The 225,992-nt window shown below is 70.1% G+C and carries 214 protein-coding genes, 9 tRNA genes, 1 other RNA gene, 5 pseudogenes and 1 riboswitch (2 of these 230 only partly in view); of the genes and pseudogenes, 124 read left to right on the top strand and 105 right to left on the bottom strand.

Annotated elements, in window-relative coordinates:
- From hrpA to ACGFYN_RS16770, 3 genes are all read left to right on the top strand, one after another.
- A protein-coding gene (gene hrpA / locus ACGFYN_RS16780; protein ID WP_393866555.1) for an ATP-dependent RNA helicase HrpA crosses the window boundary here: on the top strand, positions 1-425 show its final stretch. 3,529 nt of this gene lie to the left of the window's left edge; only the last 425 of its 3,954 coding nucleotides appear in the window; its start codon lies off the left edge, out of view; the stop codon is at positions 423-425.
- Between the two features lie 94 nt (positions 426-519).
- A tRNA-Asp gene (locus ACGFYN_RS16775) sits at positions 520-594 on the top strand.
- 172 nt (positions 595-766) lie between these two features.
- Positions 767-958: a DUF6274 family protein gene (locus ACGFYN_RS16770; protein WP_393866554.1), complete on the top strand. Its 192-nt coding sequence runs from the start codon at positions 767-769 to the stop codon at positions 956-958.
- Positions 959-1,444: 486 nt separating this feature from the next.
- Here ACGFYN_RS16770 and bldC read toward each other — a convergent pair whose 3' ends face one another.
- Positions 1,445-1,651: a developmental transcriptional regulator BldC gene (gene bldC / locus ACGFYN_RS16765; protein ID WP_003949541.1), complete on the bottom strand. Its 207-nt coding sequence runs from the start codon at positions 1,649-1,651 to the stop codon at positions 1,445-1,447.
- Positions 1,652-2,170: 519 nt separating this feature from the next.
- Positions 2,171-3,013: a hypothetical protein gene (locus ACGFYN_RS16760; protein ID WP_393866553.1), complete on the bottom strand. Its 843-nt coding sequence runs from the start codon at positions 3,011-3,013 to the stop codon at positions 2,171-2,173.
- A gap of 222 nt (positions 3,014-3,235) precedes the next feature.
- Here ACGFYN_RS16760 and ACGFYN_RS16755 point away from each other — a divergent pair, with 222 nt between their 5' ends.
- A complete protein-coding gene (locus ACGFYN_RS16755; protein WP_393866552.1) occupies positions 3,236-4,339 on the top strand; it encodes a Leu/Phe/Val dehydrogenase in 1,104 nt (367 codons plus the stop codon).
- A gap of 290 nt (positions 4,340-4,629) precedes the next feature.
- Positions 4,630-4,881 (top strand): DUF3073 domain-containing protein, encoded by a 252-nt coding sequence (locus ACGFYN_RS16750; RefSeq protein ID WP_393866551.1) that lies wholly within the window; start codon positions 4,630-4,632, stop codon positions 4,879-4,881.
- Between the two features lie 101 nt (positions 4,882-4,982).
- On the opposite strand, the gene purM is transcribed toward ACGFYN_RS16750, so the two are convergent.
- From purM to ACGFYN_RS16725, 5 genes are all read right to left on the bottom strand, one after another.
- Positions 4,983-6,056, bottom strand: a complete 1,074-nt coding sequence (purM, locus tag ACGFYN_RS16745; protein ID WP_393866550.1) for a phosphoribosylformylglycinamidine cyclo-ligase — start codon at positions 6,054-6,056, stop codon at positions 4,983-4,985.
- Between the two features lie 34 nt (positions 6,057-6,090).
- Entirely contained in the window at positions 6,091-7,620 is a 1,530-nt protein-coding gene (gene purF / locus ACGFYN_RS16740) for an amidophosphoribosyltransferase (protein ID WP_393866549.1), read from the bottom strand.
- Positions 7,621-7,681: 61 nt separating this feature from the next.
- Positions 7,682-8,482 carry an META domain-containing protein gene (locus ACGFYN_RS16735; RefSeq protein WP_393866548.1) on the bottom strand — a complete coding sequence of 267 codons (801 nt, stop codon included), beginning with the start codon at positions 8,480-8,482 and terminating at the stop codon, positions 7,682-7,684.
- Positions 8,483-8,521: 39 nt separating this feature from the next.
- Positions 8,522-9,319, bottom strand: coding sequence for a sterol carrier family protein (locus tag ACGFYN_RS16730; RefSeq protein ID WP_393866547.1), 798 nt, complete (start codon positions 9,317-9,319; stop codon positions 8,522-8,524).
- Between the two features lie 59 nt (positions 9,320-9,378).
- Positions 9,379-10,020: a TetR/AcrR family transcriptional regulator gene (locus tag ACGFYN_RS16725; RefSeq protein WP_393866546.1), complete on the bottom strand. Its 642-nt coding sequence runs from the start codon at positions 10,018-10,020 to the stop codon at positions 9,379-9,381.
- 79 nt (positions 10,021-10,099) lie between these two features.
- On the opposite strand from ACGFYN_RS16725, the gene ACGFYN_RS16720 reads away from it, so the two are divergent.
- Positions 10,100-11,584: an MFS transporter gene (locus tag ACGFYN_RS16720; RefSeq protein ID WP_393866545.1), complete on the top strand. Its 1,485-nt coding sequence runs from the start codon at positions 10,100-10,102 to the stop codon at positions 11,582-11,584.
- Positions 11,585-11,662: 78 nt separating this feature from the next.
- On the opposite strand, the gene purL is transcribed toward ACGFYN_RS16720, so the two are convergent.
- Genes purL through purS form a run of 3 tightly spaced genes read right to left on the bottom strand, consistent with a single transcriptional unit; the run spans position 11,663 to position 14,858 of the window.
- Positions 11,663-13,921, bottom strand: a complete 2,259-nt coding sequence (purL, locus tag ACGFYN_RS16715; protein ID WP_393866544.1) for a phosphoribosylformylglycinamidine synthase subunit PurL — start codon at positions 13,919-13,921, stop codon at positions 11,663-11,665.
- Entirely contained in the window at positions 13,918-14,598 is a 681-nt protein-coding gene (gene purQ, locus ACGFYN_RS16710) for a phosphoribosylformylglycinamidine synthase subunit PurQ (protein WP_393866543.1), read from the bottom strand. The genes purL and purQ overlap by 4 nt, the downstream gene beginning before the upstream one ends.
- Positions 14,595-14,858, bottom strand: a complete 264-nt coding sequence (purS, locus tag ACGFYN_RS16705) for a phosphoribosylformylglycinamidine synthase subunit PurS (protein WP_019982969.1) — start codon at positions 14,856-14,858, stop codon at positions 14,595-14,597. Before purS ends, purQ begins: the two co-directional genes overlap by 4 nt.
- Positions 14,859-15,136: 278 nt before the next feature.
- Between purS and ACGFYN_RS16700 the strand changes: the two genes are divergently transcribed.
- From ACGFYN_RS16700 to ACGFYN_RS16665, 8 genes are all read left to right on the top strand, one after another.
- Entirely contained in the window at positions 15,137-15,454 is a 318-nt protein-coding gene (locus ACGFYN_RS16700; RefSeq protein ID WP_099929933.1) for an Lsr2 family protein, read from the top strand.
- A gap of 126 nt (positions 15,455-15,580) precedes the next feature.
- Positions 15,581-15,652: transfer RNA gene (locus ACGFYN_RS16695), tRNA-Gly, on the top strand.
- A gap of 81 nt (positions 15,653-15,733) precedes the next feature.
- Positions 15,734-15,806: transfer RNA gene (locus ACGFYN_RS16690), tRNA-Gly, on the top strand.
- 125 nt (positions 15,807-15,931) lie between these two features.
- Positions 15,932-16,870 (top strand): ABC transporter ATP-binding protein, encoded by a 939-nt coding sequence (locus tag ACGFYN_RS16685; RefSeq protein WP_393866542.1) that lies wholly within the window; start codon positions 15,932-15,934, stop codon positions 16,868-16,870.
- Positions 16,867-17,646: an ABC transporter permease gene (locus ACGFYN_RS16680; protein ID WP_393866541.1), complete on the top strand. Its 780-nt coding sequence runs from the start codon at positions 16,867-16,869 to the stop codon at positions 17,644-17,646. The genes ACGFYN_RS16685 and ACGFYN_RS16680 overlap by 4 nt, the downstream gene beginning before the upstream one ends.
- Entirely contained in the window at positions 17,628-18,899 is a 1,272-nt protein-coding gene (locus ACGFYN_RS16675; RefSeq protein WP_393866587.1) for a sensor histidine kinase, read from the top strand. The genes ACGFYN_RS16680 and ACGFYN_RS16675 overlap by 19 nt, the downstream gene beginning before the upstream one ends.
- Complete coding sequence (locus ACGFYN_RS16670; RefSeq protein ID WP_393866540.1) at positions 18,896-19,510, top strand: response regulator; 615 nt, start codon at positions 18,896-18,898, stop codon at positions 19,508-19,510. The genes ACGFYN_RS16675 and ACGFYN_RS16670 overlap by 4 nt, the downstream gene beginning before the upstream one ends.
- Before the next feature lie 23 nt (positions 19,511-19,533).
- Positions 19,534-19,606: transfer RNA gene (locus ACGFYN_RS16665), tRNA-Gly, on the top strand.
- A 49-nt stretch (positions 19,607-19,655) separates the two neighbouring features.
- Here the strand turns inward: ACGFYN_RS16665 and ACGFYN_RS16660 are convergent.
- The 6 genes from ACGFYN_RS16660 to ffs form a co-directional block, all read right to left on the bottom strand.
- Complete coding sequence (locus ACGFYN_RS16660; protein WP_393866539.1) at positions 19,656-20,555, bottom strand: phosphoribosylaminoimidazolesuccinocarboxamide synthase; 900 nt, start codon at positions 20,553-20,555, stop codon at positions 19,656-19,658.
- Positions 20,556-20,711: 156 nt separating this feature from the next.
- Positions 20,712-22,211: a N,N-dimethylformamidase beta subunit family domain-containing protein gene (locus ACGFYN_RS16655; RefSeq protein WP_393866538.1), complete on the bottom strand. Its 1,500-nt coding sequence runs from the start codon at positions 22,209-22,211 to the stop codon at positions 20,712-20,714.
- Between the two features lie 209 nt (positions 22,212-22,420).
- Entirely contained in the window at positions 22,421-24,154 is a 1,734-nt protein-coding gene (locus ACGFYN_RS16650) for a hypothetical protein (RefSeq protein WP_393866586.1), read from the bottom strand.
- Positions 24,155-24,519: 365 nt separating this feature from the next.
- The gene (gene purD, locus ACGFYN_RS16645; RefSeq protein WP_393866537.1) at positions 24,520-25,770 is read right to left on the bottom strand and encodes a phosphoribosylamine--glycine ligase; all 1,251 of its coding nucleotides are present in this window, start codon (positions 25,768-25,770) and stop codon (positions 24,520-24,522) included.
- Between the two features lie 102 nt (positions 25,771-25,872).
- Positions 25,873-28,110: a DNA polymerase III subunit gamma and tau gene (locus ACGFYN_RS16640; RefSeq protein WP_393866536.1), complete on the bottom strand. Its 2,238-nt coding sequence runs from the start codon at positions 28,108-28,110 to the stop codon at positions 25,873-25,875.
- A gap of 57 nt (positions 28,111-28,167) precedes the next feature.
- Positions 28,168-28,264, bottom strand: an RNA gene (gene ffs / locus ACGFYN_RS16635) — signal recognition particle sRNA small type.
- A gap of 72 nt (positions 28,265-28,336) precedes the next feature.
- Between ffs and ACGFYN_RS16630 the strand changes: the two genes are divergently transcribed.
- Positions 28,337-28,424: transfer RNA gene (locus ACGFYN_RS16630), tRNA-Ser, on the top strand.
- 62 nt (positions 28,425-28,486) lie between these two features.
- Here ACGFYN_RS16630 and ACGFYN_RS16625 read toward each other — a convergent pair.
- From ACGFYN_RS16625 to ACGFYN_RS16560, 14 genes are all read right to left on the bottom strand, one after another.
- Positions 28,487-29,770 (bottom strand): tyrosine-type recombinase/integrase, encoded by a 1,284-nt coding sequence (locus tag ACGFYN_RS16625; protein ID WP_393866535.1) that lies wholly within the window; start codon positions 29,768-29,770, stop codon positions 28,487-28,489.
- 82 nt (positions 29,771-29,852) lie between these two features.
- The gene (locus ACGFYN_RS16620) at positions 29,853-30,068 is read right to left on the bottom strand and encodes an excisionase family DNA-binding protein (protein WP_393866534.1); all 216 of its coding nucleotides are present in this window, start codon (positions 30,066-30,068) and stop codon (positions 29,853-29,855) included.
- Positions 30,069-30,587: 519 nt separating this feature from the next.
- Complete coding sequence (locus ACGFYN_RS16615) at positions 30,588-32,063, bottom strand: ATP-binding protein (protein WP_393866533.1); 1,476 nt, start codon at positions 32,061-32,063, stop codon at positions 30,588-30,590.
- Between the two features lie 2 nt (positions 32,064-32,065).
- On the bottom strand, positions 32,066-32,941 hold the full coding sequence (locus ACGFYN_RS16610) for a bifunctional DNA primase/polymerase (protein WP_393866532.1): 876 nt from the start codon (positions 32,939-32,941) through the stop codon (positions 32,066-32,068).
- A gap of 88 nt (positions 32,942-33,029) precedes the next feature.
- On the bottom strand, positions 33,030-33,542 hold the full coding sequence (locus ACGFYN_RS16605) for a hypothetical protein (RefSeq protein ID WP_393866531.1): 513 nt from the start codon (positions 33,540-33,542) through the stop codon (positions 33,030-33,032).
- Between the two features lie 9 nt (positions 33,543-33,551).
- Positions 33,552-34,073, bottom strand: coding sequence for a hypothetical protein (locus ACGFYN_RS16600; protein ID WP_393866530.1), 522 nt, complete (start codon positions 34,071-34,073; stop codon positions 33,552-33,554).
- A 190-nt stretch (positions 34,074-34,263) separates the two neighbouring features.
- A complete protein-coding gene (locus tag ACGFYN_RS16595; RefSeq protein WP_393866529.1) occupies positions 34,264-36,342 on the bottom strand; it encodes an FtsK/SpoIIIE domain-containing protein in 2,079 nt (692 codons plus the stop codon).
- A gap of 1 nt (position 36,343) precedes the next feature.
- The gene (locus ACGFYN_RS16590) at positions 36,344-37,942 is read right to left on the bottom strand and encodes a hypothetical protein (protein ID WP_393866528.1); all 1,599 of its coding nucleotides are present in this window, start codon (positions 37,940-37,942) and stop codon (positions 36,344-36,346) included.
- 89 nt (positions 37,943-38,031) lie between these two features.
- Complete coding sequence (locus ACGFYN_RS16585) at positions 38,032-38,337, bottom strand: hypothetical protein (protein ID WP_393866527.1); 306 nt, start codon at positions 38,335-38,337, stop codon at positions 38,032-38,034.
- 28 nt (positions 38,338-38,365) lie between these two features.
- A complete protein-coding gene (locus ACGFYN_RS16580) occupies positions 38,366-38,722 on the bottom strand; it encodes an RRQRL motif-containing zinc-binding protein (protein WP_393866526.1) in 357 nt (118 codons plus the stop codon).
- Complete coding sequence (locus ACGFYN_RS16575) at positions 38,722-39,753, bottom strand: DUF2637 domain-containing protein (protein WP_393866525.1); 1,032 nt, start codon at positions 39,751-39,753, stop codon at positions 38,722-38,724. Before ACGFYN_RS16575 ends, ACGFYN_RS16580 begins: the two co-directional genes overlap by 1 nt.
- On the bottom strand, positions 39,750-40,289 hold the full coding sequence (locus ACGFYN_RS16570; protein ID WP_393866524.1) for a hypothetical protein: 540 nt from the start codon (positions 40,287-40,289) through the stop codon (positions 39,750-39,752). The genes ACGFYN_RS16575 and ACGFYN_RS16570 overlap by 4 nt, the downstream gene beginning before the upstream one ends.
- A complete protein-coding gene (locus tag ACGFYN_RS16565; protein ID WP_393866523.1) occupies positions 40,277-40,558 on the bottom strand; it encodes a hypothetical protein in 282 nt (93 codons plus the stop codon). Before ACGFYN_RS16565 ends, ACGFYN_RS16570 begins: the two co-directional genes overlap by 13 nt.
- Positions 40,558-40,815, bottom strand: a complete 258-nt coding sequence (locus ACGFYN_RS16560; RefSeq protein ID WP_393866522.1) for a DUF6284 family protein — start codon at positions 40,813-40,815, stop codon at positions 40,558-40,560. Before ACGFYN_RS16560 ends, ACGFYN_RS16565 begins: the two co-directional genes overlap by 1 nt.
- A gap of 472 nt (positions 40,816-41,287) precedes the next feature.
- On the opposite strand from ACGFYN_RS16560, the gene ACGFYN_RS16555 reads away from it, so the two are divergent.
- The 3 genes from ACGFYN_RS16555 (at position 41,288) to ACGFYN_RS16545 (ending at position 43,715) form a co-directional block, all read left to right on the top strand.
- Positions 41,288-41,653: a GntR family transcriptional regulator gene (locus tag ACGFYN_RS16555; RefSeq protein ID WP_393866521.1), complete on the top strand. Its 366-nt coding sequence runs from the start codon at positions 41,288-41,290 to the stop codon at positions 41,651-41,653.
- 448 nt (positions 41,654-42,101) lie between these two features.
- A complete protein-coding gene (locus ACGFYN_RS16550; protein WP_393866520.1) occupies positions 42,102-43,358 on the top strand; it encodes a hypothetical protein in 1,257 nt (418 codons plus the stop codon).
- 3 nt (positions 43,359-43,361) lie between these two features.
- Positions 43,362-43,715 carry a signal peptidase I gene (locus ACGFYN_RS16545; protein WP_393866519.1) on the top strand — a complete coding sequence of 118 codons (354 nt, stop codon included), beginning with the start codon at positions 43,362-43,364 and terminating at the stop codon, positions 43,713-43,715.
- 311 nt (positions 43,716-44,026) lie between these two features.
- On the opposite strand, the gene ACGFYN_RS16540 is transcribed toward ACGFYN_RS16545, so the two are convergent.
- Positions 44,027-45,877 (bottom strand): TerD family protein, encoded by a 1,851-nt coding sequence (locus ACGFYN_RS16540; protein ID WP_393866518.1) that lies wholly within the window; start codon positions 45,875-45,877, stop codon positions 44,027-44,029.
- 443 nt (positions 45,878-46,320) lie between these two features.
- Complete coding sequence (locus ACGFYN_RS16535; protein ID WP_393866517.1) at positions 46,321-47,679, bottom strand: pyridoxal phosphate-dependent decarboxylase family protein; 1,359 nt, start codon at positions 47,677-47,679, stop codon at positions 46,321-46,323.
- A gap of 112 nt (positions 47,680-47,791) precedes the next feature.
- On the opposite strand from ACGFYN_RS16535, the gene ACGFYN_RS16530 reads away from it, so the two are divergent.
- Positions 47,792-48,280 (top strand): MarR family winged helix-turn-helix transcriptional regulator, encoded by a 489-nt coding sequence (locus ACGFYN_RS16530; RefSeq protein WP_393866516.1) that lies wholly within the window; start codon positions 47,792-47,794, stop codon positions 48,278-48,280.
- A 91-nt stretch (positions 48,281-48,371) separates the two neighbouring features.
- On the opposite strand, the gene ACGFYN_RS16525 is transcribed toward ACGFYN_RS16530, so the two are convergent.
- The 8 genes and pseudogenes from ACGFYN_RS16525 to ACGFYN_RS16490 form a co-directional block, all read right to left on the bottom strand.
- Positions 48,372-49,262 (bottom strand): carbohydrate ABC transporter permease, encoded by an 891-nt coding sequence (locus ACGFYN_RS16525; protein ID WP_393866515.1) that lies wholly within the window; start codon positions 49,260-49,262, stop codon positions 48,372-48,374.
- Complete coding sequence (locus ACGFYN_RS16520; RefSeq protein WP_393866514.1) at positions 49,259-50,236, bottom strand: carbohydrate ABC transporter permease; 978 nt, start codon at positions 50,234-50,236, stop codon at positions 49,259-49,261. The genes ACGFYN_RS16525 and ACGFYN_RS16520 overlap by 4 nt, the downstream gene beginning before the upstream one ends.
- A gap of 8 nt (positions 50,237-50,244) precedes the next feature.
- On the bottom strand, positions 50,245-51,576 hold the full coding sequence (locus ACGFYN_RS16515; protein WP_393866513.1) for an ABC transporter substrate-binding protein: 1,332 nt from the start codon (positions 51,574-51,576) through the stop codon (positions 50,245-50,247).
- A 214-nt stretch (positions 51,577-51,790) separates the two neighbouring features.
- The gene (locus ACGFYN_RS16510; RefSeq protein ID WP_393866585.1) at positions 51,791-53,530 is read right to left on the bottom strand and encodes a copper resistance CopC/CopD family protein; all 1,740 of its coding nucleotides are present in this window, start codon (positions 53,528-53,530) and stop codon (positions 51,791-51,793) included.
- Positions 53,531-53,688: 158 nt separating this feature from the next.
- The gene (locus tag ACGFYN_RS16505; protein WP_393866512.1) at positions 53,689-54,444 is read right to left on the bottom strand and encodes an SDR family NAD(P)-dependent oxidoreductase; all 756 of its coding nucleotides are present in this window, start codon (positions 54,442-54,444) and stop codon (positions 53,689-53,691) included.
- Positions 54,441-54,914, bottom strand: a complete 474-nt coding sequence (locus ACGFYN_RS16500; protein WP_393866511.1) for a cupin domain-containing protein — start codon at positions 54,912-54,914, stop codon at positions 54,441-54,443. The genes ACGFYN_RS16505 and ACGFYN_RS16500 overlap by 4 nt, the downstream gene beginning before the upstream one ends.
- A complete protein-coding gene (locus ACGFYN_RS16495; protein WP_393866510.1) occupies positions 54,911-55,519 on the bottom strand; it encodes a GNAT family N-acetyltransferase in 609 nt (202 codons plus the stop codon). Before ACGFYN_RS16495 ends, ACGFYN_RS16500 begins: the two co-directional genes overlap by 4 nt.
- A pseudogene (locus ACGFYN_RS16490) lies at positions 55,512-57,606 on the bottom strand (penicillin acylase family protein). Before ACGFYN_RS16490 ends, ACGFYN_RS16495 begins: the two are co-directional and overlap by 8 nt.
- A gap of 78 nt (positions 57,607-57,684) precedes the next feature.
- Between ACGFYN_RS16490 and ACGFYN_RS16485 the strand changes: the two are divergent.
- The 6 genes and pseudogenes from ACGFYN_RS16485 to ACGFYN_RS16460 all read left to right on the top strand — a co-directional run bounded on the left by ACGFYN_RS16485 (position 57,685) and on the right by ACGFYN_RS16460 (position 61,854).
- Positions 57,685-58,396 (top strand): annotated as a pseudogene (locus tag ACGFYN_RS16485) (siderophore-interacting protein).
- A gap of 73 nt (positions 58,397-58,469) precedes the next feature.
- On the top strand, positions 58,470-59,957 hold the full coding sequence (locus ACGFYN_RS16480; protein ID WP_393866509.1) for a hypothetical protein: 1,488 nt from the start codon (positions 58,470-58,472) through the stop codon (positions 59,955-59,957).
- Between the two features lie 25 nt (positions 59,958-59,982).
- The gene (locus ACGFYN_RS16475; RefSeq protein ID WP_393866508.1) at positions 59,983-60,576 is read left to right on the top strand and encodes an HhH-GPD-type base excision DNA repair protein; all 594 of its coding nucleotides are present in this window, start codon (positions 59,983-59,985) and stop codon (positions 60,574-60,576) included.
- Between the two features lie 61 nt (positions 60,577-60,637).
- On the top strand, positions 60,638-61,294 hold the full coding sequence (locus tag ACGFYN_RS16470) for an HdeD family acid-resistance protein (RefSeq protein WP_393866507.1): 657 nt from the start codon (positions 60,638-60,640) through the stop codon (positions 61,292-61,294).
- Between the two features lie 72 nt (positions 61,295-61,366).
- Positions 61,367-61,681, top strand: a complete 315-nt coding sequence (locus tag ACGFYN_RS16465) for a hypothetical protein (RefSeq protein ID WP_393866506.1) — start codon at positions 61,367-61,369, stop codon at positions 61,679-61,681.
- A 47-nt stretch (positions 61,682-61,728) separates the two neighbouring features.
- The gene (locus tag ACGFYN_RS16460; protein ID WP_393866505.1) at positions 61,729-61,854 is read left to right on the top strand and encodes a hypothetical protein; all 126 of its coding nucleotides are present in this window, start codon (positions 61,729-61,731) and stop codon (positions 61,852-61,854) included.
- A 21-nt stretch (positions 61,855-61,875) separates the two neighbouring features.
- On the opposite strand, the gene ACGFYN_RS16455 is transcribed toward ACGFYN_RS16460, so the two are convergent.
- Entirely contained in the window at positions 61,876-63,498 is a 1,623-nt protein-coding gene (locus ACGFYN_RS16455; RefSeq protein ID WP_393866504.1) for a helicase HerA-like domain-containing protein, read from the bottom strand.
- Between the two features lie 104 nt (positions 63,499-63,602).
- On the opposite strand from ACGFYN_RS16455, the gene ACGFYN_RS16450 reads away from it, so the two are divergent.
- Both ACGFYN_RS16450 and ACGFYN_RS16445 read left to right on the top strand, forming a co-directional pair.
- A complete protein-coding gene (locus ACGFYN_RS16450; protein WP_003999914.1) occupies positions 63,603-63,899 on the top strand; it encodes a type II toxin-antitoxin system VapB family antitoxin in 297 nt (98 codons plus the stop codon).
- A 112-nt stretch (positions 63,900-64,011) separates the two neighbouring features.
- On the top strand, positions 64,012-64,665 hold the full coding sequence (locus tag ACGFYN_RS16445) for a LytR C-terminal domain-containing protein (RefSeq protein WP_393866503.1): 654 nt from the start codon (positions 64,012-64,014) through the stop codon (positions 64,663-64,665).
- A gap of 95 nt (positions 64,666-64,760) precedes the next feature.
- Here ACGFYN_RS16445 and upp read toward each other — a convergent pair whose 3' ends face one another.
- Entirely contained in the window at positions 64,761-65,396 is a 636-nt protein-coding gene (upp, locus tag ACGFYN_RS16440; protein WP_393866502.1) for a uracil phosphoribosyltransferase, read from the bottom strand.
- A gap of 96 nt (positions 65,397-65,492) precedes the next feature.
- Between upp and ACGFYN_RS16435 the strand changes: the two genes are divergently transcribed.
- From ACGFYN_RS16435 to ACGFYN_RS16395, 9 genes are all read left to right on the top strand, one after another.
- The gene (locus ACGFYN_RS16435; protein ID WP_384259038.1) at positions 65,493-65,687 is read left to right on the top strand and encodes a hypothetical protein; all 195 of its coding nucleotides are present in this window, start codon (positions 65,493-65,495) and stop codon (positions 65,685-65,687) included.
- Between the two features lie 241 nt (positions 65,688-65,928).
- A complete protein-coding gene (locus ACGFYN_RS16430; protein WP_393866584.1) occupies positions 65,929-66,459 on the top strand; it encodes a hypothetical protein in 531 nt (176 codons plus the stop codon).
- A gap of 59 nt (positions 66,460-66,518) precedes the next feature.
- Positions 66,519-66,944 (top strand): tRNA adenosine(34) deaminase TadA, encoded by a 426-nt coding sequence (gene tadA / locus ACGFYN_RS16425; protein ID WP_393866583.1) that lies wholly within the window; start codon positions 66,519-66,521, stop codon positions 66,942-66,944.
- A gap of 67 nt (positions 66,945-67,011) precedes the next feature.
- Positions 67,012-67,096 (top strand) — tRNA-Ser (locus tag ACGFYN_RS16420).
- Between the two features lie 84 nt (positions 67,097-67,180).
- Positions 67,181-67,357 (top strand): hypothetical protein, encoded by a 177-nt coding sequence (locus tag ACGFYN_RS16415; protein WP_266517368.1) that lies wholly within the window; start codon positions 67,181-67,183, stop codon positions 67,355-67,357.
- 12 nt (positions 67,358-67,369) lie between these two features.
- A complete protein-coding gene (locus tag ACGFYN_RS16410; protein WP_393866501.1) occupies positions 67,370-67,663 on the top strand; it encodes a Dabb family protein in 294 nt (97 codons plus the stop codon).
- Between the two features lie 171 nt (positions 67,664-67,834).
- Positions 67,835-68,686, top strand: a complete 852-nt coding sequence (locus tag ACGFYN_RS16405) for an RNA polymerase sigma factor SigF (RefSeq protein WP_393866500.1) — start codon at positions 67,835-67,837, stop codon at positions 68,684-68,686.
- Positions 68,687-68,990: 304 nt separating this feature from the next.
- Positions 68,991-69,881 carry an RNA polymerase sigma factor SigF gene (locus tag ACGFYN_RS16400; RefSeq protein ID WP_393866499.1) on the top strand — a complete coding sequence of 297 codons (891 nt, stop codon included), beginning with the start codon at positions 68,991-68,993 and terminating at the stop codon, positions 69,879-69,881.
- A 53-nt stretch (positions 69,882-69,934) separates the two neighbouring features.
- A complete protein-coding gene (locus ACGFYN_RS16395; protein WP_393866498.1) occupies positions 69,935-70,657 on the top strand; it encodes a hypothetical protein in 723 nt (240 codons plus the stop codon).
- A 12-nt stretch (positions 70,658-70,669) separates the two neighbouring features.
- On the opposite strand, the gene ACGFYN_RS16390 is transcribed toward ACGFYN_RS16395, so the two are convergent.
- On the bottom strand, positions 70,670-70,873 hold the full coding sequence (locus ACGFYN_RS16390) for a hypothetical protein (protein ID WP_393866497.1): 204 nt from the start codon (positions 70,871-70,873) through the stop codon (positions 70,670-70,672).
- 205 nt (positions 70,874-71,078) lie between these two features.
- On the opposite strand from ACGFYN_RS16390, the gene ACGFYN_RS16385 reads away from it, so the two are divergent.
- The 4 genes from ACGFYN_RS16385 to ACGFYN_RS16370 all read left to right on the top strand — a co-directional run bounded on the left by ACGFYN_RS16385 (position 71,079) and on the right by ACGFYN_RS16370 (position 75,571).
- Entirely contained in the window at positions 71,079-71,579 is a 501-nt protein-coding gene (locus ACGFYN_RS16385) for a MarR family winged helix-turn-helix transcriptional regulator (protein ID WP_393866496.1), read from the top strand.
- Positions 71,580-71,592: 13 nt separating this feature from the next.
- On the top strand, positions 71,593-74,133 hold the full coding sequence (locus ACGFYN_RS16380) for an MFS transporter (RefSeq protein ID WP_393866495.1): 2,541 nt from the start codon (positions 71,593-71,595) through the stop codon (positions 74,131-74,133).
- A 97-nt stretch (positions 74,134-74,230) separates the two neighbouring features.
- Positions 74,231-75,052, top strand: coding sequence for a YceI family protein (locus ACGFYN_RS16375; protein WP_393866494.1), 822 nt, complete (start codon positions 74,231-74,233; stop codon positions 75,050-75,052).
- Between the two features lie 48 nt (positions 75,053-75,100).
- Positions 75,101-75,571: a PPOX class F420-dependent oxidoreductase gene (locus ACGFYN_RS16370; RefSeq protein WP_393866493.1), complete on the top strand. Its 471-nt coding sequence runs from the start codon at positions 75,101-75,103 to the stop codon at positions 75,569-75,571.
- Here the strand turns inward: ACGFYN_RS16370 and ACGFYN_RS16365 are convergent, their stop codons facing one another.
- The 8 genes from ACGFYN_RS16365 to ACGFYN_RS16330 all read right to left on the bottom strand — a co-directional run bounded on the left by ACGFYN_RS16365 (position 75,572) and on the right by ACGFYN_RS16330 (position 86,007).
- Complete coding sequence (locus tag ACGFYN_RS16365; protein ID WP_393866492.1) at positions 75,572-76,327, bottom strand: TetR/AcrR family transcriptional regulator; 756 nt, start codon at positions 76,325-76,327, stop codon at positions 75,572-75,574.
- A gap of 131 nt (positions 76,328-76,458) precedes the next feature.
- Positions 76,459-77,856, bottom strand: a complete 1,398-nt coding sequence (locus ACGFYN_RS16360) for an MFS transporter (protein WP_393866491.1) — start codon at positions 77,854-77,856, stop codon at positions 76,459-76,461.
- 65 nt (positions 77,857-77,921) lie between these two features.
- On the bottom strand, positions 77,922-80,168 hold the full coding sequence (locus ACGFYN_RS16355; RefSeq protein ID WP_393866490.1) for an ArnT family glycosyltransferase: 2,247 nt from the start codon (positions 80,166-80,168) through the stop codon (positions 77,922-77,924).
- Positions 80,165-81,676 (bottom strand): glycosyltransferase, encoded by a 1,512-nt coding sequence (locus ACGFYN_RS16350; protein WP_393866489.1) that lies wholly within the window; start codon positions 81,674-81,676, stop codon positions 80,165-80,167. The genes ACGFYN_RS16355 and ACGFYN_RS16350 overlap by 4 nt, the downstream gene beginning before the upstream one ends.
- Positions 81,677-81,726: 50 nt before the next feature.
- Positions 81,727-83,301, bottom strand: coding sequence for an ATP-binding protein (locus tag ACGFYN_RS16345; protein WP_393866488.1), 1,575 nt, complete (start codon positions 83,299-83,301; stop codon positions 81,727-81,729).
- Positions 83,298-84,038, bottom strand: a complete 741-nt coding sequence (locus tag ACGFYN_RS16340) for a response regulator transcription factor (protein WP_393866487.1) — start codon at positions 84,036-84,038, stop codon at positions 83,298-83,300. Before ACGFYN_RS16340 ends, ACGFYN_RS16345 begins: the two co-directional genes overlap by 4 nt.
- A 183-nt stretch (positions 84,039-84,221) precedes the next feature.
- On the bottom strand, positions 84,222-85,106 hold the full coding sequence (locus tag ACGFYN_RS16335; protein WP_393866486.1) for an amidohydrolase family protein: 885 nt from the start codon (positions 85,104-85,106) through the stop codon (positions 84,222-84,224).
- 25 nt (positions 85,107-85,131) lie between these two features.
- Positions 85,132-86,007 (bottom strand): DUF2797 domain-containing protein, encoded by an 876-nt coding sequence (locus ACGFYN_RS16330; protein WP_393866485.1) that lies wholly within the window; start codon positions 86,005-86,007, stop codon positions 85,132-85,134.
- Positions 86,008-86,288: 281 nt separating this feature from the next.
- On the opposite strand from ACGFYN_RS16330, the gene ACGFYN_RS16325 reads away from it, so the two are divergent.
- The 3 genes from ACGFYN_RS16325 to ACGFYN_RS16315 all read left to right on the top strand — a co-directional run bounded on the left by ACGFYN_RS16325 (position 86,289) and on the right by ACGFYN_RS16315 (position 87,401).
- A complete protein-coding gene (locus ACGFYN_RS16325; RefSeq protein ID WP_393866484.1) occupies positions 86,289-86,492 on the top strand; it encodes a hypothetical protein in 204 nt (67 codons plus the stop codon).
- A 34-nt stretch (positions 86,493-86,526) separates the two neighbouring features.
- A complete protein-coding gene (locus ACGFYN_RS16320; RefSeq protein ID WP_393866582.1) occupies positions 86,527-86,967 on the top strand; it encodes a hypothetical protein in 441 nt (146 codons plus the stop codon).
- Positions 86,968-87,155: 188 nt separating this feature from the next.
- Positions 87,156-87,401, top strand: coding sequence for a hypothetical protein (locus ACGFYN_RS16315; protein ID WP_393866483.1), 246 nt, complete (start codon positions 87,156-87,158; stop codon positions 87,399-87,401).
- 160 nt (positions 87,402-87,561) lie between these two features.
- On the opposite strand, the gene ACGFYN_RS16310 is transcribed toward ACGFYN_RS16315, so the two are convergent.
- Positions 87,562-87,634 (bottom strand) — tRNA-Arg (locus ACGFYN_RS16310).
- A gap of 172 nt (positions 87,635-87,806) precedes the next feature.
- Positions 87,807-87,897 (bottom strand) — tRNA-Ser (locus ACGFYN_RS16305).
- A 167-nt stretch (positions 87,898-88,064) separates the two neighbouring features.
- On the opposite strand from ACGFYN_RS16305, the gene ACGFYN_RS16300 reads away from it, so the two are divergent.
- Both ACGFYN_RS16300 and ACGFYN_RS16295 read left to right on the top strand, forming a co-directional pair.
- A complete protein-coding gene (locus tag ACGFYN_RS16300) occupies positions 88,065-88,541 on the top strand; it encodes an SSI family serine proteinase inhibitor (RefSeq protein WP_393866482.1) in 477 nt (158 codons plus the stop codon).
- 286 nt (positions 88,542-88,827) lie between these two features.
- Positions 88,828-92,850: a PAS domain-containing protein gene (locus tag ACGFYN_RS16295; protein WP_393866481.1), complete on the top strand. Its 4,023-nt coding sequence runs from the start codon at positions 88,828-88,830 to the stop codon at positions 92,848-92,850.
- A 39-nt stretch (positions 92,851-92,889) separates the two neighbouring features.
- On the opposite strand, the gene ACGFYN_RS16290 is transcribed toward ACGFYN_RS16295, so the two are convergent.
- The 6 genes from ACGFYN_RS16290 to ACGFYN_RS16265 form a co-directional block, all read right to left on the bottom strand.
- A complete protein-coding gene (locus ACGFYN_RS16290; RefSeq protein ID WP_393866480.1) occupies positions 92,890-94,569 on the bottom strand; it encodes a long-chain fatty acid--CoA ligase in 1,680 nt (559 codons plus the stop codon).
- Positions 94,570-94,708: 139 nt separating this feature from the next.
- Positions 94,709-95,266 carry a SigE family RNA polymerase sigma factor gene (locus tag ACGFYN_RS16285; RefSeq protein WP_393866479.1) on the bottom strand — a complete coding sequence of 186 codons (558 nt, stop codon included), beginning with the start codon at positions 95,264-95,266 and terminating at the stop codon, positions 94,709-94,711.
- Between the two features lie 158 nt (positions 95,267-95,424).
- The gene (locus ACGFYN_RS16280; protein WP_393866478.1) at positions 95,425-96,591 is read right to left on the bottom strand and encodes a lipid-transfer protein; all 1,167 of its coding nucleotides are present in this window, start codon (positions 96,589-96,591) and stop codon (positions 95,425-95,427) included.
- Positions 96,588-96,983 carry a MaoC family dehydratase gene (locus tag ACGFYN_RS16275; RefSeq protein WP_393866477.1) on the bottom strand — a complete coding sequence of 132 codons (396 nt, stop codon included), beginning with the start codon at positions 96,981-96,983 and terminating at the stop codon, positions 96,588-96,590. The genes ACGFYN_RS16280 and ACGFYN_RS16275 overlap by 4 nt, the downstream gene beginning before the upstream one ends.
- Positions 96,980-97,882 (bottom strand): bifunctional MaoC family dehydratase N-terminal/OB-fold nucleic acid binding domain-containing protein, encoded by a 903-nt coding sequence (locus ACGFYN_RS16270; RefSeq protein WP_393866476.1) that lies wholly within the window; start codon positions 97,880-97,882, stop codon positions 96,980-96,982. The genes ACGFYN_RS16275 and ACGFYN_RS16270 overlap by 4 nt, the downstream gene beginning before the upstream one ends.
- Positions 97,883-98,051: 169 nt before the next feature.
- Entirely contained in the window at positions 98,052-98,363 is a 312-nt protein-coding gene (locus ACGFYN_RS16265) for a hypothetical protein (RefSeq protein WP_393866475.1), read from the bottom strand.
- Between the two features lie 343 nt (positions 98,364-98,706).
- On the opposite strand from ACGFYN_RS16265, the gene ACGFYN_RS16260 reads away from it, so the two are divergent.
- Both ACGFYN_RS16260 and ACGFYN_RS16255 read left to right on the top strand, forming a co-directional pair.
- A complete protein-coding gene (locus ACGFYN_RS16260; protein WP_393866474.1) occupies positions 98,707-99,573 on the top strand; it encodes a bifunctional DNA primase/polymerase in 867 nt (288 codons plus the stop codon).
- A 45-nt stretch (positions 99,574-99,618) separates the two neighbouring features.
- Positions 99,619-100,074, top strand: coding sequence for a hypothetical protein (locus ACGFYN_RS16255; RefSeq protein WP_393866473.1), 456 nt, complete (start codon positions 99,619-99,621; stop codon positions 100,072-100,074).
- A gap of 18 nt (positions 100,075-100,092) precedes the next feature.
- On the opposite strand, the gene ACGFYN_RS16250 is transcribed toward ACGFYN_RS16255, so the two are convergent.
- The gene (locus ACGFYN_RS16250; RefSeq protein WP_393866472.1) at positions 100,093-100,575 is read right to left on the bottom strand and encodes a hypothetical protein; all 483 of its coding nucleotides are present in this window, start codon (positions 100,573-100,575) and stop codon (positions 100,093-100,095) included.
- A gap of 321 nt (positions 100,576-100,896) precedes the next feature.
- Here ACGFYN_RS16250 and asnB point away from each other — a divergent pair, with 321 nt between their 5' ends.
- From asnB to ACGFYN_RS16235, 3 genes are all read left to right on the top strand, one after another.
- Positions 100,897-102,738, top strand: coding sequence for an asparagine synthase (glutamine-hydrolyzing) (gene asnB / locus ACGFYN_RS16245; protein ID WP_393866471.1), 1,842 nt, complete (start codon positions 100,897-100,899; stop codon positions 102,736-102,738).
- 508 nt (positions 102,739-103,246) lie between these two features.
- Positions 103,247-104,167, top strand: a complete 921-nt coding sequence (locus tag ACGFYN_RS16240; protein WP_393866470.1) for a hypothetical protein — start codon at positions 103,247-103,249, stop codon at positions 104,165-104,167.
- A 49-nt stretch (positions 104,168-104,216) separates the two neighbouring features.
- Positions 104,217-104,906, top strand: coding sequence for a GAF and ANTAR domain-containing protein (locus tag ACGFYN_RS16235; RefSeq protein WP_393866469.1), 690 nt, complete (start codon positions 104,217-104,219; stop codon positions 104,904-104,906).
- Between the two features lie 538 nt (positions 104,907-105,444).
- Here ACGFYN_RS16235 and ACGFYN_RS16230 read toward each other — a convergent pair.
- Together ACGFYN_RS16230 and ACGFYN_RS16225 are read right to left on the bottom strand one after the other, a co-directional pair.
- The gene (locus ACGFYN_RS16230) at positions 105,445-106,398 is read right to left on the bottom strand and encodes a calcium-binding protein (RefSeq protein ID WP_393866468.1); all 954 of its coding nucleotides are present in this window, start codon (positions 106,396-106,398) and stop codon (positions 105,445-105,447) included.
- Between the two features lie 349 nt (positions 106,399-106,747).
- Positions 106,748-107,095: a transposase gene (locus tag ACGFYN_RS16225; protein WP_393866467.1), complete on the bottom strand. Its 348-nt coding sequence runs from the start codon at positions 107,093-107,095 to the stop codon at positions 106,748-106,750.
- Between the two features lie 215 nt (positions 107,096-107,310).
- Here ACGFYN_RS16225 and ACGFYN_RS16220 point away from each other — a divergent pair, with 215 nt between their 5' ends.
- The gene (locus ACGFYN_RS16220; RefSeq protein ID WP_393866466.1) at positions 107,311-108,258 is read left to right on the top strand and encodes a hypothetical protein; all 948 of its coding nucleotides are present in this window, start codon (positions 107,311-107,313) and stop codon (positions 108,256-108,258) included.
- Positions 108,259-108,325: 67 nt separating this feature from the next.
- The gene (locus tag ACGFYN_RS16215) at positions 108,326-108,529 is read left to right on the top strand and encodes a hypothetical protein (RefSeq protein WP_393866465.1); all 204 of its coding nucleotides are present in this window, start codon (positions 108,326-108,328) and stop codon (positions 108,527-108,529) included.
- On the opposite strand, the gene ACGFYN_RS16210 is transcribed toward ACGFYN_RS16215, so the two are convergent.
- A complete protein-coding gene (locus tag ACGFYN_RS16210; protein WP_393866464.1) occupies positions 108,526-108,864 on the bottom strand; it encodes a DUF6233 domain-containing protein in 339 nt (112 codons plus the stop codon). The genes ACGFYN_RS16215 and ACGFYN_RS16210 overlap by 4 nt on opposite strands.
- Before the next feature lie 49 nt (positions 108,865-108,913).
- Here ACGFYN_RS16210 and ACGFYN_RS16205 point away from each other — a divergent pair, with 49 nt between their 5' ends.
- Positions 108,914-109,261: a hypothetical protein gene (locus ACGFYN_RS16205; protein ID WP_393866463.1), complete on the top strand. Its 348-nt coding sequence runs from the start codon at positions 108,914-108,916 to the stop codon at positions 109,259-109,261.
- A gap of 30 nt (positions 109,262-109,291) precedes the next feature.
- A complete protein-coding gene (locus ACGFYN_RS16200) occupies positions 109,292-109,492 on the top strand; it encodes a hypothetical protein (RefSeq protein WP_393866462.1) in 201 nt (66 codons plus the stop codon).
- Positions 109,493-109,560: 68 nt separating this feature from the next.
- Here the strand turns inward: ACGFYN_RS16200 and ACGFYN_RS16195 are convergent, their stop codons facing one another.
- From ACGFYN_RS16195 to ACGFYN_RS16185, 3 genes are read right to left on the bottom strand one after another with little or no spacing between them, the layout of a single operon-like run.
- On the bottom strand, positions 109,561-110,346 hold the full coding sequence (locus ACGFYN_RS16195) for an inositol monophosphatase family protein (RefSeq protein WP_393866461.1): 786 nt from the start codon (positions 110,344-110,346) through the stop codon (positions 109,561-109,563).
- Entirely contained in the window at positions 110,339-111,196 is an 858-nt protein-coding gene (locus ACGFYN_RS16190; protein WP_393866460.1) for a DUF5919 domain-containing protein, read from the bottom strand. The genes ACGFYN_RS16195 and ACGFYN_RS16190 overlap by 8 nt, the downstream gene beginning before the upstream one ends.
- A 21-nt stretch (positions 111,197-111,217) precedes the next feature.
- Positions 111,218-111,718 (bottom strand): GntR family transcriptional regulator, encoded by a 501-nt coding sequence (locus tag ACGFYN_RS16185; protein ID WP_393866459.1) that lies wholly within the window; start codon positions 111,716-111,718, stop codon positions 111,218-111,220.
- A gap of 1,125 nt (positions 111,719-112,843) precedes the next feature.
- Here ACGFYN_RS16185 and ACGFYN_RS16180 point away from each other — a divergent pair.
- Positions 112,844-113,137, top strand: coding sequence for a hypothetical protein (locus tag ACGFYN_RS16180; RefSeq protein ID WP_393866458.1), 294 nt, complete (start codon positions 112,844-112,846; stop codon positions 113,135-113,137).
- A gap of 8 nt (positions 113,138-113,145) precedes the next feature.
- Here the strand turns inward: ACGFYN_RS16180 and ACGFYN_RS16175 are convergent, their stop codons facing one another.
- Together ACGFYN_RS16175 and ACGFYN_RS16170 are read right to left on the bottom strand one after the other, a co-directional pair.
- Positions 113,146-113,718, bottom strand: coding sequence for a transposase (locus tag ACGFYN_RS16175; protein WP_393866457.1), 573 nt, complete (start codon positions 113,716-113,718; stop codon positions 113,146-113,148).
- Positions 113,624-114,343, bottom strand: coding sequence for an IS110 family transposase (locus tag ACGFYN_RS16170; protein WP_393866456.1), 720 nt, complete (start codon positions 114,341-114,343; stop codon positions 113,624-113,626). The genes ACGFYN_RS16175 and ACGFYN_RS16170 overlap by 95 nt, the downstream gene beginning before the upstream one ends.
- A 227-nt stretch (positions 114,344-114,570) precedes the next feature.
- Between ACGFYN_RS16170 and ACGFYN_RS16165 the strand changes: the two genes are divergently transcribed.
- The 19 genes and pseudogenes from ACGFYN_RS16165 to ACGFYN_RS16075 all read left to right on the top strand — a co-directional run bounded on the left by ACGFYN_RS16165 (position 114,571) and on the right by ACGFYN_RS16075 (position 131,089).
- Complete coding sequence (locus tag ACGFYN_RS16165) at positions 114,571-114,912, top strand: hypothetical protein (protein ID WP_393866455.1); 342 nt, start codon at positions 114,571-114,573, stop codon at positions 114,910-114,912.
- Positions 114,909-115,559, top strand: coding sequence for a GGDEF domain-containing protein (locus ACGFYN_RS16160; RefSeq protein WP_393866454.1), 651 nt, complete (start codon positions 114,909-114,911; stop codon positions 115,557-115,559). Before ACGFYN_RS16165 ends, ACGFYN_RS16160 begins: the two co-directional genes overlap by 4 nt.
- Positions 115,559-115,942 (top strand): annotated as a pseudogene (locus ACGFYN_RS16155) (RRQRL motif-containing zinc-binding protein). Before ACGFYN_RS16160 ends, ACGFYN_RS16155 begins: the two are co-directional and overlap by 1 nt.
- A gap of 4 nt (positions 115,943-115,946) precedes the next feature.
- Positions 115,947-116,963, top strand: a complete 1,017-nt coding sequence (locus ACGFYN_RS16150; RefSeq protein WP_393866453.1) for a hypothetical protein — start codon at positions 115,947-115,949, stop codon at positions 116,961-116,963.
- 312 nt (positions 116,964-117,275) lie between these two features.
- On the top strand, positions 117,276-118,829 hold the full coding sequence (locus ACGFYN_RS16145) for an FtsK/SpoIIIE domain-containing protein (protein ID WP_393866452.1): 1,554 nt from the start codon (positions 117,276-117,278) through the stop codon (positions 118,827-118,829).
- 222 nt (positions 118,830-119,051) lie between these two features.
- Positions 119,052-120,014 (top strand): NlpC/P60 family protein, encoded by a 963-nt coding sequence (locus ACGFYN_RS16140; RefSeq protein ID WP_393866451.1) that lies wholly within the window; start codon positions 119,052-119,054, stop codon positions 120,012-120,014.
- A gap of 4 nt (positions 120,015-120,018) precedes the next feature.
- Positions 120,019-120,294 carry a hypothetical protein gene (locus tag ACGFYN_RS16135; RefSeq protein ID WP_393866450.1) on the top strand — a complete coding sequence of 92 codons (276 nt, stop codon included), beginning with the start codon at positions 120,019-120,021 and terminating at the stop codon, positions 120,292-120,294.
- 6 nt (positions 120,295-120,300) lie between these two features.
- Positions 120,301-121,563 (top strand): hypothetical protein, encoded by a 1,263-nt coding sequence (locus ACGFYN_RS16130; RefSeq protein ID WP_393866449.1) that lies wholly within the window; start codon positions 120,301-120,303, stop codon positions 121,561-121,563.
- A 105-nt stretch (positions 121,564-121,668) separates the two neighbouring features.
- Positions 121,669-122,742: a hypothetical protein gene (locus ACGFYN_RS16125; protein WP_393866448.1), complete on the top strand. Its 1,074-nt coding sequence runs from the start codon at positions 121,669-121,671 to the stop codon at positions 122,740-122,742.
- Complete coding sequence (locus ACGFYN_RS16120) at positions 122,739-124,910, top strand: hypothetical protein (protein ID WP_393866447.1); 2,172 nt, start codon at positions 122,739-122,741, stop codon at positions 124,908-124,910. The genes ACGFYN_RS16125 and ACGFYN_RS16120 overlap by 4 nt, the downstream gene beginning before the upstream one ends.
- Positions 124,911-125,084: 174 nt before the next feature.
- A complete protein-coding gene (locus ACGFYN_RS16115; protein WP_393866446.1) occupies positions 125,085-125,366 on the top strand; it encodes a hypothetical protein in 282 nt (93 codons plus the stop codon).
- A 17-nt stretch (positions 125,367-125,383) separates the two neighbouring features.
- Positions 125,384-125,569, top strand: coding sequence for a hypothetical protein (locus ACGFYN_RS16110; RefSeq protein ID WP_393866445.1), 186 nt, complete (start codon positions 125,384-125,386; stop codon positions 125,567-125,569).
- Between the two features lie 37 nt (positions 125,570-125,606).
- Positions 125,607-125,735: a hypothetical protein gene (locus ACGFYN_RS16105; RefSeq protein WP_393866444.1), complete on the top strand. Its 129-nt coding sequence runs from the start codon at positions 125,607-125,609 to the stop codon at positions 125,733-125,735.
- Positions 125,732-126,157, top strand: coding sequence for a MazG-like family protein (locus ACGFYN_RS16100; RefSeq protein WP_393866443.1), 426 nt, complete (start codon positions 125,732-125,734; stop codon positions 126,155-126,157). Before ACGFYN_RS16105 ends, ACGFYN_RS16100 begins: the two co-directional genes overlap by 4 nt.
- Before the next feature lie 23 nt (positions 126,158-126,180).
- The gene (gene ssb / locus ACGFYN_RS16095) at positions 126,181-126,642 is read left to right on the top strand and encodes a single-stranded DNA-binding protein (RefSeq protein ID WP_393866442.1); all 462 of its coding nucleotides are present in this window, start codon (positions 126,181-126,183) and stop codon (positions 126,640-126,642) included.
- An 85-nt stretch (positions 126,643-126,727) separates the two neighbouring features.
- Positions 126,728-127,642 (top strand): bifunctional DNA primase/polymerase, encoded by a 915-nt coding sequence (locus tag ACGFYN_RS16090; protein ID WP_393866441.1) that lies wholly within the window; start codon positions 126,728-126,730, stop codon positions 127,640-127,642.
- 355 nt (positions 127,643-127,997) lie between these two features.
- On the top strand, positions 127,998-129,263 hold the full coding sequence (locus ACGFYN_RS16085; protein WP_393866440.1) for a DUF3631 domain-containing protein: 1,266 nt from the start codon (positions 127,998-128,000) through the stop codon (positions 129,261-129,263).
- A gap of 156 nt (positions 129,264-129,419) precedes the next feature.
- Complete coding sequence (locus ACGFYN_RS16080; RefSeq protein ID WP_393866439.1) at positions 129,420-129,608, top strand: helix-turn-helix transcriptional regulator; 189 nt, start codon at positions 129,420-129,422, stop codon at positions 129,606-129,608.
- A gap of 59 nt (positions 129,609-129,667) precedes the next feature.
- Positions 129,668-131,089, top strand: coding sequence for a tyrosine-type recombinase/integrase (locus ACGFYN_RS16075; RefSeq protein WP_393866438.1), 1,422 nt, complete (start codon positions 129,668-129,670; stop codon positions 131,087-131,089).
- 137 nt (positions 131,090-131,226) lie between these two features.
- Here ACGFYN_RS16075 and ACGFYN_RS16070 read toward each other — a convergent pair.
- Together ACGFYN_RS16070 and ACGFYN_RS16065 are read right to left on the bottom strand one after the other, a co-directional pair.
- Positions 131,227-131,313, bottom strand: a tRNA-Ser gene (locus tag ACGFYN_RS16070).
- Between the two features lie 109 nt (positions 131,314-131,422).
- Positions 131,423-132,958, bottom strand: coding sequence for a S1C family serine protease (locus tag ACGFYN_RS16065; RefSeq protein ID WP_393866437.1), 1,536 nt, complete (start codon positions 132,956-132,958; stop codon positions 131,423-131,425).
- Between the two features lie 257 nt (positions 132,959-133,215).
- Between ACGFYN_RS16065 and ACGFYN_RS16060 the strand changes: the two genes are divergently transcribed.
- The 3 genes from ACGFYN_RS16060 (at position 133,216) to ACGFYN_RS16050 (ending at position 135,946) form a co-directional block, all read left to right on the top strand.
- Positions 133,216-134,043, top strand: a complete 828-nt coding sequence (locus ACGFYN_RS16060) for a glycerophosphodiester phosphodiesterase (RefSeq protein WP_393866436.1) — start codon at positions 133,216-133,218, stop codon at positions 134,041-134,043.
- A gap of 254 nt (positions 134,044-134,297) precedes the next feature.
- Positions 134,298-134,858: an ATP-binding protein gene (locus tag ACGFYN_RS16055; protein ID WP_393866435.1), complete on the top strand. Its 561-nt coding sequence runs from the start codon at positions 134,298-134,300 to the stop codon at positions 134,856-134,858.
- A gap of 125 nt (positions 134,859-134,983) precedes the next feature.
- Positions 134,984-135,946 (top strand): DUF5926 family protein, encoded by a 963-nt coding sequence (locus ACGFYN_RS16050; RefSeq protein WP_393866434.1) that lies wholly within the window; start codon positions 134,984-134,986, stop codon positions 135,944-135,946.
- A gap of 242 nt (positions 135,947-136,188) precedes the next feature.
- Here the strand turns inward: ACGFYN_RS16050 and ACGFYN_RS16045 are convergent, their stop codons facing one another.
- A complete protein-coding gene (locus ACGFYN_RS16045) occupies positions 136,189-136,785 on the bottom strand; it encodes a hypothetical protein (RefSeq protein WP_393866433.1) in 597 nt (198 codons plus the stop codon).
- A 56-nt stretch (positions 136,786-136,841) separates the two neighbouring features.
- The gene (locus tag ACGFYN_RS16040; protein WP_393866432.1) at positions 136,842-137,507 is read right to left on the bottom strand and encodes a bifunctional DNA primase/polymerase; all 666 of its coding nucleotides are present in this window, start codon (positions 137,505-137,507) and stop codon (positions 136,842-136,844) included.
- A 492-nt stretch (positions 137,508-137,999) separates the two neighbouring features.
- Here ACGFYN_RS16040 and ACGFYN_RS16035 point away from each other — a divergent pair, with 492 nt between their 5' ends.
- The 3 genes from ACGFYN_RS16035 to ACGFYN_RS16025 all read left to right on the top strand — a co-directional run bounded on the left by ACGFYN_RS16035 (position 138,000) and on the right by ACGFYN_RS16025 (position 142,578).
- A complete protein-coding gene (locus tag ACGFYN_RS16035; RefSeq protein WP_393866431.1) occupies positions 138,000-139,511 on the top strand; it encodes a PP2C family protein-serine/threonine phosphatase in 1,512 nt (503 codons plus the stop codon).
- 87 nt (positions 139,512-139,598) lie between these two features.
- Positions 139,599-141,056, top strand: a complete 1,458-nt coding sequence (locus ACGFYN_RS16030) for an aminopeptidase P family protein (RefSeq protein WP_393866430.1) — start codon at positions 139,599-139,601, stop codon at positions 141,054-141,056.
- A 154-nt stretch (positions 141,057-141,210) separates the two neighbouring features.
- Positions 141,211-142,578, top strand: coding sequence for a PLP-dependent aminotransferase family protein (locus tag ACGFYN_RS16025; RefSeq protein ID WP_393866429.1), 1,368 nt, complete (start codon positions 141,211-141,213; stop codon positions 142,576-142,578).
- Between the two features lie 30 nt (positions 142,579-142,608).
- Here the strand turns inward: ACGFYN_RS16025 and ACGFYN_RS16020 are convergent, their stop codons facing one another.
- The gene (locus ACGFYN_RS16020; protein ID WP_393866428.1) at positions 142,609-143,445 is read right to left on the bottom strand and encodes a triphosphoribosyl-dephospho-CoA synthase; all 837 of its coding nucleotides are present in this window, start codon (positions 143,443-143,445) and stop codon (positions 142,609-142,611) included.
- Between the two features lie 136 nt (positions 143,446-143,581).
- Positions 143,582-144,019, bottom strand: coding sequence for an ATP-binding protein (locus tag ACGFYN_RS16015; RefSeq protein WP_393866427.1), 438 nt, complete (start codon positions 144,017-144,019; stop codon positions 143,582-143,584).
- A gap of 223 nt (positions 144,020-144,242) precedes the next feature.
- Here ACGFYN_RS16015 and ACGFYN_RS16010 point away from each other — a divergent pair, with 223 nt between their 5' ends.
- From ACGFYN_RS16010 to ACGFYN_RS15970, 9 genes are all read left to right on the top strand, one after another.
- Complete coding sequence (locus ACGFYN_RS16010; protein WP_393866426.1) at positions 144,243-145,121, top strand: hypothetical protein; 879 nt, start codon at positions 144,243-144,245, stop codon at positions 145,119-145,121.
- Positions 145,122-145,255: 134 nt separating this feature from the next.
- Positions 145,256-145,990, top strand: coding sequence for a YcnI family protein (locus ACGFYN_RS16005; RefSeq protein WP_393866425.1), 735 nt, complete (start codon positions 145,256-145,258; stop codon positions 145,988-145,990).
- An 85-nt stretch (positions 145,991-146,075) separates the two neighbouring features.
- Positions 146,076-146,729, top strand: coding sequence for an SCO family protein (locus tag ACGFYN_RS16000; protein ID WP_393866424.1), 654 nt, complete (start codon positions 146,076-146,078; stop codon positions 146,727-146,729).
- On the top strand, positions 146,726-147,184 hold the full coding sequence (locus ACGFYN_RS15995; protein WP_393866423.1) for a copper chaperone PCu(A)C: 459 nt from the start codon (positions 146,726-146,728) through the stop codon (positions 147,182-147,184). Before ACGFYN_RS16000 ends, ACGFYN_RS15995 begins: the two co-directional genes overlap by 4 nt.
- Before the next feature lie 13 nt (positions 147,185-147,197).
- Positions 147,198-149,150: a copper resistance CopC/CopD family protein gene (locus ACGFYN_RS15990; RefSeq protein ID WP_393866422.1), complete on the top strand. Its 1,953-nt coding sequence runs from the start codon at positions 147,198-147,200 to the stop codon at positions 149,148-149,150.
- 8 nt (positions 149,151-149,158) lie between these two features.
- Entirely contained in the window at positions 149,159-150,448 is a 1,290-nt protein-coding gene (gene efeB, locus ACGFYN_RS15985; RefSeq protein ID WP_393866421.1) for an iron uptake transporter deferrochelatase/peroxidase subunit, read from the top strand.
- 81 nt (positions 150,449-150,529) lie between these two features.
- Positions 150,530-151,462, top strand: coding sequence for a prephenate dehydratase (pheA, locus tag ACGFYN_RS15980; RefSeq protein ID WP_393866420.1), 933 nt, complete (start codon positions 150,530-150,532; stop codon positions 151,460-151,462).
- 549 nt (positions 151,463-152,011) lie between these two features.
- Positions 152,012-153,289, top strand: a complete 1,278-nt coding sequence (serS, locus tag ACGFYN_RS15975; protein WP_393866419.1) for a serine--tRNA ligase — start codon at positions 152,012-152,014, stop codon at positions 153,287-153,289.
- Positions 153,286-154,104, top strand: a complete 819-nt coding sequence (locus ACGFYN_RS15970; protein WP_393866418.1) for an HAD family hydrolase — start codon at positions 153,286-153,288, stop codon at positions 154,102-154,104. Before serS ends, ACGFYN_RS15970 begins: the two co-directional genes overlap by 4 nt.
- A gap of 392 nt (positions 154,105-154,496) precedes the next feature.
- On the opposite strand, the gene ACGFYN_RS15965 is transcribed toward ACGFYN_RS15970, so the two are convergent.
- The 5 genes from ACGFYN_RS15965 to ACGFYN_RS15945 all read right to left on the bottom strand — a co-directional run bounded on the left by ACGFYN_RS15965 (position 154,497) and on the right by ACGFYN_RS15945 (position 158,318).
- Positions 154,497-154,697 (bottom strand): hypothetical protein, encoded by a 201-nt coding sequence (locus ACGFYN_RS15965; protein WP_393866417.1) that lies wholly within the window; start codon positions 154,695-154,697, stop codon positions 154,497-154,499.
- A 110-nt stretch (positions 154,698-154,807) separates the two neighbouring features.
- A complete protein-coding gene (locus tag ACGFYN_RS15960) occupies positions 154,808-155,527 on the bottom strand; it encodes an ABC transporter permease subunit (protein ID WP_393866416.1) in 720 nt (239 codons plus the stop codon).
- Between the two features lie 10 nt (positions 155,528-155,537).
- Positions 155,538-156,449, bottom strand: a complete 912-nt coding sequence (locus ACGFYN_RS15955) for an ABC transporter ATP-binding protein (RefSeq protein WP_393866415.1) — start codon at positions 156,447-156,449, stop codon at positions 155,538-155,540.
- Positions 156,446-157,354, bottom strand: coding sequence for an ABC transporter permease subunit (locus ACGFYN_RS15950; protein ID WP_393866414.1), 909 nt, complete (start codon positions 157,352-157,354; stop codon positions 156,446-156,448). Before ACGFYN_RS15950 ends, ACGFYN_RS15955 begins: the two co-directional genes overlap by 4 nt.
- On the bottom strand, positions 157,344-158,318 hold the full coding sequence (locus tag ACGFYN_RS15945) for an ABC transporter ATP-binding protein (protein ID WP_393866581.1): 975 nt from the start codon (positions 158,316-158,318) through the stop codon (positions 157,344-157,346). The genes ACGFYN_RS15950 and ACGFYN_RS15945 overlap by 11 nt, the downstream gene beginning before the upstream one ends.
- 259 nt (positions 158,319-158,577) lie before the next feature.
- On the opposite strand from ACGFYN_RS15945, the gene ACGFYN_RS15940 reads away from it, so the two are divergent.
- The 7 genes from ACGFYN_RS15940 to ACGFYN_RS15910 all read left to right on the top strand — a co-directional run bounded on the left by ACGFYN_RS15940 (position 158,578) and on the right by ACGFYN_RS15910 (position 165,482).
- Positions 158,578-159,420: a M24 family metallopeptidase gene (locus ACGFYN_RS15940; RefSeq protein ID WP_393866413.1), complete on the top strand. Its 843-nt coding sequence runs from the start codon at positions 158,578-158,580 to the stop codon at positions 159,418-159,420.
- Positions 159,417-161,177 carry an SDR family oxidoreductase gene (locus ACGFYN_RS15935; RefSeq protein WP_393866412.1) on the top strand — a complete coding sequence of 587 codons (1,761 nt, stop codon included), beginning with the start codon at positions 159,417-159,419 and terminating at the stop codon, positions 161,175-161,177. Before ACGFYN_RS15940 ends, ACGFYN_RS15935 begins: the two co-directional genes overlap by 4 nt.
- A 303-nt stretch (positions 161,178-161,480) precedes the next feature.
- Positions 161,481-162,413 carry a MerR family transcriptional regulator gene (locus ACGFYN_RS15930; RefSeq protein WP_393866411.1) on the top strand — a complete coding sequence of 311 codons (933 nt, stop codon included), beginning with the start codon at positions 161,481-161,483 and terminating at the stop codon, positions 162,411-162,413.
- A 123-nt stretch (positions 162,414-162,536) separates the two neighbouring features.
- Positions 162,537-163,085, top strand: a complete 549-nt coding sequence (locus ACGFYN_RS15925) for an RNA 2'-phosphotransferase (protein WP_393866410.1) — start codon at positions 162,537-162,539, stop codon at positions 163,083-163,085.
- Between the two features lie 26 nt (positions 163,086-163,111).
- Positions 163,112-163,570 carry a hypothetical protein gene (locus tag ACGFYN_RS15920; protein WP_393866409.1) on the top strand — a complete coding sequence of 153 codons (459 nt, stop codon included), beginning with the start codon at positions 163,112-163,114 and terminating at the stop codon, positions 163,568-163,570.
- 42 nt (positions 163,571-163,612) lie between these two features.
- The gene (locus tag ACGFYN_RS15915) at positions 163,613-164,533 is read left to right on the top strand and encodes an LLM class flavin-dependent oxidoreductase (protein ID WP_393866408.1); all 921 of its coding nucleotides are present in this window, start codon (positions 163,613-163,615) and stop codon (positions 164,531-164,533) included.
- 79 nt (positions 164,534-164,612) lie between these two features.
- Positions 164,613-165,482 (top strand): HAD hydrolase family protein, encoded by an 870-nt coding sequence (locus ACGFYN_RS15910; RefSeq protein ID WP_393866407.1) that lies wholly within the window; start codon positions 164,613-164,615, stop codon positions 165,480-165,482.
- Positions 165,483-165,519: 37 nt separating this feature from the next.
- Here the strand turns inward: ACGFYN_RS15910 and ACGFYN_RS15905 are convergent.
- The 4 genes and pseudogenes from ACGFYN_RS15905 to ACGFYN_RS15890 form a co-directional block, all read right to left on the bottom strand.
- Positions 165,520-167,119: pseudogene (locus ACGFYN_RS15905) on the bottom strand (GAF domain-containing sensor histidine kinase).
- Positions 167,120-167,281: 162 nt separating this feature from the next.
- Positions 167,282-170,773 (bottom strand): thiol reductant ABC exporter subunit CydD, encoded by a 3,492-nt coding sequence (cydD, locus tag ACGFYN_RS15900; protein WP_393866406.1) that lies wholly within the window; start codon positions 170,771-170,773, stop codon positions 167,282-167,284.
- A 12-nt stretch (positions 170,774-170,785) separates the two neighbouring features.
- Positions 170,786-171,790 carry a cytochrome d ubiquinol oxidase subunit II gene (gene cydB / locus ACGFYN_RS15895; RefSeq protein ID WP_393866405.1) on the bottom strand — a complete coding sequence of 335 codons (1,005 nt, stop codon included), beginning with the start codon at positions 171,788-171,790 and terminating at the stop codon, positions 170,786-170,788.
- Between the two features lie 18 nt (positions 171,791-171,808).
- Positions 171,809-173,317 carry a cytochrome ubiquinol oxidase subunit I gene (locus tag ACGFYN_RS15890; protein WP_393866404.1) on the bottom strand — a complete coding sequence of 503 codons (1,509 nt, stop codon included), beginning with the start codon at positions 173,315-173,317 and terminating at the stop codon, positions 171,809-171,811.
- 150 nt (positions 173,318-173,467) lie between these two features.
- On the opposite strand from ACGFYN_RS15890, the gene ACGFYN_RS15885 reads away from it, so the two are divergent.
- Positions 173,468-173,842 carry a cyclophilin-like fold protein gene (locus ACGFYN_RS15885; protein ID WP_393866403.1) on the top strand — a complete coding sequence of 125 codons (375 nt, stop codon included), beginning with the start codon at positions 173,468-173,470 and terminating at the stop codon, positions 173,840-173,842.
- 16 nt (positions 173,843-173,858) lie between these two features.
- Here the strand turns inward: ACGFYN_RS15885 and hisC are convergent, their stop codons facing one another.
- Positions 173,859-174,938, bottom strand: a complete 1,080-nt coding sequence (gene hisC, locus ACGFYN_RS15880) for a histidinol-phosphate transaminase (RefSeq protein ID WP_393866402.1) — start codon at positions 174,936-174,938, stop codon at positions 173,859-173,861.
- A 398-nt stretch (positions 174,939-175,336) separates the two neighbouring features.
- On the opposite strand from hisC, the gene ACGFYN_RS15875 reads away from it, so the two are divergent.
- The 3 genes from ACGFYN_RS15875 to ACGFYN_RS15865 all read left to right on the top strand — a co-directional run bounded on the left by ACGFYN_RS15875 (position 175,337) and on the right by ACGFYN_RS15865 (position 178,788).
- Positions 175,337-176,449, top strand: a complete 1,113-nt coding sequence (locus ACGFYN_RS15875) for a LacI family DNA-binding transcriptional regulator (protein WP_393866401.1) — start codon at positions 175,337-175,339, stop codon at positions 176,447-176,449.
- A gap of 201 nt (positions 176,450-176,650) precedes the next feature.
- Complete coding sequence (locus ACGFYN_RS15870; RefSeq protein ID WP_393866400.1) at positions 176,651-177,727, top strand: metallophosphoesterase; 1,077 nt, start codon at positions 176,651-176,653, stop codon at positions 177,725-177,727.
- 194 nt (positions 177,728-177,921) lie between these two features.
- Positions 177,922-178,788: a hypothetical protein gene (locus ACGFYN_RS15865; protein WP_393866399.1), complete on the top strand. Its 867-nt coding sequence runs from the start codon at positions 177,922-177,924 to the stop codon at positions 178,786-178,788.
- 182 nt (positions 178,789-178,970) lie between these two features.
- Here the strand turns inward: ACGFYN_RS15865 and ACGFYN_RS15860 are convergent, their stop codons facing one another.
- The 3 genes from ACGFYN_RS15860 to thiC all read right to left on the bottom strand — a co-directional run bounded on the left by ACGFYN_RS15860 (position 178,971) and on the right by thiC (position 182,511).
- Positions 178,971-179,669, bottom strand: a complete 699-nt coding sequence (locus tag ACGFYN_RS15860; RefSeq protein ID WP_393866398.1) for a GAF and ANTAR domain-containing protein — start codon at positions 179,667-179,669, stop codon at positions 178,971-178,973.
- A 70-nt stretch (positions 179,670-179,739) separates the two neighbouring features.
- Positions 179,740-180,498 carry an ANTAR domain-containing protein gene (locus tag ACGFYN_RS15855; RefSeq protein ID WP_393866397.1) on the bottom strand — a complete coding sequence of 253 codons (759 nt, stop codon included), beginning with the start codon at positions 180,496-180,498 and terminating at the stop codon, positions 179,740-179,742.
- A gap of 198 nt (positions 180,499-180,696) precedes the next feature.
- Entirely contained in the window at positions 180,697-182,511 is a 1,815-nt protein-coding gene (thiC, locus tag ACGFYN_RS15850) for a phosphomethylpyrimidine synthase ThiC (RefSeq protein WP_393866396.1), read from the bottom strand.
- Positions 182,504-182,693: riboswitch (TPP riboswitch) on the bottom strand. Its footprint overlaps the gene before it by 8 nt.
- 70 nt (positions 182,694-182,763) lie before the next feature.
- On the opposite strand from thiC, the gene ACGFYN_RS15845 reads away from it, so the two are divergent.
- The gene (locus ACGFYN_RS15845) at positions 182,764-184,224 is read left to right on the top strand and encodes a YibE/F family protein (RefSeq protein WP_393866395.1); all 1,461 of its coding nucleotides are present in this window, start codon (positions 182,764-182,766) and stop codon (positions 184,222-184,224) included.
- 102 nt (positions 184,225-184,326) lie between these two features.
- On the opposite strand, the gene ACGFYN_RS15840 is transcribed toward ACGFYN_RS15845, so the two are convergent.
- The 4 genes from ACGFYN_RS15840 to ACGFYN_RS15825 all read right to left on the bottom strand — a co-directional run bounded on the left by ACGFYN_RS15840 (position 184,327) and on the right by ACGFYN_RS15825 (position 186,725).
- A complete protein-coding gene (locus ACGFYN_RS15840) occupies positions 184,327-184,764 on the bottom strand; it encodes an SsgA family sporulation/cell division regulator (protein ID WP_393866394.1) in 438 nt (145 codons plus the stop codon).
- A gap of 97 nt (positions 184,765-184,861) precedes the next feature.
- Positions 184,862-185,596 carry an IclR family transcriptional regulator gene (locus tag ACGFYN_RS15835; RefSeq protein WP_393866580.1) on the bottom strand — a complete coding sequence of 245 codons (735 nt, stop codon included), beginning with the start codon at positions 185,594-185,596 and terminating at the stop codon, positions 184,862-184,864.
- A 449-nt stretch (positions 185,597-186,045) separates the two neighbouring features.
- On the bottom strand, positions 186,046-186,258 hold the full coding sequence (locus tag ACGFYN_RS15830) for a DUF5326 family protein (RefSeq protein WP_393866393.1): 213 nt from the start codon (positions 186,256-186,258) through the stop codon (positions 186,046-186,048).
- A 149-nt stretch (positions 186,259-186,407) separates the two neighbouring features.
- The gene (locus ACGFYN_RS15825) at positions 186,408-186,725 is read right to left on the bottom strand and encodes a cupin domain-containing protein (RefSeq protein ID WP_393866392.1); all 318 of its coding nucleotides are present in this window, start codon (positions 186,723-186,725) and stop codon (positions 186,408-186,410) included.
- 59 nt (positions 186,726-186,784) lie between these two features.
- On the opposite strand from ACGFYN_RS15825, the gene ACGFYN_RS15820 reads away from it, so the two are divergent.
- The 5 genes from ACGFYN_RS15820 (at position 186,785) to ACGFYN_RS15800 (ending at position 190,527) form a co-directional block, all read left to right on the top strand.
- A complete protein-coding gene (locus ACGFYN_RS15820; RefSeq protein WP_393866391.1) occupies positions 186,785-187,162 on the top strand; it encodes a phage holin family protein in 378 nt (125 codons plus the stop codon).
- Positions 187,163-187,169: 7 nt separating this feature from the next.
- A complete protein-coding gene (locus ACGFYN_RS15815) occupies positions 187,170-187,661 on the top strand; it encodes a low molecular weight protein-tyrosine-phosphatase (protein ID WP_393866390.1) in 492 nt (163 codons plus the stop codon).
- Complete coding sequence (locus ACGFYN_RS15810; protein WP_393866389.1) at positions 187,658-188,809, top strand: cystathionine gamma-lyase; 1,152 nt, start codon at positions 187,658-187,660, stop codon at positions 188,807-188,809. The genes ACGFYN_RS15815 and ACGFYN_RS15810 overlap by 4 nt, the downstream gene beginning before the upstream one ends.
- Before the next feature lie 241 nt (positions 188,810-189,050).
- Complete coding sequence (locus tag ACGFYN_RS15805; RefSeq protein ID WP_393866388.1) at positions 189,051-189,956, top strand: LysR family transcriptional regulator; 906 nt, start codon at positions 189,051-189,053, stop codon at positions 189,954-189,956.
- Between the two features lie 88 nt (positions 189,957-190,044).
- Positions 190,045-190,527, top strand: coding sequence for an NUDIX domain-containing protein (locus tag ACGFYN_RS15800; protein ID WP_393866387.1), 483 nt, complete (start codon positions 190,045-190,047; stop codon positions 190,525-190,527).
- A gap of 13 nt (positions 190,528-190,540) precedes the next feature.
- On the opposite strand, the gene ACGFYN_RS15795 is transcribed toward ACGFYN_RS15800, so the two are convergent.
- Positions 190,541-191,641, bottom strand: coding sequence for a globin domain-containing protein (locus ACGFYN_RS15795; protein ID WP_393866579.1), 1,101 nt, complete (start codon positions 191,639-191,641; stop codon positions 190,541-190,543).
- Between ACGFYN_RS15795 and ACGFYN_RS15790 the strand changes: the two genes are divergently transcribed.
- The gene (locus ACGFYN_RS15790; protein WP_393866591.1) at positions 191,634-191,771 is read left to right on the top strand and encodes a hypothetical protein; all 138 of its coding nucleotides are present in this window, start codon (positions 191,634-191,636) and stop codon (positions 191,769-191,771) included. The genes ACGFYN_RS15795 and ACGFYN_RS15790 overlap by 8 nt on opposite strands.
- 134 nt (positions 191,772-191,905) lie before the next feature.
- Here ACGFYN_RS15790 and ACGFYN_RS15785 read toward each other — a convergent pair.
- Positions 191,906-192,443: pseudogene (locus ACGFYN_RS15785) on the bottom strand (hydrolase).
- 194 nt (positions 192,444-192,637) lie between these two features.
- Here ACGFYN_RS15785 and ACGFYN_RS15780 point away from each other — a divergent pair.
- Both ACGFYN_RS15780 and ACGFYN_RS15775 read left to right on the top strand, forming a co-directional pair.
- The gene (locus tag ACGFYN_RS15780; RefSeq protein WP_393866386.1) at positions 192,638-193,504 is read left to right on the top strand and encodes a GNAT family N-acetyltransferase; all 867 of its coding nucleotides are present in this window, start codon (positions 192,638-192,640) and stop codon (positions 193,502-193,504) included.
- Between the two features lie 38 nt (positions 193,505-193,542).
- On the top strand, positions 193,543-193,995 hold the full coding sequence (locus ACGFYN_RS15775) for a GNAT family N-acetyltransferase (protein WP_393866385.1): 453 nt from the start codon (positions 193,543-193,545) through the stop codon (positions 193,993-193,995).
- An 85-nt stretch (positions 193,996-194,080) separates the two neighbouring features.
- On the opposite strand, the gene ACGFYN_RS15770 is transcribed toward ACGFYN_RS15775, so the two are convergent.
- A complete protein-coding gene (locus ACGFYN_RS15770; RefSeq protein WP_393866384.1) occupies positions 194,081-195,466 on the bottom strand; it encodes a serine hydrolase domain-containing protein in 1,386 nt (461 codons plus the stop codon).
- A gap of 90 nt (positions 195,467-195,556) precedes the next feature.
- Positions 195,557-197,035, bottom strand: a complete 1,479-nt coding sequence (gene dnaB / locus ACGFYN_RS15765) for a replicative DNA helicase (protein WP_393866383.1) — start codon at positions 197,033-197,035, stop codon at positions 195,557-195,559.
- 461 nt (positions 197,036-197,496) lie between these two features.
- On the opposite strand from dnaB, the gene ACGFYN_RS15760 reads away from it, so the two are divergent.
- Complete coding sequence (locus ACGFYN_RS15760) at positions 197,497-198,834, top strand: MATE family efflux transporter (protein WP_393866382.1); 1,338 nt, start codon at positions 197,497-197,499, stop codon at positions 198,832-198,834.
- Positions 198,835-198,958: 124 nt separating this feature from the next.
- On the opposite strand, the gene rplI is transcribed toward ACGFYN_RS15760, so the two are convergent.
- The 4 genes from rplI to rpsF all read right to left on the bottom strand — a co-directional run bounded on the left by rplI (position 198,959) and on the right by rpsF (position 200,680).
- A complete protein-coding gene (rplI, locus tag ACGFYN_RS15755; protein ID WP_393866381.1) occupies positions 198,959-199,405 on the bottom strand; it encodes a 50S ribosomal protein L9 in 447 nt (148 codons plus the stop codon).
- A gap of 18 nt (positions 199,406-199,423) precedes the next feature.
- The gene (gene rpsR, locus ACGFYN_RS15750; RefSeq protein ID WP_003949403.1) at positions 199,424-199,660 is read right to left on the bottom strand and encodes a 30S ribosomal protein S18; all 237 of its coding nucleotides are present in this window, start codon (positions 199,658-199,660) and stop codon (positions 199,424-199,426) included.
- Positions 199,661-199,717: 57 nt separating this feature from the next.
- Entirely contained in the window at positions 199,718-200,314 is a 597-nt protein-coding gene (locus tag ACGFYN_RS15745; protein ID WP_393866380.1) for a single-stranded DNA-binding protein, read from the bottom strand.
- Between the two features lie 75 nt (positions 200,315-200,389).
- Positions 200,390-200,680 (bottom strand): 30S ribosomal protein S6, encoded by a 291-nt coding sequence (gene rpsF, locus ACGFYN_RS15740; protein WP_006604399.1) that lies wholly within the window; start codon positions 200,678-200,680, stop codon positions 200,390-200,392.
- A gap of 287 nt (positions 200,681-200,967) precedes the next feature.
- Here rpsF and ACGFYN_RS15735 point away from each other — a divergent pair, with 287 nt between their 5' ends.
- From ACGFYN_RS15735 to ACGFYN_RS15725, 3 genes are all read left to right on the top strand, one after another.
- Positions 200,968-201,282 carry a hypothetical protein gene (locus tag ACGFYN_RS15735; RefSeq protein ID WP_393866379.1) on the top strand — a complete coding sequence of 105 codons (315 nt, stop codon included), beginning with the start codon at positions 200,968-200,970 and terminating at the stop codon, positions 201,280-201,282.
- A gap of 179 nt (positions 201,283-201,461) precedes the next feature.
- Complete coding sequence (gene femX, locus ACGFYN_RS15730) at positions 201,462-202,583, top strand: peptidoglycan bridge formation glycyltransferase FemX (protein ID WP_393866378.1); 1,122 nt, start codon at positions 201,462-201,464, stop codon at positions 202,581-202,583.
- Positions 202,584-202,684: 101 nt separating this feature from the next.
- Positions 202,685-203,716, top strand: a complete 1,032-nt coding sequence (locus ACGFYN_RS15725) for an alanine racemase (protein ID WP_393866377.1) — start codon at positions 202,685-202,687, stop codon at positions 203,714-203,716.
- Positions 203,717-203,826: 110 nt separating this feature from the next.
- Here the strand turns inward: ACGFYN_RS15725 and ACGFYN_RS15720 are convergent, their stop codons facing one another.
- Together ACGFYN_RS15720 and ACGFYN_RS15715 are read right to left on the bottom strand one after the other, a co-directional pair.
- Positions 203,827-205,344 carry a glycosyltransferase family 87 protein gene (locus ACGFYN_RS15720; RefSeq protein WP_393866376.1) on the bottom strand — a complete coding sequence of 506 codons (1,518 nt, stop codon included), beginning with the start codon at positions 205,342-205,344 and terminating at the stop codon, positions 203,827-203,829.
- A gap of 139 nt (positions 205,345-205,483) precedes the next feature.
- A complete protein-coding gene (locus ACGFYN_RS15715; RefSeq protein WP_393866375.1) occupies positions 205,484-208,144 on the bottom strand; it encodes a transglycosylase domain-containing protein in 2,661 nt (886 codons plus the stop codon).
- A 353-nt stretch (positions 208,145-208,497) separates the two neighbouring features.
- Between ACGFYN_RS15715 and ACGFYN_RS15710 the strand changes: the two genes are divergently transcribed.
- The 4 genes from ACGFYN_RS15710 (at position 208,498) to ACGFYN_RS15695 (ending at position 212,268) form a co-directional block, all read left to right on the top strand.
- Positions 208,498-209,181 (top strand): helix-turn-helix transcriptional regulator, encoded by a 684-nt coding sequence (locus tag ACGFYN_RS15710; RefSeq protein ID WP_393866374.1) that lies wholly within the window; start codon positions 208,498-208,500, stop codon positions 209,179-209,181.
- A 44-nt stretch (positions 209,182-209,225) separates the two neighbouring features.
- Positions 209,226-210,308: an inositol-3-phosphate synthase gene (locus ACGFYN_RS15705; RefSeq protein WP_393866373.1), complete on the top strand. Its 1,083-nt coding sequence runs from the start codon at positions 209,226-209,228 to the stop codon at positions 210,306-210,308.
- A gap of 95 nt (positions 210,309-210,403) precedes the next feature.
- A complete protein-coding gene (locus ACGFYN_RS15700; RefSeq protein ID WP_393866372.1) occupies positions 210,404-211,666 on the top strand; it encodes an MFS transporter in 1,263 nt (420 codons plus the stop codon).
- Between the two features lie 125 nt (positions 211,667-211,791).
- Positions 211,792-212,268, top strand: a complete 477-nt coding sequence (locus ACGFYN_RS15695) for a hypothetical protein (RefSeq protein ID WP_393866371.1) — start codon at positions 211,792-211,794, stop codon at positions 212,266-212,268.
- A gap of 138 nt (positions 212,269-212,406) precedes the next feature.
- Here the strand turns inward: ACGFYN_RS15695 and ACGFYN_RS15690 are convergent, their stop codons facing one another.
- Positions 212,407-213,849, bottom strand: a complete 1,443-nt coding sequence (locus tag ACGFYN_RS15690; RefSeq protein ID WP_393866370.1) for a CCA tRNA nucleotidyltransferase — start codon at positions 213,847-213,849, stop codon at positions 212,407-212,409.
- Positions 213,850-214,107: 258 nt separating this feature from the next.
- Here ACGFYN_RS15690 and ACGFYN_RS15685 point away from each other — a divergent pair, with 258 nt between their 5' ends.
- The 7 genes from ACGFYN_RS15685 to trxA all read left to right on the top strand — a co-directional run bounded on the left by ACGFYN_RS15685 (position 214,108) and on the right by trxA (position 223,864).
- Positions 214,108-216,498: a DUF6049 family protein gene (locus ACGFYN_RS15685; RefSeq protein WP_393866369.1), complete on the top strand. Its 2,391-nt coding sequence runs from the start codon at positions 214,108-214,110 to the stop codon at positions 216,496-216,498.
- A 43-nt stretch (positions 216,499-216,541) separates the two neighbouring features.
- A complete protein-coding gene (murJ, locus tag ACGFYN_RS15680) occupies positions 216,542-218,818 on the top strand; it encodes a murein biosynthesis integral membrane protein MurJ (protein WP_393866368.1) in 2,277 nt (758 codons plus the stop codon).
- A 138-nt stretch (positions 218,819-218,956) separates the two neighbouring features.
- Entirely contained in the window at positions 218,957-220,672 is a 1,716-nt protein-coding gene (locus ACGFYN_RS15675) for a protein kinase family protein (RefSeq protein ID WP_393866367.1), read from the top strand.
- Between the two features lie 31 nt (positions 220,673-220,703).
- The gene (sigM, locus tag ACGFYN_RS15670; RefSeq protein WP_393866366.1) at positions 220,704-221,429 is read left to right on the top strand and encodes an RNA polymerase sigma factor SigM; all 726 of its coding nucleotides are present in this window, start codon (positions 220,704-220,706) and stop codon (positions 221,427-221,429) included.
- Positions 221,426-222,343 (top strand): anti-sigma factor family protein, encoded by a 918-nt coding sequence (locus tag ACGFYN_RS15665; protein ID WP_393866365.1) that lies wholly within the window; start codon positions 221,426-221,428, stop codon positions 222,341-222,343. The genes sigM and ACGFYN_RS15665 overlap by 4 nt, the downstream gene beginning before the upstream one ends.
- Before the next feature lie 169 nt (positions 222,344-222,512).
- The gene (trxB, locus tag ACGFYN_RS15660) at positions 222,513-223,481 is read left to right on the top strand and encodes a thioredoxin-disulfide reductase (protein WP_393866364.1); all 969 of its coding nucleotides are present in this window, start codon (positions 222,513-222,515) and stop codon (positions 223,479-223,481) included.
- 50 nt (positions 223,482-223,531) lie between these two features.
- Positions 223,532-223,864 (top strand): thioredoxin, encoded by a 333-nt coding sequence (gene trxA / locus ACGFYN_RS15655; RefSeq protein WP_393866363.1) that lies wholly within the window; start codon positions 223,532-223,534, stop codon positions 223,862-223,864.
- 94 nt (positions 223,865-223,958) lie between these two features.
- Here the strand turns inward: trxA and ACGFYN_RS15650 are convergent, their stop codons facing one another.
- From ACGFYN_RS15650 to ACGFYN_RS15640, 3 genes are all read right to left on the bottom strand, one after another.
- Positions 223,959-224,576 (bottom strand): GNAT family N-acetyltransferase, encoded by a 618-nt coding sequence (locus tag ACGFYN_RS15650; protein WP_393866362.1) that lies wholly within the window; start codon positions 224,574-224,576, stop codon positions 223,959-223,961.
- Between the two features lie 297 nt (positions 224,577-224,873).
- Entirely contained in the window at positions 224,874-225,974 is a 1,101-nt protein-coding gene (locus tag ACGFYN_RS15645) for a ParB/RepB/Spo0J family partition protein (RefSeq protein ID WP_393866361.1), read from the bottom strand.
- Positions 225,971-225,992, bottom strand: partial view of an AAA family ATPase gene (locus tag ACGFYN_RS15640; RefSeq protein WP_393866578.1) — the end only. Its footprint extends 1,052 nt past the window's final position; only the last 22 of its 1,074 coding nucleotides appear in the window; its start codon lies beyond the right edge, outside the window; it ends in the stop codon at positions 225,971-225,973. Before ACGFYN_RS15640 ends, ACGFYN_RS15645 begins: the two co-directional genes overlap by 4 nt.

The raw sequence follows: 225,992 nt of genomic DNA, 5'->3' as shown, positions 1-225,992 counted from the left end.
TCGCCGCCTGGCAGGCCTGTGAGCGCCGCCTGAAGGCCGTACGGAGCCCTGTGCTGCTCCCGAATGTCCAGGACGTCCGGAGGCAGCTGGACGCCCTTGTGAAGCCGGGATTCGTGACCGCGGCGGGGCTGCGCCGGCTGCCCGACCTGATGCGCTATCTGGTCGCCGCGGACCGCCGCCTGCAGCAGATGCCGTCGAACGTCCAGCGCGATGTGACGCGCATGGAGAAGGTCCACGAGATGCAGGACGAGTACGCCTGGCTGCTGGAGCAGATGCCCCAGGGGCGCCCGGTCCCGTCCGCCGTCCTGGACATCCGCTGGATGATCGAGGAGCTCCGGGTCAGCTATTTCGCCCACGCGCTCGGCACGGCGTACCCCGTCTCGGACAAGCGGATCGTGAAGGCGATCGACGCGGCCGCTCCGTAACCACCGGCGCACAGTGGGTGAGTTCGACCAGTGGGCTCACCCTCCTGTACAGTCTCTTCTCGCAGCGCAACGCACGAATCGCACTGCGAAACCTGGTCCTGTGGAGCAGTTTGGAGTGCTCGCCACCCTGTCAAGGTGGAGGCCGCGGGTTCAAATCCCGTCAGGACCGCAGTGAATGAGAAGGCCCGCACCCGGGCAAAGGGTGCGGGCCTTCTTCGTGTCTCAACCGCCGCCGCGGTCCCGCGCGCACCGGCGCCGCCCCAGGCCGTCTTGACGGCGTCACCTTCGGTGGGTACCCAGAAGACAGGGCCTGTTCCCCGAACGGCCCGTGGAGGTGGCTTATGGCGGCGACGGTCAGGCACGAGACACGGGCCCTGCTCCGTGCACACTTGTCGGCCGCCTCGTCGTACGGCCATCTGACCCGCCACTGCCCGATCTGCCACCACCTGCTCCGGCTGGCGATGGGCTCCGCGCAACGAGCCGTCGAGGCCCCCGACGAGTCCGTGGAGGACGAAAGTCCCGCCGGGGCATGACCATCGACCGCCCCCAACACCCGCCCCACCGTGGGAGCGTGGAGCGCGAAGCTCCTCTAGCGCACCTGCGACGGAGGGGACAAGGACTCTGGCATGTGACGGGAGTCACCGCATGAGTTTCTGAAACCGCGGTACTTACGCCCCGCCTACAACTGGTCAATTTAATATGTGCAATTGCACTGTCCGGGAGGCGGCTCCCCGGCCCTGCCCGGGGGCCTCCCACAGGAGATCCGACAGCCCTCCCCAGACTCCGACAGGGCCACTCACAGAGCCGCAGGACCAGCACGTCCCGCACACAAAAAAGATCGCGCCGGACTCGGCGGAGTCCAGCGCGATCTACGACGCACCCTGTCACTTGTCTGAGAAGCTCTGAGGAGCTTGGGCGTGGAGCCTGTTGGGGCAGACCCCGCGTCGCTTGGAGCTAGGGTTCCGGACGCCTCGGCACGTTGGGGGACCTGCCGTTTTGCCCGGTTATGGAGTTGTTGTTCAGGCTTCGCTGCGCTGCTGCGGAATGCCCGCCAGCAGAGCGCGGACCTCCGCCTCGCGGTAGCGGCGATGCCCGCCGAGCGTGCGGATCGAAGTGAGCTTTCCGGCCTTGGCCCACCGCGTGACCGTCTTGGGGTCGACGCGGAACATCGTGGCGACCTCAGCCGGGGTCAGCAGCGGCTCGGCATCAGGGGTGCGAGCGGTCATGAGCGGCCTCCTCGGGAGAACCGAACCTTCTCGGTTCTTTCCTCTAAATTCTGCACCTTGACCCGCGTTGCCCGAAATGGCGGACGCGAGTCGAGTCGGTTATAGGACGAACGGCTTGTCCTCGGCACTACAACTACACCATCTGTCCAGCCGCGTCGGCCAAACCGATGGAATTGCCCCTCCAGGTGTTCATCAGCGACGGAAGCCGATGGACCATGCCATAGCGGACAGTCACGCCACTGTGACGATCAGTCACAGGACGATCAGGAGTCACCAGACCCCCCAAAGCGTGCAATGCGGACGGAGTCCTCCCCGGACTCCTTGTCCTATTTTGGCATGAGGAGGGGCATGAGACGCAAGAGCCGCGTACGTGCGGTCCATCACGCTTGACCGTGTTTGACCGTCACTTGAGGCGAAAGCCCGGATCGTGACCTACGTCCCATGTCGGGGAGACCTCAGCGGGCGCAGGGCACACTTCGGTGCGAGGACAAAACCCCAAAACGGGCGAGACGTCAAACGTCAGTTCGCGGAGCGGCGGTCCCTGACGGAGCGCCAGCGCTCCACCAGCCGCGCGTACGCCGCCCCCGCGGCCGCCCCGTCGCCCAGCCGCAGCGCCTCGATTCCCTCGGCGACGTCCCCCGCCGAGTGGTCGTCCTCGAGCTCGCCGGCCGGCAGGACGTGCACCAGGCCGGCGTAGTCCAGCTCCACCAGCGAGCGCGGATGGAACTCCTCCAGCCAGCGCCCCACGTCCACCAGGCCGTCGATCAGCGGCCCCTCGTCGACACCGTCCTTCAGCGCCCGCAGGGCCCTGGCCACGCGTCGGCGCGCCTGCACCATCGGGGTCCGGTAGCGCAGCATCGGGGGAATCTCGCCCGAGCCCTTGTCGAAGCGCCGCTCCTCGTCCGACACCAGCACGAACCAGTGCAGCGGCACCTGCCAGGTCGAGGTGCGGATCCAGGGCCGGGCGTCCGGGTTGCGGGTCAGCCAGCGCTCGTAGTCCTGGGTGGCCTGGCGCCGTACGACCTCAGGCAGCACCGCCTCCAGGACCGGCTTGGGCAGCTCCTCCGGCAGCTCCTGGAGGGCCTGCCAGCCGCGCAGCCGGGTGCGCCAGGGGCACACGCAGACCACGCCGTCGACCTCGGCCACGAAGGCGTCGCTGCTCTCGTGCACCGGCACCGGGATCGGCGGGGTGGGCACCAAGTCGGCCAGCGAGCGGCGCAGTTCGTCCTGGTACGTGGGACGGTCGGCGCGCCGGGCGTAGCGCGCCCAGTGGCGGCGCTCCCGTTCGGGGAAGGCGGCCAGTGGTTCGTACACGCGCAGATACGTCGCATACGGGACGATCACCGAGGACACCTTGGGCACGCCTGCTCCCTCCCCCTCCCACCACCGGGAAAACCTGCGGAACCCGCTCACAAACGAGCGGGAAATCTATGCAAATCGTCGCACGGACGTACGCCGCGGGTAGGTGATCCTGAGCACTGCGCGGATGGCGGGGCTCACAGGCTCTAATCTCGTCCTCACAGCCCCCGCCACCCACACGGGAGCTGGTCTCCGCCCGCCGCTATTTACTCAGGAGTCACCACAGTGACCGACGTAACCGGCGCACCTGCTGATGTACTGCACACCCTGTTCCACTCGGACCAGGGCGGACATGAGCAAGTCGTGCTCTGCCAGGACCGCGCCAGCGGCCTCAAGGCCGTCATCGCCATCCACAACACCGCCCTGGGCCCCGCGCTCGGCGGTACGCGCTTCTACCCGTACGCGAGCGAGGCCGACGCGGTCGCCGACGCCCTCAACCTCGCGCGCGGGATGTCGTACAAGAACGCCATGGCCGGACTCGACCACGGGGGCGGCAAGGCCGTGATCATCGGGGACCCGGAGCTGCACAAGTCCGAGGAACTCCTGCTCGCCTACGGCCGGTTCGTCGCCTCGCTCGGCGGCCGCTACGTCACCGCGTGCGACGTCGGCACCTATGTGGCCGACATGGACGTCGTGGCCCGCGAGTGCCGCTGGACGACCGGCCGCCCGCCCGAGAACGGCGGCGCCGGCGACTCCTCCGTCCTCACCGCCTTCGGCGTCTACCAGGGCATGCGGGCCAGCGCTCAGCACCTGTGGGGCGACCCGTCGCTGCACGGCCGCAAGGTCGGCATCGCGGGCGTCGGCAAGGTCGGCCACCACCTGGTGGAGCACCTGCGCGCGGAGGGCGCCGAGGTCGTCATCACCGACGTGCGCGAGGAGGCCGTGGGGCGGATCCTCGCGGCCCACCCGCAGGGCGTGACGGCCGTCGCCGACACCGCCACCCTGATCCGCGCCCGGGACCTCGACGTCTACGCCCCGTGCGCGCTCGGCGGAGCCCTCAACGACGACACCGTGCCGGTGCTCACCGCCAAGGTCGTCTGCGGCGCCGCCAACAACCAGCTCGCCCACCCGGGCGTCGAGAAGGACCTCGCCGACCGCGGGATCCTCTACGCGCCGGACTACGTGGTGAACGCGGGCGGTGTCATCCAGGTCGCCGACGAGCTCCACGGCTTCGACTTCGACCGGTGCAAGGCGAAGGCGGCGAAGATCTTCGACACCACGCTTGCCATATTCGCGCGTGCGAAGGAAGACGGTATTCCGCCGGCCGCGGCGGCCGACCGGATCGCCGAGCAGCGGATGCACGAGGCGGCTGCGGCGCGCAAGCTCTGATCCTCAGGAGGTTTGGCCGGTACCCGTCGGCGCACACTTAGAGAGAACTCTCACGTTCGTCGGCGGGTCGCCTGCCGAGAAGTGGTTAAAATCGCGGTTGACCAGCGGGGACGACGCGCCCCGCGGGTCCTGGATCCGGGCCCGTACTGTGGGCGACGTACCGTATGGGCGCGGGCTCAGGTACCGTGGAAGCCCTACGGACCGGTCTCTCCTTTGAGAGCCCGTTCCAGATCATGAACGCGTGTCAAGACTCTGGGGCCGTCGAGCCCCGTCACCGAGGGGGTCGAGCCATGGGGCGCGGCCGGGCCAAGGCCAAGCAGACGAAGGTCGCCCGCCAGCTGAAGTACAACAGCGGCGGGACTGACCTGTCGCGTCTGGCCAACGAGCTGGGCGCTTCGACTTCGAGCCAGCCGCCGAACGGCGAGCCGTTCGAGGACGACGAGGACGAAGACGACCCGTACTCCCAGTACGCGGATCTCTATAACGACGACGAGGACGAGGACGACGAGTCCGGTCCTACGTCTCAACGCCGCGGCGCTTGACGATCTAGCTGCGCTCGACCCGGTCCGTGGTGGTCCACACCACCGGACCGGGTTTTCCGCTGCTTTCGCAGGCGCCGAAGCCTTCGGCGCCTGCGGCGCTTCTAGTTCGCGTACGTGTCGATCAGTGCCGCACCGGTGGTGTGGTCGCCGCGGTCCGTGATCTCTCCGGCCACCCAGGCCTCGACCCCACGGTCGGCCAGCGTCGTGAGGGCCACGTCCGCCGACTCCTGCGGGACGATCGCCATCATGCCGACGCCCATGTTGAGGGTCTTCTCCAGCTCCAGGCGCTCGACCTGACCGGTCCTGCCGACGAGGTCGAAGACCGGGGCCGGGGTCCAGGTGGAGCGGTCGACGATCGCGTGCAGTCCGTCGGGGATCACCCGCGCCAGGTTGGCGGCCAGACCGCCGCCCGTGATGTGCGAGAAGGCGTGCACCTCGGTGGTCCTGGTCAGCGCCAGGCAGTCCAGCGAGTAGATCTTGGTCGGCTCCAGCAGCTCCTCGCCGAGGGTGCGGCCGAACTCCTCGATCCGCGCGTCCAGCGACAGGCCCGCCTGGTTCAGCAGGACGTGCCGGACCAGCGAGTACCCGTTCGAGTGAAGCCCGGACGCGGCCATGGCGATCACCGCGTCACCCGTACGGATGCGATCCGGGCCGAGCAGGCGATCGGCCTCCACGACGCCCGTACCGGCGCCGGCGACGTCGAAGTCGTCCTCACCGAGCAGTCCGGGGTGCTCGGCCGTCTCGCCGCCCACCAGGGCGCAGCCGGCCAGCACACAGCCCTCGGCGATGCCCTTGACGATGGCGGCGACGCGCTCGGGGTGGACCTTGCCGACGCAGATGTAGTCGGTCATGAACAGCGGCTCGGCGCCGCACACCACGATGTCGTCCATGACCATGGCGACCAGGTCGTGGCCGATGGTGTCGTACACGCCGAGCTGCCGGGCGATGTCGACCTTGGTGCCGACTCCGTCGGTCGCGGAGGCGAGCAGGGGGCGCTCGTAGCGCTTGAGGGCGGAGGCGTCGAAGAGGCCGGCGAAACCGCCGAGGCCGCCGAGGACCTCGGGCCGCTGCGTCTTCTTCACCCACTCCTTCATCAGCTCTACGGCGCGGTCGCCCGCTTCGATGTCGACGCCGGCAGCCGCGTAGGAAGCGCCGGTGGAACGGCTCTCAGACATTGCCTGGGATCTTTCGGGTTGGTTTCTACGGGGCTTACGGGCGACGGATCGCGTCGGCCGCGGCCGTTTCCGCCGGACCGGCGGCCAGCTCGGTCTCCAGGAGCTGCTTGCCGAGCAGCTCGGGGTCCGGGAGCTCCATCGGGTACTCGCCGTCGAAGCAGGCGCGGCAGAGGTCCGGCTTGGCGATGGTGGTCGCCTCGATCATGCCGTCGATGGAGATGTAGGCCAGGGAGTCGGCGCCGAGCGAGGTGCCGATCTCGTCGATCGTCATGCCGTTGGCGATGAGCTCGGCGCGGGTGGCGAAGTCGATGCCGAAGAAGCAGGGCCACTTCACGGGCGGGGAGGAGATCCGGATGTGGACCTCGGCGGCCCCGGCCTCGCGGAGCATCCGCACCAGCGCCCGCTGGGTGTTGCCGCGGACGATCGAGTCGTCCACGACCACCAGGCGCTTGCCCTTGATGACTTCCTTCAGCGGGTTCAGCTTCAGCCGGATGCCGAGCTGGCGAATGGTCTGTGAAGGCTGGATGAAGGTCCGGCCGACGTAGGCGTTCTTCACCAGGCCGTTGCCGAAGGGGATGCCGGAGGCCTCCGCGTAGCCGACGGCGGCCGGGGTGCCGGACTCCGGGGTCGCTATGACCAGGTCGGCGTCGACCGGGGCTTCCTTGGCGAGCTTGCGGCCCATCTCCACACGGGAGAGGTACACGTTCCGGCCGGCGATGTCGGTGTCGGGGCGGGCCAGGTACACGTACTCGAAGACACAGCCCTTGGGCTTCGCTTCCGCGAATCGCGACGTACGCAGGCCGTTCTCGTCGATGGCGATGAACTCGCCCGGCTCGATCTCGCGGACGAACGAGGCGCCGCAGATGTCGAGAGCGGCGGACTCGGAGGCGACGACCCAGCCGCGCTCCAGGCGGCCGAGGACCAGCGGGCGGATGCCCTGCGGGTCACGGGCGGCGTAGAGGGTGTGCTCGTCCATGAAGACGAGCGAGAAGGCGCCCTTGACCTGCGGGAGGACCGTGTGTGCGGCCTCCTCGATGGTCAGCGGCCTGCCCTCCGCGTCCTCCTGGGCGGCGAGCAGGGCCGTGAGGAGGTCGGTGTCGTTGGTGGCCGCCACCCGCGGGGTGCGGCCGCCCTCCTTCTTCGGCAGGTCGGCGACCATCTCGGCGAGCTGCGCCGTGTTGACCAGGTTGCCGTTGTGGCCGAGCGCGATGGAACCGTGCCCGGTGGCGCGGAACGTCGGCTGGGCGTTCTCCCACACGGAGGCACCGGTGGTCGAGTAGCGGGCGTGTCCGACCGCGATATGACCCTGGAGCGAACCGAGAGAGGTCTCGTCGAAGACCTGGGAAACGAGGCCCATGTCCTTGAAGACGAGGATCTGGGAGCCGTTGCTGACCGCGATTCCCGCGGATTCCTGGCCCCGATGCTGGAGGGCGTAGAGCCCGAAGTAAGTGAGCTTGGCGACCTCTTCGCCCGGAGCCCAGACTCCGAAGACGCCGCAAGCGTCCTGGGGGCCTTTCTCACCGGGGAGCAGATCATGATTGAGTCGACCGTCACCACGTGGCACGGCACCGAGTGTAGGCGAGATCGACCACTGGTCCGAATTGGGGATACCTGCCGCCAATGGATCACTGTCCGGCGACAGCTTCGGACTTTTCTCCGTTTTCGCTGGTCAGCGTGAGTGTTCGATGATCCAACCGGTAGGTCGCCGTGCCGTCGAAGAGGCGCAGGAGGCTCTTCTCGGTGCGCATGAGTGAGGCGTCGCACATCATTCGCGTGGTGGACGCGGGACCGAGCGTGATACGTCCGTCGCGCACCGTGGCTTTCGCGGTGACGTGATTGCATCCCAGGCGCCCGGTGACCCTGCCCGATTTCCGGTCGAGGGTGAGGTATGCGGAGCCCTTGGCCTTCTGCGGCGGGCTGGTCGCCGTGCCGTCGGCGCCGAGGGACGTGATCGTCCACTTCGTGCCGTACAGCGGGGCGTCCTTCTCCTCGGTCAGGTGGATGCGGTCGCCGTCGCGGGCGGTGAGCGTCAGCCCGCCGTCCTTGCCCCCGACCGCGAGCGAGCGGTCGGTGAGGGTGCGCGACATGGCCCGTTCGAAGGCCATGCGCCGCGGCTCGCAGGCCATCAGGGTCTGGCGGGCATGCGTCAGCTCGACCCGGTGGCCGGTGAAGGCGGCCTTCGCGCTGAACTGGTTGCAGCCGTAGCTGCCGACGGCGGTGCCGTCCGTACCGATACGTAGGCCGGCGCCGGCGCCCGCAGGGGCCTGCCGGGTGGTGCCGTCCACGGTGACGCTGTCGACCTTCCAGTGGACGCCCGACATCTCCGCCGCGGCCGAGGCGCCGCCGGTGTCGCCCGCGTCGCGGCCGCAGGCCATGACCAGCGGCAGCACGGTCAGGACGGCGAGGGTGAGTCGCTGTTTGTCCATGCCTATGGGACGGAAGGGACGAAAGACCGGTTCCCCGGCTCACCCCATCAGCGGCAGCAGCCCGCTCAGGTCCGCCCGCTCGCCGCTGGCGCCGACCTGGGCCTTCTCCACTGCTTCGGTCCAGGTCAGGCGTCCGGTCGCGAGCCGGATCCAGGTCAGCGGGTCGGTCTCGACGACGTTGGGCGGAGTGCCGCGGGTGTGCCGCGGTCCTTCGATGCACTGCACCACGGCGTACGGCGGGATCCGCACCTCGGTGGCGCCGCCGGGCGCCTTGGCGGCCAGGGCGTCGGCGAGCAGCCGGGTGCAGGCGGCGAGGGCCTGTCGCTCGTACGGCACCTCCAGGCCCGGGACGGCGTCGTTGAGGTCGTCGGTGTGGACGATCAGCTCGACGGTGCGGGTGACCAGGTAGTCGGACAGCGGCATGGGCCCGGTGCCGGTGGCGAGCAGGCGGGTGCCGAGGTGCTCGGCCAGGTCCGCGGTGAAGCGGCGGTCGATGGCGGCGAGGTAGGCGTCGAGATCGGGGTTGTCCTCGGCGAGCCGGCGGCTCGCGTCGTCGATCCCGGCCGCGTCGGCGGCGGTCGCGAAGGGCCAGTCGAGGGCGGTGACCTCCTGCCGCGCCGGCGCGGGCCGGTCGATGAAGCGGCTGACGGCACCCAGTGCCATCCCCGTGTGCGCGATCAGGTCCCGCACGGTCCAGTCCCCCAGCCGCGTGGGCCCCGCCAGCTGCTCCGGGCTCAGGGTGCGCACGGCCTCCCTCAGCTGCCCGAACTGCGCGGTGACCGCGGCACGGATCTTGACGGAGTCGTATGTACGGGCGCGCTTCTTGGCCGGGGGCATGGCGGTGAGCCTAGGGCCTTTCTTCCGGATCGGCCCGGCGTCGTGGGCCCTGGTCCGCGTCACGCCTTGCGCGCGTAGTCCCCGAGTCCCCGCTCGACCAACGCGAAGGCCTGCTCGGCGCGTTCGGCCGCGTCGGCCGCGACCGCGTCGACGTGCTCGCCCTCGCCGATCCTGAGGTGGTGCTCCTCGACGAGTGCGTTGCGGGCGGCGCTGAGCATCGCGGCGGCGACCGTCGCCAGCATCAGGTCGCCCGTCTCCTCGGCGAGCAGTGCGGCCAGGTCCCGGGTGCCCTGCTGGGCGGCCAGCACGGCGCGCTCCATCAACACCGGTGTGTCGCGGACGAGTTGACGGATCTGGCGGGCGAAGGGCTGGGGGTTCAGGCCGATCGAGGGGTCGCGGGTCTCGACCATCTCCAGGAACTGCTTGCGCACGGCCTGCACCGCGCTCTCCCCCGGCGCACGCTCCCGCACCGCGCGGGCCGCGTCCCCGAAGTGCTCCTCCATGGGCCGGAAGACCAGGTCCTCCTTGGTGCCGAAGTAGTTGAAGACGGTCATCTTCGAGACCTCGGCGGCGTCGGCGATCTCCTGCACGGAGACGTCGTCGAAACCGCGCTCGACGAACAGGTCGACCGCGACCTGCCAGATCCGCATCGCCGTCTGCCGCTTCTTGCGCTCGCGCAGACCCATCACCTCGGCCGTCATGCCATCACTGTACCAAGGCGAATTTTAAGCTCGGATAAAACATTGACTCGGTACATGAAACCGGGGCATGCTGTCGCTCATGACCGAGACCCAGCGCAAAGTCGGCTTCCTCGTCTGCCTCGTGACGATCGTCCTGGCGGTCCTGGACCTGCAGATCGTGTCCGCGGCCAGCGTTCCGATCGCCCATGACCTCGACCCCGCCCACGGCATCGACAAGATCCCTTGGCTGGTCAGCGCCTACGCCCTGGCGTCGGCCGCGATGCTGCCGCTGTACGGCAAGCTGTGCGACGTCGCCGGCCCGAAGCGGGTCTTCACCGGCGCGATCGCCACCTTCCTGCTCGGCTCCGCGCTGTGCGGCGCGGCCCAGTCGATGACCCAGCTCATCGCGGCCCGGGCGGTCCAGGGCCTGGGCGGCGGCGGGCTGATGAGCGTGACGATGGTGGTGATCGCGCACCTCAGGGGACCGGAGGAGAAGGGCACCGGCAAGGGCGGCAACGCGGGCGGACTGGTCGCCGGCGCCGCGATGGCCGTCGGCCCCTGGCTCGGCGGCGTACTGGCGGACCACGCGAGCTGGCGCTGGATCTTCTACGTCAACCTGCCCGTCGGTCTCGCGGTCCTCGCCGCCTCCGCACTCGCCCTGAAGCTGCCCGGCAACCATGTGCGCCGCCCGCTCGACTGGTCCGGCGCCGTGCTCGCCGCCGCCTTCTCCAGCGCACTGCTCCTGGTCGCCGACTGGGGCGGCAAGAAGTACGCCTGGTCGTCACCGGCCGTGCTGAGCCTGGTCGTCACGACCGTCGCCGCCCTCGCGCTGTTCCTGTGGCGTCAGCTCCGCGCGCCCGAACCGGTCCTGCCGCTCTCCCTGTTCCGCATCCGCGAACTGCGGCTCGGCTTCGCCGTCCAGGCGATCCTGGGTGCCGCGATGACGGGCGCCATCTACTACGTGCTCGTGTATCTCCAGCTCGTCCGCGGCATCACCAGCTCCTCCGCGGGCCTGTATCTGATCCCGATGGCCGTGGGACTGTCGGCGACCGGACTGCTGGGCGGTCCGCTGGGCGCCCGCGGCTGGACGGCGCGGACCTTCACGATCAGCGGTACGGTCACCACCGCCCTCGCCTTCGTGCTGCTCGCCACGACGACCGGTCCGGACACCTCGCTCTGGCTGATCCGCGCCGAACTCCTGCTGGTCGGGGCCGGGTTCGGGCAGTTGCTGGGCCAGTTGATCCTGCTCGTCCAGGACGCCGCCCCACGCCCCCAGCTGGGTGTGGCCACCACGTCCATCCGCTACTTCCAGTCCCTCGGCAACGCCCTGGGCACCGCCCTGTTCGGCAGCGTCCTGACCCGTCTGTACTCCGCCCACGGCCCCGGCGGTGACGTCAGCGCGCTCGCCCGGCTGACCGGCGGCGCGCGCACGGCCGGCGTGCACGCCTACGTCGACGCGACGAGCGTGGTCTTCTTCTGCGGCGCCGGGCTGATGGCGCTGGCCACCCTGATGGCGCTCAGGCTGCCCAAGTCCCTTGCCGGTACGGGTGCTTCGGAGCCGGTGAAGGAACCGGTGGCGGCGTGAGGAACGCCCGAAGGCCCCGTCCGTGCGAAACGGGCGGGGCCTTCGGGCTCGTAGGACCGACTCGGCCGTAGGACCGGGTCAGGCGAGCAGCGCCTCGATCGTGCCCTCGTGCGCCTCGCGCAGCTCCTCCAGGGACAGTGCGAACTCGCCCTGGATCTCGACCGTCTCCCCGTCCACGACGCCGATGCGGGTGACCGGCAGACCCCGGGCACCGCACATGTCGTTGAAGCGGACCTCCTCGGAGCGCGGCACGGCGACGACCGCGCGTCCCGCCGACTCGGAGAAGAGGAAGGTGAACGCGTCGAGCCCGTCCGGGACGATGAGGCGCGCGCCCTTGCCGCCGAGCAGCGCCGACTCCACCACCGCCTGGACCAGACCGCCGTCGGACAGGTCGTGCGCCGAGTCGATCATGCCGTCGCGGGAGGCGGAGATCAGGATCTCGCCGAGCAGGCGCTCCCGCTCCAGGTCGACCTTGGGCGGCAGTCCGCCGAGATGGTCGTGCACGACCTGCGACCAGGCCGAGCCGCCGAACTCCTCGCGGGTGTCGCCGAGGAGGTAGAGCAGCTGGCCCTCCTCCTGGAAGGCGACCGGCGTACGCCGGGCCACGTCGTCGATGACGCCCAGGACCGCGACCACGGGGGTCGGGTGGATGGCGGCCTCGCCCGTCTGGTTGTAGAGCGAGACGTTGCCGCCGGTCACCGGGGTGCCGAGCTGCAGGCAGCCGTCGGCGAGCCCACGGATGGCCTCCGCGAACTGCCACATCACGGCCGGGTCCTCGGGCGAGCCGAAGTTCAGGCAGTCGGAGACGGCGAGCGGCTTGGCGCCGGTGGTGGCGACGTTGCGGTACGCCTCGGCGAGCGCCAGCTGCGCGCCCGCGTACGGGTCGAGCTTGGCGTACCGGCCGTTGCCGTCGGTCGCGATGGCGACGCCGAGCCCGGACTCCTCGTCGATGCGGATCATGCCGGAGTCCTCCGGCTGCGCCAGCACCGTGTTGCCCTGCACGAAGTGGTCGTACTGCGAGGTGATCCACTTCTTGGACGCCTGGTTGGGCGAGGCCACCAGCTGCAGGACCTGGTCCTTCAGCTCGGCGGAGTTCGCGGGCCGGGCGAGCTTGCCCGCGTCGTCCGCCTGCAGCTCGTCCTGCCAGGACGGACGGGCGTACGGCCGCTCGTAGACCGGGCCCTCGTGCGCGACCGTGCGCGGGTCGACGTCGACGATCTTGCCGCCGTGCCAGTAGATCTCCAGACGGTCGCCGTCGGTCACCTCACCGATGACGGTGGCGATGACGTCCCACTTCTCGCAGATCTCCAGGAAGCGGTCGACCTTGCCCGGCTCGACGACCGCGCACATGCGCTCCTGCGACTCGCTCATGAGGATCTCCTCGGGCGAGAGCGTGGAGTCGCGCAGCGGTACGTCGTCCAGGGTGACGCGCATGCCGCCGGAGCCGTTCGAGGCCAGCTCCGAGGTGGCGCAGGACAGACCGGCCGCGCCCAGGTCCTGGATGCCGACGACGAGCTTCTCCCGGAAGGCCTCCAGGGTGCACTCGATGAGCAGCTTCTCCTGGAAGGGGTCGCCGACCTGGACGGCGGGGCGCTTGGAGGGCTTCGCGTCGTCGAAGGTCTCGGAGGCGAGGATCGACGCGCCGCCGATCCCGTCACCGCCGGTCCGGGCACCGTAGAGGACGACCTTGTTGCCGGAACCGGACGCCTTCGCGAGGTGGATGTCCTCGTGCCGCATGACGCCGATGGCGCCGGCGTTGACCAGCGGGTTGCCCTGGTAGCAGGCGTCGAAGACGACCTCGCCGCCGATGTTGGGCAGGCCCAGGCAGTTGCCGTAGCCGCCGATGCCCGCGACGACGCCCGGCAGGACGCGCTTGGTGTCGGGGTGGTCGGCCGCGCCGAAGCGCAGCGGGTCGACGACCGCGACGGGCCGCGCACCCATGGCGATGATGTCGCGGACGATGCCGCCGACACCCGTGGCCGCGCCCTGGTAGGGCTCCACGTACGAGGGGTGGTTGTGCGACTCGACCTTGAAGGTGACCGCGTAGCCGTGGCCGACGTCGACGACACCGGCGTTCTCACCGATCCCGACGAGCAGCGCGTCGCTCTGCGGGGCCTTCTCGCCGAACTGGCGCAGATGGACCTTGGAGGACTTGTACGAGCAGTGCTCGGACCACATCACGGAGTACATGGCGAGCTCGGCACCGGTGGGCCGGCGGCCGAGGATCTCCACGACCCGCTCGTACTCGTCCTTCTTGAGGCCGAGTTCGGCCCAGGGCAGCTCGACGTCGGGGGTCGCGGCCGCGTTCTCGACCGTGTCCAGAGGCGTCCGGCTCATGCGTTGACCAGCTTCTTCAGGATCGAGGTGAAGAACGGCAGTCCGTCGGTACGACCGGTACCGATCAGCGGCTCGACGGCGTGCTCGGGGTGCGGCATCAGGCCGACGACGTTCCCGGCCTCGTTGCTGATGCCGGCGATGTCGCGGAGCGAGCCGTTCGGATTGAAGTCGACGTACCGGAAGGCGACGCGGCCCTCGGCCTCCAGCTTGTCGAGCGTGTACTCGTCGGCGACGTACCGGCCGTCCATGTTCTTCAGCGGGATGTGGATCTCCTGGCCGGCGGCGTAGTCGCTGGTCCAGGCGGTCCCCGCGTTCTCCACCCGCAGCTTCTGGTCGCGGCAGATGAAGTGGAGGTGGTTGTTGCCGAGCATCGCGCCCGGGAGGAGGTGGGCCTCGGTCAGGACCTGGAAGCCGTTGCAGATACCGAGGACCGGAAGGCCGGCCTTCGCCTGCTCGATGACCGTCTCCATCACCGGCGAGAAGCGGGAGATGGCGCCGGCCCGCAGATAGTCGCCGTAGGAGAAACCGCCGGGGAGGACGACCGCGTCGACCTGGTGGAGGTTCTTGTCCTTGTGCCAGAGGGCGACCGGTTCGGCGCCCGCGAGGCGGATCGCGCGCTGCGTGTCCCGGTCGTCGAGGCTTCCGGGAAAAGTGACGACGCCAATACGAGCGGTCACTTCGCGGCCTCCGCGACTTCCTCGACCTTCACGGTGAAGTCCTCGATCACCGTGTTGGCGAGGAAGGATTCCGCAAGATCGTGGATGCGGGCGAGCGCGGCGTCGTCGACCGGCCCGTCAACTTCCAGTTCGAATCGCTTTCCCTGACGTACGTCGGAGATCCCCTCGAAACCCAGTCGCGGCAGTGCGCGCTGGACCGCCTGGCCCTGGGGGTCGAGGATCTCCGGCTTGAGCATGACGTCGACTACGACGCGTGCCACTGGCACTCCCGGTGTGTGGTGCTGAGCAGGTTCCTACAAGTGACTTCAGACTACCTGCCCAAAATTTCTACGCGCGTCGACTTGTAGGAAACTACGTGACGCCTGTCACGAGGAGGCGGGAGAGTGTCCACAGGCGAAAAGTTACGGGAAAAATCTGAGATCGATGCCTGATACCTATTGCGCTCGGACACGCGGAAGGATTTAGTCGGGCTTCACATTGCATTGTCGGGCACTGTACAAATGAATTGTCATCGTGCCGCACGAAGGGACCGATATTCGTGGCGCAGAAGGTCGTGGTCACGCTCTTTGACGACATCGACGGCTCGGAAGCGGCGGAAACGATCGCCTTCGGACTCGACGGCAAGTCGTACGAGATCGACCTGAATCAAGCCAATGCCAAGAAACTGCGTAAGGCGCTCGCGCCGTACGTGGAGGCCGGCCGCAAGCGGTCGAAGTCCGGCAGGACCTACCGGCAGACGGAGGTCGCTCCCGACCCGGCAGCCGTCCGCGCCTGGGCCCAGGCCAACAAGATGGACGTCCCGGCCCGCGGCCGGATCCCCAAGAAGGTGTACGAGGCGTTCAGCGCGGCGCAGTGAGCCTTGCCCGACAACAGGTCACCGGCCCCTCGGGAGAACCGACTTGCGCTGCACCCCTCCTGGTCAGTTAGAGTCTGGAGCACGCCGAGGGGCGAGGCAGAAAAGGCCGAGGCCCACGGAGTACGTGCGGGTGTAGTTCAGTAGTAGAACATCCCCCTTCCAGGGGGAAGGCGCAGTGTGCAATTCCTGTCACCCGCTCTGCACCGCCGGTCCGAGCCACTCTTGTGGATCAGGTAGGCTGGTGCTCGCGCCGATCGGTGGGAGCCGGTCGGAGGCAATGCGGACGTAGCTCAGTTGGTAGAGCGCAACCTTGCCAAGGTTGAGGTCGCGAGTTCGAGCCTCGTCGTCCGCTCAGGAGTAAGACCCCGGTCCTCACGGACCGGGGTCTTTTTCGTGTGCGCCGCTTCTGACATTTGTCATGCCGGGCGATGACAGCGCGCACTGCTGCCGGCCTCCGTTCGCCGGGACGCTGAAGTCATGGACACGAACGAACACGAGCACGTGATTGAGGTCACCGACCTGCGGCGTGTGTACGGGGGCGGGTTCGAGGCGGTGCGCGGAATCACCTTTTCCGTGAGCCGCGGCGAGATCTTCGCGCTGCTGGGCACCAACGGCGCGGGCAAGACGTCGACCGTCGAACTGCTGGAAGGACTCGCCCGCCCCGCCGGCGGGCGGGTGCGCGTGCTCGGCCACGACCCGTACGAGGAGCGCGGCGCCGTACGGCCGCGGACCGGCGTGATGCTCCAGGAGGGCGGATTCCCCTCGGAGCTGACCGTCGCGGAGACCGCGCGGATGTGGGCGGGGTGCGTGAGCGGGGCACGGCCGCAGGAGGAGGCGCTGGCGCTCGTCGGGCTGACGGGGCGGGCCGGCGTGCGGGTCAAGCAGCTGTCCGGGGGTGAACGGCGGCGCCTGGACCTGGCGCTCGCCCTGCTCGGAAGGCCCGAGGTGCTGTTCCTGGACGAGCCCACGACCGGCCTGGACGCCGAAGGGCGCCGGGACACCTGGGAGTTGGTGCGTGCGCTGCGCGACGCGGGGACGACCGTGCTGCTCACCACGCACTACCTGGAGGAGGCGGAGAACCTCGCCGACCGGCTGGCGATCCTGCACGAGGGGCGCATCGCGGTCACCGGCACCCCGGGCGAGGTGACCGCCGGCCGGCCCTCGCGGATCTCCTTCCGGCTGCCCGCCGGCTACTTCCTCGGGGACCTGCCGCCGCTCGGCGAGCTCGGCGTGTGCGGACACGAGGTGGACGGGAGTCTCGTACGGCTGCGCACAAGGGAGTTGCAGCGGGCGGCCACCGGGCTGCTGGTGTGGGCCGAGCGGGCCCGGGTCGAGCTGCACGGGCTCGACGTGCGGTCGGCCTCGCTGGAGGAGGCGTTCCTGGGGATCGCGCGCGAGCAGGAGGTGGCGGCATGAGTTCCCTCGTCCTCGCTCCCGCCGGACGGCGGCTGAAGGCGCTGGCCCGGGCCGAGCTCACCCTGCTCGGCCGCAACCGGGGCGCCCTGGTGACGGCGCTGCTCGTGCCGCTCGCGCTGCCGTTCAGCGTGCGGCCCGCCCTCGACCAGATCGACCTGAAGGCCGAGGGGCTGAGCATCGGTACGGTGATGCTGACGGCCGCGATCGGGTTCTCCTTTCTCTTCGCCGTCTACACATCCCTGGTGAGCGCCTACGTCGCCCGTCGCGAGGAGCTCGTCCTCAAGCGGCTGCGCACGGGCGAACTCGGCGACCCGGAGATCCTTTCCGGCACCGCGCTGCCGGCCGTCTGCATCGGCCTGGCCCAGGCCCTTGTGCTCTCCGTGTGCTGCGTGGTGCTGCTCGACGCGGGGGCGCCCCGGGCGGTGTATCTCACCGTCCTCGGTGTCCTGGCGGGTCTGGTGCTGTGCGCCGCGCTCGCCGCGGTCACGGCCACCCTCACCAGGACGGTGGAGAGCGCCCAGATCACGGCGCTGCCGCTGGTGCTCGTGTCCATGGTGGGCTCGGGCATCGCGATCCCGACGGAGGTCCTGCCGGACAGGCTGGCGTCCGTCTGTGAACTTCTGCCGCTCTCCCCGGCGATCCGGCTGGTCCGGGGCGGCTGGACGGGGCAGCTCAGCGGCTACGAGGTGCTCGGCGCCGTCGCGACCACGGTGGCCTGGACCGTGCTCGCGGTGTTTGCTGTACGCCGGTGGTTCCGCTGGGAACCGCGGCGCTGACGAACGGGGAGAGCGTGGTGTTCGGGCGGATACGGGGCTGGAAGCGGCGCCACTGGGTCGAGCGGAGCAAGGCCGAGCGGGTCGAGTTCCAGACCGTGCTGACCTGGTATGCCACCACCTGGTTCTTCTCCCTGTGCTGGCTGGCGATGCCGCTGGTGGGCGGGCTGGAGTGGCGGCCGGTGCCGCTGGCCGTCGGCGGGCTGCTCCTGGTGGTGGGCGCGCTGCAGTGCGCGGAGGCCAACCGGCTCACCCGGCCCGTGCTCGACCGCTATCTGGGGCGCGCCGAACTCCCGCCCGGGGCCCTGCGCCCCGCCGCCGTCCTGCTGGGGTTCGCGCTGGCGCTGACCCTGGCGCTCGCCATGCTGGACGGCGCCCAACCGGCCGCCGTCCGGCTCGCCGTGGGCGCCTCACTGCTGCCGTTCGGGCTGCTGTACGGGCTGGTCACGCCCGTGCAGGTGTTCCTGCGTCATTCGGCCGTGCTCGCCGTGGTGCTCATGGTCGCGTTCGGCTGGACCGATCCCGAACCCGCCCCGGTCCTCATGCTCGGCGTCCTGACCGTCTTCGGTGCGCTCTTCTCGCTGCTCGCCTGCCGCTGCGGCGCCTGGACGCTGTCCGTGCTGTGGGAGGCGGAACGGTCCCGCGAGGTCGAGGCCCGGCTCGCCGTCGCCGAGGAACGGCTTCGGTTCGGGCGGGACCTGCACGACGTGATGGGGCGGAACCTGGCCGTCATCGCGCTCAAGAGCGAGCTCGCCGTGCAGCTGGCGCGGCGCGGGCGGCCCGAGGCCGTGGACCAGATGATCGAGGTGCAGCGGATCGCGCAGGAGTCCCAGCGGGAGGTGCGGGATGTCGTACGGGGCTACCGGGAGGCCGATCTCGGCGTCGAACTCGCCGGTGCGCAGGGGGTGTTGAGCGCGGCCGGGATCACCTGCGCGATACGAGGGGAGACCGGCGGGCTGGCTGCCGAGGTGCAGTCGGCGCTGGGATGGGTGGTGCGGGAGGCCACGACCAACGTGCTGCGCCACGGGGACGCCGCGCAGTGCGACATCGCACTGACACGGGACGAGGGACGCGTGGTACTGACCGTGGAGAACGACGGAGCCTGCGACACCGTGGCCGGCGGCGGGTCCGGGCTGGCCGGGCTGCGGGAGCGGCTCTCGGCGGTGGGCGGGGCGCTGGAGGCGGGGCCGGCCGGCGGGAACCTCTTCCGAGTGGTGGCCGAAGTACCGCTGAGCGTGCGGGAGGTCACCGCATGACCGGCACCGTACGCCTGCTGCTCGCCGACGACGAGCACCTCATCCGGGGCGCGCTCGCCGCGCTGCTCGCGCTGGAGGACGACCTGGTGATCGTCGCCGAGGCGGCGAGCGGGCCGGAGGCGCTGGCCATGGCGCGGGCGCACCGGCCGGACGTGGCCGTACTCGATCTGCAGATGCCGGGCGCCGACGGTGTGAAGGTCGCCACATCCCTGCGGTCCGAACTGCCGGGCTGCCAGGTGCTGATCGTCACCAGTCACGGGCGGCCCGGGCACCTCAAGCGGGCGCTCGCGGCGGGGGTGCGCGGATTCGTCCCGAAGACGGTGAGCGCGCAGCGGCTCGCGGAGATCATCCGCACGGTGCATGCCGGGAACCGTTATGTCGACCCCGAGTTGGCCGCCGATGCCATCGCCTCCGGCGACTCCCCGCTGACCGCGCGGGAGGCCGAGGTGCTGGAACTCGCCGCCGACGGGGCGCCCGTCGCGGAGATCGCCGAGCGGGCCGCGCTGTCCCAGGGGACCGTACGCAACTATCTGTCGTCGGCCGTCTCGAAGCTCGGGGCGGAGAACCGGCACGCGGCCGTGCGGCTCGCTCGGGAGCGAGGTTGGGTATAGTTGGCGTCGCGCCACGGCGCACTGCGGACGTAGCTCAGTTGGTAGAGCGCAACCTTGCCAAGGTTGAGGTCGCGAGTTCGAGCCTCGTCGTCCGCTCCGCGGAAGAAGGCCCCGGTCCTCATGGACCGGGGCCTTCTTCGTGTCGCTAGCTCCAGGGCGTGCCCGTCAGACGCTCGTACGCCTCCACGTACTTGGCGCGCGTCGCCTCCACGATCTCCTGGGGGAGCTCCGGCGGCGGCTGCTCGCTCCGGCGGTCCCAGCCGGAGGCCGGCGAGGTCAGCCAGTCCCGCACGAACTGCTTGTCGTACGACGGCTGCGCGCGGCCCGGCGACCACTGGTCGGCCGGCCAGAAACGGGAGGAGTCCGGGGTGAGGACCTCGTCGGCGAGGATGAGGGTCTCGCCCTCGAAGCCGAACTCGAACTTGGTGTCCGCGAGGACGATGCCGCGGTCGCGGGCGATGTCGCGGGCGCGGGTGTAGACGGCGAGGGTCGCCTGCCGCAGCCGGGCGGCGGTGTCGGCGCCGACCTGACGGGCGACCTCCTCGTAGGAGACGTTCTCGTCGTGCTCGCCGACCGCGGCCTTGGTGGCCGGGGTGAAGATCGGGGCGGGGAGCTCGCTGCCGTCGACCAGGCCCTCGGGCAGGGCGAGGCCGCAGACCGTGCGGGAGGCGTCGTACTCGACCAGGCCGGAACCGGTGAGGTAGCCGCGGGCCACACACTCGACCGGAACCATCTGGAGCGACTTGCAGACGGTGGTGCGGCCCGCCCAGTCCGCGGGGGCGCCGGCCGGCAGCTCGGTGCTCAGGACGTGGTTGGGCACCAGGTCCGCGAGCTGGTCGAACCACCACAGGGAGAGCTGGGTGAGGATGCGGCCCTTGTCCGGGATCTCGGTGGGCAGCACCCAGTCGTACGCGGACATGCGGTCACTGGCGACCATCACGAGGTCGCCGGCCTCGTTCTGGTACAGCTCGCGCACCTTGCCGGTGTGCAGGTGCACCAGGCCCGGAACCTGAATCGGCTCGGGCTTTTCTACGAATCCGGACACGGTTCCTCCCCGTGGTTGAACAAAGGGGGCGCCCGAAGGGCTCGAGCAGGGTGGTGGTGGGTGACGGGCGGGCCAACGGCTCGATTCTCCCTTATGCCGGAGATCGGTCTTGGTGGGGGGTGGCTGAGGTCGGGGCGGTGACGTGGGCCCACGGGCTCAGTCACGTTTGCAGATGCGGTCCAGCAGGTTCGCGGTGGCGCGCTGGACGCGAGCGTCGACGTGGCCCGGGCGGTCCAGGGACGGGGACCAGGCGAACGTCCCGGAGGCGAAGACCAGGGCGCCGGAGGGCGCACGGTACAGCGACGTCTCCTGGTGGCGCAGGACGCCCTCGGCGTCCGTGTACGGCGAGTGGGCGAGCAGGATGCGGTCCTCGTGCTCGGGCAGCGGGGTGCGCGGGAAGTAGCGGTCCGCCTCGCCGGCGACCAGGCCCTCGATCCGGTCGCCCTCGTGGGCGCCGGTCGCCTCCCACAGCCAGTGCTCGGCGTTGCGGACGATCAGGGGGTGCGGCTCGGGGACCCGGCCCGCGTACTGGATGCCGACCAACTGCTGCTCGGGGCGGTCGACTTCGCGCCACAGCACGGGTTTGCCGGGGCCCCTGCGCTTGCGGCAGGTGAGCAGGCGGTCGGGGACGCCTGAGGGGGACGGGCCCAACTCGACCTGCCAGTACATGGCGTTGGCGGACAGGAAGACGAGCGAGGTGCCGTGCTCGCGGGCGAGCTCCACGGTGCGGCGCATGTTCACCGACCAGTACTCGTCGTGGCCGGGGAAGACCAGGCCGCGGTAGCGCGTGGGGTCGACCTGTCCGGCGTGCAGGTCGCGGGCGTCGGCGTAGGCGATGTCGTAGCCGTAGCGCTCGGCCCAGCGGATGAAGTCGTAGGCGTGGCCGACGTGGAGGGGGAGGCCGGCGCCGGCGTACGGGCGGTCGAAGGAGACCGTCGTCGCCGCGTCGGACTCGCCGAGCAGGCGGCCCTGTTCGTCCCAGGCGTGGTAGAGGCTCGCGCCCGTGCGGCCGTCCTCCGGGTAGAGGTTGTAGGCCTGCCAGGTGACGTCGGGCAGGAGCAGGAGCAGGTCCGCGGGGTGGTCGGCGCGGACCGTGAAGGGGATGTGGGAGCGATAGCCGTCGGCGGTGGTCAGGACGGCGACATACGCTCCGATGCTCCAGTACGACGGGATCTGCAGCCGCCAGGACAGCCACCAGTGGTGGCAGGAGACCGTACGGTCCGCCGTGAGCGGCGCGGGCTGGACGATACCGGAGAGCCGGGGGCTGGTGGTGATCTTCGAGGCGCCGTCGCCGCCGTAGTGGCCGATGCGGTAGATGTCAACGCTGAACTCCTGCGGCGGGTCGACCGTGATGTGGAAGTCGACGGCCTCGCCGGGGGCGACCGCGCCGGTGGAGATGAAGCCCTTGATCTGGCGGCGGACGTCGTCCGCGGATCGGGGCCCGCCGGAGGCTCGCGGGGACGGGACGCGGGGGGTGTACGGCGCGTCGGCCGCGGACGGCTGGGGCGGGTCCACGTACCAGGGGACCATCTGGCCGGTGTCGCCGAAGTACGTCTCACCGCCGCGCAGCCAGGGGAGGGGGCCCTGGCCGAAGGGGTCGGTCACCGCGTGCGCGAGCGCCCCGGATTCCCAGCGGCGGATCTGCTCCGGCCCCATGGTCGCTCCCTCCCTGGATCCCCCGTGGTCGCGTGTCGTGTGCCTGTCCCGTGCGGAATCGCGTGCTCGTCACGTGCGCATCGTGTGCGCGTCGCGTGCCGCAAGCCTTTGCCATGTGCCCGATCGGTCCCAGCACATCACATTGCGCACCCATGCGGTCACTATTCGTTGCGAATTGGCCGAAAGTGGAATGCGGCCTTCCGCTACGGTCACACCAGCCGGACGGGCTTCTCGGGCCGTATCCCGGACTCCAGCAGCCAGGACCGCAGGGGTGCCGGATCCCCGTCCTCCACGAGGCTGAGGACCCGGGGGGTCAGATCCGTGGCCCGTTCGCCGTTGACGAGGAGCGACGGGCCGTCGAGCCAGTCGAGGCCGGGGGCCGCGCCCGCGGTGTCCATGGCGGCGCAGCAGACCATCGCCGTGACGTGGTCGGTCAGCAACTCGCGGGAGCTGCGCGGCGGTTGGAGCGGGAAGAGGGGGAAGGTGCCGTCGTCCCAGATGGCCGGAGCCGCCGGCGGCTCGGCCGGGGTGGGCGCCTTTTCGCGGGCCAGCTCAGCGGTGAGGCCTGCGGCGAGGGGGGCGAAGTGGGGGTTGCTGGGCGCGGGTTCCTCGTCCTCGGCTTCGCCTTCGGACGGTGCGAGCGTCTCGCCGTCGGCGGCCGCGCGTTCCTGCGGCTGAGCGCCCGTGACCGGCGTCGACAGGTGGTCCAGGATGCGGGAGAGCGTTGCGCCGTCGGGCGTACGGCTGACGCCGACCGTGTCCAGGACCCGGTGGAGGCGGGCGGCGTCGGTGCGCCATTTGCGGTCGACGATCTCCTCCGGGTACTCCTCCCAGTTCACCGGGGACCAGTCGGGGCCGGGGGTGGCGGGGCCGCCGTGGAAGAGGCGGGCGGCGAGGAGGGAGGCCGCCTCGTCCACCGTGCCGGGCTCTTCGAGCAGGTCGCAGGCGGGGCGCTCGCCGAGGCGGGAGGCGAAGCCCTCGGCCAGGCGGTCGCGGCGGGAGAGTTCCGTGAGCGCGGCCACGACGCCCGCGTCCAGCCGGGCGGGCCAGCGGCCCATCCGCCAGGCGGGCAGCGCGACCCGGGTGAGCAGACGGTCCCAGCCCGCGTAGGCCAGCCCCACCTGTTCCTGGGCGACGATCCTGAGGCCGTAGTCCACAGCCTGTGCCCGCTCGGAGGCGGCGGCCGCGACGCCCCGCTCCATCAGGGTCGCGTGCTCCTGGCAGCTGTGCAGCAGCAGCCGGGCCACCCGGCCGACGCCCGCGCACACCAGCCGGGTCATAGGGCAGCGGCCGGGCGTCGAGGCGACGGCCACCGCGGCGTCCAGGCCCCGCACGAAGCGGCGGGCCGCGGCTATGTCCGGGTGCGCGGAGGGGCCCGTACCGGCGACGACCGGAGCGAGGACCGCGCGCAGTTCGCCGACGCGCATCCACCACAGGAAGGGCGAGCCGATGACCAGGACCGGGGCGGCGGTGCCGCGGCGGTGCGGGGTGTGCGCGCCCGCGAGCTCGTCATGGCGGTTCTCGGACGGGGGCGGGCCGTGGGCCGGATGGGTGCGGTCCTCCAGCCAGCTGTCGCAGTCCGGGGTGAGCGCTATCGCGGAGGGCGCGGGGACGTCGAGCCGGTCGGCGAGGTCGCGCACCATCCGGTACAGGTCCGGGGCGGACTCCTCGGCGATCGCGACCGTCGGGCTCACGGCCGGGCGGGCACGGGCGACGATCAGGGCTATCGCACAGGCCGCGAGCAGCACGAGCACGGCGACGGGCGTCACCGCCCAGCGGGCCACGTGCCAGGCGGGCCCCACCAGATGGCCCGTGGAAACGCCGGCCAGCAGCACCACGGCGACCGCCGCGGGCAGCAGGGCGACGGCAAGCGCCCGGCTGCGGATGCGCAGCACGGCGAGGGCCCTGGAGCGCGCTGCCTGCGCGCCCGCCTCCACACCCATTCCGCTACCGGTCACGACCGGACCTCACCCCCTCCCCCGCTGTATTGGATCCCCTGCAGTCCTGGCGTTGCTCACTCCCCCACTGTGGCACCCGCCCCTGACATCGCAATGCCGGTGGGCCAAGTGCCGGACCGCTTGCGCCGCACCATAGTTGGGGGCCCGGGTCCCGTCAGCCGGTTGGGCGAGCGGTCACTCGATGGAATGGCTTTGGTCAGAGGTGGGTGACGGACAGCGAGGATCAGGCCCGTGTTCTTGACTTGAATTCCAACTCGGTTCCATCGGTTTCCAGGGGGACCGGGACAGCATCAGGCCCCCGATCCCAAGACGGTTCGGGGGCCTGCGCGGTTCAGCCGGGCCAGATGCCGTCAGGCACCCGCCGCCTTCGCGGCGATGTCCGTACGGTGCTGGGAGCCGTCGAGCCGGATGCGCGAGACGGCCTCGTAGGCGCGGTCGCGGGCCTCGGTGAGGTCCTTGCCGGTCGCCGTGACGGACAGCACACGGCCGCCCGCGCTGACGACCGCGTCGTCCTCGCGCCTGGTGCCGGCGTGCAGCACGTACGCGTGCGGGGCGTCCTCGGCGGCCACCTCGTCGAGGCCGGTGATCGGGTCGCCGGTGCGCGGGGTGGCGGGGTAGTTGTGCGAGGCGACGACCACGGTGACCGCGGCGTCGTCGCTCCAGCGCAGGGGCTCCAGGTCGGCCAGGGTGCCGTTCGCGGCGGCGAGCAGGACGCCGGCCAGCGGGGTCCGCAGGCGGGCGAGGACCACCTGGGTCTCGGGGTCGCCGAAGCGGGCGTTGAACTCGATGACCCGCACGCCGCGCGAGGTGATCGCGAGACCGGCGTAGAGCAGGCCGGAGAACGGGGTGCCGCGGCGGCGCATCTCGTCGACGGTCGGCTGCAGGACGGTCTGCAGGACCTCCTCGACCAGCTTCGGGTCGGCCCACGGGAGCGGGGAGTACGCGCCCATGCCGCCGGTGTTCGGGCCCTCGTCGCCGTCCAGGGCGCGCTTGAAGTCCTGGGCGGGCTGGAGCGGGACGACGGTCTCGCCGTCCGTGATGGCGAAGAGCGAGACCTCGGGGCCGTCGAGGAACTCCTCGATGACCACGCGGTCGCAGGAGTTGGCGTGCGCCTTCGCCGCCTCGATGTCGTCGGTGACGACGACGCCCTTGCCGGCGGCGAGGCCGTCGTCCTTGACCACGTAGGGGGCGCCGAAGGCGTCGAGGGCCGCGTCGGCCTCGTCCGGGGTCGTGCAGACGTAGGAGCGTGCGGTGGGGACCCCCGCTCCCGCCATGACGTCCTTCGCGAAGGCCTTGGAGCCCTCCAGTTGCGCCGCCTCCCTGGCGGGGCCGAACACCGGGATGCCCGCCTCGCGCACGGCGTCGGCGACTCCGGCGACGAGGGGTGCCTCCGGGCCCACGACCACCAGCTCGGCACCGAGCTCGGTGGCCAGCGCGGAGACGGCGGCGCCGTCCAGCGCGTCGACCCGGTGCAGCTCGGCGACCTCGGCGATGCCGGCGTTGCCGGGGGCGCAGTGCAGCGCGGTGACGTCGGGGTCGAGGGACAGGGAGCGGCACAGGGCATGTTCGCGGGCGCCGTTACCGATGACGAGGACCTTCACGGGGGTCAGCCTAGCTGGCGTTCCCGCCGAGCTTTGAGGGGCGGCTTTGCTGTGCGTTCCTCCAAGTGCCGCTCGGCGTCGCCCGCTCCCGTGGGGAGCCCCCTACTCGTTCGTGAACTCCTCGACCACCGTGGCCCCCAGCTCCCGCACGATCAGCTCGTGGCCGGACATGGCCGACTCGTTGAGGTCCGGGTCGTCGTCCTCGGGGATGTCGTCCTCGATGGAGACCGGCGGGGGCTCCGGGGCGGCCGGACGCGGCGCGGGAGTGGCCACGGGCGGCGTCGGGGACGGTGACGCGGGTGCGGGGGAAGAGGCGGGTGAGGGGGCGGGGCGCTGTGCGGGCGCACCGCCGTAGCCACCCGGACTGCCGCCGTCGTAGCCGCCGTTGGACGGGGCGGACGGCGCGGGGACGGAGCCGCCGGACGGGTCGACGAAGGCCTCGATCTTCCACTGGACGTTGAACTGCTCGGACAGGCACTGGCGCAGTACGTCCTCGCTGCCGCTGCTCGCGAAGTTGTCGCGGGCGCCGGCGTTGACGAAGGCGAGCTGGAGGGTCGTGCCGTCGAAGCCGGCCACCTGCGCGTTCTGACTCAGCAGGATCCAGGTGAAGCGGCGGCGGTTCTTGACCGCCTCCAGGATGTTCGGCCAGAGCATGCGGGGGTCCAGGCCGCCGCTCTGAGGCGGGGCGGACGTGGGTGCGGGCGCCGCCTGGGGGGCGGGCGCCGCGGGCGCGGGCGCGGCGGCAGCGGGGCGGGCGGTGCCCGCCGGAGTCGCCGTGGGCCAGCCGCCGGGACGCCGGCCGCCACCGGCCGGGGCGGCGGTGGGCCAGGCGCCGGGGGCGGAGGGCGCGGGCGTGGACGGTGCGGGCGTGGAGGCAGGCGGGGCCGCGGGCGCCTGCGGGGCGGCGGGCTCGGCGGGCTCGGCGGGTGCGGCGGTTGACGCGGCGGTGGGTACGGCGGCCGCGGGCGGTTCACCGGTCCGCGTGGCCGGGCCGGGGCCGGCGGTCATCGGCGGGGCGCCGCCCGGTGCCCCCCCGGTCCGTACCGCCGCGCGGGCCGCGGCGGGTCCGGCGCCCGGCGGGACCGGCTCGGCGGCCGGGCCGGGAGCGGGCACCGCCACGCCGTGCGCCTCGGGACCGGGCACGTATCCCATCGCGGGCGCGGCGGCGGCGCCGGAGAAGTTCACGCCCCGCTCCAGGCGGTCGAGGCGGGCCATCACGGCACGCTCGTCGCCGTAGGCGGCGGGCAGCAGGACGCGGGCGCAGATCAGCTCGAGCTGGAGGCGGGGCGAGTTGGCGCCGCGCATCTCGGTCAGGCCCTCGTTGAGGAGGTCGGCGGAGCGGCTGAGCTCGGCGGCGCCGAAGGTGCTCGCCTGGGCCTGCATCCGCTCGATGACGTCGGTGGGGGCGTCGATCAGCCCCTTCTCCGCGGCATCCGGTACGGCGGCGAGGATCACCAGGTCGCGCAGTCGCTCCAGCAGGTCGGCGACGAAGCGGCGCGGGTCGTTGCCGCCTTCGATGATGCGGTCGACGACCTCGAAGGCGGCGGCGCCGTCCCCGGTCGCGAAGGCCTCGACCACGGAGTCGAGCAGCGAGCCCTCGGTGTAGCCGAGGAGGGAGGTGGCCATGGCATACGTCACACCGTCCGCCCCCGCGCCGGCGAGCAGCTGGTCCATGACGGACATGGAGTCACGCACGGAGCCCGCACCGGCCCGGACCACGAGGGGCAGCACGCCGTCCTCGACCGGGATCTCCTCCCGTCCGCACACCTCCCCCAGGTAGTCCCGCAGGGTCCCGGGCGGGACCAGCCGGAACGGGTAGTGGTGCGTACGCGAGCGGATCGTCCCGATGACCTTCTCGGGCTCGGTGGTCGCGAAGATGAACTTGAGGTGCTCCGGCGGCTCCTCGACGACCTTCAGCAGCGCGTTGAAGCCGGCCGACGTGACCATGTGGGCCTCGTCGATGATGTAGATCTTGTAGCGGCTGGCGGCGGGGCCGAAGAATGCCTTCTCGCGCAGCTCACGGGCGTCGTCCACACCGCCGTGAGAGGCCGCGTCGATCTCGATGACGTCGATGGAACCCGGCCCGTTCCTCGCCAGGTCCTGGCAGGACCGGCACTCACCGCAGGGCGTCGGCGTCGGCCCCTGCTCGCAGTTCAGGCAGCGCGCCAGGATCCGGGCGGAGGTCGTCTTGCCGCAGCCGCGCGGACCGCTGAACAGGTACGCGTGGTTGACCCGGTTGTTCCGCAGCGCCTGCTGCAGCGGGTCGGTTACATGCTCCTGCCCGATGACCTCGGCGAACGACTCCGGGCGATAACGGCGGTACAACGCGAGAGACGACACGCATACGAGGTTATAGGCGCGCACTGACATCCAGTCCCGGCCGAACCCGCCCGGGAACGCAGACGCCCCCCACGCACCCGCCAGAGCCGACCTACCCTTGCTGCCTTCCGGCCCTGGGGGAGTTCAGTCAGATAGCGCCGCGTGAGGGGCTGCGCACAGAGTACCTGATCGCGGTGGGTGGGAACGAGTTCGCTAGCACTCCTCTCGGTCATGTAATGTTTCCGGCGGAGGATTCGCCTAGAGGCCTAGGGCGCACGCTTGGAAAGCGTGTTGGGGGCAACCCCTCACGAGTTCGAATCTCGTATCCTCCGCCAGTGCCTCACCGGGCACGATGTCGAAGGGCCCCACCGCAAGGTGGGGCCCTTCGACGTTGTCCTCAGACCTCGTTGTCCTGGTTTTTGTCCACAGCGGGTGTCTCCGGGGCTCCCCAGATGGCTTCGGCGATCTTCCGGGCGACGTCCTTGAGCATGGCGTCCGGCACGTGGAGGTACCTCGCCCGCATGCTCGCGGAGGTGCCCGGCTCCCACCCCATGATCTGATCGATGACCCGGGCCGGGACCCCGAGCAGCATGAGCACGGTGGCGGCCGTGTGCCGGGCATCATGCAGCCGGGCGCTCCGGACCCCCGCGTCTTCCAGCAGCCGCTTCCAGTCGTGATAGTCCGTGTTCGGGCTCAGTGGGCCACCGAGCCGCTTGGTGAACACGTAGTCCGATTCGGTCCACAGGTCGCCGGCACTCTTGCGCTCACGTTCCTGCGTCTCGGCATGGGCCCGGAGCATGGCCACCAGCGGGCCCGGCAGGGGAACGGCCCGGCGGCCAGCCCGGGACTTTGTGTTCTTCGTCTCGCGCCGGATCTGCACCTTGGCGGGGCAGTACCCCGCCTTGCGGCCGCACGGTGAGGCTTCCGGGCACCCGTGCTCGTACCGGGGACGCAGACGGTTCCGGCGGAGCTTCAGATACTCGTTGCCGAGGTCGACGTCGGACCAGCGCAGTCCGAGCGTCTCGCCCTGCCGCAGTCCGAGCGCCAACGCCAGCATCCATCGGGCGCTGTTTCGGCGTTTGTTTGCCTCCAGCAGTAGGCGCTGCACCTCTTCCACGGAGTAGGGCTCAACCTCGGATTCGTCCTCTTCCATCCGTGGCGGCTTTGCCAGCGCGGCAGCGTTCTTCGCCGCGTAACCGCGCCGTACTGCTTCCCCCAGTGCGGTTCGGGCGGTGCGGTGAGCTTGGTGAGCAGTGCCGGCCTTGCGCTCCCCGTTCGCCTGCATACGGCGATACAGACTCTCCAGGTGCTCGGGCTGCAAGCGGTCAAGGCGGTGCTTGCCGATGCCGGGCACGAGGTGCACGCGCACGGCGACCTCGTAGCCGTCATACGTGTTCTCACTGACGGTCGGCTTGGCGATGTTCTCAACCCAGTGCTCAAGCCACTTCTCGACCGTCCACGCCTTGCCCGGCTGTTGAGCCGAGCCCCCGTCGCGTTGCTTCTCCAGCTTGCGGACTTCTTCGACCAGGGCCTCGCGCGTCTTACGCGTCAGGTGCCGGCGGTAAGGCTCCCCGTTGTCCTTGTAGCCCATCGGCACGCGCGCGTGCCACCGACCGTCCGCCCCGAAGTAGATCGCCGATTCGCCGTTGGCGCGGCGAGTGCCCTTCTTCTTCTCTGCCACAGGCAGAACTCCTGTTCTTGGTCTTGGAACGAAGGGGCCGGGGGCGGCCGCCTGTCCTGTAGCGCCGCCGCCCCGCGTGTCGTCAAGCGGCGCGTTTGGCTGCGCGTCGACGGGCGACGTACTCGGCGGGTGCGTCCGCAGGAATGCGTCGGAGACGGCCGACGTCGATGGACTCCAGCTCTCCGGTGCGGATAAGGGCGAAGCATGTGGTCCGGCCGATACGAAGGCGCCGGGCCGCCTCCTCGACGGTGAGGAGCACGAGGGTGTTGTCGACCGCGTTGACAGGGGGCGTGTCCATGCAGAGATCTCCCTTGGACGGAAGGAGGGTTTGAGGAATCGGCGGAGCTAGCGGATGCGGGTGTGTCCGAGGTGCGGATTTCTGCGTCACGGCGTCACCAGCGTCATTCGGGCTTCTGACCTGGGGCTTTATGTGACGCGGTGTCGAGAGGGTGCGTCATCGGCGCGTCACGGGCTGCGTCATCGTGTGACGCGGGTGACGCAGGATGACGCAGAGACTGCCGTCTGCGTCACGCCTGTTGCCGCAGCTCAGGGGCCAATTTCCGGCGGGTGTGACGCACGTGACGCAGCGTCTTCCCTCTTAGGACAAAAGAGGGGGTGTCTGTCGTAGTGCGGCGGCGCCTGAAAGCGTGAAGAAGGAGCCGCTTCGCGGCGCGACCTTGGGGCGGCGGCGGTGCCGCCGGAAGAGCAGTGACGGGCCGCTGCGCGGCGCGTCCTTTGGGCGGCGCGGGGCGCCGAACAGCAAGAGGAGCACGGGGCGCCTGGTGCTCTTCTTGCTTGTCCGGGCGCGGGGCGTGGGTCAGAACGCCTGCTGCTGCTCGTGGGGCACTGGTGCGGCGGGGCGGGTCATTTCGAGGTAGCGGCCCGTCCGGGTGCGGCCGGAGTCGATGAGGACACCCCGGGCGGCCAGGGTGGGCTGGAGGCGCTTGAGCCGGTCGGAGAGAACCTTTCCTGTGGTCGGCCAGCCCTTGGGCAGGGGGCGCGGCTCGTCGCTGCTGTAGAGGCCGCTGAGGAGGTGCAGCCACTCGGTGGACGTCATCCGCTGCGCGCCGCCCGGCTCGATGGTCTCGGCATGCTTGAGCACGGTCTGCGCCAGGAGGTCGCCCTCGATGACGTCGTCGTTGAGGTCATCGAGGCAGGCCCGGTAGGCGGGGAGTGCCCCGAGACCGGTGGCCGCATCGAGCTGCGCACACAGGTGAGCGAAGTCGGCCATGCGCAGGTCAGTGGGGGTCTCCGCTTCCACCGCGCGGACCTTGACGGTGAGGTCCAGGAGCGAGCCGAGGACGACGGGCAGCACCTCCGCGTAGTCTGCCCACAGTTCCGCCTCGGTGCGCCGCACCCGAGGCCGCTCCAAGCGCAGCGGCAGGAGCCGATCCGCGAGGTCGCCGCGGATGACGCCCACGTCGATGCCGGTCAGCAGCAGCGGGCGGCGGTAGCCGACGCGGTACACGTCGCCATCGGTGAACAGGGCGCGCTTGACGTTCTCGGCTCCGGTGACGATGCAGCACACGGCGTCGGACAGTTCCGGGGTCAGGTGGGAGAGGTTGTCCAGTGCGGTGACCCATCCGGCCGCCACCGCCGCGAGCAGGTTCTCCTCATCCTTCGGTGCGCGGCGCAGGTCACCGCTCATGCCCTCGACGATCCGTACGAGCATCCGCCCGCCGGTGGACTTGCCCGCACCCTGCGGCCCGGTCAGGAACGGGGCCGGCACGGGTACGGACGGTCCGAGGCAGCCGATCAGCCAGGCGATGGCCAGGCATTCGGTCTCGGCGGTGGCGAAGTTGCACAGCCGGAGCAGCAGGTCGATGCCCTTGCCGTCAGTGTCCTTGGCGGGCAGGGGGAGTTCCCCAGTGAGCTGGGTGCGGCGCCAGCACACCTCACGCGGGTCCGGGGTGAGGATGTCCCAGCCGGTGGGGTGGATGCGGACGGACTGTCCGTCGCTGCGGCCCAGGTCCAGCCACGTCGCCCCGTCGAATCCAGGGGCCACGCGGATGTGCACGGGCTGCACGTCCTCGGACAGGGCGAGCGCTTCGATCAAATCCAACGCCTCCTTGAGGGCGGTCCCGTTGAACACGCCGCGCCCGTCTTTGAACAGGCCAACCATGAGTTCCTGACGGTGGCTGCCGGTGGTTCCCTGCGAGCGGATAGGGCGGGCCACGGGGTGCCCGTTCTTCTGTGCGTAGACGGTGCCGTCGGCGGTGCGGAAGTAGCGGAAGTGTTCTTGGGCGTAGTCGGCGATGACCTCGCGGCCGGGAGCCTTGTCGTCCTCGGACATGGCTACAGTCCCAACCTGGTGCGGGCGTTGGTCCACGCGTCGGTGCAGTGCCGGGCCGTTTCGCCCTTGGCCTGCGCGGCGGTGAACAGGCGCGTGATGTGGGCGTCGGTGAGGCAGCCGCAGCGGCCGTGTGTGGACAGCACCGCGAGGAAGGTCCGGTAGACCTCGGCGTGAATGCCGCTGCGCGCCTCGGTGATGCGCTGCTCCGCCATGGCGATGCCGCGCTCAAGGTAGGCGGGCGTGCGGTGTGGGCACTGCCCGCCTCCGGCCGGCGCGGGCACGGTGACGGCCACCGGTCGGACTTCGGTGGGCTCTTTCACGGCCAGCGCACGGACGGCATCCGGCAGATCCGTGAGGGTGCCGGTGCCGATCCCGAGCCAGCGGGCGTAGGCCATCGTGGACTTGATGTCCACGCCGGGCCGTACGGCGTTGGCTGAGGGCATCGCCCCGAGGTAGAGCCAGTGTTCGCCTCGGGTGGTGGGCACGGTCTGCGTGGTCGGCAGGGTCTCGCGGGCCCACGCGATGGCGTTGGCGTTGTCGAGGTCCACGACTGTCAGGCCCGCCCCGCCCGGGTGGTAGGCGAGGGTGCTTGCGCGCCGCCACGCGTGGCGCCAGGGGCCGGAGCGGATGACGTTCGGATCTGTGGTGGCGGCGGCCCACGCGTGGCACGGGCCGGGGCAGGTGCAGGGGCCGGAAGTCTTCATGTTGGGCCGCCCGCCGCATGCGTTGTTGGCGCACCGGCGGCAGTTGCCGAACGGCACCTTCGCCCGCAGGGGCAGGACCGGTAGGCCGGAGGCGGCCAGGTCGAGCGCGGTGCGGAGGTGCTCGTTCATGCCGTCGTCTCGGCGCTCTCGCCGAATGTCGGTGGGTTGGGTCATGCTGGAGACCTCCACAGGTCTGTTGAGGGCAGGTGGACAAGGGCGGCCCGGTCTTTGGCGAGAGGGGGCCGCCTTTGGCGTTGCGTGGTCAGTCGTCGCAGTCGCAGTTCTCGGGGCGCTGCTGGCAGTAGGGGCATCGGGGGCAGTCGCACCCGCAGGCGTGCAGGACGCCGACGCAGGAGCACTGGCACATGCCCTCACCGCAGGGTTCGTCCTCCGGTTCGTCATCGGGGCCGCTGTAGGTGAGGGGGCTGACTGCGCTGTGCGCGAGGTCCAGGCACTGGGCGAGCCCCCTGGCCTGTTCCATGGCGGTGAGCAGGAATCCCTGCACGTTGGCGACATGCCGGTTCGGGTCCTCTCCGTCGGAGGCTCCGAGGTGCCCGAGGTTGGCGAGCGTGTCCAGTGCGGTGCCGACCTGCTCGATGGCCTGCGGCATCCGTTGGGTGAGTGTCTTGAGGGCGCTGATGGCGTCGTACGCGTGGGCCGGGTAGGGGAGGGCTGGTGTCTGGTCGGGGCGGGGGAAGGTTTGGTGGTTGAACGCGCGGACGGCTTCGGCAGCGTCACGGACGGACTGCGTCGGGTCTGTGGCGGTGGTGTCCATGCGGTCCTCTCAGGGGCGGAGTTCGTTGCGGTTGCGGGCGATGAGTCCGTAGGCGGGTGCGGTGATGGTGTTGGTCTCCTGCCGGACGGGGCCGCTGTAGTGGTGGTGGGTTTCGGTGCGGGTGGTCTTGAAGCCGCGTAGGGCGGAGCCGATGGCCACGGTGACCGCGGCGACGGCGGCGATGGGCAGGGTGACGAACAGGACGCTGGTCAATGTGACGGCGGCGAATCCCTTGCAGGCGAGCCAGATGCCGCAGCCGATGCCGACGAAGGCGGCGCCGGTGCCGATGCCGGCCACGGCGGTGCCCGCGGCCCATGCGGGCACGATGCGGCGGTCGTCCTGGTGGACGGGCGGGGCGCTGCCGTAGGCGGGCAGCGGACTGGTGTCGCGGAAACTGGTGGGCGTGGTCGGGGTGGGCCGGTAGGCGTCGGCGATGATCCGCCGTGCCTCGGCGTTGGCCTGCGCATCGCTCATCCGCGCGTACGGCGGGAGCGGTTCGGGGGTGCTCGCGGGCGGGGTGTTGGGGTGCACAACGGGGTCCCTTCAACCGGGAGACGTGTCACGCTGGGTGATTGATCTAGTGGGGCGTACTGAGTAGTGGGTAGTGGGGTCCCCAGTGGGGGACGCCTGTCCAAAGCCCCTGTGCGCCCCAGTAGGCGCCTTTAGCGGGTAGTGGGGCGTTCCCCACTACCCACTACTCGGTAGCGCTCCGTAGACGCGTTCAGGCGTGCTCGCGATGGACGTAGACCGAGTGCGGGCCGTTGTCGCGGTAGACCAACTCGCCCCGCTCGACCGCGGCTTGCAGAGCGGCCCGCACGGTCTTGCGGTCCTTGCCGACCAGCTCTGCGATCGCGGACGGCTTCATGCCCTCCGTACCGGTGGCCTTGATCGCCTCCAGCGCACTGGGCAGCCATCCCGGCCCCTGCTCGCCCCGCAGCGCGGAGAGGTTCAGCCCGGACGACTGGCCCGGCCCGCCCGGAGTTCCGTCCTCTTCGGAGTGCGGGTCGGGGGCGGTGCCGAACTGTGCGTCGATCTCCTCACGGAAGCGGCGCAGCATCTCGTCTTCCGGCGAGACCGGTGCGGCCTCCTGCTCGCGCAGCGCGGACAGGTTCAGCCCCTCGCCGGAGTCGGCGGTGTCGTCGACGGCGGTGAGGTCCTGCATCCAGGCGGTGCGGTCGGCATCCCAACGCCGCGCGTAGGCGGCTCCGGCGGCTTTGGCGGACACGTCGTCCAGCCGCGGGTGCCGGTCGGAGGTCGCGGCGGTGATCTCCCGGATCTGGTTGGGCAGGATCCGCCACGACTTGAACAGCGCCGCCGGAGACTCCGGGGTGCCCATGAACCCGGCCCCCTTGTAGGGGGCCTGCTCCACGCGCAGCCCGCGCCGGCCGGGGAACATCTTGCCCAGGTCCATGCCCTCGGTCTCGCCACCGGTCAGCGCCACGCGCACCTTGCCCTCGCGGCGGATCATCAGGTTGCCCAGCACACTGCCGGTCGCACCCAGCGCGGTGAGCACGGTGCGCACGCCCATGGCGCGCAGCATCCGGATGACTTCCAGGATCTTCTTGGCGAGTTGCTTCATCTGCCGGTCGGTGCTGACCAGGATCTCCGCGCCCTCGTCGATGACCAGCATGATCTGAGGAATCTTCGAACTGATCGGCAGGAGATCGGTGTTGGCCTTGGCCAGCAGGTCCTGATACGCCTTCTTGCGGTGCAGCCCGACCGCGAGCGCCGCATCGAGCATCACGGTGGCTTCCTCATGCGTGCTGGCCAGCCAGTCGACGCCAGGGCGCACGGGCTTGCCGTCCGCGGTTTCGATCTCCCCGTTCAGTGCGGGCAGCACCCACGGCAGACCGGCCGATCCGGCGTTGAGGTCGATCACCCAGGTGAGGACGTCATCGGCGCGGGCGAAGCTGGCCAGGATGTCGTGGACCATGTTCGTCTTGCCCGAGCCCGTGGGCCCGACCACCAGCGCGCACTGCTCCCGCAGGAACGCGGAGACGACCTCGCCGTTCGTCCGCACCCCCCAGGGCAGGCCGGTGAGGATGGACAGGCGGCTGTAGTCGTCCGGGTAGGGGCAGTCCTCCTTGAGGACGTTGACCGTGGTCACGTCCAGGATGGTGCGGCCCTGGTGGATGCCGGGTGTGGCGGCGGCGGTGCAGCCGTGCGGCAGCTTCGCATCCGCGGACAGCGCCACCGAGTGCTGCGCGATGCGGTCGTAGGTGATCCCGCCCTGCGGCTCCAGATCCAGGGAGTAGCCGGTCCCGGTGGGCCACATCTCGACCGCGAGCACCTTCACGGTGATGTTGCAGATCCGCTGGATCCGCTCCACCCACGCCGCGGCGATCGCCCGGCGCTCCGCGGACAACTCCCGTGCAATCTGCCGCTGTTCGGCAGCGATGGCCTCCTCCTCCCGCGCCTCCTCGAACAGCGCGGTCGAGCGGGCGGCGGCGCCGATGCCCACCCCGATGGTGGCCAGCGAGCCGAGCGCGGCCCACGTGAGTGGCCCGTGGGTCATGGCCCAGGTGGTCCATCCGGCGCCGACCAGCCAGGAGGCGGCGCGGGTGGCCAGGGTCCGGCCGGCGTTGCGCACCCGCAGCCCGACGACGGTGTGTCCGAGGGCTCCGGCGGCGCCGACCGCGAGGGCCCAGCCGGGCGGCATCGATGTTGCGGCGCCGGTGGTGGCGATGGCGAAGGCTCCGGTGGTGGCGGACAGGGCGCCGGTCACGGGTCCGTGACCGGCGCTCCAGTCCAGCACCGGGCCACTGCTCTGCTGCTGCTTTGCGGTGGCGGCGCTGCTCATCTCAGACGTTCCAGCCCTTCTCGGCCTCGGTGCCGTTGCGGGGGTCCTCGTGGCGGGCGATGTCCTGCTCGTGTGCCTGGCGGAACAGCGGGCCCATGTCCTCCGCGACCGCGACGGCGCTCATCAGGGCGCCGAAGATGTCGTTGAACCCGTCCGCGACCTCCTTTTCCAGCGGGAACTCACTGTCGGAGCGCTCCGCGAGGGTCTTCATCACATTCGCCACCGACGTCAGGGCGGCGGGCAGGCCCTCGACCATGGCGAGGATCTCCATGGCGTTTTCGGGGTCGTACTGGTTGGCGGCCTGCTCCATCTCTTCGGCGGCCTCTTCGAACCGGAATCCGGACACGTGCGCTCCTTCACTGACCTCGGGGATCGTGCTGGTGGGGGTGTCGACGGCCGGACGCTCGACCTGCTCGCCCAGGCCGTCCGTGCCGTCCTGTGCGGCCTCCGCATCGGCGGCGGCCTCCTGCTCGCGCAGGCTCTTGCGGGCGTCCTCATCGCGTGCCGCGCGCTGGTCACCGGCGGTCTGCACCATCCGCCGGTACAGGCGCCGGCCGGGATGCATGAGGGCGGGGATGTGGAGCTTGCGGCCGATCCAGGTGGACACCACGCCCAGCAGACCGACCGGCAGCGCCAGCAGCGCGGCGAGCAGGCGCCGCCCGTGGAAGCGGGCCGCAGACTTCCGCAGCGCCTGACGTGCCGCCTTGCGGGCCGGGGCCTTGCGGACGTTGGCGCGCTGCGCGGCCACGGTGCCGCCGTTCTTGGCGTCCCGCCGGGTGCGCTGCTTGGCGATCGCCGCATCCCGCGCCGCGCGCGCCTTGCGGACGGCGCCGCCCATTAGGCGGCCCGCCAGACCGGCGCGCTTGCCCAAACGGGCGCTGCCCGCGGCGGCTTTGGCGTTGCGGCGCGCGTCGGCGACCGCCCGCCGGGCGCTGGTGGTCTGCGCCCGCTGGCCGGCCCGCGACCCGGCCGCAGCCTTCTGCGCGGAGCGCAGCGCCTTGACCTGCCCGACCCGGCCCGCAGCCTTCCCGCCGCGCGCCGCGCTGCCCGCGGTGTGCTTGGACGCGCTGCCGGCCGCGTGCTTGGACGCACCGTGGCCAGCCTTGCCGAGCTTCTTTGCGCTAGTCGCGGCGGTGCCGGTGCTGCGGCGGCGCTGGCCGGGCTCCTTGCCCGCCCGGCCACCGGAGCGACCACTGGCCCGCAAGCCAGCCGACCGGCCCCCGGAGCTCGCGCGGTTGGCTGAGCCCATGCTGCGCAGTCCCGCGCTGCGGGCGGCGGATCGGCCGGCGGCGCGGGCCGCGGCCCGGCGCGCCTCCCGGCGGGCATTGGGCTTGCGGTTGCGGGTGGCGGCGACCGTGCCGAGTACGACCATGCCGGTAGCGGCCACGGCCGCGGCGATCGGGCCACCGGCCAGGGAGGCGGCGGCGACCGCACCAACCGTGCCGTTCGCCCCGGACAGAGCGAGCGGAACGATCGGCCACCCGCCGGGCGTGTGCTCCATTTCGGCGACGTCTTTGGCCTTGGCGGGCGGGGTGTCTGGCGGCGGTGGTGTGGTCGGGGCAGCCTCGACGGCTACCGGCTCAGTGCTGAGTTCCGTCATGCTGTGAGCACTCCTCTGTGGAGTAGGGCCCGGCCGGTGCTGTAGGAGGCGATTGGCCGGGCCTGCCGAATCAGGGACGTTGGCGCTGATCAGAGGTTGCGGTGCGGGTGGTGGGCGGCGATCTCCTGCCAGCGCCTGCTTTCCGCGGCGTCCGTGCCGGTGAGGCTCACGCGGAAGGCGCAGCCGGGCCGCGCGCACCGGTGGGTGGTCGTGGACCAGGCGCCGATCACGTGGAAGAACAGGCTGGAGAAGGTGGCCACGCAGGACAGGCAGCAGGCCAGCAGCAACGTGACGGGCACGCCGTAGCCGGACAGCCGCACACCGATCAGAACGGCCAGGCTCGCGCTGGCGGCGACGGCGCCCACGATCAGGGCGCGGCGACGGGTGGTGTTCACTCGAACTCCCTTGGCTTGGGTGGGGTGTTCAGGCGGCGCACTGTTCCTCGGGGTAGGCGCAGGTCACGCACATGCCGAGCGTCGCGGGGATGACGTATCCGGCATCGCGCCGGCATTCGGGGCAGGTGCGCCGCGCGGTGTTGGCCTTGGCCAGAGCCGCCCATTTCGCGGGCGTCATCAGCCGCACGGGCTCGGCCTTGTCGACGGCGTAGAGGTAGGCGACCAGCGGGCCGCGACGGCGCCGCGGGCGCTCGACCTGCGCGGGGACCTCCTGCCCGCCGGGCCGCAGACCGCGCGCCCGCAACTGCCGGACCGTGGCAAGCCCCTCCGGCGCGAGCCGCCACGGGTAAACGGGCAGCGAGCCGCTGGTGGGTGCGGTGGTCATCACTGGCCCGCGATGGCAAGTTCAGTGCGCGCGCCCGGGGCGGGGTCGCGGTGGTCGGCGTAGCGGTGGGAGACCCAGCCGACCGACCAGCCGCACAGCTCGGCCGCCTGACGCACGGACAGGCCGGCTTCGTACGCGGCGGCCACGGTGCGGCGTGCATCGTCCTCCGGCAGCTTGCTCGCGGCAGGACCGCGCTCCAGCAGCGCGGCGCGTTCACGCTGCACCCGTTCTGCGCGCTCACGCTGTTCACGCTCGACCTGCTCCGCGAGCGCACGGCGCTCTTGTTCGGCCCGGTCGCGGCCCTGGCGTTCACGGATTTCGGCCTCGTGTTCACGCTGTTCACGCTCGTGTTCACGCTGTTCACGCTCGCGTTCACGGCGTTCACGCTCGGCCCGCTCCGCTGCCGCGCGGGCCGCCTGAAACTCGCGCTCCTCGCGCCGCTGCCGCTCTTCCCGCTCGGCTTGCTCACGGGCCAATGCCGCCTCGTGCTCGCGCTGTTCACGCACGAGCTGCGCGGCGTGCTCGCGCTCCTCACGAGCCTCCGCACGGGTCTTGTCGGCCCGCTCGCGGGCCGCCTGCTCGCGCCGCTCCCGCTCCGCCTTCTGCTCGGCTTCCAGGGCCGTGACGGCGCGGGCGATGGCCCGCCGGTAGGCCAGGCTGGTCTCCGCCGTGACGATCAAAAGCAGCGGCGCCACCGCATGGACAGCCACGCCCACCAGGTCGTTCTTCAGCGCGGAGTCGGCCGTGTTGAGCGCCAAGGTCATCAGACCGGTCATCCACCGCAGGGTGATGGGCCAGCGTCCGCCGTGCCCTCCGAGGCGGGCCAGGACGTCATCGAGCTTGACCACGATGACCACCGCGGCATCGACCACCAGCGGCAGGATCGGGGCGGTCCAGTCCCACTTGTTGGCGGTGTGCGCGGCCATCAGCGGCGTGACGGTGAGGATCGAGTAGAGCATCGCCCCGCACACGATCAGCCACGTGCCGCCGGACAGGGCGCGCTCTGCTGAACGCGTCTGAACACCGTTCACGCCGCACTCCCGACCGGCTCCGGCGCGGGCTGAAACGCCCGACGGAAGCCGCTCGCGGAACCGTCCCGGATGAACACCTCAACGCGCCACGTGATCTCACGGGCGGGGCGTTCATCCGAGGGCACCCAGCCATCGGCCGGCGCCCCGTGCGTGGCGGTATCGGCGTAGGCAGCCGCGCGGGAGGAGTAGATGGTGTGCGGCTCGCCGTAGTGCATGAGCAAAAACAGCGACCGGCCCGCCTGCTGTACGTCCTGCAGTTCCTCGCGCAAGCGGCGGATCTCGATGTCCTTGAGCAACAGCTCTTGCTGCGCAACGGACAGTTCCGCCACCGCGCCGGCAAGGAACTCGCCCACCTCCGAGGCGGTTGCCTCGGCCCGCTCCGCGCGGTCGGTGGCCGCGTACAGCTCCCGCACGTGCTCGCCGAACGCCTCGTTCGCGTCCGCGCTGGTCTGCCGGGCATGCTCGCGGGCGCTGCGGGCGTGGTGCTCCAGCCGTTCGATACGGGTCGGGGTGACGAACCGGATCACCGGAACCACCCCCGCTTCTTCGGCGCGGCCTCGGACTCGGCACGCTTCGCCGTGGCCCGCAGGCTCCGGCCCCGCTGGCGAAGCCGATCCGCCTCACGCTCCGCGCGCGCCTTGGCGGGGTCGGAGTAGTCGCGGTCCCGGCGCCCGTACACATCGGCCGTCATCTGCTGCCGCTCCGCCTCTTGCTCCGCGGAGTGAGCCATCCGACGCAGTGCCGGGGCCTGACGAGCCGCGTACTGCTGCTCCGGCGTCGACATGTCCTTGAAGCGGCGCCCCATCACGCCACCTCCCCAGAACCGGAGGGGTTGGCCAGGGCGCGTCGCGCGGCCAGTACCCGGCGGTGCGCCCGGCGGATGCGGCGGGCGTCCAGCTCGGTCGACGTGCGGTCCAAGGTGACGATCTGCGCGTCGATCAGGTCGACGTCCGCGAGGATCGCGGGCATCTCCCGCTCGATGGCATCCAACTCCGCATCCGTGGGCTCCATCCATGGCTCGAAGGCGGTAACAGCGTCCTGAACTGTGACGATGGTGTTCATGGGTCGTGTTCTCCCTAACAGTAGGTGCGGCCCGAACAGAGCCCCCGGAGTTGCCTCTCCGGGGGCTCGCACCGTTGAAGGCGAATCCCTCGGTGGTGCCGGTTGCGCGGTCAAAGGAGGCGACCGCAGCGCCCCGGCCGGGAGTCGAACCCGGCCTGCGACCATCGAGGCGATTGCGCTGTACCGCGCACGGGGCGAAACCCGTGCACGCCCGCCCTCTTGCAGAGGTGGGACGGGACTCCCTCAAAGACCCATCGACCACCCGTGTGCAGGTGGCTGGGTCCGCACTCTGTTGAGTTCTCAAGCAACTGCGGCTTCCCTCGTACTCACCCCTGTTGGGCTTTCCTCCGGACCGTCCATGGCGCCCTAGTGCGCCCTGATGCGCTTCACTGTGACATCGGGCCGATACCCCGTCAAGCCCTGCCACTGATGCGCCCTAGTGCGGTTGTCGTGACCTTGGTACGGTGGCTGGGTGCCGATCAGCAGAGATGCCCCCAGCCCGCTGCACCTTCAAATCGCAGACGACCTGCGACAGCGAATTCGTGCTGGCGAATTTGAGCAGAAGAATTTTCCTTCACTCCGGTCTCTAGCTAAGTACTACGAGACCGCACAGGTCACAGTGCACGATGCCGTCAAAGCGCTACAGCAGGAGAAACTGATCGTCTCCGTGAGCGGCAAAGGAACCTTCGTCCTCCCTAGGGAGGAGAGCAATCCAGCAGCAGCGAAAGAAAGCGGAAACCTGGAAGAGCAGGTTGCTTCGTTGCGCACAGAGCTCGAAGATGTAAAAGAACGTCTGAGCCGGCTCGAAGGTAGTCCGAGTTACGGCAAAGACCTCTGAGTCTTGCGGGATTGGGTCTTCGTTTCTTCATGGGAAGAGTCAATCGCACGCCTTGGCAACTCAACATGAAGCGAGAGTGCAGCCGCAGTGCAGCCGCAGTGCAGACCACTGACAGCAGGGGGACCCGTTGGACGTCGTTGACACATGGACCGGCCAGCACGCAAGCGCACTAAAAATGGCGTTGCGCGAAACGAACGAAGGGTTCGCTGATCGTCTCGGAACCTCTGTCAGGACTGTCGCGGGGTGGAGCGCTAACCCACAGTTGATCCCAACAGCGGAGATTCAGCGCGCACTAGATACGCTTCTTTATCAGGCAGCGGGCGATGCCCAGGCCCGGTTTGCGCTACTAGTCGGGAGTCGCCGACCGGCGGGTACCGGTCAAGCCATTCCGCCTCGTCAAACACCTGCACAGCAACGTCTGGCGGAAGATCCTCACATCGCAGCCGCCTTGGCCTGGCTCGAATCTAGTTTTAACTGGGCACCTGGTAGCGCACGAGAGCGAGTGGCTGACGAACTTGCCGCTTTAGACTCGAATGCCATGAAAGCGCAGGCTCACCGAATTGCACAGGTGACTCGGGAGCAGGCTGCTGAGGCCGCAGGTCGCTACTACCGGGCGGGGTTCGGCCAGTGGCGTCCGTACAAGGCGCAAGTGGCCGGCCAGGAGCATGCAACGACCATCCTGACGCAGGATGCGTGGCTCGATCTGGTGCAGCCAGTAGGCAACGGGCAGGACGACTTTCAGTTTCGTCCTAACGCGCAACGCGGAATGACGATCACCCGGAGCGTAGCGGAAGAAGCAGCGCGATCCTTGGCTGAATCACTTGAAAAGGGCAGCCAGATCGTCAACTCCGAGATCTACACCTTGACTTCGTTGGATATCCGCCCAGGGATCATTTCTGGCAGTGTAGGCGTCCTCGATTTTGTTGAATTCGCCTTGACGCTCAACCTCTTGGAGGGTGAGCTTATGCGGTCAATCGCTGCTCAAGGATCCGGCCAGCCACTAGACATGCCGATACGAGACGAACTTCTACCCGATGTGCCAACGGTCTTGGATTTCGCCGGGCGAGTTTGCGCAGGGGGAGCGCTGGCGCTAACTGCGATTGCACGACCTCGTGGGCGCGGCCATGACCCCGACTACCTCCTCTTGATTCAAGAGCGGTCGGGCAGCGTGCTCAACGCAAATCGCCGCTTGGCGGTAATCCCCAAAGCGTTCCACGGGCCGATGGCTGATTACGGCGAGGACGCCCGCTTTTCCGCAACGCTTGAGCGGGAGATGGAGGAGGAGCTCTTTGGTCGGACCGACGTGGACTCTACCGTCAGTGATCAGCTCCATGCCGATCCGATGCATCCAAGTCTTCTCTCCGATCCAATGCGTTGGCTCATGGACCGGCAAGCCGGCGATGCATGGCGGATGGAATCCACGGCGGTGGGGATCAACCTCGTGAGCGGAAACTACGAGTTTGCCAGCCTGATCGTCATCGAGGACGAAGAGTGGTGGGTCAAGTACGGGGGTCAGGTTAGAGCCAACTGGGAGTCAAGTGGACTCCATCGCTACTCCAGCCTCGATACTGTAGGACTGGAGTCGTTGGCGCTCGACCCGCGCTGGAGTAATGAAGGCTTCTTCGCATTCACCCAAGGATGCCGGCGGCTTGCCACGATCGGCGGCCAACGTGTCCGGATGCCTTCCATCGAATTGGAGTCGTAGAGCATGGCTGACAACTGGTATACGGGCAATGCGAACGCCGATGCCGACCAGCACCGAGGTTGGCTTCTGGGGCACTTCATCGACCCCACAAAGAGCGCAGTGCGCCAGACGGGGGCACTAGAAGTGAAGTGGGGTATCCATCCTGCCGGCGAGCAGCGGCCAGACTGGGTAGCTGATGATCAGCGGACTGCCATGCTCCTACTCGTGAGCGGCAAGTTCCGGCTCGACCTCAGCGTCGGTAGCGTGACGTTGGAGAAGCAAGGCGACTACGTGGTGTGGGGGCCCGGGATCGATCATTCGTGGCAGGCGGAAGAAGACTCTGTCGTCGTCACAGTGCGCTGGCCGTCGGTCGTCTGACACAACTTTTCTGGGTTCGTCCGCAGGAAGACACAGTGCCCGCCTGCGTCCTCGCAGGCGGGCACTGGCACCCCTCGTTGTCCTGTCTTTGTCCAGCGCGCTGGAGGCCCGCCACGGTCCACCGGCGTACGCCTATCCCGTCTGACCTGCCACGCGGACAGTTGGAAAGTGGCCCGCACTTCCCACGGAACTGGCTGACGCCGCAGCCGCCGTCAAGGCACGGAGGTAGAGCCTCTCGGACGCGTCGCGGAATGTAGCGCCCGTGCTTGGAAGGCTGCTGCAGCCCGCTCGGCGAGTCGCACTAGTGCCCCTCAACAGTCGTCCGCTGAGCCATTGACATTCACGCCGAAACTGGTGGCGAGGACGTCGAGTCCGTGGTCAAAGCCCTGGCCTACAGCGCGGATTCGCCAGGCCGTGGCGCGGCGGTATATCTCAGCGAGGACGAGGGTGCGTTCCGTGGTGGCGGCGTCAAGAGTGGCTCGTGCCAGGGGGGCGGCATTGTTGCCTGGGATGATCTCGACCTGAACCGCCCCGACATCCCCGAATGTGGCATTCCCGTCAATGACCGCCGCCACGAGAATCTTGCGTGCAGCGAGCGGGAGCGAGGCGAGGTGCGCGGCAATTGTTTGCTCAGCTGGGCCGTCGGCGAGGAGGCGAACGGTGCCGGCCGGATGCTTAGGGGCTCCGTAGAAAACAAAGTCTTCGTCGGCTATAACCTGTTCGTCTTCATCGAGGATGAAGGCGACGACGTCGATCTCACCCAGCTCAAGTGGCGCCCATGCGGCCCTGACCTGCCACTCGTTAGCAGGCGACCCGGGCGTCTGCATGGGCAGGTCGACTACGCCGCCCCGCGGAAGAACTTGTGGAATTCGTGGCCGTGCCTCGGTCCAAGGACCTCTGATTATCGCGTCAGCTGGTGCGCCTACCGACGCGATGAGCCAGCTCTCGTCGTGCACGGGCACGCCTAGTTCTCTGATACGCGGCATACGGCGGTCGTCGTGCCCACCGTGCAGGACCACCACATCTGTGACGCTGCGCGAGAGATTAACGGCCGTTGAACCGCCGAGGGCCACCACTCGGGCACGGGCTGCGCTCGCCGTGGAGTGCGGACCGCCTATTACGAGTACGCGACGCAGGGCCAACGGCCCGCCCGGCGTCAGAGGACCTGCGCGGGGAGCGGTGGACATGTTTGCTTTGGGAGGTGCGACAGCGTCAGTGGGTCCTGTCCTCTCATAAGGAGCCCCCCGCTGCACCTTGCTGAGCAAGGTGAGAAACGCGTGCTCTGCGACGACTGGTACGCCTTCGGCGAGTGCGCGCATTGCTTTGGCCGTTCTTGAAACGGGATCGTTGCTAACCAATGCGCTGGTATGTCGACTGACCGAGGCGACTACGTTAAGACCAGCCGTAACCGAGCGTGCAATGAGTTCGGCGCGCGGTGTGGCAGTCTCACCGGTTATGGCAATCTTCATGCCCTGAACCAAGGGACCTCCGGGCTCTAGGCGGCCGGGATTATGGAAAGCACATGGTACCTTCGGTGGCTTTAGCGAATATTGCGAATGTTGCTTCGGCGGACAGGAAATCAGCGGCAGCGGAAGACCTAGCTTGGCTGCCTCCCTCAATGTGCCACGGAAGACCTCTGCTAGGACCAGGGCGTCCTCGAGGGCATCATGGGTTTGCCTGAGCGGTACCCCGTAGTGAGCGGCAAGCGTGGTCAGGTTCAAGTCTTTCGTGGGCGGGTCTATCTGCCGGTTAAGGGCGATAGTGCAGAGCCGCCGTGACACCGGAAGGGTCAAGCCCACACGCGTGAACTCGTGAAGGAGGAAGGAGTAGTCAAAGTGCGCGTTATGAGCCACCATTACGCGGTCCTGCAGCAGTGCCGCGACGCCGCGCGCGACGTCTTCGAAAACTGGTGCCCCGCGCAGCGTCTCAGCGGTCAGCCGGTGAATCTGCACTGGCCCGGGGTCACACCCAGGGTTCAACAGCGTCGAAAAGACCGTATCCTGCTTGCCGTCCGGCTTCAGGGTTACCACCGCAAGAGATAGAACGCGGTCCTTCCCTGGATCAAGCCCGGAGGTCTCCACGTCCACGAGCGTCCAGTCGAACGGGAAATGGTGCGCGCCAGCCTCGTCGAGGGCGGCGAAAGCAGAGGATCCGACAGCCATACCTAATCCTGGTCCGGTTTCGCTCCTAGTACAAGTGAAACGTGCACCCCAGCGCGCGATATTCGATCAAGAAACGCTGCGATCACCCCCAGGTGTCTCCCCGTAACATCAGGCAGAACACGGAAGGCAGCAGGTCCTGGAAGGAGAACTGGGCCCGCCATAAGTCCATCGGGCTCGGCCTTGCCTGCATGCCGCTCGTTGTCCTGGTCTTTGTCCAGTGCATAGACGCGCGCCACTGTTCGTCTCCGTACACGCGTCGCGCCCGACCTGCTGCGTGAACCCCTACGGATGACCCCGTACTACTTTGCGGACAGTTGGAAAGCGTGTTGGGGGCAACCCCTCACGAGTTCGAATCTCGTATCCTCCGCCAGTGCCTCACCGGGCACGATGTCGAAGGGCCCCACCGTTCGCGGTGGGGCCCTTCGACATGCGTGGTCTCAGTTTCACGTGGCCAGCCGCTCGACGCGGTCGTGCAGGTGCCGCACGTGGTCCTCGGACTCCGGCTTCATGAGGACGCTGCGCAGGATGCGGGCCGCGTCGGCGTCCGCGGTGACCTTCGGATGGCGGGCCGTGAACGCCTCGCGGCCCGCCTTGAAGGTGCTGAGGAAGACGGGGTCGGGACCGGTCATGCCGTCCGCCAGGATGCGGGCGGAGGCCGCGTCTACGCCGGTGAGGGTCGCGGGGTCCACGGCCGGGAAGTAGGTGACGATGTCCAGCTGGGGCGGCTGGTAGAGCTCCAGGGCGTCGGACGCCTCGATCAGTTCCGCCCAGTCGAGGGCGGCCCGGCGGCCCGCCGCGAGGACGCGGCCGAGTCCGTCGGGGGTGGGCGGCAGGAGCCGGAAGGTCAGCCAGAGGGCGGCCGCGGAGGCCCCGGCGCGCGAGCACTCCAGGCTGATCTCGCCGAGGTGCAGCTCGGTGGAGGTGAAGTAGGTGTACGGCGAGTCGTGGAGGTAGAAGCGGCCCACCTCGGGGTCGCGGAACAGGACGGCTCCGCAGCCGTAGGGCTGGAGGCCGTGCTTGTGCGGGTCGACGACGATCGAGTCGGCCCGCGCGACGGCCCGCCAGGGCTCGGGCGGCAGGCCCTCGGGGCCCTCCACGCCGGCGAGCAGGGTGAAGAAACCCCCGTAGGCGGCGTCGATGTGGACGCGGACGCCGTGGCGCTCGGCGAGGGGCAGGGCCTCGTGGACGGCGTCGACGGCGCCCAGCCCGGTGGTGCCCGTGGTGAGGACGACCGTGCCCACCTGCCCGCCGCGCAGGACCTCCTCCAGCGCGTCGAGGTCCATGCGGCCCTGGGCGTCGGTGCGGACGGGATGGCTGCTCATGCCCAGGACGTGGCACATGCGGCCGTGGGTGTAGTGGGCGTCGGCGCTGTGGGCGACGCCGCGGCCGGGGTGGAGCTCGCGGGCGACGAAGAGCGCCTCGAGGTTGGCGATCGTGCCGCTGGTGGTGAGGTGGCCGAGGTGGGTGTCGTAGCCGAACATCGCGGCGAGCCGGGCGACCGCCTCGCGTTCCATCGCGGCGGTGGCCGGGCCGCCGTCCAGGGCGTGGTTGTTGGGGTTGATCAGCATCGCCGTGAGGTGGCCGACCACCGCGGCGGGGTGCGGCGGCTTGAGCATCTGGCCCGCGTAGCGCGGGTGGAAGAAGGGGTAGTTGTCCGCGAGCCGTTCCGTGAACTCCTCGAAGGCCGACGCGAAGCGGGCGTCGTCCACCTCCAGGGACGGGTGGGGCCGGTAGGGGCCGAAGGTGTCGGCCCAGTCCTGTACCGCTTCGGTGGCCCGGCCCAGCCAGTGCTGCAGATCCATGGCGTCTCCCTCTCGCCTCGCGGGTGTGGCGTCCACCGTAGAGTTTCATTGACTGGTCAGCAATTGACTAGTCAGCAATTGAGACGGCAGTGGGTGAAGTAGGGTCGCCGCGATGAACGACACTCCCCAGCACCACGACGATGCCGCCGTCCGGGCCGCCAACAGCCCGCTCGTGCGGGACTTCGGTCTGCTGATCAAGTCCGCGACCCGGCTGGAACAGCGCATCGACGGCGCGCTGCGGCGGGAGTGCGGGATGAGCCACACCATGCTGGAGGTGCTGATACGGCTCTGCCGCCGGCCCGGCGAGGAGGTCTCGCAGCGGCAGCTGGCCGACGACCTCACCCTGACCAGCAGCGGGACCACGCGGCTGATCGACCGCATGGAGGAGGCCGGTCTCGTCCGGCGCGTTCCGTCCCCCGGGGACCGACGGGTGGCCCTGGTGGAGCCGACCGCAGAGGGACGCACGGCGTTCCTGCGTGCCGCCGCCGTCCACGCCCAGGTCGTGGACGAGTACTTCGTGAAGCCGCTGGCGGCCGACGACTACGCCCGCCTCACCGGCGCACTGGGCCAGATCGACAAGGCACTGCGCGAGAAGACCTGACGGGCGGCCGGGAAGCGCAGGACGCGGTCGTGGAGTCCGACCGCGTCCTGGCTGTGCTGGCTGTGTCCTGCCTTGCCGGCCCGCGCCGGCGTCAGCCCTTGTTGGCCCCCAGGGTCAGGCCGCTGACGAACTGCCGCTGGAGGACGAAGTACACGATCAGGGTCGGGATCGCGGTGAGCAGGGCGCCGGCGGCGACCAGGTTGGGGTCGGTGAAGTACTGGCCGGAGAGGTTGTTCAGGGCCGAGGTGATCGGCATGTTCTCGCCGGTGGAGATCAGGACGATGGCCCAGAAGAAGTCGTTGTAGATCCAGATGGAGAGCAGGGTGGCCAGGGCCGCCATCGCCGGCTTGCACAGCGGCAGCACGATCTGCCAGTACATGCGCCACACCGAGGCACCGTCGACCAGGGCCGCCTCGGTCAGCTCGTCCGGCAGCATGCGCATGTAGTTGCTCAGCACGAAGGCGCAGAAGCCGGACTGGAACGCCACATGGATGAGCACCAGGCCGAGCGCGGAGTCGTAGAGCTTGCCGCTGGCCGTGACGCCCGGCAGGTCGATCAGCAGGTACATCCGGTACAGCGGGGTGATGATGACCTGCTGCGGCAGCAGGTTGCCGGCCGTGAACACCAGCAGCAGGAAGATGTTGAGCCGGAAGTCGAAGCGGCTGACGTAGAACGCGACCATCGACGACAACAGCAGCGTGAGCAGCACGGCCGGTACCGCGATGATCAGCGTGTTGACGAAGTAGTGCATCATGTCCGACTGCTCGAACGCGTTCTTGAAGTTGTCGAAGTTCAGCTTGTCCGGCCAGGAGACGTAGCCCTTGGTGCTGGTCTCCGAGTACGGGCGCAGGGCCGCGAAGACCGCCCACAGCAGCGGGGCGAGCCAGGCCAGCGAGGTGACGACGAGGAACACGTGCAGCAGCACGCGGGCCGGGCGGACCGGGGTGCGCTGCCGGCCGAGCGCGGCGGCGGGTGTGGTCATGCGCGCCGCTCCTTCCGGAAGGTCGCGATCAGGTACGGGATGATGACCGCGAGGGAGATGACCAGCAGGACGACGGCGATCGCGGACCCGTAACCGATCCGGCTGGACTCGCCGATGATGTTGTTGGTGATCAGGATCGACAGCAACTCGGTGCCCTGGGCGCCCTTGTTGAAGACGAAGACCAGGTCGAAGGCGCGCAGCGCCTCGATGATGGTGACCACCAGGACCACGGTGTTGGTGGGCCGCAGCGTCGGGAAGATGACGTTCTTGAACGTCTGCCACTCGTTCGCGCCGTCCAGTGCCGAGGCCTCCCGCAGGGACGGGTCGACGCCCTTCAGGCCGGCCAGGTAGAGGATCATCATGTAGCCGGTGTGCCGCCAGGAGGCGGCGACCAGGACGGCCCACAGGTTCAGGTGCGGGTTGCCGATCCAGTCGATGTAGTGGCCGGGCTTGTTGGCCCCGACGATGCTGTTGATCAGGCCGGTGTCGGGGTTGTAGATGAGCTGCCAGACGAAGCCGGTGACCGCCAGGGAGACCACGACCGGCAGGAAGAACGCGGTCTGGTAGACGCGGGTGAAGCGGATCTTCTTGTCCAGCTGGACGGCGAGGAACAGGCCCATCGGCGTCGGGATCAGGATGAGCACGACGAACCAGATGATGTTGTGCTCTACGGCGGGCCAGAACTGCGGGTTGTCGGTGAACAGCTGCTTGAAGTTGTCCAGCCCCACCCACTTGATGGAGTCGAAGCCGATGCCGTCCCAGGTGGTGAAGGCGAGGGCGATCGAGGCGAGGGCGGTGACCCAGACGAGGGCCACGTGCAGGACCGTGGGCACGCCCGCCATGACGGCGAGCGTGATGCGGTCGCGGCGGGTCAGCAGGCGCTTGTGCCCCCGCGCGACCCGCTTCTCAGGCGCACGGCCCGGAGGCGGCACGGCTGCCGCCTCCGGGCTCTTCGTGTTGGTGTCGGTGCTCATTCGGGCGCTCACGACGATGGGAAGATCGTCTTCTTCTGACGCTCGATCGAGGACAGCAGGCTGTCGATGCCCTTCGGGTTCTGCAGGAACTTCTGCAGACCGGGCTGCATCACCGTGGAGGTGAAGTCCGGCCGGGAGTCGCGGTCCATGAACTGCGTGAGGTTCTTGGCGCCGCTGATCATCGTGTACGCCTTCTTCTGCAGCGGCGTGTACGAGGAGGTGTCGGCCTTGCTGGAGGCCGCCACCACGCTGGAGTCGGCCTTGAGGTAGATCTGCTCGGCCTCCGGCGTGCCCAGATACTCCATGAGCTTGACGACGCCCGAGTGGTTCTTCGGGGCCTTGCTGACCATGAAGCCGTCCGTGGGTGCCTCGACGGTCTCCTGGCCGTAGGCGGAGTTGATCTCCGGGAAGGCGAAGAAGTCGAGGTCGTCGAGGTCGGCCTTGTTGGTGAACTGCTGGGCCACGAAGGAGCCGAGGACGTACATGCCGGACTTCTTCGCCACCAGGCCCTGCGCGGCGTCCTGCCAGGTGCGGCCCATGAAGCCGTCCTGGTGGTACGGCAGGATCTCGGCCCAGTGGTCGAAGACGGCCTTGACCTTGGCGTCGGTCCAGGAGGCCTTGCCGGCCATCAGGGACTTGTGGAAGTCGTAGCCGTTGAGGCGGAAGTTGATCTGGTCGAAGGTGCCCATCGCCGGCCAGGCGTCCTTGTCGCCGAACGCGATCGGGACCAGGCCGTCCTTCTTCATCTGCTTGCACAGGGCGACGAACTTGTCCCAGGTGGTGGGGACTTCGTAGCCGTGCTGCTGGAAGACGCTCTTGCGGTAGAAGATCGCCCACGGGTACGTGTACAGCGGCACGAAGTAGTACTTGCCGTCCTCGCCCTTGCTGAGCTGCTTCATCGCGTCGGGGAAGTTGCCCCCGATCTTCTGCCACACGTCGTCGATCGGCGAGGCGAGCTTCTTGGCCGCGAAGAACTGCATGCGGTAGCCGGCGAACCAGGTGAACACGTCGTCCGGCGTGCCCTGGAGGTAGGAGTTGATCTGCTCCTGGAAGGTGTTGTGGTCCTTGGTGTTCACGTCGACCGTGATGCCGGACTGCTTCTTGAAGGCCGTGTAGATCTCGGCGAAGGCCTTCTTCGGCACCGCGTCCGAGGCGTTGGAGCCGAGGCTGACGGTCTTGGGGTCGGATGAGCTGCCACTGCCGCCGCAGGCGCTCAACAGGGGTATGCCGGCACCTGCGAGGAGGGCGGCGCCACCCGCGCCGCGCAGCAGGCTGCGGCGGCTGGGCGAAGGGAGCTCACGGCTGGAACGCGGGAGACCCGAAGGGGAGAGGTCTGACATAACGGCTCCTGAGGGCAGGGATTCGGTCACGGCTGCGCCATGTCGAAAGCATTCGAAACCGACCAGAAATCAACTCGACCGAACATCGTGGCGGTAATAACAGCCCCATATCCGGTCATCGGTCAATAGCTGCCCATGAGCTTTGTGGAAACGTAACCGACACACGTGCGATCGTTGCGTTCGAGGACCCGAACATACGGCTACGTAAGGTGCCTTACTGGATACGCACGGCCTTGGTCACCGTCACCTGGTCGATGTCGGTCGTGCGGACCGTGACGTTCATGGTCCAGGTGCCCGCGATGGGCAGGGTGAGATCGCTGGTGCCCCAATACCCGCCCAGGTTCCTCAACTTGGCGTCGAGCGGGCCGATCTTCTGCGCCGGGAGGCTGAGGGTGAGGCGGACCTCGGGGAGGGCGACGATGCCGCCGTCGGGGCCGAAGACCACCGCCTGCACGCTGTTGTCGCCCACGCGGCCCGGGTCGAGCGTGATCTGCACCTTGCCGTGGCCGTTCGGGGTGCCGACGTCGAAGGGCACGTTCGTGACGGACGCGACCGGCAGCCCGCCCGCCGTCGCGGGCTGCGCGGCGGCCTCGGCGGCCGCACGGCCCGGGAGCGTGCCGGTGAGGACCGTGGTGAGCACCAGGACCACGACGCCGACGGCGACTTCCGCGAGGACGGAGCGGCGCAGACCGCGGCGGCCGGTGTCGGGGCCGGAGGGCCCGGCGGGTTCCGCCGCGGCGGAAGACGGCGGCCCGCCCACCGGCTCGGGCACCCGCTCCCGTACGGCCGCCTCGGCGCGGTCCGTCACCAGCCGCGTCGTCCAGCGCCGCGAGAGTCCCGCGGCCGCCAGGAGCAGCACCACGGCCGCCAGTTTGGCGAGCAGCAGCCTGCCGTACGTCGTCCCGGTGAGCGCGCCGAAGGAGCCGAGGCCCCGCCAGGACTGGTAGACGCCGGTGACGACCAGGACGGTCACGGAGACGAAGGCGATACGGGAGAAGCGGGCCACGGCGGCCGCGGGCAGCTCGGTGCGGTGGAGCAGGACCAGCAGGGCCGTCAGGCCGCCCAGCCAGACCGCCATCGCCAGCAGGTGCAGCACCGAGGACACCATCGCCACAGGCACCTGGATACCCGCCGACGCGTGCTCGGCGGCGGCCCAGGTCAGGGTCAGGGCCACGGCGAGGACGGCGCCCGCGGCAAGCAGCGCGCGCCAGGGGGCTTCACGTTTGCGCAATCGAACGGTGAGGACGGCGGCGGCGAGCAGCAGGGCGAGCCGTGCCAGCAGGGCGAGACCGGGACGGCCGGTGAGGGTGCGGGCGAAGGCGGAGGCGTCGAAGGCGGTCGCGGGGCCCGTGCCGTTCTCGTACGGGGCGCGCAGCACCAGCAGCGCCACGGTCGTCCCCGCCAGGGTCCACCAGCCCGCGACCAGGGGCTTGCGCAGCGGCGTCCGGTCCGCCGGGCGGCACAGGGCCACGAAGGCGGCCGTGCCGATCAGCAGTGCCACGGCGAGGTAGGCCAGATAGCGGGCGATGTTGTAGAGGCTCGCGGTCGCCGGGTTCTCGGCCGGTCCGGTGTCCACCGAGGCGACCGTCGCGGAGGGTTTGCCGACGGAGAAGGTGAACGCGCCGCCCACCGGGTGGCTGTCCGCCGACACGACCCGCCAGGCGACCACGTACGTGCCCTCGGCGAGCTTCGCCGGCAGGCTCACGGAGGCGGTGTCGGAACGCCCCTGCGCGTGCTGCGCGGCGCCGATGCGGACGCGCCGGTTCTGCGGGTCGAGCACACGGAACGAGTCGTCGAGCAGGCCGACGGACTCGGTGAAGGTCAGGGTGAGGTGGCGGGGGGCCGACCTGAGGACGGCTCCGTCGTCGGGGTCGGTGCCTTTGAGGGCCGCGTGGGCCGACGCGGGCCCCGCCCCGCCAAGGACGAGCAGGACCAGCACGGCGCCCAGCAGCACCAGCCCTTGAACTCCCCGGCGCCGGGCGGGTCCGCGGACCTCCCGCCGCCCCCGCCGTCCACCGTCCGCACCCGCACCCGCACCCGCACGCCCCACGCGTTTCTCCGTCGTCGGATTCGCCGCCTTCCGGATACGTACGGATACGGGCCGCCGTGTGCTCACCACGTGGGCCGGGCGGTCACCCCGCCGTCCACCACCAGGTCGTGCCCGGTCACCCAGGACGCGAGCCGGGAGGCCAGGAACACACAGGCGTTCCCGACGTCCTCCGCCCGCCCGAGCCGCCCGAGCGGGGCCGCCTCCTGCCACCGCCGCACTCCCTCCGGCCAGGCCTCCTCCAGCCCTTCGCGCCTGATCAGGCCGGGCGAGACGGTGTTGACGCGGATGCCGGACCCGCCGTACTCCAGGGCCGCCGCCCGGGCGTGCATCACGACGGCCGCCTTGGAGGCGCTGTAGTGCGCGTGCAGGGCCGCCGGCTGCCGTCCCTCCACGGAGGCGATGTGCGTCACGCTGCCGCCGCGCTCCCGCATGACCTCGGCTGCGGCCTGCGTGCAGGCGAAGACGCTGGAGAGGTTGGTGTCGACGACCGCCCGCCACTCGGCCGCCGTCATCCCCGGCAGTTCCCGGACCGGCCGCACCCCCGCGTTGTTGACCAGCGCGTCCAGTCCGCCGCCCCACTCGGCGGCCTCCCCCACCACCCGGCGGCAGGCGTCCTCGTCGGTGAGGTCGGCTCGCAGGACGACGGCCCGGCCGCCCGACTCCTCGATCCGCGCGGCCAGTTCACGCGCCGGCGCGAGGGCCGTACGGCAGTGCAGCGCGACCGCCGCGCCCTCCTGCGCGAACCTGAGGGCGATGCCCCGTCCGATGCCGCCGCCCGCGCCCGTGACCAGGGCGGCCTGTCCGTCGAGAAGTCTCATGGCCGGGACAGTTCCAGGATGCGGGCGGCCCGGTCCGGATACCGCGCCGTGAGCTCGGCCGCGTCCCCGTGCTCGTAGCCCTCGAAGGTGAATCCGGGCGCCATGGTGCAGCCGAAGAACGTCCACGCACCGCCCTCGGCGACCCGTCCGCCCATCCAGGTCCCGGCGGGCACGGTGAGCTGCGGGTGCTGGCCGCCGAGGACGTCGGGACCGAGAACGGCCGTGGCGGACGTGCCGCCGGGAGCCAGGAGCAGGAGCTCCAGCGGGTCGCCGAGGTAGTGGTGCCAGATCTCGTCGGTGGGCAGGCGGTGCAGGGCGGAGAAGTCGGCGGCGGTCAGCAGGGCGACGATCGCCGTCCCCTCGGGCCGTCCGTCGGGGCGCTCGGGGCCCGCCCACGTCTGGCGGTACAGGCCGCCCTCGCGGGGCAGGGGCTCGAGTCCGTAGTGGGCGACGAGGTCTTCGGGCGTCACCCGGGGAAGGCTACCTCCCGCCGGAGGAACGCCAGTTGGGCGTGCTTCTCGGGCAGGTACACGTCCGGGACGTCGATCTCGGGCAGCACCACCACCGGGCCGGCCTCGAAGCCCTGCCGCAGGAAGCGGGCGATCGCCTTCTCGTTGCGCACGTCCGGGTCGACCACCACCCGGCGCCGGTCCAGCACCGTCAGCACGTAGGAGGCTACGGCGGCCAGCAGCGCCGCCGACCAGCCGGGGCGCGCACCCTGCGCCCCCGCGGGTGCTATCAGCAGATGGACGCCTATGTCGCCCTCGCGCACCTCGTAGCACTCGGCGACCCGATCGGACTCCGGCTCGTAGGTCTGCAGCAGTGCGGCAGGTGCCCCGTCCTTGACGACCAGGAAGGCGTGATGGGTGTCGAGGGTGTCCATGTGCCCGTAGATCTCCTCGACCTGGTCGCGGCCGAGGCCGTTCATGCCCCAGAACACGGCCCGTTCCGCGCTCACCCACGTGTGCAGCACGGGGGCGTCGGCCCGGGCGTCGAGGGGCAGGACGCGGACGGCGCCGAAGCCGTCAACGTGCTGCTCGTGGACCGCGGTCCGGTCGGCGTACGGGTCAGACATCGCTCTCCCTGCTGACATCGCACTCCTTGCTGAGCCGGTCGAAGTCGGTGACGACCGGGACGAGATCCCCCTTGAGCCACAAGGGGAGTTGATCGCGGTGGTGGGGCGAGCCGGGCACCCCGGACGCCCCGAGCGGGACCACCCAGCGGCTGTCCTCGCGCCGCGCCAGGTCCCACACGTAGCGGGCGGCGGGCCCCCGCGCGCTCAGCTCCGTCAGCCCCGGCACGGTGGAGGTGCACAGCACGCAGTCGTGGTCGCCGGACAGACCCGGTTCCTCGTACGAGGTGGTGGTGAGCGCCCGCCAGGGGGCGAGGCGGTGGACGTCGCCCCAGGTGCCGGCGGGCTGCTCGGCGGCCACCTCCTCCAGGGCCGTCCGCACCGCCTCCGTCCGGTCGACTCCGTACAACTCCACGGCCCGCAGCAGGTGTTCGAGCGCGTAGCCGATCCGGGGGAGCAGGGCCAGCCAGGGCAGGAAGACCTCGGGGTAGGCGGGCGGCACGGCCGATGCGGCGAACGCCGGGTGCGCGGCGAGCCGCCGTACGACCGCGCCACGCACCGCGGCGTAGCCGGCGGCGTCCGCGCTGCCCGCGTCCATGCGGCGGTCCCAGCGCAGCAGGCGCTCGCGCAGGGCGGCGGCCTCGGGGGACAGGTCCTTCAGGGCCGCCAGACGGTCCAGCAGGGGGCCCGCGGAGGCGAGGTGGGTGTCCATGTGGATGCCGGGCATGTCGCCGGGCGCCCAGCGGTCCTTCTCCGCCAGCAGGCCGGCGATGCGCTCCGCGCGGTGCGGCGGGGCGAACTCGACACCGAGCGGGGTGGCGAGACCGCGCTGGTTGGCCATCACGGCGACACCGCCGGTCACTTCGGCCCTCGGCGTCTGCTCCCAGCCCTCCCACTCGTGCCCGGGCTCCCAGGCGGGCACGAGCCGGGTCCGATTCGCCTCGGAGCGCACGGGCACGCGCCCGGCGACCCGGTGCAGCACCCCGCCCTCCGTGTCGGCGGCCTGCACGACGTTGACCGGCTCGGCCCACAGCTCGAGCGCCCGGTCGACGTCGGCGACGCGGCGGGCCCGCAGCAGCGGCAGCAGCGCGCCGAAGCCGAGGTCCGCGGTGACCCGGGGCGGGTACCGCAGGCTGATCGCGACCGCAGGCATGCCGGGGACGCCCTCGTCGAGGCCCTCGGGACCGCCGATCACCACCGGCCCCTGGTCCGTCTCGATCACCTCGACCTCGACCGGGTCCTCACCGGCCACCTCGACGGTCTCCGCGTGCCGGGCGGCACGGCGCCATTCGCCGTCCGGTCCGAGCGCCTCCACGCCCGCGCCCGTACGCCGCAGCCGCTCCCGGTACAGGTCCTGGTAGTCGGCCATGGCGTTGGTGATGGCCCAGGCGACCGTGCCGGTGTGGCCGAAGTGGGCGATGCCCGGCACGCCGGGGACCGCGAGGCCGACGACGTCGAACTCGGGGCAGGAGAGGTGGATCTGCTGGTAGACGCCGGGGTCCTCGATGAAGCGGTGCGGGTCGCCGGCGATCACGGCGTGGCCGGTCGTGGTCCGCTCCCCCGTGACCAGCCAGCCGTTGCTGCCCGCGGTAACAGGGCCCGTCCGTGGCGAAGAGCCCGACCGCGGCCGGACCAAGGTGCCGTATCGCCTCCTCGCGCCAGAGCTTGGCGGGGAAGCCAGCGAACAGGATGTGCGTGGCGAGCCAGACGCCGAGCGGGGTCCAGGGCTCCCAGCGGCCGGGGGCCTGGCCGGCCGCGAACTCGGGCGCCGCGGTGGCCGTCAGCTCCTCGTTGACGCCCTCGGCGTACGCCCGTACCCAGTCGGCCGTCTCCGCGTCCTGCCGCTGAAGGGCGGCGAAGCAGCGGCGGGCGGTGTCGTCCAGGCGGGCCCGTCTCGCGAACAGGTCCCAGGACAGCGCCCCGGTGCCGAGGAAGGCCGCCGAGGTGCCCTGCGCGCGGTGCCGTTCGACCTCCAGCTGCCAGGCGCGGTCCCGGGCGGTGACGCGGCCCTGGGCACGGGCCAGTTCGCGGACGCCGCCGGCGCGCAGGTGGGGGATGCCCCATGCATCTCGGTAGATCTCGGACGGCACCTGCGACCCCTCTCTATTTTAGGTTAGCCTCACCTAAGTAACTGATGCTCAGAATCGTACGTGAAGGGTGGAGAAGCCATGGCGCAGGGTCGGGGCTGGGAGGGCACGGTCCTCCGGCTGATGCGGGCGAAGGACTTCACCCTGACCGTCACGCGGGCCGAGGACGTCACGCCGCGGTACCGGCGGCTGCGACTGACCGACGGCGGTCTGCTCGCCGCGACCGGCGTCCACCCCGCCATGTGGGTCCGGCTGTGGTTCACCAACGCCGGAAAGCCGCACCAGCGGGCGTACACCCTGGTCGACCCGGACCCGGCGGCCGGCACTTTCTCCCTGGAGTTCGCCCTGCACGAGGGAGCCGCCGGCGACTGGGCACAGGCGGCCCGGCCCGGCGACACCATCGAGGCGACCGTCCAGGGCACCCGTTTCGAGGAGCCGGCGCCCGCGCCCACGCACGTCCTCGCCGTCGGCGACCCGGCCGCGCTGCCCGCGATCAACTCCGTGCTCGGCGCCTTCGATCCGGTCCCGGCGACGATCTGGTTCGAGGGCGGCCAGGACGACCTGCCCTTCCGCACCGACTCCGCCCGCCACGACCTGCGGCACGTCTCCCGCGAGGAACTGGTCGACCGCGTCCGCGCCGAACTCCCCGGGGATCATTTCGGGCACCGCCGACCCCTATGTGTGGATCACCTGCGACACCCGAACGACCCGGACCCTGTCCGCGTACGTCCGCAAGGAACTCGGCGTGCCCGGCGACCGGGTGCACGCGCTGGGGTACTGGCGGGCGGGCTGAGCGCAACCATTCGTGTGACTCGTGTGTCCAAGGGGGCGTCCGCAGACCTGTATCTCCGTGTCGAGGAGTCCCGTTGCGCAGAGCCGTCACGGCCGCCGCCGTGCTCGCCGCCGTCGTCGCCGTCCCGCTGACCCCGGTGGCGTCCTCGGCCGCCTCGCCCTACAAGGGGGCCAACACGGCAGCCGTGCAGGACGACTTCAACGGCGACGGATACCGCGACCTGGCGGTCGGCGCGCCCGACGCGGCCAACGGCGGTGTGGACGCGGCCGGTGCCGTCGTCGTGCTGTACGGCTCGAAGTCGTCGGTGAGCGCGACCCGGCGCACGGTCATCACCCAGGCGAGCGCGGGGATCCCCGGGGACCCCGAGGAATACGACCGCTTCGGACAGGCGGTGACCAGCGCCGACCTGGACCGGGACGGATACGCGGACCTGATCGTCGGCACGCCCGAGGAGGCGGTCGGAAGCAATTACTCGCGGGGCTCGGTGACCGTCGTCTGGGGCGGGCCGGACGGGCTGAAGGGCGGCACGAACATCGCTCCGCCGAGCGGATTCGGCGAGGGCATGACGTACTGCCGCTTCGGACTGTCCCTTGCCACGGGCGACATGGAGGGCGACGGCGCCCCGGAGCTGGGCGTCGGCTCGGGCTGCGAAGCCTCCTCCTACAGCGGTCCCTTCACCCGTGGCGGCCAGGCGGCCTCCCGGTATCTCGAGTGGCGGGTCAACGCCCGCGGCGTGGTGATGGGCGATGTGAACGGCGACGGCAAGTCCGAGCGGTTCTGGCTTCCGGGCCCCTCCGACGACGACCTGCGCGGATCCGTGTATGCCGACAACGGCGCACTCGTGGACGACGCCGGCACCACCAACTGGCCCACCGAACTCCCCTACGCCGACGGCCACGCCGGCATGGTCGGCGACATCAACGGCGACGGCTACGGCGACCTCGTCACCGGCATCTCCAGCGACGACTCCATGTCCGGCGGCCCGGCCGGCTGGGCCCACCGCGGCGGGGAGATCCAGGTGCTCTACGGCAGCGCCCAGGGCATCACCGCCGGTCAGAAGCCCCAGGTCTACCACCAGGACACGGCGGGCGTGCCCGGCGCCGCGGAGGACGGCGACGAGTTCGGCCAGTCCCTGACCGTCGGCGACCTCGACGGCGACGGATACGCCGATGTCCTGGTCGGCGTCCCCGGGGAGGCCGTCGGCACGCACAAGATGGCCGGCTCCGCCGTCCTGCTGCGCGGCTCCGCCGGCGGCCTGACCACCGCCAGGTCGGCCGGCTACACCCAGGACACGGCGGGCGTGCCCGGCTCCGTGGAGACCGGCGACCAGTTCGGCGCCGCCGTGCACCTCACCGACCTGAACAAGGACGGAAAGCTGGAGACGGTCGTCGGCGTGCCCACCGAGAACTCCGACGGCTGCGTCTGGATCGCCCGTGGCTCGGCCTCCGGCCCGGTCCTGAACGGCTCGGTGAACGTGTGCGGCAAGGCGTCCGGCATCAGCGTGCACGGCGTCAAGGGCTACTTCGGCGCGGCGCTCGCCGGCGTTCACGTGGAGCTCTGACTCCCGCCGGGGCATGATCGGGGTCATGGACGTCACTCTTCACCTCGCCCAGGACCCCGCGGCCGACGAACTCCTCGGGCGCTCCCCGCTCGCCGCGCTCACCGGGATGCTGCTGGACCAGCAGGTCCCGATGGAGTGGGCGTTCAAGGGCCCGCGCACGATCGCGGACCGGCTCGGCGCCGAGGACCTGGACGCGCACGACATCGCCGTCATGGACCCGGAGGCCTTCGGCGCGCTGCTGTCCGAGAAGCCGGCCGTGCACCGCTACCCGGGCTCCATGGCCAAGCGCGTCCAGCAGCTGTGCCAGTACGTCGTGGAGCACTACGACGGGAACGCCGAGCTCGTCTGGAAGGGCGTGACCGACGGCCGGGAGCTGCTGAAGCGGCTCCAGGAGCTGCCCGGCTTCGGCAAGCAGAAGGCGCAGATCTTCCTGGCGCTGCTCGGCAAGCAGCTGGGCGTGCGGCCCGAGGGCTGGCGCGAGGCGGCCGGCTCGTACGGCGACGCGGACTCCTTCCGCTCCGTCGCCGACATCACCGGGCCGGAGTCGCTGACCAAGGTGCGGGCGTTCAAGCAGGAGACGAAGGCCGCCGCCAAGGCCGCGAAGTCCGCCGGGAAATAGGGCGTCAGCCGACCGGCCCCCAGGGGTGGCGCGGCGCGCGCGGCCGGTCCGAGCATGGAGCATGACAGACCCACCGAACACCTGGGGCCCGGAGTTCGACGACCGCAAGGTCCACGCCGGAACCGCACCAGGCACCCATGCCCCGGAACCGCCCTTCGAGGGCCCTTTGCACGCGCTGTCGCAGGCCGCCTGGCAGGTCGTCCTGCTCACCGGCGTGGCCTCGCTGATCCTCGGTGTGCTGGTCCTCGTCTGGCCGGGCGCGTCCCTGTTCGCGGCCGGCGTCCTGTTCGGCCTCTACCTCCTGTGCAGCGGCGTCTTCCAGCTGGTCGCCGCGTTCGGCACGCACCGGACGACCTCGCTGCGCGTGCTGGCCTTCGTCAGCGGCGCCCTGTCGATCATGCTGGGGCTGTTCTGCTTCCGCGGGCCGATGCAGTCGATCCTGCTGCTCGGGCTGTGGATCGGCATCGGCTGGCTCATCCGCGGGATCACCCAGACCCTGGCCGCCGTCCACGACTCGTCCATGCCGGCCCGCGGCTGGCAGATCCTCCTCGGGATCGTCACGTTCGTCGCCGGCATCGTCCTGATCGACTCGCCCTTCCGGTCCGTCGCCGTCCTCACCCTGGTCGGCGGCATCTGGCTGGTCGCGGTCGGTGTCGTCGAGATCATCACGGCGATCCGCATGCGGGGCCGCGCCCAGCGGGTGCCGCTCGCCGTGTAGCCGTACGCAATACGGGCGTATCTCGCCTGCGGCGTGCCGAACACCGGGTGCGCCGCGGGCAGAGGACCTCCCGTGAGCACCGCACGAAGCCTCCCCCGCAGCCGCACCTGGCTGCGGGCGCTCGTGCTGCTGTGCGCCCTGCTGGTGCCGGGCGCCCACTCCCAGGTGCACGCGACGCCCGCGGTGTCCGCGGGGATCGTCGAGTACGACGTCCTGGACGCGGCCGTGCGCCCGCCGGCCTGCACCGTCCGCCGGACCGCCGCACCCCTGCGCCGCGTGCCCCGCACCGGCCCGCCACCCGCCGCCCCGCAGGGCCGGACCCTGCCCGCCCCGCCGCGGCCGCCGCACCCCCTGACCGCCCTGCGCACCGTGGTCCTGCGCTGCTGACGGACCCCGCTCCCGGGACCAGTCGGCACTACGCGAGGAACACAGCCATGCCCACCGACCCGTACGCGGACCTGCGCGCCCTGCTGCGCGCGGAGGCCGCACGCAGTGCGCCCCGGCACCGGGACGCGCAGCGGCCGCAACCCCAGCAGCCCGCACGGAAACAGGGCCGCTGATCTCCCCCGGCGGGGGCGGGCCTACCGCCTCCGCCGGGCCGTCCCGAACAACGAGCGGGTGATCTCGCGCCCGATCTGCGTGCCGACCGACCGCGCCAGGGACTTGAACATGCCGCTGCCGACGACCTGTTCGACGACGGAGTGCTCCTCGTCGGTCTTCGGAGCGGCCTTCGGAGCGGTCTTCGGGGCCGCCTTGGGCCGGGTCCGCGCCGCCATCTCGTCGGGCCCCTTGGCGCCGGCCGGCTTCGCGGCCTCGAGCTTCTCGTACGCCGACTCCCTGTCCACAGCCTGTGCGTAACGTCCGTACAGCGGCGAGTCCCGCACCGCGCCGTCGAGGACGCCGGCCTCGACGGGCCCCATCAGGGACTCGGGGGCGCGCAGCCGGGTCGCCGCGACCGGGGTCGGGGCCCCCTTCTCGCTCAGCACCGTCACCACGGCCTCCCCCGTCCCCAGACCGGTGAGCAGCTCCTCCAGGTCGTACGCGGAGTTCGGGAAGGTCTTCACCGTCGCCTTCAGGGCCTTCTGGTCGTCGGGGGTGAAGGCGCGCAGCGCGTGCTGGACGCGGTTGCCGAGCTGCGCGAGGACGTCGGACGGTACGTCCTTCGGGGTCTGCGTGACGAAGAAGACGCCGACCCCTTTCGAGCGAATGAGCCGCACGGTCTGGGTGATCGAGTCCAGGAACGCCTTCGAGGCGTCGTCGAACAGCAGATGCGCCTCGTCGAAGAAGAAGACGAGCTTGGGTTTGTCCGCGTCGCCCACCTCGGGAAGGTCGTGGAAGAGGTCGGCGAGCAGCCACATCAGGAAGGTCGAGAACAGCTGCGGCTTGTCCTGCACCGCGGGCAGTTCGAGGACGGACACCGTGCCGCGCCCGTCCTCGGCCGTCCGCAGGAACTCGCCCGTGTCGAACTCCGGCTCCCCGAAGAAGCCGGCCATGCCCTGCGCCTCGAAGGCGGTGAGGGAGCGCAGGATCACCCCGGCCGTGGCGGTCGACAGACCGCCGATGTCCCTCAACTCCACCTTGCCCTCGTCCGAGGTCAGGAACGCGACGACCGCCCGCAGGTCCTTGAGGTCGATCAGCTCCAGGCCCTTGGTGTCGGCGTAGTGGAAGATCAGGCCGAGCGACTGCTCCTGGGTCTGGTTCAGCCCCAGCACCTTGGACAGCAGGACCGGCCCGAAGCTGGTGATGGTGGCCCGTACGGGGATGCCGTGCCCGAGGCCGCCCAGCGCGTAGAACTGGGCCGGGAATCCGGCCGGCGTCCACTCCTGGTGGACCTCGGCGGCCCGCCCGCGCACCTTGTCGTTCGGCTGCCCGGGCGCCGAGATGCCGGACAGGTCGCCCTTGACGTCGGCGAGGAAGACCGGCACGCCCTGCGCCGACAGCTGTTCCGCGACGAGCTGGAGCGTCTTGGTCTTGCCGGTGCCGGTGGCGCCCGCGACCAGGCCGTGGCGGTTGAGCATCGGCAGCGGGATGCGGATCTGCGCGTCCGGCAGGCACGTCCCTTCCCACAGCAGGGCTCCCAGGTCCAGCGCCGGCCCGGTGAAGGCGTAGCCCGAGGCGATCTCCAGGGCAGCGCGAGGGAGGGCGGGAGCACTTCCGGGTGCCTCGGGAGCGGTGGCCGGGCGCATGGTCTCGCTGTCACTCATATCGGGCCCCTGTTGCTGTTTGCCCCGTTTTGAAATGTCTTTTCCAGCGTCGCACTCCGTCTCCATGGCTGCGCCCGGAAGGTCTTGACCGGTAGGCTTTCCGTGTGATCTTCAAGCGCATCGGAAACGGCCGGCCGTACCCCGACCACGGCCGGGAAAGCACCCGGCAGTGGGCGGACGTCGCGCCGCGCCCGGTCCGCCTCGATCAGCTCGTCACCACCAAGGGACAGCTCGACCTGGAGACCCTCCTGGCCGAGGACTCGACCTTCTACGGCGACCTGTTCGCACACGTGGTCAAGTGGCAGGGCGACCTGTATCTCGAGGACGGTCTCCACCGTGCGGTGCGGGCGGCCCTGCAGCAGCGCCAGGTGCTGCACGCGCGCGTGCTCGAGCTGGACTGACACCCGCCTGGGCGCGGCCTGCCGGTAAAGGCTTGGCCCTTTTGGGTTCACCTGCGCGGACTGCAATGATCATCTAGTAGGCATTGCCGCTCAGGCGCACTACGCTGCGCTCATGAGCATGCTGACTCCCCCGGGCATGGGCGGCAAGTACAAGATCACGGGGGACAAATACCCCCGGATGCGCCAGCGCCGTCGTCGTGGCAAGCTCGTCGCCGCGGTCGTGGCCTCCGTCGCCGCGCTCGCGATCATCGCCTGGGGCACCCTGCAGCTCATCGACGTCTTCACCGGCGGCGGCAAGAAGGCTTCGGCGGCCGGCAGGAAGGCGGACTGCGGATCCAGGGTGAGCCCGTCGCCCGGCACCTCCGCCGGCACCAAGGGCGCCGCCGCTCCCGACCCCGGCCAGATCACGGTGAACGTCTACAACGCCACCACGCGCAGCGGCCTGGCCAAGACCACGGCGGACGAGCTGAAGAAGCGCGGCTTCAAGATCGGCGACGTGGGCAACGCGTCCAAGGAGTTCGACAAGAAGGTCAAGGGCACGGGGGTCCTGCTGGGCCCCGCGTCCGCCCTGAACAGCTCGCTGCCCGTGCTCGCCACGCAGCTCTCCACCGCCGAGCGCCGCACGGACGCGGCCCGCAAGGGCGCCGACGTCGACCTGATCATCGGCGACGGCTTCAAGACCCTCACGACGAAGCCGGCCTCGGACAAGGCCCTGGCGGCCCTGGCCAGCCCGAAGCCGACATCGACGTCGAAGAACGCCTGCTAGCAACGCCCTGAAGGGGCGCGGGGAACTGCGCGAACGGCCACGACGCACTCGCGGCCTCCGACACACCCGCACCCCGACGGCGAAATCGGCGAGCGCTACTCGGCAGAGCCGTAGAGACGGTCGCCCGCATCCCCCAGCCCCGGCACGATGTACCCGTGCTCGTTGAGCCGCTCGTCGACCGCTGCCGTCACCACGGTCACCGGCGTCCCCGCCAGCTCCCGCTCCATCAGCTCCACACCTTCCGGCGCGGCGAGGAGCACCACGGCCGTCACATCGTCCGCGCCGCGCTTGATCAGCTCCCGGATCGCGGCGACCAGCGTGCCGCCCGTGGCCAGCATCGGGTCCAGGACGTACACCTGGCGCCCGGAGAGGTCCTCGGGCATGCGGGAGGCGTACGTGGACGCCTGGAGCGTCTCCTCGTTGCGGATCATGCCCAGGAAGCCCACCTCGGCGGTCGGCAGCAGCCGGACCATGCCGTCCAGCATGCCGAGGCCGGCCCGCAGGATCGGCACCACCAGCGGGCGCGGATAGGAGAGCTTCACGCCGGTCGTCGCGGCGACCGGCGTGACGATGTCGACCTGCTCGGTGCGCACGTCACGCGTGGCCTCGTACGCGAGCAGGGTGACCAGCTCGTCGGCGAGCCGCCGGAAGGTCGCGGAGTCGGTGCGCCGGTCGCGCAGGGTGGTGAGCTTGTGGGCGACCAAGGGGTGGTCGACGACGTGGAGACGCATGCCCTAACAGTAACCGCGCCCCCGAAACCCTTGCGCTGGCATCAAACCGCCCATCAGAGGGAAAGTGGGAGGGACGGACCAGGGGGTGGTGAGCCTATGCCTGACCTGCCTGAGAGCGAAGCCGAGAAGGACGCGTCGCCGGACGAGAGCGACGCGGAGCGCCGCCGCCGCAGGGCCCAGTTCCTGCGTGATCTCGCCGAGGCGCGCGAACTGCGCGACCGTGTCCAGCCCCGCCGCGCCAAGACCGCACGCCTGCGCCACGCCATGCGCATGCGCACCTTCCGCTGGTAACTCCGGTCGAACTGACGGCACGTGGAAGGGCGGCCCTTTGCGCGCCGACAAGGATCGCCGCGTACGATCCCGCTCGTGGTCGATCAAAACGGGCGGACACAGGGAGCCGAAGACGTCCCCTGAAGGCCTTGTTTCTGCCACGATTCCGAGTGGGTGGGGCTCGGAGCACAGCTCTCCCCGCCCAGAACCTCCGCCGGGGGGACCCCCAACCGGCACGCCTATGACCAGTGGGAGAGTCACGGTGTACTTCGCCGCACTGCTCGCGCGCACCGAAGACGGGTGGGAAGCGAGCGACACAGAGCTCGACGATGTGGAGACCCTGTCGGATCTGGCCGACCTCGCCCGGGAAGCCTCGACAGAGGACGACACGGTGCTCGTGCTGATCGAACAGGAAGACGGGTGGTTCGGCGTCGTCCGCGTCGACGGCGAGGAAGACCCTCGTATCTACGTCTCGGACGCCGCCGCCGCTGCCCGCAGCAGTTACGGAGAGATCCTGCTCACCGACGAACTGCTCGGAAGGGAGCCCGGCGACGACGACTCGGACCTGGACTCCCTCGACCTCGACGGCACCGAGGACGGTGATGACGAGGACGACGACGGTGACGAGGACACGCCGTCCGCCGAGGCCGTACCGCACAGCCCCGTCGGCGACGTCGAGATCCTCGACGACCTGGGCGTCAGCTCCAAGGAGCTGCGCATCCTGGACGAGGACGCCCTGAGTGCGATCGCCGAGGCCCTGGGCGCCTCCGAGGTCCTGGAGACCGTCCGCTGACCGCTTCAGCGACCGCAGGCAACACTCCGGACCCGGTGCGCGACCCGTGGCGGGCCGCGATGCGGCGCGCGCTGGACGAGGCCGGACGGGCCGGCGGGGACGTCCCCGTCGGCGCCGTCGTGCTGGCCCCGGACGGCGCGACCGTGCTCGCGTCCGGGCACAACGAGCGTGAGGCCACCGGCGATCCGACGGCGCACGCGGAGATCCTCGCGATCCGCCGCGCGGCGGCAGAGCTCGGCGAGTGGCGGCTGTCCGGCTGCACGCTCGTCGTCACCCTGGAGCCCTGCACGATGTGCGCGGGCGCGATCGTGCAGTCCCGGGTGGACCGTGTCGTCTACGGCGCCCGTGACGAGAAGGCCGGCGCGGCCGGCTCCCTCTGGGACGTCGTACGGGACCGGCGGCTCAACCACCGCCCCGAAGTGGTCGAAGGCGTGCTCGCCGAGGAGTGCTCCCGCCTGCTCACCGACTTCTTCCGGTCCCGCTGATCCCCGTCCCGTGTCCCGCCGAATACCGATTTCAGGGCACTGCTCGGCGTGCTGTAAGGTCTCCCTCGGTAGCGTGTCCGAGCGGCCGAAGGAGCTCGCCTCGAAAGCGAGTGTGGCGCAAGTCACCGAGGGTTCAAATCCCTCCGCTACCGCTTGAAGAAGGGCCCCGTCGAAAGACGGGGCCCTTCGTGCGATCATGTGCGGTCGTTGGGCAACTTGTGACTCGGGAGGCCGCGGTGGCGGTGAATGCGAAGAAGATCGCCGTCTATGCGCTCGTGGTCTTCGCCCTGTACGTGATCATCACAGACCCGGCCAAGGCCGCGGACTACGTCCAGATAGGGTTCGAGGGCATCTCGGACGCCGCGAAGGCCATCGGCGACTTCTTCACCTGGCTGGCCGACGGGGCCCACTAGCTAGGAGCGCGCATGATCCGGCATCTCGTCCTGTTCAAGCTCAACGAGGGCGTCCTGCGCGACGATCCGCGCGTCGCCGCGGGCGAGGACGCCTTCCGGTCCCTGGACGGGAAGATCCCCGAGATCCGCTTCTGGGAACTGGGCTGGAACCTCAGCGACCGCCCCATCGCCTACGACTTCGCCATCAACTCCGGCTTCGAGGACGCGGCCTCGCTCCGGCGCTACGTCGAGCACCCCGAGCACCAGGCGGGCGTGGGCCTGTGGAAGGAATTCGCCACCTGGGTGATCGCCGACTACGAGTACTGAGCCGGCCCCCGATGGGCCCTGCACCGAAACCGGTGTGGGGCCTTTTTGCATGCTTTGTCCCAACTTGCCCTCAACACGACGTAATGCGGTGCTTGCACACAGTCCACATCTCTTGTGATGCTATGACCACTTTTGACGGATGAGTTGATCGATTGTGAGGCGGAGTTGACCGTGCCGGCCAGTACTGCGCCTCAAGCACCGCCCCAGGAAGCCGCGACGGAAATCGCGACGGCCCCCACCGAAGCCGCACCGCCGCGCAGCCGCGGCGCCGACACCCGGGCCCTCACCCAGGTGCTCTTCGGCGAGCTCAAGACACTCATCGCGGGCAGCCCCGAACACATCCGCGTGCGCGGGGCGCTGATCGAGGCCAATCTCCCGCTCGTGCGCTACGCGGCGGCCCGCTTCCGCTCCCGCAACGAGCCGATGGAGGACGTGATCCAGGTCGGCACCATCGGGCTGATCAACGCGATCGACCGCTTCGACCCCGACCGGGGCGTGCAGTTCCCGACCTTCGCGATGCCGACCGTGGTCGGCGAGATCAAGCGGTACTTCCGCGACAACGTCCGCACGGTCCACGTCCCGCGCCGCCTCCACGAGTTGTGGGTCCAGGTCAACAGCGCCACCGAGGACCTGACGACCGCGTTCGGGCGCACCCCGACGACCGCCGAGATCGCCGAGCGGCTGCGCATCACCGAGGAGGAGGTCCTCTCCTGCATCGAGGCCGGACGCTCGTACCACGCGACCTCCCTGGAGGCCGCCCAGGAGGGCGACGGGCTGCCGGGGCTCCTCGACCGGCTCGGCTACGAGGACCCCGCCCTGGACGGCGTCGAACACCGGGATCTCGTTCGCCATCTCCTCGTACAACTGCCGGAGCGGGAACAGAGAATCCTTCTGCTGCGCTACTACAGCAACCTCACCCAGTCACAAATCAGCGCGGAACTCGGCGTCTCCCAGATGCATGTGTCACGGCTACTCGCGCGTAGCTTCCAGCGGCTGCGATCCGCCAATCGGATTGAGGCATAAGAGGCGCACAGGCGCACACTCCGGAACACCGCAGATCGCAAACAGGATCGACGCGTAACCTGGGAGAGCGAATCGCTCACCAGGGATGTTCCTGACGGTTCTATGCCGAAAAAGCCTCAGACCCCCTCTTTCCAGGGCTGATTCGCATCTCACGTGTCGACATGTCACTACAGCGCGTTGCCGACATGTGACATTCTTCCCCAAGCGCGTTTGCCGGGGCTTCGGCTCCGGTATTCAGGTGAAGGCTGAACTCCTCGCCGAGGGGACTTCGGCCGCGACCGTCCCGCGACCCAGAGGGGGTGGCATGTCCGCAGATCAGGGCAGCTCGAAGGTGCTCACGCTCACCAAGAGCGATTCAGCGCCCGCCGACGCCGTGCTCGACGTAGCTCCGGTGGTGGAGGCGCCCGACGCCCCGGCCATCCCGGCCCCGGAGAACATCGACACCCGCACCCTGTCCCGCTCCCTTTTCCTGCGGCTCGCCGCACTCGACGAGAACAGCCCCGAGCGCGCGTACGTGCGGGACACCCTCATCGAGCTCAACCTCCCGCTGGTGCGCTACGCCGCGGCCCGCTTCCGCTCGCGCAACGAGCCGATGGAGGACATCGTCCAGGTCGGCACGATCGGCCTGATCAAGGCGATCGACCGGTTCGACTGCGAGCGGGGCGTGGAGTTCCCGACCTTCGCGATGCCGACGGTCGTCGGTGAGATCAAGCGGTTCTTCCGCGACACCTCGTGGTCGGTGCGCGTGCCGCGCCGGCTCCAGGAGCTGCGCCTGGCCCTGACGAAGGCCAGCGACGAGCTCTCCCAGAAGCTCGACCGCTCCCCGACCGTCCCCGAACTCGCCGCCGTGCTCGGCGTCTCCGAGGAGGACGTGGTCGACGGCCTCGCGGTCGGCAACGCCTACACGGCCTCCTCGCTGGACTCCCCGGCCCCCGAGGACGACGGCGGCGAGGGTTCCCTCGCGGACCGCCTGGGCTACGAGGACACCGCGCTGGAGGGTGTCGAGTACCGCGAGTCCCTGAAGCCGCTGCTGGCCAAGCTTCCGCCCCGCGAGCGCCAGATCATCATGCTGCGCTTCTTCGCCAACATGACCCAGTCGCAGATCGGCGAGGAGGTCGGCATCTCGCAGATGCACGTCTCCCGCCTGCTGACCCGCACGCTGGCACAGCTGCGTGAGGGGCTCATCTCGGACTGAGCGAAGCCCGCCCGGGGGTTCCTATTTGACGGAGCGTCAGCCACCATGGCGCGATGCTGCGTGGGACTTCCGGGACGACATGGACACATGGCCGTCGAGGCGCCGTGATCGGCGCGTCGGCGGCCGTCGTCTGCCTGGGCGCCGTGCTGGCGGCGTGCGGGGGCGGCGGTCCGGGCGGGGGCTACGTAGCCACCGGAGCGGCCGGCGGCATCCCCCGGGCCTCGGGCACGGCGGCGGCTCCGACAGGCGGGGTGACGCTCGTACCGCTGGACGGCGACCCGGAGCGCGGCGACTCCCCGGCGGCGAGTGGCAGTTCGAGCGGCGTACCGGACGGCCTGCCTGCGGGGACCGCACCGGCACCTGCGGCCGGGACCACGCAGGCGGTCGGCGGCCGCGGTACCAAGTCCACTCCCGCGAGCCCGGCTTCACCGTCTCCGACGGCAACTCCCGGACCCACAGAGCCCGCTGGACCCGCCGACCTGAGCTGGAGCGATCCGAAGCGGAAGGCGACCGCCCATCGCTGGTGCGAGGACGTGACGCTGACCTTCACCAACTCCGGCGGCACGGCGGTGCGTTCGGGCACGGTCACCTTCGGCACGCACATCATCGGCGCGCTCGGCATCGACTGGGCGACGAGGACGTCCGACGTGCGGCTCCCGGCGCCGATCGACGCCGGGGCACGCAGGAAGAAGACCTGGACGGTGTGCGTCGCCGCCTGGCGCGTGCCGCTCGGCATGCACATCGAGACGCGGGACGTCACCGTCCGGTGGAAGTGACCTGAGCTCTCGCTACATCATCGCGAGCCAGGCGACGGCCGCCACGACCGCCACCGCGACGACGATGCCGACGATCAGACCGATCCGGGGTCCGGACGGCGCCGGAGCCTGCTGACGGCTCTGTCGGCCCTGCGGGCCCTCGTCGACGAACGCGCGGAACATCTGGGTGCTGCCTGCGGGGTCGTTGTTGCCCTGGGGGCCCTGGGGGTTAGCCATGGCAGCAGACCCTAGCGAATCACCGGGTGTGGCCCAAGTGGGGGGAGGCCGACCTCTACAGCCTCTCGACAATCACCCTCACCTGCGTGTTTACGTTCGCAATACTTGCCTTTGCCAAGTTTTTGTCCCGCACCCCGCCATTTTGTTTGCCTGCAGCAACCAACAACTCTTATGGTTGCCCTAAGCAACGAATGCGGGAGGTGGGATGGCCGAGCAGACGCAGTACGAGGAGCTGATCAGGCAGTTCAGCGCCTTCGGTGCCGTGAAGCGGGAGCTCGGCCGGATCCTGCCGTCCGACTGCCCGAGCGGCAGCGCCGCCGTACTGACCCTCCTGGGCCGCTACGGCGACATGCGCATGAGCAAGCTCGCGGAGCTGCTCGCCGTGGACATGTCGGTCACCAGCCGCCATGTCGCGCACCTGGCCGAACGCGGCTGGATCGACCGCTCCCCCGACCCGGCGGACAAGCGGTCCCGGATCGTGCACCTCACACCCGCGGGCATCGCCCGCCTGGAGGAGCTGTCCGTGCGGACCACGCAGCTGCTCGCCGAGCGGCTCGCCGACTGGAGCGACGACGAGGTCGCCCAGCTCACCCGGCTCATGACCCGGCTGCGGGCGAGCTTCGACGACTGCCGCCCCGCGCCGCCGCGACTGCCGCCGCCGGCCGTCGCACTCGAACCGACCACCCGTACACCCGCAAGCACTTGAGATAAGGAAGCCCATGGCAACGACCACACCAGCCGGTGTGCGGGCTCATGCCAAGCACGGGGGAGGCTCCCCGGAGCACGCCCCGATGACGCACCGGCAGATCATGGAGGCGCTCTCCGGGCTGCTGCTCGGCATGTTCGTGGCGATCCTGTCGTCCACGATCGTCACCAACGCCCTGCCGCACATCATCAGCGACCTCGGTGGCGGTCAGTCGGCCTACACCTGGGTCGTCACCGCCTCGCTGCTGGCGATGACCGCGACCACGCCCCTGTGGGGCAAGCTCGCGGACCTGTACAGCAAGAAGGCGCTCGTCCAGATAGCCCTGATCATCTACGTGCTGGGCTCGATGGCCGCCGGTCTGTCGCAGAACCCGGGCATGCTGATCGCCTGCCGTGTCTTCCAGGGCATCGGCGTCGGCGGACTGTCCGCCCTCGCCCAGATCGTGATGGCCGCGATGATCTCCCCGCGCGAGCGCGGGCGCTACTCCGGCTACCTCGGCGCCACCTTCGCCGTCGCCACCGTCGGCGGCCCGCTGCTCGGCGGTGTCATCACCGACACCTCGTGGCTGGGCTGGCGCTGGTGCTTCTACGTCGGTGTCCCCTTCGCCGTCATCGCCCTGATCGTGCTGCAGAAGACGCTGCACCTGCCGGTCGTGAAGCGTGACGTCAAGGTCGACTGGGGCGGCGCCACGTTCGTCGCCGCCGCCGTCTCGCTGCTGCTGGTCTGGGTCACCTTCGCCGGTGACAAGTACGACTGGCTGTCCTGGCAGACGTACACCATGGTCGGCGGTTCCGTCGTGCTCGGCCTGCTCTTCATCCTGGTCGAGTCCAAGGCGAGCGAACCGATCATCCCGCTGCGCCTGTTCCGCAACCGCACCATCACGCTCGCGTCGCTGGCCTCGCTGTTCGTCGGTGTCGCGATGTTCACCGGCACGGTCTTCTTCAGCCAGTACTTCCAGCTGGCCCGTGACAAGTCCCCGACGATGTCCGGTGTCCTGACGATCCCGATGATCGGTGGTCTGTTCGTCTCCTCCACCGTCTCGGGCCAGTTCATCACCCGTACCGGGCGCTGGAAGGCGTGGCTGGTCAGCGGTGGCGTGCTCGTCTCGGCCGGCCTGGGTCTGCTGGGCACCATCCGTTACGACACGGACTACTGGAAGATGGCCATCTTCATGGCCCTCATGGGTCTGGGCATCGGCATGATGATGCAGAACCTGGTGCTGTGCACGCAGAACCAGGTCGAACCGAGCGACCTCGGCTCGGCCAGCTCCACGGTCACCTTCTTCCGTTCCCTCGGTGGTGCGGTCGGCGTCTCGGCGCTCGGCGCGGTGATGTCCCACCGGATCACGCACTACGTCCAGGACGGCGCCGCCGCCCTCGACCCGAAGTTCCGGGCCGCGCTGGCCGGTTCGAGCAACTCGAGCGACAGCATCCCGGACCTCAACAAGCTGCCGGTGCCGCTGCGCACGCTCCTGGAGAGCTCCTACGGCCACGGCATCGCCGATGTCTTCATGATCGCCGGTGGCCTCGCGGCCCTCGCGTTCCTGGTCAGCCTGTTCATCAAGGAGGTTCCGCTCAGGACCAAGGGCGGACTCGCGCAGGCCGCTGCCGCGGAGGAGACTCCGGACGCCGGCGCCGAGGCCGAGGCCGCTCCGGCCGCCGCCGAGGCCGCCGCCCCGGTCACGGAGAAGCTCCCGAGCTGGGCGATCTCGGAGACGGCCGCGGCCGCCGACGGCACCCAGCGGCTGGCCGCCGTCGCGACCATCGCACGGCCCGAGGAGTCCGCCCCCTCCGGCGGCACCCCGGTGCGCGGCTTCGTGCGCGGCAACGAGAGCGCGCCCGTGCCGCAGGCCGCCGTCACGCTGATCTCGCTCGCGGGACGGCAGCTCGGCCGGTCGGTCGCGCAGGCGGACGGGTCCTACACCCTTCAGGCGCCGGGCACCGGCTCGTACGTCCTGATCGCCTCCGCCGACGGCTTCCAGCCGCAGGCGTCCACGGTCGTGGTGAACGGTGAGCCGGTCTCGTACGACATCCTGCTCAGCGGCACCAGCGGGCTGAACGGTGTGGTGCGGGCCGCCGCGACGGCGCTGCCCGTCAAGGACGCGATGGTCATCGTGACCGATGTGCGCGGTGATCTGCTGGCCACCGGGACCACCGGTGAGCAGGGCGAGTTCTCCTTCGCGGAGCTGGTGCCGGGTGCCGTGACCGTCGCGGTCAACGCCGCCGGGTACCGGCCGCGGGCGCTGCCCGTCGAGGTGGGCGGCACCGGCGTCACCCGGATCGAGGTCGACCTCGACTCGGGCGCGCAGCTCCAGGGCGTCGTGAAGGCGCCGCACGGTCCGCTGGCCGACGCACGCGTGACCCTCGTGGACGCGGCGGGCAACGTGGTCGGCACCGCCACCACGGGCACGGACGGCGCGTACGCCTTCACGGACCTCGACAGCGGCGAGTACACCGTCATCGCGACGGGCTACGCACCGGTGGCGACGGCGCTGACGGTCAACGGCCGCGGCGTCGACGACCACGACATCGAACTGGCCCACCCGGCCGAGTAGTTCGACCACCGGCCCGTGGCAGGTGCGCCTTGAGCGGCGGTACACCTGCCACGGGCCGGACTCTTCACGACCAGTAGCACTTGCAGGGAGAAACGGGATGGGACTGACCGCGAAGATCCGTACGCGGGACGGATGGGCCGTGTCGCACGCGGTCGTCACGGTGACCGACATGACCGGCACGCAGGTGCTGCGCGCCGAGGCGGACTCCGACGGCGCCGTGCGGGACGCGACCGAGCTCGCGCCGGGGGCGTACACCGTCATCGTCACGGCCGTCGGGTACGCGCCCGTCGCCTCCAGCGCCCTCGTCACGGCGAGCGGCCGCGCCGAGCTCGGGGCGGTGACGCTGTCCCGGCAGGGTGGCACCGAGCTGCCGCCGCCCGGGCCGTGGACCGTCGACCCGGCGCACTCGTCCGTGGGCGCGGTCGCCCAGCACCTGGGCATCTCCAGCGTGCATGGCCGCTTCACCGACTTCGCCGGGCGCATCGAGATCGCCCCGGACGAGGTGGAGAAGTCCCGTGTGGAGGCGGTCATCCAGGCCACCTCCATCGACACGGGCAACGGCATGCGCGACGGCCATCTGCGCTCACCGGACTTCCTGGACGTCGAGAGGTACCCGGAGATCACCTACCGGTCCACGGGGCTGACGACAGCCGGCTCCGACCGCTGGACGGTGCACGGCGAGCTGACCCTGCACGGGGTCGTACGCCCGGTCGACCTGGACCTGGCGTACCTGGGCACGGGCCCGGACCCGTGGGGCGGCACGCGCGCCGCCTTCCGCGCGACGACCGAACTGCGCCGCGAGGACTTCGCCATGAACTACAACCAGGTGCTGCAGGCCGGCATCGCCGCGATCGGCACCACCCTGAGGGTGGAGCTGGACATCCAGGCGGTGCAGGGCGAATCGCTGCCCCAGGCGTAGGCACGGCAGGAGCAGGCTGAGCGGGGGCCGGGCGCCTACGCTGGCGGCATGGCACCCGACATCGCTACGAACACGACCGTCTCCCGCGACGACCTGCTCGACTTCGTACGGCCCCGGCACCGCGCCATCCTGCTGACCCGGCGCGCCGACGGCACCCCGCAGGCCTCGCCGCTGACCTGCGGCGTGGACGACTCGGGGCGGATCGTCGTCTCGACCTACCCGGAGCGCGCCAAGACCCGCAACGCCAAGCGGGACGAGCGGGTCAGCCTCGTCGTGCTGAGCGACGAGTGGAACGGCCCCTGGGTCCAGATCGACGGCACCGCCGAGGTGATCGACTCCCCGGAGTCCGTGGAGCCCCTGGTGGAGTACTTCCGCAACATCTCGGGTGAGCACCCGGACTGGGACGAGTACCGCGAGGCCATGGTGAAGCAGGGCAAGTCGATCATCCGCGTCACGCCCGTGAAGTGGGGACCGGTCGCCACCGGAGGATTCCCGGCGCGGCTGGCACCCGAGCAGTAGTCAGCTGCGGGCCACCATCGCCTCGATGCCCGCCACCAGGAGGTCCAGCGCGAAGGTGAAGTCACGCTCGCGCATCTCCTCCACCGTGTCGCCGCCCCGGGCCGCCATGATGTCGGCGTTCTGCTGGACGATCGCGGCGGCCCCGGGGGCCTGGTTCACCGCGCTCATGGCGTGCTGGAAGTACTCGTCCTGCGTCATGCCGGCGGCGGCGCAGCGGGCGATGAAGTGGCCCTCGATCGTGCCGAATCCGTAGACGAACTGGAAGACGGCCGAAAGGGCGCCGGACAGGCCGTGCACGGGCAGGCCCGTCTTGCGGACGATGTGCTGGACGACCTGGGAGAAGGCCAGCGAGTTCGGGCCGATGTTCAGGAAGGTGCCGGCCAGCGGGGACAGCCAGGGGTGGCGGACCAGCAGGGAGCGGTACTCGCCCGTCAGCGCGCGCAGTTGGTCGCGCCAGTCCTCGTCGGTCTCCGGGTCGGGCAGGGTCAGCTCGCCGAACGCCGCGTCGAGGGCGAGTTCGAGAAGGTCGTCCTTGGTGTCGACGTACCAGTAGACGGACATCGCGGTCACGTTCAGCTCGCCGGCCAGCCGGCGCATCGAGAACTTGGCCAGCCCCTCGGCGTCCAGGAGCCGGACGGTCACCTCGGTGATCCGGTCCCGGTCCAGCCCCGACGGCTGACCACCGCGACCGCCCCGGCGGACCTTGCCCTCCAGCCACACACTGGTCCGCGCCGCACGCTCGGCTGCCCTCACCATTGGCGCACCTTCCTAGACGTCCGTTCACTGATCAAGATGCTAGGCGGCAGTGGACCCGAAGGGGCGCGGGGACCTGCGCGAACAACCCCATTCGACCCGCACCCCCCAGATGTCCCGCGCCACCCGAGCGCTCAGGCGACCGCCACCCCCGAGTCTGCCCGCTCCGCGCGACGCAGCAACGCCGCCGCCAGCAGCCCACCGAGCAACACGGCGACGGAACCGACCAACTGACCGGTCTCCAGCCCCGCCGCCAGCCCCGCAGCAGGCACCCGCGACGTCAGCACAGCGCCAAGTACCGCTACCCCCAAGCCGTTGCCGAATTCCGCGAGCGTCCCGTTGATGCCGGCCCCTACCCCCGCCTTCTCCGGCGGAATCGCGCTCATGATGGCGTGCGCCATCGCCGGGTTGGCGATCGCGCAGCCGCCGCCGATCAGCAGCAGCCCCACCAGCGTCCCGGCGTAACCGCCCGTGTCCAGCGTGGCTATGGACACCAGCCCCGCCGACATCAGGACCATGCCCAGCGCGATCGACACCGGCGTCCCGATCCTGGCCGACCACTTCGCCGACAGGCCCGAGAAGTTGAGGGCCACGACGGTCAGCGCGAGCGGCGCCGTCCGAAGACCGGCCTCCAAGGGGCCGTAGCCGAGGACGAATTGCAGGTGCTGGGTGAGCAGGAAGAGCGCGCCGCCCATGCCGAAGGTGATCAGAACCGCCCCGGTCACGGCGCCCGTGAACCGGCGGTCCCTGAAGAAGTGCGGGTCCAGCATGGGGTACGGGATCCGGCTCTCCCAGTACGCGAACGCCGCCAGGACCACGACCGCGACGGCCACCGTGAGCAGCACGCGTCCCGACGTCCAGCCGTGCCCGGGGCCGGAGATGATCGCGAACACCAGCGAGGCCATGCCGATCGTGGAGAGCAGGGCGCCGAGGAGGTCGGGGCGGTCGCCGCGGGGGTTCTTCGACTCGGGGACGAGGAGGGCCACGGCCACCAGGGCGAGCGCCGCGACCGGCAGGTTGATCAGGAAGATCGCGCCCCACCAGAAGTGGTTCAGCATGAAGCCGCCGATCAGCGGTCCGGCGGCGAATCCGAGCGCGCTGACCGCGGCCCAGATGCCGATCGCCTTGGGCCGGTCCTCGGCCGTAAAGATCTGCATCACCACGGCGAGTGTGGTGGTCAGCAGGAGTGCGCCGCCCACGCCCATGCCGGCCCGCGCGGCGATCAGCCGGCCGGTGGTGTCCGAGAAGCCCGCCAGCAGCGACCCGGCGCCGAACAGGACCAGCCCCACGATCAGCATCTTCTTACGGCCGTAGCGGTCGGCCGCGCTGCCCGCGGTGAGCAGCAGGCCGGACTGCACGAGCGAGTAGGCGTTGATCATCCACTGGATGTCGGACGTCGCGGCGTGCAACTCCCTGGTGAGGGACGGGATCGCCACGTTCAGGACGGTGTTGTCGAGCAGCACGGTCAGCTGCGCGAGACAGATGACACCGAGGATCGGCCAGCGTTGGGGGTGGCCTTGGGGAGCGGACATGCTGTACACCGTATGGCTCTAGCCATACGGTGTACAGCAAGTTTCGTCGGCACTCGTGCGCCGCGTCAGCCGCTCGCCTTCTGCGTCAGGTCGTAGAAGGTGGCCGAACCGGCCGTCACCTTCTTGAAGTTCTTCTCGACCCACGACGTGATCTGCGACGAGGTGCCGGTGCTGCTGCCGCCCATGCCGCCACCGGTGCCGGACGAGATGAAGTAGTGGATCTTCCCTTCCGCCACGTACTTCTTGAACTGGGCCAACGTCGGGGACGGGTCGGTGCCGTTGAAGCCGCCGATCGCCATCACCGGGTCGCCGGTGGAGAGCTGGTAACTCGCCGCGTTCTGGGCGCCGATGGCCGCGGCGGCCCAGGTGTACTTAGCGGAGTCCTTCTCCAGCAGCTTCTTGGCCTGGGAGCCGACGCTCGCGCCGTTCAGCAGGCCGGCGGCGCCACCGCCGCCGCCCATGCCGCCGTCAGGTCCGCCCTGCTGGTTCCGGCCCTTGGTGCTGCCGTTGCCGTTCTGCTGGTTCTGACCCGGCATGCCGCCGAAGCCGCCGCCTGGGAAGCCGTTGCCGTTCTGGGTGCCGCCGTTGCCGTTCTGCTGACCTTGCCGCCCCTGCTGACCTTGCTGGTTCTGGCCGTTCTGGCCGTTCTGACCGGGCATGCCGCCGCCGAAGCCGCCGCGCATGGCACCACCGCCGCCGGGGCCTCCGCGCCCGCCGCCCATCATGCTCGCGCCGGACGGACCGGCGGTCACGATGGAGCCGGTGTGACCCTCCTGAAGGGTGCTGAGGGTGTACGCGGTCGGGCCGGCCAGTGCGGCCACGAGGCCCACCGCCGCCGCACCGAGGGCGAGTTGGCGGTTGATCCGGCCCGCGAAGATCAGGCCGAGCGCGGCGGCCAGGCCGCCGATCAGGACCAGGTACTTCAGCCAGGGCAGATAGTCCGAGGTGCGGTTGAGGAGCACGTAGCCCCACGCGGCGCTTGCCACGACCGCCGCCGCGAGGGTGAGCGACGCCCAGGTCTCGCGCCGCTTCTCCCACAGCAGCGCGGAGCCCATGCCGGTCACGGCCGCGATGTAGGGCGCGAGAGCCACCGTGTAGTACTGGTGGAAGATACCCGCCATGTAGCTGAAGACGATCACGGTCATCAGCAGCGAGCCGCCCCAGACCAGGAACGAGGCGCGGGTCACGGACGTCCGCGTGAGCTTCCGGGTCGCGACCAGACCGGCCGCGAGGAGGATCAGCGCGGCCGGCAGCAGCCAGGAGATCTGGCTGCCGATCTCGGAGTTGAACATCCGGTTCCAGCCGGTCTCGCCCCACATGCCGGAGCCGGTGCCGCCGCCACCGCCGCCGACGCTGCCGGTCTCGTCGCCACTCAGGCGGCCGAAGCCGTTGTAGCCGAAGGTCAGTTCGAGGAAGCTGTTGTTCTGCGAGCCGCCGATGTAGGGGCGCGAGGAGGCCGGCCACAGCTCGACGATCGCCACCCACCAGCCTCCGGTGACGATCAACGCCCCGGTGGCGACGGCCAGTTGACCCAGCCGCTTCTTCAGCGACACCGGCGCGCAGACGGCGTAGACGATCGCCGGCGGCGGCAGGATCAGAAAGGCCTGCAGCGTCTTGGCGAGGAACGCGAAGCCGATCGCCGCGCCCGCCCACACCAGCCATTTCGTACGGCCGTCCTCGACCGCGCGGACCACCGCGTAGCAGGCGACGGCCATCAGCAGCGCCAGCATCGCGTCCGGGTTGTTGAACCGGAACATCAGCGCCGCGACCGGGGTGAGCGCGAGCACCGCGCCCGCGATCAGACCGGCGGCGGGGCTGAACCGGCGCCGTACACCCGCGTACACGACGGCGACCGTGGCGACGCCCATCAGGACCTCGGGGACAAGGATCGCCCAGGAGTTGAGGCCGAAGATCCGGACCGACAGCTCCATCGGCCACAGGGAGGCCGGGGGCTTGTCGACGGTGATGGCGTTGCCCGCGTCCAGCGAGCCGAAGAAGAACGCCTTCCAGGACTTGCTGCCGGCCTGGACGGCCGCCGAGTAGAAGGAGTTGGCGTAGCCGGAGGCGCTCAGGTTGTAGAGGTAGAGCAGGAGGGTGGCGGCCAGCAGGCCGAGGAAGGCCGGGCGCGCCCAGCGCGGGTCCTCGGGGCGGCCGCGCCACAGTCTGCGGACGAAGGGCTGCTTCGGCTCGCCCGCCTGGGGGGCCGTCGGGGTCGCCGGCTCCGCCGCGGCCGGGCCGGCCGTGGGAGGCGGGCCCCAGGAGGACGGTGCGGGTCCTGCCTCGTGGGTCGTCCGGTCGTAGTGGATGGTCATCGGGGGTCCCTCGGATCGGTCTCGGTCGGACGCACCGGCTGAACGTGCATGGTGGCGTCCTCCCAGTTGCGGTCCGCGACTTCACCGGCGCGGATCTGAGTCGTCTCGTGGTGCTGGTGCGCGGCCGGGTACGCGACCGGGCGCTGCGGCAGCGGGGGCTGGAACGTCCGCTGTCCGTGCGGCTGCGACCGGTACTGCGGGTCCGGGGCCGTGGCGTACGTCGGCGAGGACGGGTTGTGCGAGGCCACCACGGCGGACTTCTCGCCCTCGGCGCGGTCGGGGAAGACCCAGGCGCGGAAGAGCAGGAAGCGCAGGACCGTCGCCGCGAGGTTGGCGGCGATCAGGACCGCGAGTTCGGTGGAGTGCGCGGGGCTCGACGTCGCCGCGTTCAGGGCGGCGAGAGATCCGCTGGTCAGCGCGAGGCCGATACCGAAGACCACGAGGCCCTGTGCCTGGTGGCGGACGGCACCGCCGGAGCCGCGCACCCCGAACGTCAGGCGCCGGTTGGCGGCCGTGTTCGCCACGGCCGAGACCAGCAGCGCGAGCGCGTTGGCGACCTGCGAGCCGCCGAACTGCCGGAACACGCTGTAGAGGAGCAGGTAGAAGAGGGTCGACAGACCGCCGACGACGCAGAACCCGACGAGCTGGCGGGCCAGCCCCTTCGGTACGTCCTGGATGTCACGGTCGCGCGGGTCGTCGCCGAACGGCCGGGTGATCCGGTCCAGCGGAAGCGAGCCGGTGGCCAGGGCCTTGCCCACCCGCCACACCCCCTTGAGGTCCTCGGTCGCCGTCTTCACGATGTGGACGGTGGAGTCCGGGTCGTCGACCCAGTCGACCGGAACCTCATGGATGCGGAGCCCCGCGCGCTCGGCGATGACCAGCATCTCGGTGTCGAAGAACCATCCGGTGTCCTCGACCATCGGCAGCAGCACCTGCGCCACATCACGCCGGATCGCCTTGAAGCCGCACTGCGCGTCGGAGAAGCGGGCCTGCAGCGAGCCGCGCAGGATGAGGTTGTACGCCCGGCTGATGAACTCCCGCTTGGGGCCGCGCACGACGCGTGAGGAGCGGGCCAGCCGGGAGCCGATCGCCAGGTCCGAGTGGCCCGAGATAAGCGGCGCCACCAGCGGCAGCAGGGCGTTGAGGTCCGTCGACAGGTCCACGTCCATGTAGGCGAGGATCGGCGCCTCGGAGGCGGACCACACCGTGCGCAGCGCGCGGCCCCGGCCCTTCTGCTCCAGGCGGAAGTTGGCGACCTCGGGGATCTCCGCCTCCAGCCGCGCCGCCACCAGCGGGGTGGTGTCGGTCGAGGCGTTGTCCGCGATCGTGATGCGGAACGCGTACGGGAACGTGCGCCTGAGGTGCTCGTGCAGTCTCAGCACACACGGCTGGAGGTCCTTCTCCTCGTTGTAGACGGGGATCACTACATCCAGGACGGGCGTACCGGCGTCGCCGGCCGGGAGGTGCTCCCGCGCCGGCAAGGTGCCGGGAGAAGAGTCGGTTCGCATGCGAACGACTCTGGTCAAGTGCCCTGTTGCACCCATGTGGTGGCACTGTGCTACGCCTGTGAGTGCGATTGCCAATTCGTTTCGGGGGCCGGATGGGGCAGGGCCGGGGCAAGCGCCGGCAAATGCACGGTGAACACGGTGCGTCCGGGCACGCTGTCCACGGTCACGGCACCGCCGTGCGCGGTCGCGACGGCCTGCACGATCGCAAGTCCCAGGCCGGTGGAGCCTGTTGCCCGCGAGCGCGCCGAGTCGCCGCGCGCGAACCGCTCGAAGACGTACGGGAGCAGTTCGGCCGGGATGCCCTGGCCGTTGTCCTCCACGTCGACGCACATCCACGGCCCCCGTCGCTGCACGCGTGCGGTGACGGTCGTGCCGGGCGGGGTGTGCTTGCGGGCGTTGCCGAGGAGGTTGACCAGCACCTGTTGGACACGGGCCGCGTCGGCACTGACCAGCGCGGGTTCGTCGGGCAGGTCGAGGCGCCAGTTGTGGTCCATGCCGGCCGCGCGGGAGTCGCTGATCGTGTCGACGACCAGCGGGATGAGGTCGGTCTGCTCGAACTGCAGCGGCCGTCCGGCGTCCAGCCGGGCGAGCAGCAGCAGGTCCTCCACGAGGAGCGTCATCCGGCCCGCCTCGGACTCGATACGGCCGAGGGCATGCCGGGTGTCGGGGCCGACCTGCTCCCTGCCGCGTCTGGTCAGCTCGGCATATCCGCGGATGGAGGCCAGCGGTGTTCTGAGCTCATGACTGGCGTCCGCGACGAACTGCCGTACCCGCATCTCGCTCTGCTGCCGTGAGTGCAGGGCGCCGTGGACGTGGTCCAGCATGCGGTTGAGCGCGGCCCCGACCTGGCCGACCTCGGTGTGCGGGTCGGTCTCGGACTCGGGCACCCGCTCGCTGAGGTTCACCTCGCCGGTGTGCAGGGGGAGTTCGGACACCCGCGTCGCCGTGACGGCGACCCTCCGCAGCGGGCGGGTGGCGACACCGACGAGCGCGTAGCCCGCGATGACGGCAGCGCCGAGTCCTGCGGCGGTGACGCTGACTTCTACGAGGATGAGGGTGTTGATGGTGCTGTCGGTCTCCGAGGTGGGGAGGCCGACGTAGTAACCGCTGCGGTACTCGACGCGGTAGCTGCCGAGTTCGGGCAGATCCGCGGTGTGCGGATCGCCGTCCTGGGAGACCTGGTTGAGTGCGGTCTTCTGGGCGTCGGTGAGATTCTTGGCGCTCATCTCGTAGGTCGAGTCGGACTTCTTGCCGACCTTGCCGTCGGTGACGCTTCCGTTGGTGACGGTGGCCGCGACCGTGCCGCTGGGCTGCGGACCGTGCTTGACGAACTCACCGAGATCCGTCGTCTTCGAGATCGGGTTCTGGCCGCCATGTCCCGGCGGCGTGCCGTCCTTGCCCATCCCCGGAGGCTTGAAGTCCCCCGACGCACGGGCCGTGGCCTCACGCAGCTGTCCGTCCAGCTGGTCGTACAGATGCGAGCGCAGCGCCAGCGTCGTCACCGTTCCGATCACCGCGCACACGACGGCGATCAGCACCACGGACGCGACGACGAGCCGCGCCCGCAGGGTGCGCGGCTGTCCCGCCCGCCGCTTCTGCGCCCGCGGTCGTCGCCGTCCGCTCATGACACGGCGGGCTTGATCAGGTAACCCGCGCCACGCCGGGTGTGGATCATCGGCTCCCGCCCGGCGTCGATCTTCCGGCGCAGGTACGAGATGTAGAGCTCGACCACATTGGCCTGTCCGCCGAAGTCGTACGACCACACTCGGTCGAGTATCTGGGCCTTGCTGAGCACGCGCCGCGGATTACGCATCAGGAAGCGCAGCAACTCGAACTCGGTGGCGGTGAGATGGATGTTGTCCCCCGCCCGCGACACCTCGTGGCTGTCCTCGTCGAGGGTGAGGTCGCCGACGACCAGCACGGAGTCGGAGCGCCGGTCGGCGGCGCCCGAACGGCGGATGAGACCACGCAGCCGCGCGACGACCTCCTCCAGGGAGAACGGCTTGGTGACGTAGTCGTCGCCGCCGGCGGTGAGCCCGGCGATACGGTCCTCGACCGCGTCCTTGGCGGTGAGGAAGAGGACGGGCACGTCCGGCAGCTCACGGCGCAGCCGTCCGAGGACGGCCAGACCGTCCATGTCGGGCAGCATCATGTCGAGAACGACGGCGTCCGGCCGGAACTCCCGTGCGGTCTGCATGGCACCCGTGCCATCTCCCGCGCTCCGGATCTGCCATCCCTCGTAGCGAAGGGCCATGGACAGCAGTTCGGTGATCGACAGCTCGTCGTCCACCACAAGCACGCGGACGGGGCTCCCGTCCGGCCTCAGCAGTTCGGTGCGCCCCTGGGGCGAGGTCGTGGTCATGGTGGAAACACTGTCGGGATGCTCTGAGAGCACCCTTTCGGCGACCTGTGAATTGCCTGAGAAACGCACAGGGGCCTCTCAGGGAACCCCTGGGAAGCTCCTGCCGGGCACTCACCGCACGGACCGGCACCCATCATCCGACGGTCCGGGGTGATCAGGGCGTAGAGCCTGCCTGTGCTCTCCTCACAGCCCGAACAGCCGCGCCCCGTTGTCGTGGCAGACGGCCCGCAGCCAGTCCTCGCCGAGCCCCAGCCGCTCCAGGGCGTGCAGCTGATGGACGTACGGATAGGGGATGTTGGGGAAGTCGCTGCCCAGCAGGATGCGGTCGCCGAGGTCGCCCAGACGGGGCAGCGCCCGTGCCGGGAACGGCGCGAACCGCTCGCTGAAGTCGGTGAACGCCATCGTCGTGTCCAGCCGCACCTCGCCGTACCGCTCGGCGAGGTCGAGGAAGTCCTCGTACTCCGGCATCCCCATGTGCGCGATCACCAGCCGCAGCCGGGGATGCCGGGCCAGCACGCGCGCGATCGGCTCCGGTCCGGTGTGCTTGCCGGGCGCGGGCCCGGAACCGCAGTGGATGACGACCGGGATACCGGCCTCGGCGAGCAACCCCCAGGCGGCGTCGAGCAGTTGGTTCGCCGGGTCGTACGCCCCGACCTGCACATGGGCCTTGAACACCCGCGCACCCGCCTCGACGGCCTCCCGTACGTAGGCCTCGACGCCCGGCTCCGGGAAGAGGGTGGAGGTGTGCAGGCAGTCGGGCGTACGGCGGGCGAAGTCGACCGCCCAGCCGTTGAGCCACTGCGCCATGCGGGGCTTGTGCGGGTAGAGCATGGCGGTGAAGCGGCGCACGCCGAACTCCCGCAGCCGCGCGAGCCGTTCGGCCTCCTCCTCGCGGTAGGTGATCGGCCACTCGACGCCGCCGGTCAGCGGGCCGAGCGCGTCGAAGTAGTCCCACACCTTGTGCAGGACGCGCTCCGGCATGAAGTGCGTGTGCACATCGACGAGTCCGGGCAGCCCGAGCCGCTCCCAGAACTCCCGGACCTCTCCGGCCTCCGCTGTCTCCGTCATACGCCCTCTCGAACCCTCGGCCGCTTCAGAACAGGCCGTCCTGAACTCCCGCCGCCTCCCTGAACTCCCGCACAGGAACGGTGCATCCATCCTCGCCCACGGCCGGGACGATCTCCCACCCGGTCATCAGCCGGGTGTCCAGCACGACGACCCCGCGCCCGGCCGCGAGATGCAGATCCGGCCCGGCGGCCGCGAGCAGCTCCCCGCCCACCCGTCCGCCGGCGACCAGCTCGCTCACCTCCCCCGTGGCGGCCGGCAGCCCGGCCAGCCCGAACACACCGGCGTGGTCGACGACTTCACACGGCTCCCGCGTCAGCGACTCCGGCCACCGGTCCAGCGCCGCGGCCCGCGCGTGCAGCGCCTCGATCTCGGCCGCCCGCTCGGCCGCGGACTCCGGCAGCCGGGAGCGCACCGCCCGCTTCTCGGCGTACGGAATCCGGTCCGGCACCTGGAGCGCGGCGCGCAGCAGCTCCTCCGTGCGCCGGGCGGCCATCAGCGGCCCCAGGCCGAGCCAGCTGAAGCAGACGGCGCCCTGCTCCAGCAGCCGCGCCGAGCCCCGCTCCCCGGCCGTGATCCCGACCTTGACCATGCCGGGCCCGAACCACGCCAGATATACGTGGTACGGCCGCGGGTCGTCCGCGATCGTGTCTGCGGCCACGGAGTGCGCCCGGTCCAGCCGCGCGCACTCCTCGCACCGCGCCCCCGTGCTCCGCCCCGGCACGACCGCCCGCACCGGACACGCATGCCCCCGCGCTCCCACGCATGTCCGCACACCCCCGTCCACGACCCCGAAGGCCAGCCGCTTGCCCCGGGCCGGCGCGCTGCGCCGCCCGCCTTCCCACACCAGCACGGGACCGTCCGCCGACCACCTCAGCCCCGAGCATTTCCATGCCTGTGCCATCGCTGTCGAGACTAGAGGGCGGCACTGACAACCGGACGTGTGAGCCGGATGGCGGGCTGGGTACCTGGGAGCGATGCCGCACGAGCCGGACGGAAGGCAGGAAAGAAGGAAGGAAAGAAGACAGGAAAAAGGAAGGGGGAAGGGGGAGGGCAACCCCCTACGGGTACGGCCAGCCGTACCCCGGATCGGGTAGGGCTCTTCATGGTGCCGGAAGGGCGGTGGGGGCATCGTAGAAGCCACGAACCGACACTCGCAGCCACACTCTCCGAAGGGAGACTCCCATGAAGCCGCAGCAGTCCTCCCGGCCGAGCCCCACCTTGAACAACCTGGTCACAGGCCCGGACGAGAGCGAACTGGCTCCCTTCCTGACCGCCTGGGACACGGCCCACGCGGCCCTGTCCGACCCCGAGTGGCGCCACGTCCTGGACGAGATCGCCCACCCGCGCACCACGCAGGCGTTCCGCCGGCTGGCCGAGGCGGCGTAGCTCCCGAGCGACGGCAGCCTCCAACCGCACGTCACTGACCAGCGGCAGCGCGGGTCTGCTCGTCGCGAGCCTGATACTCACCGCGACCGGCTGCGGCGGCGGAGACCGGCAGGCCGTCGAGACCAAGGCCGAGCCGGCGACGACGACCGTCACCGCGACGGTGACGGCCACACCCGAGCCCGGGCCGACGGTCACCGAGACCGTCACGGCCAAGCCGAAGCCCCGCCCCACGGTCACCGTCACGAGAACGGCCACCGCGAGGGCCGCGGGCACGTCCGGCGGAAGCACCGGGAGCAGCGGCGGCGGAAGCCGGGGCAGGACCGACACCTGCTCGATCGTCTCCAACGCGGGCAACTGCTACTCGGCGGGGCAGTTCTGCCGCAGCAGCGACCACGGAGCCGTCACGACCACCGCCGGCGGCTCGGCGATCAGGTGCACCTACAGCTCGAACGCTTGGCGCTGGACCTACGCCTGACGGCGCGACACGCTTCCGCCCCCACCCCTCTCCACGCCCTGAGAGCCAACTGGCCGAGCCTGTGGCACGGATGGCAGCCTCGAAGAGCGCCTTGGAACATATCGGACTAGCCTCCGAAATGAGCGCAAAGTGGATCTTTGTGAAGTGGATCTTTCGACGGTGCGCTCGACCCAACCCAAGGAGGAGAAATGCGCAAGCTCCCCAAGGCGGCTGTCGCAGCCGCCGTCATCGCTCTCGTCGGCTTCATAGGCACCGGCACCGCAAGCGCCCAGGGCGCAGAAGCCATGCATGGTGGCGGCGGATGCAAGTCCCACGACTTCAACATCGACATCCTGGGCCAGGTCGGCATCCTCAACGGGCTGGGCGGCAACCTCCTCAACGGCGAGGGCAACCCGGGCGCACAAGTGGCCCCAGTGGGCTCACACTGCGATTAGGGTCGATGAGCAACAGGATTCGCATCGCGTAGCCATGGAGAGGCCCCGGACCCGTCCGGGGCCTCTCATCTGTGCCCAGGCGATCCACAAAGCCACGCCCGAACCGGACACGCCCCGCAACGCAAGAGGCCCCGCATCACTGCGGGGCCTCTCATCTGTGTGCACTCGGCAGGATTCGAACCTGCAACCTTCTGATCCGTAGTCAGATGCTCTATCCGTTAAGCTACGAGTGCTTGTTTTGTTTTCTGCCGTTCCCGGGACTTTGGCCCGCTCGCGGCGACAGGAAGAACATTACATGACTGCCGCCGCCATGTGAAATCCGTTTGCCGCACCCCTTGTGACCTGCGAGAACGACGAAACCCCGGTCGAGTGGACCGGGGCTTCGGTGATCATGTCGATCAGGAGCGGAGGCGGAGGGATTTGAACCCTCGATGGGCTTTAAAACCCAAACCGCATTAGCAGTGCGGCGCCATAGACCGGACTAGGCGACGCCTCCAGCACAGCCGCCCGCGCGAGCGCGAGTGGTGCGTGCAGATGATGACACAGTCGAGCGTGGTGTCACCAATCGGCTCCTACGGTACTAGGCAGGCGGGCCGCAGGGCAAAGCCCTTCCCGGTGAGGCGGTGCGCGCAACGTCCTGGTGGGTGACGCGTTAGTCAGGTCATGTCGCTCGCCCGGTTCCTGGTCGTCGCCGCCTCCGCCGCCGCCTCCGTCGTGCCCTCTGTCCTGCCCGCCGCCGCGCACGCCGACGCCGTCCGGCCGGCCCTCGCGCCGCCGCCCGTGCAGAGCGACGACCAGGCCGGTGACCACCTCACCGTCACGGTCCGGCACGCCGGCGACGATGCCGACGGGACGTACGAGCTCCACTGCCATCCCGGGGGCGGCACCCACCCCGACGCCGACGCCGCCTGCGCGGCGCTCGACCGCGGCACGACGTGGGGCAAGGACACCTTCGCGCCCGTGCCCGACGACAGCATCTGCACCATGCAGTACGGCGGGCCCGCCACCGCGCATGTCACCGGAAGCTGGGCCGGGCGGCCCGTCGACGCCTCGTACGACCGCAGCGACGGGTGCGAGATCGGTCGTTGGGACCGGCTCGTGCCGCTGCTGCCCGATCTGCGGCCGCACGGGCTGCCGTAGAAACAGGCGGGCTGCCGTGGGGACACGGCGATCAAGACGCTGCCGTGGGGACGAAGTCGTGGAGGCGGCGTGGCCGGCTCGTGCCCCTGGAGTCAAGGGCAGGCAAGGCGCGCAGGCCAGGGGATGCGGTCACACGTTCTACTTCACTTCCTCGTGCGACCTCCCTCTCATCCGCCGCCGCGACCGCGAGCAGTGCCCGTAGACTCCCTCGCGTGACACGTCGCGGGCAGGTTGGCAAGATGGCCCGAGCGGTCGGCAAGGTGCGGTAACAGGGAGGAAGCGTCTCGTGAGCAGCAGGCCATCCCGAGGCGCTGCTCGCCTCGCAGCCATACTGGACGCGCTTCCCGATGCGTTGGTGCTGGTCAACGCCAATGGGACCGTCGTCAACGCGAACACCATCGCGCTCGAGGCGTTCGAAGCGCCCGGGACCGCACTCGTCGGCCGGGGACTGCTCGACCTGCTGCCGCAGTTCGACTCCAAGCTGATCCCCGGCTCCATGCGCCGGCCCGACCACATGGACCCCGCCGGGCGGACCAAGCCGACGCGGATGATCGCGCGGCGGACCGACGGGGTGGAGTTCCCCGTCGAGGTCACCAGCGCCAATCTCGAGAACGGCCAGCAGGCCTACGACGGTTACGGCTACAGCGGCGACGAGCTGCTGATGCTCGTCGTACGGGACCTGACCGGGACCGTGGACACCGAGGCGGAGCTGGCGCGTTCGCAGCGGCAGACCGAGATGATCCTGCGGGCCGCCTCCGAGGGCGTGGTCGGGACGGACACCGACGGGCGGATCGTGCTCGTCAATCCGGCCGCCGCGCAGATCCTGGGGTACCGGGCGAGCGACCTGGGCGGCAAGGAACTGCACGACCTGGTGCTGCACTCGCGCCCCGACGGCTCTCCCTTCCCGTACTCCGAGTCGCCGCTCGCGGACACCCTGCGCTCCGGGCGCAAGCACCGGGTGCGCGGGCAGGTGCTGTTCGCCAAGGGCGGCGAGAAGGTCTCCGTCGACCTGACCACCGCGCCCGTGCGCGACGGCGACCAGCTCGTCGGCGCCGTGATGACCTTCGCCGACCGGCGGCCGTACGACACGCTCGCCGACGAGAAGACCGAGCTGGAGAAGCGGCACGCCGAGGAGCTGGAGCGGATCGACGAGGAGCACGCCTCCGAGCTCACCGCCCTGCGCCAGAAGCACGTCACCGAACTCGAGGCGCTGCTGGAGCAGCACGGCGAGGAACTTGCCGCGGGCGAGGAGCGTTACGCCGCCCTCGGCGAGCGGGAGAAGGACCGCTACGAGGCGCTCGCCGCACGGCACGACCAGCTGCTGACGCTGCTGGGACGGTCGTTGCGGGGCCCGCTGGACGAGCTGCGGCGCGAGCTGGCCGCGCTCGCCGCGGACGACGCAGGGCAGCTGTGGCCCGAGGCCAACCAGGTGCTGCACCATCTGTCGGCCGGCTACTCGCGGATCACCACGCTCATCGACAACGTCCTCGGCTATCAGCTGATCGACGCCGGGAGCGAGCAGATCACCCGTGTGAAGGTGATGCTCGACGCGGTCGTCGCGGCCGGTGTCGACGGGGCCGTCGACCTGATCGGACCGGGCCGGGTGCAGTTCGCCGTGCACGCGCCGCCCATCGAGGCCGAGGTCGACCCGCAGCGCCTCGCGAGCGCGCTGGCCCATCTGATCGCGGACGTCGCGGGCGTCGACGCGACCGGCAACGCGCCCGTGTCCGCGGGCGGTTACATGGACAACACCGTGGTGGTGGCCGCCGCGCAGCGCGGTGAGGTCGTGCGGATCGAGGTGCGCGGGCCGTACGCCGGGGGAGACCCGGTGCACGAGCCGATCGTGCGCGGGATCGTGCGCGCCCACGGCGGTGTGCTGCAGACCCACGAAGTGCCGGGCATGAGCGGCAACGCGTACGTGCTCGAGGTGCCCATCGGCGGCGGCGCCGGGGCCATGACGGCCGAGATCCCGGCGCAGGCCTCGGGTGCCGACGACGGCATGTCCGACCACACCGCCGGCGGCCGGCGGCGCGCACGGCGCTCCTCCGTCGACGCGTTCCTGAGCGGCGAGGGCTCCGAGGAGCCCGGTGACCCGGCGGAGCACGACGACCCGGAGGCCGTGGCGCCCACCGGCCGGCGGCGCAGGCGCGCCGTCGAGGAGTCGGAGGCCGCCGCGGCCTCGACCGCGGGCGCCCTGGAGGTGGCCGGTGGCACCGGGCGGCGGCGCGGGCGGCCGGCCGAGGGTGCCGTCGTCATGGCGGGCGAGAACTCCGCGGGAACCGCGGCCGCCGGTACGGGCCTGGGCGGGACGGTGCCTCCGCAGGGCGTGCCCGCGCCGGGCGGCCGGCGTGCGCGGCACGGCGGCGGTGAGCAGAACGCCCTGCCCGCGGCACTGCCCGCTCCCGCCGCTCCCGGCGGCCAGCCGGCGCTCGCCGAGAAGGCCGAGGCGACCGGGCGCCGGCGCCGCGCCCTGGCCGCCGCGCAGGACCGCGCCGCGGCGCAGGAGGCGGCTCCCCGCTCGGTGTTCGCGCTGCCTCCGGCGGACGCGGACCGTCCGTCCGAGGCCGTGGCGGCGCAGGCTCCGGTTCCGGCGCAGGGGCAGACGCCCATGGCGGCGCAGGCCCAGCCGCAGGTTCCGGGTCAGGCGGCGGCTCCCGTTCCGGCGCAGGTGCCCGGCCAGGCCGGCCACGACTCCTCCGTCGATGTCCTGGCCGAGGACGGCCGGCACGACGCCGTGCCGCACGACCAGTCCGGCGACCACACGCCGCCCCAGCCGCATCCGACGAGCGCGCCGACGGGGCGCCGCCGCCGTGCTGTGGCGCAGCCCGCGGCCGCGCAGGAGAGCATGCCCGTTCCGGCGCAGGCGGCCCCCGCCCAGCCGGTCCCCGCGAAGGCCGCGCCGACTCCGCAGGCTCCCGCCGCGAACGCCGCCCAGCCGCTGCCCGCGCAGGGAGCTCCCGTCCAGGAGAAGGCCGCCGGTCCGCTCCCGGTCGAGGCCGCCCCGGGCCGGCCCGCGCCGGTGCCGCCGCAGCAGCCGGCGCAGACCCCTGCCACCCCGCTCCCGCCGGAGGCTCCCGCGGCGAAGGCGCAGGCGCGCCCCGCCCAGCCGCTGCCCGCCGAGGCGACCGCCGCGCCCGCGGCACCGGCCGCACCCGGCGCGCCCGTCGACCCCAACTCCACGCAGGGACGGGCGATCAGCGTCCGGACGCTGGGGCAGGGCGTGCCCTTCACCCGGCAGGCCGCGCAGGTCCAGCAGCCGGCCTCCGCCACGCCCGCGCCGCACAACCCGGCCGCCGGCGGCCGGCGCCGCAAGCTGGGCACGCGGACCGACCCCGCCGCCCCGGAGCACACGGGCCGTCCGCACCCGGCGGCCGAGCAGACTCCGGCGCAGGCCCAGCCGCAGCCCCAGCCCCAGCCCTCGCTCGCCGGTCAGCCGCGGCTCGCTCAGGCGACCGAGGCCGCCGGGCGGTCGTACGCCATAGGGGCCCCGGACGAGAACGCCGCCGAGGGGCCCGAGCCGCTGGACGGACCCGGTGGGGCCGTCGAGATCGCGGACCCGCCCCGGCCTCAGCCGATGGACGACGAACTGCCGCCGGAGCCGCTGGACAACCCGCGCCGCTTGCTGGTGTGGCCCGCGCCGGACGTGACGACCCAGCAGGCGCTGAGCGACCGCGGCTACCGGCCCGTGATCGTGCACTCGCGCGAGGAGGTCGACGCGCAGATCGCGGCCTTCCCCGCCGCGCTGTTCGTGGACCCGCTGACCGGTCCGATCACCCGGACCGCGCTCCAGTCGCTGCGCCAGGCGGCGGTGGCCGCCGAGGTGCCGGTCCTGGTGACCGCCGGACTCGGGCAGGCGACGCGCGAGGCGGCGTACGGCGCCGACCCGGCCGTCCTGCTGAAGGCGCTCGCGCCGCGGGACAGCGAGCAGCACCCGCCGCGGGTGCTGCTGATCGAGGAGCACGCGGAGATCGCGCTGGCGCTGACCGCGACGCTGGAGCGGCGCGGGATGCAGGTGGCGCGGGCCGCGAGCGACGCGGACGCGGTGGCACTGGCGGGGCAGTTGCGCCCCAACCTGGTCGTGATGGACCTGATGCAGGTGCACCGGCGCCAGGCCGGGATCATCGACTGGCTGCGGGCGAACGGCCGGCTCAACCGCACCCCGCTCGTCGTCTACACCGCCGCGGTCGACCAGGCCGACCTGCCGCGACTGGCCTCCGGCGAGACGGTGCTCTTCCTCGCGGAACGCTCCACGAGCCCCGAGGTGCAGAGCCGGATCGTCGACCTGCTCTCGCGGATCGGCACCAACTGACGCGGCGTCCGCGTCGGTCGGTGCCGTCCCGTCGAAGCCTCAGAGGCTGGTGACGTCCAGGTCGCCGTCGGCGTAGCGGCGGCGCAGGACCTTCTTGTCGAACTTGCCCACGCTGGTCTTCGGCACCGCCTCGATGATCGTCCAGCGCTCCGGCAGCTGCCACTTGGCGATCTTGCAGACGTCGCTCGCGAGGAAGGCGCGCAGGGACTCGAAGTCGGTGCTGGCGCCCTCCTTCAACACGACGGTGGCCAGCGGGCGTTCGCCCCACTTGTCGTCCGGTACGGCGACCACGGCGGCCTCCGCGACGTCCGGGTGGGACATCAGCGCGTTCTCCAGGTCCACCGACGAGATCCACTCGCCGCCGGACTTGATGACGTCCTTGGCGCGGTCGGTGAGGGTGAGGAAACCCTCGGAGCTGATCGTCCCGACGTCGCCCGTCTTGAGCCAGCCGTCCTCGCTGAACTTGTCGGCGGGGCGCAGGGGTTCGGCGTCGGGGCCGTTGTAGTACGCGCCCGCGATCCAGTTGCCGCGCACCTCCAGCTCGCCGGCGGACTCGCCGTCCCAGGGCAGGCGCTCGCCACCGGGGCCGGTGAGGCGGGCCTCGACGCCGGCCGGGAAGCGGCCCTGGGTCAGGCGGTACGCCAACTCCTCGTCGGTGCCGACCGCGTGGGCCGGCGGACGGGCGATCGTGCCGAGCGGCGAGGTCTCCGTCATGCCCCAGGCGTGGCAGACCCGCATGCCCAGCTTGTCGAAGGCCTCCATCAGGGAGGGCGGACAGGCCGAGCCGCCGATGGTGACCTGGGTGAGGGAGGAGACGTCGCGCGGCTTGGCGGTGAGCTCGGCGAGCAGGCCCTGCCAGATGGTGGGCACGGCGGCCGCGTGGGTCGGGTGCTCGGACTCGATCATCTCGGCGAGCGGCGCCGGCTGCAGGAAGCGGTCCGGCATCAGCAGGTTGACGCCGGTCATGAAGGTGGCGTGCGGCAGCCCCCAGGCGTTGACGTGGAACTGCGGGACCACGACGAGGGAGGTGTCCTGGTCGGTCAGGCCCATCGACTGGGCCATGTTGACCTGCATGGAGTGCAGGTAGATCGAACGGTGGCTGTAGACCACGCCCTTGGGGTCGCCCGTGGTGCCGGATGTGTAGCACATGGCGGCGGCCTGGCGTTCGTCCAGCTCCGGCCAGTCGTAGCTGGTCGGCTTGGCGGCGATCAGGTCCTCGTACTCGTGGACCTGCGCACGGGCGCCCTCCAGGAGGGAGCGGTCGCCGGGGCCGGTGACGACGATGTGCTCGATCGTGGGCAGCCTGGGCAGCAGCGGGGCGAGCAGCGGCAGCAGCGAGCCGTTGACGATGACGACCTTGTCGGCCGCGTGGTTGACGATGAACGCCAGCTGCTCGGCGGGCAGCCTGAGGTTCAGCGTGTGCAGCACCGCGCCCATGCAGGGGATCGCGAAGTACGCCTCGACGTGCTCAGCGTTGTTCCAGGCGAGGGTCGCCACCCGGTCGTTGTCCTGGACCTGGAGGTCCTCGCGCAGGGCGTGCGCGAGCTGGGCCGCCCGGGCCCCGATCTCGGCGTAGGAGCGGCGGTGCGGCTCGCCCTCTCCGGTCCAGGTGGTCACCTGCGATGTCCCGTGGACCGTCGACCCGTGGGTCAGGATCCTCGAGATCAGCAGCGGTACGTCCTGCATCGTGCTCAGCACGGTGTCCTCCCGGGGCGACATTGCCTACGCGGCGGCAAGGGTTGCGCTGATTCTGCGCACATACCGCGCGGTATGTCACTAGGGCCCGGGTGATCGATCAGAAGATGTCGGGTCCCAATAGCCACCAGGTGGGCCCCTCAGGGGCCACCAAGGGAGCTCATTACCGCACAAGTCCCAGCTCAGGGTCCTCGCGCAGCTTGCTCAGCGCGCGGGAGACCGCCGACTTCACCGTGCCCACGGACACATCGAGCACCTCGGCCGTCTGGACCTCGCTCAGGTCCTCGTAGTACCTGAGGACGACCATCGCCCGCTGCCGGGCCGGCAGCTTCATGATCGCCCGCCACATCGCGTCGTGCAGCGCCTGCTGCTCGGCCGGGTCGTCCCCGCCGCGCACGGGCTCCGGCTCGGGCAGGTCCTCGCACACGAACTCGTCGACCCTGCGCTTGCGCCACTGGGAGGTGCGGGTGTTCAGCAGTGCCCGGCGCACATAGCCGTCGAGCGCGCGGTGGTCCTCGATGCGCTCCCAGGCGACGTACGTCTTGGTGAGCGCGGTCTGCAGCAGGTCCTCCGCGTCGCTCGGGTTCGCGGTGAGCGACCGGGCGGTACGCAGCAGCACCGGCTGCCGGGCCCTCACGTACGACGCGAACGACGGGTAGGCGAGGGTCTGCGTCGCCGGTGCGGCGGCGTTCGAAGCGCGGGTGCAGACGGGTGTGGTCATGGCTCCACGCTAGGAGCGAGGGCCCCTTCGGCGGATCGGCCGCAGGTCCCGAAGCCGGGTCCGCCTCAGGTTGTAGGGGTGGAGGTGGCTCCACCTCCTGAAGGTGGACGAGCGGGGCCGGGATACTGCGGGATGACCCCTGGGGGCCGCCCGGGGACTCAGCCGTCCGCGGCCAGGACGAGGCCCGACGTGGGCACCCCCGTCCCCGCCGTCACCAGCACCTGTTCCGCCCCGGGCACCTGGTTCACGGCCGTGCCGCGCAGCTGCCGCACCCCCTCCGCGATGCCGTTCATCCCGTGGAGGTACGCCTCCCCCAGCTGGCCTCCGTGCGTGTTGACCGGCAGCGAGTCCCCGGCGACGAAGTCCGCCGCCTCCCCCTTCCCGCAGAACCCGAACTCCTCCAGCTGCATCAGCACGAACGGCGTGAAGTGGTCGTAGAGGATCGCCACGTCCACGTCGGCCGGGGTGAGGCCCGAGGTGCGCCAGAGCTGGCGGGCCACCACGTCCATCTCGGGCAGGCCGGTGAGGTCGTCGCGGTAGAAGCTCGTCATCTGCTCCTGGCCGCGGCCCGCTCCCTGGGCGGCCGCGGCGATCACGACGGGCGGACGGCGCAGGTCGCGGGCCCGCTCCGGCGTCGTGACGACGATCGCCTGGCCGCCGTCGGTCTCCTGGCAGCAGTCCAGGAGCCTGAGCGGCTCGACGATCCAGCGCGAGGCCGCGTGGTCGGCGAGGGTGATGGGACGGCCGTGGAAGTACGCCGCCGGGTTGGTCGCCGCGTACCCGCGGTCGACCACGGCCACATGCCCGAAGGCCTCCGGGGTGAGGCCATACGTGTGCAGATACCTCTGGGCGGCCATCGCCACCCACGAGGCGGGGGTGAGCAGCCCGAACGGCAGGGCCCAGCCGAGCGCCGCGCCCTCCGCCGAGGGCTCGCGGTGCTGCACGCCGGAGCCGAAGCGGCGGCCCGAGCGCTCGTTGAAGGCCCGGTAGCAGACGACCACCTCGGCCACCCCGGCGGCGACGGCGAGCGCCGCCTGCTGGACGGTCGCGCAGGCTGCCCCGCCGCCGTAGTGGATCCGGGAGAAGAAGGACAGCTCGCCCATCCCGCAGGCCTGGGCCACGGTGATCTCCGGGCTGGTGTCCATGGTGAACGTGACCAGCCCGTCCACGTCGCCCGGTGTCAGCCCCGCGTCGTCGAGCGCCGCGCGCACCGCCTCCACGGCCAGCCGCAGCTCGCTGCGGCCCGAGTCCTTGGAGAACTCGGTGGCCCCGATGCCGGCGATCGCGGCGCGCCCGCCGAGGCCGTCCTTCCCCCGGACGCTCATACCGCACCTCCCGACGGGACGGTGACGGTCACCATGCCCGTGACATGGCTGCCGATGCCGTTCGCCCCGACCACGCGGACCGTCGCGGTGTCGCCGTCGACCTGCTCGACGGTGCCGGTCAACACCATCGTGTCGCCTGGGTAGTTGGGCGCTCCCAGCCGGATGGCCACCTTGCGCAGGACGGCCGCCGGGCCGAAGTGGTCGGTGATGTAGCGGCCGACCAGGCCGTTCGTCGTCAGGATGTTCATGAAGATGTCCGGGGAGCCCTTCCGCCGGGCCAGCTCGGCGTCGTGGTGGACGTCCTGGTAGTCGCGGGAGGCGATGGCGCCGGCCACGATCAGGGTGCGGGTGATCGGGATCTCGAGCGGGGGCAGCTCCTCGCCGGCTCTCATACGGCGGCCTCCTCGCGGGCGCGGAACAAGGGCAGCACCAACTCGTCGTCGTACGAGCGGAATTCGAGCCGCACCGGCATGCCGACGCGCACCTTGTCGTACGGCACCCCCACCACGTCGCTGATCATCCGCACCCCTTCGGCGAGTTCGATCAGGGCGACCGCGTACGGCGGGTCGAAGGCCGGGAACGGCGGGTGGTGCATGACGACGTACGAGTACACCGTCCCCTCGCCGCCCGCCTCGACGGTGTCCCAGTCGAGGCCGCCGCAGGCGTTGCAGCCCGGCAGCCAGGGGAAGCGGAGGGCGGCGCAGTCGGTGCAGCGCTGGATGAGCAGACGGCGCCGGCCGACGCCTTCCCAGAAGCCCGCGTTGTCGCGGTTGACGACGGGGCGGGGACGGGGCGGGCGCTTCGGACCGGCTCCGGCCGGGGCGTACTTGAGGACGCGGAAGCGGTGCGTGCCCACGACGTCCGGGCCGACCCGGACGTCGGTACGGGTCGTGATGAAGTACCCCGCGCCCAGCTTGGTCGTCTTGCGCGGCGACACCGACTCGATCACCGTGTCGAAGGTGACCTCGTCGCCGGGGTGCAACGGGCGCAGATACTCCTGCTCGCAGTCGGTCGCCACGATCGAGGTGCAGCCGGCCTCGTCGAGCAGGGCGAACATCTCGTCGTGGGCCGCCGCGCGCCCCTCGTGACCGGCGAGGCCGCCCATCGTCCAGGCCTGGAGCATGGTGGGCGGGGCGATTGCGCCGGGGCCCGCGTAGGCGGGGCTGGTGTCGCCCATGGCCTCGCACCAGTGCCGGATCATCGGCAGGTTGACGGGGTCCCGGCCGGTTCCGGTGAGGGTGGCGGCCCGTCCCTCGTAGGACTTCAGCCGTGCGCCCAGCTCGTCGTCCACGACCGCACCTCCGACTGTCGAGTTTCTGACTGTCCGTCAGATCTGATGCACTGTCAAGGTCACCGCGGTACAGGGCGAAACGCCTGCGCGGCGGTGCCGAAGCACCGCCGCGCAGACGCCTTGCACCCCAACGTGCGCACCCCGCATCCCCTGCGTCAGGGGCGCCGGCTCACCACAGTTCGCTGAAGTTGATGGCGACGTTCCTGTTCCCCTGGTTGATGGCCGTGAACGCGGAGCCCTTGACCTGGGCGGTGTTGCTCTGGTTCGAGGCGCCGTTGCCGACCGCGTTCTGCTGCGTGGTGGACGAGTTGCCGTTGTTGTCGTGGCCGACACCGCTGCCGATGCTGCTCGCCACACCCGCGTTCGATCCGTTGTCCGCGATGGCGCCGTTGTCCGCCGCCGCGACGCCGGTGAACAGCGCGGCCGCCAGCGGAAGGGCGGAGACGGCGGCGATGACGCGGGCCGTACGGATGCTTGCCATGTTGTTCCTCCAGAACACCAACGTGAAGTACGTGAAGTACGGCTGCTACCAGGGCAGTTGGCCGACCGCCTCGGTGTTGTGCACGACGTCGCGTGATCAGAGTTGCCCACCGAATCCCCGGCGAACCACCCCGCAAGGCGCGATTCGCCCTCAAGTGCTACGACAAGTCGATAAACCCCTAACGCGACTTCTAACGCCCATGTCAGGACAGTCCGGACGCTCCATTCCCAAGCGCCGCAAGAGGAGAACCGCTCCGGCACTTTTCCGGCCAACCTCCCCGCCCCGGGCGCGTCGCACCCGATTCCGGCTTCCCTTTTTCGAACGTACGTACGAACATAGAGGCATGGCCACCACCGACCGGCAGGCCACGACGCTGGCCCTCGCACACGCCCTGTCAGCCGCCGAGCGCGGACTGGCCGTCATACCCCTGTCCCGGACGAAGCTCCCGGCCCTGCGCTCCCCCCACCACGACGACCCCGAACCGCAGCCCTGCCACGGCGAGTGCGGCCGCCTCGGACACGGGGTGTACGACGCCTCGACCGACCCGGCCCGGATCCGCGAGCTGTTCGCCGCGGCCCCGCGGGCGACCGGCTACGGCATCGCGTGCGGACTCCCGCCGCACCATCTGATCGGCGTCGACCTCGACACGAAGGTGGGCACGGACTCCTCGGCCGCCCTGCGCGAGCTGGCGCTGCGCCACCTGTTCACGATCCCCGACACGGTGGTCGTCATCACCCCGAGCGGCGGCCGCCACCTGTGGCTGAGCGGCCCGCCGGACGTGGTCGTGCCCAACTCCGCCGGCCGGCTCGCCCCCGGCATCGACATCCGGGGCGCCGGCGGCTACCTCGTCGGCCCCGGCTCCCGCACCGAGCACGGCGTCTACGGCGCGGCACCCGGCACCGCCCACCTCGCGCCCGCGGCGTGCCCGCCCGCCCTGTTACGGCTGCTGCTGCCGCCACCGCGCGCGCAGCGCCCCATGCCGGCCGCGGCGGGCGACCACGGACAGGGCCTGGTCCAGTTCGTCCTCGCCGCGCACGAGGGGCAGCGCAACACCCGCCTGTTCTGGGCGGCCTGCCGTGCCTACGAGGACGGCACCGGGTCCGCGCTCGTCGATCCGCTGGTCGAGGCGGCCCTGAACGCGGGCCTGACCGAACGCGAGGCGCGGGCGACGATCGCCTCGGCGGCCCGGATGACGGGGCACCGGCCGTGAGACCCACGGGACGGCCGTGGCAGCGCAAGAACCATGAGGAGCTCCATGCACGACCGCTCTGGGGTGCGGACCATGTCGCTGACGCGCGTGGTCCTCGCCACCGGCCGCTGCGTCGACCTCGCCGAGGTGCGGTTCACGTCGACGTACGGCGGGCTGGACGGCTACCCCTGCAAGCCGTTCAACGACCTGGTGATCAAAGGCCTCCTCAGCGCCACGGAACGGTCCTTCCCCGCCACCCCGGTCCACCTCGTCCCGCCCCCGCGCGAGTACCCCCACCACTACGCCGGCGCCTACGGCCCGGTCGAGACCCTGCCCCCCGTCGCCTGCGTCGGCTCCTTCCGCTCCGCTCCCCTGCAGCCCGTCCACGACCCGGCCCTCTCCTATTCGTCCCTCACGGTCATCTGGTTCCAGCGCACCACCCGCATCCCGCACGACTGCGACGCGGAGGCCTCGCTGCGGGGAGTGGACTGGGAGGGGCTGGCTCGGGATCACGAGGTGTAGCGGCCGGGCGGCGCCCGCTCACACCTTGTCGATACGCCAGGCCATCATTCCCGTGGCGCCGTGCACTCCGGGAACGTCGACGCGCTGCGCACGCTTCGCCGTGAAGCGCTCCAGGACCTGGGTCCCGTCGCAGGGAACGGGCTTCCTCTCGGCCCCGTCCGCCGCCGCGAAGTCGATGGCGACGGTTCCGGTGCCGACGCACACGACGGTCAGGCGGTACACCGCGCCCGGAGCGAGACCCGCGTCGACGTACAGCCCGTCCGACGCGCGTTCCAACCCGGAGGCAAACGCCGAATCGGTGGCGCCGAGAGCCGACTGCGCCCGGGCACCGAGCTCCTTCTCCTGCTGCGCCGCGCGGGCCGCCGATACGCCGGTCCGGCCCGGTGACGGGGTGCGGCCGGTGTGCGTGCCGTTCGACGCCGTGCAGGCGGCGAGCAGGAGTGCGGGCGCGAGGAGGCACCCGAGGAGGACCGCGGGGGTCCGGGGGATCTGCGTTTCCATGTGAGCGAAGAGCGCCGGGGCCCCGAAACCGTTCCGCCGCCCCGTACGGACCCGGGCCGGGGAAGTTTTTGCCTGTGGCCGATATCCGGTGGGGGCGGCCCGGCAGTACGGGGGTCCTCGGGTTTCGCGTGAGCAAAGTGGGGCCGAAAACACCGGGGTGTCCCGCCCGTTCGCGTCACAGCCGTGTTGACCATCTCCAGAGCACGGCGCACCCTCGCGCATAGATGGCAATTACATCTTGTTCGCCGCCGGGGTGTCGTTGCGTGCGGAAAACGCATGTGAGGAAGGCCCCCACGGCAAACCCGTATCGGGAGGCACCCCATGTGCGGCATCACCGGCTGGATCTCCTACGACCGCGATCTGCGGACCGAGTCAGCCGTATTGGATGCAATGACCGAGACGATGGCCTGCCGCGGCCCCGACGACCGCGGCACCTGGGTGCAGGGCCCCGCGGCCCTCGGGCACCGCAGGCTGGCGATCATCGACCTGCCCGGTGGCCGGCAGCCGATGGCGGCCGACACCCCGCACGGCAGCGTGGCGCTCGTGTACTCGGGGGAGACGTACAACTTCACCGAGCTGCGCCGCGAACTCACCGCCCGCGGCCACCGTTTCACCACCGACTCCGACACCGAGGTCGTCCTGCACGGCTACCTCGAATGGGGCGAGCAGGTCGCCGAACGCCTCAACGGCATGTACGCGTTCGCCCTGTGGGACGGCCGCCACGACAAGCTGGTGATGATCCGCGACCGTATGGGCATCAAGCCCTTCTACTACTACCCGACGCCCGACGGCGTCCTGTTCGGCTCCGAACCCAAGGCGATCCTGGCCAACCCCCTGGCCCCCGCCCGCGTCGGCCTGGACGGACTGCGTGAGCTGTTCACGATGATCAAGACCCCGCGGCACGCCGTGTGGGAGGGCATGGCGGAGGTCGAACCCGGCACCGTCGTCACCGTCGACCGCTCGGGCGTCCACCGCCGCGCCTACTGGCAGCTGGAGACCCGCCCCCACACCGACGACCGCGACACGACCATCGCCACCGTCCGCTCCCTCCTCGACGACATCGTGCGCCGCCAGCTCGTCGCCGACGTGCCCCGCTGCACCCTGCTCTCCGGCGGCCTCGACTCCTCGGCCATGACCGCGCTCGCCGCCCGCCAGCTCGGCGAACACGGCGAGAAGGTGCGCAGCTTCGCCGTCGACTTCGTCGGCCAGAGTGACCACTTCGTCGCCGACGATCTCCGCGGCACCCCCGACACCCCGTTCGTGCACGACGTGGCCCGCACCGCCCACACCGAGCACCAGGACATCGTGCTCGACGCGCAGGCGCTCGCCGACCCCGAGGTGCGCGCGAAGGTGATCAGGGCCCGTGACCTGCCCGCCGGGCTCGGCGACATGGACGCCTCGCTGTACCTGCTCTTCCGGGCCATCCGCGACCAGTCGACCGTCGCCCTGTCCGGCGAGTCCGCCGACGAGGTCTTCGGCGGCTATCTCCAGTTCTTCGACGAGGAGGCCCGCCGCGGCGGCACCTTCCCCTGGCTGGTGCAGTTCGGCCGCCACTTCGGCCAGGACGCCGAGATCCTGCGCCCCGGCCTGCTCGACTCGCTCGACCTGGACGGCTACGTCGCCGACGGCTACCGCACCGCCGTCGGCGGCATCCAGCGCCTCGACGGCGAGAGCGACTTCGAGTTCCGGATGCGGCAGATGTGCCATCTGCACCTCACCCGCTTCGTGCGCATCCTGCTCGACCGCAAGGACCGCGCGAGCATGGCGGTCGGCCTCGAGGTGCGGGTCCCGTTCTGCGACCACCGGCTCGTCGAGTACGTCTACAACACGCCCTGGGCGCTGAAGTCGTTCGACGGCCGGGAGAAGAGCCTGCTGCGGGAGGCGACCGCCGACCTGCTCCCCAAGTCGGTGTACGACAGGGTCAAGAGCCCGTACCCCTCCACGCAGGACCCCAAGTACGCGGTCGCGCTCCAGGACCAGGCCAAGGATCTGCTGGCCCGGCCCTCCCACCCGGTCTTCGACCTCGTCGACCGTGAGCGCCTGCACCGCGTCGCCCACCACGACGGCCCCGTGCACAACCAGGCCCGGCGGCGCGGTCTGGAACGGGCGCTCGACCTGGCCCAGTGGCTGGACATGTACCGCCCGGAGATCCGACTGGGCTGATCCGGGGGCCGGGTCCCGGGTGGGTCGGGGGCCGGGCCGGGCGGGTCCGGGGCCCGGGGGCCGAACTGGTCCGGGGGGCCGGGTCCCGGGCTGGTCCGAGCTGGTCCGGAGGCCGGGTGCCGAGCTGGCCCTGGGAGCCGCGTCCCGAGGTGCCCAGGTCCGGGACAGACGGCAGCATGGGGAGCGAAGGGCGTGGAACCCGCCTCGGTGACGTCGATCGCGAAGGTACCCGGCACACCGTGGCGCCGATCGCGGAGAGACGCCGCACCGTGGCGCCCATCGCCAAGAGACCCGGCGCTGTGGCGCCCATCGCGTGGAAACGCCGCACCGTGGCGCCGATCGCGAAGGGACGCGGCACACCGTGGCGGCGATCGCGAAGGGACGCGGCACCGTGGCGCCCATCACGGGGAAACGCCGCACCGTGGCGCCCATCGCGAAGGGACGCGGCACACCGTGGCGGCGATCGCGGAGAGACGCCGCACCGTGGCGGCGATCGCGAAGGGACGCGGTGGACCTGGAAACAGTCGCGGACGAGCTGTACGGACTGCGGCCGGAGGACTTCACCTCCGCTCGTGACGCGCGGGCGGCCGAGGCCCGCAGGGCCGGCGACCGCGCGCTCGCCGGGCAGATCGGCAAGCTGCGCCGGCCCGGTCTGGCGGCCTGGGCGAGCAACCTGCTGGTCCGTGAGCAGCCCGAGGAGACCGAGGCGCTGCTGCGGCTCGGCGAAGGGCTGCGCCAGGCGCACCGCGACCTGGACGGGGCGCAGCTGCGCGACCTCAGCCGGCAGCAGCACGTCGTGATCGACGCGCTGTCCCGGCAGGCGCGGCAGCTGGCGGAACGGGCCGGACACCCGATCGGCGAGAGCGCCCAGCGCGAGGTCGAGACCATCCTGCACGCCGTGCTCGCCGACCCCGACGCCGCCGAGGAGTGGGCCACCGGGCGCCTGGTCAAGGCCTTCGGCCAGGTCACGGGGTTCCCGGCCGCCGCGGACGGTGCCCGCCCGCGGCCCGCGGGAACGGAGCGGAGGCGGAAGGAGACCCGGCCCGCCCGACGCGGCAACAACAACGGCGAAGACAACAAGGCCGCCGCCGAACGCCGACGCCGGCTCGATCAGGCCCGGCAGAAGGCCGAGAACGCCGAACGGGAGCTCACGGCCCGCCAGAAGGAGGCCACGGAGGCCGGCCGGAACGCGGACGGCGCAAAGGAACGGGCGAAGACGCTCGAACAGCACGTCAGGGAGGTGACCGACGAGCTGAGCCGGCTCGACAAGGAGCAGCATCAGGCCGAGGCGGCCGCGCGAAAGGCGCGCGAGCAGGCCCGCGACGCCGACCGGCGCGTCCGGGAGGCCCGCCGCCGCGCCGGGACCGCCGCCGACCAGGTCGCCCGCCTCGAGACACAGGGACCGCCGCGCTCCGTGGGGCGCGCGTGAAATGCTGAACGTACGGCTCCGTCGAAACCGGCAGGAAGGTGAGGACACGATGGACTGGGCTCGGTTCGCGCAGCAGATGGCGTCGATGGCCCGGGGCCTGCTGGCGCAGACGTCCGTCGACGCCACGCTGGAACGGGTCACCACCTCGGCCGTCGAGCTGGTGGAGGGCTGCGACGCCGCCGGCATCCTCGTCCTGCGCGGCACGCGGGTGCTCACGCTGGCACCCACGGAACAGCTGGTCACCGACAGCGACCTGCTCCAGGAGCGGCTGGGCGAGGGCCCGTGCTTCAACGCCGCCCGCACCAAGGACGGCGAGCGGGTGTACCGGATCCCGGACTTCACCCAGGAACAGCCGCGCTGGCCCGAATTCGCCCCCCAGGCACACGGGCTCGGCATCGGCAGCATGATGGGCTTCCTGCTCTACACCGACGACGAAGAGCTCGGCGCGCTGAACATCTACTCCCGCAGGCCCGGCGCCTTCACCGACGCCAGTGAACTGGCGGGCTGGCTGCTCGCCTCGCACGCCGCGGTGTCCTTCTCCAGCGCCCGCACGCACTCCCAGCTGGAAGAGGCCCTCTCCACCCGCCACACCATCGGCGAGGCCATGGGCATCATCATGGGCAGCCACCGGCTCTCCGAGGACCAGGCCTTCGACGTCCTGCGCCGCTACTCCCAGGAGAACAACGTCAAGCTCCGCGAGGTCGCCCGCCTCGTCTGCGAACGCGGCGGCCTGACCTGACCCCAGCTGCCCGAGAAACGGTCAGGGGTGCCCCTCCGGAGAGTGGCACCCCTTCTGACCTGCTACGTCTGTGACGTGGGCGGAGGCGGTGGGATTTGAACCCACGGTGACATCGCTGCCACGACGGTTTTCAAGACTGTCAAGCATGCGGCACTAACGTGCTGGTCGGAGGCAGTATGGGCTCCCACAAGGGGGTGCATGGCCCACACATGGCCCAGGACTGCGGAGTGCGACCCCTCGTCCTCACCGGCGCAGTATTCAGGACGGACCGTGCCGCCGGAGCGGCCCAACGCCCGGTAGACCCCGGCATCTCCACAACCGATGCTGCGGCCCCCTCTATCCACAGCGGTGGAAAGAGGAGGCCGCGATCCGTGTGAAAAAGGGGTGCAGAGGCCGCGCCCTGCAGAGTAGCGGCCCTAGAGGGGGACGACCGCGCTCAGGGGGCCCGTCCAGCAGGCGGGACCGCCTGCTACATGCACGTTCTTCGGCTGCTTGGGTGAGTCAGCGCTGCGCGGGTTCAACGGGCTAGGCGAGGCGGTCAGTGTTCGGCGCCGATGACGATGTTGTGGCCTGCGCCGGCGTCGACGGTGTCGTCGCCTGCACCTGCGTTCACGACGTCGTTGCCCGTCCCGGCGGTGACGTGGTCGTCACCGGCGGCAACGTTGATGGCGTTGTTGCCGTTTCCTGCGCTGACGGTGTCGTTCCCGCTGCCGGTGGTGATGACGTCGTTACCACGGCCGCTGTTCACATTGTTGTCGCCGTCGCCTGCGCGGATGAAGTTGTTGCCGTCACCGGCGTTGATCTGGTCGTTGCCGTTGCCGGTGATAATGACGTCGTTACCGTCACCCGTGCACACCAGGTCGTCGCCACCCATTCCGTTCACCGCGTCGTTGCCGCCGTTTCCGAGAATGATGTCGTTACCGTCTGTGCCGTTCAGCACGTTGTTGCCACTAGTGCCTCGCACAAGGGTGTATCCAGCGGGCGCCGTCTGCAGTGACGCGGCATTGTCACACGTCAGTGCCTGGGTGGTAACGCTGAACGGCTCGGCGGTGGTCTCGGGATAAACCGACGTCGAATCTGGGTTGTAGGTCGCGTCGATTTCCGAAGTGCCGGGACTCTGCGGGGTGTAGCTGACAGTGGCCCGAGTAAAACTTCCGCTCACGGTCGTCAGCGGAGTGGTAATTGGGTCGCTGTCACAATCGTGGCCGTGATGGCACGGAGTCGTCTTGACGGACCAGGTTACGCTACCGGTGGGCGGAGTGCCCATATTCCCGGTGACGGTGAAAGCGATCGATACCTCCTGTCCCACGATCCATGGCGAGCTAGTGTCGATGGAAACGGTGGCCTGCGCGGGGACTGGCGGCGCGACGGCATTAGCACTGGTGGCGACAGGGACGGTGAACGCGCCCACCAGGGCAAGGACACCGAAGGAGGCAAGAAGTCGCCGATGGGAGCGGCGCGATGTCCCGCGCCGGAAAATAGAAAATTTCATGGCTAGGGTCCGTTCCGGCGGCCGGACACCTGTCACATTGTGGCCGGCGCACCACCTAACCGTCCGTCCCGCCTCCGGGCCCAAAGGGGAAACGCACCACTGTACGGCCACGCAGGCCCACCGACGACGCGACGGCCGCTGCCAACCGGGCGAGAAGGGCGGCGTAATTTTTCGATCTCCCCAACGTTACGCGCCTCCCGCCTCGCCCGCACCTTCGCCCTTATCAAGGAACGCTGTGCAGCGGACTCCACTCACTCTTGCCGCCCGCGGTTTCCGCTCCGATTGGCCCTCTCGGGGGACGCTTTGGAGGGAAGCAGCCTTCCTCCACTAAGGCGTGTTTGAGATGTGGTCACAATGCTTGCCGTATCAGGGCGAGTTGGACGGTGGCTTCGTAGTGGACGGCGAGCTTGTCGTAGCGCGTCGCGATGCCCCGGGCCTGCTTCAACAAGCCGATCCGGTTCTCAACCTTGTGTCTGGCCTTGTATTTCTCGCGGTCGAAGACGGGCGCACGGCCTCCGGACGAACCCCGGCGGAGGCGGTGTCGCCTCTGGTCCCGCTTCTCCGGGATGGTGTGCGGGATCTGCTTCCGTCGCAGGTATTCGCGGATCTCGCGGGAGGAGTAGGACCGGTCGGCGGACTCCTGCACGCCCCGGGTCGGGATGTTCTCGGCCGCCTTCTCGATCAGCTTGTTCTTCACTGCGGCCTCGACGGCGGCGTTCTCCCGCGGTGGGCTCGGGTGGCTCGCCGACCCCTGCGACGCGCTTCGCCTACAGGCCGATACTTCCGGGTGGGAACACCCACTCCTACGTATCCCCACCCACACGCCCCAAGATCACACGACGTGCCCACATCCTCTCCGGGGCTTACGCCCGGGGGAGGAAGATACAGGATACTGAAAATTATCCTGTGCGTATGCCGATGCCGGACCAGGACCCCGCCCCGACGGACGAATCAGGGGTGATCGAGACGGTGCGCGCGGCAGGAGAGGTCGATCCCCATCGGCTCGACTTCCCTCCCGTCCCCAACGGCGTCGACTACCTCGTCAGCGTCGTGCACCACCTGACCGCCGCCGAGGTCGGTCCCCGGGACATCAAGTACGCGGTGCTCCACCTGCAGGCCGCCACAGAGGTACTACTCAAGGCGCGGCTCGTGCGCGAACACTGGAGCCTGGTCTTCGACGACCCTGGCAAGGCCACTGAACGCCGCTTCCGCTCCGGCGACTTCAAGAGCTGTACCACCACCGAGGCCGTGACGAGACTGCGCAACATCGCCGACGTCTCCATCACAGACCAGGCGGATTCCGCGCTCAAGGACCTCGCTCGGGACCGCAACGCCCTGCAGCACTTCGGCCTGTCCCACGACGCCCGCGCGGTCGAAGCCCGCGCCGGCCGGGTGCTCGACTTCCTGGTCCGCTTCCTCGACGACGTCCTGCTTCCCGGTTTCTCGCTGGCGGAGGTGGCGGCCATCGCGTCGGACGTGGGCCGGATCCGCGACGGGCTCAGCTCCATCCACGCCTTCGTCACGGAGCGGATGCGGCGACTGCAACCCGACCTGACCGGTCACGAGGAACGCACGGTTGCCTGCTACAGCTGCGGACAGCTCGCCATGATCGCCGACGGTGAGCGGAACCGGTGCCTCTTCTGCAACACCAATGAGGCGACCAAGTACCTCATCGTCGAGTACCTGCTCCAAAGCCTCCACAACGACGGCGTCCGGGTCCGCGCCTGCCCCCGGTGCCAGCGAGAACTTCTCGTGGACGGCATCCGGAGCGCCAGCGGGCCCGACCCGGTGTCCTTCTGCTTCGGCTGCGCGACCAGGATTCCCGACACCGCTCCCGACGCCCCCGGCGAGCCGCGGTGACCTCGACGCCCGTCCTGCCCTCGCCCCGGACGGCCCTGCCGAGACGGGCCGCAAGGTGCTCGACCTGATGGCCGCCCTGAAGGAGTCCGTGACCAAGGCGCAGGCCTCCCGCGGCGAGGGCCATGCTGAGGTGCACGAGCTGCCGAAGAAGAAGAGCGCCGCCAAGAAGACGACGGCAAAGAAGCAAACGGCCAAGAAGGCGACCGCGCAGAAGACCACCAAGAAGGCCGCCGCGAAGAAGACGTCGGGGCGCCGGCCGCGGAGCGCCTAGTCCAGCATGCCCAGGGCCGTATCGGGCTGGCACTGCCGGCAGGCCTTCACGCCGTCGGCGAGCGCCCGCCGGGCCTGCTCCCGGCTGACGGCACGGTTGCGTTTGCCCGCCATCCAGCAGTCCCCCACGTGCACGAACAGCGGCGGGGCCTTCGGGTTGAGCCCCACATCGATCAGCCACTGCGGCGCCGACGGGCGGGCTTTCAGGCCGCGCCGCCGTTCGGCCTCGCGGCGCTCTTCGTCGGCGATCCAGCGGCGGGTGCGGGCCAGGTCCCGTTCCTGCACGCGCTCCAGGAAGCGGAGCAGGGCGAGTCTGGACGGGCCAGGATCGTTCACATGTTCGATTCTAGACAGTAGGCTGCCACCTGAACATCGAGGAGGCCCCGTGCGCGACCACATGGACCTGGGCGAGCTGCTGCGACAGCGGCGCGTCGACCTGTCCGCGCTGGACCCTGCGCCGACCGAGCCGACCGACCGCGAACGCTTCGACCGCATCCACCGCATGCTGCCCTGCTCGCTGTTGTGCGAGAGGAAGAGCTCCAGCGCCCGCATGCACGACGACCCCGAACACGGACCGCGCTGGGTAGATCTCTGCTTCGAGCACGCCCTCATCACCCATCCACCGCAGCCCCACCTGCCGACCACCTGGAAAGGCATCCTCAACGAACTACAGGAGGCAGCCGACAAGGTCGGACTCACCTCACCGTGCGCTCCATCAGCAACGGCGAGTTGAAACTGACGGCCCACCGGGCGAGGGAACGCCGTGAGCGCCCCTGAGCGCTACCACCTCACCCTGATCGCCGTCGACCGCCCGGTAGCCCACGGCTGGTGGTCGGACGAAAAAGTCGCCCGCGCCAAGTTCGTCCGCTGGATCGGCGAGTACGGCACAATCCCCGGCGCCCGCCTCACCCTGGTCGACGAGGACGAAGCCCGCACCCTGGCCATCTGGCCGGATGAAACGTAGCGCCGTCAGCCCTGCGGCTCCGCATGCCGTACGGCCCGCTTCACCGCCTGCTCCATGTTCAGCTGTGCCTACAGCCTGTCAAGCATTTTCAGCATGGTGACGCGCAGTCCCGGCGCCACAGCAATGGTGGCAGTCGACCGCAAGCTGTGCGGCGAGCCGTCCAAGTCCATTACAACGGCGCCGGCCTCCCTAGCGATCGCGACTCCGGCAGCCATATCCCAGGGATGGTTGCTCAGTGCGATGCTGCCGTCGAGCTTGCCGGAAGCGACCCAAGCAAGGTCGATAGCGGCTGAGCCCAACATACGTACGCGCAAGGCCTGTTCAGCAAGCATGCGCGTCAGGGCGAGACGGCGGACGTTACGCTCCTGGGCTCGGGCGCCTACGGCGTAGTCGCCGATCGCGACGACGGCCTCATCCAGCGCCGTCGTCCGGCTCGGCCCGATCGGTGTGTCGTCCGCGTAGGCGCCGCGGCCTTCGGCAGCCCGAAAACGGTGTCGCATGAACGGGAGATCGATCGCTCCGAGGACCGAGCGGTTGTCCTCAACGAGGCCCAAGGAAACCGCACACAGGGGAAGCCCGTTGACGAGATTTGCCGTTCCGTCGACGGGATCGAGAGCCCAGGTGAGCGGGCCATCGACCCCCGCACCGCCGCTCTCCTCTCCGAGGAAACCGATTTCCGGGGTCTCCTTACGCAGAAAGTCGCGCACTCGCTCCTCAACCCCTAGGTCGATGTCAGAGACCATGTCCCGATCGCCCTTGGAGCGGACCACGCCCACCGCCATCTCGGTAACCAGTGAGGACGCCTGGTCTAGGGCCGCGTCGGCGATCTGCAACAGTGGCGCCAGGTCAGTCATTCAGTTCCCGCCTCTCCCACAGGAGGTTGAAGATCTGCTCAAAAGTCGGGTACAGCCCGCCTGCCAACCGACGCTTGCGGATCAGGAACGTAGGCGAGTCGACACCACGAGTCTGCGGCAGGTAGGGCTGAGCAACGCACAGTTGACCATCGATCAGGGTGATGTTGAACCGGATGGGTTCGTCGTAGACCCCAACCTTGATGCGGCCGGCTGCCTCGGGACCGAGCCGGTCAGCGACCCGCTCTTGCAGGATGGTGATGTTGAGCGCCGTAAGGGCGGATAGACGCCCCTCGGGGTAGCCCTCTTCCTTCTCCCGCTCCTTGACGAAGTGGCCGTACGGCTTGAGGAACAGCGCAGTGAGAGTCGTACCGTTCTCGACGAGCTGCGTGAGTTTGGCCTCGGAGTAGGACTGGCAGAGGAGGTTCAGCGAGAGGCCCGCAATGCGGATGTCCTTGGCCTCATCGAAGAGATCTGAAGCAGACACCTTCGCCTGAAACTCTGAACGGCTGGCGTAGACGCCTGCCAGGTCCGCAAACTGGTCGCCGACTATCTGCGTCAAGGCATCGCGCGGTTCGCCGTCGACAAGCCCGGGAGCGGCCCGCCGCACCATCAATTCCGCAGCAACCAAAACATCACCAGGCGGGGTGGCCGTTGTCTCCCATGACTCAAGGGCCTCGGGGCTCACACTCCAGTCGAGCATGCTCGACAACAGCTCTGCGAACTCAGTGCGGCTGAGCCCCTGAGCGTTGCGAGCGGCAGCCAGCTGATTGCGCGCCAACTCCCCAAGATCCGGCCGATATGAGGCCCTGTCGTGCAGTGACACAATCTTGCCCGAGCTGCCCGTATTCACTTCATCCCCCTCAACCATGGTCTAGTCGCCGGCCGCCCTACGGAGGTGTCCCGATCCGTCTTCGCTCTTCAAGGGCGCCTTGTCACGCGGATACGGCTGGCCAACGCGCCCATACAGTTCGATCAACTGTGCCTGAAGAACGGCAACCGATCGACGAAGATCAGCGATCTCGGCTCGCAACTCCTCAACAGCATCGCGACCATTGCCCGGCTCGAACCCTTCGAGCTGTTCCTGGATTTGCTGGAAGCCCTCCGTCAGCTCATCAAGGGTCAGACGCTCGGAGACCGACTCCTCAGGCGTGGCACGGACAAAGACAGCCTTGCCCGGCTGCCCGTACACGAGCCCCTCTTCTCTGAGGATCCTGATGGCGTCCCGGACGACAGTGGTGGAGACGCCGTGAGCCTTGACGAGCTGCGACGCAGAGGGCAGTGCCGTTCCGACCCCTAGCTTTCCACTCGCGATCTGCGAACGCAGGTCGTCAGCAAGCCGCTTGTACGCCGGCCCCTCCTGCAAATACGCCATACCAGCACCTTTCCGCTTGTACCTGCTGCACTAACTACAGCTAGTGCAGCACACGAGAAGCCGAGGGACCAGCAGCCGTTGACAACCTCATGCACTATGTGCAACCTAGTGCATGAGGTTGAACCAGGGTGAGACATCGCCCAGGGCCCGATCGGCGCTCCTTGAGAACTGAACAGAGATCGTGCGGGGCTGACGCGAGAGCGGCGGTCACGGCAGGTGCCTAGGGCGAGGGCCCGGGGGCAAACCGCCGTGCTGAACGTCGTTCTCCCCCTACGCGCCTGGCCGGCGCCACCCGATCCCGGGTGTGGGGAGGTACAGCGGGGCCCCAACGCACGTGGCGGCAAGAGTGAGACCGCCCCCGCGGCGACCGGGTGATGTCGTCGGCGGCACGCCAACCTGCACCGACTTCGTGCAGGCCGCCTGCTGGCGTCAGAGCAGTGACGATGACGCACCCGACTGTCCGGCTCGGGACCGGCACTCCGTGGCAACGGAGCGCTGGTGAAGCCGTGTTCCTGCTATCTGCGGAAGGTCGGCGTGGGCCGACGACATACCTGGGCGCTGCTGTGTGGACCGGCCGGCGGCGCCTGAACGATTTCCCGGTCCGCCTCTTCCTGGCTTCGCAGCTGCTTGCGCTGCGGCCGGTTGCCTCTCCTCGCCCTCCGGCCCGCACCTGGTGTGCCGGCTGTACGGGCGGGGCGGGGGGAGCCGGAAAGTCCGGCCCTAAGCGGTCCCCCGGGGTGCGACCCGAGGGACCGCGGCCAGGCACCTGATGTGGAGGCACCTGTGTTCACCAGTCTGACAGACGCGGAACGGGCGGAACTGGCCCGGAAGGCGTCGGAGGCGAACAAGCGCAGCGAGGACAACGCCCGTGCCCGGGGCGGCCGTTGATGGCCGGCAGTGAGCACGAGAAGACGAAGGACCCGCTGCCGCCGCGTCCGCGCGGTCCGCACCCGTACTGACACCCCAACCGCTCGATGGCCCCGGCCGGGTTCGACTCCCGGTCGGGGCGCTTCGGCCCGTCGCCTCGCGCGGCGCCGGCCGCACTTCCCGGACTGGCCGCCGCCCTCGGGTGGGCGCTCTCGCGCGGCGTCCGGCTTATCCCGCCCCTTCGACATGGGAGCTCCCATGCTCAATTACGTCAGCGGTCACCGGGCCGACACCCCACAGGACTTTGCCGAACTCGCCCTCGGCACCCCGCCCGAACTCTGGCTTGGCGTCGACGGCGAGAGCGACGAAGAGCGCGCGGCCCGGTTGGATGCGGCCCGTGACATCCTCGCCGACCCCGACTACCGGGACCTGACGGACGCCCTGATCCGCCTGGCCGCGCGGGTCGTCGACGACCACACGGACCTGTTCAACGTCATCCCGCTGGCCCGCCCCGCCCGCCGCCGCACCGCCCGCCGGGGGGCCGCTGCCTAATGCCGTTGTCAAGCCACGAGACGAAGAGGCGGCCGGGCCTGGTAGGGCTGGCGGTCGCGCAGGATCGCGTAGAGGACGTTCACCTTGCGGCGGGCCAGGGCGATGAGGGCTTGGTGGTGTCGCTTGCCCTCGGCGCGCTTGCGGTCGTAGAAGGTCCGCGAGGCGGGGTCGCGCTGGATCGAGCAGAACGCCGCTTGGTAGAAGACCCGTTTGAGGGCCTTGTCACCGCCGGTGGCGCTGCGCGAGTAGCGCACTTTGCCGGACTGGGACAGGACCGGGGCCAGGCCCGCCGCAGCGGCCAGCGCATCGCCGCCGGTGAAGCGACGGATGCTGCCGACGGCGGCGAGGAACTCGGCACTCAGCGCGGCCCCCATCCCCGGCAGGCTCTGGATGAGGGCGCCGTCAGGGTGGGCGTCGACCAGGCCGGCGATTTCGGTTTCGATGCTCTTCAACCGGTCCTTGCCGGCGAGGAGTTCGGCGGCCAGTTCACGGATGAGCATCGCGGTGCGCCGCTCGCCCACCACGGTGGTGCGCTGGGCGGCGGCCGTCGTGTGCGCGGCCTCGGCCAGGGTCTGCGCCATGGGCTGGCTGACTCCGCGTCGGCGCAGGTAGTCGGCGATGCGTGCGGTCCCGGCGCGGCGGATCTCGGCCGGGGTGACGTAGTGGCCGAGCAGGATCAGGCCGGACTTTCGAGTGGTCGACGGCGCGTTCCAGGCCGGGGTGGATACCGGTGAGCAGGTCGCGCAGCCGGGCGGTGCGGGCGGTGGCGTCCTTGACCAGCGTGGTGCGGTGGGCGACCAGCAGCCGCAGCTCCACCGCGGTTTCTTCGGGCAGTTCGACGATGCGCAAATCGTCGCGGAGCATGACCTGTTCGGCGATGACTTTGGCGTCGCGGGGGTCGGACTTGTTCTCGCCGCCACGGGTGGCGCGGCGGGCCCGGTTGACCGCGAGGCCGGGCACGTGGACGCAGGTGAAGCCCTCGGCCAGCAGCATGGCGGCAAGCAGGCCGGCGATGCCGCCGAGGATGTCCAGACCGATCGTCACGGGGCCGTGTTCGGCCTCGATGATGTGCAGTTCGCTGATCGAGTGCTCGATGGCCTCGGGCGTGTTGTCGACCCGGTGGCTGAGCAGTGGACGGCCCCGGTCATCGAGGGCCGCGAGCCAGTGGAACTCCTTGGCGATGTCGTATCCGGCGGTGCTGCTCACGGTGCTCCTCCCCTGACTGGACGGCGTGCGGCGCACCTCCTTCCGCCTGTCCTCGCCCTACCAAGCGATGGTCCGCAGAGCCTAATCAGCAGTCCGGAAGAAGTGGCGGGGCAGGGGGATCAGCGGCCTGAGCCATCAAGGGCAGCCAGCATGAAAGCCATCCCTGCCCCACCCGCGCTGTCCCAGAGTCGCGAACTCGTAGGACGCACTCAAGAAGGTAGGGCCGCATGAGTGAGGACCTGACGCTGGACGACCTGGCCGTGCCGCTGCGGGCGCTGCGCCTGCTGGCCGCGGACCTCGGTCACCTGCCGGCGCCCGATGCGGACGTGACCCAGATCTACCCGAGCAACCTGCGGCTGAGCTTCCACCGCGGGGGCCTGGCGGCGTTCGAGGTGTGGCGCGAGACGTTGGGGATTGCCCCGGACGCGGTGCGGCACGGCACGCAGGCCGGGGGCCACACGCGCGTTCTGCGCGCCGAGGTCCAATACGCAGGCGCCGAGCTGGAGTTGGTCGCCTACCCGGACGTCCATACCCCGGCGCCGTCCTCGGCGGAAGGAGCGGCCGCGTGAACACCCTGGCCACACTCCTGCTCTCGGCGCTGCCGCTGGCCGCCGGGTGGACGCTGCACGTGTGGTGGCTGCGCCGCTGCCTCAACACCGCCCGGCGCGACCCGCTCACCGGCTTACGCACCCGCGACGGCTTCACCCGCCGCGCCACAGACCTGCTCAAAGACCCGCGCGCGGTCGTGATCCTCGCGGACGTCGACGACTTCAAGCACATCAACGACACCCACGGGCACCCGGCCGGGGACGCTCTGCTCAAGGCGACCGCCGAACGGCTCGCCCACCACGTCGGCCGCACCGGCGTGGCCGGAAGGCTCGGGGGCGATGAGTTCGCCGCGGTCCTCATCGATGACCACGGCACCGCCGCCGACCTGCTCACCGTGCTGCACGGCGTGCTCGCCCGCCCCGTCAACGGCCAGGACCCGGCCGTGCGCACCACGGTCTCACTGGGCTGGGTGCGCGCCGCCGACTTCCCCGCCGATGACCTGTCCGGGCTGCTGCGCAGGGCGGATGAGGCGATGTACGCGGCCAAGCAGGCCCGCGCCGGAACCCGCCGCGCAGGGCTGGGCCGGCTGTTCGCCACCGTCACCGGACGCCGCGCCGGCCGCACCGGCGCCCGCACCGATGCACCCGTGGTGGGGGTGGCGGCCTGATGGCCGCCTACACCAAATGCTTCGACCCGTCCGGCACCCGGTTCGGAGTGCCGACCTTCCCATGGCAGTTCGCCCCGGACGGCTACGCCACCCGCCGCCAGCTACGCGAACGCGGACTACGTCCCGGCGGTCAGCCCGTCGCCGCACAGGTGCTGCGCCACCACTGCGGCCGCAAGTCCGGCTACCAGGTCGCCTACCTCTACCGCGAGGACCTGGCCAAGCCCGTGTGACCGATGACCTCGCGCAAGTGGGGCGCGCTCGCCCTGGCCATGCACGCCCGGTGCACCTGCCCCAAGTGCGGTGTCACCTACAGCTACTGCCTGCCGACCTCGCTCGGCATGTGCGTGCTGTGCGCCTACCCCGACCAATACGAAAGGAAGTGATCACATGAACAGGGAGTGGAAGCACACCGCCCGCAAGGCGGTGCACTGGAGTCTGCCGGTCGCCCTGACCGGCCTGTCACTGGGCTGGACCGTCTACGCGGTGGGGGAGATCCTCGCCCACCAGGCCCCCGCCCCCCTCGCCTACACCGTGGCCGGGATCTACGACGCGGTCTGGCTGTACGCCCTGGCCATGGAGACCGCACACCGCCGGCAGGGATCGTCCGGCAAGCTGCCCGCCGCCCTCGGCTGGCTGTTCCTGATCACCTCGGTCGGCGTCCTGTTCACGCACGGCCTGCTCTACGCCACGGCGGTCGTCTCGGTCATCGGCGCAGTGGTCCCGGCCGCCGCCAAGGCCACGCTCATCATGGCCGTGGAGCGGGACACCACTCGCATCTCCCCCCAGGCTCAGCAGCAGATCGACGCGGTGCGCAGCGCCACCCGGGATCAGATGGCGATCGGCCGCGCGGTCACCCGGGCCAAGGCCGACCGGCACACCACTGCCGCCCACCTGGAACGCGAGGAGCACAAGGCCCGCGGCCAGGCACACAAGGTGCGCCACGAGGCAGCCGAGGAGCTGACGAAGCTCACCGCCGACCACCCGGCAGCCGACGTCCCGCAGGAGGTTCCCGCCCTTTTCTCCGATGAGGACCTGGCCCGGGTGCTGGGCACATGGACACAGGACGATGTGTCCCCGGGCGTGTCCCCCGTGTCCCCGCAGGTCAACCCCGTGTCCCCGATCGGGGAAATCGCCGCCTCCAAGAGCGAGGGACACACCCCGCTGGACTGGGACGCACTTGCTCAGGTGGCGGCCGTGGCCGGCGTCGAAACCCCCGAGCCGGGCCAGCCGCTGACCGACGATCAGCTCACCGTCGTGCTGCGGTGGCTGCGCCACTCGGAAAACCCCCCGCTGTCCTACCGCAAGGCCCTCACGGCCTACCGCGCGGCGGGCTTCTCCGCCAAGGAGGAGCGGGTGCGCAAGGCATACGCCGCCCTCATCGACGCGGAGGACGGAACGTTCTGAACCGGCGTCCGGCACACACCAATGAGGGCCAGCCCACGGGAATTGGGCTGGCCTTCGTCGCGACTGCCGGAAAGCAGTCGACCGCACCAGTGAAGCAGACCCGGTGAGCCCCGGTGAGCGGCCCTTTCGCAGACCCGGCGCGCAGACCCGGCGCGCAGCACACAAAGGCCATCGATACGTGAACGCACAGAACGGAGAAGCGTGGCAAGGAAGCAACAGCAAGCCAAGGGCGAGGACACCTACGGGCAGGCCGCCGGCGCCATCGGCGGTCTCGCGATCGTCTTCGGTGTCCTGGCCGCCATCAAGGACAAGTTGGGCCTGTCCTGGCCCGCTACCGTCCTGTTCACTGCCGGGACGCTGATCGCGCTCGGCTACCTGGCGTGGAGGATCCGTTGGGGCCTCCCGCGCCTGTGGGCACGCCAACCGGGGACCGCCCCGGCGACCCAACCAGCCGTCCTGCATCAGGAGGCCCCCGTTCCGGCCGTCGCCGCCCTGCCTACAGGCGCACCTTCGGCGGCTGTCGAGGCGACTCCGGACGGGGATGAGCCGCACCCGCAACTGTCCATGGTGCTCAGCCGGGTGGGGGCCATCAGCAAGGATGAACACGTCCGTGCTGGTGACGTCACGATCGAGGATCTGCCCGGCATCGGCACCGTCTACGACTTCCTGGTGCCCAAAGGGCGCACGCACGACGACGTCGCGAAAAGCCTCGGGCCGATCGCGTCGATGTTCGGCGTCACCCGCCTGCACCTGAAGCTGGAGACGAGCAGGAAGACCGAGCGCCGGGTGCGTCTTCTGGTGCTGAGCGAGCCTCCGTTCAGCAGCCCGTTCCCGTCCCCGACCCGGCAGGAGATCCAGGCGTTCGCGGGGGTTCCCCTCGGACACGAGGTCACCGGCCGGCTCGCCGGGGTGCCGACGTTCGACAAGGCGTCGCTGCTGATGGCGGGCATGACGCAGATGGGCAAGACGACGCTGGTCAACGGGCTCATCACCTGCCTTCTGATCGCGTACGGCGAGTTCGACCTGTATCTGCTCGACGGCAAGCTGTGCGGGCTGACCAAGTTCGAGAAGCTCGCCGTGCGCTACGAGGCGTCCGAGGACCCGGCCGTCCTGGAGTGCATGCTCGATGAGCTGCTGGTCCGCGTGGACGACCGGTACACGCGACTTCAGGACGCCATCCGTAACCGGCAGCCTGCACCGGTCTTCAAGCCGGTGTTCTTCGTCATCGATGAGGCCGCCGACTTCTACACCGACAACGGCACCAAGGAATCGAAGGAACAGGTCCGCCGGGTAATTGACAAGTCCCGGTCCCTCGTGGCGAAGTCCCTGGAATCGGGGATTTCCACGGTGATGCTGACGCAGCGTCCGGCCAAGGATGCCATTCCGGTGAAGGTGCGGGATCAGTTCCTGTACCGGATGTGCCTGTACGTGGCATCGGAGGGCAGCGCGAAGGTGGCCCTCGGGGATTCGTACTTCGATACGGTCGCCCCGATTCACCCGGCACTGCTCGACCCGGAGATCAAGGGTCAGGCCGTTTTGTTCGCGAACGGCTCTTCCACTCTGCTCCGGGGCTTCAATTTCGCGGATGAATTCATCTGGGGTGTGGTCGATGAGGTCCACGCCCGGCGCGAAGCAGCGATCCCGGATTCTCCGTTGAAGCACGCCATCGACCTGCTGAAGAGGAACGGTGCGGAGTTCATGCTCACCTCCGACCTGGCCCCGGCCCTCGGGATCACCGACGACCGGCCCGGTGAGCGCGGAAAGCAATTGTCGAAGCTGCTCGGAGTTGCTCCGGGCAAAGACGACAAGGGCGCCCGCGGCTACTGGCTGACCGACCTCACGGCAGCCGCCATGTCCGGTGCGTGACCGCCCTCCCGGGCCCGCCGGAGCATCCGCCAGACACCCGCCGACGGTCCGCCGTGGCGGGTGTCTCGTCCGCCGTGCGCCCGCCCTCCCGGCGGGTGCACGGCGGACCGCTGGCGGACTCCCGGCGGACCCGGATGGCGGTGCTGACCAGCGACAACGACCAACAACCCCCGGAAGGAGAGAGGAGGCCCGTTGCGAGCCTCTACAGCCGTCACGCTCGGCGTGACAGCGACCGCCGCCGTTCTCGTGTCTGCGCTCGTCCAGGGCGCCGGCGACGACCCGGTCGGGACGGCACTGAGCCTGGCCGTGCCCAGCCAGTACAAATCCCTGATCGAGGACGCGGGACATACCTGCGCCGAGGTCACCCCGAACATCCTCGGCGCGCTTCTCACGCAGGAATCCGGATTCAATCCGAAAGCCCGGTCCCAGGTTGGCGCGGAAGGCATCGCTCAGTTCATGCCGTCCACCTGGGAGAGCCAGGGAATCGACGGAAACGGCGACGGAAAGCGTGACGTGTGGAATCCCGCCGATGCGATCCCCTCGGCAGCCAAATACCTCTGTGGCATAGCCAAGGACGTGAAAGGCGTTCCCGGCGACCCGCAGAGCAACATGCTCGCCGCCTATAACGCCGGAAGCGGCGCCGTCCGCAAATACGGAGGCGTGCCCCCCTACAAGGAGACACAGAACTACGTTAAATCCATCCAGGCACTCGCCAAACAGCCATCCAGCGGAAAGACCGCAACCAACACGCAGGCCGAAGCCGCGATCAGCGCAGCCAAGGAAATGCTGGGCGCGCCGTATTCGTGGGGTGGCGGGAATTCCAGCGGTCCGAGCACAGGCACTTGCTGCTCCCCGAAAGGCCGCTCCGGGAAATCCACTTCCGGGTTCGACTGCTCCGGGTTGACGCTCTACGCCTACGCAAAGGCCGGTATCTCCCTGCCCCGCACGGCAGCCGAGCAGTACGCGGCATCGGAGCCGGTCAAGCCCGGCGACGTCCGGCCCGGCGATCTCGTCTTCTACGGCTCAAGTCCCGCGTCCATCCATCACGTCGGCCTCTACATCGGCGGCGGCTGGATTCTCGACGCCCCCCGCCCCGGCACCAAGGTCCGCTTCGACCCGATGGACACCATGCCCGACCTGTACGCCGTCGCCCGCCCCACCTCCCGCCAGAACAAGGAGATCTGACCCCATGTCCAAGCTCACCATCCTCGCCAAGCCCGTCGACATGTCCGGCGGGTTCAAGGACTTCTTCGACACCATCGGCCTGACCGGCGGCGGCCTGGTCACCAAGGGCATCGCCGCCGTCATCGCGGTCATCGCGCTGCGCATGCTGCTGCAGCTGTCCGGCGACCCCAAGGGCGCACTGCGCAAGGGCAGCACGGCGATCGGCACCCTGTTCGTCGCCGTCGTGCTCGCCCTGTACGGCGACACGCTGTTCTCCACCGTCACCCAGGCCAAGGGCTGATGCCGCATGAGTGATCCGTGCGACGCCATCAAAGGGCCCGGCAAGGCGTACTGCGAGCGAGACCCCAGCTCCAACGGGCCCCCCGGCACCGGCGGTGCCGGGGGCGCCTCAGAGCACGTCCGCACCCTCGCCGAAAGCCTGATCAGGAAGATCGAGGGGCTCATCGCGCCGGGGCACAGCTGGGCGCCGGCGAAGTCGGGCAGTGGGCTGTACGAGCCGTTTTTGTGGCTCGGGCAGCACCTGGCGGTCGCCATCTTCGTGTGCGTGGTCGTGGTGTGTGCCCTGACCGCCTGGCAGGGCGCACCCCGCCTCAAGCAGATGGGCGCGTCGACCGGATGGACCCTGGTGGCCGTCGCCGGCATGGCCTCGGTCCCCGGCGCGGTGATGCTGCTGAACAAGGCCGTGAGCAGTGCGTTCACGGCCGCGTTCAGCAGCAACGAGTCCACCCTGTTCGGCGCGATCAGCGACGACATGCAGCACGGGGCAGACTCGGGCAACCCGCTCGCGATCCTGATCATCTTCAGTGCTCTGGTGGTCGCCCTCGCCTTTGCGGCGCTGGTGTTCATGACCCGCCAGCTCGGCATTCTCGCGTTCGTGTGCATGGCCCCTCCGGTGCTGGCCTCGCTGGCCCGCGGGGGCGACACGAGCGGGGTCAAGCGGTGGGCACAGCGGCTGCTGGGCCTGATGTTCGCCCCGTTCGCCCTGCTGCTCGTCTCGCCGTTCGTCAAATTGGCGCAGGGCTCGCTGGTGGTGGACGCGGTCCTGCTGGTCGCCGCGGACGCGCTGATGCTGCGCATGATCTTCCACGGGGTGCCGTACTTCGGGCCCAAGGTGGCCCGTGCGGCCCGCTCGTACGTGGAAGGCAGGACCGCCAGCCCGCTGGCTCACGCCGTGATGCGGGCCGGTGTCCCCGACTTCTACGAGAGGGAGAACACTCCGCGCGGTCCGCGCACGGTGAAAACCCCGGGGCGTGCGATGTCCCAGGATCGGGGCGTGCTGTTCGCCGCCTACGGCCTGAACAAGCCTGACCGGTCCGGGCGGCTGACCACCGCATCGGCCGTCGCGAAGGAGCAGCGCGACAAGAGCGAAAGCGCGACCCGTCGTCAGCAGCTGCGGGAAGTGCGCGAGCAGTACCGCACCAACCCCCAGCCGCAGGCCGCGGCCCCCACAGCCCAGACCGACAGCGCCCCCGCCCCTGCTCCGGCGACGAGCCCCCAGGGTCCGGCGCCGACTCCGCCGCCGGACCCCGGCCGGCCGCCCACCCCGTAGAGCCGTCCGGGCCCGGCGTCCGCTCCCGCCCCGTCATCCGGTGGCGGGTGGGGGCGCCGGGCCGGGGTGTGCTCACCCCTTAAGACCCTTCTGGAGGTTGCTCCCGTGTACTCCCTGACCCCCGGCTACCGCATCCCCGCTGTGCAGCGCGGACTCAGCCGCGCTGAAACCCTGCTGACCAAGGTGAACGCCGGGCTCGGGAGCGCCGCACTGATGTCGGCGGCCATCACCCCACCGCCGACGTGGACCTTCGCCGCGGTCGGCGCCACGGCCGCCGTACTCAACCTCGCCCCCGGACCGCGCTCGCTCGCCCGCTGGGCAACGATCGGCTACCGCCATCTGCGCGAGCACAGCGCCCCGGACACGATCACTGCCCACCCCGGCACCACCACGTCGTGGTCACTGCACCCGGGGCACGGCACTATGCAGGATCCGCAGCGCCGGGCCGCATTTCACGCTGCGTTCGCCCGCGCCCTGACCTTCGCCGGCGGGCAGGCCCGCACCGCGGGCGTCCAAGTCCACGTCACCCACCACACCACCGCCGACGACTACACCGACCACACCCAGACGATCACCGTCCACGTCCCCAAAGGACTGATCGGCCACCCCGAGCGGATCATCGACAGCCTGGAGCACGAGTTCGCCGGCCTTGGGGCACTGACCCGCCTCACCCCGCAGGCGGCGCCCGCCGTGACCGAACGAGGCTCCGCCTGGGCGGGGTTGGCCGACGGCCGGTTCGTCTCGACCGCACGGATCACCGCCTGGCCGGAGGAGACAGACGGCGACCTCATGCCGAACCTGCTGCTCGGGCCGGGCACGGACCGGTCCCTCGCCGTGCTGTACCGGCCGCTGCCAGCAGGACTGTCCCGCCGGTCCGCGAAATGGCAGCGCGCCGCCTCCGAGGCGTTCACCAACGACAAGGTCAAGCAGGACACCCACGACATGGCCAGCGGCACCACGCACGGCGCGCTCGTCCAGGGCGCCACCCTGGTCGACCTGGACGCCTACCTCACCGTGTTCGGCGACAGCCCCGGGAGCGTCACCGAAGCCCGCTGGCAGGCCTCTCTCATGGCCGACCGGCGCCGCATCCGGCTGGACTGGCTTCCCGGCCAGCAGCACCGCGCGCACGTGATGACCACCCCGCACGGAGCCTCCACCAGGAAAGGGGCCATCCTGTGATCCGTTTGCCCACCACCCACGCCGCGATCACGGCACCGCTGGTCGCCTCCAACACGACGTTTCCCGGCATCCTGATCGGCCGCTCCCTGCTCGACGGGCGAGAGTTCCGCCTCTCTCCCGTCCAGACCTCGGCCGCGCTGCTGCCGTCGACCAACAGCCTCGCGCTGGGTGGGCTCGGGTCCGGCAAGAGCACCACGGCGAAGACGCGCATCCGCCGCGAGATCCTCGAGAACGGCCACCAGGCCGTCGTCATCGACTCCTTCGGCGAGGACAACACAGGTGAATGGGCACCACTGGCCCGCTCCCTGGGAGGCCAGGTCATCGAGGCCGGCACCTTCACCCTCAACCCGGTCAGCACCCTGTTCCCACCCGAGGTACGGGAACAGCTGGTCCGCTCCCTGATCCTGGCGGTCGAACCCGGGGCGCTCACCTACCAGGCCACCCACGCGCTCCAGCACGCTCTGAACCATCCGAAGGCCACCTCGCTCAACGGCCTGGTGGACGCGCTGGTCAGCCCGGAGGACGGCCGCTGGCCGGCCGCCAAGCTGACCGAGTGGGGCGAGGGCGCCGCGATCGGCCTCTCCCGCTACACCGAAGGCTCGTTGCGTGGCCTGTTCGACGGCCAGGGGGCGAGCTTGCCCGAGACGGACTTGCCGATCCTGTCCTTCGACTTTTCCCACCTGGACCGCAACAGCCCGGCGATCCCCTCGCTGATGGCCGCGGTCAGCTGCTGGGCAGAGCACGTGTGGCTGCGCCAGTCGACCGCCGTACACCGTCACCTGGTGCTGGAAGAGGCGTGGCAGATCCTGCTGTCCCCGGCCACCAGCGAACTGATCCAGCGGCTGCTGAAGAACAGCCGCAAGGCCGGGCTGTCGCTGGACGTGCTGATGCACACGCTGTCCGACCTCGGGGAGGGCAAGGCCAAGGATCTGGCCCGGCTGTGCGAGATCGCGCACGTCGGACGCCTGAACCCGGAAGAGGCCGCCAGCGTCGGCGCCCTGCTCGGACTACCTGCCTGGGCAGTCGAGAAGATCCCCACCCTCGATCCGGGACAGGCCGTGTGGAAGGTCGGCCCGGACTACGTCGACATCGTCCAGACCATCCTCAGTGAGGAAGAGGTCGCACTCACCGACACCTCGGCACGCCGCCGCCTGGCACAGCAGGCTCTGGCCGTCGAACAGGACACGACCACGCGCGGTGAGCCAGCCACGGAGTCGAGCGGGGACACCTGTGTCGACGTCGACCCGAGCGACGACCTGTACGCGCCGTTCACGACGGCCGACGACACCTGGGACTGGGAAACGCTGCCGCCCAACGTCACCGGCGGGCAAGGGCACTTCGACCTTGACCGGCACGAGGGCGTCATTCAGACCGCGATGGACGGCCGGTGCAGCGAAGCCGCCGACCTGGCCGCCCTCTACGAACGCGAAGACATCACCACCCACGGCCTCAACTCCCCCCAGGCCCTTGCCTGGTTGGAGACCCGAGCGCAGGTGGCGGATCTCCGCGGCGACCCCGGACAGGCAGCGCAACTGCGCGCTACCGTCGCCCGCATGGGCAACGACGACGTCGAATGGTTCGAAAAGAGCGCCGACAGCACGTCCCCCGCCTGGCACAGCGTGCCCCAACCCCCCACCCCCGCACCGCCACTGGACGACGAACAGCCCGCGCGGGCCCGTCGGCGGACCTGGCCCTACGTCGCCGCGATCGCGACGCTGTCCATCGCGGCTGCCTGCGTGTGGACGAACGCCCAGAACGAACACCACACCCAGGAACGCCAGCACAAGGCCGCCAACTACAAGGGCCGTTCAGGCGCGGCGCTCACCCTCGACGGGGTCAAGACCACCATCGTGGCGCAGTGGAACACCGACCGGGACCACGTGGAACTCGACCTGAGTTCGCTGTTCGACCGGAACGCGCGCTACCTGCGGATCGACGCATCAGGCAAGACCGCCCAGAGCACTCTGGGAAACGACCGGTGGTTCCCCAAGGACCCCAAGATCTTGCTGCCGGTGACCGATCCCCTCGCCGACGTAACGGTTCACGTAGCGGTCGGCGGACGCACCTGGAAGGAAGGCTCCCGAGCCACCTCCCGAACCGTCCGACTGTCTCCAGACGGCATCGCCTACGACGCACAGACCGGAGACAGACTTCCCTCCGACCTGTGACGCACGCCCGCCAGTAAGGGCCCGCACCCCTGTCCCCTGAGGGTGCGGGCCCTTTGTCGTGCTCGCCTCCGGACGCCCCGTCCAGTCCTCGCCCCACACGCTCCGGCGCGGTGAACGAGGACTGAACAGGCCGTCCGGCCGCACCCACCGCCGCGCTCGCGAAGGAGACCCGATTTGGCGAAAGCCCCGACCGTCATAGGCGTACTCACCGAGGTACCGGCTCCGACCTGGTGGAAGGCCAACCGACACAAGGTCCTCGCCATCGCCGGATTACTCATCGGCCTGTACCTCGGCACCCACCAGGACGGAACCCAGCAACCGCACCCGGGCCACACCACGCCCGCACCGTCTACGTCCGGCCCAAGCAGCACGCACACGATCCCGGGCGCGCAGCCTGACACCAGCCACGGCGGTGCTGGTCGCATCACCATCAGGCTCTCCAGCCCCACGCGCTGACCTGCGAAAGGAGCACCGTGTTCGAGATCCGGATCATCTGCGAGCCGGACGACGCCGACCGCGTCAGCCAGACGCTGGCCGCCGCGTTCGACGCCGGTCCGGCCCGCCAGTACCCCACCCGCGACGGCAAGCGCACCCGCCTGTACGTCACCGCCGATCACCGGCCCGAACCCCACGATGTCGACGCACGCAAGGAACCCTGATGGACATCGACCCGGACGAGATCGTCACCGTCGAACTGTGCTGGGACAACGACGGGTTACCGGCGACCTACAGCCGCAGATCACCCGCCGCCAGCTCGGCAACCTGCTGTTGCAGGTCGACGACCTGGCCGCCGACGCGGAGATCGTGCGGGAGGGCGCCGTATGAGCGCCGTCCTGTGGCCGGTCACCGCCCGCATCACCGCCGCCCTCAATGCGGCCAACGGCACGAGCGAGCACGAAACGGCGATGCGCCTGATCAAGGTCGTGGAGGAGGCGGGCGAGGCGTCCGCCGCCTACATCGGCGCCACCGGCCAGAACCCCCGCAAGGGCACCACCCACACCGCGGCGGACGTCGCCGGCGAACTGTGCGACGTCATCATCGCCGCCGCCGTCGCCCTGCACTCCTTCACCACCCACCCGCCCGCCGTGCTGGACGCCAAGCTGCACGCCGCCGCCCAGCGGCTGGAAGGTGCGGCCTCGCAGGACGGCACACAGGCCTGCCGCGCGGCTCTGATCGCCGCCGGCCGATGCCCCAACTGCCAATGGCCGGCCCAGGACTGCAACTGCGCCGACCACCCCGACGCATAGACCCGACCAGAAAGCGAGTGACCATGTCGTTCGGAGAGACCCCGATCACCATCATCGGCAACCTGACCGCCGATCCGGAACTGAAGTTCACCGCCTCCGGCCAGGCCCTGGCCAAGTTCACCGTCGCCTCCACCCCGCGCACCTTCGACCGCGAGGCCAACCAGTGGAAGGACGGCACGTCCACGTTCTTCCGCTGCGCCGCCTGGCGGGCGCTGGCCGAACACGTCGCCGAATCCCTCGCCAAGGGCTCCCGGGTCGTGCTGTCCGGTCGCATCCGCCAGCACGACTGGCAGACCCCGGAGGGCGACAACCGCAGCATGCTCGCCGTCGAGGTCGACGAGATCGGCGCCTCCCTGCGCTTCACCACCGTCACGATCAACGCCAAGCGCACCAGCAGCAACGGCAACGGCGCCAGCGCGTCGGGGGACGCGTGGAACACCGGGGACAACCAGCCCGCGGCGGCGGGCAACGAGCCGCCCTTCTAGATCGGCCCGGGGCGGCCACGTCTCGCCAAAGTCCCTGGCCGCCCCGGCTCCCTTGTCCTGCCCACAGAACGGGGGAACCTCCAGCATGCCCCAACCCAACCCCTCCGCGCTGCTGTCCGCAGCGCTGCAAGCCGCCGCGCGCGGCTGGTACGTCCACCCGCTCCGTCCCGGCGGCAAGGGCTCGGTCCTGCACGGCGAACGGGCCTGCCCCCGTACCGGTGAATGCGCCGGCGGGCACGTGAAGTGGGAACAGCGCGCCACTACCGACCCCGACCGCATCCGCGCCGCGTGGTCGGCGGGCGCGTTCAACGTCGGCAACGCCCCCGGGCCCTCGGGCCTGGTCGTCGTCGACCTGGATGTGCCCAAAGGACAAGAACAGAAGGGCAGTTCGGCCGCGCCTTGCGGCGCGACGTCCTTTATGGCGCTCTGCGAGCGCGCCGGCCACCCCTGGCCGACCACGTACACGGTGCGGACGCCCTCCGGCGGCATGCACCTGTACTTCACCGCCCCGCCGGACGTCCGCCTGCACAACACCGCGGGCACCGTGGCCCCCTACGTCGACACCCGCGCGTGGGGCGGCAATGTCGTCGCCGCGGGCAGCACCACCCCACAGGGCGTCTACGAGGCGGTCGACGAAGCGCCCGTGACCGCCTTGCCCGCCTGGCTGCTGTCCCACCTCCAGAACCCGCCCACGCGCGAGGCGACACCCGCCCCGCTGCTGATCCCGGGACAGGCCACCCGCCGCGCCACGGTGGCGCTGGAACGTGAGACGGCCGCCGTCTGCGGTTCCTCGGAAGGCGGTCGGAACAACCGGCTGTTGGCGGGCGCCCGCGCTCTGGGACGGTTCGTCGCCTGGGGCGAGATCCCCCGGGACGCGGTCGAGGAGGCGTTTCAGGGCGCGGGCGAGGCGGCCGGACTGTCCCCGACCGAATGCGGCACCACCATCCGCAGCGCCCTGGACTGGTCGATTCGCACCTGCCGGCCGCGGGAGGCCGCGTGAACCCCCGCCCCGCGCCTGAAAAGCCTCACCCGCCCACACCGCTCCGTCCGCGCCTGTCAGCGGCCAAGGCGGACACCGGCCGTGGCACGAAGGACGACGGCCGCCAGGCCGTCCTTTCAGCCCTTCCCCCCAACCAGCACCCCACCGGCCCGCCTACCGGTGACGGCCGGTTCCCGGTGGCCTGGCTCACTATCTGCGCGCCGCGCGGCGCCACCCCGACCGCCACATCGACCTGCCTGTGCGGCAGAAACCGCAGCGCGGTCGGCCACCCCAAGGTGCATGCACTGATCGCCGACCACGCAACGCACCGCGACGTCTGCCCGCTCCGCACCACCCAGGAAAGGAGGAGCGCCGCATGACCAGCACCACGACGCCCGAGCCGTCCATCGATGGCGCGGCCCTGCTCGATGAGGTCGAAGCGTTCCACCGCCGCTTCAACGTCTTCCCCACCGAACACGCCTACACCGCCGTCACCCTGTGGGACGCGCATGCGCACCTGATGGACGCGCTCGATGGCACCGCCCGCATCGCGTTCCTCAGCCCCGAACCCGGCTCGGGAAAGTCGCGAGCCCTGGAGATCATCGAGACCCTCACGCCGCGCGCTGCGACCACCGTCAACGCCTCCGCCAACGCCCTGTTCCGGCTCGTCTCCGCAGACGAGGGCACCCCCACCCTCCTCTTCGACGAGATCGACACGGTATTCGGGCCCAAGGCCGGCGGAAACGAGGAAGTCCGCGGGTTCCTCAACTCCGGATACCGGCGCGGCGCCAAGTCACTGCGCTGCATCGGCGAGGGATCCGACCAGAAGGCTGCGTTCCTTCCGTCATTCTGCGCGGTCGCCATGGCCGGACTCGGCTCGCTGCCCGACACGATCCTGACCCGCTCGGTCATCGTCCGGATGCGGAAGAAGGCGCCCAACGAAAAGTGCGAGCCCTACCGGCGGCGCATCCACGAGAAGCAGGGCCACCTGTTGCGGGACCGGCTCGCCGAGTGGACGGCCACCCTGCACGATCAGGTCGCCGCAGCGTGGCCGGAGATGCCCGAGGGCGTCACGGACCGGCCGGCGGACGTGTGGGAGCCCCTGCTCGCAGTCGCGGACGCGGCCGGCGGGCACTGGCCCGAGCGGGCCCGCGCGGCCTGCGTGGCGCTCATCAAGGCCGCGTCCGAGGGCGATCAGGCATCTCTCGGGGTACGCCTGCTGACCGACCTGCGCGACAAGGTGTACTGCGGCGTGGACCGGATGCCCACCGCGGCCATCCTGGAAGTCCTCCTCAACCTGGACGACGCCCCATGGGCCGACATGAGCGAGGACGGACAGGGCATCAAACCGCTCACCGCACGTGCCCTGTCCAAGCTCCTCAGCCAGTACGTGCGGCCCGACAACAGGCCCATCAAGCCCCGCGGAATCCGGGTCGGTGCAACGACCCCCAAGGGCTACTACGCGGAAGACCTCAGCGACGCCTGGGCCCGCTACTGCCCCCCGGACCCCCAGAAGTCCGCAACATCCGCCACATCCGCAACACCGCAGGTCAGCGAGGGTGAATCTGTGGCGGAAGGCCCTTCCGAGAGCCGCCACATGTTCGCCGAAACCGACACACGCACCCTCCGCAGCGTCGGCTGACGCTGCCCACCCTCGGTCCCGCCGCGCACCTCGCGTGGCGGGACCTATCCGCAACACAAACGGCATCCGCCACAAATTCAAGCCGTTGACCAGCAATGTTGCGGCGTGGCGGATGTTGCGGATTCCCCAGAAGGCCCGAACCCAGGAGTCGCAACGATGGCACGCTCCGAAAAGCTCACCCTCAACGAAGTCCTCACAGAGATCAAGATGAGCCGCGCCGCCTTCTATCGGATGCGCGCCCGCGGCCAAGCACCCCGCCTCAGCAAGCTCCCCAACGGCCAGGTCCGCGTCAGCCGCGCTGATCTCGACGCTTGGTGGGAGCGCTGCGAGCAGCACGCCGCGTAAGTCCGTTGCCTCAACGGGGCCCGCGCTCAGCGCGGGCCCCTCGTTCTGTCTGGAGACAGATGCTCACGTACGACGTCGACATTTGGTCCATCCGCAAGCGCGCCGACCGACCGAAACCCTGGGAACTGCGTTGGCGAGTCGGGGAGCGTCCGCACTCCCGGAGTTTCAAGCTCAAGCCGCAAGCCGAGGGTCGCCGCTCGGAATTGATGACTGCACTACGCGGCCACCAGCAGTTCGATGAGGAAACGGGCCTGCCGGCGGCTGAATTGAGGGCTCGCACCTCTCCGTCCTGGTACGAACACGTCACCGGTTACGTGCTGATGAAGTGGCCGCGAGCCGCCGCCAAGCACCGGGCGAGCATCGCGGAGTCTCTCGCAGTCGTGACCCCTGCACTCGTCACCAGCAAGCGAGGAGCACCCCGAGCAGCGGTATTGCGCACCGCCTTGTACCAATGGGCGTTCCGGGCTGTTCGCGGTCCCGACGGAACTTGGATCGCGCGCCATGAGGTGGAGGAGCCACCCGTTGACATCCGAAGCGCGCTGGATTGGATCGCTGCCCACTCCATCAAGGTCAAAGACCTGGAAGACCCCGCGCTCCTACGTCCTGCACTAGAGGCCCTGTCACTCCGTTTGGACGGCAGTAAGGCCGCTGAGAACACCTCCAGGCGCAAGCGCATGGTGCTGAGCAACGTGCTGCGCTACACGGTTGAAGAGAAAGGGCTCCTCTCAGCGAACCCACTGCCGCGTGTGGACTGGGCACCCCCCGAGAGCGACGACGAGATCGATTTCCGGTACGTGCCTGGCCCGGACGTGGCACGCGCCCTGCTGGGGGCCGTCCACGATTCCGGGCCCCGCGGCAAGCACCTGCATGCCTTCTTTGGGTGCCTCTACTACGCGGCCATGCGACCAGGGGAAATCGTCGCGCTCAAAGAGTCGGACTGCACCCTGCCTCCCAACTCGCCAGAGTCCGTGAAGGAGTGGGGCGAGCTGCTGCTAGGGGAAAGCCGCCCCGAGGTGGGAGGTGGCTGGACGGATGAGGGCACGTCCTACGAGAAGCGCGGCCTTAAGCGACGTAGGAGCGGAGCAACGCGCACCGTCCCCATCCCGCCCGTTCTTGTGCATCTGCTCCGGGAGCACATCGCCCGCTACGGCACAGCTGAGGATGGGCGGCTCTTCCGTGCCCGTGCAGCACGGGGAGGGCGGGTGGCGTCTACCGAATACTGCGATCTGTGGGAGGGCGCTCGAAGAGCTGTACTGACCCCCGGCGAGGTGAAGTCCGACCTCGCGGCGGTGCCGTACTCCCTTCGACACGCGGGCGTATCGCTCTGGATCAAATCGGGGGTGGACCCCGCGGAGGTCGCTGCGCGCGCCGGCCACAGCATCGCGGTGCTGTACCGCTTCTACGCGAAGATCCTTAAGGGTGGCCAGCAGCATTCAAACAGCCTGATCGCCCGAGCGCTCGATGAGGGAGAGCGAGCCTGAATCCTGGCCCACAGATGGCCCATACGCACTGGTCAAAGCTGGGATAGGGGCGACTCAGGGTGAGACAGGGGGCATGCAGAAGGGGTGCCCTTCCAGAGAGTGGCACCCCTTCTGACCTGCTACGTCTGTGACGTGGGCGGAGGCGGTGGGATTTGAACCCACGGTGACATCGCTGCCACGACGGTTTTCAAGACCGTTCCCTTCGGCCGCTCGGGCACGCCTCCCCGCGCCGTCGATCACGAACAGCGCGGGGACAAGAGTAACGGGTGGGCACGCGCGCGCGTGGGCCAGATGTCGCGAACCCGGGGAGGCACGCGCGCGTGGGTCGGTGGGTCAGCTGTCGCCCGTGCGGGAGCCGAGGGTGAGCTGGACCGTGTGGGTCTTGCCGTCACGCTGGTAGGTGATCGTGACCTGGTCGCCGGGCTTGTGGGTCCAGATCTCGCCGATCAGGGTGGGCCCGGAGTCGATCACGTGGTCGTCGAGCTTGGTGATCACGTCGCCGGGCTTGAGGCCGGCCTTGGCGGCGGGGCCGCCCGCCTCGACGGCGTCGGAGCCGCTGGCGCCCTGCTCGGTGATCTTCGCGCCGCTGCTGGAGTCCTCCAGGGAGACCGACGCGCCGATCTTCGCGTAGACCGGCTTGCCGTTCTTGATCAGCTGCTGGGCGACGAACTTGGCCTGGTTGATCGGGATGGCGAAGCCCAGGCCGATCGAGCCGGACTGACTGCCGCTGCCGCCGAGCCCGCCGCTGCTGGTGGACTGGATCGCGGAGTTGATGCCGATGACGTTGCCCGAGGCGTCGAGGAGCGGGCCGCCGGAGTTGCCGGGGTTTATCGAGGCGTCCGTCTGCAGGGCGCTCATGTACGACGCGTTGCTGCCGGTGCCGTCGCTGGAGGCGACCGGGCGGTCCTTGGCGCTGATGATGCCCGTCGTCACCGTGTTGGAGAGGCCGAAGGGAGCGCCGATCGCGATCGTGGAGTCGCCCACGGCCACCTTGTCGGAGTTGCCGAGGGTCAGCGGCTTGAGGTCGGACGGGGCGTTCTTGAGCTTGATGACCGCCACGTCGTAGCCCTGTGCGTGACCGACGACCTCGGCGTCGTACTTCTTGCCGCTCGGGAACGTCGCGGTGAGCTTGCCGCCGTCGACCGCGTCCGCGACGACGTGGTTGTTGGTGACGATGTGGCCCTGGGTGTCGAAGACGAAGCCGGTGCCCGTGCCGCCCTCACCGCTGGTGGACTCGGCCTGGATGGTCACCGTGCTGGGCAGCGACTTGGCGGCCACGTTCGCCACCGTGCCGGGGTCGCGCTTGACGGAGCCGCCGCTGTCGGAGGCGGAGACCGTCGTGGAGCCGGAGGAGTCGTTGTTCTTGGCCAGTGTGTAGCCGAGGCCGCCGCCCAGGCCGCCGGCGACGAGCGCGGCCACCAGTATCGCGGCGACGAGACCGCCGCGGCCCGACTTCGGCGCGGGCTGCTGGTAAGTGGTGCCCCATCCGGTGCCCGAGCCGCCCGAGTCGGAACCGCCGGAGTGCGCACCGCCGCCGGAGCCCGGGTCGGAGTAGGACGGCGTGGCGGGCGGCGGGGGCGGCCAGGAGGCGTCCGGGGCCGAGCCCTGGGACCCTCCGGGCCCGTGGCCCTGCGGGGCGCCCGGCCCCTGGGGGTCCTGCGAACCCGCCGACGCGTAGGCGGGGGTGTGACCCGCGTGCACCAACTCCTGCTCCGGGGCGCCGGGGGCGCTCGGAGGCACCGGCGGAAGCGGCGCCGTCGGGGCGCTCCCCCCGGAGGCGTCGGGTGCCGAGGGAGTGGGAGCGTCCACCGGCACGGGGGGTGCGGACGGGGCCGGGGGTACCGCAGTGCCCTCGTTCTCGGTGCTCACAGCTTGTCTCCTCGGTCCACGGCTGTTCTTCTCGGTCGCACTCGGTCACGCTCGTTCACGTTGGTCGACGGTCCGGCGCGATGCAGCTGTGCTTGTTCTTTTGTATGCCGTCAGCCTTTCCCATGGGCCGTCAGGGCACCATAAGCGGTGCCTGTGGGTCTGGCGCCATTCCTTATATAGGCCATGACAGGCAAAAGGGGCGCAATCTATGCTCCTCCGATCGCACGACTACCCAGCTGCGGTGGCACCATGACGCGGTGACTCACGCACGGCAGCACCGGACCCAAGTCGTCGCCCACCGCGGAGCCTCCGAAGAGGCCCCCGAGCACACCCTGGCCGCGTACAAGAAGGCGATCGAGGACGGTGCCGACGCCCTCGAGTGCGATGTACGCCTGACGGCGGACGGCCATCTCGTCTGCGTCCACGACCGTCGCGTCAACCGTACGTCCAACGGGCGGGGTGCGGTGTCCGCGCTGGAGCTGGCCGATCTCGCCGCCCTGGACTTCGGCTCGCGCAAGACCAGGGAGTTCTGGCGCAACCGCGACGAGGAGCCCGACTGGGAGTTCCTGCCGGAGGACCCCCAGGACACCTCCGTACTGACGCTGGAGCGGCTGCTGGAGCTGGTCGCGGACGCGGGCCGGCGGGTGGAGCTGGCGATCGAGACCAAGCACCCGACCCGTTGGGCCGGACAGGTGGAGGAACGGCTGCTGATGCAGCTGAAGCGTTTCGGCCTGGACGCTCCGGCCTCCGCCGAGGAGTCGCCGGTGCGCGTCATGAGCTTCTCCGCGCGGTCGCTGCACCGCGTACAGGCGGCGTCGCCGTCGCTGCCGACGGTGTATCTGCTGCAGTTCGTCTCGCCCCGGCTGCGCGACGGACGGCTGCCCGCGGGTGTCCGGATCGCGGGCCCCTCCATCAGGATCGTGCGCAACCACCCCGCGTACATCGAGCGACTGAAGCGGGCCGGGCACCAGGTTCACGTATGGACCGTGAACGAGCCCGAGGACGTGGAACTCTGCGTCGGCCTGGGCGTCGACGCCATCATCACCAACCGGCCACGCGCCGTTCTGCACCGGCTCGACCGCTGAGCCGCTTTCGTCACTGTCCGAACCCGCTTCAGTGGTAAAGACCTGTGAAGAACCCTTGACCCATGCACCCCTTCGGCACCATTCTCCAGACTTGGTCACAGTCGAAATCCGGCCATACGACTACAGGGAGTGCTCCGGCGCGTTCGCTCCGTGTTCGATCGTTGCGAATGCGTCACTGAACGTGGAATGGCCGGTTTCCGGTACAGGCCAATGGGGCATCCACACCGTGGCGTGGGGCAAAGGAGGTCTCGGGGGTGGCGTTGGTGGTGGCACAGGAGGTGCCGACGTCGTCGAGCATGGCCGTACCCCATGGTCCTGCGGGCGTGGGGCAGGCGAGGCATCGCATGCGCGAGCAACTGCGCACGGGCGGTGTGTCGGACACGGTCATCGACGATGCAGTACTGATTCTGTCCGAACTCTTGAGCAACGCGTGCAAGCACGGCCGGCCACTGGGTGACGCCCTCGCCGGGGACGGCGACGTACGGGCGGCCTGGCGCGTGGACCGCGGCGGCCGGCTCACGGTGGAGGTCACGGACGGTGGCGGACCCACCCGCCCGGCTCCGGCCACCCCGTCGATAACGGCGCACGGCGGCCGAGGCCTGAACATCATCACCGCACTGGCCGACGACTGGGGTGTCCGGGACGACGCCCGCGGCGAGGTCACCGTGTGGGTCGTGGTGCACGAGGGCATCCCGGACCGCGAACCCGGCCCGGTCCGCGAGGCCTTTCCTACGCGCGTCACCACCTCGTCGGCGGCGAGGATTCCGCGGATGCCGGGCCGGGGTTTCGCGGACGCCTTCGACGACCGGGACTGACCGGACCCACCGGACCGGGTTGTCCGCCGGATCCGAAGTGAACGGGCCGCAGGTTCCCGTCAGTCATCGTGTGAACGGCTAGGCTCCCGCCGTACCAGACGAGCCGTAACCGGGAGACACCCACGATGGCCAAGAAGCGACCCCAGACGAAGGCCAAGCCGCAGATCACGGACGGAGAGGTCCCGGTCGTCGGCGCGCGCGAGCCCTGCCCGTGCGGCAGCGGCCGGCGCTACAAGGCCTGTCACGGACGGGCCGCCGCACACGCCGCGACCGAGCTGGTGCACCGCCCCTTCGAGGGCCTGGCCGGCGAGTGCGACTGGGTGGCGCTGCGCGAGCTGGTGCCCGCGGCCACCGTCGAGCTGACCCTGAAGGGCGGCCTGCCCGAGGGCGTCCCGTCCCTGACCCTCGCGACCGTGCTGCCGATGGCGTGGCCGGCGCTGCGCCGCGACGACGGCTCGGTGCTCCTGGGCCTGCAGAACGACACGGCCTCCGGCGACGTCAGCCGCGACCTCGCCGACAACCTCCAGCGTGCGCTGGCCGCCCGGCCGGGCACGCCGGTCGAGGGCCGCCGCGCTCCGGCCGGCGGTCCGCGGCTGCAGGATCTCCTCGATCCCGAAGGCGCGTTCGAGCCAGTTGTGCACAGCGGCTTCGAGTTCTGGGTCCCGGACGCGGAGAACAGCACGCCGGAGGTGACCGCCTCGCTGGAGCGGGCCAACGCCGCGGCCATCCCCACCGCCAGGCTCACCGGCGTGGACGCCGCCTACTGGTGCGAGACCCCGGAGAAGAACCACCTGCGCTGGGTCATGCCGCATCCGGAGGAGCAGCTTCTGGACGCCCTCGCGCGGCTGCACGCGGCGGGCCGCTCAAGCCTCGGTGAAGGCACCCGTCTCGTGGGTTCCTTCCGCGCTCACGGCCTCACCGTGCCGGTCTGGGACCTGCCGAGCGGGGTCGGCGCGGAGGATGTCGAGAAGCCGGCGGCCGAGTTCGCCGAGCGTCTGACGACGGCCCTCGCCGCGGACGGGCCGCTGACCGCCGAGGAGCGCCGCGCCCGCGGCGGCCTCACCAACCGGCAGGTCACGCTCAGTTGACGGATCCGGCACGATCGGGTCCGGCTGACCGACCGGTCAGCTGAACCCGATCTTCCGGAATCGGCCTGCCCGTTCGCAAGTCCCGCTCGGTTCAAGCAAATACGTGACTGGAAAGTCGGGATCGAATTTGCGAACCGCCGATCTCTTGTTACCGTTCGAGTAGCCCGGTTGCTGGTGCATCCCCCGTCGCCAGCAACCGGGCCTTTTCTGTCCGCAGCTTCTTTACAGAATGCAACTGGAAGTCAACTACCGGTGGCCGCCGAGGAGTTGCTACCGGAACGGAGCAGCAACGGACCGTTCGCCGCCTGCCCCGCGAATTCCGCGACGGCCGTGTAGGCGGAGGGCTCGCCCCGGCCGTGCTGCCGGGGCGTCTCGCACATTCCCGGCTCGTCGTCGGCGCCCACTACGCACTTCATCTGCACCGTGCGGCCGCGCGGCCCCATGAGACTCAGCACGGAGTCCAGCGCCCCGCCCGTCACATTGCGGTAGTAGGTGCGCGCCCAGGTCTCGTCGCCCTGCGTGAGCACACAGGTCTGCGCCTCGATGCCGTCGGGGGAGGTGAGTTCGGGACCGCAGCGGACGGCGGTGGCCAGGCCGAGGCCGAGCAGCAGGGGGGAGCCGGCGGGGGTGGCGGAGCTCGCCTTGGCGTCCTCGTCGCGCGGGGAGGACCGGACGGTTTCGCGCGCGGGAGCACGGACGACCGTGCGGTCCTCGTCGCCCGCCGGTCCCGCGGACGCCACGGCCAGCGGCAGCGCGACCGCGCATGCCACGATGCCCACCAGGGCGAGAAGACGAACCTTTCGGGGGTCTGAGGGCCGTCCCCCAGAATTACGCAGCATGATGCGGAAGATAGCCACCGCTCGGGGGCGCACGGACCCGTGCGCGCCCGACACCCCTACAACTCGGGCGCGCTCACACCCGTACGAGTGAGGGCCTCTACGGCGGCATCCACCACGGCCTCGACATCGGGGACCCACGGGGAGGCCGATCCGGGCAGTGGCGCGCGCTCCCAGCGGATCTCGCCCTCGCCGGTCTCGGACGGGGGCAGGGCGAGGTAACCGCCCTCGCCGTGGAAGCGGAGGGCGCCGGGGACGAAGTCCTTGGCGTAGAGCAGTTCGCCGAGCTGCTCCATGGAGTACGGCCGCACGAGGATCGCCCAGCGGCTCGGCGAGGCGACGACCGGGCCGAGGCGGATGCCCACCCGGTCGAGCGCGGTGAGCGTGTGCGCGGCGGCGAGTGCCGGCAGGCTCACGGCGCAGGGCGCGCTGCCTCCGGTGGCCAGGACGATGGGCGCGGCCGGCCGGTTGCTCCACCACCAGCGCACCATCCGGGCGTCGGTGGTGGCCGCGAGGAGGCCGGGGTCGAAGGGGTGTGCACCGGGCACCGTGCAGTCCGCGTCCGGGCAGCCGCAGCGGGAGCGTGCCTGCGGGTCCGCCGTCACACCCGGGAGCACGGGCCACTGCCATTCGGTGGCGAAGGTCAGGGCCGCGCCGATCAACTCAGGCCTTCCGTCGTTGCGCTGGGACAGGAGCCTGCGTCGCCTTCCGAGGATCTCGCGCATGAGCGCTCGTTCCTTTCCGTTGCACCGCTGGCAACACCGTGGGCCACATCACACCATGTGTCGATCACTTCACTGTGCGTACCTGTTGGCGCATCACACCCCGGCCGTGGGCACGGGGAACCCCTATGGGTCGAACGTTGACTGCATCCGTGGCAGCCTCGTCCATGCTGCATCCATCAAAAGCATGGGCGTGGCGCGGGGGTGGCGAAGTCTGGCGTTTTGCCGTCCCGTGTATTTCTCTTCGCCTCTGCCACGGGAGGATGGGGCACGGTCGTCGGTGGCTAAGACGCCCGGGTCGGGCACCAGGTTCCGGGTGGCGGCAACCACCCCTGGCCTTCACCGAGTACGTACCCATCACGACCGCTGTGACGCTCTGTGGAGCAAACCCAGTCGACCGCAATAAGCCGTAACCCGAGGCAGTTTTAAGCCAAATTTGCTTTTAGGCGGAGGGACCACTGCTTACCCCTGGACACCAGGAATCCCGGCAGGACAATGCTGGACATCCCCTCACGAGTGCGTGTACATGTGGAGACACTGCTGGCGACGCAGAATGACATGGGGGTTTGCGATGCTTTTGAGCAGTACGCACCGGTCGGAAAGCCGGACGCCATGAACGCCCCTCACCTTCCGAAAGTGGCTGGAATCGATTCAACGGTTCCCTCGCCCGCACACACTGTCGCGCCCGCGCCCGCAGCTTCCGGCAGTTCTCCGGTCTCTCCGCCGCACCCACCAGGTGCGTTGCTCACCGACCGGCTCGCCGGCTGGGTCTCGGACCTCACGACTCTGCACGAACTCACCGAACGCCTGGCCCGCACGGACGCACTGGCCGACGCCCTGACGGAACTGCTGCGCGCCGGAGCCGCCCTCGTGGGCGCGCGGCGCGGACTCGTCGCCCTGGAACCCGGCGACGGACTCGGCCCCGACACGACGATCGGCCTCGGCCTCGCCCGAGCCGATCTCGGGCACATCGAGACGGTGCCGCGCAGGGCCATGTCCTACGGCCGCATCCTCGACGGACTGCCGGGCGCGGACGGCGAGATCGCCGAGCCGGACCTCTTCGCCGAGGACGGACTCGACCCGCGGCACCGCGAGGTGGCCGCCCGCCTCGGCTACGCCGCGTGCTACGCCCTCCCCCTGGCCGGCGACGGCGCGGGCCGGCTGGGCGCCGCGGTCTGGCTGTACGACGAGCCCGCCGAGCCGAACGAACGCCAGCGCCACCTCGTCGGGCTCTACGCGCGCTACGCAGGCGAGCACCTGGCCCGGCTGGTGGAGGTGGAGCGCACACGCGCGTGCATGGCGACGATGTCGGAGGAGCTGCTGCCGTCCCGGCTCCCCCGCGTGGCCGGCGTCCAGCTCGCCGCCCGGCACCGCACCGGTCCGCGCGGCGGCGGCGACTGGTTCGACGCGCTGCCGCTGCCGGACGCCGCGCTGGGGCTCGCGGTGGGCTCGGTGACGGGCTCCGGGCCGAGCGCGGTGGCCGCGATGGGGAGGCTGAGAGCGTCCCTGCGCGCCTACGCCGTGATGGAGGGCGAGGACCCGGTCGCCGTCCTGTCCGATCTCGAACTGCTGCTGCGGCTGACCGAGCCCGCGCGTTCCGCCACCGCCCTGTTCGCCTATTGCGAGCCCTCGTTGCGCAAGATCACGCTCGCGGGTGCCGGGCACTGCCCGCCGCTGCTGGTCGGCGAGCGGCGCACGGAGTTCGTGGAGACGTCGGTGTCCGCCCCGCTCGGCATGCTCGCCTGCTGGGAGGCGCCGAGCGTGGAGCTGGAGGCGGAGCGCGGCGAGACGGTGCTGCTCTACACCGACGGACTGCTGCACCGCACCGGCGACCCCACCGACCGCGCCTTCGCCCGGCTGCACGCGGCGGCGGCCGGGGTGCCCAGGGCGCTGCGCGACGACCCGGACGCGATCGCCGACCACGTGCTGCGGACGGTTCTGCCGGACGGGCTGGACGAGGCGGAGTGCGATGAGGACGTCGTGCTGCTGGCGGCGCGCTTCGAGTAGCCGCCGGAACAGGACTTCCGACCCTGGGCCCCCTTCCGTACGACCGTACGATGGAGGGGGTCCAGTGCCGTATCTAGGAGGATGACCGTGGCCGACGAGCTCACACCGGAGACCCCGGAAGAGAGCGAAGAGCCGATCAAGCAGCGTAAGAACGGCCTGTACCCGGGCGTTTCCGACGAGCTGGCCGAGAGCATGAAGTCCGGCTGGGCCGACACGGAGCTGCACGACCTGGAGCCGATCGCCCAGGCCGCCGCGACCGCCGCGCGCCGCGCCGCGCTCTCCGCCCGCTTCCCGGGCGAGCGTCTGGTGATCCCGGCGGGCAACCTCAAGACGCGCTCGAACGACACGGAGTACGCGTTCCGTGCGTCGGTGGAGTACGCGTACCTCACCGGCAACCAGACCGAGGACGGCGTCCTCGTGCTGGAGCCCACGGCCGACGGCCACGAGGCGACGATCTACCTCCTGCCGCGCTCCGACCGCGACAACGGCGAGTTCTGGCTGTCCGGCCAGGGCGAGCTGTGGGTCGGGCGCCGGCACTCCCTCACCGAGGCCGGGAAGCTGTACGGCATCCCCGCCTCCGACGTGCGCGAGCTGGCCGGCACCCTGCGCGAGGCCACCGGCCCGGTGCGCGTGGTGCGCGGGTACGACGCGGAGATCGAGGCGGCCCTGACCGACAAGGTCACCGCCGAGCGGGACGACGAGTTGCGTGTCTTCCTGTCCGAGGCGCGGCTGGTGAAGGACGGGTTCGAGGTCGGCGAGCTGCAGAAGGCGGTCGACTCGACCGTGCGCGGCTTCGAGGACGTCGTGAAGGTCCTCGACAAGGCCGAGGCGACCTCGGAGCGCTACATCGAGGGCACGTTCTTCCTGCGCGCCCGTGTGGAGGGCAACGACGTCGGCTACGGCACCATCGCCGCAGCCGGGCCGCACGCGTGCACGCTGCACTGGGTGCGCAACGACGGGGCGGTGCGCTCCGGCGAGCTGCTGCTCCTGGACGCCGGTGTCGAGACGCACACGTACTACACCGCGGACGTCACGCGCACGCTGCCGGTCAACGGCCGCTTCAGCGAGATCCAGAAGAAGATCTACGACGCCGTGTACGACGCCCAGGAGGCCGGGATCGCGGCCGTCAAGCCGGGCGCCAAGTACCGCGACTTCCACGACGCCGCGCAGCGCGTGCTCACCGAGCGGCTCGTCGAGTGGGGGCTCGTCGAGGGCCCCGTGGAGCGGGTGCTGGAGCTCGGGCTCCAGCGGCGCTGGACGCTGCACGGCACCGGGCACATGCTCGGCCTGGACGTGCACGACTGCGCCGCCGCGCGGGTGGAGTCGTACGTCGACGGCACCCTGGAGCCGGGGATGTGCCTCACCGTCGAGCCGGGGCTGTACTTCCAGGCCGACGATCTGACGGTGCCGCAGGAGTACCGGGGCATCGGGGTGCGGATCGAGGACGACATCCTGGTGACGGAGTCCGGGAACCGGAACCTCAGCGCCGGGCTGCCCCGGCAGTCGGACGAGGTCGAGTCCTGGATGGCTTCGCTGAAGGGCTGACGGTTGGACGGACGGCCGGGTACGAGTTCGGTGCCCGGCCATTTGTCTGCGGTCTGCGGGTAGTCGTAGGGCTGGTCGCGCCCGCGCGGCGCAGCCGCACATGGACAGTGCCCCGCCCCCCGAGGGGGCGCTCTTGCTCACGGGGGTTCGATAGGTGAACGACTTCCTGGCCGGAGTCGGTGTGGATCTGCATGTCGAGACCGATGACGGCGACGGGCGGCGGGTCGGACTCGAACGGGCGCTGCGCGACGCCGTGCGGGACGGGCGGCTGGCACCCGGCACCCGGTTGCCGGCGACCCGCCGGCTGGCCGAGGAGCTCGGTATCTCCCGGGGTACGGCGAAGGCGGCGTACGACCAGCTCGTCGCCGAGGGGTATCTGACCGCGCGGCAGGGGTCGGGGACGCAGGTCGCCTCGTTGCCCTCGCTCGACGCCGGTGCGCCGGAGGCGGCGGCACGCGCGCGTACGCCGCGTTTCGATCTGCGGCCCGGCAGCCCGGACGTCGGGGCGTTCCCGGCGGCGGCCTGGCTGCGGGCGCTGCGGCGGGCCATCGCGACGGCGCCGCTGCTGGCGTACGACTACGGGGATCCGCGCGGCCGGACAGAGCTGCGCACCGCGCTGTCGGGGTATCTGGGGCGGGCCCGGGGGGTCATCGCGCCGCCCGAACGGATCGTGATCACCTCCGGGTACGTGCAGGGGCTCGCACTGCTCACGCGGGTGCTCGACGGGGGCACGATCGCCATGGAGGACCCGGGGCTGCCCTTCCACCGGGAGGTGGTGCGGCGCAACGGCGGGAGCGTCGTGCCGGTGCGGGTCGACGAACGGGGCGTGTGCGCGCGGGAGCTGGGGGACGCCGGGGCCGTGGTCGTGACGCCGGCCCATCAGTACCCGACCGGTGTGACGCTGCACCCCGAGCGGCGGCGCGCGGTCACGGACTGGGCACGCGCGCGGGGCGGGCTGATCGTCGAGGACGACTACGACGGGGAGTTCCGCTACGACCGGCAGCCCGTCGGCGCGCTCCAGGGGATGGCGCCGGGGCAGGTCGTCTATCTGGGCACGGCCTCGAAGACGCTCGGGCCCGCGCTGCGGCTCGGCTGGATGGTGCTGCCGCCGCACCTCGTCGACGACGTCGCCGACGCCAAGCTGCACAGCGACCACCACACCGAGTCCATCGGCCAGCTGGCGCTCGCCGAACTCATCGACAGCCATGCCTACGACCGCCATGTGCGCGCGTGCCGGCTGCGCTACCGAAGACGCCGGGACCAGCTTCTCGACCGGGTCGGCGGCCGGAGCGAGGTGCGCGGGATCGCCGCCGGGCTGCACGCGCTCGTGGAGGTCGCCGACGAGGAGGAGGCGCTGAAGCGGGCCGAGGCGGAGGGGCTCGCGGTCGGGCACCTGGGCGACCACTGGCACACGCCGGGGCCGGACCGGCCGCAGGGGCTCGTCGTCGGGTACGGGACGCCGCGGGAGCGGGCGTATCCGGAGGCACTCGAGGTGTTGCGGAGGGTGCTCGCGGGGGAGTGACCCCGCTCCTGCGTCTCCCCCGCTCCTCGGTCAGACCGGCCGGACCTTCGCGCCCGCCGGCAGCGCGTCGAGGAACAGGGCTCCCGCGAGCAGGCCCGCGCTGCCCCGCGGGCTCCATGCGCGCGCGTGCAGATCGGCGTCCAGGGTCCGCAGGGCCTCGGTGCCCTGCTCGGTCGCCGTGCCGCCCGCGTCGAGGACGTCTCGCGCCCCCGCCTGCACGTGCCGCAGCCCCAAGGGGCCCGCGGTGTGGAGCAGTTCCGTGTCCTGGAGGGTGGACATCACGGTGAGCAGGGCGTCCAGCCGTGCCTGCGTCTCCGTGGCGCCGGCCGAGCGGGACCGGGCGAGGGCGTCCAGCGCCCGCCGTACGTGCGGGAAGCCGGCGCGGGCCTCGCCCCGGGCGCCCGCCGCGCCGTACTTCACCGAGACCGACGAGCCGCGCGACGGTCTGCGCGGGGCGCCCCTGTCCGTGAGAGCGGCGATCTTCTTGGCGGCGGCGGCCACATCGCGTCCCCCGGCCAGGGGGTCGAACGCGGCCGCCGCGACGAGCAGGCCGAGCGCCCACAGCGCGCCGCGGTGGCCGCCGCCGGCCAGGCCCACCGAGTGTTCGGTGGACCGGCCGATCGCGCCGAGTTCCGCACGGAGCACCGAAGTGGGCGCACCGGTGCGGCGGGCGGCGGCCGCCATCGCCGCGAGGCCCGGCGCCAGCGCCTTGGCCGACCAGCGCAGGGAACCGTGGTCCGGGCACAGGGCGCGGGCGCCGAGGTCACGCGGGTCGGGCAGCCCCGGCTTGGGGGCCAGGGCGAGCTGCCCGGTCAGCGCGGCCACCGCGGCCCGCGCCAGCGTCTCGTCCTCGCGGGTGCCCGTCATGGCCGCGACCGTAGGGGCACGGCCCGTCAGGGACGTAGGGCGAGACTGAGAACGAGCTGTGAATCCCGGGGAGCACTTCGGCAGTTGGGACGTCGCGCGGTCGCGACCCTTACGGCGCTCCGCCGCCCCGCGCGCCTCACACCGCCAGCAACGGCGCGTCCTCGCGCCACTTGAGGATCTTGTCGAAGCTGACGATCGTGCCCGCGCGGCCGGGCTTGACGGCGACGTGGACGTGGTCGGCGAGTTCGCGGATCAGATAGAGGCCCCGGCCGTGCTCGGAGTCGGCGCGGACGGGACGGGGGGACGGGGAGGGGGCGAAGCCCGGCCCCGAGTCGGTGACCTCGATGCGGCACTTCTCGCCGTCGAGGTAGGCGGTGACCCGGTACGCCTCCGAGGGCACGGTGCCTCCGCCGTGCTCGACGGCGTTCGCGCAGGCCTCGCTGAGGGCCACGGACAGGTCGTAGGAGATGTCGGGGTCGACGCCCGCCGACTCCATCGTGCCGAGCAGCAGGCGTCTGGCCAGCGGGACGCTCGCAGCTTCCCGCCTCAAGTGGAGTGACCACCAGATGCTCATGCTCCAGCCTCCAGGCAGCAGCTCGACATACCGTTTCTTATTGCCGCGAGTGCACCGGTGTAAGCACAGAGTTGACGTGATGCAGCCCATATGGGCGATGCGTCCGGAACGGAATCGGTGTATGTGCGGGCGGCCCGTACCAGAGAGTGACCTTCCGGGCTCTACGGAACCTTGCGGACCTGCCGTACGGCACTCGTGGCGCCAGTGCGATGATTGGCCCGCCATGACTGCCCCCCACCAGCGCGCGGCGCGCTCCGGAATCGGTCTCCGGATGTTCAGGGCCTCGGTGTTCGCCGCGGTCTGCGTCGTGCTGGCCGCGGGTGGCCACACCCTCGCCTCCTGCGCCACGGTCCCGCTGTGGACGCTGGGCGCGGGATTCCTGGGGACCGTCCTGGTCGTGGCACCGCTAGCCGGACGCGCCCGCTCGCTCCCCGGCATCGTGGCACTGCTCGCCGCCGGACAGACCGCGCTGCACACGCTGTTCGGCCTGGGGCAGCACACGGCAGCCGCGGCATCGGCCTCCTCCATGGCCTCGATGCCGTCCATGTCCTCGATGCCGTCCATGTCGATGCACACGACGGCCGACGCCACCCTCGTGGAGCGCGCGGCACGCCTCGTCTGCGGCACCACCGCCGCGGCGATCAGCCCCGCCCAGGCCCGCAGAATCCTCGCGGACGCACGGCTGTCCCCGGAGACCGCCGCGAGCACGGACATGAGCTCCATGCACCACCCGGCGGACGCCCTGTCCACCTCCGGCTCCCTGATCTCGCTGCTGCCGTCCCTGCCGATGCTGCTCGCCCACGTGCTCGCGGCGATCGCCGCCGGCTGGCTGCTGCGCCGCGGGGACCTGGCCCTGCTGCGGCTCACCGAACTGTCCGCGCTGTCGGCCCAGTCGGTCGCCGAGAGCGCGCTCGTACGTTCCCTGCGCGGCGCGCTCGCGCTGGTGCGCGCCCTGCGTGCCGGGTTCCCGGCCGCGCCCGAGACGGGCCCGCGCCCGCCGCGCACCGTCCTGCTCGCGCCGCCGAAGCCCCGTATCACCGCACTTCAGCACACGGTGATCCGGCGCGGCCCGCCGGCCGCCGCACTCGCCCTCGCCGCCTGACACGACGACACCGCCACTTTGCCGAGACCGGGAGAGGGGCCGCCGTCGTGCGGCACACGCGCGTGCCCGCGTATCCGCGCCGCGCCCCTCATCGCCGAACCTCACTCGAAACTCGAAGTGGAGTGCATCCGTTCATGAAGGCTTCCCGCCTCGCCGCCACCGGCGCCCTCGCCGCCTCGGCCGTCGTCGTCCTGTCCTCGCCCGCCTTCGCCCACGTCAGCGTGCAGCCCGAGGGCACGGCCGCCAAGGGCGGTTACGCGGTCATCGACTTCAAGGTCCCCAACGAGCGCGACAACGCCTCGACCACCAAGCTCGAGGTCACCTTCCCCGCCGACCACCCGCTGGCCTCCGCGATGCCGCAGCCGATGGAGGGCTGGGACGTCAAGGTCACCAAGTCCAAGCTGGCCAAGCCGATCGAGATGCACGGCGAGAAGATCAACGAGGCCGTCTCCAAGATCACTTGGACGGCGAAGAACGGCGGCGTCAAGCCCGGCTTCTTCCAGAAGTTCCCGGTCTCCGTCGGCACCCTGCCCGAGGACACCGACCAGCTCACCTTCAAGGCGCTGCAGACGTACTCGAACAACGAGGTCGTCCGCTGGATCGAGGTGCAGCAGAAGGGCCAGGAGGAACCGGAGAACCCGGCCCCGGTGCTCACCCTGTCCGCCGCCGCCGAGGACGGCCACCACGGCTCGGCCGCCGAGGACGCGTCCGACAACTCCAAGAACACCGAGGCCACGGCCGCCGACACCGCCGCGGGCTCCGACAGCAGTGACACCACCGCGCGCGTGCTCGGCGTCGTGGGCATCGTCGTCGGCGCGCTGGGCGTGGCGTACGGCGTGCTCGCCGGCCGCCGCCGCAGCGACGCCTGACGCCCGTCCGTCCGTGTGACCGGGGGCGCGTGCCCAGCACGCCCCCCGGTGCACACCGGAGCTCTCACATCTGGGACATTTTTCTATGCGCAAGAAGACGTTCGCCGCGGCCGCGCTGCTCGCCGCCGCCTCCCTGACCCTCTCCGCCTGCGGCAGCGGCGACGACGGCAAGTCGCCCGTCTCGGTGGTCTCCGAGGACACCTCGCGGAAGGCCGTGTACGTCCTCGACAAGCCCTTCGAGAAGCCGGACATGGTCCTGACCGACACCCAGGGCAAGAAGTACGACTTCCGCAAGGAGACGGCGGGCCGGCCGACGCTGGTCTACTTCGGCTACACCCACTGCCCCGACGTCTGCCCGCTGACGATGAACAACATCGCGGTGGCGAAGAAGGCGCTGCCCAAGGCCGAACAGGACAAGCTTCGGGTCGTGTTCGTCACCACCGACCCGGGGCGCGACACCCCCTCCGAGCTCGGCAAGTGGCTCAAGGGCATCGACCCGCAGTTCGTGGGCCTGACCGGCGACTTCGCCACCATCCAGGCCGGCGCCCGCACGCTCGGCATCTCCATCGAGCCGACGCACAAGGACAAGAAGACCGGCAAGACCGTCTCGGTGCACGGCACCCAGGTCATGGCGTTCTCACCGAAGACCGAGGGGGGTTACCTCCTCTACGACGACCAGGCCACCGTCGACGACTACACCAAGGACCTCCCCAAGATCGTCAAGGGGGAGAACCCGTGAGGCACCTCGCATGTTCCGCCGCGGTGATAGCCGGGGCCCTGGCCCTGACGGCCTGCGGCGGTTCCGGGGACTCGGGCGACGTGAAGGCCGACCTGTCCGTCAGCTCCTCCTACATGCCGCAGCCGGTCTCCGACATGGCCGCGGGCTTCCTCACGATCGCCAACAAGGGCGGCGCGAAGGACGAACTGACCTCCGTCACCAGCGACGCCGCGGGCAGCGTCACCGTCCACCGGACGGTGGGACAGTCCATGGAGGAGGTCAAGTCGCTCGACGTCCCCGCCCACGGCCGTCTCGTGTTCAAGAGCGGGGGCAACCACCTGATGTTCGAGAACCTGAAGCGGAAGCCGAAGCAGGGCGAGAAGGTGACGGTCGAGCTCCACTTCGCCGGCTCCGGCCCGATCAGGGTTGAGATGCCGGTGAAGTCCGCCACGTACAACCCCGCGAACGGACACTGAGGGAGGGATCACCGTGACGCAGACCATCACCCCGCGCCGTATGCGGACCCTGGTGCTGCTGTGCCTGACCGTCATCGGCGTACTCCTCGCCGGTGCCGGCCCGGCCTCCGCGCACGCCGCGCTGACCGGCAGCGACCCCGCGCAGGGGGTGGTGGTCGACAAGGCGCCCAGCCAGGTCACGCTCACCTTCTCCGAGAAGGTCGCCACGTCCGACGACTCACTGCGCGTGCTCGACCCCAAGGGCAAGCGCGTCGACGCCGCCAAGCCGTCCAACGTCAGCGGCACCTCGTACGCCGTGCAGCTCAAGAGCGGCCTGCCGGACGGGACCTACACGGTGTCCTGGCAGGTCGTGTCCGCGGACAGCCATCCCGTCGCGGGTGCCTTCACCTTCTCCATCGGCGCCCCGTCCACGACCTCGGTCAAGGTGGTCGGCCAGGAGGTCGGCGGCGGGGTGGTGGGCTGGCTGTACGGCTTCGGCCGCTACATGTCGTACGCCGGCTTCATCGTCATGGTCGGCGGCGCCGCCTTCGTCCTCGCCTGCTGGCAGCGCGGTTCGGGGGTACGCCCCCTGCAGCGGCTCGTCGTCTCCGGATGGCTCTCGCTCACCGCCGCGACCCTGCTGCTGCTCCTGCTGCGCGGCTCCTACACCAGCTCCGGGAAGGTCGGCGACATCTTCGACCTGGGGCTGCTCGGGCAGGTGCTGCAGACCAAGACGGGCGCGGCGCTGGTCTCCCGGCTGCTGCTGCTCGCCGCGGCGGCGCTCTTCATCGCCGTGCTGTTCGGCGCGTACGACAAGCGGGAGGACGAGGAGAAGCGGGACCTGACCTTCGGGCTCGCGATCGGCGGGTTCGTCGTGTCGGCCGGGCTGGCGGCGAGCTGGGCCATGGCCGAGCACGCCTCCACCGGGCTCCAGCCCGGCATCGCCATGCCGGTCGACGTCGTCCATCTGCTGGCCGTCGCGACCTGGCTGGGCGGACTGTGCGCACTCCTGGTCGCGCTGTACCGCTCGCAGACCCCGATCGAGTCCACCGCGGTACGGCGCTTCTCCCAGGTCGCCTTCGGCAGCGTCCTCGCGCTCGTCGCCACCGGCATCTACCAGTCGTGGCGTCAGCTCGGCTCCTGGTCGGCCTTCACCGACACGTCGTACGGACAGCTGCTGCTCGTCAAGATCGGCCTGGTGTGCGTGCTGGTCGGCATCGCCTGGTTCTCCCGGCGGTGGACGGCGCAGCTGGCGGACACGGCGCCCGCCGAGACCCGTCAGCGGGAGAAGGCGCACGTCAGCGCGGGCTCCACCACGGCAAAGGACGCCGCGGCCGAGGGCAGCACGGACGCGAAGGAGACCGCCGCCGGCGGTTCCGGGGCGTCCGGCGACCCCGAGCGCGCCGCCCAACTCGCCCGCCAGCAGGCCGCCGTGGCCACCGCGGAGAAGAAGCGTCTGCGCGACGCGGACCCGCACCGCTTCGGGCTGCGGCGCTCGGTGCTCGCCGAGGCGGGTGTCGCCGTAGCGCTGCTCGCCGTCACCACCGTGCTGACGCAGACCGAGCCGGGCCGCACGGAGCAGGACGCCAAGGCGGCCACCGCGGCCTCGTCGTCCTCCTCGTCCTCGTCGTCCGACTCCTCGTCCGGCGCTCTGACGCTGACCATGCCGTTCGACACGGGCGGCACGGACGGCAAGGGCGTCGTGTCGGTGGACTTCGACCCCGCGCGCGTGGGCGGCAACGAGCTGCACGTCTACGTCACCCGGCCCAACGGCCGCGCCTTCGACGTCCCCGAGGTGAAGCTCGCCCTCACGCTCGAGGCCAAGAAGATCGGGCCGCTGCCCATCACGCCCGACCACGTCACCACCGGACACTGGACCGCGAACAACGTGCAGATCCCCATGGCCGGCGGCTGGAAGGTCGCGGTGACCGTGCGCACCTCCGACATCGACCAGGTGACCGTCTCCAAGAACGCGCAGATCGGCTGAACCGCACCATGGCTGACCAGTCCACCCCGCAGACCCGCACCCCTGTGGACGCGGGTGCCCCGCCCGGGGCCCCCGCCGCGCCGGGCGTCTCGCGGCGCACCCTGCTCGGCACCGCCGGCGCCACCGGGCTCGTGCTCGGCGCGGCCGGCGGCGGCGTCGGATACGCGGCCGCCCCCTCCGCGGCCGCCCCGCTGACCTCCGTGGGCTCCGGCCGGGCGATGTTTCACGGGAAACATCAGCCCGGCATCACCGAGGGCCTCCAGGCCAAGGGCCACCTCGTCGCCTTCGACCTGGCGGCGGGCGCGGGCCGCACCGAGGCGGCCGCGCTGCTGCGCCGCTGGTCGGCCACGGCCGAGCGGCTGATGGCCGGTGAGCCCGCGGCGCACGACGACACGGACGTGGCCCGCGACGCGGGGCCGTCGTCGCTGACGGTCACCTTCGGCTTTGGGCACAGCTTCTTCTCCCGCACCGGGCTGGAGAAGCAGCGCCCGGCCTCCCTCGACCCGCTGCCCGACTTCTCCTCCGACCACCTCGACAAGGCCCGCAGCAACGGCGATCTGTGGGTGCAGATCGGCGCCGACGACGCCCTGGTGGCCTTCCACGCCCTGCGCGCGATCCAGAAGGAGGCGGGGAGCGCGGCCAGGGTGCGCTGGCAGATGAACGGCTTCAACCGCACGCCGGGCGCCACCGCCCACCCCATGACGGCACGCAACCTGATGGGCCAGATCGACGGCACGCGCAATCCGAAGCCGGCCGACTCCGACTTCGGCAAGCGGATCTTCGTGCCCGCGTCCGGCTCGGCCGACCCGTCCTGGATGGCGAACGGCTCCTACGCCGTCGTACGCCGCATCCGCATGCTTCTCGACGTCTGGGAGAAGCTGACGCTCCAGGCCCAGGAGAACGTCATCGGGCGCCGCAAGGCCGACGGGGCGCCCCTGTCCGGCGGCTCCGAGACGACCGCGATGAACCTCGACAAGACCGACGCCAAGGGCGAGTACGCCGTCCCCATCAACGCCCACGCGCGCATCACCCGCCCCGACCAGAACGGCGGTTCGGCGATCCTGCGGCGCCCGTTCTCGTACCACGACGGCATCGGCGTGGACGGGGCGCCCGACGCGGGCCTGCTCTTCGTCTGCTGGCAGGCCGATCCGCTGCGCGGCTTCGTCCCCCTGCAGCGCAAGCTCGACCGCGGCGACGCCCTGTCGAAGTACATCCGCCACGAGGCAAGCGGCCTGTTCGCGGTGCCGGGCGGGGCGGCGCAGGGGGAGTACGTGGGGCAGCAGCTGCTGGAGGGGTGAGGAATCCGCCGGATTCACTCGCGGGAGGGGCCCGCGTGAGACGTGTGAGCCGCGCCCCCGTGACCCCATTAGGGTGAAGGCATGCCAGCGAGCTACGCGTATCTCGGTCCCGAGGGCACCTTCACCGAAGCCGCCCTGCGCACCCTTCCCGAGACGGCCACCCGGGAGCTGATCCCCTACGTGTCCGTCCAGTCCGCGCTGGACGCGGTCCGCGTCGGCGAGGCCGAGGCCGCCTTCGTGCCGATCGAGAACTCCGTCGAGGGCGGCATCACCACCACCCTGGACGAACTGGTCGCGGGCGCACCGCTGATGATCTACCGCGAGGTGCTGCTGTCGATCACCTTCGCGCTGCTGGTCAGGCCGGGCACCCAGCTGTCCGACATCAAGACGGTCTCCGCGCACCCGGCCGCCCAGCCGCAGGTGCGCAACTGGCTCAGGAACAACCTCCCCGACGCCCACTGGGAGTCGGCCGCCTCGAACGCGGACGCCGCCCGCCTGGTCCAGGAGGGGCAGTACGACGCCGCCTTCGCGGGCGAGTTCGCCGCCGCGCTGTACGGCCTGGAGGCGCTGGAGACCGGCATCCACGACGCCGAGAACGCGCAGACCCGCTTCGTGCTGGTCGGCCGGCCCGCCCGGCCCGCGGCACCGACCGGCGCGGACAAGACCTCCGTCGTGCTGTGGCAGCGCGACGACCACCCCGGCGGTCTGCGCGACCTGCTCGGCGAGTTCGCCACCCGCGGCATCAACCTGATGCTGTTGCAGTCCCGCCCCACCGGCGCCGGCATCGGCAACTACTGCTTCTGCATCGACGCCGAGGGACACATCTCCGATCGCCGGGTGGCCGAGGCCCTGATGGGGCTCAAGCGGATCTGCCTGGAGGTGCGCTACCTCGGTTCGTACCCGCGTGCGGACCTCGGAATCGAGGACGTGAGCGCCCCGCGGAAGGGGACGTCCGACCAGGAGTTCGTGGCGGCGGCGGACTGGGTGGCCCGCTGCCAGGACGGCCGTTTCTAGCCAGTCGCGTCCGCGCCCCGCCAGTCCTACCTGCAGATTTTCGTTGTCCACAGGAGTTATCCACAGGCGCGCTTCTCGACCTGGGGACAAGTCGACAGCGAGGCATCAGTCAGTCGACAAATCGCCCTGTGAGCCCCTGCGGCGTCCACTCGCGCGCAGGTTACCGTTCGTCCACTCGTTTCCTATAGGCAATCCTTTGGAGCGACCGCTTTCCACCGAAAGTGGTGGTAAAAGCGGGTTTGCACAGGGAATCCGCACGGTGACGCAGCGGTTTCGGAGTGATCAATTCCGAAATCCACAGACCCGCCGCACACCCTGTGGATAACTCTTGGGGGGTTGTGGATCGCTGTGGACAAACGACCCCCCAAGTCCCGCTCCGCACAAGGGAATCGAGTCAACCCGGCGCCCACCACCCCTCCCCGTCCAGGGAGTGGGACACTTTTTGTTGACACAGTGCGCAATTCACCCATAGCGGAACGTAAGCCGCAATTGAGGGCCCCGGCTATGACGTGTCGTGGGCCGTATCCCCGCACCGGTAGCCTTGACCGCGTGATTGACCTTCGCCTGCTCCGTGAGGACCCCGACCGTGTGCGCGCGTCCCAGCGCGCCCGTGGAGAGGACGTCGCGCTCGTCGACGCTCTCCTGTCCGCCGACGAGCGGCGCAGGTCGTCCGGCGTCCGCTTCGACGAGCTGCGCGCCGAGCAGAAGCAGCTCGGCAAGCTCATCCCCAAGGCCTCCGGCGACGAGAAGGCCGAGCTGCTGAAGAAGACCGGCCAGCTCGCCGCCGACGTCAAGGCCGCGGACGCCGAGCGCGACGCGGCCGACACCGAGACCCAGGAACTCCTGCTCCGGCTCGGCAACCTCGTCCACCCGGACGTGCCGGTCGGCGGCGAGGAGGACTTCGTCACCCTCGAAACGCACGGCACCATCCGCGACTTCGGCGCCGAGGGCTTCGAGCCCAAGGACCACCTCGAACTCGGCACGATCCTCGGCGCGATCGACGTCGAGCGCGGCGCGAAGGTCTCCGGCTCGCGCTTCTACTTCCTCACCGGCGTCGGCGCCCTCCTGGAGCTCGCCCTCGTCAACGCGGCGATGGCCCAGGCGACGGCGGCCGGCTTCACGCCGATGCTGACGCCCGCCCTGGTCCGCCCCCAGTCGATGGCGGGCACGGGCTTCCTCGGCCAGGCGGCCCAGGACGTCTACCACCTCGACAAGGACGACCTCTACCTCGTCGGCACCTCCGAGGTCCCCCTCGCCGCGTACCACATGGACGAGATCCTGGACGCCGACAAGCTGCCCCTGCGCTACGCCGGCTTCTCGCCCTGCTTCCGCCGCGAGGCCGGCTCGCACGGCAAGGACACCCGGGGCATCTTCCGCGTCCACCAGTTCGACAAGGTGGAGATGTTCTCCTACGTCGCCCCCGAGGACTCGGAGGCGGAGCACCAGCGCCTGCTGGCCTGGGAGAAGCAGTGGCTGTCGTCGCTGGAGCTGCCGTTCCGCGTGATCGACGTCGCCTCGGCAGACCTCGGCGCCTCGGCGGCCCGCAAGTTCGACTGCGAGGCGTGGATCCCGACGCAGGGCAAGTACCGCGAGCTGACCTCGACCTCGGACTGCACCGAGTTCCAGTCCCGCCGCCTGTCCATCCGGGTCCGTGACGGCAAGCAGGTCAAGCCGCTCGCGACGCTCAACGGCACGCTGTGCGCCGTACCGCGCACGATCGTGGCGATCCTCGAGAACCACCAGCAGGCCGACGGTTCGGTGTACGTGCCCAAGGTGCTGCGCCCGTTCCTCGGCGGCCGGGAGGTCCTGGAGCCGGTCGCCAAGTGAGCGGCACGTCTCCCGCCGGGGGTTTCCCGTACCAGCTGATCGCGACCGACCTCGACGGAACGCTCCTGCGCTCCGACGAGTCGGTCTCCCCGCGCACCCGTGAAGCGCTCGCCGCGGCCACCGCGGCGGGCGCCGCGCACATCGTCGTCACCGGCCGCGCCGTCCCCTGGACCCGGCACATCCTCGACGACCTCGGCTACCAGGGCCTCGCGGTCTGCGGCCAGGGCGCCCAGGTCTACGACGCCGGGGCGCACCGCCTGCTGACGTCCGTGACCCTGGACCGGCAGCTGGCGGGCGTGGCGCTGGCCAAGATCGAGGCGGAGGTCGGCCCGCTGCACCTCGCGGCGAGCCGTGACGGCCTGTCCGGCGAGGTGCTGGTCGGCCCGGGCTACGCGGTCACCGGCGCGCTTCCGTCAACCCCCTTCACGGACGCGTCCGACCTCTGGGCGGCCCCGCTGAACAAGATCTACATACAGCACCCGGACCTGACCGACGACGAGCTCGCGGAGGCCGCCCGCCGGGCCGCGGGCGGCTTCGTCACGGTCGCGATGGCGGGCGAGGGCATCGTCGAACTGCTGCCGCTGGGCCTGTCGAAGGCGACGGGCCTGTCCCTGGCGGCGCGCCGGCTCGGCCTGAAGGCCGCGGGCACGATCGCCTTCGGCGACATGCCGAACGACATCCCCATGTTCGCCTGGGCGGCCCACGGCGTGGCCATGGCCAACGCCCACGAGCAACTCAAGGCGGTGGCACACGAGATGACGTCCTCCAACGAGGAGGACGGGATCGCGGTGGTGCTGGAGCGGTTGCTGCCGTAGCAGCGGGAGGTCATGCCGCTGGGGCGGCTTCCGGTCCATGGCGAGCGGCGCCTCACGGTGCCGATTTCCCTGACCGATCAGCCGCCCCGGCGGGGATGCCCCCTTGCGACGGGGGCGACGGGGGAAGGCGGCCCACGCGAGCGCAGCGCGCGCGTGCTCGAAGCGGCCGCCCCGGGCAGCTCCGGATGCGGAGCGGGCTCCACGGTGGGGTAACTACACCGGAACCCGCCGCGGGCTGCCCTGAAGGGAGCGGGACGTACTGTCGTGCATGGACACCGTCCGGCTCCTCTCCCAGAACGTGGCGCCGGGCTCACCGTCCGGCGTCGTGGACACAACCACTGTGCCTGTCCGGCGAGTTGGACGCCACCGAATAAAACGGACGTACGGCCGGGCTACCGGCGCCGCCACCTGCGGCGCCGCCCCTTGCTGAAGAACCACCCCGCGGGCGGCTCGTCGGAGCGCCAGGGCCGCTGCTCCGGCTCCTCGTTCCGCCAGCGTGCGGCGAGCATGCGGGCACGGGCAGACGGCTCGGAGGTCTCGGCGGACCGTATGAAGTCCTCGTCCAGGACCAGGTCGTCCCAGTCGTCCGTCATTGCCGTGCCTCCTGACCGTCCGTCCTGTTTTGCCCAGTGTGCCCGGACAGAGGTGAAGCCTCCGTCAAGGCGGTGCCCCGTCGAGGCAGGGCACCGTCGGGACGAAGCCCTCACTCCTCCCCGGCGAGCTTCAGCGACCGCAGCTTCTGCCCGGCGTACCAGGTGGCCAGGACGGTCACCACGATCAGCAGCACCGTCGCCGTCGTGAGCCCGACGTCCGACGTCACGAGGTCTCCGCCGGCCACCTTGTGGGCGACGGCCAGCGACCATTGCTGGACGCTCAGCGTGCGCGCACCGGGCACCAGGGAGCCGAACAGGGCTTCCCAGACCAGCGCGTAGACGAGTCCGAAGACCACGGCGTGCCGGGAGACCGTGCCGAGGAGCAGGAAGAGTGCCGCGTAGGCGATGGACGAGACGAGGGCGGCCACCGTGTAGGCCACGGCGATCTGCTGGCCGTTGCCGTTCAGGATGAAGCCCGCGACGAGCGTGGGCAGCGCCGAGAACACCATCGTCACCGCGATCGCCACGATCAGCTTGGTGAAGATGATCGTCGGCCGCTTCAGCGGCTTGGACAGCAGGTACACCACCGAGCCGTCGTCGATCTCCGGCCCGATCGCGCCCGTGCCGGCGATGACGCCGATGATCGGCACCATGGTGGCGAGCGCGAGCCCGCCCAGCAGGTCGGAGGCCGTCTGGTCGTCGGCGCCCGCGAGAGCGCGCACGACGACGGAGATGGCGATCAGCAGCAGGGGCAGTGCCCCCAGGATGAGGGCCCGGCGACGGCCGAGCAGGGCCCGGTAGGTGAGCCGGGCGACTGTGGGGTCGTACATCTTGGGCCTCCTACGCCGTGACCAGGTACGAGAACACGGACTCGAGGGACTCGTCGGACGGCGAGACCGTGAGCAGCCGGATGCCGTTGTCCCTGGCCACCCGCGGCAGCAGGGCCGTGAAGCGGCCGAAGTCGACGGCCTGGACGCGCAACGCGCCCTCGGCGAGGTCGACTTCGATGCCGGACGTCGACGGGTCGGCGATCAGCGCGGCCGCGAGCGCGCGGTCGTCGCTGGAACGCACCAGGTAGCGGTGCGGCCGGTCGGTCATCAGGCGGCGGATCTTGCGGAAGTCGCCGCCGGCCGCGTGCCGGCCCGCCACGACGACCTCGATGTGCCAGGCGAGTTGCTCGACCTCTTCGAGGATGTGGGACGAGAAAAGCACCGTGCGGCCCTCGTCGCCCATGCGCCGCAGCAGGTCCATCAGCTGCATGCGCTGGCGCGGGTCCATGCCGTTGAAGGGCTCGTCCAGCAGCAGCAGCGAGGGGTCGTGCACCAGGGCGGACGCCATCTTCACGCGCTGGCGCATGCCCTTGGAGTACGTGGAGATCTTGCGGTCCTGCGCGTACTCCATCTCGACCGTGGCCAGGGCCCGCCCGGCGGCCTTGGCGCCGAGCCCGTGCAACTCGGCGTTGGCCACGACGAATTCGCGCCCGGTGAGGAAGTCGTACATCGCCTCGCGCTCGGGGACGATGCCGATGTGCTTGTAGATGTCCTCGTTGCGCCACACCTGCTGCCCGTCGAGGGTGACGGTGCCGGTGGAGGGGGCCAGGAAGCCGCCCATCATGTTGATGAGGGTGGACTTTCCGGCGCCGTTGGGACCGAGCAGCCCGGTGACTCCGGGGCCGATGGTCATGGTGATGTCGTTGACGGCGACCACGTTGCCGAACCAGCGGGAGACGTGGTCGATGCTGAGCGTGGTCACAGTCCGACCTTTCGGTAGCGGCGCATCAGGAGGCCGTAGCTGGCGGCGATGAGGCCGAGGAGGACGAGGACGTAGACGACGCCCTGGCCGCTGCTGGGGCCGACCTCGCCGGGAAAGGCCGACTTCGCGCCGAGGAACGCGGACTGCACCCCGTCGATCAGCGTGACCGGTGAGAACAGGCCGATCCAGGGGATGGCCGCCGAGCTGTTCTGCGCGTCCGCGATCGCCTGGAGCGTGGAGACCGCGCCGTAGGAGATGGTCAGGACGGCGATGACGGCCGCGATGCCGAAGCCGCGGCGCGGGGTCACCGAGGCGATGACCAGGCCGATGCCGGCGAAGAGCAGCGAGAGCAGTGCGACGGAGACGAGTCCCTGCCCGAATCCCTCGGTCTGGTCGGCGAAGTCGAGCTTGGCCAGCAGTGCGCCCACGTAGAGCACGATCAGGGGGGCCGCGGTGAGGATGAACATCGCGGAGGCCAGGGCGGCGAACTTCGCGCGCACGTAGTCGGCGGTCTCGATCGGCCGTGAGAAGTACAGCGGCACCGTCTTGAAGCGCAGGTCGCGCGAGACGGACTGCGGTGCCTGCGAGGCGACGTACAGACTGATGACGGCCTGCATGATGATCGCGTAGCGCGTGTAGTCGACCGGCAGGTCCTTGGCCTTCGTGGCGACCGCGACGGCCACCATGATGGCGGCGGGCACGCACATCACCACGAACAGCAGCATCGGCAGGACCTTGGACTTGATGGAGCGTCCGAGGCCGTAGGCGCCGCGCAGGGACTGCGAGTAGAGCGAGCGGGTGGCGTAGGAGCGGCCGAGGCGTGGGCCGTCGTAGTGGCGGTAGCCGATGTTGTGGATACGGGTCTGGTCGCCCGGCGCACCGGCCAACGGGTGCTCAACTGCCATGGACGGCCGCCTCCTTCGTCTCGTCCCGGTCCTCGGCGTCCGTGTGGAAGACCTCCGAGATGTGGTGCCTGCGCTGTTCCATGCGCACCAGGCCGAGGCCGAGGTCGGCGACGACGTCGCGCACGAGGTCGTACGTCTCCTCGCCCTGCGCGGTGAGCAGCAGGATGTGTCCTGCGCCCGGCAGGCCGTTGCTGCCGTCGAGGACCTCCACCCCACGCGCGTGCAGCGACTCGCGCACCGCGCGCGTGCCGTCCGGGTGGTCGTCGGTGTCGGTGACCTCGATCGCGAGCGTCGTCGTGGTCTGGGTGAAGTCCGTGGTGGAGCTGGACCGCAGCAGCTTGCCGCCGTCGATGATCACCACGTGGTCGCAGGTGCGCTCCAGCTCGCCCAGCAGGTGCGAGGTCACCAGGACCGAGATGCCGAAGTCGGTGTGGATACGGCGGATGAGGCCGAGCATGTCGTCGCGGCCGACCGGGTCGAGGCCGTTGGTCGGCTCGTCCAGGAACACCAGCTGCGGGTCGTGCACCAGGGCCTGCGCGAGCTTGACGCGCTGCTTCATGCCGGTCGAGTAGCCGCCGATGGGACGGTAGCGCTCCTCGTACAGACCGACGTGGCGCAGCGTGTCCGCGGTGCGCTCGCGCGCGGCCGTGGGCGGCAGGCCGGACATGCGCGCCATGTGGACGACGAACTCGGTCGCCGAGACGTCCGGCGGCAGGCAGTCGTGCTCCGGCATGTAGCCGACCCGCTCACGGATGGCGGCGCCCTTGGTCGCGACGTCGAGCCCGAGCACTTCGGCGCGGCCTTCGGAGGCGGGGGACAGACCCAGAAGGATCTTGATCAACGTGGACTTGCCGGCTCCGTTCGCTCCGACGAGGCCCGTCACACCGGCCCCGACGTCGACGGAGAGCCGGTCAAGCGCGGTCACCCGGGGGAACCGCTTGCTCAGGCTTTCGGTCGCGATCACAGTCACGTCCTCGACGATAGTGACGCGCACCACGCGGGTCGTCAGACCGCAGAGCTGTCTTGTCCTCAGACTCCAGATGTACGGGTCCGTAGGGGTGCCCCCTACCTGAGAGTTACGGAGCGTGGTCCACCGCCCCGGCAGGGCGGTTTTCCACAGCCCCGGCCCCGCTATTGACGCGACCTCTAACAACTGTCACATTCATCGGTGTCAAGTTACGGACACGTACCGCAGTCGGCACGGGCGAGGTTGGGGCGGTGGCATGACGACGGCAGTGGCAGGTGAACTCTCCGCGCGGCTGGCGGGGTTCAGGCGGGTGCAGCGCCTCGCCTACGAGTGCGCGGAGGCGGTCGCCGCGCAGCTCCAGCCAGGTGTGACCGAGCGCGAGGCGGCCCGTATGCAGCGGGAGTGGCTGCGCGAGCGGGGTGTGCGGGACTGGTTCCATCTGCCCTTCGCCTGGTTCGGCGACCGCACGGCCTTCGTGAACTTCCACTTCCCGCTCCAGTTCTTCCCGACCGACAGGCGCCTGGAGCCGGGGATGCCGTTCATCCTCGACATGGCCCCGGTGTACGACGGCTTCACGGCCGACATCGGCTACTCGGGATCGCTCGGCATCAACCCCGTGCAGGACCGCCTCATGGCCGACCTGGAGGCGCACCGCGAGCTGATCCTGCGCGAGGTGCGCGAGCGGCGCCCGCTGCGCACGATCTACGAGGACGTCGACCGCCTCATGGTCCGCCAGGGCTACGCCAACCGGCATCGCGCGTATCCCTTCGGCGTGATCGCGCACAAGGTGGACCAGGTGAAGGAGCGCCGCTGGTCGCCGCGTCTGTTCGGGTTCGGCACGCAGTCCCTGAAGGGGCTCGCCTCCGACGCGCTGCACGGCCACCGCGACGGCTGGTCCCCGCTGTGGTCGCCGTACCGCTTCTCCGACCACCCGCCGCAGCCGGGCCTGTGGGCGGTCGAACCCCACCTCGGATTCCGGGGCACGGGCGCGAAGTTCGAGGAGATCCTGGTCGTCACCGACTCCCGGGACCCCGAGGAGAGCGCCTTCTGGCTGGACGACGATCTGCCGCACGTGCGGCGCTGGGCGGAGGACAAGTGACGTTGCTGAAGGGCGCACGGGAGCGGCGGATCCGGACCGGCGGCGTCGAGCTGCAGGTGGCCGAACTGGGGGACGCGGCACAGCCGACGGTGGTCCTCGTCCACGGCTACCCCGACAGCAAGGAGGTGTGGTCCGAGGTCGCCATCCGGCTCGCGGAGCGCTTCCACGTCGTGCTGTACGACGTCCGCGGACACGGCCGGTCGACGGCGCCGAAGCCGCTGCGCGGGGGCTTCACCCTGGAGAAGCTGACCGACGACTTCCTGGCCGTGACCGACGCGGTCAGTCCCGGCCGGCCGGTGCACGTGGTCGGGCACGACTGGGGCTCGGTGCAGTCCTGGGAGTTCGTCACCGTCCGGCGCACCGAAGGGCGCATCGCCTCCTTCACCTCCATGTCCGGACCGTCCCTCGACCACTTCGGCCACTGGATCAACCGGCGGCTGAAGCGGCCCACCCCGGCCCGCATCGGCCAGCTCCTCGGACAGGGCGCCAAGTCCTGGTACGTGTACCTGCTGCACACGCCCGTGCTGCCCGAACTGGCCTGGCGCGGCCCCCTGGGCAAGCGCTGGCCCGGCATCCTGCGGCGCGTGGAGAAGGTCCCCGCCGGCGACTACCCGACCCCCTCACTGCCCTCGGACGCGGCCCACGGCGCCTGGCTGTACCGCGACAACGTGCGTCCCCGGCTGCGCAGGCCCCGCCAGGACGCCTACGCACACGCGCCCGTGCAGCTCATCACGCCCCTCGGGGACGCGTTCCTGTCGGAGCGCCTCTACGACGATCTGGAGCAGTGGGTTCCGCAGCTGACCCGCCGCACCCTGCCGGCCAAGCACTGGGTCCCGCGCACGCGACCGGACCAACTGTCGGCCTGGATCACCGAGTTCGTCACCTCCGTCGAGGGCGGCAGGCCCGAGACGACACAGCCCACCGGCAAGTACGCCGAGCGCTTCGGCGGGCAGCTCGTCCTGGTCACCGGTGCGGGCAGCGGCATCGGCCGGGCCACCGCGTTCGCCTTCGCCGAGGCGGGCGCGCGCGTGGTGGCCGTGGACCGGGACGCCGAGGCCGCCGCCCGCACCGCCGAGCTGTCCCGCCTGGTCGGCGCCCCCGAGGCCTGGGCGGAGAGCGTCGACGTCTCCGACGAGCAGGCCATGGAGAAACTCGCCGACAAGGTCGCCGCCGAGTACGGCGTGGTGGACGTCCTGGTGAACAACGCCGGTATCGGACTGGGCGGTTCCTTCTTCGACACCACCCCGGAGGACTGGAAGAAGGTCCTCGACGTCAACCTGTGGGGCGTGATCCACGGCTGCCGTCTGTTCGGGAAGCAGATGGCCGACCGCGGACAGGGCGGCCACATCGTCAACACCGCATCGGCGGCGGCCTATCAGCCCTCCAAGGCGCTGCCCGCCTACAGCACCTCCAAGGCGGCCGTGTTGATGCTCAGCGAGTGCCTGCGCGCGGAACTGGCGAGCCAGGGGATAGGCGTGAGCGCGATCTGCCCCGGCTTCGTCAACACCAACATCACCTCCACCGCGCGCTTCGCGGGCGTGGACGCCGACGAGGAGAAGCGGCGCCAGAAGAAGACGGCGCGCCTGTACGGCCTCAGGAACTACCCACCGGAGAAGGTCGCCGACGCCATCCTGCGCGCGGTGGTACGCGACGAGGCCGTCGTGCCGGTCACTCCGGAGGCCCGGGGCGCCCACCTCATGTCCCGGTTCACCCCGCGCGCACTGCGGGCGATCGCCCGGATGGAACCGCCGCTGTAGCCACCGGAACAATCGCCCGCAGTCCCGGGCGCCCACGAGTCAGAGGGCCGCCCCAGGACGGGAGCCGTCGCGCGAAGGATCACCCGGAACGGGGCAGCCGATGCGCGAAAGGTCGCCTCGGGGCGGGGCAGCCGACACGCGAAAGACCGTCCCAGGACGGGGCAGCCGATGCGCGAAAGGTCGCCCGCGGACAGGGCGGCCTCATACGGACAACCGCCCGCGCCCGGGGCGGCCGACCCGAAGAGAGTCGCCCGCGGCCGGGGCGGACCTACGCAAAGAACCCTGCGGACGGAGGCACCCAGCATGCGGACGCCGTACCGGATCGAGGACCTGGCGCACGCCAGCGGTGCCTCGGTCCGCACCATCCGCGCGTACCAGGACCGCGGTCTGCTCCCCCGGCCCGAGCGCAGCGGCCGCGCCAACCTCTACTCGGACGCGCACCTGGCCCGGTTGTGCCAGATCGCCGAACTCCTGGACCGCGGTTACACCTTGGCCTCCATCAAGGAGCTCCTGGAGGCCTGGGACGCCGGCCGCGGCCTGGGCGGGGTGCTCGGTCTGGTCGCCGAGGTCGACCGGCCGTGGACCGACGAGGAGGCGGTGCGGATCTCCCGTGCCGACCTGGACGGGCGCTTCGGCGGCTCCCCCGACGACGCGGCCCTCGCGGAGGCCGTCGAACTCGGCGTGCTGGAACCGGTTCCGGGCGACGACGGCTCCTTCCTGGTACCGAGCCCTCAAGAGCTCGCCGTGGCCGTGGAGTTGCACGCGGCGGGCGTACCACTTTCGGCGATATCCGCCCATTTGCGGGAGTTGAGGGTCCAGGTCGAGCACATCGCCGCCCGTTTCCTGGAGTTCACCACCGAGCACGTCTTCGCCCGCTACCTCGACGGACCGCACCGCCCGACCGACGCGGACGCGGCGGAAGCGGCCTCACTCGTACGCCGGCTGCGACCGCTCGCACAGCAGACGGTGGACGCGGAACTGGCGCGGGCGATGCGGTCATTGGCGGTGCGGCAGCTGCGGCAGCAGCTGGGCGAGGACAACCCGGAGGCAGCCCGTCCGACGTCACGCTCCGTGTCGCTGCCGGAGGAGACGATACGGGCGGTGGAGAGGCTGGTTGGGGCGGAGAGCGCGGCGGAGTTCGTGGCGCTGGCGGCCGAACGGGAGGTGCGAGCACGGGCGTTGGACGCGCTCACGTCAAGAGGCGGGCCCCCAGACGATCTTGACGAACGGGGCTGACGTGTCAGGGAGTTGTCCACAGATCTGCCAACTAGCCTGTGGATAACTACAGTTGGTTGTGGATCAAACCTGCGTGGCAAAAATAATCTGCGTGATCCGCGTCTCGCCCGTCATGCTGAGCGGATGGACGAAAGACGCACCGTGAAGGTGTCGAAGTATCTCTCGAAACACCTGCGCCACCAGCCCGAGCGGATCGGGCTCACCCTCGACGAGGCCGGCTGGGTCGAGATCGACGTGCTGATGGCGGCGGCCGCCGCCCACGGCTTCCGCTTCACCCGCGACGAGCTGGACCACGTCGTCGCCGAGAACGACAAGAAGCGCTTCGCGGTCGACGGCACCAGGATCCGCGCCAGCCAGGGCCACAGCGTCGAGGTCGACCTCCGACTGCCCCCGGCGACCCCGCCCGCGTACCTCTACCACGGCACCGTGGCACAGAGCCTGGACGCGATCCGCGCCGAGGGGCTGCGCCCCATGAACCGCCACGACGTGCACCTCTCGCCCGACCGCGAGACCGCCACCCGCGTCGGCGCCCGCCGCGGCCGGCCGGTGGTCCTGTCGGTCGACGCCGGCGCGATGCACCGCGACGGGCACGTCTTCCACGTCAGCGCGAACGGCGTGTGGCTGACCCAGGCCGTACCGCCGCGCTACCTGCGCTTTCCCGAGGCGCACTGACCTCCGCCGGCCGCACCGGCTCCGGCATGATCAAGGGTATGGACCACCTCCCCACCACCGAGTCCGCCGTCACCGCGCTGCGCGCCCTCGCCGACGAGTACGCGCGCGAGATCGAGGTCGCCCACGACATCGGCGCCGATCAGACCTCCCGTCGCAGCGCCGCGGGCGTCGGTGTCACCGCCGACCCGGACGGCTCCCTCCCGCACGAGGCCCACGTCGAGTTCGGCGGCCTGCCCCGGGTGAGCGTCCGGCTCTACCCCGACGACGACGCGCTGATCACCGTCGAGGGCGTCGAGTGCCCCGACGTCGACCGCGACGACGTCCCCGCCTTCGTCCGCTCCCTCTTCGAGGACCGCGCCTTCGTCAAGGCCCGCCGCTTCCCGCCGGCCTACTTCCTGATCGTGCCGCTGCCCCGCGACCGCACGCACAAGGAGTACCTGCCGATGATCGGCCTCGGTCCGTGGCTGAGCGCACGCGTACGGTGACCGTTTCGTCCGCTGTCGGTACGGGCCCGTAGGCTCGAACGCATGAGTCTGCGTCTGAGCACCGTGATCCTCCCGTACCGCCGCTGGCACGAAGGCGGCCGTTCGGCATGGCAGCGGGCCGAGCAGCTCGGTTTCCACACCGCCTACACCTACGACCACCTGTCCTGGCGCGTGCCCTTCCGCGACGGCCCCTGGTTCGGCGCCGTGCCGACGCTGACCGCCGCCGCGGCCGCCACCGAGCAGCTGCGCCTGGGCACCCTGGTGACCTCGCCGAACTTCCGGCACCCGGTGACCCTCGCCAAGGAGCTGGTCTCCCTCGACGACATCTCCGGCGGCCGCGTCACCCTCGGCGTCGGCGCGGGCGGCACCGGCTTCGACGCCACCGCGCTCGGCCAGGATCCCTGGACCCCGCGGGAGCGGGCCGACCGGTTCGCGGAGTTCGTGCCGCTGCTCGACCGGCTGCTCACCGAGGACACCGTGTCGTACGAGGGCGACTTCTACTCGGCGCACGGCGCGCAGAACATCCCGGGCTGCGTGCAGCGGCCCCGGCTGCCCTTCGCGGTGGCCGCCACCGGGCCGCGCGGGCTGCGGCTCGCCGCGCGCCACGGACAGGCGTGGGTGACCACCGGCGACCCGAAGCTGTACGAGAACGGCACTTCTGAACAGTCGATTCAAGCCATTCGCGGACAGGTCGCGAAACTGGCCGACGCCTGCGCCGCGATCGGCCGGAACATGGCCGAAATGGACAAGGTCCTGCTCACCGGATTCACCCCGGACCGCGCCCGCCCGCTGGAGTCGCTCGACGCGTTCGTTGACTTCGCGGGCCGCCACCGCGAGCTGGGCTTCACCGAGATCGTGATCCACTGGCCCGTCCCCGGCACCTACTTCGCCGCCGACGAGAAGGTCTTCGAGCAGATCGCCATGGAGGCCCCGGCGCAGCTCGGCTGGGCCGACGGAGAGTGATGGGGCTGAAGAGGACGGTAACCACTCAGATGTGCGGAGTCCCGCACGGCCGTGCAGGCATATGCGGGAGAATGACCCGGTGACCTCAGCGACTCGACAGCCCGAGACCCCGGCCCCCGCCGTACCGCCGCGGCTCATAGCCACCGATCTCGACGGCACCCTCCTGCGGGACGACAAGTCGGTGTCCCCGCGCACGGTCGCCGCGCTCGCGGCCGCCGAGAAGGCGGGCATCGAGGTCTTCTTCGTCACCGGCCGCCCGGCCCGCTGGATGGACGTCGTCAGCGACCACGTCCACGGCCACGGCCTGGCGATCTGCGGCAACGGCGCGGCCGTGGTCGACCTGCACGGCGGCCCCGGCGCCCACCGGTTCGTGAAGGTGCGCGAGCTGGCCCGGGACAACGCGCTGGACGCCGTACGGCTGCTGCGCGACGCGGCCCCCGGCACGATGTACGCGGTGGAGCAGACCTACGGCTTCCATCAGGAGCCGGATTATCCGAAGCTGCACATGGAGCGCCCGGACCACCTCGCGCCGGCCGAGGAACTGCTGGCGCCGGACGGCCCCGGGGGCGCCGAGCCGGTGCTGAAGATCCTCGCCCACCACCCGTCCCTCGACCCGGACGCCTTCCTCGCTACGGCCCGGCTCGCCATCGGCGACCGGGCCAACGTCACCCGCTCCAGCCCCAGCGCCCTGCTGGAGATCAGCGGCCCCGGCGTCTCCAAGGCCAGCACGCTCGCGCTGTGCTGCGCCGAGCGCGGCATCTCGCACGAGGAGGTCGTCGCCTTCGGGGACATGCCGAACGACGTCGAGATGCTCACCTGGGCGGGCCGGTCCTTCGCGATGGGCAACGCGCACCCGGACGTCGTCGCCGCGGCCTCCGGCCGCACGGTCGCCAACAACGACGACGGTGTGGCGGTCGTGATCGAGCGGATGCTGGCCGGGCGGCGCTAAGGCTTACCGGTTCAACAGGGCGCCTGCTCCGGGCAGTTCAGTACGGCGCCTGCCACACCACCGTCGTACCGCCGCCGTTCTCGCCGAGCCCCGGACCGTGGCTGCTGTCGCCGCCCAGGGACTCGGCACGCCGCTTCAGGTTGCTCAGGCCGCTGCGCCGGCCGCCCTCGGGGATGCCCACGCCGTCGTCCGCCACGGTCAGGCGCACGCCGGGGCGGCCGTCCGGCAGGGTCACCGTCGCGTCGACGACGACGTCGATCCGGGCGGCGCCCGCGTGCCGGAAGGCGTTGGAGAGTGCCTCGCGCAGCGCGGCGATGAGGTTCTTGCCGGTCAGATCGCCGACCAGGGTGTCGACCGGGCCGACGAGGCGGGGCGAGGGCCTGAAGCCGAGCGGTACGGCGGCCGTCTTGATCTCCCGCAGCACCCGCGTGCGCAGCCCGGAGGGCACCTCGGCGGGTCCCTGCTGGAGGGCGAAGATCGCGCTGCGGATCTCCTGGAGGGTGACGTCGAGTTCGTCGACGGCCCTGCCGACCCCGTCCCGCACCTCGGGCACGACCGAACCGCGCTGCGCGCTCTCCAGCAGCATCCCGGTGGCGAACAGCCGCTGGATCACCAGATCGTGCAGGTCACGGGCGATGCGGTCGCGGTCCTCGAACACCGCGAGCCGTTCCCGGTCGCGCTGCGCTTCGGCCATCATCAGCGCGAGCGCGGCCTGCGCGGCGAACTGGACCGCGAGGGTGCGCTCCGCCTCGGTGAAGGCGTGCTCCCCCCGTGCGCGCGGCAGGACGAGGCTCCCGAGCACCCGGCCGTCGCTGTGCAGGGGCAGCATCATGGCCGGCCCGTAGCGGCGGGCGAGCCCGGTGACCATGCGCCGGTCGGTGGCGGCGTCGTCGGTGAACACGGCCTGGCCGGCGAGGAGTTCGGCGACGACCACGCTCTGCGCCGGGACGACCGTGCCGAGCAGGCCGGACGGCCGGTCCGCGGCCACGGCGACGATCTCGAGTCCGCCCTCGTCGGCGGGCAGCAGCACGATCCCGGCCGCGGACCCGGACAGCCGACGGGCCTGCTCGGCGACGACCTGGAGGGCGTCGTCGGCGTCGCGTCTCCGCCGGACAGCAGGGCGGTGGTGACGGCGACCGACCCGTCGATCCAGCGCTCGCGCTGCTGGGCCGCCTCGTACAGCCGGGCGTTGCCGATGGCGATACCGGCCTCGGTGGCGAGCACCCGGACCATGTCGAGGTCCTCGTCGTCGAACGGGCCGCCGCCGTGCTTCTCCGTCAGGTACAGATTCCCGAAGACCTCGCCCTGCACCCGGATCGGCAGACCGAGGAAGGTGCGCATCGGCGGGTGGTGCACGGGGAAGCCCAGGAGCGCGGGTCCGCCGTCAGATCCGCGAGGCGGACCGGTTCCGGATCGCGGATGAGCGCGCCGAGCAGCCCCCGGTGCCCGTCGGGCAGCCGCCCGATGCTGCGGGCGGTCGCCTCGTCGACGCCGTCGTGGACGAAGTCGGAGAGACCGTCCCCGTGCTCGTCGACGACGCCGATGGCCGCGTACCGGGCGCCGGTCAGGGCGGCCGCGGTCTCGCAGATCCGCTCCAGGGTGGAGTGCAGCTCCAGCCCGCTGCCGACGGACCGCATGGCCTCCAGCAGCCGGGGCACGCGGGTGGCCGGGTCGGCCGGGAGCCCCGGGGCGGACTGCTCCGGGCCGGGGAGCGGTGCGACGGACATGTCCCGAGCCTAGTTAGTCCTGTTTGCTCCAGAAAGCCGGGAGTTGCGGCACGTGCTGCGTCCGTGCCGCCGCTACGCCGCCGCGAGCAGCGACTCCGCCTCCGCCTCCCGCTCCACCATCCGCAGCAACGGCCCCGGAACCGCGGCCAGTTCGGCGTACGTCCCCCGCTGCACCACCCGCCCCTCGTCCAGGACGACGACCTCGTCGACCGCCTCCAGACCGGCCAGCCGGTGCGTGATGAGCAGGGTCGTACGGCCCTCGGTCGCGGCCAGCAGGTCGGCGGTGAGGGCGTCGGCCGTCGGCAGGTCGAGGTGCTCGGCGGGCTCGTCGAGGACGAGGACGGGGAAGTCCGCGAGCAGCGCGCGGGCCAGCGCCAGCCGCTGCCGCTGGCCGCCCGACAGCTTGGCCCCGTGCTCCCCGACCAGCGTGTCCAGGCCGTCCGGCAGGCGGTCGGCCCATTCCAGCAGCCGGGCCCGCCCGAGTGCGTCGCGCAGCTCGTCCTCGGTGGCGTCCTTCTTAGCCAGCAGCAGGTTTTCGCGCACCGAGCTGTCGAAGAGGTGCGCGTCCTGCGCGCACAGCCCGACGAGCCGTCGTACGGCGTCGCCGTCGAGCGCGTACGCGTCCACGCCGGCCAGCGTGTACGAACCCGCGCCCGCGTCCAGGAAGCGCAGCAGCACCTGCGCCAGGGTCGTCTTGCCGGAGCCGGACGGCCCGACCACGGCGATCCGGTGCCCCTGGCCCAGGGTCAGGTCGAGGCCGTCGAGGGCCTCGCGCCGCTGCCCCTCGTACCGGGCGGTCAGGCTTTTGAGGGCCACCGGGAAGGGGGAGGCGGGCGCCTGCCGCGGCCGCTCGGGCTCCCGTACGGGCTCGGGCGCATCCAGGACCTCGTACACGCGCTCCGCGCTTCTGCGCACCCGCTGCCGGTACTGCACGGCGAGGGGGAGCCCCATGACGGCCTCGAAGGCGGCCATCGGGGTGAGGACGACGACGGCCATCGTCACGCCGCCCAGCCGCCCGGCGGCGACCGCCTGGGCGCCCACGAGAGCGGCGGCGGCGACCGTCAGACCGGAGAGCAGCGAGCTGAGTCCGTCACCGAGCGCGGTGGCGGTGGCGGCGCGCGAGGCGATCCGGGTGAGCGTGCCGTCCGCGCGCCGGGCCTCGGCGCTGCGGGCGGGCAGGGCACCGGCGACCGTCAACTCCGCGGTGCCGGTGAGCAGATCGGCCACCCGCGTCGCGAGCGCCCCACGGGCTGGGGCCAGCCTGCGGTCGGCGCGGCGGGCCACGGCACCGGTGACCAGCGGGACGCCGACTCCCGCCGCCACCAGCCCGGCGGCGAGCACGAGACCGGCCTCGGGCAGCAGCCACGCCGTGAAGGCCACGGCCGCGGCGGACACGATCGCCGCGGAACCGGCGGGCAGCAGCCAGCGCAGCCAGTAGTCCTGCAGGGCGTCCACGTCGGCGACCAGGCGCGAGAGCAGGTCGCCCCGGCGGGTGCGGCGCAGCCCGGCGGGGGCCAGCCGCTCCAGGCGCCGGTAGACGGCGACCCTGGTGTCGGCGAGCATCCGCAGCACAGCGTCGTGCGACACCAGCCGCTCGGCGTACCGGAAGACGGCCCGCCCGATGCCGAAGGCGCGCGTCGCCGTGACGGCCACCATCAGATAGAGCACGGGCGGCTGCTGCGAAGCCCGCGAGATGAGCCACCCCGAGGTGGCCATGAGCCCGACGGCACTGCCCAGCGCGAGGCTGCCGAGCAGCAGGGCGAGAGCGAGCCGGCCGCGCCGGGGACCGGACATGGCGCGCACGCGGGCGAGCGCGCCGCCCCTGATCGCGGCGGACGTGGCGGCTTCGGGCTCGGGCAGTGCGGAGCTTTCGTACGTCTCCGGTGTTGCCGGGCGCGCTTCGGGCGCCCGGCGTTCCACGGGCGCCGCAACGGCCGGAGCCTTTAGCCGGACCACGCGGTCCGCCGGTCCGAGCAGGGCCGGCCGGTGCACCACCAGCAGGACCGTGCGCCCCGCCGACAGCCGCCGTACCGCCTCCACGACCTCCGCCTCGGTGGCGCCGTCCAGCGCGGCCGTCGGCTCGTCGAGGAGCAGTACGGGCCGGTCGGCGAGGAACGCCCGGGCCAGCGCGAGCCGCTGCCGCTGCCCCGCGGAGAGCCCGGCACCGTCCTCACCGAGCAGGGTGTCCGCCCCACCGGGCAGTGCTTCCACGAACTCCAGCGCTCCGGCGTCCGCCAGCGCCCGCCGTACGGCGGTGTCGTCGGCGTCCGGACGCGCGAGCCGTACGTTCTCGGCGACGGTCCCGGCGAACAGGTGGGGCCGCTGCGGCACCCAGGCGATCCGCGAGCGCCACTGCTCCAGGTCGGCCTCGCGGAGATCGACTCCCCCGGTCAGCACCCGCCCCTCGGCCGGCCGCACAAAGCCCAGCAGGACGTTCAGCAGCGTCGACTTGCCGATGCCGCTCGGGCCGACGAGGGCGACCGTCTCCCCGGGCTCGACGGTGAAGGACACCTGCGACACCGCGTCCTCGGACCGCCCGGGATAGCGGACCGTCACGCCCTCGAAGGCGAGGGCACCCGCCGGCACGTCCGCCGTGCCCGACGCCGGCACGGGCGTCTCCAGGACGGTGAAGATCTCCTCGGCGGCGGCCAGCCCCTCCGCCGCCGCGTGGTACTGCGCCCCGACCTGGCGCAGCGGCAGATACGCCTCCGGCGCGAGGACCAGGATGACCAGGCCGACGTAGAGGTCCATCTCCCCGTGCACGAGCCGCATGCCGATCGTCACGGCGACCAGGGCCACGGACAGCGTGGACAGCAGCTCCAGGGCGAAGGACGAGATGAAGGCGATCCGCAGCGTGCGCATCGTTGCCTGCCGGTACTCGCCGGTGATCCGGCGGATCGACTCGGCCTGCGCCTTGGCCCGGCCGAACACCTTCAGCGTCGGCAGCCCCGCGACGACGTCCAGGAAGTGCCCGGACAGCCGGGACAGCAGCCGCCACTGACGGTCCATCCGGGACTGGGTGGCCCAGCCGATCAGCATCATGAAGACCGGGATGAGCGGCAGGGTGGCGACGATGATCGCCGCCGACACCCAGTCCTCGGTGACGACCCGGGCCAGCACCGCGACCGGCACGACCACAGCGAGCCCCAACTGCGGCAGGTAGCGCGAGAAGTAGTCGTCGAGGGCGTCGACCCCCCGGGTGGCCAGGGCGACCAGGGAACCCGTCCGCTGCCCGCCCAGCCACCCGGGCCCGAGCGCGACCGCCCGCTCCAGCAGCCGGCCGCGCAGCTCCGACTTCACCGCCGCGCTCGCCCGGTGCGCGGCGAGCTCGGTGAGCCAGGAGACCAGCGCACGGCCGCAGGCGACGGCGGCCAGCAGCAGCAGGGGAGTGCCGAGTTCGGAGACCGTCATCCGGTGCTGGAAGGCGCCCACCACCACCTCGGCGATGAGCATCGCCTGTGCGATGACCAGACCCGCTCCGACCACACCCAGGCCGACGACCGCCGCCATGAACAGGCGGGTGGCGCGGGCGTAGCGGAGCAGACGGGGATCGATTGGTTTCACGTGAAACACACCTCAGTGCACGGTCTCAGCGATGTGCTGGGTTCCGATGCGCTTGCGGAACACCCAGTATGTCCACCCCTGGTAGAGGAGCACGATCGGAGTGGCGATGCCGGCACACCAGGTCATGATCTTCAGGGTGTAGGGGCTCGACGAGGCGTTGGTGACGGTGAGGCTCCAGTCCTCGTTGAGCGACGACGGCATCACGTTCGGGAACAGCGTCAGGAAGAGCATCGCGACCGCGGCCACGATGGTGACGCCGGACAGTGCGAACGACCAGCCCTCCCGGCCGAGCTGGTTGGCCACCAGCGCGGCCACGAGCGCGACCACCGCCACCGTCATGGCCACCAGGCTCTTGCCGTCCCCCTTGTCGATCTGGGTCCACAGCAGGAAGACCAGCGCCGCCACGGCCGTCACCAGACCGACCATGAGGGCCGTCTTCCGCGCCCGCTCCCGGATCTCCCCGACCGTCTTGAGCGCCGTGAACACCGCCCCGTGGAAGGTGAACAGCGACAGGGTCACCAGGCCGCCGAGCAGGGCGTACGGGTTGAGCAGGTCCCAGACCGTCCCGACGTACTCGAAGTTCCTGTCGATCTTCACGCCGCGGACGATGTTGCCGAAGGCGACGCCCCACAGGAACGCCGGGATCAGCGAGGTCCAGAAGATCGCGGTCTCCCAGTTGCGCTGCCAGTTCTCCTCGGGCCGCTTGGCGCGGTACTCGAAGGCGACGCCGCGCACGATCAGGCAGACCAGGATGACCAGCAGCGGCAGGTAGAAGCCGGAGAAGAGCGTGGCGTACCAGTCGGGGAAGGCGGCGAAGGTCGCGCCGCCCGCCGAGAGCAGCCACACCTCGTTGCCGTCCCAGACCGGGCCGATCGTGTTGATCAGCACCCGCCTCTCGGGCCGGTTGCGGGCCAGCAGCTTGGTGAGCACCCCGACCCCGAAGTCGAAGCCCTCCAGGAAGAAGTAGCCGGTCCACAGGACGGCGATCAGGACGAACCAGACGTCGTGCAGTTCCATGACTCGATCTCCCTCGGCCTAGTACGAGAAGGCCATCGGCTTGTCGGCGTCACGGGTGTCGCCGCCGATCTTCGTGGGCGGGTTGAGGTCGGCCTCGGTGAGCTCGGGCGGGCCCGCCTTGACGTACTTCACCAGCAGCTTGACCTCGACGACGGCGAGGACGGCGTACAGCGCGGTGAAGGTGAGCATCGAGGTGAGCACCTCGCCCTGGGAGACACCGGGGGAGACGGCGTGCCGGGTCTGCAGGACGCCGTAGACGACCCACGGCTGGCGGCCCATCTCGGTGAAGATCCAGCCCCAGGAGTTGGCGATCAGCGGGAAGCCCAGGGTCCAGATGGTCACCAGCCAGTACAGCCTGCTGAGCCTGGGGTTGAGGGCCTTGTTGCGGAACAGGACCAGATGCGGCACCTCGTCCTCGCCGACCCGCAGGTGCTGCGGCAGCATGAACTTCTTGCGGGTCAGCCAGAGTCCGGCCAGGCCGATGGCGAAGGACGTCATGCCGAAGCCGATCATCCAGCGGAACGCCCAGAAGGTGACCGGGATGATGGGCCGGTAGTCGCCAGGGCCGTACTTCTCCTGCTCGGCCTTGTTGGTGTCGTTGATGCCGGGGACGTACGAGTTGAAGTTGTCGTCGGCGAGGAACGACAGCACACCGGGGACGGACAGCTCGACGGTGTTGTGGCCCTTGCTCACGTCGCCGTACGCGAAGACCGAGAACGGCGCGGAGTCCTGGCCGTTCCACAGGGCCTCGGCGGCCGCCATCTTCATCGGCTGCTGCTTGAACATGACCTTGCCGAGCGTGTCACCGCTGATCGCCGTGAGCAGGCCGGCGATGACGACGGTGACCAGGCCCAGCCGCAGCGAGGTCTTCATCACCGGGATGTGCTTCTTGCGGAACAGGTGGAAGGCGGCGATGCCGACCATGAACGCGCCGCCGGTCAGGAAGCACGCCGCGAGCGTGTGAAACGCCTGGGCGAGCGCGGTGTTCTGGGTCAGCACCAGCCAGAAGTCGGTGAGTTCGGCCCGCCCGCGGGCCTTGTCGATCTTGTAGCCGACGGGGTGCTGCATCCAGGAGTTGGCCGCGAGGATGAAGTACGCAGACAGGACCGTGCCGATCGAGACCATCCAGATGCAGGCCAGGTGGATCCGCTTCGGCAGCTTGTCCCAGCCGAAGATCCACAGGCCGATGAAGGTCGACTCGAAGAAGAACGCGATCAACGCCTCGAAGGCGAGCGGCGCACCGAAGACGTCACCGACGAAGCGCGAGTAGTCGGACCAGTTCATGCCGAACTGGAACTCCTGCACGATGCCGGTGACCACACCCATCGCGATGTTGATCAGGAAGAGCTTGCCCCAGAACTTGGTCGCCTTGAGGTACTTCTCCTTCTCCGTGCGCACCCATGCGGTCTGCAGCCCGGCCGTGAGAGCGGCCAGGGAGATCGTCAGGGGGACGAACAGGAAGTGGTAGACGGTGGTGATGCCGAACTGCCATCGCGCCAGGGTCTCCGGCGCCAAAGCCAGGTCCACGTCGCCGCTCCTTACACTACGCTTGTGAAAGCGTTCACATTCACAAGCAATTATGACGCACGGATTTTCGGGCGAAGGCACGGGGGCCCTGTCTTCTGCGTCACGTCAACCCCTTGGCAGCAACTTCAACATCTTGTTGAATTGTTTGCCGTGCAGATACGCATCTCGTGGCCCGCCGGCCACCTCACCGCGACCCTCGACGACACCCCGACCGCCCGGTCCCTGGGCAAGGCACTGCCTCTGGCCTCCACCGCCCGTACCTGGGGCGAGGAGGTCTACTTCGACACGGGCGTGCGTGTTCCACGTGAAACAACGGCCCAGCAGGTCGTGGAGGCGGGCACCGTCGCCTTCTGGACCGACGGCGACGCCCTCGCTCTCCCCTACGGGCCCACACCGATCTCGCGAGGCGACGAGAGCCGCCTCGCGAGTCCCTGCAATGTCCTCGGCCGCCTCGACGGCGACCACCGCCTCCTCGCCACGGTCCGCGACGGCGACCCCGTACGCGTGGAACTCGTGGCCGACTGAGGCCGGTCGCAAAGCCTCAGAGCTCCTTGCGGAACTCTTCCGTCACCTTCAGGAAGATGTCGTTCGCCTCGGTCTCCCCGACCGTCACCCGCACACCCTCGCCGGTGAACGGCCGGACCACCACGCCGTGCTGCTCACACGCCTGCGCGAACGCCGTCGTGCGCTCCCCCAGCCGCAGCCAGACGAAGTTGGCCTGGGTCTCGGGCACCGTCCAGCCCTGGGCGCGCAGCGTGTCGACCACGCGGTTGCGCTCGCAGACCAGGGAGCCCACCCGGCCGAGCAGTTCGTCCTCGGCCCGCAGCGAGGCGATGGCCGCCTCCTGCGCGACCTGGCTCACCCCGAAGGGCACCGCCGTCTTGCGCAGCGCCGCCGCCACCGGCTCATGGGCGATGGCGAAGCCGACCCGCAGTCCCGCGAGGCCGTACGCCTTGGAGAACGTGCGCAGCACGCAGACGTTCGGCCGGTTGCGGTACAGCTCCACGCCGTCGGGCACCTCGGGGCCGCGGATGAACTCGCGGTACGCCTCGTCCAGCACCACCAGCACGTCGCTCGGCACCCGGTCGAGGAAACGCTCCAGCTCCCCCCGCCGCACGACCGTGCCGGTCGGGTTGTTGGGGTTGCAGACGAAGATCAGGCGCGTGCGGTCGGTGATCGCGTCCGCCATCGCGTCCAGGTCGTGCACATCGCCCGGTGTCAGCGGCACCTGCACCGACCGCGCGCCGCTGATCTGCGTGATGATCGGGTACGCCTCGAAGGACCGCCAGGCGTAGATGACCTCGTCGCCGGGTCCGCTGGTGGCCTGGATCAGCTGCTGGGCGACGCCGACCGAGCCGGTGCCGGTGGCCAGGTGGGAGAGGGGCACCCCGAAGCGGTCGGAGAGCTCGCTCATCAGGCCCGAGCAGGCCATGTCCGGGTAGCGGTTGAAGGACGAGACCGCGGCCGTCACCGTCTCCATCACGCCGGGAAGCGGCGGATAGGGGTTCTCGTTGGAGGACAGCTTGTAGGCCACCGGCCCACCGGCAGCGGCGGGCTTGCCCGGCTTGTAGGTGGGGATACCCTCCAGCTCGGCGCGCAGCTTGGGGCTCGTCTCGCTCACCGCAGTCCTCCTCATGACCCACCTGCTTTCAATACTGCTTACCTTATGAGGATTCGGCGCCCGTGCGTACAGCTGGGGCCAGACCTCCTCCGTCACAGATGCATCAGGGGCAACACCACCCTTAGGCAGACGAATCGAGGGGCGCGCTCACATATATCTACGCGCCGGTGGCTCGCGCCGTAGCGCGCATCACCCGTGCAGGTGAGTTGAGACCTCTTCGAGACATCCGGAGCTCGACAGGCCCATGCGTGCAGACAAGTCACGTAGTGCCATTGGATCGTTCAACTGGCTTGTTTTCAAAGGCAGTTGAGGTGAGATGACCTTGCAGAAACGTGCCTGTCAACGCGTGCATATGCGTCCGCCCTACCCCACTGCATGAGCCCTACTATCGGCTCGCCATGACAGCAGCAGGGAAGCACCAGGTGAGCCGCGCGGAAACCTCACGCCGAGGCAGCCGGCCGGGCCGGGCGGGCATCAGGGACGTCGCCGCCGCCGCCGGAGTCTCCATCACGACCGTCTCGGACGCTCTCAACGGCAAGGGCCGGCTCCCGGACGCCACCCGACGCCATGTCCGCGAGGTCGCCGACCGGCTGGGCTATCGCCCGTCGGCAGCGGCCCGAACCCTCCGTACCGGCAAGTCGGGCCTCATCGGCCTGACCGTGACGACGTACGGGGATGAACCTTTCACCTTCACCGAGTTCGCCTACTTCGCCGAGATGGCGCGCGCCGCCACCTCGGCCGCCCTCGCCCGGGGCTACGCGCTGGTCATCCTGCCCGCGACCTCGCGCCACGACGTGTGGTCGAACGTAGCGCTGGACGGCACGGTCGTCATCGACCCCTCCGACCAGGACCCGGTCGTCAGCGAGCTGGTCCGCCAGGGTCTGCCGGTCGTCTCCGACGGCCGCCCGGCCGGCTCGCTCCCGGTCACGGCGTGGGTCGACAACGACCACGAAGCCGCCGTCATGGGCATCCTCGACCACCTGGCCGACGCCGGCGCCCGCCGCATCGGCCTGCTGACGGGGACGACGACGGACACGTACACCCATCTGTCGACCACGGCGTACCTGCGCTGGTGCGAACGCGTCGGCCAGGACCCGGTGTACGAGTCCTATCCGGCCCACGACCCCTGCGCGGGCGCGGTCGCCGCCGACCGGCTGCTGGCCCGGCCCGACCGCCCCGACGCGGTCTACGGCCTGTTCGACCCGAACGGCACCGACCTGCTCGCCGCCGCCCGCCGCTACGGCCTGCGCGTACCGGAAGACCTGCTTCTGGTCTGCTGCAGCGAGTCCACCGTGTACGCCAACACCGAGCCGCCGATCACCACGCTCTCGCTGAAGCCGCGGCGTATCGGCACGGCCGTGGTGCAGCTCCTCATCGACGCGATCGAGGGGGTCGATTCGGACCAACCGGTCGAGCAGGTGATACCGACGGAGCTGATCGTGCGTACCTCGTCACAGCGGCGCCCGCCGCGGACGACGGTCAGTGCGCCGCGGTCGCCCGAGGAGGAGTAGGGCGGACGCCGTCAGCCTGCGGTCCAAGCCCTGCCCAATCGGGGCGAAAGCCGCGGTGAACTGGACTCTTACTCCGATTCACCACCCCTGGGTCATCACATGGCGCGATCGGCATTCCTATGATGGGCGCACGACACCGCGGGCCGCTGCGACCAGGCAGTCCGATGCGGTGCAGGTGCGGCGCGATGGTGGAGGGGTCTGATGACTCAGGGGGCCGGTCAGGGACCCGAAGCGGAACGGACGGCGACGTTGCGCGACTTCCGGGTACCGGCGTATGTCCACGAGACCGGTCCGTACGGCCAGAACACCCATCCCGGTGATGTCGTCCCGCCCGAGGAGGCCGCGCTCGGGGAGGGGTACACGCCGACCGAGCGCGACCTGCCCGTCATCAACCGCGGCGACACGCTCCAGGTGCCCGTCGCCCCCGCCCCCCTGGCCGTCCCGCAGGACACGGACGGCAGCGGCCCGCTCTACGTCGTCGGCGACGTGCACGGCTATCTGGACGAGCTGCTCGCCGCGCTCCGGGAGCAGGGCCTCGTCGACGCCGCGGGCCAGTGGTGCGCCGGCACGTCCCGGCTGTGGTTCCTCGGCGACTTCACCGACCGCGGTCCCGACGGCATCGGCGTCATCGAGCTCGTGATGCGTCTGTCGGCGGAGGCGGCCGCGGCCGGCGGCTACTGCAAGGCACTCATGGGCAACCACGAGCTGCTGCTGCTCGGCGCCAAGCGGTTCGGCGACACCCCCGTCAACTCCGGTGCGGGTACGGCCACTTTCCAGGCCGCCTGGCTGCTCAACGGCGGCCAGAAGACCGACATGGACCGCCTCCAGGACCACCATCTGCAGTGGATGGCCCGCCTCGACGCCATGGAGTCGGTCGACGGCTATCTGCTCGTCCACTCGGACACCACGGCCTATCTCGACTACGGCGACTCGATCGAGGCGGTCAACGACACCGTCCGCGAGACGCTCACCCGCAACGACGCCGACGAGTGCTGGGATCTGTTCCGCAAGCTCACCAAGCGGTTCTCCTTCCGCGACGAAGGTGGTGCAGACGCCGTCCGTTCCCTGCTGGATACGTACGGCGGCACGCGAATCGTTCACGGCCACAGCCCCATCCCGTACCTGCTGGGCGAGGTCGGGTCCGAGGAGGGCGACGACAGCGCGGGGCCCGTGGTCGAGGGACCGCACGTCTACGCCGACGGGCTGGCCATCGCGATGGACGGCGGAGTGACCATGGCCGGAAAGCTACTGGTGCAACAACTTCCTCTGGATATCTGAACGTTCGCAGGGCAGGCGACCCCCGGCGGGAGGAATCGCAACGAACGGTGCAGGCCAGAGCCCAATTTCTGGAAACCCCCTGTCACCACCTGCCGTGACCGCTCTACCATCGGCTTATCCGTAGCAGGCTCCCCTCCGTTTCTGCCCGACGGCTCGTTGGCATGCGAGCCCCAAGCCCTACGGAGCATCGGGGGATGCACATGAACAGCGTTCCGCAGCACCTGCTGAGCGAGGACCGCCAGGAGTACGAGCGGGTCCTCGACGAGGCGCTGCGCTCCGCCCCAAATCGCCCGGAACTGGCCGCTGTCGGACAGCGGCTCAACGCCGAACAGCTGCGCACCATGGCGCTCAACGCCTCCGCACTCATAACGGCGGCCGCGGCGACCGAGTACCAGCACTACGTGAAGGTCCGCGAGGAACTGCGCCAGCCGGCGCCGTCCACCCCGTCATCCACCCGCGAAGCCGGCTCCTCGGAGCCGGGCGGGGCGGCGATGGGGCTCGCCACCACCCTCGGCGAGGCAGCCGAGACGGCCGGCGCGGGCGCCGTCGCCGTCGCCGCCGTCCTCACGCCCGTCCTTGCCGGAACAGCAGCGGTGATCTTCCTGCTCGTCGGCTATGTCATCAAGTCGCTCGACCCCGGCCAGGTCTTCGGCAAGACCATGATCACGGCCGGCTGGGTGTTCGGTGCCCTGACCGCGGCCGCGATCCTGGTGGCCGCCGTGGGCCTGCTGCTCACCGCTCTGCGCAACAGGCCGTCGCTCGAGACCGGTCCGTACGGTGAACTACGCGGGGACGTGGCGCTGGCCAGGGAGGCCTGGCGCGAGGCACTTCTGGAGCGCGGCATCATGCCGTTCCTCAGGGAGGCACTCGTCGACCCGGGCGCCGCCGCGGCACTGCACAGCACCACACCGCGGACGCCCACCAGCCGTATGCCGAATCTGGGCTACGGCCGCCCCGGCTTCAGCAGCCCGGACGACGGCGCCACCGGCCCGCGCCCGAGCTTCTCCAGCCCGGACTACACCAGCCCGGAGTTCGGAGGCCCGGAACACCAGCCGGAGTGACCGCGGGCTTGCGCCCTCCGCCACGGCGCGGCCCCTCGGGGCCGGCCGGGGGAGCGCAAGCCGAACGCCCCTTTCGCCGAACCGAGTTCGTCAGTCCGCGACCGGCAGACCCACCCTGCTCCCCGCGGCCGCGAACTCCTTCGGCTTCTCCGCCGTGCCCATCCCGACCTCCGCCCGCATGGTCAGCCGGGTGGGCTGTTCAGATCGGCCCGGTGGTGAACGACGTCGTGTGCGACGTCCAGGAGGGGCAGGTTGTGGGTGAAGGCATAGGCGCGCAGGCGGGCGAGGGCCTGGTCGAGGGGGATGCCGAGCAGAACGGTCAGGGCGCCGGTCGCCTGGTGGATGAGGGCCCGGTGCAGCGGCAGCGGGTCGTTGCTGCTCAAGTCGTCGATGCCGTGGGGCGTGGTGAGGATCGTTGTGGCGCCTTCGGCGAGCGCGAGGAAGTGGCTCATCTGAGAGCGGGTCAGCGAGCCGGCGGTGCTGCGGTGTCCGGTGAGGACGCCCAGCCGGGCCGCACCCAGATTCAGGGGGACGGCGTGCGCGGCGTGCGGGGACTTCTGGTGCGTGGCGGCCAGTAGGGCAGGCCATCGGTGCTCGGGCACGGTGTACAGATCGGGGACGAGTACGGGCTCACCGGTGCGGGCGGCGTCCACGGTGGGGCCCTCGCCGAGGGTGTACTGCAGGTCTTCGAAGGCCACTCCTGCCTTGTCCGCCGGGTCGTACCAGACCAGTTCGAGGCCGGAGTGGTCGAGCAGGCAGATGGTGAGGCTGTCGAGGCCGAGTGCGACCGCGCAGGGACCGGGCTCGAGTGCGGTCAGACCATGGCCGGCCTGAGTGGCCGCGGCCAGGAGGCCGGGGATGTCGGGGGCATCTGCGGGCACCGCGGGTACTCCTTGACTGAGTGCGGTGGGGCGCCCGTGGCGCGGGCCGCAGGGCGACATGAAACCAGCGTCACGAGCGGTGCGGCCGGTCCTGGGATGCGGCGAACGTCCCTGCGGATACGCCGCCCTCGACGACGAGTTGGCACAGGCGGGTCAGTGACGTCCGGTTGTCGCGGGCGTGGGCGCGCAGGCGCTGGAAGGCCGCATCGGGCGGGATGTTCAGGCTGGCCCCGAGGGCGCCTTTGGCCTGTTCGATGATGATCCGGCTGTTGAGCGCGGTCTGCAGTTGGCCGACCCGTTCGGCCTGGTCCTGGGCCAGGCGTTGGTGCAGGATGCCGATGGTCGCGGCATCCGCCAGGGCCTGTCCCAGACGCAGGCTCGCCGGGTGCAGGCCGGCGGGACTCCCGTGGAAGACGTTCACCGCGCCGATGACCTCCTCGCGCAGGCGCAGCGGGATGGCGGCCACGGCGGCATATCCGGCCGTGCGGGCCGCCTTGGTGAAGCGCGGCCAGCGCACGGCGGTGTCCGACCGGGTCAGGTCCACCGGACCGACCTGTTCCTGCTGCCGGCAGCAGTCCCTGGACGGGCCCTCGTCGAACTCGACCTGGGCCTCCTCCAGTTGGTGTGCGGTGTGGGTGGATGCGGTCACGTCCACCAGTCGTCCCTGGGCGTCGACCATGACCACCCCGGTGGCCGACACGTCCAGCAGCGCGAGCATGTGCTCGGTCAGCACATGCAGGAAATCGACCAGGTAGAAACCCTCCACCAGGGTGTCGGCCAACTCCAGGAAGGCTCGCGCGAGTCGTTCCTCCCGCTCCCACCGCACCATCGCGCTCCTCCTCCACCCCCTGCCCAGGACCGCCGGCTGACGATCCGGCCCGGGAGGCGTGGGCTCGGTGTCATTGTCCCGCCGTCACACCAGGCCGGGAACAGAACCGCCGCATTCGCGGCACCGGCAGGGTGAACACGACTGCGGGCGGGCGCCGGAGCCTGGCTCAAGGCTCCGGCGCGCTTTCGGGCTCCGCCGTCAGTCGGCGATCGGCAGATACACCCTGTTCCCGGCGGCCGCGAACTCCTTCGACTTCTCCGCCATGCCCGCCTCGATCTCGCTCCGGTTCCCGCCGTGCTCACGGCGGATGTCCTGGGAGATCTTCATCGAGCAGAACTTCGGCCCGCACATCGAGCAGAAGTGGGCGGTCTTGGCCGGCTCGGCCGGGAGGGTCTCGTCGTGGAACTCCCGTGCCGTGTCCGGGTCCAGGGCGAGGTTGAACTGGTCCTCCCACCGGAACTCGAAGCGGGCGTCGGAGAGCGCGTCGTCCCAGTCCTGGGCGCCGGGGTGCCCCTTGGCGAGATCGGCCGCGTGAGCGGCGATCTTGTAGGTGATGACGCCGGTCTTGACGTCGTCACGGTTGGGCAGCCCCAGGTGCTCCTTGGGCGTGACGTAGCAAAGCATGGCCGTGCCCCACCAGGCGATCATCGCGGCACCGATACCGGAGGTGATGTGGTCGTACGCCGGCGCGACGTCCGTGGTCAGCGGGCCGAGCGTATAGAACGGAGCTTCATCGCAGATCTCCTGCTGAAGGTCGATGTTCTCCTTGATCTTGTGCATCGGGACGTGTCCCGGGCCCTCGATCATGGTCTGTACGTTGAAACGCTTGGCGATCGTGTTGAGTTCCCCGAGCGTGCGCAACTCGGCGAACTGCGCCTCGTCGTTGGCGTCAGCGATAGAACCCGGCCGGAGGCCGTCTCCCAGCGAGTACGTGACGTCGTAGGCGGCGAGGATCTCGCATAGCTCCTCGAAGTTCTCGTACAGGAACGACTCCTTGTGGTGCGCGAGGCACCACGCGGCCATGATCGAGCCGCCGCGCGAGACGATGCCGGTCTTGCGGTTCGCGGTGAGCGGGACGTACGGCAGGCGGACGCCCGCATGGACCGTCATGTAGTCCACGCCCTGCTCGGCCTGCTCGACGACGGTGTCCTTGTAGATCTCCCAGGTGAGCTCCTCGGCCCTGCCGTCGACCTTCTCCAGGGCCTGATAGAGCGGCACGGTGCCGATGGGCACGGGGGAGTTGCGCAGCACCCATTCACGGGTCGTGTGGATGTTGCGGCCGGTGGACAGGTCCATGACCGTGTCGGCGCCCCAGCGGGTCGCCCAGGTCATCTTCTCGACCTCCTCCTCGATGGAGGACGTCACCGCGGAGTTGCCGATGTTGGCGTTGACCTTCACCAGGAAACGCTTGCCGATGATCATCGGCTCGACCTCCGGGTGGTTGACGTTGGCCGGCAGTACCGCGCGGCCCGCCGCGATCTCGTCGCGGACCACCTCGGGCGCCACCTTCTCCCGGAGCGCCACGAACTCCATCTCGGGCGTGATCTCGCCCTGGCGCGCGTATGCGAGCTGGGTGACCGCCGTCCCGTCGCGTCCGCGCCGCGGCTGGCGTGGACGTCCGGGGAAGACCGCGTCGAGGTTGCGCAGCCCGCCCCGCGGCGAGGTGTGCTTGATGCCGTCGTCCTCGGGGCGGACGGGGCGGCCCGCGTACTCCTCGGTGTCGCCGCGGGCGACGATCCAGTTCTCCCGCAGCGGGGCGAGCCCCCTGCGGACATCGGTTTGTGTGAGCGGATCGGTGTACGGGCCGGAGGTGTCGTACAGCGTGACCGACTGCCCGTTGGTGAGGTGCACCTGACGGACCGGCACCCGCAGATCGGGGCGCGAGCCCTCGACATACGCCTTGTGCCAGCCGATAAACTTCCCGGCCTCCGAGGACTGTTCACCGGACTGTTCGCCCTGAATGAGCGGTTCGTCCTGGTTGGAGGCAGGCGTGCGTGCGTCCTTGTTGGTCATGAGACCTACTCCCTACGCCGGCATTACCCGGTAACAGGTTCGGCGGTCGACGCAGCGATATCCGTCTGTCGACGTCTCGTGGGGAACATCACCCAAGTTCGGTGATGTTCCACGTGAAACATCGCAGGGACGGAGGTCAGCGCCCTCTCAGCCCGGTGCTCCGAGCTCCCGCGTGTGCAAAGGTGCCTCCACGCTAGCGTCAATTCCGGCGAGCTGAACAGGGGGCCCCGGCGTTCTTGCAATGATCGGGCGGTGACCACGACACGCCAGCACCCCTATCCACCCCCGGAGCCGCCCCATGGGCACGGCTCCGACAGCGGCCAGGGACACGGTCCCGGTGCTGGGCACGAGCCCCGGGTTGAGCCCGGCCATGGCTCCGGTGCCGGGCACGGTCACGGCGGCGGCCACGGTCATTCGCACAACCACGGTCCGGCGGCGCCCGTCTCCAAGCACCTGCGCAAGGTCATCGCGGCAGTCCTCATCCCGTTCACCGCGGCCGTGGTGGTCGGGCTCGTGGTGCTGTGGCCCGGCGGTGCCCCGGGGCACCAGCGCAGCGGCGTGGGCTTCGACCGGCAAACCCAGCAGGCGACGGTCGCCAAGGTCGTGAACGTGAGCTGCAAGTCGGTGAACGCCTCCGGCCAGGCCGCGGCCGGCGACACCTCCGGCGCCGCGGGCTCCTCCGCACAGCAGCCGGAGAAGGGCACTTGCAAGAAGGCGACGATCCGCGTCGACACCGGCAAGGACAAGGGCCGTACGTTCACCGAGATCGTGCAACCGGACCAGTCACGCCAGTTGCACGAGGGCGAGAAGGTGGTGGCCGCCTACGAGCCTTCCGCGCCGAAGGACCTGCAGTACTCGGTCACCGATGTGAACCGCCGGCTCCCCATGGCGCTGCTCGCGGGCATCTTCGCGCTCGCCGTCGTGGTGGTGGGCCGCCTGCGCGGTGTCATGGCGCTGGTCGCGCTGGCCGTCAGCTTCATGGTGCTGACCTTCTTCATCCTGCCCGCGATCCTCCAGGGCTCGGACCCGCTGCTCGTGGCGGTGATCGGGTCGAGCGCCATCATGCTGCTCGCCCTCTACATGTGCCACGGCCTGTCCGCCCGTACGTCCGTGGCGGTGCTCGGCACGCTGCTCTCGCTCGTGCTGATCGGCCTGCTCGGCTCCGAGTTCATCGGCTGGGCCGCGCTGACCGGCAACACCGACGACAGCACCGGCCTGATCCACGGCCTGTATCCGTCGATCGACATGAGCGGTCTGCTGCTCGCGGGCGTCATCATCGGCTCGCTCGGCGTCCTCGACGACGTGACGGTCACCCAGACCTCAGCGGTGTGGGAGCTGCACGAGGCGAACCCGTCGATGGGCTGGCGAGGGCTGTACCGGGCCGGTATCCGCATCGGCAGGGACCACATCGCGTCCGTCGTCAACACCCTCGTCCTCGCCTACGCGGGCGCCGCACTGCCGTTGCTGCTGCTCTTCTCCATCGCGCAGAGCGGCGTGGGGACGGTCGCCAACAGCGAGCTGGTGGCGGAGGAGATCGTACGCACGCTGGTGGGTTCGATCGGCCTGGTCGCCTCGGTCCCGGTCACGACGCTGCTCGCGGCCCTGGTGGTCGCGGCCGACCGTCCGGGGGCCGAGCCGGCCGCGGGGAGGGTGCCGGGCGCAGCAGCGCCGGTTCCGGCGCGATCGGGGAGAGGCCGGCGCCGTAAGCGCTGAGCCGATGGCTGCCGCGTCTTGCCCGCATCCCCTGCGAAGAAGCGTTCCTGCAACCCTCCGCTGCACGCAGAAGCGTTACAGCCACTCCGCGGCACCAACCTGTCAGCCGGCGCTCTGCTCCTCCGCCAGAATCCGGTCCAGCGCCTCGTCGAGATGGGCGTCGAAGTCCGCGAGGGAGCCCTCCTGGCCGAGCGGCACCAGCTTGTCGGTGCGGTCGAGGAAGGCGATGAGCGGCACCGTGGAAGAGCGGAACAGCGCCTGGTCACAGCCCACCTGAAGCCGGATCAGGACCTCTGTCAGCGAGTCCGGTTCGGCGGGTGAGACCCGCACATCCCCCTCCCCGCACGGCCGGCCCACCCCGTCGATGAGCAGTTCACGGCCGAACGCCCAGGTCACCGGAGCATCACCGGGCAAGTGGAAGGTCAGCCGTACGGCATACGGATCAGAGGTCTCGTACCGCAGTTCCACCGGGATGCGGAACGAAAGCTCCTCGGACACGAGAAAGCTCATCATGACCTCTGCCTGTACGGACTCGCGCATCGCCTACCCCGTCTTGTGAAGCCGAACGGCCGGGAATCGCCCCGGACTCTGGTGGCATCTTGCTGAACGTACACAGCAGATCACAAGGAGTGAGTTTTCAGATACTGATAGAGAGCGCCAGTGACCCCAGCAGCTGCCCGATCTCGCGCTGCAGTTGCTCGATCGCGGACACCAGCCGATCAGCCTGATGAGCAGGCAAGGAGATGGCCATCGTGGCGGCCGCGGTGCCCGCCGTGATCGGGATCGCCGCGCAGACCGTCCCCAGCGCGTATTCCTGTCGCTCCGTCACCGGTTCCAGCCGACTCGCCCGTTCGAGTCGTCTCAGCAGCGCATGGTTGTCACGCACCGTGTACGGAGTGAGGGACTGCACGGGGTAGCGGTCGAGGTGATCACGGCGGGCGGTCTCGTCCAGCTGGGCGAGCAGGCACTGCCCGATCGCATGCGCGTGCGCGGTCTCACGGAAGTCGGCCCACTCCTCGACCGCCGGATTGCCCGGGGTGTCGGAGACGCACATCACCTCGATCTCGCCCTCCTGGTACACCGCGTAGTACACGGGCACACCGATCGCATCCCGCCAGCGGGCGAGCGCGTCGACGATCGTGCTGCGACGTTTCTGCTGGGCTGCGCCGCTGCTGAGCCGTACGGCCGCGTCACCGAGGAAGAACAAGCCCTTGTCCCGGCACAGATAGCCCTCGTGGACCAGAGTGCGCAGCAGGTGGTACGCCGTCGGCAGCGCCAGGCCCGTCTCGCGGGCCAGCTGTTTGGCGGGAGCCCCGTTCTCGTGCCCGGCGACGCACTCCAGCAGGCGCATGGCGCGCTGGACCGATCCGATGAGGGTCGCGGACTGCGACGGGGCGGAAGAGGCGTCCGCGGACGGCTCCGCGGGGGGCGCCGTCGAGCCCGTCGGTGTCGGTGATGCCGAACGCGACGGCGGCGGTGATGCCGCCGGACGCGACCGGGCAGCCGCTGCCGTGGTGCGTTCCTGCGTCGAGGGCCCCGGTTGTTCGGGGGGCCTGATGCGGTGTCGCGGGGGTGGAGCCGGAGGTGCGTGGGGGTCCGTGACTGCGGTGTCTACCGTGACCAAGGATGTCTCCCGTAGCGCGAGGGGGCAGCCCGTGCCGGGGAACACGGGTGGGAAGGTACGCCGCTCGCGGGGTCTTCCCCGCGTCGATTTCCGGACTCTAATGGCCAGTCGCCGTCTTGAGACGGCCTGTCCGGAAAACTTCCCTCGCGCGAGGGAACCGGTGATTCCTGTTACCGATCACCGGTGTCCCAGGGGTCTCACCAGTCGCTTCGTGACGACGAGCTCGACATGAACTTCCGCACGACGTAGATCAGTCCGCCGACCAGTGCCACGAATACCAGCACCTTGAAGAGCAGCCCGATGACGAAGCCGACCACGCTGGCTATCAGCCCGCCGAACACGACCAGGGCGATGACCGGCACCGCGACCCACTTCACCCACCACGGCAGTCCGCCGAAAATCTCTCCCATTGCCCTCGTCCTTACCTCTCCGCCCGACTGCTGTGCAGGGCTCCATTGATGTCCTGCACTCGATGCTAGGGCCGGCAGGGGTGCCGGCGGGGGCCTCGCATCCCTTGTCCTCCCCTGACTGAACCCCTAGGGAACCCCGAGAGGCCGCCTCAGCTTTCCGGCGGAGAGAACACCACGAGGACCCGCAGGTCCTCGCTGATGTGGTGGAACTTGTGGGAGACGCCGGCCGGCACGTACACCACGCTGCCGCGCGCGACCTCGGTGGTCTCCAGGCCGACGGAGATCGAGGCGCGGCCGCTCACGACGAAGTAGACCTCGTCCTGGTTGTGCGGCTTCTGTGGATCATGTTCGCCGGCGTTGAGTGCGTACAGCCCGACGGACATGTTCCGCTCACGAAGAAACTGCAGGTAGGCGCCCTCGTTGGCGGCACGTTCCGCCTCAAGTTCGTCCAGCCGGAATGCCTTCATCGCTGTTGCCGCCCTCGCACCACTGCTCGTAACCGATCTCGTCTGCCACGATCAGACACATGAAGAATTTCGTAGTCAAGACGATCGCCAACGCAGGTGCCCTGGCGGTCGCCGTATGGCTGCTCGACAAGATCACCCTGACCGGTGACAGCACGGGCAAGAAGACCGGCACCCTGATCATCGTCGCGTTGATCTTCGGCTTGGTGAACTTCCTGGTCAAGCCGGTCGTGAAGCTCCTGAGCCTGCCGCTGATGATCCTGACCCTGGGGCTCTTCACCCTGATCGTCAACGCCCTGATGCTGCTGCTCACCTCGTGGCTGGCCGGCAAGTTCGACCTGAGCTTCCACGTCGACGGCTTCTGGACCGCGGTGCTGGGCGGCCTGATCATCTCGATCGTCTCGTGGGCGCTGCACGTCGTCCTGCCCGACGAGGACTGAGACTCCGATGAGTTACCGCGTCTGCTTCGTCTGCACGGGCAACATCTGCCGCTCCCCGATGGCCGAGTCCGTGTTCCGCGCCCGCGTCGCGGAGGCCGGGCTCGACGGCCAGGTCGAGGTCGACAGTGCCGGCACCGGCGGCTGGCACGAGGGCGACGGCGCCGACCCGCGCACCGTCTCCGTCCTCGAGGGGAGCGGCTACGAGAGCGACCACAGGGCGCGCAGGTTCGAGCCCTCGTGGTTCTCGCGCCTCGACCTCGTCGTCGCCCTCGACTCCGGCCACCTCAAGGCCCTGCGTCGCCTCGCACCCACCCAGGAGGACGTGGCCAAGGTGCGGCTGCTGCGCTCCTACGACCCGGCGGCCGCCGGCGACCTCGACGTCCCGGACCCGTACTACGGGGGCCTGGACGGGTTCGAGGAGTGCCTTGAGATGGTGGAAGCAGCGAGCGAGGGCCTCCTCGCCGCGGTACGCGAGCACGTGGAGGGACGGGCGGCATGAGTGATTCCGCTACGGACAGGCCTTCTGGCGACGGTGACGGCACGCGCGCGGTGCGGGCGGGCCTGCCCGAAGCGGTCAAGAACGAACCGACCCTGCCCGGACCGGTGTTCGCCGCCCACTTCCATCTGCCGGGCGACGTCGCCGGACCTTACGCCTACGGCCGGGACGAGAACCCCACCTGGACGCTGCTGGAGCGGGCCGTCGGCGAGCTGGAGGCGCCCGGGCAGGGCGGCGCCCAGACGCTCGTCTTCGCCTCCGGCATGGCCGCCATCTCGTCCGTCCTGTTCTCCCAGCTGCAGGCCGGGGACACGGTCGTGCTGCCCGTCGACGGCTACCAGGCCCTGCCCCTGGTGCGCGCACAGCTGGAGGCGTACGGCATCGAGGTGCGCACGGCGCCGACCGGTCAGGACGCCCAGCTCGACGTCCTCGACGGCGCGAAGCTGCTGTGGCTGGAGACGCCCTCGAACCCCGGACTCGACGTGTGCGACATCCGCCGTCTCGTCGAGGCCGCACACGCGCGTGGCGCGCTCGTCGCCGTCGACAACACGCTGGCGACGCCTCTGGGGCAGCGCCCGCTGGAGCTGGGCGCGGACTTCGCCGTGGCCAGCGGCACCAAGCAGCTCACCGGGCACGGGGACGTCCTGCTCGGCTACGTCGTCGGCCGCGACGCCGAGGCCATGGCCGCCGTGCGCCGCTGGCGCAAGATCGTCGGCGCGATTCCCGGCCCCATGGAGGCCTGGCTCGCGCACCGCTCGATCGCCACGCTCCAGCTGCGCGTCGACCGGCAGTGCGCGACGGCCCAGACCCTCGCCGAGGCGCTGCGCGGGCGGCCCGAGGTGACCGGGCTGCGCTACCCGGGGCTGCCCGACGACCCCTCGCACAAGATCGCCTCGCAACAGATGCGCCGCTACGGCTGCGTGGTGTCCTTCACGCTGCCCACGCGCGCGCGTGCCGAGCGTTTTCTCGACGCGCTGCGGCTCGTGGACGACGCGACGAGCTTCGGCGGGGTGCGGTCCACCGCCGAGCGGCGCGGGCGCTGGGGCGGGGACGCGGTGCCGGAGGGCTTCATCCGCTTCTCCGTCGGTGCCGAGGATCCCGAGGACCTGGTGGCCGATGTGTTCCGCGCCCTGGACGAGTCGGCGCGATGACCGCGCCGGAACCCGTTTCGGCGAACCCCGGACGAGCCCTGCCGCGTACAACGGACGGTCCGAGCCTCCCCCCTCGTGGCTCGGACCGTCCTCGGTTCTGCGCGCGAAGAACCGCGCGACCAAGGCTAGTTGACTCTGTGTCAGTGTCCAATCACAGTAGCGACAGAGACCTATCGACTTATTTATAGTTGGGCCCTGCCTGAAGGCCGGGAGAAGGGCAGGGAACTGGGGAGGGCGAACGATGGATCTGGCCTTGCTGCGCACTTTCGTGACCGTGCACCGGGCCGGCTCCTTCACCCGCGCCGCCGCCCTGCTCGGCCTGTCGCAGCCGGCCGTGACCTCACAGATCCGCACGCTGGAACGGCAGCTGGGCCGCCCCCTGTTCCTCCGGCAGGCCCGCGGCGTCACTCCGACGACCATCGGCGACGAACTCGCGCACAAGGCAGCCCCGCACCTGGACGCGCTGGTGGAGATCGCCGAGACCGGTGTCGACGACGAGTCCTCCTTACGGACGCTGCATCTCGCCGGTCCCCCCGAGTTCACCGCCGAGCGGGCGCTGCCCGCCCTCACGGAGCTGACCGGTGAGGAGGGCCAAGGCTTCGCCCTGCGTGCCTCCTTCGGCAATGCCGACGAAATCCTGGAGGGGCTGGCCGCCGGGCATCACGATCTGGCCATCAGCACGGCCCGTCCGCGCGGCGCCCTGCTGAAGGCGACTCCGCTGTGCGACGAGGAGCACGTCCTCGTCGCCACCCCGCAGCGGGCCGAGGAGGTCGGCTCCGGCAAGCCGGATCTCAAGGGGGCCCCGGCCCTGGAGGACGTCCCGGTGATCGAGGTACACGAGTCGCTGCCCTTCGTCTCCCGCTACTGGGCCTCCGTCTTCGACTCCCGCCCCGGCGCCCCGGGCGCCGTCATCGTTCCCGATCTGCGCGCTGTCCTCGCCTGCGCCGTCGCGGGCGCGGGGCTCGCGGTCCTGCCCCGCTATCTGTGCGGCACTGCCCTGGAACGCGGCGAGATCGTCGCCCTGCACGAACCCGCGGTGCCTCCGCTGCGGACCTACTTCTTGGTGGTGCGTACCGGCACACTCGCGATGCCGCATATAGCGCGGGCTCACGAATGGCTGCTGCGGGCCGCGACCGAGTGGTGCTGACCTGCGCTTTTCCAGCCGTCACCGGGAGATCCCGGCCGGTCACGTCCAGCGATGTTTCACGTGGAACCAGCCGGGCCACATTTCCCCCATGACCGTCCGACCCGTGGTCAAGCGCACCGCCCGAGCTGTTCTGCTGGACGGCGACAATCTGATCCTGATCAAGCGCACCAAGCCTGGTGTCGATCCCTACTGGGTCACGCCCGGTGGCGGGGTCGAACCCGAGGACTCGACCGTCGTCGACGCCCTGCACCGCGAGGTGTACGAGGAGCTCGGCGCCAAGATCACCGATGTGGTGCCCTGCTTCGTGGACACCGTGGAACACATCGGTGAGGACGGCGGCGCGACCGGCGTGAAGGTGCAGCACTTCTTCGTCTGCCACCTGGAGTCCATGGACACCTCCCTGCGGCACGGCCCCGAAGTGGACGAGCCCGCCGGCGAGTACGAGATCGTACGGATCCCGTTCACCCGCGTCGGGATCGCCTCGGTGCATCTCGTGCCCCTGTCCCTGCGGCACTACCTCGACGGGAACATCGAGGGCGTACGCGCCATGCACGCGCCCGACCTGGGCTGATACCGGCGCCTGGTCAGTGCCACGCGGCGACGAGGTCCTCGACCGAGTCGTGCCGTATGCGCTCCGACGGGATGCCGGCGTACCTCAGGGCGTCCACGCCGCTGCGGATCATGCCGGGCGGGCCCGACAGATAGGCGTCGTACCCGTTCCACGGCCCGTGCTCGCGTACGGCGTCCGGGAGCTGGAGACGCGTCTGCTGGTCGACGACCGCCCGGACCGAGAGCCATGGATGGGACTGCTGGAGCCTGAGCATCGTCTCGATGTCGTACAGGTCGTGGCCGGTACGGGCGCCGTAGAACACCTCGACCGTCCGCCGCTCACCGTGCTCGGCCACGTCCTCGACGAGGGCCTTGATGGGCGCGATGCCCGTGCCGCCGCCCAGGCAGAGCAGTCCGCTGTCGGAGGTGTGGTCGACGGTCATCGAACCGGCCGGCGGGCCGAGGCGGATGACGTCGCCGCGGCGGGCGCGGTGCACCAGCGCCGTCGAGACCCAGCCGGTGGGGACGGCCCTCACATGGAACGTCAGCAGACCGTCTGAACGGGGCGCCGAGGCGAAGGAGTAGTGCCGCCAGATCCGCGGCCACCACGGCGTCTCCAGACTCGTGTACTGCCCGGCCAGAAACGGGTACGGCTGGTCGGGGCGCACCGTAACGACCGCCACATCCGGGGTCCTGAGGTCGTGCCCGACGATCTCGGCGTGCCACCAGGCCGGCGCACGCAGCTCGTCCGCCGCCGCGGCGTCGATCATGATCTGCGAGATCGTCGTGTACGCCCGGACCCAGGCCGCCTCCGTCTGCGCGTTCCAGCTGCCGGAGGCGTGCCTGCTCAGCGCACCGATGAGGCACTCACCGACGGCCGGGTAGTGCCAGGCCCTGGTGCCGTACCTGCGGTGGCCGCGGCCGAGGCTCTGCAGTTGCGCCACGAGGGCCTCGGTGTCGTCGATGTGCTCGGCCGCTCTGAGCAGGGCTCTGAACAGCCGGTCCCGCTGCACGTCCATCGCCGCCGGGAACAGGGCCCGCAGATCCGGATGACGGACGAAGAGCATCGCGTAGAAGTACGAGGTGAGCTGGTCGGCGATCGGTGTCACCTCGGCCATGGTCCGGCGTATGAGCACGGCATCCGGTGACCCGCTCCCGGCGCTCGTCGTGCCGCTGTCGCCCCACGGTGTGGCCGGAGCGTCCATGGTGTGCCTCGCCTCGAACATATTTCAGCCGGTCTGCGCGCTTCCGCCGGGTGGTGAGTGACATTGACCCACTGCTCTCACCGCAGCGTTCCATCACGCCAGGGCATCCCCTTCGCATAACCGCGTATGCGGGTCTTCGATCTCCCCATGCCGTTAAGCTGCGGCCACCTTTATCCCCGTTCGCACTGGATTCAATCAGCGGGCGCGGCGCACCAATTCATAGGCCATCCCACAGATCCCCGCCCCGGTACGAAGGGGTCGCAAGACCCGGCAGATGACGGTCCGCATTGACCGCGACGGTGACGGGCACCGCACCGAATAGATCCAGGTCGACTCCTGCCGGATCCACGGGCCCCGTGAACGGCACGGCGGGAAAACGTGATCCGAAAGTCGCATGCGCGCCCCAGCCGGTGAGCCGCTCCACAAAGAAGGACGACGAGAGCGACATCACGGCGCAGTAATCGCCCGCCTGCCGGATATCCGCCCAGACCTCGCGGATACGCGCCAGCCACGGTGCACCGTCGAAAGCCGCCGACACATGTGCATCGGTCAGATCGGCCCAGAGCGCATACACGTGCGTCGCGTACGCCGGCGGGTCCAGGAGCCCCGCTGAGATCGCCTTGTCGAGCGCCACGGTCTCGGCTTCCAGCCCCAGTTGCCGTGAGATCTCCACGGAAGCCGTCGTGCAACGCTGCAGTGTGCCGTCGAGGTCGAAGAGATGAAGTCTCGCCATGGGACTCGAGGCTATGGGGCCGGTGATCCGTCCCTGCGCGTCGGATCACCCGTCGCTCGGGTCGGCCCACGTTTCACGTGAAACGTCCAGCACCCTCCACCGGCTATGCGCTTGGCCACGTCATGGCCAAAAGCTCCTGCTTCTCGCCGGAAACAGGTGGACGGCGAGGGCGCCTGTCGGACAGCCTGACCTGCGTGCCGACTGACTCGCTCTCTCCTCTTCCCATCCGCCGTCTGACGCCTCGGGATCTCGCCGCCTGCGCCGACTTGTCCGAGAACCGGGGGTGGCCGCGCGAGGAGCACAAGTGGGGCTTCCTCCTCACGGCCGGAAGGGGATACGGCATCGACGACCCTGACGGGGGCCTGGTGAGCGCCTGTGTCGTCACCGAGTACGGACCGCAGAACCATCCTTCGCTCGGAGCCATCGGCATGGTGCTGGTCGCCGAACAGCATGCCCGCCAGGGCGTCGGACGCCGCCTGATGCGGCACGTCGTCTCGACGATGGGCACCACCCCGCTGACCCTCCACTCAACCCCGTACGGTCGCCCGCTCTACGAGGAGCTCGGCTTCAAGGTCACCGGACGGGCCGAGATGCTCCGAGGGCACTTCACGCCCGGCGGTCTGGTGCCCGAGGTCGTCACGCGTGCGGCCACCGCCGAGGACCTCACCGCGATCCTCCGCCTCGATGAGGAGGTGTTCGGCGCCGACCGCACACCCGTCATCACCCGGCTGCCGGCCTTCGCCGACCGCATGCGGGTCGCCGAGGAGAACAGCCGGCTCATCGGCTACGCGGCCGCCTGGCCGAACATGGACACCCATGTCGTGGGCCCGCTGATCGCCCGCGACACGGAGACGGCCAAGGCGCTCATCGGTTCTCTCGCCGCCCACACCGACCGTCCCCTGCGCACCGACATCGACGTACGGCACGAAGAGCTGCTGGCGTGGGCGAAGGAGCACGAGCTGGCTACCGTCGCCTTCAACTCGGTGATGACGTACGGGATTCCGGAACTGCCCGGCGACTGGACCAGGCGATTCGCTCCACTGACGGTGGCAGCGGGCTGAGCCCTGCCCACGAGCTCGGCAGTGCGTAGGGTGCGGGCATGGGAGATCTTGAAATACGGCCCGCCACGGCGGACGACGTGTCCGCGATCGTCGCGATGCTCGCCGACGACCCCCTGGGAGCCCAGCGCGAGTCACCGGACGATCTGACGCCCTACCTGAGCGCGTTGCGGCGCCTTGCGTCCGACCCGAACCAGCACCTGGTCGTCGCGGCACGTGAGGGCCGCGTCGTCGGCACGCTTCAGCTCTCGGTCATTCCGGGCCTGTCGCGCCGCGGTGCCACCAGGTCGATCATCGAGGCTGTCCGCATTCATGCCGACGAACGCGGCAGCGGCCTGGGCACACGGCTCATCGAATGGGCGATCGACGAATCCCGGCGCCAGGGCTGCCAGTTGGTCCAGCTCACCTCCGACAGCTCCCGTACCGACGCCCATCGCTTCTACGAGCGGCTCGGCTTCACGGCCTCACACGTGGGCTTCAAGCTCCCGCTGTGAGGCCGTGCGGTGAGGCGTCAGGTGGTACGCGGTGATGTGAAGCCTCTCGTTTCACGTGAAACAGGGGCCTTGCTGGTCGACGGTGTCAGCCGATCCCCCGCCACCCCTCCGAGTCCACCCCACCCGGCACAGGAGCCTCCTGGTCATACGGCTGGCGCGTGAACACGAACGATCCGAGGTCCAGGTGGCTCACGGTTCCGTCCGGGCGCCGTACGGCCTTCAGGAGCTCTCCGGCGTAGTAGCCCTCCAGTCCGGTCCAGGTGCCGTCGCCGTTCGTCCTGAAACGCGAGCGGCGGCCACTGCCGGACAGCGGCTCCAGCGAGACACCCTCCTCGGCGGACAGCCGCAGGGCGAACGCATACGTTCCCCAGTACCACTGTCCGGCCAACTCCACTGCAGACGCGTCGACTTCGGACAGCGGCCGCCACGGATCAGGAACGCGCGGCTCGGCCTCGGCGACGATCCGTACGAGGTCGGCGCCCACGCCGGACAGCAACGGACCGGACGTGCAGTTCGCCAGCACCACGGCTGCGACGTCGTCCTCGACGCTGATGGTGAGGTTGGCCAGAAAGCCCGGCAGCGACCCGGAGTGCCCCACGAGCAACCGGCCGTCCCAGCGCTGGATCTGCAGCCCCAGCCCGTACGCCGCACCGTCCAGCACATCGACCGCTTCGGCCGGCGCCGCGGGCGTCCGCATCTCCCTCATGGTCTCGGCACTCAGCACCCTGTCGTCGCCCCGGGCCAGGAAGACGGCAAAACGTGCCAGGTCAGCCGTGGTGGACCAGAGCTGACCGGCCGGGGCCATCCGTCCCAGGTCCTCGGTGGGCTCGGGCAGCAGGACGTCGGCCCACGGGTGCACGGCCCAGCCACCCGCGTGGGGTGCCTGCGGGTGAGCGCTCGTGCGGTCGAGGCCCAGGGGTTCGAGCACTTCACGCCGAAGTACCTCCTCCCACGGCTCCCCGCGCAGCTTCTCGACGAGCACGCCCAGCACGGTGTAGCCGGCATTGGAGTAGTGGAAGCGGCGGCCCACCGGATGCAGACCGGGTTGCTCACCCAGGACATCCGCGAGCTCAGGGCGCAGAGATCCTGGGGTGCGCTCCCACCACGGGGCCGGCGACTCCGCCGCCAGTCCGCTCGTGTGGGCGAGGAGATCGGCGATGGTCGCCTCCCCCGCGCCGGTTCCCGGCAGGTGCTTCTCCAGCGGATCACCGAGGTCGAGGGCTCCCTCGTCCCGCAGCCGCAACACGAGAACAGCCGTGAAGGTCTTGGTGATCGAGCCGATGCGGTACTGCACGTTCTCGTCCGGACCGTGTCCCTCGACCGAAGTCCGCGCACCGTGCCAGACCGCCCGGCCGTCCCTCACGACCGCCGCGACCAGTGACGGCGCACGCCCTTCCGCCTGGGCCACAGCGATCCGATGCAGCAACGCCCGGCTCGTGCCGGGGAGCAACTCTTCCTGAGGTGTCGTCATGCGCACAGTCCATCCCGCGAGGCGCTCGAGCGTCGAGTGCATTTGTGCGGGTCAGGGATCGGCGCAGGAATATTGCCCACCCCGGACGGATCAGGTCTGGGCCATGTCCACGAACCGCGAGTAGTGGCCCTGGAAGGCGACCGTGATCGTCGCCGTCGGGCCGTTACGGTGCTTGGCCACGATCAGGTCGGCCTCACCCGCGCGCGGCGACTCCTTCTCGTAGGCGTCCTCGCGGTGCAACAGGATGACCATGTCGGCGTCCTGCTCGATGGAACCCGATTCACGCAGGTCGGAGACCATCGGCTTCTTGTCGGTGCGCTGCTCGGGGCCACGGTTCAGCTGGGACAGCGCGATGACCGGGATCTCCAGCTCCTTGGCGAGGAGCTTGAGGTTACGGGACATGTCCGAGACCTCCTGCTGACGGTTCTCGGCGCGCTTGGAGCCGCCGGACTGCATCAGCTGGAGATAGTCGATGACGACCAGTCGGATGTCGCTGCGCTGCTTGAGGCGACGGCACTTGGCCCGGATCTCCATCATCGACAGGTTCGGGGAGTCGTCGATGAACAGCGGTGCGGCCGAGACGTCCGGCATCCGGCGGGCCAGTCGCGTCCAGTCCTCGTCGGTCATGGTGCCGGAGCGCATGTGATGCAGGGCGACACGGGCCTCGGCGGACAGCAGACGCATCGCGATCTCGTTGCGCCCCATCTCGAGGGAGAAGATGACGCTCGGGAGATTGTGCTTGATGGATGCGGCCCGGGCGAAGTCCAGCGCGAGCGTGGACTTACCCATCGCCGGACGGGCGGCGATGACGATCATCTGGCCCGGGTGCAGACCGTTGGTGAGCGAGTCGAAGTCGGTGAATCCCGTGGGCACGCCGGTCATCTCGCCGGAGCGGGAGCCGATCGCCTCGATCTCGTCGAGCGCACCCTCCATGATGTCGCCGAGCGGCAGATAGTCCTCGCTGGTGCGCTGTTCGGTGACCGCGTAGATCTCGGCCTGGGCGCGGTTGACGATCTCGTCGACGTCGTCGTCGGCCGCGTATCCCATCTGCGTGATGCGGGTGCCCGCCTCGACCAGGCGGCGCAGGACCGCGCGCTCGTGCACGATCTCCGCGTAGTACTCGGCGTTGGCCGCCGTAGGCACGGTCTGGACGAGGGTGTGCAGATACGACGCCCCGCCGACCTTGTTGATCTCGCCTCGCTTGGTGAGCTCGGCGGCGATGGTGATGGGGTCGGCCGGCTCTCCCTTGGCATAGACGTCGAGGATCGCGACGAAGATCGTCTCGTGCGCGGGCTTGTAGAAGTCGTGGCCCTTGAGGATCTCCACGACGTCGGCGATGGCGTCCTTGGACAGGAGCATGCCGCCGAGGACCGACTGCTCGGCGTCGAGGTCCTGGGGCGGCACACGCTCGAAGGAGGTGCTCCCGCCCTCCCACTCACCGCTGTCGCCGCCTCGGTCGTGCTGCTCGTCACGACCGCGTCCCCCGTCGCCGCGGCGTCGGGAGGCCGGCAGACGATCGCTGGGACCGCTGCCGGCCCACGGGTCGTCCAAGGGCTCGGAAATGCTCACCGAGCCACCTCCTCCCGTCCGCCCCCGAGCGGACCTAGCCATGCCCTTATTTCTACGGCACGGCACTGACAAATGAGAGGCCCAACTCCGGTTGATGGACGTCGGTTTTGGGCTGGTCTCCCAGCCGACGAACGGAGCGGGCGCCGGACCACGGTAGGCCCGTTGGCGACGTCAGCCAATCTGGTTATCCACAGGCCATGTGGACGACGGCCCCGATGCTGTGGAGAACTCCGCAAAACCTGTGCACGACCCGGTGGACAGCCCTGTGAACAAGCACGGACGTCACCCATGAGACCTTTTCTGACCTGCAACTTTCCCGTCCACCGGCTGTGCAGAAGAAAAACTTCCTCGGTCGGACCAAGATCTCTTCGAACGACGCACGAAAGAGCAACCGACATGTGAAGACGTAAGGGTCATAGATGCATTGCATCTCTTACCTGTGGATGATTACATTGGTGCACATGACACAGGCTCCCGCGACCCCCAAGGCCACCCGGCGACAGCACGATCGAGAGATCGTCGCGCTGGCCGTCCCGGCCTTCGGTGCACTCGTCGCCGAGCCCCTGTTCGTCATGGCCGACAGCGCAATCGTCGGCCACCTCGGCACCGCACAACTCGCCGGCCTCGGCGTCGCCTCCGCCCTCCTCACGACAGCGGTCAGCGTCTTCGTCTTCCTCGCATACGCCACCACGGCGGCCGTCGCCCGACGAGTCGGCGCCGGTGACCTCCAGGCCGCCATCCGCCAGGGCATGGACGGAATCTGGCTGGCACTTCTGCTCGGCGCGGCCGTCATCGCCGTCGTCCTCCCCGCCGCACCGTTCCTCGTCGAACTCTTCGGCGCCTCGGACACCGCGGCACCCTACGCAACCACCTATCTCCGCATCTCGGCCCTCGGCATCCCGGCCATGCTCGTCGTCCTCGCCTCGACCGGCGTCCTCCGCGGCCTGCAGGACACGAAGACACCGCTCTACGTCGCTGTTGGGGGCTTCGTCGCCAACGGCGCCCTCAACGCAGGCCTGGTCTACGGCGCCGGCCTCGGCATCGCAGGTTCCGCCTGGGGCACCGTGATCGCCCAGTGCGGCATGGCCCTCGTCTACCTCACGGTGGTCGTCCGGGGAGCACACCGGCACGGAGCCTCGCTGCGCCCCGATGCCGCCGGGATCCGGGCCTCCGCTCAGGCCGGCGTGCCCCTGCTGGTCCGCACGCTGTCGCTGAGGGCGATTTTGATGATCGCCACCGCCGTCGCTGCCCGCCTCGGGGACGCCGACATCGCTGCCCACCAGATCATCCTGTCCCTGTGGAGCCTGCTCGCCTTCGCGCTCGACGCCATCGCCATCGCCGGACAGGCCATCATCGGACGCTACCTCGGCGCCGGTGACGCTCAGGGCGCCCGGGACGCCTGCCGCCGCATGGTCGAGTGGGGCCTTGCGGTCGGCGTCGTACTCGGCTTCCTGGTAGTCGCGACGCGTCCCGTGTTTCTGCCTCTGTTCACCAGTGACTCCGTGGTCAAGGACACGGCCTTGCCCGCTCTGGTGATCGTGGCGCTCTCCCAGCCGATCAGCGGCGTCGTCTTCGTCCTGGACGGCGTCCTGATGGGCGCGGGAGACGGGCCCTACCTTGCCTGGGCCATGGTGATCACCCTGGCCGTCTTCAGCCCTGTGGCTCTCCTGATCCCGGCCCTCGGCGGCGGACTCACCGCACTGTGGGGAGCGATGACGCTGATGATGACGGTCCGCCTGATCACTCTCTGGCTGCGCGCCCGCTCGGGGCGCTGGATCGTCACCGGCGCGACGCGCTGAGCCGTTTCACGTGAAACATCGCGGGCTGCCACGTTTCACGTGAAACGAACGGCACGGCACGCAAGAGGGGCCGCACCTCGGGGGCGCGACCCCTCTCGCAACTGCCTCAAGCAAAGCGCAGCAATCAGGCCGAGACGACCTCGATGTTGACCTTGGCGGCAACCTCGGGGTGCAGACGCACGGACGTCTCGTGGGCGCCCAGCGTCTTGATCGGCGAGCCCAGCTCGATGCGGCGCTTGTCGACCTCGGGACCACCGGAGGCCTTGATCGCGGAAGCGACGTCGGCCGGGGTGACGGAACCGAAGAGACGACCGGCGTCGCCGGAGCGGACGGCCAGACGGACCTTGACGCCCTCGAGCTGGGCCTTCACCTGGTTGGCCTGCTCGATGGTCTGGATCTCGTGGATCTTGCGAGCACGACGGATCTGCTCGACATCCTTCTCGCCACCCTTGGTCCAGCGAATAGCGAAATTCCGCGGGATCAGGTAGTTGCGAGCGTAACCGTCCTTGACGTCGACGACGTCGCCGGCGGCGCCGAGGCCAGAGACCTCGTGGGTGAGGATGATCTTCATTGGTCGGTCACCCTTCCCTTAGCGCGCGGTGGACGTGTAGGGCAGCAGCGCCATCTCACGGCTGTTCTTCACGGCCGTGGCGACGTCACGCTGGTGCTGCGTGCAGTTGCCGGTCACGCGGCGGGCACGGATCTTGCCGCGGTCGGAAATGAACTTCCGCAGCATGTTCGTGTCCTTGTAGTCCACGTACGTGACCTTGTCCTTGCAGAAAGCGCAGACCTTCTTCTTCGGCTTGCGCACAGGCGGCTTCGCCATGATGTTTCTCCTGTGTGATCAAGAAGTTTGGGTACGACCCACCCTTCGGCCTGAGGCCTAGAAGGGGGGCTCGTCCGAGTAGCCGCCGCCACCGCCAGCGCCGCCGCCGGAGTTTCCACCCCAGCCACCGCCGCTGCCCTGGTTGCCACCGGCGGGAGTGCCGGTCGCCCAGGGGTCGTCGGCGGGAGCGCCGCCGCCCTGCTGACCGCCACCGGGGCCGCCGCCCCAGCTGCCGCCACCCTGGCCACCGCTGCCACCGCCGCCGTTGTAACCGCCCTGGCCACCGCGGCCGCTGGTCTTGGTGACCTTGGCCGTGGCGTTGCGAAGGCTGGCGCCGACCTCGTCGACGTCCAGCTCGTAGACCGTGCGCTTGACGCCCTCACGGTCCTCGTAGGACCGCTGCTTCAGCCGGCCCTGCACGATGACGCGCATGCCTCGCTGAAGCGACTCGGCGACGTTCTCCGCCGCCTGACGCCAGACCGAGCAGGTCAGGAACAGGCTCTCGCCGTCCTTCCACTCGTTCGTCTGACGGTCGAAGGTGCGGGGAGTGGACGCGACACGGAACTTCGCGACCGCCGCACCGGAAGGGGTGAAGCGCAGCTCGGGGTCATCGACAAGATTGCCGACGACCGTGATGACGGTCTCGCCTGCCATGGGGGAACCTCTCGGCGGGTTTGCTGCTGGCTGCTTGTGCTGCTACTCGAATCCCGGGATCTACTGAGCGAGAGCTCAGTGGGTCTCGGGACGGAGGACCTTGGTCCGGAGGACCGACTCGTTCAGGTTCATCTGGCGGTCGAGCTCCTTGACGACCGCAGGCTCGGCCTGCAGGTCGATGACCGAGTAGATGCCCTCGGGCTTCTTCTTGATCTCGTACGAGAGACGACGACGGCCCCAGGTGTCGACCTTCTCGACCTTTCCGTTGCCCTCACGGACGACGGAGAGGAAGTTCTCGATCAGCGGGGAGACAGCGCGCTCCTCGAGATCGGGGTCGAGGATGACCATCACCTCGTAGTGACGCATGTGGAACCCACCTCCTTTGGACTCAGCGGCCACGGTCGTTCCGTGGCAGGAGGGTTGTGATGCGTACGCAACGGTATCGGCCGCCACTGACAATCGGGGGCCGTCGAGCGGCTTCCACGATCTGTCCTGGGCGGTTTCCCTGGCTCTGCCTGGGCAGACACCGGTGCAGACCGTACAGAGTACCCGCACACCGGCTTCCGGTTGAAATCCGACCGCCAGGGCCGTCAGTCTGTACACATCGGGTGTGCATGGCGCTACGATGCGCCGTCTTCCGCAGGAGGTGCCCTATGGCACAAGCATTGCGACCCAATACCGCCGGAGGTCTCTTCGCCACGGACGGAAAGCCCCATCCGCTCCAGGACACGCTGCTCGCGGTGACCCTGGTGCTCGGCCTGGTGGCGTTCGTGACGGGCTTCTTCCACCACCTGCATCTGCTGAGCTCCTGGGCCGGCCTGGTGGGCATCCTCACCGGCGCCTACGGCCAGTGGATCTCGGAGACGACCCGCGAGCGCTTCGGGCTGATCCTGGGCCTCGGCGCCTCGGGTGTCGGCTTCTTCCTCGGCATGGCGCACGGCGGTCTCTTCGGCGGGGTCATCAGCTGACGCCAGGGACACCGTCTCTCCAACTCTCCATAAAACACCACGGAACGCCTCGGCAGCCCATGGGCCGGGGTGCGGGTTTCGTACGCCCACTCGGGGCGCTCGCAAGGCGCAGTAGGCTTCGGCGCGAGAGCCGGAGCCCCTGAACCCATGGGGACACACCAGCCCGAGGAGCGCCCCGAATGAGCCTGACCCTGAGGACGATCAGCCGCGAGCAGCATCTGGCGTACATCCAGAGCCTGCCGTCGGCGAGCCACATGCAGGTTCCGGCCTGGGCGGACGTCAAGGCGGAGTGGCGCTCCGAAAACCTCGGCTGGTTCGACGACCGCACCGGCGAGATGGTCGGCGCGGGTCTCGTCCTCTACCGTCAGCTGCCCAAGATCAAGCGCTACCTCGCCTATCTGCCCGAGGGCCCGGTCATCAACTGGTTCGCGCCGAATCTGACCGAGTGGCTGGAGCCGATGCTCGCCCACCTCAAGCAGCAGGGCGCCTTCTCCGTGAAGATGGGCCCGCCGGTGATCATCCGGCGCTGGGAGGCCGGCTCCATCAAACAGGGCATCCAGAACCCGGACGTGAAGCGGCTGCGTGACATCGAGGCCGACTTCATCGAGCCGCGCGCCTTCGAGGTCGCCGACAAACTGCGCCGGATGGGCTGGCAGCAGGGCGAGGACGGCGGGGCCGGCTTCGGCGACGTCCAGCCGCGCTATGTCTTCCAGGTGCCGCTGGCCAACCGCTCCCTGGAAGAGGTGCACAAGAACTTCAACCAGCTATGGCGCCGCAACATCAAGAAGGCCGAGAAGGCCGGTGTCGAGGTCGTCCAGGGCGGCTACCAGGACCTCGAGGAATGGCAGCGGCTGTACGAGATCACGGCTGTGCGCGACCACTTCCGGCCCCGCCCGCTGTCGTACTTCCAGCGCATGTGGACGGCCCTCAACTCCGAGGACCCCAACCGCATGCGGCTGTACTTCGCCCGGCACAACGGCGTGAACCTGTCGGCGGCGACGATGCTGATCGTCGGCGGGCACGTCTGGTACTCCTACGGCGCCTCCGACAACATCGGCCGTGAGGTCCGGCCCTCGAACGCGATGCAGTGGCGCATGCTGCGGGACGCCTACGCGCTCGGCGCGACCGCCTACGACCTGCGCGGCATCTCCGACTCGCTGGACGAGACCGACCACCTCTTCGGCCTGATCCAGTTCAAGGTGGGCACGGGCGGCCAGGCCGCCGAGTACCTCGGCGAGTGGGACTTCCCGCTCAACAAGCTGCTCCACAAGGCGCTCGACATCTACATGTCGCGCCGCTGAGCCCCACCGGTACCGGACGTTTGCTTCGATAAGTCCGACAGCTTCGTTCGCTTCCATACCTCTGATACACCGCAGCCACCAGAAAGGTTCCAGGTCCGGCCATGGCGCTCACCCTCTACGTCGACACCGCGCGCTGGCGGGCGCATCACAAGCACGTGCAGGAGCAGTTCCCGGGGCTCGTCCCGGTCTGCAAGGGCAACGGCTACGGCTTCGGGCACGAGCGGCTGGCGGAGGAGGCCACGCGACTGGGCTCGGACGTCCTCGCCGTCGGCACCACGTACGAGGCCGCGCGCATCAAGGACTACTTCGGCGGGGACCTGCTGGTGCTGACGCCGTACCGGCGCGGCGAGGAGCCCGTACCGCTGCCCGACCGCGTCATCCGCTCCGTGTCCTCGGTGGACGGCGTGTACGGCCTCGTGGGCGCCCGCGTGGTCATCGAGGTCATGTCCTCGATGAAGCGGCACGGCATCAGCGCGCAGGAACTGCCGCAACTGCACGCCGCCATAGAGAACGTCCGCCTCGAAGGCTTCGCCATCCACCTCCCGCTGGACCGTACCGACGGCTCGGACGCCGTCGAGGAGGTCATCGGCTGGATGGACCACCTGCGTGCGGCCCGTCTCCCGTTGCACACGATGTTCGTCAGCCACCTCAAGGCCGAGGAACTGCACCGGCTTCAGCAGCAGTTCCCGCAGACCCGCTTCCGCGCCCGTATCGGCACGCGGCTGTGGCTGGGGGACCACGACGCCACCGAGTACCGCGGTGCGGTCCTGGACGTCACGCGCGTCGCCAAGGGCGACCGCTTCGGCTACCGCCAGCAGAAGGCGGCCTCCGACGGCTTCCTGGTGGTCGTGGCGGGCGGCACCTCGCACGGGGTGGGTCTCGAGGCCCCGAAGGCGCTGCACGGCGTCATGCCGCGCGCCAAGGGCGTCGCGCGGGCCGGCCTCGCCACGGTGAACCGGAACCTTTCTCCGTTCGTCTGGGGCGGCAAGCAGCGCTGGTTCGCGGAGCCGCCGCACATGCAGGTCTCCATCCTGTTCGTGCCGTCGGACGCGCCCGAACCGCAGGTCGGCGACGAGCTGGTGGCCCATCTGCGGCACACCACCACGCAGTTCGACCGCGTCATGGACCGCTGAGCAGGCGTCAGACAGCCGAAAGGCCGTGCACGGGCTCTCCCGTGGACGGCCTTTCGCTTTGCTCACCGGTGGCTCGTGGGGGCGTCGTCCACCCGCCTCGACCTGTTCGCTCAGAGCGAACCTTCCGTGGAAGGTGCCGTTCCGCCGCTTCCCCACTCCACCTGCGGCCCGTCGAAGTGGGCGGCGTGCCGCGGCGGATGGGCCGCCGGGCCCAGGGCGAAGACATCCTCCGCGCCGTCCAGCACGCCCCCTGACGGGTCGTCGTCGCCGGCTCGGCGCACCGGGTCGCGCTCCGGCATGAGGATGTCGCGCACGATGATGGCGCACAGGTACAGCGTCCCCAGTAGGTGCACGCCGATGGCCCAGTGGTAGCCGTCCTGTGGCAGTCCCTTGTGAGCGTCGCCGCTGGTCGTGTAGGCGAGGTACAGCCAGATACCCAGGAAGTACGCGATCTCGCCCGCCTGCCAGATCAGGAAGTCGCGCCATTTCGGCCGGGCCAGTGCGGCCAGCGGGACCAGCCACAGCACGTACTGCGGCGAGTAGACCTTGTTGGTGAGGATGAACGCCGCGACGATCAGGAAGGCGAGCTGAGCGAAGCGCGGGCGGCGGGGAGCCGTCATCGTGAGCACCGCGATGCCCACGCTGCACAGCACCATCAGTGCCGTGGCCAGGTTGTTGACGGTATCGGTGGTCAGCGGGTTGTCGGAGTTCTGGGCCAGGATCAGCCAGAAGGACCCGAAGTCCACGCCTCGGTCGTGGCTGAACCTGTAGAACTGCGACCAGCCGTCCCAGGCGAAGAACATCACCGGCAGGTTCACCAGGACCCAGGCGACGACCGCTCCCAATAGAGCTCTGCCGAAGTCCCGCCACTTGCCCGCACGCCAGCACAGCAGGAGCAGCGGACCGAGCAGCAGGACGGGATAGAGCTTGGCGGCCGTAGCGAGCCCCAGGAGGACACCGAAGGCCACTGAGCGCCCCCGGGCCCACATCAGCATCGCCGCGGCCGTCAGAGCGACCGCCAGCAGGTCCCAGTTGATGGTGGCGGTCAGCGCGAAGGCGGGCGCCAGGGCGACCAGCAGGCCGTCCCAGGGACGCCGGGCGTGCGTACGGGCCACGCAGACCGCGATGACGGCGGCGCACACCATCAGCAGTCCGGCGTTGACCATCCAGTACCACTGCTCCTGGTCCTGGATGCTGCCGCTGCCGGGCGTGAGCCAGGCGGCCACCTCCATGAACACACCGGTCAGCACCGGGTATTCGAGGTACGGCATGTCGCCGGTGAGCTTGTCGAAGTACGGCACGAGCCCGTCCGCGAAACCGCGCCCCTGATAGAGGTGCGGGATGTCGGAGTAGCACGCCTTCGTGTACTGCGAGCTGGCGCCGAAGAACCAGGCGCCGTTGTAGCACGGCGCCTTCTGGACCAGTCCGAGGGCGAACATGCCGATCGCCACCAGCGCGACGACCCGGACGGGAGTCCACCAGGACGTCCCGAGCAGGGCACGCCGCCCGAGGGGGCCGCCGATCAGCTCGCTGCCGGACGCGGCGACCTCGTCCTCCTTGGTAGGCCGCACCGGGTCCGGTTCGTGCACGCTCGCTTGCGTGGATTCTGCGCTGGGCATGCCGCACATCCTGCCGTACGTGTCTAGGTGTACGCCGAGAGTCCACGTATACGCCGAGGGCCGCCGCACCGTTCAGGTGCGGCGGCCCTCGTTTCACGTGAAACATCGACCTGTTTCACGTGAAACACCCGTGCCGGGCGTTTTGGCGCTAGCCGTTCCCTCCGAAGAGGCCTCCATTGCCGTTGCCTCTGGTGTTGCCGCCGTTCCCGCTCGTGTCCGTGGCCGTCGGTGTCGGGGTGACACCGCCGTCCGTGCCACCTGTGTCCGTGCCGCCGGTAGTCGTGCACTGCCAGCTGAACCGGCAGGAATCCGTCGGCGACGGCGTCGGACTCGTCAGCGTCTCGCTGGGGGACGGCGTCGGGGTCGGAGTGGCTTGCTGTGTGTCACTCACTGTCGGGCTGGGACTCGGGCTCGGTACGTCGTTGACAACCTCACCGAAGGGCACCGGGACCGGGAAGTCCTTCGGCGGCACGTTCTTGAGCGCCCCCGCCATGTAGTCGTGCCAGATCTCCGCCGGGAACGAGGCACCGTGGATCTTCTTCTGCCCGCCCGTCCCGTACATCTCGAGGAACTCCCGTTTCTTGTTCTTCTCGTTGTCGTCCAGGCGGAACATCGTGATGGCTGTGGACAGCTGCGGGGTGTAGCCGACGAACCAGGCGGATTTGTTGCCGTCGGTGGTACCGGTCTTGCCGGCCACTTCGCGGCCGGGCAGCTTGGCGCTGGTACCCGTACCCTTGTCGACCACCGTCTTCAACACGTCGGTGACGTTGTCGGCCACCTGCGAAGTGAAAGCCTGCTTGACCTTGTCCTCGTGGGTGAAGACCGTGCCGTCCTTGCTCGTGACCTTCTTGACGGAGAACGGGTCACGCTGCTCGCCACTCGACGCGAAGGTGCCGTACGCACCCGCCATTCGAATCGCGCTCGGGTCGGAGATACCGATGGAGAACGACGGGTAGCTGGTGCCGGCAAGGCTGGTCTTCAGGATGCCCGCGTCGACCGCGGACTCCTGGACCTTGTCCAGTCCTACGTCCATGCCCAGCTGGACGTAGGCGGAGTTCACGGAGAACTGCATCGCCTGACGAAGGTCGATCTGGTAGTTCGGCGCATTGCCCACCGACTCGTTGCCGTCGTTCGTCTGCAGCCACTCCTTGCCCTTGTCGTCCTTCCAGACGTCCCCGTTGTACTCCTTGATCTTGAGTTTGTTCTTGCCGCTGTAGAGGCTCTTGGGCGAGATCTGGGTGCGCTCGTCCTGCGCCTGCTCCGTTCCGAGCTTGGGATCGCGCACTCCCCACTTCATGGCCGCTGCGAGCACGAACGGCTTGAAGGTCGAACCCACCTGCGCACCGGTCGCGTCGGCGTTGTCCGTGAAGTGCTTGGTCGCGTCCTCACCGCCGTAGATGGCCTTGATGGCGCCGCTCGTCGGGTCCACCGAGGCTCCGCCGAACTGGACGTGGGTGTCCGTCTTCGGGCGCTCGTTGGGCTTTATGTTGCTCTTCTGGACCTTCGTGACCGACGCCTCGAGCTCCTTGACCTTCTTCTTGTCGAAGGTCGTGTAGATCGAGTAGCCGCCCCGCTGCAGGTCGTTGGCGGAGATCTTGGTGTTGTTGATCAGATAGCTCTTGGCCAGGTCGACGAGATAGCCGGTCTGTCCACTGAGAGCGGTGTTCGACCGCGGGTTCTTCACCGTGGGGAGCTTGGTGTACTTGGCCCGCTCCGTCTGGCTCAGGTGGCCGTACTCGACCATCTTGTCGAGGGTGTTCTGCATCTGGTTCAGAGCACGCCTCTGGTTGGCCTGGGGCGTGGCAGCCGGGTCGATGGAGGTCGAGCCCGCGGGGTCGTAGTACGTGGCGCCCTTGAGCATGGCCGCCAGGAAGGCGCACTCGCCAGGGTTCAGCCTGACAGCGTCCTTGTTGAAGTACGCCCGCGCCGCCGCCTGGATGCCGTAGGCGTTGCGCCCGTAGTAGGCGGAGTTGAGGTAGCCCGCCATGATCTCGTCCTTGGGGACCGTGGCGCCCACCTTTATGGAGATGAAGATCTCCTTGAACTTACGCGTGACCGTCTGGGACTGGTCGTCGAGGCGCGCGTTCTTGACGTACTGCTGGGTGATGGTGGAGCCACCCTGCGTCGCACCGCCGCTGGCCATGTTGAACACCGCACGGGCGATGCCCTTGGGGTCGATGCCGCTGTCGGTGTAGAAGGTCTTGTTCTCCTGGGAGACGACGGCGAACTGCATCGACTTCGGGATCTGCGAGAGGTTGACGCTCTGGCGGTTGGTCTCGCCACCCGTGGCGACCATCTCGCTGCCGTCGTTCCAGTAGAAGACGTTGTTCTGCGCCTTCGCGGCCAGCGCCACGTTCGGGACACTCACCATGGCGTACCCGATGCCCGCCACTGCCACGATGCTGCCGATGAAGCCGATGAACAGGCCTGTCACCAGCTTCCATGACGGCATCCACCGCGCCGCGCCGTACTTGCCCGCGCGCGGGTAGTCAATGAAGCGCTTCTTGGCGGGGCCCGCAGAGCGTCCCCTTCCGGGCCCCGCGGGACCGCCGGGTCCGCCGCGTCGACCCCCGCGGCCCGGCTCGGCCGCTCTACGGCGGCCACCTCCAGTTCTCTGTGCCGCGCGGCGGGCCTCGGCGCGGCCACTGTAGGGCCGCCCCTCGTCTCCCGACCCATATGCATCGGAGGGAGATCCGGTGGCGCCTCGCGGTGCCGCACGGCGGCCGGAGGACGAGCCGGACGGGCCGCCTCGTCCTGCGGCACGCCCTCCTCCCTGCGGCTGCGGCGGTTTGCGACGGTGCTCGCTCATCGAACGACTACTCCTCGGGCAGGCGCACCGTTGTGCGCCTGGAAACGGCAGCTGGTTTCCGGTCCCCCCGAAATACGGATGTGGTCGATTGCGCATTCATCCGTACGGCACCTGGGACGAGGACGTCCCCTCGCGTCACTCGGTTCCCGCTGATGTGCATGGCGCACAGACTACGCACCGTCAAAACCCATCGAGTCCCGAAGTTCACCCCAAATCAGGCAACTTGCCTCGGATGAATAAGTGGTGTGATCCCGTTCACCGTCTCCCCACTTGTCCCATCCGGAAAGCCGTTCTATCGTCTCGATGTATCGAGTCGATACATCGGAGCGAGATAAGGACGAGGAGGCGAGGGGATGAGCCGGAGGTCCGGGATCCTCGAGTTCGCCGTACTCGGCCTCCTCCGCGAGTCCCCGATGCACGGCTACGAGCTGCGCAAGCGGCTCAACACGTCACTGGGTGTGTTCCGTGCGTTCAGCTACGGGACGCTCTACCCCTGCCTCAAGACGCTGGTCGCCAACGGCTGGTTGATCGAGGAGCCGGGACACGTTCCGGAGGACGCCCTCGCCGCACCACTCGCAGGGCGTCGCGCCAAGATCGTCTACCGGTTGACGGCGGAAGGTAAGGAGCACTTCGAGGAACTGCTCTCGCAGACGGGTCCGGACGCATACGAGGACGAGCACTTCGCCGCCCGTTTCGCGTTCTTCGGGCAGACGTCACGCGACGTACGCGTGCGCGTGCTCGAGGGCCGCCGGAGCAGGCTGGAGGAGCGTCTGGAGAAGATGCGCGCCTCCTTCACCCGCACCCGGGAGCGCCTCGACGACTACACGCTTGAGCTCCAGCGCCACGGGATGGAGTCCGTGGAGCGCGAAGTGCGCTGGCTGAACGAGCTCATCGAGAGCGAGCGGGCCGGACGGGACCTGAAGGGTCCTGCCTCCGGGGGGTCCGCTCAGCAGGACAACACCACTGGATCGGCGGGCGGCCTGCCCCGTCCCGGGGACACCCCCAGGACGGATACGCCCGGCGACACCGCCACGTGAGAGCCCAGTCAGGGCCTCACTCGTACACACAGGGAGCAACCGGAATGGGTTCGGTTCGCGTAGCCGTCGTCGGCGTGGGCAACTGCGCCGCGTCGCTGGTGCAGGGAGTCGAGTACTACAAGGACGCCGACCCGGCGTCGAGGGTCCCCGGCCTGATGCATGTGCAGTTCGGTGACTACCACGTGCGTGACGTGGAGTTCGTCGCCGCGTTCGACGTCGACGCGAAGAAGGTCGGCCTCGACCTGGCCGACGCGATCGGCGCTTCCGAGAACAACACCATCAAGATCTGTGACGTGCCCTCCACGGGTGTCACGGTGCAGCGCGGCCACACCCTCGACGGTCTCGGCAAGTACTACCGCGAGACCATCGAGGAGTCCGAGGCCGAGCCGGTCGACGTCGTCCAGATCCTCAAGGACAAGCAGGTCGACGTCCTCGTCTGCTACCTGCCGGTGGGTTCCGAGGACGCGGCGAAGTTCTACGCCCAGTGCGCCATCGACGCCAAGGTCGCCTTCGTCAACGCCCTTCCGGTCTTCATCGCCGGCACCAAGGAGTGGGCGGACAAGTTCACCGAGGCGGGCGTCCCGATCGTCGGTGACGACATCAAGTCGCAGGTCGGCGCCACCATCACGCACCGCGTCATGGCGAAGCTGTTCGAGGACCGGGGTGTCATCCTCGACCGCACGATGCAGCTGAACGTCGGCGGCAACATGGACTTCAAGAACATGCTCGAGCGCGAGCGCCTGGAGTCCAAGAAGATCTCCAAGACGCAGGCGGTCACCTCGCAGATCCGCGACCGCGAGCTCGGTGAGGGCAACGTCCACATCGGCCCGTCCGACTGGGTGGCCTGGCTGGACGACCGCAAGTGGGCGTACGTCCGCCTCGAGGGCCGCGCCTTCGGCGACGTCCCGCTGAACCTGGAGTACAAGCTCGAGGTCTGGGACTCCCCGAACTCCGCCGGTGTCATCATCGACGCCGTGCGCGCCGCGAAGATCGCCAAGGACCGCGGCATCGCGGGCCCGATCCTGTCGGCGTCCTCGTACTTCATGAAGTCCCCGCCGGTCCAGTACTTCGACGACGAGGCCCGCGAGAACGTCGAGAAGTTCATCAAGGGAGAGGTCGAGCGCTAAAACGCGCTCCCCTCGCTCAAAACGCTCCTGCCAGGGCTCTGAGGGTCCCCGGGTCACCCGACTCGGGGACCTCCCCATATGTGAAGCTGTGCCTCATGGCCGTCGTCCGTGACCTGCGCGTCCTCCTGCGCTTCGCGAACTTCCGGCGCCTGCTCGCCGTCCGCCTGCTCTCGCAGGGCGCCGACGGCGTGTACCAGGTCGCACTCGCCGCCTACGTCGTCTTCTCGCCGGAGAAACAGACTTCGGCCGCCTCGATCGCCTCCGCGATGGCCGTCCTGCTGCTCCCGTACTCGCTCGTGGGCCCCTTCGCCGGCGTCCTCCTGGACCGCTGGCGCCGCCGCCAGGTCTTCCTCTACGGCAATCTGCTCCGTGCCGTGATGGCCTCGGCGACGGCCCTTCTGATCCTCAGCCACGTCCCGGACTGGCTCTTCTACGTCTCCGCTCTGTGCGTGACCGCCGTCAACCGCTTCGTCCTCGCGGGGCTGTCCGCCGCGCTGCCACGCGTGGTCGACACCGAGCGCCTGGTGATGGCCAACTCCCTGTCGCCGACCGCCGGTACGCTCGCCGCGGCCGCGGGCGGCGGCCTCGCCTTCGTCGTAAGGCTGGTGGGGGCGGACTCCGACGCGGCGGTGGTACTGCTGGGCTCGGTCCTCTATCTGTGCGCGGCACTGGCGTCCCTGCGTCTGAAGCCGGAACAGCTGGGCCCCGACCAGGAGTTGGTTCAGCCGCACGTGGCGGCAGCCCTCACCGGCACGGCCCGCGACCTGGCGGCAGCGGTACGGCATCTCACCGCGCCACCCCGACGAGAGGCCGCCTGGGCCCTCCTCGCGATGACCCTGATGAGGTTCTGCTACGGCGCCCTGCTGGTCATGCTGCTGATGCTGTGCCGGTACTCCTTCACCTCGAACACGGACGAGGGACTGCGGCTGCTGGGGACCGCGTTGGGGACGTCGGCGGCCGGCTTCTTCGCAGCGGCCGTGATGACGCCCTGGGCCGCCGGGCGGCTCGGCCCGGGCCGCTGGATCGCCGTGTGCGCCGCCGCGGCCGCGGTCCTGGAGCCGGCCCTCGGGCTTCCGTTCGCCGTCGGCCCCATGCTCGTCGCGACATTTGTTCTGGGGATGACGACCCAGGGCGCGAAGATCGCGACGGACACGATCGTCCAGTCCTCCGTGGACGACGGCTTCCGGGGCCGGATCTTCTCCGTCTACGACGTGCTCTTCAACGTCGCCTTCGTCGGCGCCGCCGCGGTGGCCGCGCTGATGCTGCCGCCGGACGGCCGTTCCGTACCGCTCGTGGTCACAGTCGCCGCTGTCTACGGGGCAGTTGCTGCGGCTATGGTCCGCTTTGAACGTCGGTAAGTGTCACATCAAAGCCACAGAGTCCCCCTCAACTACAGAACTGTCAGTGGGTCCCGGTAACTTACGTGCGTCTTACGCACCTCTTATGTGTGCTGCTCACCAACTCTTCTAGGGGGACCCCTAACGTGACGACTCCGCCGCCCCAGGGCCAAAACCCGTTCGCACAGGGCCAGCAGCCTTACGGCCAGCCTCAGGCCCAGGCCCCGTACCCGCCCCAGGGCGGCAACCCCTTCGGTCAGGGCGGCGTGCCTACCGCTCCGGTACCTCCGGCGCCGCCCGCCCGCCGCTTCAACAAGAAGGTGCTCCGCATCGTCGGGATCATCGTGCTCGCGATAATCATCGGCCTGGTCAAGTGGCAGCTCGGCAAGACCGACGCGGAGACCACCTCCAAGGGCAGTTGCATGCACAACTCGGGCACCCAGACCGACCCGAAGCTGAAGACGGTCGACTGCTCGTCGAGCGACGCTCAGTACAAGGTCGTCGAAAAGTTCGACAACACCAGCGACGACAGCAAGTGCAAGACCGTCGCAGACGCGGAGATCGCCTACTACCAGACGGGCGACAGCCACGATGTGGTTCTCTGCCTGAAGACGGTCAAGTAGGTAGAGAACGCCAAACGTTGAGCGGTGTTTCACGTGAAACACCGCCACCCGAACGTGGAGAGCGCCGCACCGGACATGCCCGGTGCGGCGCTCCTGTGTGGGCATGTTTCACGTGAAACATGCCCGCCCTCTCGTGCATCAGCTCTGCTCGGCCCACCACTCCTTGAGCGACGCCACCGCCGTGTCGTGGTCCATCGGCCCGTTCTCCAGCCGCAGTTCCAGCATCTGCTGGTACGCGCGGCCGATGACCGGGCCGGGGCCGACCCCCAGGATCTCCATGATCTGGTTGCCGTCGAGGTCCGGGCGGATGGAGTCCAGCTCCTCCTGCTCCTGGAGTTGAGCGATGCGCTCCTCCAGACCGTCGTACGCACGCGACAGGGTCGCCGCCTTGCGCTTGTTGCGGGTCGTGCAGTCCGAGCGGGTCAGCTTGTGGAGGCGGTCGAGGAGCGGGCCGGCGTCACGGACGTAGCGACGGACGGCCGAGTCCGTCCACTCACCGGTGCCGTAACCGTGGAAGCGCAGGTGGAGTTCGACGAGACGCGACACGTCCTTCACGAGCTCGTTGGAGTACTTGAGCGCCGTCATGCGCTTCTTCGTCATCTTCGCGCCGACCACCTCGTGGTGATGGAACGAGACCCGCCCGTCCTTCTCGAACCGGCGCGTGCGCGGCTTGCCGATGTCGTGCAGCAGCGCCGCCATCCGCAGGGTCAGGTCGGGACCGTTCTTCTCCAGCGCGATCGCCTGCTCCAGGACGATCAGCGAGTGCTCGTAGACGTCCTTGTGACGGTGGTGCTCGTCGCTCTCCAGACGCAGTGCCGGCAGCTCGGGCAGGACGTAATCGGCCAGGCCGGTGTCGACGAGCAGCGTCAGTCCCTTACGGGGGTGCTCGGAAAGGATCAGTTTGTTCAGCTCCTCCCGCACCCGTTCCGCCGAGACGATCTCGATCCGTCCGGCCATCTCCTTCATCGCCGCCACGACCTCGGGAGCCACCTCGAAGTCGAGCTGCGCCGCGAAGCGTGCCGCGCGCATCATCCGCAGCGGGTCGTCGGAGAAGGACGCCTCGGGAGTGCCAGGGGTGCGCAGCACCCGCGCCGCCAGGTCGGCCTGTCCGTCGTGCGGATCGATGAACTTCTTCTCGGGGAGCGCGACCGCCATCGCGTTCACGGTGAAGTCCCGCCGGACGAGGTCTTCCTCGATGGAGTCGCCGTACGACACCTCGGGCTTGCGCGAGGTCCGGTCGTAGGCCTCCGACCGGTAGGTCGTCACCTCGATCTGGAAGCCGTCCTTCTGTGCCCCTACCGTGCCGAAGGCGATGCCGACCTCCCACAGGGCGTCGGCCCACGGCCGGACGATCTTGAGGACGTCCTCGGGGCGGGCGTCGGTCGTGAAGTCGAGGTCGTTGCCGAGCCGGCCGAGCAGCGCGTCCCGGACCGAACCGCCGACGAGGGCGAGCGAAAATCCCGCTTCCTGAAAACGGCGAGCGAGGTCGTCGGCGACAGGGGCAACCCGCAGTGATTCACTCGGCACGCGGTGCGACTCCTGGCTCGGGGCACTGAGGTGGGCTTCGTTGGCGTTCGGCACAACAGAAGAGGGTACGTGGCCCGGGCGGGCGCGAGCGCCTCCATTAAGAGGGGACGAACATCTCCCTGGATACGGGTACAAGACCTGCCCCCGGCCCGTACGGTGGCGCTCTGCTTTATACACATACATAAGGGACGACCTGACGCCGTTCTCCGATCTTGTGGGACGGTCCGCGGCACTTCCCCTCAGCGCGCATCGTTACCATGCGTGGACGCACATTCCGACGACCACTGACGACGACGAGGGACGGGCGAGCGCGTGGCCGAGGCGGCAGACTTCCAGGGGACGACTCCCTCACCTGCCCGCCGCTGGCTGCGGCGCACCGGAGCGCTGCTCGCCGCGGCGCCTGTCCTGGCCGGTCTTCTCCAGCTGCCCTCCGCGGCTTCCGCGGAAGCCGCTGGTCAGACGTCGGTGAAGGACGCCTCCGGCTCGGGTTCGGTGGCCGTCGCCGTCGACTCGCTCACCCCGAACGTGCCCACGAGCGGCGACACGCTGACCGTGTCCGGCACGGTGACCAACAACGGCAAGCAGACGGTCACCGGCGCCCATGTGGGGCTGCGCCTGGGTCCCCAGCTGTCCACGCGCTCGGCCGTAGACGACGCCGCCAACGGCGGTGACAGCCTCCGGGGCGCGACGGGCACGGAAGTCGGCGGCAAGTACGTCGAGAAGTTCCCGAAGCTCACTCCGGGGGTCGCCGAGCACTTCAGCATCTCCGTGCCGGTCGACAAGCTGGACCTGGGAAGCGACGGGATCTACCAATTCGCCGTGTCGCTGAACGGCCAGACGTCGGCGGAGCCCTGGGACCAGGTCCTCGGCATCCAGCGGACGTTCCTGCCGTGGCAGCCCGAAGAGGCCGACACGAAGACGAAGACGACGTTCCTGTGGCCGCTCGTCTCCACGGTCCACATGACCGCGGAGACAGGATCGAACGAACAGCAGACGCCGGTCTTCCTCAACGACGACCTCGCCAAGGAGATCTCCCCGGGCGGCCGCCTGGAGGAGATGTTGTCCCTGGGCAAGGACCTCGACGTGACCTGGGTCGTCGACCCGGACCTGCTCGCCTCCGTCGACGCGATGACCCGCAGCTACCGGGTCCGGACCGGCGACAACACCTCCACCCCGGGCACGCACCAGGCGGTCGCCAAGCAGTGGCTGGCCGAGTTGCAGACGGCGGTGGCGGACAAGGAGGTCGTCGCCCTGCCCTTCGCCGACCCGGACGTGGCCTCCCTCGCGCACAACGGCACAAGCGTCACCGGCTCGCTGAGCCATCTCAAGGACGCCACCGACGTCGTCGCCAACACGGTCGAGCCGATCCTCCACGTGAAGCCGGTCACCGACTTCGCCTGGCCCGTGGACGGCGCCGTCGACCCGTCCATCGTCAAGGTCGCCACCTCCGCAGGTGCCGATCAGGTGATCGCGCGCAGCGACAGCCTCCAGGAGACCGGGGGCCTGCCCTACACACCGTCCGCCGCCCGCCCGATCGGCGGCGGAACCACGGCGGTGGTCGCGGACGCCCGTCTGTCGACGGCCTTCCAGGGCGACCTCACGAAGGCGTCGGCCGGCACGCTCGCCGAGCAGCGGTTCCTCGCCCAGAGCCTCGCGCTCGACCTCCAGTCGGACAAGCAGCGCAGCATCGTCGTCGCCCCGCAGCGCATGCCGACGACGGGCCAGGCCCAGGCGATGGCCGCGGCGATCTCCGCTCTGGGAGGCGGCAACTGGTCCGAGGCCCAGCCGCTCACGTCGGCCGCCAAGGCCAAGCCGGACCCGGGTGCCACGACGAAGGTGCCGTCGACCAGCGCGTACCCCTCCTCGCTGCGCAAGCAGGAGCTGCCGCGCTCGGCCTTCGAGGCGATCGCGGCCACGCAGGACAAGCTCGACAGCTTCACGGTGGTCCTCTCCGACGAGTCCCGGGTGGTGACCCCCTTCGGGCGGGCGACGAACCGCGGGATGTCCACGTCGTGGCGCGGCCGCCCGGAAGCCGCGCAGAACTTCCGCACCAACGTGGAAGAGCACCTCAACGTCCTGGCGGACCAGGTCAAACTGATCGACAAGTCCCCCACCAAGCTGTCCGGACGCAGCGCCACGATCCCCGTGACCGTCCAGAACAACCTCGTGCAGGGCGTCGGCCACCTGGTGCTGCGCCTCTCCTCGACGAACCCCACCCGTCTCCAGGTCGGCGGTCACGCCTACGACGAGCAGCCCGTGACGGTCTCCGGCGGGCACGCCCAGACGGTGAAGTTCACCACGTCGGCCAAGGCCAACGGCCAAGCGACGCTGGTCGCCCAGCTGTACACGGAGGACGGCCAGGAGTACGGCCAGCCCGTCACCTTCGACGTCAAGGTCACCGAGTTCACGGCCACGGTGATGCTGGTCATCGGCGGCGGCTTCCTCCTGCTGGTCCTCGCCGGCTTCCGCATGTACACGCAGCGAAAGCGGGCGGCCGCCCGTGAGGCCGAGGACGACGGTCCCGACGAGGCGGGCGAGGCCGCCGACGGGCCCGAGAACCCCGAGGGCCCGGACGACCGTCTCACCGAGGAGTCCGGCTCCGACGCCCGTGCGGACGAGCCTGAGCAGCCGAGTGACCCGACACCGGACACCGCATCCGAAAGCACCGACCCGTCCGGCACGGGTGAGAGAGTGGACCGTTGAGGATGCGTGGCCGGTGGGCCCGGGACTATGAGGTGGGGTAACCATGAACGCGCCGTACGACGGTGACCGCGGCCGGTCCGCGGGCGACTCGGGTCCACCCGAGGGTCCGCAGCCCGAGCACGGCCAGGCGCAGCAGCAGCCTCCCGCCGACATGTACCTCCAGGACGCCTACGCCCAGGACCCCTACCGGGAGCAGGACCTCGCCGCGCAGGACCCGGTCGCCGAGGCCCTCTACGACCGCGCCGCGCACCCTCCGCCGCCCCCGGGCACCTACCAGCCGCAGCAGCCGCTGTACTCCCAGCCGCCGCAGTCCCAGTACGCACCCGACCCGCGCGTGTGGGCCCAGCCGCCCGCCCCGGAGCCGGACGGCCCCACCCAGTACCTGCCCTACGGCGACGATCCCCGCAGAACCCAGTTCGTGGGCGTCGACGACCTGGTCACCCAGGCCGGCGAGGAGCACCACGAGCCGGACGCGTTCGCGCATCTCTTCCGGGACCAGCAGCAGGGCAACGGCTACCTGCCGTCGGACACCCCGTCGGTGCCGGGTCCCGCGCCTGCCCCGGGCGGTCCGTCACCTGCGCCGCAGTACCCGGCGCCGGGCGCCCCCGCAGCTGCGGCCGACCAGACCCTGAACCTCGGCGCCATGCCCGCCGCGGCTGTCGCTCCCGTGCCCGTCCCCGCGCAGAAGGGTGCGAAGTCCGGAGGCCTGCTCAAGTCGAGCGCCGTGATGGCGGCGGGCACGATGGTCTCCCGCCTCACGGGATTCGTCCGCTCCGCGCTGATCGTCTCGGCACTCGGCGTCGGCGTGCTCGGTGACACCTTCCAGGTCGCCTACCAGCTGCCGACGATGATCTACATCCTGACTGTCGGCGGCGGCCTCAACTCCGTCTTCGTGCCGCAGCTGGTGCGCGCGATGAAGGAGGACGAGGACGGCGGCGAGTCCTACGCCAACCGGCTACTGACCCTGGTCATGGTCGCGCTCGGCGCCCTCACGGTACTGGCGATCCTCGGGGCGCCGCTCCTGATCCGCCTGCTGTCCAACTCGGTCGCCAGTGATCCGGCGGCCAACGAAGTCAGTGTCACCTTCGCCCGCTACTTCCTGCCCTCGATCTTCTTCATGGGCGTCCACGTGGTGATGGGGCAGGTCCTCAACGCCCGTGGGAAGTTCGGCGCGATGATGTGGACCCCGGTCCTCAACAACATCGTCATCATCGTGACGCTCGGCATGTTCATCTGGGTGTACGGCTCCGCGGCCGACTCCGGCATGAAGGTCACGACCATCCCCCCGGAGGGCCAGCGGCTCCTCGGCATCGGCGTCCTGCTCGGCCTGGTCGTCCAGGCGCTGGCGATGATCCCGTACCTGCGTGAGACCGGGTTCCGGCTGCGGCTGCGCTTCGACTGGAAGGGCCACGGCCTCGGCAAGGCCGTCACGCTCGCCAAGTGGACCGTCCTGTTCGTCCTCGCCAACCAGGCCGGCGCCATCGTCGTCTCGCAGCTGTCCACCTCTGCGGGCAAGAAGTCGCCCGTCGACGGCACCGGCTTCGCCGCCTACGCCAACGCCCAGCTGATCTGGGGCCTGCCGCAGGCGATCATCACGGTCTCCCTGATGGCGGCCCTGCTGCCGCGCATCTCGCGCTCCGCGGCCGAGAGCGACAGCGGCGCCGTACGCGACGACATCTCGCAGGGCCTGCGCACCACGGCCGTCGCCATCGTGCCGATCGCCTTCGGCTTCCTCGCCCTCGGCATCCCGATGTGCACGCTGATCTTCGGCTCCTCGGGCACCAGCGAGGCCACCAACATGGGGTACATGCTGATGGCCTTCGCCCTCGGCCTGATCCCGTACTCCGTGCAGTACGTCGTCCTGCGCGCGTTCTACGCCTACGAGGACACGCGGACGCCCTTCTACAACACGGTCATCGTGGCCGCCGTCAACGCAGGTGCCTCGGTGCTCTGCTACTTGCTGCTGCCGCCGCGCTGGGCCGTGGCCGGCATGGCCGCCTCGTACGGCCTCGCCTACGCGATCGGCGTAGGCGTCGCGTGGAACCGACTGCGCAAGCGGCTGGACGGCGATCTGGACGGCGCCCGCGTCCTGCGGACGTACGCACGACTGGCCATCGCCTCGGTGCCGGCGGCGCTCCTCAGCGGCGTGGCCTGCTACGAGATCGGCCACACGCTCGGCCAGGGAGTCGTCGGATCCTTCGCCGCGCTGCTGGTCGGCGGGGCGGTTCTGCTCGGGATCTTCTTCGTCGCCGCACGCAAGATGCGCATCGAGGAACTCAACTCGCTGGTCGGCATGGTGCGCGGACGTCTGGGGCGCTGAGCCAGGGGTACGCGCACAACCATCGCCCGCCACCGTGTGTCGTGCATAGCGGCGGACTGTGGGCACAATTGGTTTCGGCGTCGGACGGCGCGCACGGAAGTCGGTCGGCGCGCAAGGAATGGGGAGGCGGGAACGACGGTGGCGGAACGGAGCACGGCTGCCGTCGACGTGGCAGACAACAGCGGTGACGAGCCGCTGACCGCAGAGGCGGACCAGTCCACGGCCGACGGGGTGGCCCAGAATCGGGAGCGGGACACGGAGATCGACGAGGCACAGGGGAGCGGCGGGACCGAGGGTCCTGAGAAGGCCTCACCACTCGAGCTGCACAGCGGCCACAAACTCGCCAGACGGTACCGGCTCGAGGAGTGCGTCACCCGTCTGGACGGATTCAGCAGCTGGCGTGCCGTGGACGAGAAACTTCGCCGTGCCGTCGGCGTCCATCTCCTGCCCGCGGACCATTCGCGGGCGCGTTCGGTCCTGGCCGCGGCCCGTTCCGCGGCGCTGCTCGGCGACCCTCGCTTCGTCCAGGTACTGGACGCCGTCGAGGAGAACGAACTCGTCTACGTCGTCCACGAGTGGCTGCCCGACGCCGTCGAGCTGACCGCCATGATCGCCGCCGGCCCCATGGAGCCGCACGACGCCTACCAGATGGTCAGCCAGATCGGCTCCGCGATGGCTGCCGCTCATCGCGAGGGCCTGGCCCATCTACGGCTGAACCCCAACGCCGTGCTGCGCACCTCCAGCGGCCAGTGGCGCATCCGCGGCCTCGCCGTGAGCGCCGCGCTGCGCGGCATCAGCTCCGCCACCCCGCAGCGCACCGACACGGAATCCATCGGTGCGCTCCTGTACGCGGGGCTCACCCAGCGCTGGCCGTACGAGAGCGACGCCTACGGTTTGTCGGGGCTGCCCAAGGACGTCGGCCTGATCGCACCCGACCAGGTGCGGGCCAACGTCCACCGCGGGCTGTCCGAGCTCTCCATGCGCGCGCTGGCCAACGACGGCGCGACCGCCTCCCGGCACGAGTCGCCGTGCACGACGCCGGAGGAGCTGGTGAAGGCGATCGGCGAGATGCCCCGCATCCGCCCGCCGGAGCCCACCTTCACGGCGCCGCCGGACTACCAGCGCACCACATACCAGCAGGGCACGTACGGCCGTCCCGCGCCGCACCCCGGTGCCGCGCAGCCGGTGCCGGCGCCTCCGGCTCCGCTGCAGAGCCGTACCGGCAAGGCGCTGAAGTGGGCCGTCTCGGCCCTTCTGATCGCCGCCCTGGGTCTGGGCAGCTGGCAGCTCGCGGACGCCCTCATGGACAGCGGCGACAAGTCCGACGACACGAACAAGACCCAGACGAACGACGGCAACGACAAGAGCGGCGAAGACGCCGCGGTCAAGCTGCTCAAGATCGACAACGCGCAGGAGTACGCCGCCGAGGGGTCCCTCCAGGCACCCGAGGACGCCAGGCTGACGTACGACGGCAGCAGCTCCACCTACTGGCGGACGAAGAGCTACAACTCCGGTCCCAAGCTCGCGCCGTACAAGCCGGGCGTGGGCATCGTCTACCAGCTCAGCTCTTCTCAGACGATCTCGACGGCGACGATAGGGCTGCGATACCCGGGGGACCACACGACGGTCCACCTCTACGCCACCGACTCCCTGTCCCCCTCGACGTCGGTCGACGGAATGAAGGAGATCGGAACCGCCACCACCAACAGCACCTCTCTCACGGTGAAGGCCACGAACAAGCTCAAGACCCAGTACGTGCTGCTGTGGATCACGGACGTGCCGCAGGCGCCCCGGGACAGCTACAGCGGCGCCGGCTACAAGCAGGCCGTCACGGACGTGAAGTTCACCGGCTGATCAGGTACCGCATCCCAGGGGAGGGGGTCCGATGGCAGATGACACCGCATACGGCGACGCAAGCGATCAGGACCTCCTGGCCCGCCATGTGAAAGGCGACCCGGACGCCTTCGGTGAGCTTGTGCGGCGTCATCGCGACCGTCTTTGGGCCGTGGCCCTGCGGACGCTGGGGGACCGCGAGGAAGCCGCTGACGCCGTCCAGGACGCCCTCGTGTCCGCCTACCGGGCGGCCCACACCTTCCGGGGGCAATCGGCCGTCACGACATGGCTGCACCGGATCACGGTGAACGCCTGCCTCGACCGTGCACGGAAGGCGGCCTCCCGGAAAACCTCCCCGGTCGACGACACCGAGCGGCTGGAACAGCTGCTGGAGCCGCACGAGGAGGCATCGGCACCTGCCGAGCGCAACGATCTGCACCGTCAGCTGCTGGCAGCCCTAGGCACCCTCCCGCCCGACCAGCGGGCCGCTCTCGTCCTCGTCGACATGCAGGGGTATCCGGTCGCCGAGGCCGCGCGCCTGCTCGATGTGCCGACCGGCACGGTGAAGAGCCGCTGCGCCCGTGGCAGAGCCAGACTGCTGCCGCTTCTCACCCATCTACGACCGCAGAACGCCGGCCGAGGAAAGGAACGGGGTGAGGGGCGGAACCGGACGCAGGGGACATCCGTCCCACCGGCAGCGGGGCCGCCGAGCCACGGTCCACGCGATACCGGGCCGAGCGATTCAGCTGCAGTGAAGGGCGGAGGTGGGCGAGCGTGACTTCTAAGACGGACATGGCCGGGCACCCGGACGTCAACGAGATCTCCGACCTCACCGAAGGACTGCTCGAGCCGTCCCGGACCGCCGACATACGGCAGCACCTCGACGAGTGCGAGCTGTGCGCGGATGTCCACGCGTCACTGGAGGAGATCCGGGGGCTGCTCGGTTCTGTGCCGGGTGCGACGCGCATGCCCGCCGATGTCGCCGAGCGGATCGATGCCGCCCTCGCGGCCGAGGCACCGCTGAGTGCGACGGCGCCCGGTGACATGGATGCTCCGGCGCTCCCCGGCGCGTCCTCTTCCATGGACGACGCCGACGACGACGCACATGTTTCACGTGAAACATCGACGGCGGATCGCCCCGCAGGGCACGCTCGTGCGTCCACCACCGGTCCGGGCCGCAAGCGCAACGAGCGCAAGCGGAGCGGGCGTCGCAGGATCGCCGTCCTGGGCACCGTCTTCACGGTCGCCGCTCTGGGCCTCGGCTCCGTTCTGCTGTCGTCGCTGGACGACGGCAATCCGTCCTCTTCCCAGGCTCACGGCAGGCAGTCCGCCACGGACACCTTCTCGGAGGCCAAGCTGGGGAACCAAGTCGCCGGTCTCCTCAAGGGCCAGAGTTCGGGGAGTGGCTCCCACGCTCCGCACAGCCTCGGTGTGGAGGGCGGCACCAACCAGCCCAAGGTCTTCAAGGAGCCCACGGTCCCGGCCTGCGTCCAGAAGGGCATCGGGCGGACCGATCCGGCGCTCGGCACCCAACAGGGGATCTACAAGGGGACGGACGCTCTCCTCGTGGTCATGCCCGACCCCTCCGTCGGCACGAGGGTGACCGCATACATCGTCGACGCGACGTGTGTGAGCCATCCGTCCTCCGCCAAGGCGAAGGTTCTGCTGACGCATTCCTACACCCGTCCCTGAACGGACACGCTTGGTCTTCCCCCTGCGTGGTATTCCGTACGGTGTGGCGACCCCGTGTGCCCGGACACAGTGGGAATGCGCGCCCCTTAGGATCCGTTGGGTGGGGTGAGAGCTTCGAGAGAGGCTCCCTCCGGTCAGACGACGCAGTCCAGAGACGAGGAATCAAGCCGTGAGCGACGTCCGTAACGTGATCATCATCGGCTCCGGGCCCGCCGGCTACACGGCGGCGCTCTACACCGCGCGCGCGTCGCTGAAGCCGCTGGTGTTCGAGGGCGCCGTCACCGCCGGTGGCGCCCTGATGAACACCACCGACGTGGAGAACTTCCCGGGCTTCCGGGACGGCATCATGGGCCCCGAGCTCATGGACAACATGCGCGCCCAGGCCGAGCGATTCGGCGCCGAGCTCATCCCGGACGACGTCGTCGCCGTCGACCTGACCGGTGAGATCAAGACCGTAACCGACACCTCGGGCACTGTGCACAAGGCGAAGGCCGTCATCGTCACCACCGGCTCCCAGCACCGCAAGCTCGGCCTGCCGAACGAGGACGCGCTCTCCGGGCGCGGTGTCTCCTGGTGCGCCACCTGTGACGGCTTCTTCTTCAAGGACCAGGACATCGCCGTGATCGGCGGCGGTGACACCGCGATGGAGGAGGCCACCTTCCTCTCCCGCTTCGCCAGGTCCGTGACCATCGTCCACCGCCGGGACACCCTGCGCGCCTCCAAGGCGATGCAGGAGCGCGCCTTCGCCGACCCGAAGATCAAGTTCGTGTGGGACAGCGAGATCGCCGAGATCCAGGGCGAGCCGAAGCTCTCCGGACTGAAGCTGCGCAACATCAAGACCGGCGAACTGTCGGACCTGGCGGTCACTGGCCTGTTCATCGCCATCGGCCACGACCCGCGCACCGAACTCTTCAAGGGCCAGCTCGACCTCGACGCGGAGGGCTACCTCAAGGTCGCCGCTCCCTCGACGCGCACCAACCTGACGGGTGTCTTCGCCGCCGGTGACGTGGTCGACCACACCTACCGCCAGGCGATCACCGCTGCCGGCACCGGCTGCTCCTCCGCCCTCGACGCCGAGCGCTTCCTCGCCGCTCTCGCGGACGAGGAGCAGGCCGAGCCCGAGAAGACCTCTGTCTGACCCTCACCATCCGCTTCCGCCTCACGCACCAACCAGTTAAGGAGCCCGCCGTGGCCGGCACCCTGAAGAACGTGACCGACGACTCCTTCGAGCACGACGTCCTCAAGAGCGACAAGCCCGTGCTGGTGGACTTCTGGGCCGCCTGGTGCGGCCCGTGCCGCCAGATCGCGCCGTCCCTCGAGGCGATCGCCGCCGAGTACGGCGACAAGATCGAGGTCGTCAAGCTCAACATCGACGAGAACCCGGGTACGGCCGCCAAGTACGGCGTCATGTCCATCCCGACGCTGAACGTCTACCAGGGCGGCGAGGTCGCCAAAACCATCGTCGGCGCGAAGCCGAAGGCCGCGATCGTCCGCGATCTCGAGACCTTCATCGCCGAGTAGTCGGGCGAAGCCGTCGAGTCGACGGCGATGTTTCACGTGAAACACGAATGGGCCAACCCCGAGGGGTTGGCCCATTCGCTTGTCCGGGCGACTTTCACAGCGGCCTCAGTACCGGCTCCTTCTGGACTGCCCCCAGGAGCCGGTCGAGCGCCATCTCCACATCTTCCTTCCAGGAGAGGGCCGTCCGCAGCTCCAGCCTCAGGCGGGGGTGCGTCGGGTGCGGGCGGACCGTCTTGAATCCCACGGCCAGAAGATGGTCGGCCGGCAACATACACGCGGGTTCTTTCCACCGGGCGTCGCCGAAGGATTCGATGGCCTTGAAGCCACGTCGTAGCAGATCCTTGGCGACCGTCTGGACCATGACTCTGCCGAGCCCCTGCCCCTGGTAGCCCGGCATGATGAACGCGGTCATGAGCTGTACGGCGTCCGGTGAGACGGGGCTCGTGGGGAACGCGGTCGAACGGGGCACATAGGCCGGCGGAGCGTAGAGAACGAAGCCCACCGGTACATCGTCGACGTAGACGACACGGCCGCAGGATCCCCAGTCCAGCAGGACCGCCGAGATCCACGCTTCCTTCTCCAGGGCGGGAGTGCCCGCTTTTACCGAGGCCTCACCGCTGACTGGGTCCAACTCCCAGAAGACACACGCCCGGCAGCGGTTGGGGAGGTCCTGGAGGTTGTCCAGCGTGAGCGGTACGAGCCGACGCCCCATGAAGCCTGTTCCTCGCTTCCCTCGCCCGCGGCGTCGCGGGCGGCTGTCAGAGCGCTGCGTTCTCTGAGGAGACTGCCGACGAATCCGCCGACCGCGCCCAGTCCCAGGCCTGCGCTCACCAGTCCGGTGCGGCTCATCGTTCGCATGGCCCCTGCCTCCCTCTCAGAGGTACTGCCAGGTGGGATGCGCCATACCCGAACGCATCGTATCCACCAAGGGATTCCATCGATACCGTCTGAAAGCAAAGAGCAGGCCGTGTTCCGGTACACACCGGACACGGCCCGCTCCGACGGCTTTCTACTCCTCGGTCTCCTCGGACTCGCCGTCCAGGAGACTCTTCTGCAGAACCGGTCCCTCGCCGGGGGCGAGGCTGCTGAGGATCCGCTCGAGGTCCTCCATGGAGGCGAACTCGACCGTGATCTTGCCCTTCTTCTGCCCCAGGTCGACCTTCACCCGCGTCTCGAAACGGTCCGAGAGACGGGTCGCGAGGTCCGTCAGCGCCGGGGAGACCCGAGCGCCGGCCCGAGGACCCTTCGAGCGCTGGATCGTCTGCGGCCGCGAACCCATCAGGGTCACGATCTCCTCGACGGCCCGCACCGACAGCCCCTCGGCGACGATCCGGTGGGCCAGCCGGTCCTGCTCCTCCGAGTCGTCCACGGAGAGCAGCGCCCTCGCATGGCCGGCGGAGAGAACACCGGCGGCCACCCGCCGCTGGACGGCGGGCGAGAGCTTCAGCAGACGCAGAGTGTTGGAGACCTGCGGACGGGAGCGCCCGATCCGGTCGGCCAGCTGGTCGTGCGTGCAGTTGAAGTCCTTCAGGAGCTGGTCGTAGGCGGCGGCCTCTTCCAGCGGGTTCAGCTGCGCCCGGTGCAGGTTCTCCAGGAGGGCGTCCAGGAGGAGCTTCTCGTCGTCCGTGGCCCGCACGATCGCCGGGATCGCCTCAAGGCCGGCCTCACGGCAGGCCCGCCAGCGCCGCTCGCCCATGATGAGCTCGTAGCGGTTGGAGCTCAGCTGCCGGACGACGACCGGCTGGAGGAGGCCGACCTCCTTGATGGAGGTGACCAGTTCCTGCAGCGCGTCCTCGTCGAAGACCTCACGCGGCTGGCGCGGGTTCGGCGTGATGGAGTCGAGAGGGAGTTCCGCGAAGTGGGCGCCCATGGGAGGGGCGGGGGTCTCCGCGAAGCCGTTGACCGACGGCTCCTCGGTTTCATGTGAAACGGGCGGCAGCGTGGCCACCTTCGCCGCGGCCACCCCGCGCTCGTTCGTCAGCACCGGCACGGATGACGGGGACGCGGAACCTGCGCCCCCCATCGCAGCCGGGGGCGGCGTCTTCTCCGTCGGTGCAGCAGGGATCAGTGCGCCGAGACCACGGCCCAAACCCCTCCGTCGCTCGCTCACTGAATGCCCTCCACCATG

Origin of the sequence: Streptomyces sp. NPDC048419 (assembly GCF_043200415.1) — a bacterium.
In the GTDB taxonomy this organism is placed as follows: domain Bacteria; phylum Actinomycetota; class Actinomycetes; order Streptomycetales; family Streptomycetaceae; genus Streptomyces.
Note: the sequence above shows the minus strand (reverse complement) of the source record. Positions and strands in the feature narration are given on the sequence as shown.

Bases quoted from the DNA above. Each gene is read 5' to 3' on its own strand.
- ACGFYN_RS15915 (WP_393866408.1), top strand. From the start codon at position 163,613: ATGAGTCTGCGTCTGAGCACCGTGATCCTCCCGTACCGCCGCTGGCAC.
- ACGFYN_RS16505 (WP_393866512.1), bottom strand. From the start codon at position 54,444: ATGAGACTTCTCGACGGACAGGCCGCCCTGGTCACGGGCGCGGGCGGC.
- ACGFYN_RS16250 (WP_393866472.1), bottom strand. From the start codon at position 100,575: ATGGAAACGCAGATCCCCCGGACCCCCGCGGTCCTCCTCGGGTGCCTC.
- ACGFYN_RS16015 (WP_393866427.1), bottom strand. From the start codon at position 144,019: ATGAGCATCTGGTGGTCACTCCACTTGAGGCGGGAAGCTGCGAGCGTC.
- ACGFYN_RS16325 (WP_393866484.1), top strand. From the start codon at position 86,289: ATGAAGCCGCAGCAGTCCTCCCGGCCGAGCCCCACCTTGAACAACCTG.
- ACGFYN_RS16410 (WP_393866501.1), top strand. From the start codon at position 67,370: ATGATCCGGCATCTCGTCCTGTTCAAGCTCAACGAGGGCGTCCTGCGC.
- ACGFYN_RS16620 (WP_393866534.1), bottom strand. From the start codon at position 30,068: ATGGACACGCCCCCTGTCAACGCGGTCGACAACACCCTCGTGCTCCTC.
- ACGFYN_RS16235 (WP_393866469.1), top strand. From the start codon at position 104,217: ATGGACTGGGCTCGGTTCGCGCAGCAGATGGCGTCGATGGCCCGGGGC.
- ACGFYN_RS15820 (WP_393866391.1), top strand. From the start codon at position 186,785: ATGAAGAATTTCGTAGTCAAGACGATCGCCAACGCAGGTGCCCTGGCG.
- ACGFYN_RS16470 (WP_393866507.1), top strand. From the start codon at position 60,638: ATGACAGACCCACCGAACACCTGGGGCCCGGAGTTCGACGACCGCAAG.
- femX (WP_393866378.1), top strand. From the start codon at position 201,462: ATGAGCCTGACCCTGAGGACGATCAGCCGCGAGCAGCATCTGGCGTAC.
- ACGFYN_RS16530 (WP_393866516.1), top strand. From the start codon at position 47,792: ATGAACGACACTCCCCAGCACCACGACGATGCCGCCGTCCGGGCCGCC.
- ACGFYN_RS16300 (WP_393866482.1), top strand. From the start codon at position 88,065: ATGTCGCTCGCCCGGTTCCTGGTCGTCGCCGCCTCCGCCGCCGCCTCC.
- ACGFYN_RS16165 (WP_393866455.1), top strand. From the start codon at position 114,571: ATGAGTGAGGACCTGACGCTGGACGACCTGGCCGTGCCGCTGCGGGCG.
- ACGFYN_RS16010 (WP_393866426.1), top strand. From the start codon at position 144,243: ATGACTGCCCCCCACCAGCGCGCGGCGCGCTCCGGAATCGGTCTCCGG.
- ACGFYN_RS16650 (WP_393866586.1), bottom strand. From the start codon at position 24,154: ATGGGTGTGGAGGCGGGCGCGCAGGCAGCGCGCTCCAGGGCCCTCGCC.
- ACGFYN_RS16215 (WP_393866465.1), top strand. From the start codon at position 108,326: ATGGCCGCCCTGAAGGAGTCCGTGACCAAGGCGCAGGCCTCCCGCGGC.
- ACGFYN_RS16335 (WP_393866486.1), bottom strand. From the start codon at position 85,106: ATGACGGAGACAGCGGAGGCCGGAGAGGTCCGGGAGTTCTGGGAGCGG.
- ACGFYN_RS16005 (WP_393866425.1), top strand. From the start codon at position 145,256: ATGAAGGCTTCCCGCCTCGCCGCCACCGGCGCCCTCGCCGCCTCGGCC.
- ssb (WP_393866442.1), top strand. From the start codon at position 126,181: ATGTCGTTCGGAGAGACCCCGATCACCATCATCGGCAACCTGACCGCC.
- ACGFYN_RS15745 (WP_393866380.1), bottom strand. From the start codon at position 200,314: ATGGCAGGCGAGACCGTCATCACGGTCGTCGGCAATCTTGTCGATGAC.
- pheA (WP_393866420.1), top strand. From the start codon at position 150,530: ATGCCAGCGAGCTACGCGTATCTCGGTCCCGAGGGCACCTTCACCGAA.
- ACGFYN_RS16175 (WP_393866457.1), bottom strand. From the start codon at position 113,718: ATGGCGCAGACCCTGGCCGAGGCCGCGCACACGACGGCCGCCGCCCAG.
- ACGFYN_RS16080 (WP_393866439.1), top strand. From the start codon at position 129,420: ATGGCACGCTCCGAAAAGCTCACCCTCAACGAAGTCCTCACAGAGATC.
- ACGFYN_RS16045 (WP_393866433.1), bottom strand. From the start codon at position 136,785: ATGCTGCGTAATTCTGGGGGACGGCCCTCAGACCCCCGAAAGGTTCGT.
- ACGFYN_RS15875 (WP_393866401.1), top strand. From the start codon at position 175,337: ATGACAGCAGCAGGGAAGCACCAGGTGAGCCGCGCGGAAACCTCACGC.
- ACGFYN_RS16725 (WP_393866546.1), bottom strand. From the start codon at position 10,020: ATGACGGCCGAGGTGATGGGTCTGCGCGAGCGCAAGAAGCGGCAGACG.
- ACGFYN_RS16180 (WP_393866458.1), top strand. From the start codon at position 112,844: ATGCTCAATTACGTCAGCGGTCACCGGGCCGACACCCCACAGGACTTT.
- murJ (WP_393866368.1), top strand. From the start codon at position 216,542: ATGAACGCGCCGTACGACGGTGACCGCGGCCGGTCCGCGGGCGACTCG.
- ACGFYN_RS16385 (WP_393866496.1), top strand. From the start codon at position 71,079: ATGGCCGAGCAGACGCAGTACGAGGAGCTGATCAGGCAGTTCAGCGCC.
- ACGFYN_RS16290 (WP_393866480.1), bottom strand. From the start codon at position 94,569: ATGTCGCCCCGGGAGGACACCGTGCTGAGCACGATGCAGGACGTACCG.
- ACGFYN_RS16090 (WP_393866441.1), top strand. From the start codon at position 126,728: ATGCCCCAACCCAACCCCTCCGCGCTGCTGTCCGCAGCGCTGCAAGCC.
- ACGFYN_RS16000 (WP_393866424.1), top strand. From the start codon at position 146,076: ATGCGCAAGAAGACGTTCGCCGCGGCCGCGCTGCTCGCCGCCGCCTCC.
- thiC (WP_393866396.1), bottom strand. From the start codon at position 182,511: ATGACCAACAAGGACGCACGCACGCCTGCCTCCAACCAGGACGAACCG.
- ACGFYN_RS16595 (WP_393866529.1), bottom strand. From the start codon at position 36,342: ATGAGCAGCGCCGCCACCGCAAAGCAGCAGCAGAGCAGTGGCCCGGTG.
- purM (WP_393866550.1), bottom strand. From the start codon at position 6,056: ATGTCTGAGAGCCGTTCCACCGGCGCTTCCTACGCGGCTGCCGGCGTC.
- ACGFYN_RS16610 (WP_393866532.1), bottom strand. From the start codon at position 32,941: ATGACCCAACCCACCGACATTCGGCGAGAGCGCCGAGACGACGGCATG.
- ACGFYN_RS16655 (WP_393866538.1), bottom strand. From the start codon at position 22,211: ATGGGGCCGGAGCAGATCCGCCGCTGGGAATCCGGGGCGCTCGCGCAC.
- ACGFYN_RS16085 (WP_393866440.1), top strand. From the start codon at position 127,998: ATGACCAGCACCACGACGCCCGAGCCGTCCATCGATGGCGCGGCCCTG.
- ACGFYN_RS16220 (WP_393866466.1), top strand. From the start codon at position 107,311: ATGCCGATGCCGGACCAGGACCCCGCCCCGACGGACGAATCAGGGGTG.
- ACGFYN_RS16680 (WP_393866541.1), top strand. From the start codon at position 16,867: ATGAGTTCCCTCGTCCTCGCTCCCGCCGGACGGCGGCTGAAGGCGCTG.
- tadA (WP_393866583.1), top strand. From the start codon at position 66,519: ATGCGGCGCGCGCTGGACGAGGCCGGACGGGCCGGCGGGGACGTCCCC.
- ACGFYN_RS15930 (WP_393866411.1), top strand. From the start codon at position 161,481: ATGCGGACGCCGTACCGGATCGAGGACCTGGCGCACGCCAGCGGTGCC.
- ACGFYN_RS15710 (WP_393866374.1), top strand. From the start codon at position 208,498: ATGAGCCGGAGGTCCGGGATCCTCGAGTTCGCCGTACTCGGCCTCCTC.
- ACGFYN_RS16495 (WP_393866510.1), bottom strand. From the start codon at position 55,519: ATGTCTGACCCGTACGCCGACCGGACCGCGGTCCACGAGCAGCACGTT.
- ACGFYN_RS16535 (WP_393866517.1), bottom strand. From the start codon at position 47,679: ATGGATCTGCAGCACTGGCTGGGCCGGGCCACCGAAGCGGTACAGGAC.
- upp (WP_393866502.1), bottom strand. From the start codon at position 65,396: ATGCGTCTCCACGTCGTCGACCACCCCTTGGTCGCCCACAAGCTCACC.
- ACGFYN_RS16720 (WP_393866545.1), top strand. From the start codon at position 10,100: ATGACCGAGACCCAGCGCAAAGTCGGCTTCCTCGTCTGCCTCGTGACG.
- ACGFYN_RS16435 (WP_384259038.1), top strand. From the start codon at position 65,493: ATGCCTGACCTGCCTGAGAGCGAAGCCGAGAAGGACGCGTCGCCGGAC.
- ACGFYN_RS16545 (WP_393866519.1), top strand. From the start codon at position 43,362: ATGGCTGACAACTGGTATACGGGCAATGCGAACGCCGATGCCGACCAG.
- ACGFYN_RS15950 (WP_393866414.1), bottom strand. From the start codon at position 157,354: ATGGCAGTTGAGCACCCGTTGGCCGGTGCGCCGGGCGACCAGACCCGT.
- ACGFYN_RS16135 (WP_393866450.1), top strand. From the start codon at position 120,019: ATGTCCAAGCTCACCATCCTCGCCAAGCCCGTCGACATGTCCGGCGGG.
- ACGFYN_RS16050 (WP_393866434.1), top strand. From the start codon at position 134,984: ATGGCCAAGAAGCGACCCCAGACGAAGGCCAAGCCGCAGATCACGGAC.
- ACGFYN_RS15855 (WP_393866397.1), bottom strand. From the start codon at position 180,498: ATGGTGCGGTGGGAGCGGGAGGAACGACTCGCGCGAGCCTTCCTGGAG.
- ACGFYN_RS16185 (WP_393866459.1), bottom strand. From the start codon at position 111,718: ATGGCGTATTTGCAGGAGGGGCCGGCGTACAAGCGGCTTGCTGACGAC.
- ACGFYN_RS16670 (WP_393866540.1), top strand. From the start codon at position 18,896: ATGACCGGCACCGTACGCCTGCTGCTCGCCGACGACGAGCACCTCATC.
- ACGFYN_RS16560 (WP_393866522.1), bottom strand. From the start codon at position 40,815: ATGAACACCATCGTCACAGTTCAGGACGCTGTTACCGCCTTCGAGCCA.
- ACGFYN_RS16475 (WP_393866508.1), top strand. From the start codon at position 59,983: ATGGACGTCACTCTTCACCTCGCCCAGGACCCCGCGGCCGACGAACTC.
- ACGFYN_RS16455 (WP_393866504.1), bottom strand. From the start codon at position 63,498: ATGAGTGACAGCGAGACCATGCGCCCGGCCACCGCTCCCGAGGCACCC.
- bldC (WP_003949541.1), bottom strand. From the start codon at position 1,651: ATGACCGCTCGCACCCCTGATGCCGAGCCGCTGCTGACCCCGGCTGAG.
- ACGFYN_RS16515 (WP_393866513.1), bottom strand. From the start codon at position 51,576: ATGTCAGACCTCTCCCCTTCGGGTCTCCCGCGTTCCAGCCGTGAGCTC.
- ACGFYN_RS15735 (WP_393866379.1), top strand. From the start codon at position 200,968: ATGGCACAAGCATTGCGACCCAATACCGCCGGAGGTCTCTTCGCCACG.
- ACGFYN_RS16525 (WP_393866515.1), bottom strand. From the start codon at position 49,262: ATGACCACACCCGCCGCCGCGCTCGGCCGGCAGCGCACCCCGGTCCGC.
- ACGFYN_RS16230 (WP_393866468.1), bottom strand. From the start codon at position 106,398: ATGAAATTTTCTATTTTCCGGCGCGGGACATCGCGCCGCTCCCATCGG.
- ACGFYN_RS15705 (WP_393866373.1), top strand. From the start codon at position 209,226: ATGGGTTCGGTTCGCGTAGCCGTCGTCGGCGTGGGCAACTGCGCCGCG.
- ACGFYN_RS16150 (WP_393866453.1), top strand. From the start codon at position 115,947: ATGAACAGGGAGTGGAAGCACACCGCCCGCAAGGCGGTGCACTGGAGT.
- ACGFYN_RS16280 (WP_393866478.1), bottom strand. From the start codon at position 96,591: ATGAGCGTCCGGGGGAAGGACGGCCTCGGCGGGCGCGCCGCGATCGCC.
- ACGFYN_RS16375 (WP_393866494.1), top strand. From the start codon at position 74,231: ATGGGACTGACCGCGAAGATCCGTACGCGGGACGGATGGGCCGTGTCG.
- ACGFYN_RS16100 (WP_393866443.1), top strand. From the start codon at position 125,732: ATGAGCGCCGTCCTGTGGCCGGTCACCGCCCGCATCACCGCCGCCCTC.
- ACGFYN_RS16580 (WP_393866526.1), bottom strand. From the start codon at position 38,722: ATGACCACCGCACCCACCAGCGGCTCGCTGCCCGTTTACCCGTGGCGG.
- ACGFYN_RS15760 (WP_393866382.1), top strand. From the start codon at position 197,497: ATGACACAGGCTCCCGCGACCCCCAAGGCCACCCGGCGACAGCACGAT.
- ACGFYN_RS16685 (WP_393866542.1), top strand. From the start codon at position 15,932: ATGGACACGAACGAACACGAGCACGTGATTGAGGTCACCGACCTGCGG.
- ACGFYN_RS16275 (WP_393866477.1), bottom strand. From the start codon at position 96,983: ATGAGAGCCGGCGAGGAGCTGCCCCCGCTCGAGATCCCGATCACCCGC.
- ACGFYN_RS16040 (WP_393866432.1), bottom strand. From the start codon at position 137,507: ATGCGCGAGATCCTCGGAAGGCGACGCAGGCTCCTGTCCCAGCGCAAC.
- ACGFYN_RS15810 (WP_393866389.1), top strand. From the start codon at position 187,658: ATGAGTGATTCCGCTACGGACAGGCCTTCTGGCGACGGTGACGGCACG.
- ACGFYN_RS15800 (WP_393866387.1), top strand. From the start codon at position 190,045: ATGACCGTCCGACCCGTGGTCAAGCGCACCGCCCGAGCTGTTCTGCTG.
- ACGFYN_RS16330 (WP_393866485.1), bottom strand. From the start codon at position 86,007: ATGGCACAGGCATGGAAATGCTCGGGGCTGAGGTGGTCGGCGGACGGT.
- ACGFYN_RS16540 (WP_393866518.1), bottom strand. From the start codon at position 45,877: ATGGCTGTCGGATCCTCTGCTTTCGCCGCCCTCGACGAGGCTGGCGCG.
- rpsF (WP_006604399.1), bottom strand. From the start codon at position 200,680: ATGCGTCACTACGAGGTGATGGTCATCCTCGACCCCGATCTCGAGGAG.
- ACGFYN_RS16615 (WP_393866533.1), bottom strand. From the start codon at position 32,063: ATGTCCGAGGACGACAAGGCTCCCGGCCGCGAGGTCATCGCCGACTAC.
- ACGFYN_RS15925 (WP_393866410.1), top strand. From the start codon at position 162,537: ATGGACGAAAGACGCACCGTGAAGGTGTCGAAGTATCTCTCGAAACAC.
- ACGFYN_RS15790 (WP_393866591.1), top strand. From the start codon at position 191,634: ATGAGCACGGCATCCGGTGACCCGCTCCCGGCGCTCGTCGTGCCGCTG.
- ACGFYN_RS16195 (WP_393866461.1), bottom strand. From the start codon at position 110,346: ATGACTGACCTGGCGCCACTGTTGCAGATCGCCGACGCGGCCCTAGAC.
- ACGFYN_RS15830 (WP_393866393.1), bottom strand. From the start codon at position 186,258: ATGGGAGAGATTTTCGGCGGACTGCCGTGGTGGGTGAAGTGGGTCGCG.
- ACGFYN_RS15725 (WP_393866377.1), top strand. From the start codon at position 202,685: ATGGCGCTCACCCTCTACGTCGACACCGCGCGCTGGCGGGCGCATCAC.
- ACGFYN_RS16255 (WP_393866473.1), top strand. From the start codon at position 99,619: ATGCACGACCGCTCTGGGGTGCGGACCATGTCGCTGACGCGCGTGGTC.
- ACGFYN_RS16520 (WP_393866514.1), bottom strand. From the start codon at position 50,236: ATGAGCACCGACACCAACACGAAGAGCCCGGAGGCGGCAGCCGTGCCG.
- ACGFYN_RS16390 (WP_393866497.1), bottom strand. From the start codon at position 70,873: ATGGCTAACCCCCAGGGCCCCCAGGGCAACAACGACCCCGCAGGCAGC.
- ACGFYN_RS16350 (WP_393866489.1), bottom strand. From the start codon at position 81,676: ATGCGAACCGACTCTTCTCCCGGCACCTTGCCGGCGCGGGAGCACCTC.
- ACGFYN_RS15700 (WP_393866372.1), top strand. From the start codon at position 210,404: ATGGCCGTCGTCCGTGACCTGCGCGTCCTCCTGCGCTTCGCGAACTTC.
- ACGFYN_RS16130 (WP_393866449.1), top strand. From the start codon at position 120,301: ATGAGTGATCCGTGCGACGCCATCAAAGGGCCCGGCAAGGCGTACTGC.
- ACGFYN_RS16020 (WP_393866428.1), bottom strand. From the start codon at position 143,445: ATGACGGGCACCCGCGAGGACGAGACGCTGGCGCGGGCCGCGGTGGCC.
- sigM (WP_393866366.1), top strand. From the start codon at position 220,704: ATGGCAGATGACACCGCATACGGCGACGCAAGCGATCAGGACCTCCTG.
- rplI (WP_393866381.1), bottom strand. From the start codon at position 199,405: ATGAAGATCATCCTCACCCACGAGGTCTCTGGCCTCGGCGCCGCCGGC.
- rpsR (WP_003949403.1), bottom strand. From the start codon at position 199,660: ATGGCGAAGCCGCCTGTGCGCAAGCCGAAGAAGAAGGTCTGCGCTTTC.
- ACGFYN_RS16365 (WP_393866492.1), bottom strand. From the start codon at position 76,327: ATGGTGAGGGCAGCCGAGCGTGCGGCGCGGACCAGTGTGTGGCTGGAG.
- ACGFYN_RS16370 (WP_393866493.1), top strand. From the start codon at position 75,101: ATGGCACCCGACATCGCTACGAACACGACCGTCTCCCGCGACGACCTG.
- asnB (WP_393866471.1), top strand. From the start codon at position 100,897: ATGTGCGGCATCACCGGCTGGATCTCCTACGACCGCGATCTGCGGACC.
- ACGFYN_RS16315 (WP_393866483.1), top strand. From the start codon at position 87,156: ATGCGCAAGCTCCCCAAGGCGGCTGTCGCAGCCGCCGTCATCGCTCTC.
- ACGFYN_RS16400 (WP_393866499.1), top strand. From the start codon at position 68,991: ATGTCCGCAGATCAGGGCAGCTCGAAGGTGCTCACGCTCACCAAGAGC.
- ACGFYN_RS16360 (WP_393866491.1), bottom strand. From the start codon at position 77,856: ATGTCCGCTCCCCAAGGCCACCCCCAACGCTGGCCGATCCTCGGTGTC.
- ACGFYN_RS15770 (WP_393866384.1), bottom strand. From the start codon at position 195,466: ATGACGACACCTCAGGAAGAGTTGCTCCCCGGCACGAGCCGGGCGTTG.
- ACGFYN_RS16730 (WP_393866547.1), bottom strand. From the start codon at position 9,319: ATGCCCCCGGCCAAGAAGCGCGCCCGTACATACGACTCCGTCAAGATC.
- ACGFYN_RS16590 (WP_393866528.1), bottom strand. From the start codon at position 37,942: ATGACGGAACTCAGCACTGAGCCGGTAGCCGTCGAGGCTGCCCCGACC.
- purL (WP_393866544.1), bottom strand. From the start codon at position 13,921: ATGAGCCGGACGCCTCTGGACACGGTCGAGAACGCGGCCGCGACCCCC.
- ACGFYN_RS16735 (WP_393866548.1), bottom strand. From the start codon at position 8,482: ATGGACAAACAGCGACTCACCCTCGCCGTCCTGACCGTGCTGCCGCTG.
- ACGFYN_RS15920 (WP_393866409.1), top strand. From the start codon at position 163,112: ATGATCAAGGGTATGGACCACCTCCCCACCACCGAGTCCGCCGTCACC.
- ACGFYN_RS16460 (WP_393866505.1), top strand. From the start codon at position 61,729: ATGCCCACCGACCCGTACGCGGACCTGCGCGCCCTGCTGCGCGCGGAG.
- ACGFYN_RS16340 (WP_393866487.1), bottom strand. From the start codon at position 84,038: ATGACCACGACCTCGCCCCAGGGGCGCACCGAACTGCTGAGGCCGGAC.
- ACGFYN_RS15865 (WP_393866399.1), top strand. From the start codon at position 177,922: ATGCACATGAACAGCGTTCCGCAGCACCTGCTGAGCGAGGACCGCCAG.
- ACGFYN_RS16075 (WP_393866438.1), top strand. From the start codon at position 129,668: ATGCTCACGTACGACGTCGACATTTGGTCCATCCGCAAGCGCGCCGAC.
- ACGFYN_RS15715 (WP_393866375.1), bottom strand. From the start codon at position 208,144: ATGAGCGAGCACCGTCGCAAACCGCCGCAGCCGCAGGGAGGAGGGCGT.
- ACGFYN_RS16605 (WP_393866531.1), bottom strand. From the start codon at position 33,542: ATGGACACCACCGCCACAGACCCGACGCAGTCCGTCCGTGACGCTGCC.
- ACGFYN_RS15805 (WP_393866388.1), top strand. From the start codon at position 189,051: ATGGATCTGGCCTTGCTGCGCACTTTCGTGACCGTGCACCGGGCCGGC.
- ACGFYN_RS15775 (WP_393866385.1), top strand. From the start codon at position 193,543: ATGGGAGATCTTGAAATACGGCCCGCCACGGCGGACGACGTGTCCGCG.
- ACGFYN_RS16445 (WP_393866503.1), top strand. From the start codon at position 64,012: ATGAGCATGCTGACTCCCCCGGGCATGGGCGGCAAGTACAAGATCACG.
- ACGFYN_RS16380 (WP_393866495.1), top strand. From the start codon at position 71,593: ATGGCAACGACCACACCAGCCGGTGTGCGGGCTCATGCCAAGCACGGG.
- ACGFYN_RS15720 (WP_393866376.1), bottom strand. From the start codon at position 205,344: ATGTGCGGCATGCCCAGCGCAGAATCCACGCAAGCGAGCGTGCACGAA.
- ACGFYN_RS15815 (WP_393866390.1), top strand. From the start codon at position 187,170: ATGAGTTACCGCGTCTGCTTCGTCTGCACGGGCAACATCTGCCGCTCC.
- ACGFYN_RS16770 (WP_393866554.1), top strand. From the start codon at position 767: ATGGCGGCGACGGTCAGGCACGAGACACGGGCCCTGCTCCGTGCACAC.
- ACGFYN_RS15650 (WP_393866362.1), bottom strand. From the start codon at position 224,576: ATGGGGCGTCGGCTCGTACCGCTCACGCTGGACAACCTCCAGGACCTC.
- ACGFYN_RS15870 (WP_393866400.1), top strand. From the start codon at position 176,651: ATGACTCAGGGGGCCGGTCAGGGACCCGAAGCGGAACGGACGGCGACG.
- ACGFYN_RS16265 (WP_393866475.1), bottom strand. From the start codon at position 98,363: ATGGCAAGCATCCGTACGGCCCGCGTCATCGCCGCCGTCTCCGCCCTT.
- ACGFYN_RS16750 (WP_393866551.1), top strand. From the start codon at position 4,630: ATGGGGCGCGGCCGGGCCAAGGCCAAGCAGACGAAGGTCGCCCGCCAG.
- ACGFYN_RS15825 (WP_393866392.1), bottom strand. From the start codon at position 186,725: ATGAAGGCATTCCGGCTGGACGAACTTGAGGCGGAACGTGCCGCCAAC.
- ACGFYN_RS16035 (WP_393866431.1), top strand. From the start codon at position 138,000: ATGCTGGACATCCCCTCACGAGTGCGTGTACATGTGGAGACACTGCTG.
- ACGFYN_RS16395 (WP_393866498.1), top strand. From the start codon at position 69,935: ATGCTGCGTGGGACTTCCGGGACGACATGGACACATGGCCGTCGAGGC.
- efeB (WP_393866421.1), top strand. From the start codon at position 149,159: ATGGCTGACCAGTCCACCCCGCAGACCCGCACCCCTGTGGACGCGGGT.
- ACGFYN_RS16345 (WP_393866488.1), bottom strand. From the start codon at position 83,301: ATGAGCGGACGGCGACGACCGCGGGCGCAGAAGCGGCGGGCGGGACAG.
- ACGFYN_RS16565 (WP_393866523.1), bottom strand. From the start codon at position 40,558: ATGGGGCGCCGCTTCAAGGACATGTCGACGCCGGAGCAGCAGTACGCG.
- cydB (WP_393866405.1), bottom strand. From the start codon at position 171,790: ATGGAACTGCACGACGTCTGGTTCGTCCTGATCGCCGTCCTGTGGACC.
- ACGFYN_RS15840 (WP_393866394.1), bottom strand. From the start codon at position 184,764: ATGCGCGAGTCCGTACAGGCAGAGGTCATGATGAGCTTTCTCGTGTCC.
- ACGFYN_RS15965 (WP_393866417.1), bottom strand. From the start codon at position 154,697: ATGACGGACGACTGGGACGACCTGGTCCTGGACGAGGACTTCATACGG.
- ACGFYN_RS15940 (WP_393866413.1), top strand. From the start codon at position 158,578: ATGACGACGGCAGTGGCAGGTGAACTCTCCGCGCGGCTGGCGGGGTTC.
- ACGFYN_RS16285 (WP_393866479.1), bottom strand. From the start codon at position 95,266: ATGACCACACCCGTCTGCACCCGCGCTTCGAACGCCGCCGCACCGGCG.
- ACGFYN_RS16355 (WP_393866490.1), bottom strand. From the start codon at position 80,168: ATGACCATCCACTACGACCGGACGACCCACGAGGCAGGACCCGCACCG.
- ACGFYN_RS15960 (WP_393866416.1), bottom strand. From the start codon at position 155,527: ATGTACGACCCCACAGTCGCCCGGCTCACCTACCGGGCCCTGCTCGGC.
- ACGFYN_RS16260 (WP_393866474.1), top strand. From the start codon at position 98,707: ATGGCCACCACCGACCGGCAGGCCACGACGCTGGCCCTCGCACACGCC.